The 182136-nt window shown below is 61.3% G+C and carries 162 protein-coding genes, 1 pseudogene and 1 riboswitch; of the genes and pseudogenes, 112 read left to right on the forward strand and 51 right to left on the reverse strand.

Annotated elements, in window-relative coordinates:
- Both AC19YS_RS26475 and AC19YS_RS26480 read left to right on the forward strand, forming a co-directional pair.
- Positions 1-374, forward strand: a 374-nt coding sequence (locus tag AC19YS_RS26475; protein WP_500603028.1) for a sugar phosphate nucleotidyltransferase, incomplete at its 5' end; no start/stop codon positions are given.
- A gap of 40 nt (positions 375-414) precedes the next feature.
- Positions 415-1365, forward strand: a complete 951-nt coding sequence (locus AC19YS_RS26480; RefSeq protein ID WP_200622671.1) for a WxcM-like domain-containing protein — start codon at positions 415-417, stop codon at positions 1363-1365.
- Positions 1366-1432: 67 nt separating this feature from the next.
- Here AC19YS_RS26480 and AC19YS_RS26485 read toward each other — a convergent pair whose 3' ends face one another.
- The gene (locus AC19YS_RS26485) at positions 1433-2335 is read right to left on the reverse strand and encodes a DMT family transporter (protein WP_500603029.1); all 903 of its coding nucleotides are present in this window, start codon (positions 2333-2335) and stop codon (positions 1433-1435) included.
- Positions 2336-2399: 64 nt separating this feature from the next.
- Positions 2400-4025: a methyl-accepting chemotaxis protein gene (locus AC19YS_RS26490; RefSeq protein WP_200622668.1), complete on the reverse strand. Its 1626-nt coding sequence runs from the start codon at positions 4023-4025 to the stop codon at positions 2400-2402.
- A gap of 387 nt (positions 4026-4412) precedes the next feature.
- Here AC19YS_RS26490 and aceK point away from each other — a divergent pair, with 387 nt between their 5' ends.
- From aceK to AC19YS_RS26515, 5 genes are all read left to right on the forward strand, one after another.
- Positions 4413-6122 carry a bifunctional isocitrate dehydrogenase kinase/phosphatase gene (gene aceK, locus AC19YS_RS26495; protein ID WP_106576370.1) on the forward strand — a complete coding sequence of 570 codons (1710 nt, stop codon included), beginning with the start codon at positions 4413-4415 and terminating at the stop codon, positions 6120-6122.
- A 124-nt stretch (positions 6123-6246) separates the two neighbouring features.
- Complete coding sequence (gene hrpA, locus AC19YS_RS26500) at positions 6247-10158, forward strand: ATP-dependent RNA helicase HrpA (protein WP_500603031.1); 3912 nt, start codon at positions 6247-6249, stop codon at positions 10156-10158.
- 326 nt (positions 10159-10484) lie between these two features.
- Positions 10485-11606 carry a beta-ketoacyl-ACP synthase III gene (locus AC19YS_RS26505; RefSeq protein ID WP_106576372.1) on the forward strand — a complete coding sequence of 374 codons (1122 nt, stop codon included), beginning with the start codon at positions 10485-10487 and terminating at the stop codon, positions 11604-11606.
- Between the two features lie 128 nt (positions 11607-11734).
- Positions 11735-12349 (forward strand): RNA polymerase sigma factor, encoded by a 615-nt coding sequence (locus AC19YS_RS26510; protein ID WP_064453547.1) that lies wholly within the window; start codon positions 11735-11737, stop codon positions 12347-12349.
- The gene (locus tag AC19YS_RS26515; protein ID WP_106576374.1) at positions 12343-12576 is read left to right on the forward strand and encodes an anti-sigma factor family protein; all 234 of its coding nucleotides are present in this window, start codon (positions 12343-12345) and stop codon (positions 12574-12576) included. Before AC19YS_RS26510 ends, AC19YS_RS26515 begins: the two co-directional genes overlap by 7 nt.
- Before the next feature lie 119 nt (positions 12577-12695).
- Here AC19YS_RS26515 and AC19YS_RS26520 read toward each other — a convergent pair whose 3' ends face one another.
- A complete protein-coding gene (locus AC19YS_RS26520) occupies positions 12696-14018 on the reverse strand; it encodes a putative porin (protein WP_106576375.1) in 1323 nt (440 codons plus the stop codon).
- Positions 14019-14299: 281 nt separating this feature from the next.
- Here AC19YS_RS26520 and AC19YS_RS26525 point away from each other — a divergent pair, with 281 nt between their 5' ends.
- A complete protein-coding gene (locus tag AC19YS_RS26525) occupies positions 14300-15424 on the forward strand; it encodes a GNAT family N-acetyltransferase (RefSeq protein WP_500603033.1) in 1125 nt (374 codons plus the stop codon).
- Between the two features lie 10 nt (positions 15425-15434).
- Here AC19YS_RS26525 and aqpZ read toward each other — a convergent pair whose 3' ends face one another.
- The 5 genes from aqpZ to AC19YS_RS26550 form a co-directional block, all read right to left on the reverse strand.
- A complete protein-coding gene (gene aqpZ / locus AC19YS_RS26530) occupies positions 15435-16136 on the reverse strand; it encodes an aquaporin Z (protein ID WP_106576377.1) in 702 nt (233 codons plus the stop codon).
- A 220-nt stretch (positions 16137-16356) separates the two neighbouring features.
- Positions 16357-18189 (reverse strand): ABC transporter ATP-binding protein, encoded by a 1833-nt coding sequence (locus AC19YS_RS26535; RefSeq protein WP_124418203.1) that lies wholly within the window; start codon positions 18187-18189, stop codon positions 16357-16359.
- A gap of 82 nt (positions 18190-18271) precedes the next feature.
- The gene (locus AC19YS_RS26540) at positions 18272-18835 is read right to left on the reverse strand and encodes a peptidylprolyl isomerase (protein ID WP_106576379.1); all 564 of its coding nucleotides are present in this window, start codon (positions 18833-18835) and stop codon (positions 18272-18274) included.
- 3 nt (positions 18836-18838) lie between these two features.
- Positions 18839-19642, reverse strand: a complete 804-nt coding sequence (locus AC19YS_RS26545) for an alpha/beta fold hydrolase (protein WP_106576380.1) — start codon at positions 19640-19642, stop codon at positions 18839-18841.
- A gap of 14 nt (positions 19643-19656) precedes the next feature.
- Positions 19657-20580 carry a PA3225 family LysR-type transcriptional regulator gene (locus AC19YS_RS26550; protein WP_106576381.1) on the reverse strand — a complete coding sequence of 308 codons (924 nt, stop codon included), beginning with the start codon at positions 20578-20580 and terminating at the stop codon, positions 19657-19659.
- Positions 20581-20629: 49 nt separating this feature from the next.
- Here AC19YS_RS26550 and AC19YS_RS26555 point away from each other — a divergent pair, with 49 nt between their 5' ends.
- From AC19YS_RS26555 to AC19YS_RS26565, 3 genes are all read left to right on the forward strand, one after another.
- The gene (locus AC19YS_RS26555; protein ID WP_106576382.1) at positions 20630-20944 is read left to right on the forward strand and encodes a 3-phosphoglycerate kinase; all 315 of its coding nucleotides are present in this window, start codon (positions 20630-20632) and stop codon (positions 20942-20944) included.
- A 151-nt stretch (positions 20945-21095) separates the two neighbouring features.
- Positions 21096-21695, forward strand: coding sequence for an FMN-dependent NADH-azoreductase (locus AC19YS_RS26560; RefSeq protein ID WP_124418202.1), 600 nt, complete (start codon positions 21096-21098; stop codon positions 21693-21695).
- A 203-nt stretch (positions 21696-21898) separates the two neighbouring features.
- A complete protein-coding gene (locus AC19YS_RS26565) occupies positions 21899-22765 on the forward strand; it encodes a carboxylate/amino acid/amine transporter (RefSeq protein WP_179609458.1) in 867 nt (288 codons plus the stop codon).
- 110 nt (positions 22766-22875) lie between these two features.
- Here the strand turns inward: AC19YS_RS26565 and AC19YS_RS26570 are convergent, their stop codons facing one another.
- Entirely contained in the window at positions 22876-24174 is a 1299-nt protein-coding gene (locus AC19YS_RS26570) for a mechanosensitive ion channel family protein (RefSeq protein WP_119742212.1), read from the reverse strand.
- Between the two features lie 193 nt (positions 24175-24367).
- Between AC19YS_RS26570 and AC19YS_RS26575 the strand changes: the two genes are divergently transcribed.
- A complete protein-coding gene (locus AC19YS_RS26575; protein WP_106576386.1) occupies positions 24368-25714 on the forward strand; it encodes a DEAD/DEAH box helicase in 1347 nt (448 codons plus the stop codon).
- A 50-nt stretch (positions 25715-25764) separates the two neighbouring features.
- On the opposite strand, the gene AC19YS_RS26580 is transcribed toward AC19YS_RS26575, so the two are convergent.
- Complete coding sequence (locus tag AC19YS_RS26580) at positions 25765-26040, reverse strand: hypothetical protein (RefSeq protein WP_106576387.1); 276 nt, start codon at positions 26038-26040, stop codon at positions 25765-25767.
- A 153-nt stretch (positions 26041-26193) separates the two neighbouring features.
- Here AC19YS_RS26580 and AC19YS_RS26585 point away from each other — a divergent pair, with 153 nt between their 5' ends.
- Positions 26194-26583: a transcriptional regulator gene (locus AC19YS_RS26585; protein WP_106576388.1), complete on the forward strand. Its 390-nt coding sequence runs from the start codon at positions 26194-26196 to the stop codon at positions 26581-26583.
- Positions 26584-26635: 52 nt separating this feature from the next.
- Here AC19YS_RS26585 and AC19YS_RS26590 read toward each other — a convergent pair whose 3' ends face one another.
- The 3 genes from AC19YS_RS26590 to AC19YS_RS26600 form a co-directional block, all read right to left on the reverse strand.
- Complete coding sequence (locus tag AC19YS_RS26590; RefSeq protein WP_500603034.1) at positions 26636-27502, reverse strand: DUF6279 family lipoprotein; 867 nt, start codon at positions 27500-27502, stop codon at positions 26636-26638.
- Positions 27503-27568: 66 nt separating this feature from the next.
- Complete coding sequence (locus AC19YS_RS26595) at positions 27569-28291, reverse strand: TorF family putative porin (RefSeq protein ID WP_106576390.1); 723 nt, start codon at positions 28289-28291, stop codon at positions 27569-27571.
- Positions 28292-28512: 221 nt separating this feature from the next.
- Entirely contained in the window at positions 28513-28692 is a 180-nt protein-coding gene (locus AC19YS_RS26600; RefSeq protein WP_003193095.1) for a PFL_1563 family small protein, read from the reverse strand.
- A gap of 323 nt (positions 28693-29015) precedes the next feature.
- Between AC19YS_RS26600 and AC19YS_RS26605 the strand changes: the two genes are divergently transcribed.
- From AC19YS_RS26605 to AC19YS_RS26615, 3 genes are all read left to right on the forward strand, one after another.
- A complete protein-coding gene (locus AC19YS_RS26605) occupies positions 29016-29852 on the forward strand; it encodes a CvfB family protein (RefSeq protein WP_017134857.1) in 837 nt (278 codons plus the stop codon).
- Between the two features lie 112 nt (positions 29853-29964).
- Positions 29965-30363, forward strand: a complete 399-nt coding sequence (locus AC19YS_RS26610) for a DUF2177 family protein (RefSeq protein ID WP_500603035.1) — start codon at positions 29965-29967, stop codon at positions 30361-30363.
- 198 nt (positions 30364-30561) lie between these two features.
- Complete coding sequence (locus AC19YS_RS26615) at positions 30562-32004, forward strand: NCS1 family nucleobase:cation symporter-1 (protein WP_500603036.1); 1443 nt, start codon at positions 30562-30564, stop codon at positions 32002-32004.
- Here AC19YS_RS26615 and AC19YS_RS26620 read toward each other — a convergent pair.
- The gene (locus AC19YS_RS26620) at positions 31916-33133 is read right to left on the reverse strand and encodes a YbfB/YjiJ family MFS transporter (protein WP_500603038.1); all 1218 of its coding nucleotides are present in this window, start codon (positions 33131-33133) and stop codon (positions 31916-31918) included. The two genes, AC19YS_RS26615 and AC19YS_RS26620, sit on opposite strands and share 89 nt — an antisense overlap.
- A 103-nt stretch (positions 33134-33236) precedes the next feature.
- On the opposite strand from AC19YS_RS26620, the gene ptrR reads away from it, so the two are divergent.
- Both ptrR and AC19YS_RS26630 read left to right on the forward strand, forming a co-directional pair.
- Positions 33237-34130, forward strand: a complete 894-nt coding sequence (gene ptrR, locus AC19YS_RS26625; RefSeq protein ID WP_119742222.1) for a putrescine utilization regulator PtrR — start codon at positions 33237-33239, stop codon at positions 34128-34130.
- A 142-nt stretch (positions 34131-34272) separates the two neighbouring features.
- Positions 34273-34395 carry a PA1414 family protein gene (locus AC19YS_RS26630; RefSeq protein ID WP_256347311.1) on the forward strand — a complete coding sequence of 41 codons (123 nt, stop codon included), beginning with the start codon at positions 34273-34275 and terminating at the stop codon, positions 34393-34395.
- A 197-nt stretch (positions 34396-34592) separates the two neighbouring features.
- Here AC19YS_RS26630 and AC19YS_RS26635 read toward each other — a convergent pair whose 3' ends face one another.
- From AC19YS_RS26635 to speB, 4 genes are read right to left on the reverse strand one after another with little or no spacing between them, the layout of a single operon-like run.
- A complete protein-coding gene (locus AC19YS_RS26635) occupies positions 34593-35975 on the reverse strand; it encodes a sodium:solute symporter family protein (RefSeq protein ID WP_200625080.1) in 1383 nt (460 codons plus the stop codon).
- Positions 35976-35999: 24 nt separating this feature from the next.
- Positions 36000-37514, reverse strand: coding sequence for a purine-cytosine permease family protein (locus AC19YS_RS26640; protein WP_500603039.1), 1515 nt, complete (start codon positions 37512-37514; stop codon positions 36000-36002).
- 21 nt (positions 37515-37535) lie between these two features.
- Positions 37536-37958 carry a YybH family protein gene (locus AC19YS_RS26645; protein WP_119742226.1) on the reverse strand — a complete coding sequence of 141 codons (423 nt, stop codon included), beginning with the start codon at positions 37956-37958 and terminating at the stop codon, positions 37536-37538.
- On the reverse strand, positions 37958-38908 hold the full coding sequence (gene speB / locus AC19YS_RS26650; protein WP_106576398.1) for an agmatinase: 951 nt from the start codon (positions 38906-38908) through the stop codon (positions 37958-37960). The genes AC19YS_RS26645 and speB overlap by 1 nt, the downstream gene beginning before the upstream one ends.
- Before the next feature lie 247 nt (positions 38909-39155).
- Between speB and AC19YS_RS26655 the strand changes: the two genes are divergently transcribed.
- The 7 genes from AC19YS_RS26655 (at position 39156) to AC19YS_RS26685 (ending at position 47081) form a co-directional block, all read left to right on the forward strand.
- A complete protein-coding gene (locus tag AC19YS_RS26655) occupies positions 39156-40049 on the forward strand; it encodes a LysR family transcriptional regulator (protein WP_049712094.1) in 894 nt (297 codons plus the stop codon).
- A 4-nt stretch (positions 40050-40053) separates the two neighbouring features.
- Complete coding sequence (locus AC19YS_RS26660; RefSeq protein ID WP_106576399.1) at positions 40054-40659, forward strand: tRNA-uridine aminocarboxypropyltransferase; 606 nt, start codon at positions 40054-40056, stop codon at positions 40657-40659.
- Between the two features lie 227 nt (positions 40660-40886).
- On the forward strand, positions 40887-41789 hold the full coding sequence (gene cysM, locus AC19YS_RS26665; RefSeq protein ID WP_106576400.1) for a cysteine synthase CysM: 903 nt from the start codon (positions 40887-40889) through the stop codon (positions 41787-41789).
- Entirely contained in the window at positions 41789-43141 is a 1353-nt protein-coding gene (rlmD, locus tag AC19YS_RS26670) for a 23S rRNA (uracil(1939)-C(5))-methyltransferase RlmD (protein WP_500603043.1), read from the forward strand. Before cysM ends, rlmD begins: the two co-directional genes overlap by 1 nt.
- A 138-nt stretch (positions 43142-43279) precedes the next feature.
- Positions 43280-45523 (forward strand): GTP diphosphokinase, encoded by a 2244-nt coding sequence (gene relA, locus AC19YS_RS26675; protein ID WP_017134872.1) that lies wholly within the window; start codon positions 43280-43282, stop codon positions 45521-45523.
- 153 nt (positions 45524-45676) lie between these two features.
- Entirely contained in the window at positions 45677-46510 is an 834-nt protein-coding gene (mazG, locus tag AC19YS_RS26680; protein WP_500603044.1) for a nucleoside triphosphate pyrophosphohydrolase, read from the forward strand.
- A gap of 25 nt (positions 46511-46535) precedes the next feature.
- A complete protein-coding gene (locus AC19YS_RS26685) occupies positions 46536-47081 on the forward strand; it encodes a DUF2058 domain-containing protein (protein ID WP_014719402.1) in 546 nt (181 codons plus the stop codon).
- A 135-nt stretch (positions 47082-47216) separates the two neighbouring features.
- Here the strand turns inward: AC19YS_RS26685 and AC19YS_RS26690 are convergent, their stop codons facing one another.
- The 4 genes from AC19YS_RS26690 to purM form a co-directional block, all read right to left on the reverse strand.
- Entirely contained in the window at positions 47217-47405 is a 189-nt protein-coding gene (locus AC19YS_RS26690; protein WP_119742236.1) for a hypothetical protein, read from the reverse strand.
- 326 nt (positions 47406-47731) lie between these two features.
- Positions 47732-48445: a DUF3108 domain-containing protein gene (locus AC19YS_RS26695; protein WP_106576404.1), complete on the reverse strand. Its 714-nt coding sequence runs from the start codon at positions 48443-48445 to the stop codon at positions 47732-47734.
- An 8-nt stretch (positions 48446-48453) separates the two neighbouring features.
- Positions 48454-49104 carry a phosphoribosylglycinamide formyltransferase gene (purN, locus tag AC19YS_RS26700; RefSeq protein WP_200625074.1) on the reverse strand — a complete coding sequence of 217 codons (651 nt, stop codon included), beginning with the start codon at positions 49102-49104 and terminating at the stop codon, positions 48454-48456.
- Positions 49104-50162, reverse strand: coding sequence for a phosphoribosylformylglycinamidine cyclo-ligase (gene purM, locus AC19YS_RS26705; RefSeq protein WP_020295613.1), 1059 nt, complete (start codon positions 50160-50162; stop codon positions 49104-49106). Before purM ends, purN begins: the two co-directional genes overlap by 1 nt.
- Positions 50163-50517: 355 nt before the next feature.
- Between purM and AC19YS_RS26710 the strand changes: the two genes are divergently transcribed.
- From AC19YS_RS26710 to AC19YS_RS26730, 5 genes are all read left to right on the forward strand, one after another.
- A complete protein-coding gene (locus tag AC19YS_RS26710) occupies positions 50518-51558 on the forward strand; it encodes a DUF2066 domain-containing protein (protein ID WP_500603045.1) in 1041 nt (346 codons plus the stop codon).
- A 42-nt stretch (positions 51559-51600) separates the two neighbouring features.
- Positions 51601-52674, forward strand: coding sequence for an AI-2E family transporter (locus tag AC19YS_RS26715; protein ID WP_106576407.1), 1074 nt, complete (start codon positions 51601-51603; stop codon positions 52672-52674).
- A 203-nt stretch (positions 52675-52877) separates the two neighbouring features.
- Positions 52878-53582 (forward strand): DnaA regulatory inactivator Hda, encoded by a 705-nt coding sequence (gene hda / locus AC19YS_RS26720; protein WP_017134884.1) that lies wholly within the window; start codon positions 52878-52880, stop codon positions 53580-53582.
- Positions 53583-53795: 213 nt separating this feature from the next.
- Entirely contained in the window at positions 53796-54425 is a 630-nt protein-coding gene (locus tag AC19YS_RS26725; RefSeq protein ID WP_106576408.1) for a C40 family peptidase, read from the forward strand.
- A gap of 145 nt (positions 54426-54570) precedes the next feature.
- Positions 54571-55110 (forward strand): C40 family peptidase, encoded by a 540-nt coding sequence (locus tag AC19YS_RS26730; RefSeq protein WP_106576409.1) that lies wholly within the window; start codon positions 54571-54573, stop codon positions 55108-55110.
- Positions 55111-55245: 135 nt separating this feature from the next.
- Here AC19YS_RS26730 and AC19YS_RS26735 read toward each other — a convergent pair whose 3' ends face one another.
- A complete protein-coding gene (locus AC19YS_RS26735; RefSeq protein ID WP_106576410.1) occupies positions 55246-56559 on the reverse strand; it encodes a PQQ-dependent sugar dehydrogenase in 1314 nt (437 codons plus the stop codon).
- Between the two features lie 99 nt (positions 56560-56658).
- Positions 56659-56908, forward strand: a riboswitch (cobalamin riboswitch).
- Between the two features lie 80 nt (positions 56909-56988).
- On the opposite strand from AC19YS_RS26735, the gene cobO reads away from it, so the two are divergent.
- From cobO to AC19YS_RS26800, 13 genes are all read left to right on the forward strand, one after another.
- Positions 56989-57600 (forward strand): cob(I)yrinic acid a,c-diamide adenosyltransferase, encoded by a 612-nt coding sequence (cobO, locus tag AC19YS_RS26740; protein ID WP_106576411.1) that lies wholly within the window; start codon positions 56989-56991, stop codon positions 57598-57600.
- Positions 57597-58988: a cobyrinic acid a,c-diamide synthase CobB gene (locus AC19YS_RS26745; protein WP_500603046.1), complete on the forward strand. Its 1392-nt coding sequence runs from the start codon at positions 57597-57599 to the stop codon at positions 58986-58988. Before cobO ends, AC19YS_RS26745 begins: the two co-directional genes overlap by 4 nt.
- Complete coding sequence (bluB, locus tag AC19YS_RS26750) at positions 58985-59635, forward strand: 5,6-dimethylbenzimidazole synthase (RefSeq protein ID WP_106576413.1); 651 nt, start codon at positions 58985-58987, stop codon at positions 59633-59635. The genes AC19YS_RS26745 and bluB overlap by 4 nt, the downstream gene beginning before the upstream one ends.
- Positions 59632-60540, forward strand: coding sequence for an adenosylcobinamide-phosphate synthase CbiB (cbiB, locus tag AC19YS_RS26755; protein WP_500603048.1), 909 nt, complete (start codon positions 59632-59634; stop codon positions 60538-60540). Before bluB ends, cbiB begins: the two co-directional genes overlap by 4 nt.
- The gene (gene cobD / locus AC19YS_RS26760) at positions 60533-61522 is read left to right on the forward strand and encodes a threonine-phosphate decarboxylase CobD (RefSeq protein ID WP_106576415.1); all 990 of its coding nucleotides are present in this window, start codon (positions 60533-60535) and stop codon (positions 61520-61522) included. The genes cbiB and cobD overlap by 8 nt, the downstream gene beginning before the upstream one ends.
- A complete protein-coding gene (locus tag AC19YS_RS26765) occupies positions 61519-62970 on the forward strand; it encodes a cobyric acid synthase (protein WP_179609313.1) in 1452 nt (483 codons plus the stop codon). The genes cobD and AC19YS_RS26765 overlap by 4 nt, the downstream gene beginning before the upstream one ends.
- A 232-nt stretch (positions 62971-63202) precedes the next feature.
- Positions 63203-63724 carry a bifunctional adenosylcobinamide kinase/adenosylcobinamide-phosphate guanylyltransferase gene (gene cobU / locus AC19YS_RS26770; protein WP_119742254.1) on the forward strand — a complete coding sequence of 174 codons (522 nt, stop codon included), beginning with the start codon at positions 63203-63205 and terminating at the stop codon, positions 63722-63724.
- A complete protein-coding gene (cobT, locus tag AC19YS_RS26775; protein ID WP_500603050.1) occupies positions 63721-64776 on the forward strand; it encodes a nicotinate-nucleotide--dimethylbenzimidazole phosphoribosyltransferase in 1056 nt (351 codons plus the stop codon). Before cobU ends, cobT begins: the two co-directional genes overlap by 4 nt.
- The gene (gene cobC / locus AC19YS_RS26780) at positions 64773-65348 is read left to right on the forward strand and encodes an alpha-ribazole phosphatase family protein (RefSeq protein ID WP_500603051.1); all 576 of its coding nucleotides are present in this window, start codon (positions 64773-64775) and stop codon (positions 65346-65348) included. The genes cobT and cobC overlap by 4 nt, the downstream gene beginning before the upstream one ends.
- 2 nt (positions 65349-65350) lie before the next feature.
- Positions 65351-66079, forward strand: a complete 729-nt coding sequence (locus tag AC19YS_RS26785) for an adenosylcobinamide-GDP ribazoletransferase (RefSeq protein ID WP_500603052.1) — start codon at positions 65351-65353, stop codon at positions 66077-66079.
- 42 nt (positions 66080-66121) lie between these two features.
- A complete protein-coding gene (locus AC19YS_RS26790; RefSeq protein WP_106576421.1) occupies positions 66122-66526 on the forward strand; it encodes a MarR family winged helix-turn-helix transcriptional regulator in 405 nt (134 codons plus the stop codon).
- Positions 66527-66580: 54 nt separating this feature from the next.
- A complete protein-coding gene (locus AC19YS_RS26795) occupies positions 66581-67789 on the forward strand; it encodes an MFS transporter (RefSeq protein WP_434223063.1) in 1209 nt (402 codons plus the stop codon).
- Positions 67790-67939: 150 nt separating this feature from the next.
- Positions 67940-68488, forward strand: coding sequence for a glutathione peroxidase (locus AC19YS_RS26800; protein WP_367241634.1), 549 nt, complete (start codon positions 67940-67942; stop codon positions 68486-68488).
- A gap of 64 nt (positions 68489-68552) precedes the next feature.
- Here the strand turns inward: AC19YS_RS26800 and AC19YS_RS26805 are convergent, their stop codons facing one another.
- The 4 genes from AC19YS_RS26805 to AC19YS_RS26820 form a co-directional block, all read right to left on the reverse strand.
- Positions 68553-69836, reverse strand: a complete 1284-nt coding sequence (locus AC19YS_RS26805) for an OmpP1/FadL family transporter (RefSeq protein ID WP_106576424.1) — start codon at positions 69834-69836, stop codon at positions 68553-68555.
- Positions 69837-69982: 146 nt separating this feature from the next.
- On the reverse strand, positions 69983-70465 hold the full coding sequence (locus tag AC19YS_RS26810) for a hypothetical protein (protein ID WP_106576425.1): 483 nt from the start codon (positions 70463-70465) through the stop codon (positions 69983-69985).
- 278 nt (positions 70466-70743) lie between these two features.
- Positions 70744-70968 (reverse strand): hypothetical protein, encoded by a 225-nt coding sequence (locus AC19YS_RS26815; protein ID WP_106576426.1) that lies wholly within the window; start codon positions 70966-70968, stop codon positions 70744-70746.
- 443 nt (positions 70969-71411) lie between these two features.
- Positions 71412-71717 (reverse strand): hypothetical protein, encoded by a 306-nt coding sequence (locus AC19YS_RS26820; RefSeq protein WP_119742262.1) that lies wholly within the window; start codon positions 71715-71717, stop codon positions 71412-71414.
- Positions 71718-72175: 458 nt separating this feature from the next.
- On the opposite strand from AC19YS_RS26820, the gene AC19YS_RS26825 reads away from it, so the two are divergent.
- The gene (locus AC19YS_RS26825) at positions 72176-72499 is read left to right on the forward strand and encodes an SEL1-like repeat protein (RefSeq protein ID WP_043293316.1); all 324 of its coding nucleotides are present in this window, start codon (positions 72176-72178) and stop codon (positions 72497-72499) included.
- Positions 72500-72674: 175 nt separating this feature from the next.
- Positions 72675-74039, forward strand: coding sequence for a DNA recombination protein RmuC (locus tag AC19YS_RS26830; protein ID WP_178119661.1), 1365 nt, complete (start codon positions 72675-72677; stop codon positions 74037-74039).
- 105 nt (positions 74040-74144) lie between these two features.
- Here AC19YS_RS26830 and AC19YS_RS26835 read toward each other — a convergent pair whose 3' ends face one another.
- The 3 genes from AC19YS_RS26835 to AC19YS_RS26845 all read right to left on the reverse strand — a co-directional run bounded on the left by AC19YS_RS26835 (position 74145) and on the right by AC19YS_RS26845 (position 78838).
- Positions 74145-77615 (reverse strand): hybrid sensor histidine kinase/response regulator, encoded by a 3471-nt coding sequence (locus tag AC19YS_RS26835; protein ID WP_119742266.1) that lies wholly within the window; start codon positions 77613-77615, stop codon positions 74145-74147.
- A gap of 225 nt (positions 77616-77840) precedes the next feature.
- Entirely contained in the window at positions 77841-78230 is a 390-nt protein-coding gene (locus AC19YS_RS26840; RefSeq protein ID WP_200625063.1) for a YbaN family protein, read from the reverse strand.
- A gap of 20 nt (positions 78231-78250) precedes the next feature.
- On the reverse strand, positions 78251-78838 hold the full coding sequence (locus AC19YS_RS26845; protein WP_106576431.1) for a UPF0149 family protein: 588 nt from the start codon (positions 78836-78838) through the stop codon (positions 78251-78253).
- 275 nt (positions 78839-79113) lie between these two features.
- On the opposite strand from AC19YS_RS26845, the gene recQ reads away from it, so the two are divergent.
- Positions 79114-81240, forward strand: coding sequence for a DNA helicase RecQ (gene recQ / locus AC19YS_RS26850; protein WP_053258024.1), 2127 nt, complete (start codon positions 79114-79116; stop codon positions 81238-81240).
- Positions 81241-81361: 121 nt separating this feature from the next.
- Positions 81362-81796, forward strand: a complete 435-nt coding sequence (locus AC19YS_RS26855; protein ID WP_106576432.1) for a MarR family transcriptional regulator — start codon at positions 81362-81364, stop codon at positions 81794-81796.
- Between the two features lie 62 nt (positions 81797-81858).
- Here AC19YS_RS26855 and AC19YS_RS26860 read toward each other — a convergent pair whose 3' ends face one another.
- Positions 81859-84048 carry a patatin-like phospholipase family protein gene (locus AC19YS_RS26860; RefSeq protein WP_119742272.1) on the reverse strand — a complete coding sequence of 730 codons (2190 nt, stop codon included), beginning with the start codon at positions 84046-84048 and terminating at the stop codon, positions 81859-81861.
- Positions 84049-84132: 84 nt separating this feature from the next.
- On the opposite strand from AC19YS_RS26860, the gene AC19YS_RS26865 reads away from it, so the two are divergent.
- Entirely contained in the window at positions 84133-84420 is a 288-nt protein-coding gene (locus tag AC19YS_RS26865) for an Rdx family protein (RefSeq protein ID WP_106576434.1), read from the forward strand.
- Between the two features lie 3 nt (positions 84421-84423).
- Here the strand turns inward: AC19YS_RS26865 and AC19YS_RS26870 are convergent, their stop codons facing one another.
- Both AC19YS_RS26870 and AC19YS_RS26875 read right to left on the reverse strand, forming a co-directional pair.
- Positions 84424-85308, reverse strand: a complete 885-nt coding sequence (locus tag AC19YS_RS26870; RefSeq protein WP_472525754.1) for a DMT family transporter — start codon at positions 85306-85308, stop codon at positions 84424-84426.
- Positions 85309-85400: 92 nt separating this feature from the next.
- Positions 85401-86150, reverse strand: a complete 750-nt coding sequence (locus AC19YS_RS26875; protein ID WP_119742277.1) for an AraC family transcriptional regulator — start codon at positions 86148-86150, stop codon at positions 85401-85403.
- A 138-nt stretch (positions 86151-86288) separates the two neighbouring features.
- On the opposite strand from AC19YS_RS26875, the gene AC19YS_RS26880 reads away from it, so the two are divergent.
- Entirely contained in the window at positions 86289-87098 is an 810-nt protein-coding gene (locus AC19YS_RS26880; RefSeq protein ID WP_124418173.1) for a UDP-2,3-diacylglucosamine diphosphatase, read from the forward strand.
- A 124-nt stretch (positions 87099-87222) separates the two neighbouring features.
- Here AC19YS_RS26880 and AC19YS_RS26885 read toward each other — a convergent pair whose 3' ends face one another.
- From AC19YS_RS26885 to phhA, 3 genes are all read right to left on the reverse strand, one after another.
- Complete coding sequence (locus tag AC19YS_RS26885) at positions 87223-88416, reverse strand: amino acid aminotransferase (protein WP_200625061.1); 1194 nt, start codon at positions 88414-88416, stop codon at positions 87223-87225.
- Complete coding sequence (locus AC19YS_RS26890) at positions 88416-88772, reverse strand: 4a-hydroxytetrahydrobiopterin dehydratase (protein ID WP_106576439.1); 357 nt, start codon at positions 88770-88772, stop codon at positions 88416-88418. The genes AC19YS_RS26885 and AC19YS_RS26890 overlap by 1 nt, the downstream gene beginning before the upstream one ends.
- A gap of 105 nt (positions 88773-88877) precedes the next feature.
- Positions 88878-89669 carry a phenylalanine 4-monooxygenase gene (gene phhA, locus AC19YS_RS26895; RefSeq protein WP_106576440.1) on the reverse strand — a complete coding sequence of 264 codons (792 nt, stop codon included), beginning with the start codon at positions 89667-89669 and terminating at the stop codon, positions 88878-88880.
- Positions 89670-89926: 257 nt separating this feature from the next.
- Here phhA and AC19YS_RS26900 point away from each other — a divergent pair, with 257 nt between their 5' ends.
- The 52 genes from AC19YS_RS26900 (at position 89927) to yegS (ending at position 142275) form a co-directional block, all read left to right on the forward strand.
- A complete protein-coding gene (locus AC19YS_RS26900) occupies positions 89927-91489 on the forward strand; it encodes a sigma-54-dependent transcriptional regulator (RefSeq protein ID WP_119742283.1) in 1563 nt (520 codons plus the stop codon).
- Positions 91490-91818: 329 nt separating this feature from the next.
- On the forward strand, positions 91819-92559 hold the full coding sequence (locus AC19YS_RS26905; RefSeq protein ID WP_106576442.1) for a flagellar basal body rod protein FlgF: 741 nt from the start codon (positions 91819-91821) through the stop codon (positions 92557-92559).
- A 71-nt stretch (positions 92560-92630) separates the two neighbouring features.
- Positions 92631-93416 (forward strand): flagellar basal-body rod protein FlgG, encoded by a 786-nt coding sequence (gene flgG / locus AC19YS_RS26910; RefSeq protein WP_005790105.1) that lies wholly within the window; start codon positions 92631-92633, stop codon positions 93414-93416.
- 53 nt (positions 93417-93469) lie between these two features.
- Positions 93470-94165 carry a flagellar basal body L-ring protein FlgH gene (gene flgH, locus AC19YS_RS26915; RefSeq protein WP_003214607.1) on the forward strand — a complete coding sequence of 232 codons (696 nt, stop codon included), beginning with the start codon at positions 93470-93472 and terminating at the stop codon, positions 94163-94165.
- 27 nt (positions 94166-94192) lie between these two features.
- The gene (locus AC19YS_RS26920) at positions 94193-95281 is read left to right on the forward strand and encodes a flagellar basal body P-ring protein FlgI (RefSeq protein WP_106576713.1); all 1089 of its coding nucleotides are present in this window, start codon (positions 94193-94195) and stop codon (positions 95279-95281) included.
- 3 nt (positions 95282-95284) lie between these two features.
- On the forward strand, positions 95285-96553 hold the full coding sequence (gene flgJ, locus AC19YS_RS26925) for a flagellar assembly peptidoglycan hydrolase FlgJ (RefSeq protein WP_448197886.1): 1269 nt from the start codon (positions 95285-95287) through the stop codon (positions 96551-96553).
- 10 nt (positions 96554-96563) lie between these two features.
- A complete protein-coding gene (flgK, locus tag AC19YS_RS26930) occupies positions 96564-98600 on the forward strand; it encodes a flagellar hook-associated protein FlgK (RefSeq protein ID WP_200625060.1) in 2037 nt (678 codons plus the stop codon).
- A 14-nt stretch (positions 98601-98614) separates the two neighbouring features.
- On the forward strand, positions 98615-100198 hold the full coding sequence (locus AC19YS_RS26935; RefSeq protein WP_200625059.1) for a flagellar hook-associated protein 3: 1584 nt from the start codon (positions 98615-98617) through the stop codon (positions 100196-100198).
- Between the two features lie 277 nt (positions 100199-100475).
- Positions 100476-101405 (forward strand): ketoacyl-ACP synthase III, encoded by a 930-nt coding sequence (locus AC19YS_RS26940; RefSeq protein ID WP_106576446.1) that lies wholly within the window; start codon positions 100476-100478, stop codon positions 101403-101405.
- A gap of 267 nt (positions 101406-101672) precedes the next feature.
- The gene (locus tag AC19YS_RS26945) at positions 101673-103118 is read left to right on the forward strand and encodes a flagellin N-terminal helical domain-containing protein (RefSeq protein ID WP_200625058.1); all 1446 of its coding nucleotides are present in this window, start codon (positions 101673-101675) and stop codon (positions 103116-103118) included.
- A 75-nt stretch (positions 103119-103193) separates the two neighbouring features.
- Complete coding sequence (locus AC19YS_RS26950) at positions 103194-103553, forward strand: flagellar protein FlaG (RefSeq protein WP_200625057.1); 360 nt, start codon at positions 103194-103196, stop codon at positions 103551-103553.
- Between the two features lie 80 nt (positions 103554-103633).
- The gene (gene fliD / locus AC19YS_RS26955) at positions 103634-105046 is read left to right on the forward strand and encodes a flagellar filament capping protein FliD (RefSeq protein ID WP_200625056.1); all 1413 of its coding nucleotides are present in this window, start codon (positions 103634-103636) and stop codon (positions 105044-105046) included.
- Positions 105047-105188: 142 nt separating this feature from the next.
- Positions 105189-105578 (forward strand): flagellar export chaperone FliS, encoded by a 390-nt coding sequence (gene fliS, locus AC19YS_RS26960; protein WP_053257313.1) that lies wholly within the window; start codon positions 105189-105191, stop codon positions 105576-105578.
- 23 nt (positions 105579-105601) lie between these two features.
- Entirely contained in the window at positions 105602-105898 is a 297-nt protein-coding gene (gene fliT, locus AC19YS_RS26965; RefSeq protein ID WP_106576451.1) for a flagellar protein FliT, read from the forward strand.
- A gap of 170 nt (positions 105899-106068) precedes the next feature.
- Positions 106069-107544, forward strand: a complete 1476-nt coding sequence (locus AC19YS_RS26970; RefSeq protein ID WP_071483261.1) for a sigma-54 dependent transcriptional regulator — start codon at positions 106069-106071, stop codon at positions 107542-107544.
- A gap of 109 nt (positions 107545-107653) precedes the next feature.
- Positions 107654-108865, forward strand: a complete 1212-nt coding sequence (locus AC19YS_RS26975) for a sensor histidine kinase (protein ID WP_500603073.1) — start codon at positions 107654-107656, stop codon at positions 108863-108865.
- Between the two features lie 7 nt (positions 108866-108872).
- A complete protein-coding gene (locus tag AC19YS_RS26980) occupies positions 108873-110252 on the forward strand; it encodes a sigma-54-dependent transcriptional regulator (RefSeq protein ID WP_500603054.1) in 1380 nt (459 codons plus the stop codon).
- 146 nt (positions 110253-110398) lie between these two features.
- Positions 110399-110728 carry a flagellar hook-basal body complex protein FliE gene (gene fliE, locus AC19YS_RS26985; protein WP_016972029.1) on the forward strand — a complete coding sequence of 110 codons (330 nt, stop codon included), beginning with the start codon at positions 110399-110401 and terminating at the stop codon, positions 110726-110728.
- Between the two features lie 16 nt (positions 110729-110744).
- Entirely contained in the window at positions 110745-112520 is a 1776-nt protein-coding gene (gene fliF, locus AC19YS_RS26990; RefSeq protein WP_500603056.1) for a flagellar basal-body MS-ring/collar protein FliF, read from the forward strand.
- Positions 112513-113529, forward strand: a complete 1017-nt coding sequence (gene fliG, locus AC19YS_RS26995; RefSeq protein ID WP_106576455.1) for a flagellar motor switch protein FliG — start codon at positions 112513-112515, stop codon at positions 113527-113529. Before fliF ends, fliG begins: the two co-directional genes overlap by 8 nt.
- A 10-nt stretch (positions 113530-113539) precedes the next feature.
- The gene (gene fliH, locus AC19YS_RS27000; RefSeq protein WP_500603057.1) at positions 113540-114304 is read left to right on the forward strand and encodes a flagellar assembly protein FliH; all 765 of its coding nucleotides are present in this window, start codon (positions 113540-113542) and stop codon (positions 114302-114304) included.
- Positions 114294-115652: a flagellar protein export ATPase FliI gene (gene fliI / locus AC19YS_RS27005; RefSeq protein WP_106576457.1), complete on the forward strand. Its 1359-nt coding sequence runs from the start codon at positions 114294-114296 to the stop codon at positions 115650-115652. Before fliH ends, fliI begins: the two co-directional genes overlap by 11 nt.
- 3 nt (positions 115653-115655) lie before the next feature.
- The gene (fliJ, locus tag AC19YS_RS27010) at positions 115656-116105 is read left to right on the forward strand and encodes a flagellar export protein FliJ (protein ID WP_119742297.1); all 450 of its coding nucleotides are present in this window, start codon (positions 115656-115658) and stop codon (positions 116103-116105) included.
- Between the two features lie 185 nt (positions 116106-116290).
- Positions 116291-116596, forward strand: coding sequence for an STAS domain-containing protein (locus tag AC19YS_RS27015; RefSeq protein WP_106576459.1), 306 nt, complete (start codon positions 116291-116293; stop codon positions 116594-116596).
- Complete coding sequence (locus AC19YS_RS27020; RefSeq protein ID WP_500603058.1) at positions 116593-118311, forward strand: ATP-binding SpoIIE family protein phosphatase; 1719 nt, start codon at positions 116593-116595, stop codon at positions 118309-118311. The genes AC19YS_RS27015 and AC19YS_RS27020 overlap by 4 nt, the downstream gene beginning before the upstream one ends.
- Positions 118312-118341: 30 nt before the next feature.
- Positions 118342-118689, forward strand: a complete 348-nt coding sequence (locus AC19YS_RS27025; protein WP_106576461.1) for an Hpt domain-containing protein — start codon at positions 118342-118344, stop codon at positions 118687-118689.
- Positions 118690-118776: 87 nt separating this feature from the next.
- A complete protein-coding gene (locus tag AC19YS_RS27030; RefSeq protein ID WP_500603059.1) occupies positions 118777-120126 on the forward strand; it encodes a flagellar hook-length control protein FliK in 1350 nt (449 codons plus the stop codon).
- A 219-nt stretch (positions 120127-120345) separates the two neighbouring features.
- Positions 120346-120846, forward strand: a complete 501-nt coding sequence (gene fliL, locus AC19YS_RS27035) for a flagellar basal body-associated protein FliL (protein WP_106576463.1) — start codon at positions 120346-120348, stop codon at positions 120844-120846.
- A 9-nt stretch (positions 120847-120855) separates the two neighbouring features.
- The gene (fliM, locus tag AC19YS_RS27040; protein ID WP_500603060.1) at positions 120856-121824 is read left to right on the forward strand and encodes a flagellar motor switch protein FliM; all 969 of its coding nucleotides are present in this window, start codon (positions 120856-120858) and stop codon (positions 121822-121824) included.
- Between the two features lie 34 nt (positions 121825-121858).
- Positions 121859-122326, forward strand: coding sequence for a flagellar motor switch protein FliN (gene fliN, locus AC19YS_RS27045; RefSeq protein ID WP_057700902.1), 468 nt, complete (start codon positions 121859-121861; stop codon positions 122324-122326).
- 1 nt (position 122327) lies between these two features.
- Complete coding sequence (fliO, locus tag AC19YS_RS27050) at positions 122328-122768, forward strand: flagellar biosynthetic protein FliO (RefSeq protein ID WP_106576464.1); 441 nt, start codon at positions 122328-122330, stop codon at positions 122766-122768.
- Positions 122768-123511, forward strand: coding sequence for a flagellar type III secretion system pore protein FliP (fliP, locus tag AC19YS_RS27055; RefSeq protein ID WP_106576465.1), 744 nt, complete (start codon positions 122768-122770; stop codon positions 123509-123511). The genes fliO and fliP overlap by 1 nt, the downstream gene beginning before the upstream one ends.
- A 4-nt stretch (positions 123512-123515) precedes the next feature.
- Positions 123516-123785 (forward strand): flagellar biosynthesis protein FliQ, encoded by a 270-nt coding sequence (gene fliQ / locus AC19YS_RS27060; RefSeq protein WP_003214552.1) that lies wholly within the window; start codon positions 123516-123518, stop codon positions 123783-123785.
- Positions 123786-123789: 4 nt separating this feature from the next.
- Positions 123790-124575, forward strand: a complete 786-nt coding sequence (gene fliR / locus AC19YS_RS27065) for a flagellar biosynthetic protein FliR (protein WP_064453451.1) — start codon at positions 123790-123792, stop codon at positions 124573-124575.
- 3 nt (positions 124576-124578) lie between these two features.
- Positions 124579-125715 (forward strand): flagellar biosynthesis protein FlhB, encoded by a 1137-nt coding sequence (flhB, locus tag AC19YS_RS27070; RefSeq protein ID WP_106576466.1) that lies wholly within the window; start codon positions 124579-124581, stop codon positions 125713-125715.
- Positions 125716-126030: 315 nt separating this feature from the next.
- Positions 126031-126231: a S1 domain-containing protein gene (locus tag AC19YS_RS27075; protein ID WP_124418163.1), complete on the forward strand. Its 201-nt coding sequence runs from the start codon at positions 126031-126033 to the stop codon at positions 126229-126231.
- Positions 126232-126273: 42 nt separating this feature from the next.
- Positions 126274-126477, forward strand: a complete 204-nt coding sequence (locus AC19YS_RS27080; RefSeq protein WP_106576468.1) for a cold-shock protein — start codon at positions 126274-126276, stop codon at positions 126475-126477.
- 402 nt (positions 126478-126879) lie between these two features.
- Positions 126880-128994, forward strand: a complete 2115-nt coding sequence (gene flhA / locus AC19YS_RS27085) for a flagellar biosynthesis protein FlhA (protein WP_169368676.1) — start codon at positions 126880-126882, stop codon at positions 128992-128994.
- 11 nt (positions 128995-129005) lie between these two features.
- On the forward strand, positions 129006-130322 hold the full coding sequence (gene flhF, locus AC19YS_RS27090) for a flagellar biosynthesis GTPase FlhF (RefSeq protein ID WP_106576470.1): 1317 nt from the start codon (positions 129006-129008) through the stop codon (positions 130320-130322).
- Between the two features lie 106 nt (positions 130323-130428).
- Entirely contained in the window at positions 130429-131262 is an 834-nt protein-coding gene (gene fleN / locus AC19YS_RS27095) for a flagellar synthesis regulator FleN (RefSeq protein WP_003192912.1), read from the forward strand.
- A complete protein-coding gene (gene fliA, locus AC19YS_RS27100; protein WP_016973417.1) occupies positions 131259-131999 on the forward strand; it encodes an RNA polymerase sigma factor FliA in 741 nt (246 codons plus the stop codon). Before fleN ends, fliA begins: the two co-directional genes overlap by 4 nt.
- A gap of 168 nt (positions 132000-132167) precedes the next feature.
- Entirely contained in the window at positions 132168-132542 is a 375-nt protein-coding gene (locus tag AC19YS_RS27105) for a chemotaxis response regulator CheY (RefSeq protein WP_005790040.1), read from the forward strand.
- Positions 132543-132560: 18 nt separating this feature from the next.
- A complete protein-coding gene (locus AC19YS_RS27110) occupies positions 132561-133349 on the forward strand; it encodes a protein phosphatase CheZ (protein ID WP_106576471.1) in 789 nt (262 codons plus the stop codon).
- A gap of 11 nt (positions 133350-133360) precedes the next feature.
- Complete coding sequence (locus AC19YS_RS27115; protein ID WP_448200814.1) at positions 133361-135571, forward strand: chemotaxis protein CheA; 2211 nt, start codon at positions 133361-133363, stop codon at positions 135569-135571.
- Between the two features lie 48 nt (positions 135572-135619).
- Complete coding sequence (locus AC19YS_RS27120) at positions 135620-136741, forward strand: protein-glutamate methylesterase/protein-glutamine glutaminase (RefSeq protein ID WP_106576473.1); 1122 nt, start codon at positions 135620-135622, stop codon at positions 136739-136741.
- Complete coding sequence (locus AC19YS_RS27125) at positions 136741-137481, forward strand: flagellar motor protein (protein WP_005790033.1); 741 nt, start codon at positions 136741-136743, stop codon at positions 137479-137481. Before AC19YS_RS27120 ends, AC19YS_RS27125 begins: the two co-directional genes overlap by 1 nt.
- A 28-nt stretch (positions 137482-137509) precedes the next feature.
- Positions 137510-138397 carry a flagellar motor protein MotD gene (gene motD, locus AC19YS_RS27130; RefSeq protein WP_106576474.1) on the forward strand — a complete coding sequence of 296 codons (888 nt, stop codon included), beginning with the start codon at positions 137510-137512 and terminating at the stop codon, positions 138395-138397.
- A gap of 50 nt (positions 138398-138447) precedes the next feature.
- Positions 138448-139236, forward strand: coding sequence for a ParA family protein (locus AC19YS_RS27135; protein ID WP_014719332.1), 789 nt, complete (start codon positions 138448-138450; stop codon positions 139234-139236).
- A complete protein-coding gene (locus AC19YS_RS27140; RefSeq protein WP_500603061.1) occupies positions 139236-140030 on the forward strand; it encodes a CheW domain-containing protein in 795 nt (264 codons plus the stop codon). Before AC19YS_RS27135 ends, AC19YS_RS27140 begins: the two co-directional genes overlap by 1 nt.
- Before the next feature lie 79 nt (positions 140031-140109).
- A complete protein-coding gene (locus AC19YS_RS27145; RefSeq protein ID WP_106576477.1) occupies positions 140110-140595 on the forward strand; it encodes a chemotaxis protein CheW in 486 nt (161 codons plus the stop codon).
- A complete protein-coding gene (locus tag AC19YS_RS27150) occupies positions 140596-140988 on the forward strand; it encodes a DUF2802 domain-containing protein (protein ID WP_106576478.1) in 393 nt (130 codons plus the stop codon).
- 366 nt (positions 140989-141354) lie between these two features.
- Positions 141355-142275, forward strand: a complete 921-nt coding sequence (yegS, locus tag AC19YS_RS27155; protein WP_169367331.1) for a lipid kinase YegS — start codon at positions 141355-141357, stop codon at positions 142273-142275.
- Here yegS and AC19YS_RS27160 read toward each other — a convergent pair.
- The 3 genes from AC19YS_RS27160 to AC19YS_RS27170 form a co-directional block, all read right to left on the reverse strand.
- Positions 142234-142893, reverse strand: a complete 660-nt coding sequence (locus AC19YS_RS27160; protein WP_119742320.1) for a response regulator transcription factor — start codon at positions 142891-142893, stop codon at positions 142234-142236. The two genes, yegS and AC19YS_RS27160, sit on opposite strands and share 42 nt — an antisense overlap.
- On the reverse strand, positions 142890-143783 hold the full coding sequence (locus AC19YS_RS27165; RefSeq protein WP_200625046.1) for a sensor histidine kinase: 894 nt from the start codon (positions 143781-143783) through the stop codon (positions 142890-142892). Before AC19YS_RS27165 ends, AC19YS_RS27160 begins: the two co-directional genes overlap by 4 nt.
- Before the next feature lie 351 nt (positions 143784-144134).
- A complete protein-coding gene (locus AC19YS_RS27170; RefSeq protein ID WP_177413708.1) occupies positions 144135-144584 on the reverse strand; it encodes a hypothetical protein in 450 nt (149 codons plus the stop codon).
- Between the two features lie 607 nt (positions 144585-145191).
- Here AC19YS_RS27170 and AC19YS_RS27175 point away from each other — a divergent pair.
- Together AC19YS_RS27175 and AC19YS_RS27180 are read left to right on the forward strand one after the other, a co-directional pair.
- Positions 145192-146127 carry a chemotaxis protein CheV gene (locus tag AC19YS_RS27175; protein ID WP_017134971.1) on the forward strand — a complete coding sequence of 312 codons (936 nt, stop codon included), beginning with the start codon at positions 145192-145194 and terminating at the stop codon, positions 146125-146127.
- 331 nt (positions 146128-146458) lie between these two features.
- On the forward strand, positions 146459-147265 hold the full coding sequence (locus tag AC19YS_RS27180) for an MOSC domain-containing protein (RefSeq protein ID WP_500603062.1): 807 nt from the start codon (positions 146459-146461) through the stop codon (positions 147263-147265).
- A gap of 64 nt (positions 147266-147329) precedes the next feature.
- On the opposite strand, the gene ppnP is transcribed toward AC19YS_RS27180, so the two are convergent.
- The 8 genes from ppnP to AC19YS_RS27220 form a co-directional block, all read right to left on the reverse strand.
- Positions 147330-147611: a pyrimidine/purine nucleoside phosphorylase gene (gene ppnP / locus AC19YS_RS27185; RefSeq protein ID WP_500603063.1), complete on the reverse strand. Its 282-nt coding sequence runs from the start codon at positions 147609-147611 to the stop codon at positions 147330-147332.
- A 177-nt stretch (positions 147612-147788) separates the two neighbouring features.
- Positions 147789-148331 carry a 3'-5' exonuclease gene (locus AC19YS_RS27190; RefSeq protein WP_124418157.1) on the reverse strand — a complete coding sequence of 181 codons (543 nt, stop codon included), beginning with the start codon at positions 148329-148331 and terminating at the stop codon, positions 147789-147791.
- A gap of 66 nt (positions 148332-148397) precedes the next feature.
- Positions 148398-150326 carry an acetyl/propionyl/methylcrotonyl-CoA carboxylase subunit alpha gene (locus AC19YS_RS27195; protein WP_500603064.1) on the reverse strand — a complete coding sequence of 643 codons (1929 nt, stop codon included), beginning with the start codon at positions 150324-150326 and terminating at the stop codon, positions 148398-148400.
- A 111-nt stretch (positions 150327-150437) separates the two neighbouring features.
- Positions 150438-151205 (reverse strand): enoyl-CoA hydratase/isomerase family protein, encoded by a 768-nt coding sequence (locus AC19YS_RS27200; protein WP_200625043.1) that lies wholly within the window; start codon positions 151203-151205, stop codon positions 150438-150440.
- Positions 151202-152359: a citronellyl-CoA dehydrogenase gene (gene atuD, locus AC19YS_RS27205; protein WP_106576488.1), complete on the reverse strand. Its 1158-nt coding sequence runs from the start codon at positions 152357-152359 to the stop codon at positions 151202-151204. Before atuD ends, AC19YS_RS27200 begins: the two co-directional genes overlap by 4 nt.
- 15 nt (positions 152360-152374) lie before the next feature.
- A complete protein-coding gene (gene atuC / locus AC19YS_RS27210) occupies positions 152375-153991 on the reverse strand; it encodes a geranyl-CoA carboxylase subunit beta (protein WP_119742332.1) in 1617 nt (538 codons plus the stop codon).
- A gap of 3 nt (positions 153992-153994) precedes the next feature.
- Positions 153995-154867 carry an SDR family oxidoreductase gene (locus tag AC19YS_RS27215; protein ID WP_169367328.1) on the reverse strand — a complete coding sequence of 291 codons (873 nt, stop codon included), beginning with the start codon at positions 154865-154867 and terminating at the stop codon, positions 153995-153997.
- Positions 154868-154881: 14 nt separating this feature from the next.
- The gene (locus AC19YS_RS27220; protein WP_500603065.1) at positions 154882-156660 is read right to left on the reverse strand and encodes an acyclic terpene utilization AtuA family protein; all 1779 of its coding nucleotides are present in this window, start codon (positions 156658-156660) and stop codon (positions 154882-154884) included.
- 153 nt (positions 156661-156813) lie between these two features.
- Between AC19YS_RS27220 and AC19YS_RS27225 the strand changes: the two genes are divergently transcribed.
- Positions 156814-157437: a TetR/AcrR family transcriptional regulator gene (locus AC19YS_RS27225; RefSeq protein ID WP_500603066.1), complete on the forward strand. Its 624-nt coding sequence runs from the start codon at positions 156814-156816 to the stop codon at positions 157435-157437.
- A gap of 93 nt (positions 157438-157530) precedes the next feature.
- Positions 157531-158319: a substrate-binding periplasmic protein gene (locus AC19YS_RS27230; RefSeq protein WP_200625039.1), complete on the forward strand. Its 789-nt coding sequence runs from the start codon at positions 157531-157533 to the stop codon at positions 158317-158319.
- Between the two features lie 192 nt (positions 158320-158511).
- Here AC19YS_RS27230 and AC19YS_RS27235 read toward each other — a convergent pair whose 3' ends face one another.
- Positions 158512-159063 carry an RNA polymerase factor sigma-70 gene (locus AC19YS_RS27235; protein WP_032904207.1) on the reverse strand — a complete coding sequence of 184 codons (552 nt, stop codon included), beginning with the start codon at positions 159061-159063 and terminating at the stop codon, positions 158512-158514.
- A 337-nt stretch (positions 159064-159400) separates the two neighbouring features.
- On the opposite strand from AC19YS_RS27235, the gene AC19YS_RS27240 reads away from it, so the two are divergent.
- The 4 genes and pseudogenes from AC19YS_RS27240 to AC19YS_RS27255 form a co-directional block, all read left to right on the forward strand.
- On the forward strand, positions 159401-160153 hold the full coding sequence (locus AC19YS_RS27240) for a thioesterase II family protein (protein ID WP_500603068.1): 753 nt from the start codon (positions 159401-159403) through the stop codon (positions 160151-160153).
- 51 nt (positions 160154-160204) lie between these two features.
- The gene (locus tag AC19YS_RS27245; protein ID WP_500603069.1) at positions 160205-173101 is read left to right on the forward strand and encodes a non-ribosomal peptide synthetase; all 12897 of its coding nucleotides are present in this window, start codon (positions 160205-160207) and stop codon (positions 173099-173101) included.
- A 519-nt stretch (positions 173102-173620) separates the two neighbouring features.
- The gene (locus tag AC19YS_RS27250; RefSeq protein ID WP_500603070.1) at positions 173621-174256 is read left to right on the forward strand and encodes a lytic polysaccharide monooxygenase auxiliary activity family 9 protein; all 636 of its coding nucleotides are present in this window, start codon (positions 173621-173623) and stop codon (positions 174254-174256) included.
- A gap of 40 nt (positions 174257-174296) precedes the next feature.
- A pseudogene (locus AC19YS_RS27255) lies at positions 174297-175295 on the forward strand (chitinase); the annotation flags it as partial.
- 267 nt (positions 175296-175562) lie between these two features.
- Here the strand turns inward: AC19YS_RS27255 and dsbG are convergent.
- From dsbG to dsbD, 3 genes are read right to left on the reverse strand one after another with little or no spacing between them, the layout of a single operon-like run.
- Positions 175563-176324: a thiol:disulfide interchange protein DsbG gene (dsbG, locus tag AC19YS_RS27260; RefSeq protein WP_106576498.1), complete on the reverse strand. Its 762-nt coding sequence runs from the start codon at positions 176322-176324 to the stop codon at positions 175563-175565.
- Positions 176300-177145 (reverse strand): TlpA disulfide reductase family protein, encoded by an 846-nt coding sequence (locus AC19YS_RS27265; RefSeq protein ID WP_200625034.1) that lies wholly within the window; start codon positions 177143-177145, stop codon positions 176300-176302. The genes dsbG and AC19YS_RS27265 overlap by 25 nt, the downstream gene beginning before the upstream one ends.
- Positions 177145-178872, reverse strand: a complete 1728-nt coding sequence (dsbD, locus tag AC19YS_RS27270) for a protein-disulfide reductase DsbD (protein WP_500603071.1) — start codon at positions 178870-178872, stop codon at positions 177145-177147. Before dsbD ends, AC19YS_RS27265 begins: the two co-directional genes overlap by 1 nt.
- A gap of 177 nt (positions 178873-179049) precedes the next feature.
- Here dsbD and AC19YS_RS27275 point away from each other — a divergent pair, with 177 nt between their 5' ends.
- The 3 genes from AC19YS_RS27275 (at position 179050) to AC19YS_RS27285 (ending at position 181955) form a co-directional block, all read left to right on the forward strand.
- Complete coding sequence (locus AC19YS_RS27275) at positions 179050-179745, forward strand: response regulator (protein WP_106576501.1); 696 nt, start codon at positions 179050-179052, stop codon at positions 179743-179745.
- The gene (locus tag AC19YS_RS27280; RefSeq protein WP_106576502.1) at positions 179745-181064 is read left to right on the forward strand and encodes an ATP-binding protein; all 1320 of its coding nucleotides are present in this window, start codon (positions 179745-179747) and stop codon (positions 181062-181064) included. The genes AC19YS_RS27275 and AC19YS_RS27280 overlap by 1 nt, the downstream gene beginning before the upstream one ends.
- Before the next feature lie 123 nt (positions 181065-181187).
- Positions 181188-181955 carry an N-acetylmuramoyl-L-alanine amidase gene (locus tag AC19YS_RS27285; RefSeq protein WP_500603072.1) on the forward strand — a complete coding sequence of 256 codons (768 nt, stop codon included), beginning with the start codon at positions 181188-181190 and terminating at the stop codon, positions 181953-181955.
- Positions 181956-182136 lie beyond the last annotated feature (181 nt).

Below are 182136 nucleotides of genomic sequence, written 5' to 3' on the forward strand. Positions count from 1 at the left end.
ACGCCGTCACCGGTCTGTATTTCTACGACCAGGACGTGGTTGAAATCGCCAAGAGCATCAAGCCGTCGCCACGTGGCGAGCTGGAAATCACCGACCTCAACCGCATCTACATGGAGCGCGGCAAGCTGTCGGTCGAAATCATGGGCCGTGGCTATGCATGGCTGGACACGGGTACTCATGAGTCGCTGCTCGAAGCCAGCAGCTTCATTGCCACGCTGGAGCACCGTCAGGGCCTTAAAGTGGCTTGCCCTGAAGAGATCGCCTTCCGTCAGAACTGGATCAATGCAGAGCAACTGGAGCGCCTGGCCGCACCGCTGCTCAAGAACGGTTACGGCCAATACCTCAAGCGTGTGTTGCTTGAGAAGATTTTTTGATGGGCCTGTCGTCAATAATCAAACCGACCTGGAGACCACAATGAGCAGTACCAAACACTTTTTCGTCCACAGCCATGCGCTGTGCGAATCCGAAAATATCGGTAAAGACACGCGTGTCTGGGCCTTCGCGCATATCCTGCCGGGGGCCACGTTGGGCAGTGAATGCAACGTGTGCGACAACGTTTTCATCGAAAACGATGTGATCATCGGTGACCGCGTAACACTCAAGTGCGGCGTGCAAGTGTGGGATGGCATCACCCTTGAAGACGACGTTTTTATTGGGCCGAATGCAACCTTTACCAATGACCTTTTTCCGCGCAGCAAGGTCTATCCGCAGACCTTTGCCCGCACGATCGTTCGAAAAGGCGCGTCGCTGGGTGCCAACTGCACCATCCTTCCAGGCCTGACGATTGGCACCAATGCCATGATTGGTGCCGGGGCCGTCGTCACACGGTCTATTCCGCCCAACGCAATCGTTGTCGGCAACCCCGCCAAAATCATTGGCTATGTTGATACTAAGCCGGTCGATGCAAGCCAGGATGGGGCTGAAAAGGTCGCCAGCACGCCTGGGGCGGTCGCCACTTCTGTCAACGGCGTCACGTTGCACACCATGACGGAGGTCGCCGACATTCGCGGCAGTCTGTCTGTGGGCGAGTTCGAGCGAACAGTGCCGTTCAAGTCAGAGCGTTACTTTCTGGTATATGACGTGCCGACGGCAGAAACACGCGGCGAACATGCGCACCGGGTCTGCCATCAGTTCCTGGTGGCGGTGAAAGGTTCGGTGCACGTGGTTGCCGATGATGGCAAGAACCGCGAGGAATTCGTGCTGGATCGGCCGAACAGGGGCTTGTATTTACCGCCGATGACCTGGGGGATTCAGTACCGCTATTCCCAGGACGCGGTACTGATGGTGTTCGCTTCACACCGCTATGATGCTGCCGATTACATTCGCAATTACGACGAATTCAAAATGCTCATCACCGGCGCTTGATGGCCGTAACTGCCTGCGGTCCATCCATTACTGCCCGTGAGTCACGCCGCTGAGGTTGCCAACGCAATCAGCGGCGTTTCCCCGACAATAATGTCCCTGGCCGCAACACCAACCACAACGCCCCCCCAATCAACACCCCGCCATACACATGCGCCATCGACAGCGGCTCATCCAGCAACAACGCGCCCCACAGCACCCCAAACGGCGGAATCATGAAGGTCACGGTCATCGACTTCACTGGTCCAATGGACGACAGCAGGCGGAAGTACAGAATGTAGGCAAACGCCGTGCACACAAGGCCCAGACCTAGCAGTGATGACCAAACCTGCCAGCCACCCCAACTCGCGGGCGGGTGGTTGATCGCGCTGTAGGCAAAAAACGGCAGTAAAAACAGGGTGGCGCCGAGCATGCTGCCCAGCGCGGCGAGTCGGCTGTCCAGGCCGCCGCGTTGGTCCAGCCAGCGCCGTGCGAGGAACCCGGCGAAGCCGTAGCAGGTGGTGGCTAACAGGCAGGCCAGCGCCCCCATCAATAATTCCAGGTCAAACGCCACCGGCCCGGCGCGCGTCAGCACGGCCACGCCGAGCAGGCCCAGGCTGACGCCGGCGATTTTCGACGGCGTCAGGCGTTCACTGAAGAACAACCCGCCAATCAACACGCCCATCAGTGGCGTGGTGGCGTTGAAGATCGCCGAGTAGCCGGCCGGCAGCACCTGCGCGGCCACCGAGTACATGGTCGCGGGGATGCCGGAGTTGATTACGCCCAGCAGCAGCACGGTCTTGAACTTGCCCTGGAAGTCCCAGTTGACGCGCATCGCTGTGAGTATCATCAGCAAGCCGGCGGCGGCAATCGACACGCGAAAAAATGCGGTCGGCACGGTGCCGATTTCCGGCGCGATGATGCGCATGAACAGGAAACTCGCGCCCCAGATGGCAGCCAGTCCCAGCAAATACAGGGTGTCGACAGGTCTCACGGAACACTCCTACCTCAATAAGGCGGCGAGTGTTGCCTAGAGGCCTGGCCGACACAATGGCTAATTACAGGACAAACCGCGTCACCATGCCGTTGAGGTCCACGGCCAGGCGCGACAGCTCCTGGCTGGCGGCGGAGGTCTGGGTCGCGCCCGCGGCGGTTTGGGTGGACAGGTCGCGAATGTTCACCAGGCTGCGGTCGACGTCACGGGCCACCAGTGCCTGCTGCTCAGCGGCGCTGGCGATCACCAGGTTGCGCTCGCTGATCTGCGAGATGGCCGCGGTGATTTTTTCCAGCGCGCTGCCGGCGCTGTTGGCGCGTTGCAGGGTCTGGCCGGCGTGTTCGGCGCTGCTGTTGAGGGCGTCGACGGTGTCCTGGGTACCTTGCTGGATACCGGTGATCATCTGTTCGATTTCTTCGGTTGAATCCTGGGTGCGTTGCGCCAGCGAGCGCACCTCATCGGCCACTACCGCAAAGCCTCGGCCGGCTTCGCCTGCGCGCGCTGCTTCGATGGCGGCATTGAGGGCCAGCAGGTTGGTTTGCCCGGCGATGCCGCGGATCACTTCGAGCACTTTGCTGATGTCCTGAGCCTGCACGGCCAGGCCTTCGGCTTTGCTCGAGGCGCCAAGCACTTCGTCCACCAGGTTCTGGATCGAGCTGATGGTTTCGCTGATCTGATAGTGGCCGTGCTTGCTGTCTTCATCGGAGGCCTTGGACGCTTCGGCGCTGGACACCGCGTTGCCCGCCACTTCGTCCACGGCCGCGCTCATCTCGTTGACGGCGGTCGCCGCCTGTTCAATTTCATCGTTTTGCGCCTGCAGGCCACGGGTGCTCTGTTCCATCACCGAGCTCATTTCCTCGGCGGCGGAGGCCAGTTGCTGCGCCGATTCGCTGATGCCATGGATCGTGGTTCGCAGCTGGTCCTGCATGGTGGCCAGGGCCGTCAGCAATTGCGCCGGTTCGTCGGTGCCTTTCACCACCACAGGCTGGCTCAAATCGCCGCCGGCGATGGTGCGTGCCACGGCCAGGGCCTGGCCGAGGGGGGCGGTGATACTGCGGGTCAGCAGCCAGGCGAGCAATAAAGTGGCGATCAACGCGCACACGATGATCAGGCCGACCACCCACTGAGCGCTGGCATACATCTGCGCGGCAGCATTGGCCGCGTCTTCGACGCCTTTCTGATTGAAGGTGATCATGTCCTCCAGGCTCTTGTTGAGGACCGTACCTTGGGGTGCCAGGCGGCTGGTCAGCAGGTCGATGGCATCTTGCTGTTGATCCTTGTCCACCAGGGCCACCATCTGCCCGACGATGCCGAGATAGGTGCCCACATCGGCTTTGAGTTTTTTCAGCAGAGCGGCTTCTTCGTCGCCGCTGGTCAGGGTTTCGTGATGGGTCAGCAGCGTTTGCAGCTCAGTGCTCTGGCGGGTGATCAGGCTTTTGCTGTTGTCGCGAATCCGCGATTCGTCGGTGGTCGCCAGGCGCAAGGCCTCCAAGCGGATACTGGCCACATAGGCCGCGCTGTCGTGGATATTCTCGATGCTCGGCATCCATGACTCTTCGATGACCAGCGCGCTTTCTCGCAGCTTAGCCATCTGGCCTAGGCCAAACAGGCCGACAATCACCAGCAAACCGGCCAACAGCGCAAAACTCAGACTGGCGCGCAATCCGATCCTCATGTTCCTCAATGACATCTCAATGCTCCTTAGGCGATTAGAACCTGTTCCCGGATCGGTCTTCAGACCTTGTTAGGCTGGGAGAGGGCGCGCTATATATCAAAGTGCCACTAAGGAGGTAATCAGGGTTTCCCTTACGGTGTATCAATTCGGTTACATAAGTTGTGAAGCGCAAGCGCGCTGCTGTTTACCCTGGCAGGCGTCAAGCCACGGCCTTGCAGGGCTGTAGCCAAAGGTGCTGGCGCGTTTGGCTGCGTTTACTGCCCATACGGTCGAATCATGAAATTTGAAAAAACCCTACAATGTGTCGACAGTTGTAAAGCGTGACCCAAAAAATCATCCTTCTCGTGCCCCCGTTCACTGGCTAAGCTCAGGGCTTCCAGACGCCCGTTCGAGGTTTCCCGTATGCCGCAGTCCGCGCTTGCCATCGCCCGCATGATCCTCGATGGCTTCGACGATTACCGTGAGCACTTCCGCCAGATCACTGACGGCGCCCGTGAACGTTTCGAGAAGGCCCAGTGGCAGCAAGGGCAGGCGGCTTCGGCGGCGCGGATCAACTTGTACGAAGAGAAAGTCGCTGAAGTAACGGCGCGCCTGCGTGCCCAGTTCGACGAGGCCACGCTGCTGGAAGTGGACGCGTGGCCGCTGGTGAAGCGTGCCTACATCGGCCTGATCGACCTGCGCTTTGACGATGAATTGTCCGAGACCTGGTACAACTCGATCTTCTGCAGCCTGTTCAGTCACGACCTGATCAGCGATGCCTGCATGTTCATCCACACCACGCGGCCGAGCCTGCGCCGTGCGCGTGCGGCGCAAACCCGCGTTTATCAGCCGGCGGGCGACCTGACGGCGATGCTGGCGCAGGTCTTCGCCGATTACGCGTTCAGCGAACCCTACGCAGACCTTGCGACCGACCTGCGCCGGCTCGAAGCGCAATTGCGCGAAAACCTGCCGGACTGGGTGTGCAAAGATCCGGACCTCAATGTTGAGCTGTTTTCCTCGGTGCTCTACCGCAATAAAGGCGCCTACCTCGTAGGACGCATCTACACCCGTGACGAACAATGGCCGTTGGTGATTCCGCTGCTGCACCGCGAAGGGCGCGGCATTCAGATCGACGCGCTGATCACGGACGAAGCCGACGTGTCGATCATCTTCTCGTTCACGCGCTCGTATTTCATGGTCGACGTGCCGGTGCCAGCGGAATTCATCGGGTTTCTCAAACGCATTCTGCCCGGCAAGCACATCGCCGAGCTGTACACCTCAATCGGTTTCTACAAACACGGCAAGTCGGAGTTCTACCGCGCGCTGATCAACCACCTGGCCACCACCGATGACCGCTTCATCATGGCGCCCGGCGTGCGCGGCATGGTCATGAGCGTGTTCACGCTGCCGGGCTTCAACACGGTGTTCAAGATCATCAAGGACCGCTTTTCACCGTCGAAAAACGTCAATCGCGCCACCGTCATCGAGAAGTACCGCCTGGTAAAAAGCGTCGACCGCGTGGGGCGCATGGCCGACACCCAGGAGTTCGCCGATTTCCGTTTCCCCTTGAGCAAGTTCGAGCCTGAATGCCTGGCCGAGCTGTTGGAGGTCGCTGCGGGCACCGTGGAAGTCGAAGGCGACACCGTGCTGATCCGCCACTGCTGGACCGAGCGGCGCATGACCCCACTCAACCTCTACCTCGACAACGCCAACGACGCCCAAGTGCGCGAAGCGCTGGAAGACTACGGCCTGGCCATCAAGCAACTGGCTGCGGCGAACATCTTTCCCGGCGACATGCTGCTGAAAAACTTCGGCGTCACCCGCCACGGTCGCGTGGTGTTCTATGACTACGACGAAATCTGCTTTCTCACCGAAGCCAACTTTCGCCACATCCCGGCACCGCGCACGCCCGAGGACGAAATGGCCTCGGAGCCCTGGTACTCCATTGGGCCGCTGGATGTGTTCCCCGAAGAATTCCCGCCGTTCCTGTTTGCCGACGCCGGCCAGCGCAAGCTGTTCGACGAGCTGCACGGCGAGCTGTACAACGCCGACTACTGGAAAGGCCTGCAGGAAGCGATTCGCGCCGGCAAGGTCATCGACGTGTTCCCGTACCGCAGAAAAGAGCAGCTGTAAGCCTCAAGCGGCAAGCCACAGGTAAGCGGTTTTGCGTCTACTTGCCGCTTGAAGCTTGACGCTGATAGCGGCTTTTCTGCCACACTTGCCGGCCGTGCATAAATGACGACCTTCAAAGTACCTGATGACTGACCAAGCGCCCGCTATCGACCAACTGCTGAAAAACCTCGATCACGCCATGCTCGCCGACCGCCACCGCTTGCGGCGCCAGTTGCTCGAGCTGCGCAAGAAGCCCGACGAGGACAAGCTGGCGCAGTGGGTCACGCGCATGCAGGCGTCCTGCGCACAGGTCACGGCGCGGCGTGCCAGCCTGCCGGTGGTTCGCTACGACGACAGCCTGCCGATTGCCGCCAAGCGCGACGAGATCAAAGAGGCGCTGCAAAAGCATCAGGTGTTGATCATCGCCGGTGAAACCGGCTCGGGTAAAACCACCCAACTGCCGAAAATCTGCCTGGAGATCGGCCGTGGCCAGTACGGCCTGATCGGCCACACCCAGCCGCGCCGAATCGCCGCGCGCAGCGTCGCCAGCCGCGTCGCCGAAGAACTGGCCACGCCATTGGGCGCGCTGGTCGGCTATCAGGTGCGTTTCGAAGACCAGAGTGACTCCAACACCCTGATCAAGTTGATGACCGACGGCATCCTGCTGGCGGAAACCCAGAACGACCGCTACCTGGAACGCTACGACACGATCATCGTCGACGAAGCCCACGAACGCAGCCTGAACATCGACTTCCTGCTCGGCTACCTGAAAACCCTGTTGCCGCGTCGCCCCGACCTGAAAGTCATCATCACCTCGGCGACCATCGACCTGGAGCGTTTTTCCAAGCACTTCGACGATGCACCGATCGTCGAGGTCTCGGGCCGTACCTTCCCGGTGGACACTTGGTATCGCCCGCTGACCCTGGAGCAGGACGAGGAGGGCAACCGCGTCGAGGACGACTTGACCGTCGACCAGGCGATCCTTGCTACCCTGGATGAAATCGCCGCCTATGAACGCAGCGAGCGGCGCAGCCCTGGCGATGTGCTGGTGTTCTTGCCGGGCGAGCGCGAGATTCGTGACGCCGCCGAGATGCTGCGCAAGGCCCAGCTCAAGCACACCGAAATTCTGCCGCTGTATGCGCGCCTGTCACCGGCTGAACAACAGCGCATTTTCCAATCCCACCCGGGCCGCCGTGTGGTGCTGGCGACCAACGTCGCGGAAACCTCGTTGACCGTGCCTGGCATTCGGTATGTGATCGACAGCGGCACCGCGCGCATCAGCCGTTACAGCTACCGCGCCAAGGTGCAGCGCCTGCCGATCGAGGCAATTTCCCAGGCCAGCGCCAACCAGCGTAAAGGCCGTTGCGGTCGGGTCGAGCCCGGTATTTGCATCCGCTTGTACAGCGAAGAGGATTTTATCGGCCGTCCGGAATTCACCGACCCGGAAATCCTGCGCACCAACCTTGCCGCCGTAATCCTGCAGATGCTGCACCTGCGCCTCGGCGAAATCACCGATTTCCCGTTTATCGAGCCGCCGGACGGCAAAGCCATCAGCGACGGTTTCAACCTGCTGCAAGAGCTCTCGGCGGTTGACCGCAACAGCCAGCTCACGCCGCTGGGCCGCCAACTGGCGCGCCTGCCAGTGGACCCGCGCATGGGCCGCATGCTGCTCGAGGCCGCCAAGCTCGGCAGTTTGCAGGAAGTGCTGATCGTCGCCAGTGCCATGTCGATCCAGGACCCGCGTGAACGCCCGCCAGAGCGTCAGCAAGCGGCCGACCAAGCCCACGCACAGTGGAAGGATGCCGATTCTGACTTTGCCGGGTTGGTGAACCTGTGGCGCGGTTTTGAGGAACAGCGCCAGGCGCTGACCGCCAGCCCGTTGCGTAACTGGTGCCGCAAGAACTTCTTGAATTACCTGCGCCTGCGCGAGTGGCGCGATTCCCATCGCCAGCTCAGCCTGATCTGTCGCGACATGCAGTTGACCGTCAATAAAGAGCCGGCGGACTTTGCCAAGCTGCACAAGGCCGTGTTGTCTGGCCTGTTGAGCCAGATCGGCCAGAAGACCGAAGACGGCGATTACCTCGGCGCGCGTCAGCGGCGTTTCTGGATTCACCCGTCCTCGGGCATCGGCAAGAAGCGCCCGCAATGGCTGATGACCGCCGAACTGGTGGAAACCACCAAGCTGTACGCGCGCATGGTGGCAAAGATCGATGCCGACTGGATCGAGCCGCTGGCCGGGCACCTGATCAAGAAAAACCACTTCGAGCCGCATTGGGAGAAGAAGCGCGGCCAAGTGGTGGCCTTTGAGCAAATCACGCTGTTCGGGCTGATTGTGGTTGGGCGCCGGCCGGTGCATTACGGGCCGATTGACCCGGTGGTGTCGCGCGAGCTGTTTATCCGCGAAGGCCTGGTGCGCGGCGAGATTCAGTCGCGGGCCAAGTGCCTGGCGGCCAACCAGCAACTGCTGGAGCAGCTCGACGAACTGGAGGCCAAGGCGCGCCGTCGCGACATCCTGGCGGACGAAGAAACCCTGTACGCCTTCTACGATGCGCGCTTGCCGGCGGAGATCCACCAGACCGCGACGTTCGACAGCTGGTACAAGGTCAACAGCCAGAAAGACCCGCAACTGCTGATCATGCGCGAAGAAGACGTGCTGGCCCGCGAGGCCAGTGAAGTCACGGCCCTGCATTATCCGGACACCTTGCACCTGGGCGATCTGGAGTTGGCGCTGAGTTATCACTTCGAACCCAACCACCCCCGCGACGGTGTGACCCTGCGCGTACCGGCGCCACTGCTGCCGGCATTGCCGCCGGAGCGCCTGGAATGGCTGGTGCCGGGGGTGATCGAAGCCAAGTGCATTGCCCTGGTGCGCAACCTGCCCAAGGCGCTGCGCAAAAACTTTGTACCGGTGCCGGATTTCGTCAAAGCGGCGCTGCAACGCATCGAATTTGGCCAGGGCTCGCTGCCCCAGGCGCTGGGGCGCGAACTGCTGCGCATGACCGGCGCACGGGTCAGCGATGAAGCCTGGGCCGAGGCGGCGCAGCAGGTGGAAAACCACCTGAAGATGAACCTGGAAGTGGTCGACGGCCAAGGCAAGTTCCTCGGCGAAGGGCGCGACCTGGCCGAGCTGACCGCGCGTTTTGCCGAGGCCAGCCAAGCCGCGTTGGCCGTGCCGCAAACCGCCAAAAGCCAGCAACCGGTGCAAGCCAAGGTGTTTGCGGCGGTGGCCGAGAAGACCCAGCAAAAGATCGCGGGGTTGTCGATGACGGTCTACCCGGCGCTGGTCGAAGAAAATGGCACGGTCAAGGAAGGGCGGTTCTCAACGGCCGCCGAGGCGGAGTTCCAGCATCGTCGCGCGTTGCAGCGCCTGCTGCTGCAGCAATTGGCCGAGCCGGCGAAATTCCTGCGCGGCAAATTGCCCGGCCTGACCGAATTGGGCCTGATGTACCGCGAACTGGGGCGCGTCGATGCACTGGTGGAAGACATTCTGTTGGCCAGCCTCGACACCTGCGTACTGGAAGGCGAAGCCAGCTTGCCGCGTGACGGTGCAGGTTTGGCGGCCCTGGCTGAACGCAAGCGCGGCAGCTGGACCGAGCACGCCGAGCGCCTGGCCCGCCTGACGCTGGAAGTGCTGAAGCTGTGGCATGGCTTGCAAAAGCGCTTCAAGGGCAAGATCGACCTGGCCCAGGCGGTGGCCTTGAATGACATCAAGCAGCAGCTGAGCCATCTGGTGTACCCAGGTTTTGTGCGGGAAACCCCGGCACAGTGGTTCAAGGAACTGCCACGTTTCCTCAAGGCCATTGAGCTGCGCCTGGAGAAACTGCCCAGCCAGGTGCAAAAGGACCGAGTGTGGAGCACTGAGCTGAGCGGCCTGTGGGCGCAGTACCAGAACCGCCTGAACAAACACGCCCAGGAAGGCAAGCGCGACCCTCAGCTGGAGCTGTATCGCTGGTGGCTGGAGGAATATCGCGTGTCGTTGTTTGCCCAGCAGTTGGGCACCAAAGTGCCGATTTCCGACAAGCGTTTGAGCAAGCAATGGAGCCAGGTGGAGGCCTGAAGCCCTCTCGGTTAGCGAGGTTGTGGGAGCTGGCTTGCCTGCGATGGCATCCCAGTGATTTGACTGATACACCGCGGTGTCTGCATCGCAGGCAAGCCAGCTCCCACCGTCAGCATGGGGTTTATCCGGAAATGGCGCCAAATCCCCGAGGTTGTGGCAAACTTCGCGGTCATAAATGCCGGGATCGTCGTGATGGGCTGGTGTGCAGCCGCGGCGCAATGGAATAAAGCGTTGCCAGTTTGATGCCCGCTGGACGGAATCGAACGACCTAAAGTTTGGTACGACGGTACCAATATCTTCTGCCTGACAGATTTAGAGGAACGACCGTGCATAACGTCGTCATCAGCGGCACTGGCCTGTACACCCCGGCCAACAGCATCTCCAACGAAGAGCTGGTGCAGTCTTTCAATGCCTATGTTCAGCAGTTCAACACTGACAACGCCGCCGCCATCGAGCGCGGCGAGGTCCAGGCACTGACTGAGTCCAGCGCAGCCTTTATCGAGAAAGCATCGGGCATCAAGAGCCGTTTTGTCATGGACAAGGACGGTATTCTCGACCCGCAGCGCATGGCCCCGCGTTTGCCCGAGCGCAGCAATGACGAGTGGTCGGTGCTGTGCCAGATGGCGGTTGGCGCGGCCGAACAGGCCCTGCAGCGCGCGGGCAAGACTGCCGCCGACATCGACGGCGTGATCGTGGCCTGCTCCAACCTGCAGCGCGCCTACCCGGCCATCGCCATCGAAGTCCAGGAAGCGCTGGGTATCGAAGGTTTCGGTTTCGACATGAACGTGGCGTGCTCGTCGGCGACCTTTGGTATCCAGAACGCCGCCAACAGCATCCAGCTGGGCCAGGCGCGGGCGATCCTGATGGTCAACCCGGAAGTCTGCACCGGCCACCTGAATTTCCGTGACCGTGACAGCCACTTCATCTTCGGGGATGCGGCCACGGCCGTGATTCTCGAGCGCGCCGACCTGGCGACTTCCGAGCACCAGTTCGATGTGGTGAGCACCAAACTGCTGACCAAGTTTTCCAACAACATCCGCAACAACTTCGGCTTCCTCAACCGCACGGCGGAAGAAGGCATCGGCGCGCCGGACAAGCTGTTCGTACAGGAAGGTCGCAAGGTCTTCCGTGATGTCTGCCCAATGGTGGCGGAACTGATCGGCGTGCATCTGGACGAAAACCAGCTGAATGTGGCCGATGTGAAGCGTTTCTGGCTGCACCAGGCCAACCTGAGCATGAACCACCTGATCGTGAAAAAACTGCTGGGCCGCGAAGCCTCGGTGGAAGAAGCGCCGGTGATTCTCGACACCTACGCCAACACCAGTTCGGCAGGTTCGGTGATCGCGTTTCACACCTACCAGGACGACTTGCCAAAAGGAGCCGTGGCGGTGCTCAGTTCGTTCGGTGCAGGTTACTCGATCGGCAGCGTGATCCTGCGCAAACGCTGATCTCGAGGCAGAATGCGGTCAATGTGGTAGCTGGCTGCTTGCGATGACGATGGTGGGACCGCCGCCGCTATCGCAGGCAAGCCAGCTCCCACAGGTATCGGATTTCCACAGCAGGATTGAGGTAAACGATGGCAGCAGCCGACGACGCGCACCTGCTGGAACGGCTGCTCAAGGGCGAGCAGCGGGCCTACAAGGAATTGGTCACCACCTACCAGAGCGCCATGCGGGCAGTGGCCTATGCCATTGTCGGCCAGCGCCACGCCGACGAAGTGGTGCAGGACGCGTGGTTGTCGGTGGTGCGCAACCTGGCCAAGTTCGAAGGGCGTTCCAGCCTCAAGACCTGGCTGCTGACCATCACCGCCAACTCTGCCAAGGGCCGCTATAAACAAAATCGCCGGGAAGTGTTGCTCGACGATTTGCCCTCACCTCACGGCACCATCGGTGACGATCGCTTCGTCCCCGACGATGGACACTGGGCCGTGGCCCCGTACGCCTGGCACCAGGACACCCCGGAAGCGTTGCTGACCGAGGATGAGTTGCGCAAGTGCCTGGAGCATACGTTGCTGAGTTTGTCGGAGCTGCAAAGCAGCGTGCTGGTGCTGCGTGAGCGCCAAGGCCTGGAGTTGGAAGAGATTTGTAATCTTCTGACGCTCTCGCTCTCCAATGTCCGTGTGCTGTTGCATCGGGCACGGCTTAAAGTCTTCGCCACGGTGGAGCATTTTGAGGAAACGGGCGAATGTTGACCTGCAAAGAACAAGTGGCACGTTCCAGTGACTACCTCGATGGGCAATTGACCTTTCGCGAACGTTTGCTGGTGCGTCATCACTTGATGTTTTGCCCTAACTGCCGGCGATTTATCCGTCAGATGCGCCTGATGCAGGCGACTTTGAAAATCATGCCGGAAGAACCGGTAAAGGACGTGGATGCATTGGCTGACCGGCTGGTAGCCGAGCGGCTGAAAGATCAGTAAACGCGCGAACAATGCAGACTCGCGTGGGTGGGGCGAACGGATGATGAGGGGCGACCCACCCACGCAAGGCTGTTGAAACTACCTCGGGCCGTCCTGGCCCAAGGTTTATTGCACACCCATTAGAACTTGGCTTCAGCATCCAACTGCAGGGTGTTGGTGTTGGCATCACGCTGCGTGCGGCTGGCGTAGTCCGCCTTGGTCAGGAAGTACGTGGCGCCGAGGGCGAAGTTCTTGTCGATGTCGTAGCTGACCTTCATCTTGTGGCCGCGTGAGCCGGTGGTGCCGTTGGCGAAGTCCGAGTCGGTGAAGGCACCCACCACGGCGTTACGCTGGATATCGCGGTAGTTGTAGTCCAGGTTCAAGCCGAACACTTTGGACTTGGCACCGATCAACCAGGCAGTGTCCTGATCGGTCACCGCGTCGTTGTTTTTCACGTACTGGCCATAGAACGCCAACGGCACTGCCAGGCCGCCGATGTCGGCCTGGGCGAAGCCTTCGTACAGGCGGAACTGGTTGTCGGCCGAGTTGCCGTTGACCGCCAATGCGCAAGGCGTGGTGGTGGTCGTGCAACGGCTGTCCTTGTCGTTCTGGTAGGCGTAGACGCTGCCGCCCAGGGTCATTTTCAAGTTGTCAGTCAGCGAGAACCGCGTGCCCAGCTGGCCGGACGTCAGGCGCAGGTCGTGACGAAATTGCACGCCGTCGCCGTCGACGTTGTCCTTGAGGTTGTAGTTGCCGATGCTGCCGAACAACTCGGCGCTGCTGCCCAGTGGGTATTTGTAGGTCAGGGCCAGGCCTTCCGGGTTGATGTCGCTGTCCCAGATCACGTCGCCCATGTTGACCCACGGCTGCAACATCTTGCCGCCGATCACGTGCAGGTTTTTGATCTGGTCCGGGTGGTAGTCGATGTAGCCCAGGTCCAGCCAGATCGACTTCTTGTCGAAGTAGTTGTCCTGGTCCTGGTTGGTAGAGCGCGCGTCGTCGCTGCTGCCGGTGGCAATGCGAATGCCGGTGTCGACCTGCGAGTTGACCTCGGTGTAGGCGCCCAGGCGGGCACGGATGCGCTGACGGTCCTTGTCACGCCCGCCGTTGTTGGATTCGCCCTGGATCTTCACGGTTTCCTGACGGAAGCGCACGTCACCCTTGAGCTGAGTGCGCGCGGCCCAGGCCAGTTTCTGGTCGAACACACTCAGGTCATTGGTTTTTTTCGCGGTGGCCGCGATCTGCTCGTTGGTCTCTTGTTGAGCTTGCTGTGCGATCTGCTTTTCTTTCTGGTCCTTGGCTAATTCCGCCTGCAGTTCGGTGTACTGCGCAGCGGTGATCTGGCCGTTGGCCTTGAGCATGTCGAGCAATTTAGCGTCAACTGCAGCGCTGGCCGGAACGCTCAGGGCCAGCAACAGGCCGCCACACAGGGCCGCCGCAGTTTTAGTGGAAGCAAGACGCATATCAATCTCCGAAAGTGAGGAGGGATGGCAAACCATCCAGGACACAACCGACCGATGACGGACGGAAAATAGCCGCCTGCTAGAACCAGGCGCTCTAAAAACAGGCGTCAGTATCACGATCACTTATGACGGGACAGTGGCTAAGTGATGTCATGTAGATGACAAAATATTTAAGAAGGAACTATTTGAGTTGGCCTTTGTCGTGCCATTTGGGCGTGTGCGAAAGCCACCGATAAGCGATACTCGCCAGGCTTTCACGCCCTGAAGTAGTGAGGATGCCGATGCCGTTGCAACGCCTGGACGCCCTGTCCGAAATCGCCCCGCAGGTATGGGATGCCCTCGTGCCGCAGGCCCAACCTTTTGTACGGCATGCATTCCTTAGCGCGCTGGAAGACAGCGCCAGCCTGGGGCCGCAATCGGGCTGGCAACCTGAGCATTTGCTGCACTGGGAAGGCGATCGCCTGGTGGCGGCAATGCCCAGCTACCGCAAATGGCATTCCTACGGCGAATACGTGTTTGATCACGGTTGGGCCGACGCCTGTGAGCGGGCAGGCATTGATTACTACCCAAAGTTGCTGACGGCAGTGCCGTTCAGCCCGGTCAGCGGGCCGCGCTTGCTGGCCAGGAGCGCCGAAGACGCTTTCGAGCTGCTGAACAGTCTGCCGGGCTACCTGGAAATCGAAGGGCTCTCCAGCGCCCACATCAACTTCACTGACCCTTTGGCCGACCAAGCCTTGGCGCAGCATCCAGGTTGGTTGCAGCGTTTGGGCTGTCAGTTCCATTGGCAAAATCGCGGCTATCGCGACTTCCAGGATTTCCTCGACGCCTTGAGCTCACGCAAGCGCAAGCAAATGCGCAAAGAGCGCGAGCAAGTGGCGGGGCAGGGCATCGAGTTCGAATGGCTGCAAGGCCATGAGTTGAGCGAAGCGCAATGGGATTTTGTCTACGCCTGCTACGCCAACACCTACGCCGTTCGCCGCCAGTCGCCGTACCTGACGCGGGCGTTTTTCAGCCTGCTGACCGAGCGCATGCCCGAAGCGATTCGCGTGGTGCTGGCTAAACAGGGCACGCGCCCGGTTGCCATGGCCTTCAGCCTGATCGGTGGCGACAGCTTCTACGGGCGTTATTGGGGCTGCCTGGCGGAATTCGACCGCCTGCATTTCGAAACCTGCTTCTACCAAGGCATGGATTACGCCATTGCTCACGGTTTGCAGCGCTTCGACGCCGGCGCCCAAGGCGAGCACAAATTGATTCGCGGGTTTGAACCGGTGATCACCCGGTCGTGGCACTACCTGCGCCATCCAGGTCTGAAAAATGCCGTGGAAGATTTCCTCGAGCGCGAGCGCGTAGGGATTCTGGCGTATGCCGAAGAGGCGAGGACAGCCCTGCCTTATCGGCAGGGCTGAACCCTTGACCTCAGGCTGGGTCCTCCTCGCCCAGCCATCGATAGGTCGCGCCGCCGATCACCGCACCGAAAATGGGCGCCAGCCAGAACATCCACAACTGCTGAAGCGCCCACCCGCCGACGATCAGTGCCGGGCCGGTACTGCGGGCCGGGTTGACCGAGGTGTTGGTCACGGGGATGGAGATCAAGTGGATCAGGGTCAAGGCCAGGCCAATGGCGATAGGCGCGAGGCCCGCTGGGGCACGACGGTCAGTGGCGCCAAGGATGATCAGCACGAACATCGCCGTCATCACCAGCTCACAGACAAACCCCGTTGCCATTGAGTAACTGCCCGGCGAATGCTCGCCGTAGCCATTGGAAGCCAGGCCCGATGCCAGTTCGAACCCGGGTTTGCCGCTGGCAATGAAGTACAACAGCGCAGCGGCGACCGTGCCGCCGATAACCTGCGAGATGATATAAGCCGGTAACTCCCTGGCCGGGAACCTCCCGCCCACTACCAAGCCTACTGATACGGCCGGGTTGAGATGGCAGCCGCTGATGTGCCCGATGGCAAACGCCATGGTCAACACCGTGAGCCCGAACGCCAGGGCTACGCCCAACAGCCCTATCCCGACGGCGGGAAACGCTGCGGCCAACACCGCACTCCCGCAACCGCCCAACACCAGCCAAAACGTACCCAATCCCTCTGTGATTGAACGTTTGAACAAAGACATGCAACACGTCCTTGATAGATCGCTCTACCCAATCAGTAAATCAATGATGCTCCCTGCAGATTTACTTCAGCGCCCGTCTGGGCACTGCTTTGATTGAAGCAGGCTTTTGTGGCAAATCCAGGCCATAAAAAAGCGCCAGAACCCTTTGGGTGCTGGCGCGATGGGCCAATGCTGCGATGCAATGCGATCGACTGTGGGAGGGTGTTTTCCCCGGAAGCGGTCAGTCGATGCCGACGAAGCCTCCGGTTTGATGCTGCCACAACCTGGCATACAGCCCGCCGTGGGCCAGCAATTCAGCATGGCTGCCGGTCTCGGCGATTTGCCCTTTCTCCAGCACCACCAACCGGTCCATCCGCGCAATGGTCGACAGCCGGTGCGCAATCGCTATCACCGTCTTGCCTTGCATCAAGGTTTCCAGGCTCTCCTGGATCGCCGCTTCCACTTCCGAGTCCAGCGCCGAGGTGGCCTCGTCCATGATCAGAATCGGCGCGTCCTTGAGCAGCACCCGCGCAATGGCAATGCGCTGGCGCTGCCCACCGGAGAGTTTGACCCCGCGCTCACCCACATGGGCGTCCAGCCCGGTACGCCCTTCGGCGTCCGACAGCAGCGGAATGAATTCATCGGCGCGGGCCTTGTGGATGGCGGCCGTCAGTTCTTCATCGGTCGCATCCGGCTTGCCGTACAGCAAGTTGTCACGGATCGAGCGGTGCAGCAGCGAAGTGTCCTGGGTGATCATGCCGATCTGTGCGCGCAGGCTTTCCTGGGCGACCTCGGCGATGTTCTGCCCGTCGATCAGGATGCGCCCGCCTTGCAGGTCGTACAGGCGCAGCAGCAGGTTGACCAGGGTCGACTTGCCCGCGCCGGACGGGCCGATCAGGCCGATCTTTTCCCCGGCCTTGATCGTCAGGTTCAAGCCGCCAATGATCCCGCTCTTTTTGCCGTAGTGAAAATCCACCTGCTCAAAGCGTACTTCGCCATGGGGCACGTTCAGGCGCGGGGCATTCTCGCGGTCGGTGACCGCCAGCGGTGCTGCGATGGTTTTCAGCCCGTCCTGCACCATGCCGATGTTTTCGAAAATGCCGTTGACCACCCACATGATCCAGCCGGACATGTTGACGATACGAATCACCAGGCCGGTGGCCAGGGCAATCGCGCCCACGGAAATCAGCGACTGGGTCCACAGCCACAGGGCCAGGCCGGTGGTGGTGACGATCAGCAGGCCGTTCAAGACGGCAATCGTCACGTCCATGCTGGTCAGCACGCGGGCGGCCAGCTGGGTTTTTTCGGTCTGCTCGATGATCGCTTCCTTGGCGTATTCCTGCTCATTCTGCGTATGGGCGAACAGCTTCAAGGTGGTGATGTTGGTGTAGCCGTCGACGATGCGGCCCATCAGTTTGGAGCGCGCTTCAGAGGAGATCACCGAGCGCTCTTTCACGCGCGGCACGAAGTAACGCAAGGCCAGGCTGTAGCAGATGATCCAGGTGATCAGCGGGATCATCAGCCGCCAGTCGGCCTCGGCAAACAGCACCAGGGCGCTGATCGCATAGATCGATACGTGCCAGATGGCTTCCGCCGTCGCCACCGCCGAGTCACGCAAGGAGTTGCCGGTTTGCATGATGCGCTGGGCGATACGCCCGGCGAAATCGTTTTGAAAGAAATTCAGGCTCTGCTTGAGCACGTAGCTGTGGTTTTGCCAGCGAATCAGGCTGGTCATGCCGGGGTTGATGGTCTGGTGCACCAGCAAGTCATGCAAGCCGTTGAAGATCGGGCGCAACAGCAGGGCGACCACGGCCATCCAGATCAGCTCGGCGCTGTGAATCTGGAAGAAGTTGGCGGGCGGTGTGCCTTGGGCCAGATCGATAATGCGGCTCAGGTAGCTGAACAACGCCACTTCGATCAACGCACCGATCAGGCCTACCACCAGCAAGGCGGCAAAGCTTGGCCACACCTGGCGCAGGTAATAGAGGTAGAAGGGCAGGACTTTGTCGGGCGGGGCGTCGCTGGGGGCAGCGCGGAAAATATCGATCAGTTGTTCAAAACGACGATAGAGCATTAGGTTGACGCCCGCCTGGCGGGCTCTCCTGTTCAAATGCGCGCGTGACCTTGTGGGCCATGCGCGGAGCTACCTGCAGACCTCAGTCGATGCGCTTGGCCGACTTGATCAGAACAGGATCGATAGGCACGTTTTGCATGCCCTGCTTGGTGGTGGTCTGCGAGTTGACGATGATATCGACCACGTCCATGCCTTTGACCACTTTGGCGAACACGGCGTAACCGGCGTCACGGCCCGGATCGAGGAAAGCATTGTCGGCGACGTTGATGAAGAACTGGCTGGTGGCCGAGTTCGGGTCATTGGTGCGGGCCATCGACAGAGTGCCGCGTACGTTGTGCAGGCCGTTGCTGGCTTCGTTCTTGATCGGTGCTTCAGTTGGTTTTTGCGACATCTGCGCGGTGAATCCGCCGCCCTGGACCATGAAGCCCGGGATCACGCGGTGGAAAATCGTGTTGGTGTAGAAGCCTTTGTCGACATAGGCCAGGAAGTTCTTGGTGCTGATCGGCGCCTTGACCGGGTCCAGTTCGATTTCAATGTCGCCATTGGTGGTGGTGATCAGGACGTGAGGCGCCTTGGCGGGCTCGGCGGCCATCAGGTTGGCGGCGAACAAAACAGAACCGGCAAAGAAGGCGATTTTTTTCAACATGGGTCAGTGATCCTGGGTAGTGGTTTCGACTGTCTTTAGAAAATCGAGCAAGGTAGCGTTAAAGACTTCGGGTTGATCCAAAGGCGTGGCATGGCGGGAATCCTCGATCACCACCAGTCGCGCATCGGGCAGCAGTTTTACATAGATTTCTTTTTGCGCCACGGGTGTGTAGTCGTGGTCGGCGCTGATGACCAGGGTTGGACAGGTGATCCGGGAAAGTTGTTCCTGTACGCCCCAGCCCACAATCGCGTCGAAACTGGCGAGATAAGCACGTTTGTCGTTTTTTGCCCAGCGTTCGGCCATCTTGCGCCGCAGGTCGCCCTGGTGCGGTTGGGGGAACAGCCGATCACCCAGAGCCTTGCCGATGGTGGCCAGGCTGAGCACTCGCGCCAGGCTCCAGCGCTTGGCCCACTGCCAATAATCATCGGCGCTGCGCACTTTGACTTCAGGCGCACTGTTGACGATACACAGGCTCTTGACCCGGCCAGGTTCGTCCACCGCCAACTGGAAGGCGATCATGCCGCCCATGGACAGGCCCACGACATGAGCAGGCGGCAGGTTCAGGTGTTCGATCAAGGCAAGCAGGTCGATGGTGAAACCCTTGATGCTGTAGCGCTCGCGAGGTTTGTCGGAGCGCCCGTGGCCGCGCACATCCACCACGATCAGGCGGTAATGGCGGGCCAGCACCGGAATCTGCAGTTCCCAGTCCTGGCTGCTGGAGCCCAGGCCGTGGATCAGGATCAACGGGCTGCCGTGGCCGTATTCCTCGTAATGCAGGCTGCAGCCTTCATGGTCGAACCAGGCCATGCATGAACTCCGTTTCAGGCTTGCTGGGGAGCGGCGTAAGGCGCGTCCAGGGGAGCGGTGTCAAAGGTGCGCAGCAATTCCACGAGGATCTGTGTGGCTGGGCCCAGGGGTTTGTCCTTGTTCGCGTACAGATAAAACGTCGGGTTGCGGCTGCCGCCTTTTTCCAAGGGTAGCTGCTTGAGCAGGCCATCCTTGAGTTCGCGCTCAATCATGTGTCGGGGCAGCCAGGCAAAGCCCAGGCCGCTGCTGACGAATGTCGCGGCGGTGGGCAGGCTGCCGACGGTCCAGCGCTGTTCGGCGCCAAGCCAGCCCACGTCTCGCGGTTGCTGGCGGCCGGAGTCGCGGATCACCACCTGCATCTGGCTTTCCAGGTCCTGGAAGCTCAGCTCACGGTTCAAACGATGCAGCGAATGGTCCGGGTGGGCCACGGCGATAAATTCCACATCGCTCATTTCCGTGCCCAGGTAGCCGGGGATAATGAACCCGCTGATCGCCAGGTCGGCCATGCCATCCATCAGCAACTCTTCGACGCCCGACAGCACTTCTTCACGCAGGCGCACGCGGCAGCCACGGCTTTGCGGCATAAAGGCGGTGAGGGCGCGCACCAGGCGTGCATTGGGGTAGGCGGCGTCCACGACCAACCGCACTTCAGCCTCCCAACCCTGTTCCATGTGGTGGGCAAGGTCTTCCAGTTGGCTGGCGTTTTTCACCAGTTGCCGCGAGCGGCGCAGCAACACTTCACCGGCGTCGGTGAGCACCGCCTTGCGCCCGTCGATGCGCAGCAGCGGCACACCGAGTTGGTCTTGCATGCGAGCGACGGTGTAACTCACCGAAGACTGCGAACGGTGCAACGCTTCAGCCGCCTGGGCGAAGCCGCCGTGGTCGACCACGGCTTGCAGCGTGCGCCATTGATCGAGGGTAACGCGGGGCGCTTTCAAGATGAGCTCCTCTTGTCCTAAGCTGGCGGTCCTTATTGGAGACTGCCGAATGAGAAAATTCTGTTGTGTGTTGCTGGCGCTGCTGCCGATGAGCGCATTTGCCTACCCCATCGATGTCACGAAAAAGATCGACGGCGTGCAAGTGGACTACACCGCGTCCGACGTGGACGGCGACATCAGTTCGATCCGGCTAAACAACTACGGCACCAACGACGCAGTGTGTTCGGTAACCTTCACCAACGGCCCGGAATCGCCGCGTAATCGCAAGGTCACGGTGGCGGCGGGCAAAAGCACCAACACAACGGTCAAGTTCAGTCGCGCCATTATCAAGATGCGTATCGCGCTGGCATGTGCCCCAAAATAAAGCAGCAGCGGAGCATGCTCACAGCAATACTCCGCTTATAAACAAATTTCTAGATGGGTTGTAGCAGTTTTTTGCGCTTTTTTATCGAATGAGCCCTGGTTAATCTTTTCTCCATCGCCTTACAGCATTTACAGATGGAGCCTACCTAGCTATGTCCAATGTTCTGATCATCGAAAGCAGCGCACGCCAACAGGATTCGATCTCCCGTCAGCTGACCCAGCAGTTCATCAGCCAATGGAAGGTCGCTCATCCGACCGATCAGATCACCCTGCGTGACGTGGCGCTTAACCCGGTTCCGCACCTGGACGCCAATTTGCTCGGCGGCTGGATGAAGCCCGCCGAACAGCGCAGCGGCATCGAACAGGCCTCCCTGGACCGCTCCAACGAATTGACCGACGAACTGCTCGCCGCCGATGTGCTGGTGATGGCTGCGCCGATGTACAACTTCGCGATCCCCAGCACCCTCAAAGCCTGGCTGGACCACGTGTTGCGCGCCGGTGTGACCTTCAAGTACACCGCCACCGGCCCTCAGGGTTTGCTCACTGGCAAGCGCGCCATTGTGTTGACCGCACGCGGCGGTATCCACACCGGCGCCAGCTCCGATCACCAGGAACCTTACCTGCGTCAGGTCATGGCCTTTATCGGCATTCACGACGTGACCTTCATTCACGCTGAAGGGGTGAACCTGAGCGGAGACTTCCAGGAAAAGGGCATCAACCACGCTAAAGCGCTGCTGGCCCAGGTCGCTTGATCGTTTAATCGTCACATAATCGCGCGGTGTTTATATCGCTCCACGCAAACCCTTCAAGTACGCGTATCGAACCTCCCTTTGCACTTGTTGCTCCTGAGTGCTCCTGCCCGACTGCCGCTTTAGCGAGGTCGGGTTTTTTTTGCCTCGAGTTTCTTCAAACACCGAAAACCCTTAAAGTCGCGCCCATTCGAAACGAGGCGCGCATGGGCTATCTACTGGTTGTCACCCTGATTCAGGCTTTCTCCTTCAGCTTGATCGGCGAATACCTCGCCGGTCACGTCGACAGCTATTTCGCCGTGCTGGTGCGCGTGGTGTTGGCCGGGCTGGTGTTCATCCCGCTGACCCGCTGGCGCTCGGTAGAGCCACGGTTCATGCGTGGCATGCTGGTGATCGGCGCGCTGCAGTTTGGTGTGACCTACGTGTGCCTGTACCTGAGCTTTCGGGTGCTCACGGTGCCGGAGGTGTTGCTGTTCACCATCCTCACGCCGTTGCACGTGACACTCATCGAAGACGCGCTTAACCGTCGCTTCAATCCTTGGGCGCTGATTGCGGCGTTGGTGGCGGTGGGCGGTGCGGCAGTGATTCGCTTTGACCAGATCACGCCGCACTTCCTCGGCGGCTTTTTGCTGTTGCAACTGGCCAACTTCACCTACGCCGCCGGGCAGGTGATGTACAAACATCTGGTGGCGCGTTATCCAAGCGATCTGCCGCATTACCGACGTTTCGGCTACTTCTACCTGGGCGCCTTGATCGTGGTGTTGCCGGCATTCCTGCTGTTCGGCAAGGCCGACTTTCTGCCGCAAGCGCCGCTGCAGTGGGGCGTGCTGGTGTTCCTTGGGTTGGTCAGCACCGCGCTGGGCATGTACTGGTGGAACAAAGGTGCGTGCCTGGTCAACGGCGGCACCTTGGCGGTGATGAATAACCTGCATGTGCCGGTGGGGTTGTTGCTGAACTTGCTGATCTGGAATCAGCATGAGCCGCTGGGGCGGCTGGCGTTGGGCGGGTTGGTGATTTTGGGGGCGGTGTGGATCAGCCGGTTGGGCGTGCGTAAACAGTTAGCCCAATCTTGAACACCTTTGTGGGAGCGGGCTTGCTCGCGAAGACGGTGGGTCAGTCATTGATAGGGTGACTGATCCTGCGCTCTCGCGAGCACGCCCGCTCCCACAGAAGATCGGTGGTGTTATACCGCGCTGTGCTCCAGGGTCGGCAAATGACTGGCCCCCAGCACCGCCGGCAACATCCCGGCACGCAAGTCATTACCACTCGGCTGTTGATACAGGCTCAAGCCGAACTCCGGCAGCACCGCCAGCAGGTAATCAAAAATATCCCCCTGGATGCGCTCGTAATCCGCCCACGCCGTGGTGCGCGTGAAGCAGTAGATTTCCAGCGGCACGCCCTGAGCGGTGGTTTGCATCTGGCGCACCATGCAGGTCATGTTCGGCTGAATGTCCGGGTGGCTTTTCAGGTAGGCCAGTGCATAGGCGCGGAAGGTGCCGAGGTTGGTCATGCGGCGGCGGTTGGCAGAGAGTTGCGCGCTATTGCCCTGGGCCTCGTTCCACGCCTTGAGTTCAGCCTGCTTGCGGCTGATGTAGTCGGTGAGCAGGTGCACCTGGGTCATGCGCACTTCTTCATCATCACGCAAAAACCGCACGCCGCTGGCGTCGATGTACAGGCTGCGCTTGATGCGGCGACCGCCGGATGCCTGCATTCCGCGCCAGTTCTTGAACGACTCTGACATCAAGCGCCAGGTAGGAATGGAGACGATGGTCTTGTCGAAGTTCTGCACCTTGACCGTGTGCAGCGTGATGTCCACCACGTCACCGTCGGCGCCGACTTGAGGCATCTCGATCCAGTCGCCGACCCGCAGCATGTCGTTGCTGGTCAATTGCACACTGGCGACGAACGAGAGCAGCGTGTCCTTGTACACCAACAGAATCACCGCCGACATCGCACCCAACCCCGAGAGCAGCAACAGCGGCGAACGGTCGATCAGCGTGGCGACAATAATGATTGCGGCGAACACGAACAGCACCATTTTCGCCAGTTGCACATAGCCCTTGATCGAGCGGGTGCGGGCATGTTCGGTGCGTGCGTAGATATCCAGCAACGCGTTGAGCAGGGCGCTCACGGCCAGCGTCATGAACAGGATGGTGAACGCCAGGGCGACATTGCCGATAAACAGCGTGGCGGTTTTGCTCAGGTCCGGTACCAGGTACAGGCCGAACTGAATCACCAGGGACGGCGTCATCTGTGCCAGGCGGTGGAAGACTTTGTTGTGCCGCAGGTCATTGAGCCAGTGCAGCGCCGGTTGCCGGCCAAGCAATTTGACGGCGTGGAGGATGAGGTAGCGCGCGACCCGTCCGAGCAGCAGGGCGACTACCAGCAACACCAGTAAACCCAGGCTCGCATGCAGCAGCGGGTGTTGATCGAGGGCGCCCCAAAGGTCTTGGACGTTGAGCCAGAACTGTTTGATATCCATGGGTGAAACCGATTCTTCTGTAAGACAACACGGGCCGATTAGAGCATTTAAGTGCGACAAAGTTGACGTTGTGGACAAATGAGCTGACAAAAAAGCAGCTGATTAGCCCCGTTCGCGTAAAGAAACTCGGTTTGGACGCCCGAAACCGTTACCCTATGCAGCTGATATTTTGTATTTCTTCGAGGTAGCACCCGTGTTTTCCCAATTCGCCCTGCACGAACGCCTGCTCAAAGCCGTGGCCGAGCTTAAATTTGTCGAGCCTACGCCTGTGCAAGCAGCGGCCATCCCGCTCGCGCTCCAAGGGCGTGACCTTCGGGTGACGGCTCAAACCGGGAGTGGCAAAACCGCCGCTTTCGTCCTGCCGATTCTGCACCGCTTGATTGGCCCGGCCAAAGTCCGCGTCAGCATCAAGACCCTGATCCTGCTGCCAACCCGCGAGCTGGCCCAGCAGACTTTGAAGGAAGTGGAGCGCTTTTCGCAGTTCACCTTCATCAAATCCGGCCTGATCACCGGTGGCGAAGACTTCAAGGTCCAGGCCGCCATGCTGCGCAAGGTCCCGGACATTCTCATCGGCACCCCTGGCCGGATGATCGAGCAACTCAACGCCGGCAACCTTGACCTCAAGGAAGTTGAAGTGCTGGTGCTCGACGAAGCCGACCGCATGCTCGACATGGGCTTTGCCGATGACGTGCAGCGCCTGGTGGCTGAATGCGTCAATCGTCAGCAGACCATGCTGTTCTCCGCCACCACCGGCGGCTCGACCCTGCGTGACATGGTCGCCAAGGTCCTGAACAACCCTGAGCACTTGCAGGTCAACAACGTCAGCGACCTGAACGCCACCACGCGTCAGCAGATCGTTACCGCCGACCACAACGTGCACAAAGAACAGATCCTCAACTGGCTGTTGGCCAACGAGACCTATCAGAAGGCCATCGTGTTCACCAACACCCGGGCTGCGGCGGACCGTATCTACGGTCGCCTGGTGGCACAGGATTACAAAGCGTTCGTGCTGCACGGTGAGAAAGACCAGAAGGACCGCAAGCTGGCCATCGACCGCCTGAAGGCTGGCGGCGTGAAGATCCTGGTGGCCACCGACGTGGCAGCGCGCGGTCTGGACGTGGATGGTCTGGACATGGTCATCAACTTCGACATGCCGCGCAGCGGCGACGAATACGTGCACCGTATCGGTCGTACCGGGCGTGCGGGCAATGATGGCCTGGCAATCTCGCTGATCTGCCATGGCGACTGGAACCTGATGTCGAGCATCGAGCGCTACCTCAAGCAGTCGTTCGAGCGCCGCACTATCAAGGAAGTCAAAGGCACCTACACCGGGCCGAAGAAGGTCAAGGCGTCGGGCAAGGCGGTTGGCGTTAAGAAGAAAAAAGTCGACGCCAAGGGCGACAAGAAGAAAGCCGGTGCCAAGTCGCCGACCAAGCGCAAAATTGCCAACCGGCCGAAGACCGACAACCTGTCGCTCGTCAGCAAGGACGGCATGGCGCCGCTCAAGCGCCGCAAGCCAGAAGCGCCGGCTGCCGAGTAAGGCAGCACCGATACAAAAAAAACCGGACGATGTCCGGTTTTTTTAGGCCTTCAGTTTTTTGTCTCGGCGGCTGCTTTATCCAGGTCTTTGAGACGCTGATCGATCAATTGGCATTTGTCAGGCAGGTCGGCAGAGGTTGTATCCATATCCATTTTCTGCAGCTCTGCATTCATTTCCTTGGCTTTGGTGGGGTTCTGCTGGGTGAGCTTGGTCACCTCCTGCGCCAGTTGCTCACGCTTCGCCGTGGCTTCTTCAGGCGTACAGGCCCACGCGGGCAGGGCAGTCAGCAGCGTGGCGGCGATGGCCAGGTTCATCAGGGTTTTCATGGTCGGACCTCCTTGGCAGTGTGTTCAGTTGAGGTGGCGAACGTCTGGAAAGTTCAGAGAAATGACGGCGGTCTATCCGGCTGAACGGCCAGTGACGGGGCATGTCACACCTGTAGACGGGCTACTTTCTACCGGCCTGCAGGAGGAATCAGGATGACGACTTACAATTGGGATTTGATCGAACGTTTGCTGCATGAAGTGCAGAACGGCGAAGGCAGCTTTGCCCCGCGCAAGTATGCCGAGCAGGAAGCTGCCGAGAAGGCCACGGCCGGTGAAGCCACCGGTAACCTGGACACGCTGAAAAAGACCGCCGCGGACTATGAGGCACTGTTGTTCAAGCGTGGGTTTATTGAGTCGCGGCCAGAAGAAGAGGGCGGAAACGGTGAGAACTTCATCCTGACCGCGCGCGGCGCGCAACTGCTGGCGCTGATTGACAGCTCCATCCCCGGCAATGACCACCCGCGTCAGGTTCTCGATGACCAGGCGGATGCCCTGGAGCCGGCGACGTTTGATGAAGTGGCTTCGAAGGCGCAGATTGCCTGACAGGCAACCCGTCGATCAATTGAGCGAGGGGGACTTGTCCCCCTTGCCAACCTCAGTTGGCGGTAGCTTTCAGGCATTTGAGGGCCTTGAAGTCGCTGCGCACACCGTCAATTTTTTGCGTCAGCTTCATGCGCTGCTGCGGCGTACTTTCCGCCATCAGGTCGACAATCAGACTGCGCGCCGCTGTTTCCGTCCGCGCATAGGCAGCCTTGTATTCCGGGGTCCACAGACTTTCTCGATCCACCAATAATTGCTGCATCTTCTGCGGGAAGTCCGCGCTGTGGCGCTGCTGCACCGCGGCGATGAATTGCGCCTGCCAGCGGGCGCGGTTGCCGATCCATTCCTGATTCTGTTCGCCCAAAGCGATAGACCAGGCCGTCACACGGTTCTGCTGGCTGTCACTGAGCGGGCCGATCCAGGCGTCCAGGCGTTTGCTCATGCGTTGCGCGCGCTCCTTGATCTGCTGCGCCAAGGGCGGCTTGAGGTATTCGTCCTGGCGTTTACGCAGGTCTTTGGCCAGGGCGTCGCTCATTTCCTTGACCTGCTGGTTATCCAGCCCTTGCAGCAGTTGGATGGCTGACGGCGTGATTTCCCGCGCCACCTCGGCTATCGCCAGTTTGGCCTCGACAGTACGGGCCTGCAGTGCGGCGTCGGTGACCTGATTGTTGTCGACCATCTGTTGCAGGCGATCGAGCCAATCCAGATAGCCCGGCAATTGGGTGGTGCAATGCCAGGCCAGGTGTTCCTTGAGTGTGTCGTTGAACCAGCTCTTCTGCCCGGCGTTCATGTCCAGGTAGTCGTTGAGGGTCCAGGGAATAATGACATCCAGATTGCGGTAGGCCAGGCCTACCCGATTGCAGCCGGCGAGCACCAGGCTGAGGGTCAGCAATACCACCAGAAATTTAAGCCGACGCAGCATGGGCGAGTCCTTGCGCAGAGGGGGTTAATGCATGTGAACCTGAGCGAGGTGCGACAGTTCAGCCCGTCAATAAAACGACCGCGCCGCCTTCAAGGTCAACAGGCCGTCGCATTGCGAATTGTGTCCGGAGTAGGCCGAGCAGTCGCCACCGCTGAGGCTGGAATCGCTGTAGATCAGGTCCAGGTCGATGCCTTTCCACGCACGCGAGAACTGCACCGACCAATCGCTGAAGCTGCTGATCGAGCCGCCTTCCACCGAAGCAGGAGTGCCCAGTTGATGGGTGGTGTACTTCATGCTGACGCCGATGCCGAAAGGCTGCGTGCCGCCGAGGTCGGCAAACAACGTGCTGTCCTGGCGATCAGGGTCGTTGCTGAAGGAGACGCCGAAGCGGTTGCCCAGCAGGTTCAGGCCGCCGTAGAACTCCTGGCTGTCCAGAGGGCTGAGCTTGGGATAGCTGTAGTGAATCAAGCCGACTTCATAGCCCAGCGTTTTGTCGAAGGGGCGTTTGAAACCCAGGTAAGAATCGACTTCAAGGTTATCGGCCGACGACAGCCCCATATTGGGTGAGAACTGGCCAACATACAGGCCGCTGTCATGGCTCAGGTCCAACCCGCCGTGAAATGAGCCGCTGCCTGGGGCGGTCGGCTTTACCAGGCCTTGGGCCATGCTACGGCTGGGCGTGGTGCCCAGTTTCAGGTCGAAATCGCCCAGTTCACGCTGGAAAACCTGCGCTTGCGCTAAAGGGGTTGCCGCAAGGGCAGCTATCAGAAAAAAGCAGGGCTTGAGCATGCTTCACTCCATGAAAAGCGAGGAGCAGTGACAGAGGAAATCGGGCAGATGCCCGTTCTAGACGTGTGCAAGCATACCGGCGAACGCCTGAAGGTGAGGCCCGTTCGTCGATTAACGCACTATAGAGTGATGCACAGAGGGTGTTTCGAGCTCTAGTCCTGGCGCCTTGAGGGCAAGACGCTTAGGGACTAGGTGCAACGCGGGCGGATGTTGCGCGAGTTTTACTTTTTGCCCAGGCTGATTTGCTTGGACGGGCCGAAAGTCTGGCCGCTGACGCCCTTGGCAATTTGCTGGATTTCGCCGCCGGACTTGAGGAACGCAGCAATCTGGCTGTTGATCGATTCGCTGGTTTCAACGGCTGGAGCTGGCTTTGCTTTGCTGTTGGATGCTTTTACGCGCATGGCGGCCACTAACCTGTAGAAAATTAACTTGGCCAGGCATCGTACAGGAAATACTTGACAATTGCTTGGCAAATATCCTCCGGGAATTGTTGGGCCAGGCGGTAATTGTCGAAGTTTGCCAGTGAAATAGGCGCCTAACTTACTGTTTTAATTCGAAACCACTTGAGGAGTCGGTACCTGACGGGCGGCAAAATTCAAGGATCTGATCTGACGAGTGGGGCAGTGCCACTGGAACGCCACGCCAGCCCGCGATTTTTCAGGTGCGCGCGCGTGCCGGGCGCAACTCGGGTAGAATGCTGCCCACGTAACGAGGGTATTTGGAAATGGCTTTAGTCGGGCGCTACAACAGCTTGCAAGTGGTTAAACACACTAACTTTGGTTTGTACCTGGACGGTGCGCAAGATGGCGAAATCCTCTTGCCTAATCGGTATATCCCCAAAGATATTCCCAGTGAAGATGAAGACTGGCTTAACGTTTTCATTTACTTGGACAGTGACGACAAACTTATCGCAACGACTGAAAAGCCGAAAGTTCAAGTCGGCGAATTCGCCAGTTTGAAAGTCGTTGAAGTCAACAGCATCGGTGTATTCCTCGATTGGGGTTTGCCCAAGGACCTGTTGCTGCCGTATTCGGAAGAAAAACGTCAGCTGACCGCGGGCGAATACTGCGTGGTGCACGTCTACCTCGACAAGCACACCAAGCGCATCACCGCCACCGCGCGGCTGGATCGCTACCTGGATAAGACACCGGCCAACTACCAGGTGGGCCAGGAAGTCGACTTGCTGGTGGCCGAAGCCACGGACATGGGCTTCAAGGCAATCATCAACAACAAGCATTGGGGCCTGATCCACAAAAACGAAGTGTTCAAGTTCCTGCGCCCGGGCAAGGAAGAGAAAGGCTTTATCAAAGAGATTCGCGCCGATGGCAACATCAGCCTGAGCCTGCAGCCGGTTGGGCAAGAAGCGGCCTCCAGCCTGAACTCGAAGATTCTCGCCAAGTTGCGCGAAAACAACGGCACTCTGCCGGTCAGCGACAAAAGCGACCCGGCGGTGATCAGCAACTTGTTCGGTGTCAGCAAAGGCAACTTCAAAAAGGCCATTGGTGCGCTCTACAAGCAAGGTCAGATTGTGATTCACGCGGATCGCATTGAACTAAGCTGAGTGCGCTTTGTTCTTCTGTAGGAGCCGGCTCGCCGGCGACGAGGCCAGTGGTTTTCGTGGTGTCCTGTTGGATGCCATCGCTGGCAAGCCAGCTCCTGCAGAGGTCGCTTCAATGTCTAAGAGAACCCTGTTCGCTTACCTCGGCACCTTGCTTGCGTTTCTGGTGCTCGACGGCCTCTGGCTCGGCGTCCTCATGGGCCCGACCTACAAATCCCTGCTCGGCTCGCTGATGCTTGATCAGCCGCGCCTGTTCCCTGCCGTGGTGTTCTACCTGCTGTATGCCATCGGTTGTGTGGTGTTTGTGGTCCTGCCGAGCGGCAGTTGGCAGCGCGCAGCGCGGTTGGGAGCCCTGCTTGGCCTGGTGGCCTACGGCACGTATGACCTGAGCAATTGGGCGACGCTGCAGGGCTGGTCTGCTGGGTTGGCGCTCATGGACATGGCCTGGGGTACCGTCCTCACTGGCATTTGTTGCACGGTCGGGTACTTGTGTGCACATCGGGTGCAACGATGATTGTGTACACGATTCATGTGCACCGTTGCTGAGCGGAGCCCTATCCGCTAGCGCTTCCTAAATCCCTTTGGAGCACCGTTCCAGAGGGATTGTGTGCCATTGGCACGCATTCTGCTGAACACCTCGTATACAAACCCCGCCGCCTCCCGTATGCACACTGTTACGGCAGCGCAGGCCGGTATTTCGAGGAGCCAAGCGATGACCGAACAATTGCCCAAAGGCTACAGCCCGCGCCTGTACAACCAGGACCTGGGCCCACTGCCGCAAAAGTGGACCTGGTACAACATCTTCGCCTTTTGGATGAGTGACGTGCACAGCGTCGGCGGCTACGTGTTCGCCGCCAGCCTGTTCGCGCTTGGGCTGGCCAGTTGGCAGGTGCTGATCGCCTTGCTCGCGGGTATTTGTATCGTGCAGTTGATTGCCAATCTTGTCGCCAGGCCGAGCCAGCAAGCGGCGGTGCCGTATCCGGTCATCTGCCGGCTGGCCTTTGGCGTGTTCGGAGCAAATATTCCGGCGGTGATTCGCGGCCTGATTGCCGTGGCCTGGTACGGGATTCAAACGTACCTGGCGTCGAGTGCCTTGATCATCGTGGTGCTGCGTTTTTTCCCACAGATGGGGGTATATGCAGAGCCGCATTTTGCAGGCCTGTCCTACCTTGGCTGGTTCGGTTTCCTTAGCTTATGGGTATTGCAAGCGGCCGTATTCTGGGCGGGCATGGAATCCATCCGGCGCTTTATCGACTGGGCGGGGCCGGTGGTCTACGCAGTGATGTTTGCCCTGGCCGGCTGGATTGTGTGGAAGGCCGGCTGGGCAAATATCAGCTTTACCCTGGCGGAAAAATCCCTCTCGGGCTGGCAGGCTTTTGGGCAGGTGATCGTGGCGACGGCGCTCGTGGTGTCCTACTTCTCGGGGCCAACGCTGAATTTCGGCGATTTCAGCCGCTACTGCCGCAGCATGCACGACGTGCGTCGCGGTAATTTCTGGGGGCTGCCGGTGAATTTCCTGGCGTTCTCGCTGGTCACCGTCGTTATTGTGTCGGGCACCTTGCCAGTGTTTGGTGAAATGCTGCATGACCCGATTGCCACCGTTTCGCGTATTGACAACAGCATGGCCGTGCTGCTCGGCGCCTTTGCCTTCGTGACCGCCACCATCGGCATCAATATCGTCGCCAACTTCGTGTCGCCTGCGTTTGATTTCGCCAACGTCGCGCCGAGCAAAATCAGCTGGCGCGCCGGTGGGATGATTGCGGCGGTGGCGTCGATCTTCATCACCCCGTGGAACCTGTTCAACAACCCGCTGATGATTCACTACACGCTGGACATTCTCGCGGCGTTTATCGGGCCGTTGTTCGGCATCCTGTTGGTGGACTTCTACCTGATCAAAAAACAGAAGATCGATGTGGACGCCTTGTTTGATGACAGCCCAAACGGGCGCTATTACTTCGACGGCGGCGTGAACTGGACCGCGGTCAAAGCCTTGGTGCCTGCGACGCTGGCGGGCGTCGCGATCACCTTCACCCCGGCGTTGCAGGGCATGGCCAACTTCGCCTGGTTTACCGGGTGCTTGCTGGGTGGGCTGTTCTTCCTGGTGCTGGCGCGGCGAGAACAGGTCCGCGTACCGGCGCCGCTGGTGGCTGGCTGACCGCGGCAGTAGGGCGCAGCAGCAGCGCGCCGGCTACGAGCAGGCCTGCGCCGGCAATCACCAGGGCCGGTTGCAGGCCGCCACTCAGGTGGCTGCTCACCGAGGCCAGCAGCGGGCCGCTCAATTGACCGATGGCGAAGCTGGCGGTCAGCAGCCCGGTGCTGCGCTGATAGCCGTGGGGCGCGACCTCACGCAGGCGCTGCATCACCAGCATCATGCACGCCAGGAACGGCGTACCGCAGAGCAAAACGCCCAGCGCCAGGCCCCAGCCGTTGCCCAGCAAGCAGGCAAACACGCCGGTCGCTTGCAGCCACAAGGTGGTCATCAGCCAGCGGCGGGTGGTGTGCGTGTTGTTGCGGCGCAAGCTCACGCCTACCACGCCAATGGCAGCCGCCAGACCAAAGCATGGCCAGAACAGATCCGCCTGCCAGGCGCCGTTGAATTGCGCGCTGGCCATCTGCGACAGAAAGGTGGCCGGAATGATGTAGCCCAGACCGTACAGAAAGTAGATCCAGCACAGGTGCGTGATGCTTTGATTGCTGCCGGCACTGGCAGTGTGTGCGACGGCAGGCATCGGCTGAGGCAAGAACGGCAGGATTGCCAGCAGCATGACCAACGCCACCACGCCATACACCAGCCATAGCGTGGCCGAGCTTTGTCCCAGCAGGTTAGAGCCCAAAGCCAGCAGACCGGTCAGCAAAATCCCCAGCCCCGGCCCTGCGAAAACCAAGGCTCCCAAGCGTGGACGGCCGGCGGCCATTGCCAGCGGTTGGCTCAAACTGGTGATCATCACCAACGCCCAGGCACTTGCGACACCCGTGCCGAAGCGCAGCAGCAGGTGCGGCCAAAACCCTTGCGCCCAGTACGAGGCCAGCGTCAGCAGTACGCACAACCACAAACCGCCGTACATCCGCCCCCGCACGTGGTGATGGCTGCGGGCGAAGATCGAATCCACCGCGCCAACGAAGTAACCCAAATAATTGGCGGCAGCGATCAGGCCTGCGCCGGTCAGGTCGATCTGCCCTTCGCGGAGCAGATGCGGCATCTGTGGCGTGAGGGCGAAGCGTCCGATGCCCATGGCCATCATCAGGGCGACAAAGCTGGCGAGTAAGCGTATCAGCGGTGACATGTTCTGGTTTCCTGCAAGCAAGCGAAGACCTTCAGGCTAAAGCGAATTGACTTTCTGTAAAAATGAATAATAGTGAGTAACTTGTTCAGTTTTGGAGAAAGGTATGGAGTTCAGTCAATTGCGGATTTTCCAGGCCGTGGCAGAAGAGGGCTCCATCACCCGCGCAGCCGAGCGCCTGCACCGTGTGCCGTCGAACCTGTCGACACGGCTCAAGCAGATGGAAGAGCAACTGGGGGTGGAATTGTTTGTGCGCGAGCGTCAACGCTTGCAGCTTTCTCCCGCTGGCAAGGTGCTGCTGGACTACAGCACTCGTCTGATTGCATTGCACGATGAGGCCCACGGCGCCGTCCAGGGCGGGCAACCGGCCGGCGATTTTGTGTTGGGCAGCATGTACAGCACCGCCGCAATTCATTTGCCGAGGTTGTTGGCGCGCTATCACAAGGCTTATCCGATGGTGAACCTGCAGGTGCAGTCGGCGCCCAGCGGTGAACTGTTGGAAGGCTTGATCACTGGGCGACTGGATGCGGCATTGGTGGATGGCCCGCTGACCATCGCGACCTTGGACGGTGTGCCACTGTGCGAAGAGCGCCTGGTGTTGATCTGCGAGGCTGATCACCCGCCCGTGCGCGGGCCGCAGGATGTAGCGGGGCGCTCGGTGTTCACCTTTCGCCGCAGTTGCGCGTACCGCACGCGGCTGGAGACCTGGTTCTCCCACGAGCGCGTGGCCATGGGCCGGGCCATCGAGATTGAGTCCTATCAGGGCATGCTCGCCTGCGTGATCGCCGGTTCCGGTGTGGCATTGATGTCTGAATCCATGCTGGAGAGCCTGCCAGGCAAGGACAGCGTGTCCGTTCATCCCCTGACGGGGCCTTTTGCGACCGCTACGACCTGGCTGATGTGGCGAAAGGGTATGCTCGGCGCTAACCTCAATGCATGGATTGACCTGCAGCAGGAAGGCAAAGCCGAGTTATTGCAGGACACGCGCGCGATTGCTTGAACGATCCGTCAGGATTTGAATCAATTCAGTAATAGTTCGTTGTGGTTTCGTTCAAGCATTACGTAGGACTTAGGACTACTATCACTGTAGGAAAAGGCGACAAAACTCGCGCCGACCCGCATTACCCGCAAAGGGGGCAACCATGAAAGAGAAAATCCAAAACTGGCTCCATGACGTTGGCGTCGCGCTCGGACTGATCGAGCCTCCGTTGCAACCGGTGCCGATTCGCACGGATGACGAGCAGCGCCGGCCCCGTCGCAGATAAGCTCGGGTTCCAGCAGAATTCAACAGATGGGAGCGGGCTTACTCGCGAAGGGGGTCTGTTAGTCAACGCACATGTTGACTGACACACCGCCTTCGTCAGCAAGCCCGCTCCCATCGTTGTTTGTGGCAGGTAAAAAAAACGGGTGCGACATCCGACGTCGCACCCGCTGAAGAAACCGCTCTGATGCCGGTGCTGCCTTAAATTGCCCTAGCCGCCGCAGCCTGCGGGCGTCGCGACAACAGACTCACCCCAACAAAACTCACCAGCCCAACCGCCAGGCTGTAATAGATCGGCGTGTTCGCGTCCAAGCCATCCTTGAACATGAAGACCAGTGCCGTCACAAAGCCCAGGGTCATGGATGCGATCGCCCCCGAGGTGGTTGCCCGTTTCCAGAAAATCGCCCCCATCAGTGGGATCAGCATGCCACCCACCAACAAGTTGTAGGCAAGGGTCAGGGCGCTGATCACATCGTTGACCACCAGGGCGATACCCAGCACGGCAATGCCCGTCAGCATCGTGAACAAGCGGTTGATGTTCAGGCTCGATTGTTTGCCACCGCGCAAACGCGGCAGCAGGTCTTCGGTCAATACGGTGGAGGCGGCGAGTAAACCGGCGCTGGCGGTGGACATCATCGCGGCCAGTGCGGCGGCGATCACCAGCCCGCGAATGCCGTCCGGCAATGAAGCTTTGACGATAGCGGCGAAGGCATTGTTGACGTTGTCCAGATTCGGCAACAGCACATGAGCAGCCATGCCGATCAGCGCGCAGGCCAGGCCGTAAAGAATGCAGTAGAAGCCGGCGAAGGTGCCTGCGTACTGCGCGACCTTTTCGTCACGGGCAGTGAACACCCGTTGCCAGATGTCCTGACCGATCAGGATGCCGAAAAAGTAGATCATGAAGTAGGTGATGATCGTGTCCCAGCCGATTTCGGTGAAGCTGAAATTCGACGCCGGTAACTTGGCCACCAGTTGATCCCAGCCGCCGACGCGGTACAGGCAGATCGGCAGCAAGATAAACATCAGCCCGACGGTCTTGATCACGAACTGCACAATGTCGGTAAGCGTCAGCGACCACATGCCGCCGATGGTCGAATACACCACCACCACGCCACCGCCCAACAGCACCGAGACCCAGAACGGCAGGCCGAACAGCACTTGCAGCACGGTGCCGATGGCCAGGATCGAGGTCACGCCAATCATCAACGCGTAGGCCAGCATGATCACCGCACTCGCTTGGCGGGCCATCGGGTTGTAGCGCTTTTCCAGGACCTGGGTGACGGTGAAGATCTTCAACTTCAGCAGTGGTTTGGCCAGGAACAGGTTCAACGCGATGATCCCGGCACCCAGCGCAGCACACAGCCAGAAGCCGGAGATGCCGTGCACATAACCCAGGCGCACGGTGCCGACGGTGGACGCACCGCCCAATACCGTGGCGGCCATGGTGCCCATGTACAGCGACGGGCCCAGGTTGCGGCCGGCCACCAGGTAATCTTCGTGGGTCTTGGCGCGGCGCATGCCGTAATAGCCGAGCACGAGCATGCCGGCGGCGTAGATGAGTACGACGAATAAATCCAAAGCCATGACGGCGGGTCTCCGATTATTTTTTTAGGCTATTGAGGCGCTTTTTGTGGCGAGGGAATTTGCTCCCGTTGGGCTGCGAAGCGGCCCCTGGGGGTCATAAACAGCCGCCGGCTCCGGGAACAGGCGAAGCAAGCTCAGGTACACCACCGAGGCCAACCCCAGCGTCACCGGCAGGCTGATATCGATGCCGTCGGCCAGGTTGCCCAGCGGCCCGACAAACTGCCCCGGCAAATTGACGAAGCACAAACCCACCAGCGCACTCGGGATCCAGGCCCCGAGTCCGCGCCAGTTCCAGCCATGGCTGAACCAGTAGCGCCCGCCGGTTTCACCGCGAGTGAACACCTGCAAGTCGTCCGGGCAGTAGAAGCCGCGGCGCACAATCAGGCCGATGATCATCATCACCATCCAGGGCGTGGTGCAGGTGATGATCAGCACGGCGAAAGTCGACACGCTTTGCACCAGGTTGGCGGCGAAGCGTCCGATAAAGATGAAGGCAATCGACATTACGCCGATCAGCAGCGTGGCCTTGACCCGTGACAGCAGGCGCGGAAACACGCTGGACATGTCCAGGCCGGTGCCATACAGCGAGGTGGTGCCAGTGGACATGCCGCCGATCACCGCAATCAGGCACACCGGCAGGAAGAACCAGGTAGGCGCCACCGCCAGCAAACCGCCGACATAGTTATTGGTGGCGATGTAGTCCGGGGCCTTGATCGCCACGATGGTCGCCGTGGCCAGGCCAAACAGAAACGGAATCAACGTAGCGATCTGAGCCAGGACGACTGCCAGCATGATGCGCATTTTCGGCGTCTCACGCGGGATGTAGCGCGACCAGTCACCGAGGAATGCACCAAAGGAAATCGGATTGCTCATCGCCACCAGCGCAGCGCCGATGAAGGCCGCCCAAAAGCCGCTCTGGCCGAGGCCGACGGTGCCGGCGAAGTGGCTGTCGAAGGCGGGCGCAAACGCGAAGATGCCCAGCAGGAACAGCAGACTCGCCGCCCACACCGCGATGCGGTTGACCCACAGCATGAAGCGAAAGCCATAGATGCACACGGTGAGTACAAGCAAGGCGAACAGGCCGTAGGCCAGGCCCAGCGTCAGGTCGGTTTCCGGCAGGCCAATCAGCCGTTTCGCACCACCGACCAACGCATCGCCTGAACTCCACACCGACAGTGAGAAGAAGGCAATCGCCGTCAGCAGCGACAGAAACGAGCCGACAATGCGCCCGTGCACACCAAAGTGCGCACCGGACGACACGGCATTGTTAGTGCCATTGATCGGCCCGAACAGGCCCATGGGCGCCAGGATCAGCGCGCCCACCAGCACGCCCAGCACAATCGCCCAGACGCCGGCCTGGAACGACAAGCCGAACAGCACCGGAAACGAACCCAGCACGGCGGTGGCGAAGGTATTGGCACCGCCGAAGATCAGTCGGAACAGATCCTTGGGCCCGGCAGTGCGTTCGTGGTCCGGGATCTGTTCGACCCCGTTGGTTTCTATCGTTCGAATACTTTTATCGTTGTTTTTATTATTCATGATCAGCTCCGATCACATTGGCTAAGGGGGCGGCAGCCCTTCCGGCATAGCGGACAAATGTTCGTGACAGGCCAGCCACAGGCCTTGTTTTTGTTGTGTGCCAGACCCTTGCCGTTTGAAGACAATGGTCTCGCGCTCCTGGCTAAAAAATTGCTCCCCGTTCATGCGCAGCTCGGTGGCCACGTCATGAATAAAAATCGCCACGTCACCTTGCAGGCTGACAAAGGCGTTGCTTGACGCGCAGGACAGCACCTCAAACCCCTCGTCCCGGCGCCAGCTGTCCCACAATGCCTGGTAGGCATCGCGGCTGAGCAGCGGCTGGGGGAGGGTGTAAAACACAAAGCTGGCATCGGCCGTGAACGCGCCGAAGTAGGCGGCGCGGTCATTGCGGGCGAAGGCCGAGACCAGTTCGGCCGCGGCGTGCAGCACCTCGCGCGTGCTCATCAGCGATGCGCCACGCCGGGCAGTACGCAGAGCATTTCGTACAGCAGGTTGGCGCCGAGCAGCGAGGTGTTGCCGGTGGTGTCGTAAGGCGGCGAAACTTCTACCAGATCGCAACCAATCAGGTCGAGGCCCTGGCAGCCACGGATGATCTCGATCGCCTGGATAGTGGTCAGCCCGCCGATTTCCGGCGTGCCGGTGCCTGGTGCCCAGGCCGGATCGATACCGTCGATGTCGAAGCTCAGGTACACCGGGCCGCCGCCGACTTTTTCACGCACTTCGGCCATCAGCGGCGCGAGAGAGTGGTGCCAGCATTCTTCAGCCTGAACCACGCGAAAGCCCTGTTTACGGCTCCAGTTGAAGTCTTCGGCGGTGTAGCCCTGGGCGCGCAGGCCGATCTGCACCACGCGGTCGCAATCGAGCAAGCCTTCTTCGACTGCGCGGCGGAAGGTGGTGCCGTGGGCGATTTTCTCGCCGAACATATGATCGTTGACGTCAGCGTGGGCATCGATGTGCACCAGCCCGACCTTGCCGTGTTTCTTGTGGATCGCCCGCAGGATCGGCAGGGTGATGGTGTGGTCACCGCCCAGCGTCATCGGGATAACGTTGTGCTCGAGGATCTCATCGTAGGCTTGCTCGATGATGCGCACGGCGTCGAGCAGGTTGAAGGTGTTGATCGCCACGTCGCCGATGTCGGCAACCGACAGGGAGTCGAACGGTGCGGCACCGGTGGCCATGTTGTAAGGGCGGATCATCACCGATTCGGCGCGGATTTCCCGCGGCCCGAAACGGGTGCCGGCGCGCAGCGAGGTGCCGATGTCCAGGGGCACGCCGACGAAGGCGGCATCCAGGCCTTTGGCCGTTTGCAGGTGGGGAAGTCGCATCATGGTGGCGATGCCGGCGAAGCGCGGCATTTCGTTGCCGCCCAGTGGTTGGTGAAAAATCTTGTCCACAGGAGTGCCTCATCGTTGTTGTGGTTATTAGGGGCCGATTCTGCGAAAAGCCCAGGGCGGGAAGAATCGGCAGGGGCAAATACTTAGTTCAGATTTTTCTAAACTAACGCCTGGGGTAAACTCGGCTCAAATGTGGGAGCGGGCTTGCTCGCCAATTCGGTGTGTCAGTCACGGCGGGTTCGATTGATCCACCGCATTCGCGAGCAAGCCCGCTCCCACAGGTTTTATGTTTGCTTCTGGAGAACCCATGGCCAACGCCTTGCCCGACCTGAAACTCCTGCGCATCTTTGTCAGCGTCGTGCGCCACCAGGGGTTCGCCAACGCCCAGCACGAACTCAACCTGTCGACGTCGGCCATCAGCACTTATATGAGTCAGCTGGAGTCGGCGTTGGGTCTGGTGCTGTGCCATCGCGGGCGCGGCGGGTTCAGCCTGACCAGCAAGGGCGAGCTGTTCCATCAGGAAACCCTGCGCCTCTTGGGCGAATTGGAAGGCTTCGAGCAATACGCCGCAGCGCTCAAGGGCGAGTTGCGCGGCACATTGAAGCTGGGCGTGCTCGACTCCACCGTCAGCGACAAGGCGCTGCCGTTCGCTGAGGTGATTGGCGCCTACAGCCAGGAACACCCGGCCGTGCATTTGCACCTCTCGGTGATGAGCCCTTACGAATTGCAACTGGGTGTGCAGGACAATCGCCTGGATCTGGCCATTGGCGCCTTTTCCAACCGCATGAGCGGGCTGATCTACATGCCGCTGTACCGCGAGCAACACTGGTTGTATTGCAGCACCCGCCATCCGTTGTTCAACGAACGGCGCATCCCCGAACAAGTGATCACCCAACAGCGCATGGTCGGGCGCGGCTACTGGAGCCAGGCCGAACTGGCGCGCCACGGCTTCAAACACAGCGCGGCAACGGTGGAAAGTATGGAAGCCCAGTTGATTCTGGTGCTCTCCGGCGCCTACATCGGCTACCTGCCCGAGCATTACGCCCAGGCCTGGGCCGACAAGGGCGACCTGCGCGTATTGCTGCCGGCGACCTTCGGCTATCAGGCACCATTTTCGATGATCATGCGCCGGGGCCGCAGCCGCGAGCCGTTGATCCAGACCTTTCGCGATTTACTCAAAGCCCAGCTCAACCAGGCCTGAAACCATGTCCAGACCCCAATGCTCCCGCTGCCTGCGGCCTGTCACCCATTGCCTGTGCGCGCTGATCCCCAGCCTCGACAGCCGCACCCGCGTGTTGCTGCTGCAGCACCCGAGCGAGGTCAGCCATGCGCTCAATACTGCGCGGCTGGCGGCGTTGGGGTTGAACAATGCGCAATTGGTGGTGGGTGAGGTGTTTGAGGATTTGCCGACCTTATTGAACCCGCCCGGCTACCAGGCGCGGTTGTTGTTTCCCGCTGAGGATGCGCAGCCTTTGCAGGCCTACACATCGACTGACGAACCTATGTTGCTGGTGGTGCCTGACGGTACTTGGCGCAAGGCGCGCAAATTGTTGCACCTCAATCCATTACTGGCGGCGTTGCCTCGAGTCACCCTGGCCGAGGGTGCGGTGTCCCGCTACCGGCTGCGCAAGGCGCCAGGGCCGGGGGCGCTGTCGACGGTGGAGGCGATTGTGCAGGCCTTGCAGGTGCTGGAGGCGCCGGCGTCTTTTGATGCATTGCTCACACCGTTTGAGGCGCTTATTGAGGGACAGATTTCTGCGATGGGCGAAGAGGTGTTTCGTAAAAATCATGGCAACGGGCAGTTGGGGTAACAGCGTCACTGAGGCGTGGCCTTCGCAGGCAAGCCAGCTCCCACATTGATCTGCATTCGCCGCCGATTCCGCGCCGACCTCCGGATACTTGCCCGCGATAGCGCCGTTGCAGGACACATCCTATTTACTTATTCCTATAAGCCATAAGCACCACACTTTGCGTGATATGGCCCGCCAGCCTTTCCCGGTATGATGTCCGCCCCCGCAGTCTGGATTGCGAATACGCCATGACCTTGCAGTACCCTACAATCGCCGATTGCGTCGGCAACACGCCCCTGGTCCGCTTGCAACGCATGGCGGGTGAAACCAGCAATACCCTGTTGCTCAAGCTCGAAGGAAACAACCCGGCCGGCTCCGTCAAGGACCGCCCGGCGCTGTCGATGATTGCCCGCGCCGAACTGCGCGGGCAGATCAAGCCCGGCGACACCTTGATCGAAGCCACCTCGGGTAACACCGGCATCGCCCTGGCCATGGCCGCGGCCATCAAGGGTTACAAGATGGTATTGATCATGCCCGACAACGGCAGCGCCGAACGCAAGGCGGCAATGACCGCCTATGGTGCTCAGCTGATCCTGGTCACCCAGGAAGAAGGCATGGAAGGCGCGCGCGACCTCGCCGAGCGCATGGCCGCCGAAGGCCGTGGCGTGGTGCTCGACCAATTTGCCAACGGTGATAACCCGGAGGCGCACTACACCACCACCGGTCCGGAAATCTGGCGTCAGACCCAGGGCACCATCACTCATTTCGTCAGCTCGATGGGCACCACCGGCACCATCATGGGCAATTCGCGCTACCTCAAGGAGCAGAACCCGGCGATCCAGATCGTGGGTCTGCAACCGATGGAAGGCGCGGCCATCCCGGGCATTCGCCGTTGGCCCCAAGAATATCTGCCGAAGATCTACAACGCGACGCGTGTGGACCGCATCATCGATATGGCCCAGCGCGAAGCCGAAGACACCACCCGCCGTCTGGCGCGTGAAGAAGGCATTTTCTGCGGCGTGTCCTCCGGTGGCGCCGTGGCCGGTATGTTGCGTTTGTCCAGGGAAGTGGAAAACGCAGTGATCGTCGCGATCATCTGTGACCGAGGCGACCGTTACTTGTCGACCGGCATTTTCGACGAACCCAACTGATGGCCAAGCACGAGAGAGGCCTGCGCTTTCAACCGACGGGCGGCAGCCGAGCCCCGCAAATTCCGGTAGGCAAGAAGCAGCGTCTGACCATCGAGCGCCTGGCCAACGACGGCCGCGGCATTGTGTTCTTTGAAGGCCGCACCTGGTTTGTAAATGGCGCGCTGGCCGGCGAAGAGGTCGAAGCACGCGTATTGGGCGCCCACGGCAAAGTGGTCGAGGCGCGCACCGAGCGGGTATTCACGGCCAGCGAGCTGCGCCGTCCGGCACCGTGCGCCCATTTTGGCCGCTGCGGCGGTTGCAGCGTGCAGCACTTGCCCCACGCCGAACAACTTGCCCTGAAACAGCGCATGCTCGCCGAACAACTGTCTCGCGTCGCCGGTGTCGAGCCGCAGGTGTGGGCCGCACCTTTGAGTGGCCCGGAATTCGGCTACCGCCGACGCGCTCGCGTGGCCGTACGCTGGGATGCCAAGGCGAAAAACCTTGAAGTGGGTTTTCGCGCGGTGGCCAGCCAGGACATTGTCGCCATTGATGATTGCCCGGTGCTGGTACAAGCCTTGCAACCGATCATGCAGCGTTTGCCGAACATGCTGCGCCGCCTGAGCAAGCCGCAGGCGCTGGGGCATGTGGAGTTGTTCAGCGGCTCGTCGATTGCCGTGCTGCTGCGGCACATGGCGCCGTTGTCCGAGGCGGACCTGCTGATCCTGCAAGAATTCTGCACCTTCCATGACGCGCAGTTGTGGCTGCATGGCGAAGGCCAGCCGGAGCCGGTCGAGACGGATTCGGCGTTGGGTTATCGGTTGGAACAATGGGATTTGGAGCTGGCTTATCGGCCCGGGGATTTTGTGCAGGTCAACGCCGGCGTCAACGCCGCGATGGTCGCCCAGGCCCTGGAATGGCTGGCGCCACAGCCCGACGAGCGGGTACTGGACTTGTTCTGCGGGCTGGGCAACTTCGCCTTGCCACTGGCCCGGCAGGTGCGTGAAGTGGTCGCGGTAGAAGGCGTGCAGACCATGGTGGACCGGGCGGCGCAGAATGCCGTCAGCAACAATTTGCATAATGTGCAGTTTTTTCAGGCCGATTTATCCCAGCCTTTGACTGACGCGGAGTGGGCCAAACAGGGCTTTTCTGCGGTACTCTTGGACCCACCCCGTGATGGAGCCCTGGAGGTTGTGCGCAAGCTCGCGACCCTTAAGGCCAAGCGTCTGGTGTATGTGTCCTGCAACCCGGCCACGCTGGCGCGGGACACGGTTGAGTTGGTCAAGCAAGGCTACCGGGTAAAACGTGCCGGGATCCTCGACATGTTTCCGCAAACCGCGCATGTCGAGGCCATGGCGTTATTTGAAGCGGGCTAGGATGCCCGTTTAATCCGACTGGCCTGCATTCTCCAAGGCCGTGACCTGCCAGGGAGTGTGTGTAAGCTTTATTCAGGTAAAGCAGGTCAGCGATGATTTTTGGCGCATTAAAGGTGCGTCGTAGGGAAGGTAAGCAAGATGGTACAGGTGAGAGCACACCAGCCGATCAACACCGACGGCAGTATCAATCTCGAGGCATGGCTGGATCATGCCGTCAGTGTCGACCCGGCACTGGACCGTGAAGCCTTGAAAGCAGCCTGCGAGTTCGCTCGTGAGTCTGAACAACAAGACAATGCGGCCAAAAACCTGTGGGCGGAGGGCACGTCAAGCTTTCGCACCGGGTTGGAAATCGCCGAGATCCTTGCCGATCTCAAGCTGGACCAGGATTCGCTGATTGCCGCCGTGCTCTATCGCGGCGTGCGCGAAGGGCACATTCCGTTGCCGACGGTCAGCCAGCGTTTCGGCGCGGTCGTGGCCAAACTGATCGACGGCGTGCTGCGCATGGCGGCTATCAGTGCCAGCCTCAGCCCGCGCCAGTCGATGGTGCTGGGCACCCAGGGCCAGGTCGAGAACCTGCGCAAAATGCTGGTGGCGATGGTCGACGACGTGCGCGTTGCGCTGATCAAGCTGGCTGAGCGCACCTGCGCGATCCGTGCGGTGAAGACCGCCGACGACGAAAAGCGCAACCGGGTAGCCCGCGAAGTCTTCGACATCTACGCGCCGCTGGCGCATCGCTTGGGCATCGGCCATATCAAGTGGGAGCTGGAGGACTTGTCCTTTCGCTACCTCGAGCCCGATCAATACAAACAGATTGCGACGCTGCTGCATGAGCGGCGGCTCGATCGCGAGCGCTTTATCACCGACGTGATGGGCCAGCTGCGTTCCGAGTTGCAGGCCACCGGCGTGGACGCCGACATCAGCGGCCGCGCCAAACACATCTATTCGATCTGGCGCAAAATGCAGCGCAAGGGCCTGGCCTTCAGCCAGATCTACGACGTACGCGCCGTGCGCGTGCTGGTGCCGGAAATGCGCGACTGCTACACCGCGCTGGGGATCGTCCACACCTTGTGGCGGCACATTCCCAAGGAGTTCGACGACTACATCGCCAACCCCAAGGAAAACGGCTATCGCTCCCTGCACACTGCGGTGATCGGCCCCGAGGGCAAGGTGCTCGAGGTGCAGATCCGCACCCACGCCATGCACGAAGAGGCTGAACTTGGGGTGTGCGCGCACTGGCGCTACAAGGGCACCGACGTCAAAGCCGGGTCCAACCAGTACGAAGAGAAAATCTCCTGGCTTCGCCAAGTGCTTGAGTGGCACGAAGAACTCGGCGACATCGGCGGCCTGGCCGAACAGCTGCGGGTGGATATCGAGCCCGACCGCGTCTATATCTTCACCCCCGACGGCCACGCCATCGACTTGCCCAAGGGCGCCACGCCACTGGACTTTGCCTACCGCGTGCACACCGAAATCGGTCACAACTGCCGGGGCGCCAAGATCAACGGGCGCATCGTGCCGCTCAACTACAGCCTGCAGACCGGTGAACAGGTCGAGATCATCACCAGCAAGCACGGCACGCCGAGCCGCGACTGGTTGAACCCGAACCTGGGCTACATCACCACGTCGCGGGCACGCGCGAAGATTGTTCACTGGTTCAAATTGCAGGCGCGCGACCAGAACGTCGCGGCTGGTAAAACCTTGCTCGAACGCGAGCTGGCGCGCCTGGGCCTGCCGCAGGTGGACTTCGACAAGTTGGCCGAAAAAGCCAACATGAAGATCGCCGAGGACATGTTCGCAGCCCTTGGCGCCGGCGACTTGCGCCTGGCGCAACTGGTCAATCTGGCGCAGCAACTGGTCGAGCCGGAGCGCGGCAGCGAGCAGCTGGAGCTGATCCCTCGCAAAGCCACCGGCTACAAACCGGGCAAGCGCGGCGATATCCAGATTCAGGGCGTGGGCAACCTGATGACGCAAATGGCCGGCTGCTGCCAGCCGTTGCCGGGCGACGCGATTGTCGGCTACATCACCCAGGGCCGTGGCGTGAGCATTCACCGTCAGGATTGCGCCTCGGTGCTGCAACTGGGCGGGCGCGAGCCGGAGCGGATCATCCAGGTCAGCTGGGGCCCGGTGCCGGTGCTCACTTACCCGGTGGACATCATCATTCGCGCCTACGACCGTTCCGGCCTGCTGCGTGACGTGTCGCAAGTGCTGCTCAATGAGCGGATCAACGTGCTGGCGGTCAATACCCGCTCGAACAAAGAGGACAACACGGCGTTGATGTCCCTGACCATCGAGATTCCGGGCCTGGACGCGTTGGGTCGGTTGCTGGGGCGGATTTCTCAGTTGCCGAACATCATTGAAACGCGGCGTAATCGCACACCATGAGCAGCTGGATGAGCGCGGATTAAAATGTGGGAGCGGGCTTGCTCGCGAAAGCGGTGTGTCAGTGCCGGATGCATTGGCTGACCTATCGCATTCGCGAGCAAGCCCGCTCCCACATTTGATTTTCAGCGTTTTCACCTCGGCGGAAAGAGACTGATGTATTCACTTGAAGACCTGCTGCACCTGATGAACCGCCTGCGCGACCCAAAGTACGGGTGCCCGTGGGACATCAAGCAAACCTACGCAACCATCGTCCCGCACACCCTCGAAGAGGCCTATGAAGTTGCCGACGCCATCGAGCGCGGCGACTTTGATCACCTGCAAGGTGAGCTGGGCGACCTGTTGTTTCAAGTGGTGTATTACAGCCAGCTGGCGCGGGAGGAGGGGCGTTTTGAGTTTGCCGGTGTGGTCGACAGCATCACCCGCAAGTTGATCCGCCGCCATCCTCACGTGTTTCCCACGGGTTATCTGTATGCGCCGCTGGATATTCCTCAGCTGAGCGAAGAGCAGGTCAAGGAGCGTTGGGAGCAGATCAAGGCTGAGGAGCGCGCGGAAAAGTCCGACGCGCCACAGCAGCTGTCCCTGCTCGATGACGTGCCCACGGCGCTGCCGTCGCTGTCGCGCGCTGCCAAATTGCAAAAGCGCGCCAGCCAGGTCGGCTTCGACTGGCCCGCCGCCTTGCCGGTGGTGGACAACGTGCGCGAAGAGCTGGATGAAGTGCTCGAAGCCATGGCCGATAACGACCCGGTGGCGATTGCCGATGAAGTCGGTGACCTGCTGTTTGCAGCGGTCAACCTGGCGCGGCACCTGAAGGTTGACCCGGAAGCTGCGTTGCGTGGCGCCAATGCCAAGTTCGAACGACGTTTCCGATTTATCGAGCAGGCATTGCGCGATACGCACCAATCCATAGAAGATTGCACCCTCGAAGCGTTGGACGCCCTGTGGGGTGAAGCCAAACGCCAGGAAAAGAATCTGTCCAGCTGCGGTTAAGCAGTTGCCTAAGTGAGTGAGCACCATGAGCCTTTCCCTTCGCGACCAGTTGCTTAAAGCAGGTCTGGTCAATCAAAAGCAGGCCAAGCAGGTCGGCAAAGAGAAACAGAAGCAGCAGCGCCTGGTCCACAAGGGCCAAGCCGAGGTGGATGACACCCAGGCACGCCTGGCCGCCGAGGCGCACGCCGAGAAGGTCAAGCGCGACCAGGAGCTTAACCGCCAGCAGCAGGAAAAAGCTGAGGCCAAGGCCCGCACGGCCCAGGTCAAACAATTGATCGAGACCTCGCGCCTGCCCAAGCTGACCACCGAGGACTACTACAACTTCGTCGATGATAAGAAGGTCAAGCGCCTGTCGGTCAACACGCTGATGCGCAACAAGCTGAGCAACGGCTCCCTGGCAATCGTGCACCATGGCGGCGGTTACGAGGTGATCCCGCGTGAGGCAGCGTTGAAGATTCAGGAGCGTGCGCCAGAGCGTATCGTGCAGCTCAATATCCTGACCGAAAGCCAGGTGCCGGATGAGGATGATCCTTACGCGGCCTACCAGATCCCGGATGATCTGATGTGGTAAGGCGTTAAAACACTCGGGCGTGCGAGGCGCGCCCAAGGCCAAAGCCTATAAACACAAACCCCGCTCAAAAGGCGGGGTTTGTGTTTATAGGCACCCTGGCTGCGTGGGGCTGGGGAGCCTAGTGGATTTCAGTATTCAGGAGCTTTGTGCCTGGCGTTTCATCTCTAGAGATTCGAGCTCGTTTTTATAATTGTGGGCTTCGCTCTCGTTGTGGAACATGCCGACCAGTTGGTCTTGTTGATGGACATCCCAGATGTGAATCCCATGGCCCAGTGCTTCGTGAGACATGTGTGCATCGTCGCGTTCAGTTACTTTTACAGTCATCTGCTTGCTCCAATCTCTGGTTGATCTGCGGCAAGTCGTCGCAGGCCTCTTTTATATGTTTTGTTAGCTTGCTAAGTAAACCGATTTTGCACGCAACAATTCATTGCACAAACTGCAACTGTCCCGCAGGCCGTGTAATCCGCGACATTGCGTCGCAGGCGCCTGAGTTTTATGACAAAAGTTTCATGTTCCTCTTAGGCTTTAGTCTTGTAGTGCTTGCTCCAAAGCTGGCTTGCCTGCGATAGCGGTAGAACGCCCAGCACACAAACTGCAGGCGAAAAAAAGCCCCGCATTCAGCGAGGCTTGTTTTTCAGCTCATCAGCCGATCAGCTCCCTTTGACAGCCTTGCCGTCAACGGTGCCGTCCAGCAGCATGATGTTGTATTCCTTACCGTCGGTTTCCACCTGACGCAGGGCAACCAGGATGCCGCCCCAGTCCTTGGCAAACCACATCTGGGTGATGCGCTTGCTCTGGGAGGGGTCGCGCACGCGCTCAACCTTGATCGCATCAATGGCGCCGGCTTTGGTCTGGACCTTTTCCGGGCCGATCACGCGGAAGTCATAGGTATCGACGTCGGTGCCCTCGACCACGCGGTAGCTCATGCTTTTTTTGCCGGCGGCGACGTCGCGCTGCAGGGCAAGCTGATAAGTCGATTTGTCGAGCATGCCGCTTTCGAGCGTGACGTTGACCGGGTCCTTGTTTTCGAAACCGGTGACCTTGTTGGCCGCGTGGTCGAAATCCAGGTTGATCTTCTTCGCCTTGCCCAGGCCGCCGCGTTCGAAGCTGTAGCTCTTGGGTTGCAGGGCGTCCTTGTCGAACAGGATCACGCTGGTTTCGGTGAGGCTGGCGATCATCATGGAAGCCTTGAAGTTCAAGGTCCAGGTGCCATTGTCATTCTTGGTCAGGCTGCGTTCGGCCGAACCACTCATGGGCAACTGTTTCCAGTCGGCGGTGTAGCTGGCGGAGAAAGGGTGAAGGTCTGCTGCTTGCACGGCAGGCAAGGCGAACAGCGCAAAAGCGAAGAGCAAGGCGCGACGCATAAAATCTCCTAGGTTCGAATCAAGTGGCCGCTGGCCGCAAGTAATTGGCCGTCCAATAATGCACCGTGATCGCCAAGAATCAACCGCCCCTCGGCAAACCAGCGAACAGCCAGCGGGTAAATCCTGTGTTCCTGGGTGTGAACCCGTTGCGCAAGTGCCTGCGCTGAATCTGCAGACTCTACCGGAACCACTGCCTGTACGACCAGAGGGCCGCCATCGAGTTCCTCGGTCACAAAGTGCACGCTGCAGCCGTGCTCGCTGTCGCCGGCCTCAAGTGCACGTTGATGCGTGTGCATGCCTTTGTACTTGGGGAGCAGGGAAGGGTGGATATTGAGCAGGCGCCCTTCGTAGTGCCGCACGAAATTGGCGCTCAGAATGCGCATGAAGCCGGCGAGGACCACGAGTTTGGGGTTAAAGGCGTCGATCAGTTCGATCAAGGCGCTGTCGAAGGCCTCGCGGCCGTCAAAGGCCTTGTGATCCAGGGAGCGGGTTTCAATGCCCGCATCCCTGGCGCGTTGCAGGCCGTAGGCGTCGCTGCGATTGGAGATCACCGCAGCGATGCGCACCGGACTGTCGCCGGTGCGCGTGCTGTCGATCAAGGCCTGCAAGTTACTGCCGGTGCCGGACAGCAGCACCACGACATCACAGGTCTGAGACATCAATGGGCCTTGAGGTTCTTCAGTTCAACCTGAGCTGCGCCTTCCGGGGCAGTCGCGATCTGGCCGATGACCCAGGGCTGCTCGCCCGCTTCACGCAGAACGTTCAGCGCCGTTTCAACATGCTCTTGAGCCACGCAGATGACCATGCCGACGCCGCAGTTCAGCACGCGGTGCATTTCGGTCTCGTTGACGTTGCCTTTCTCTTGCAGCCAGTCGAATACCGCAGGACGCTGCCAGCTGGCCACGTCGACGATCGCCTGGGCGCCTTTTGGCAGAACGCGCGGGATGTTGTCCAGCAGGCCGCCGCCAGTGATGTGGGCCATGGCTTTGACAGCGCCGGTGTCCTTGATCAGCTTGAGCAGTGGTTTGACGTAGATGCGCGTCGGGGCCATCAGCAGGTCGGTCAGCGGCTTGCCATCGAGTTGAATGTTCTCGATGTCGGCACCGGACACTTCGATGATCTTGCGGATCAGCGAGTAGCCGTTGGAGTGCGGGCCCGAGGATGGCAGCGCGAGCAGGGCGTCACCGGCAGCGACTTTGGAACCGTCGATGATTTCAGATTTTTCGACAACGCCGACGCAGAAGCCGGCCAGGTCATAGTCTTCGCCTTCGTACATGCCTGGCATTTCAGCGGTTTCGCCGCCGACCAGGGAGCAACCCGACAGTTCGCAGCCCGCGCCAATGCCGGTCACGACCTGGGTCGCGGTCTCAACGTTGAGCTTGCCGGTGGCGTAGTAGTCGAGGAAGAACAGTGGCTCGGCCCCGCACACCACCAGGTCGTTGACGCACATGGCAACCAGGTCGATGCCGATGCTGTCGTGCTTGTTCAGGTTCAAGGCCAGGCGCAGCTTGGTGCCCACGCCGTCGGTGCCGGAGACCAGCACAGGCTGTTTGTAGCCGGCCGGGATTTCGCAGAGGGCGCCAAAACCGCCCAGGCCGCCCATGACTTCGGGGCGCGCAGTGCGCTTGGCGACGCTCTTGATGCGTTCGACCAATGCTTCACCGGCGTCGATGTCTACACCGGCGTCCTTGTAGCTCAGGGAGGGTTGCTTGCTCATGATCCAGGCCTTTAGGGGGGATTTCTGGGTAACGACCGAGCTGGCGAAGGCTTTCATGAAGAGGCCCAGCCGTTGACGGTCTGCGAAGGCGCGCGATTTTATCAGGCTTGAGGGGCAGCGGCCATCCTCGGGCCGACGGGCAGGGCCATAAAGGTTAAAAAGCGCGGTTAAAAAATTGCTAATCGTCTCTGTGATGGCGCGTATTAAGGTATAGCCTTTAACCCGCTATCGTTATGACAGTACGAAAACTTACCGCGACCCTGTGAATGTTTTACCGGCTGCTGTGGTCACAGCCTGGCAAGCCGGGTTCACGCGGTCTGTTCCAGCCGCTAAATTTGTCGTTCGGGAATCTTCCATGCGTCTGTGTAAATTCTTCTTTGTAGGCTGCTTGTCGTTGGTCAGCCTGGCGAGTCATGCCGAAACCCTCAATGGCCTGTATCAAGTACTTGAACCGGTCAGCAGCCAGTCGCCCCAAGAGCGCGACCAGGCCACCCAGCGTGCCGTGCAAACCCTGGTGATCCGTTTGACTGGCGACGCCAAAGCTGCCGAAGGCCCGGGCCTGGCGGCGATTCGCAAAGATCCGCAGCAAATCATCAGCCAGTATGGCTACGACGCTGGCCCACCAGAGAGCCTGCAAGTGGATTTCGACCCGGTGAGCACCGATCGCGCCCTGCGTGCAGCGGGCCTGTCGATCTGGGGCAGCAATCGGCCGTCGATTCTCGGCTGGTGGCTGAACGACTCCACTGAAGGCAGCAGCCTGGTGGGTGATGGTCAAGCCGTTGCCGGTGCCTTGCGCCGTGCGGCGCAACACCGGGGTTTGCCGTTGCGCCTGCCTCTGGGTGATCTGGATGAGCAGGTCGTCGCCACCGCGCCGAATCTGGAAAGCGCCGATGCCACGCCACTGCGTGCAGCCTCCGAGCGCTACGGTACCGACGCGTTGCTCGCGGTGCACGCCCGTCAGGAAGGCAACCAGTGGCAGGCCAAATGGCGCCTGTGGTTGGGCGACAAAACTGAGCAAGGCACCGCGCAGGGCACCGACACTGCTGCCGTGGCCGATGCCGTATTGCTGGCTGTCAGCCAAAAGTTGGCGCCACGTTTTGCGGTCAAGCCCGGCGTGAGCAGTGAACAATTGCTCGAAGTGCAGGGCATGAACCTGGAGCGCTACGCTGCACTGGGCCATCTGCTCGAACCTTTTGGTGGTCAGCCGCTGCTGGTCGACGGCACTCGCATTGTGTACCGCGTCAACGGCAGTGCTGATCAATTGCGTACCCAGTTGAGCCTGGCCAAGTTGCAGGAAGTGCCTGCGGGCGAAGCTGCTGTTCCGCCGCCGGTGGCGGAGGGTGCGCAGGCGCCCGCAGCACCTGAACCTCAGGCGCAGCTGCGTTTTCGGTGGTAACTGTTCTTCCTATATAGATAGAAGCAAATAATGGAGTGGTTTATGGCGGATACGCGTCGTTGGGTGTGGCTTGGCGGGATTGTCCTGCTGTGCGTTTTTGTGTTCTTGCTGCATTCGATCCTGACGCCGTTCCTGGTCGCGCTGCTGCTGGCTTATCTGTTCGATCCCGTGGTGGATCGCCTGGAGAAGGCCGGCCTGTCGCGCACCTTGGGGGTGGTGGCGGTGTTTGCCTTGTTCACGTTGATCATCACCGCGCTGGTATTGGTGCTGGTGCCGATGCTGGCCAAGCAATTGTTTCGCCTGTATGAGCTGGCGCCGCAGATGCTTGACTGGCTGCAGCACACGGCAATGCCTTGGGCGCAGGCCAAGCTGGGGTTGGCGGACGGCTTCTGGAAGTTCGACAAGGTCAAGGCGGCGATCAGTGACCACATGGGCCAGACCACCGACATCGTCGGTGTCGTGCTCAGTCAGGCCACGGCGTCCAGTTTGGCGTTGATCGGTTGGTTGACCAACCTGGTGCTGATTCCGGTGGTGGCGTTCTACTTGCTGCGTGACTGGGACATCATGATGGCCAAGATCCGCAGCCTGCTGCCGCGCAACAACGAGGAGCGCATCGTCTCGCTGGCGGAGGAGTGCCATGAGGTGCTGGGCGCGTTCGTGCGTGGCCAGTTGCTGGTGATGCTCGCGCTGGGAATCATCTATGCCGCGGGGTTGATGGCGATCGGCCTGGAGCTGGGCCTGTTGATCGGCTTGATTGCCGGTCTGGCTGCCATCGTGCCGTACATGGGCTTTGTGATCGGGATTGGCGCGGCACTGGTGGCGGGGTTGTTCCAGTTTGGCGGCGACCTGTACCCGATGCTCGGGATTGTTGCAGTGTTTATGGTCGGCCAAGCCCTTGAAGGGATGGTGTTGACGCCCTTGCTGGTGGGCGACCGGATCGGCCTGCACCCGGTGGCGGTGATCTTTGCGATCCTGGCAGGCGGTGAGCTGTTTGGCTTTACGGGCATCCTGCTGGCGCTGCCGGTGGCGGCGGTGATCATGGTGCTGGTGCGCCATGTGCATGATCTGTACAAGGATTCGGATGTGTACACCGGGGTCGAAGACCCCGATCTGTAACCGCTTCGTCACAAACCCGGCCAAGGCCGGGTTTGTTGTTTCTACGGGCGGGGTGTCAAACAATTTGCGCAAATCGCCCAAGTTAACGCAAACCTTTGATTTTGCTTGTGGTCTGCTGCATTGTGCGCCCGGCGTCACGGGTATAAACTTTGCAAACTTTACACAGAGGCCACTAACGGTTCGTTTGGAGCCGTTCAGTCAGCATGAAACCGATTCAGCTGCCCTTGGGTGTGCGTCTGCGTGACGACGCCACCTTTATCAATTACTACCCAGGCGCCAATGCCGCTGCACTCGGCTATGTCGAGCGGCTTTGCGAAGCCGACGCCGGGTGGACTGAAAGCCTGATCTATCTGTGGGGCAAGCACGGCGTGGGGCGTACCCACCTGTTGCAGGCGGCGTGCCTGCGCTTCGAGCAAATGGGCGAACCGGCGGTTTACCTGCCGTTGGCGGAGTTGATGGACCGTGGTATCGGCATCTTCGATCACCTGGAGCAATACGAGCTGGTGTGCCTGGATGATCTGCAGGCGATTGCCGGCAAGGCGGATTGGGAAGAGGCACTGTTCCACCTGTTCAATCGGCTGCGTGACAGTGGCCGGCGCCTGTTGATCGCCGCGTCTACCTCGCCGCGTGAACTGCCGGTGAAGCTGGCCGACCTCAAGTCGCGCCTGACCCTGGCACTGATCTTCCAGATGCGCCCATTGTCCGACGAGGACAAATTGCGCGCCCTGCAACTGCGTGCATCCCGTCGCGGCCTGCACCTTACCGACGAAGTCGGGCATTTTATTCTCACCCGCGGCACCCGCAGCATGAGTGCATTGTTCGATTTGCTCGAACAGCTCGATCAGGCCTCGTTGCAGGCTCAGCGCAAGCTGACCATACCCTTCCTCAAAGAAACCCTCGGCTGGTAGCCAGCCCTTGTATTGCGCGGCTTCCGGCAAATTTCAGGCGCCAGAAAACCTGCGTTTGGGCCGCTTTGGCCACGCAAAAGGCGTGTAATGGGTGTTAAGCGGTTAGATGTCATCGTTCAAACAAGAAGTCACATAGATCACGATTGAATTTGCAAATCGATGTGATAGTGGGCATAGTCTCGACTTCTTTACATACCAGCCACGGTCGTGCCCATGCTAAATCGCTTCGCACCCCTCGTGCCTCTCGCACTCGTTACCCTGTTGTTTGGTTGCGCCACCCACACTCAAAACGTGGCTGAGCAGCAAAAACCAGCACAACAGTCCCAGGCAAAATTCGTTGCAACGCAGTCTTCCACTGTTTACGAGGAAGAAGTTGCAACTGAGAAAGAACTCGCCGACTTCGCCGGCAGCAAGCCTTACCAGCTTCCAGTTCTGGCCGACAGCATTCTTGAACGCGGCATGTCCCTGATCGGTACCCGTTACCGTTTCGGCGGTACCTCTGAAGCCGGTTTCGACTGCAGCGGCTTCATCGGCTACCTGTTTCGTGAAGAAGCCGGCATGAACCTGCCTCGCTCGACCCGCGAAATGATCAACGTGGATGCACCGTTGGTCGCACGCAACAACCTCAAGCCCGGTGATCTGCTTTTCTTTAGTACGGCGGGCCGTGGTCGTGTCAGCCACGCCGGTATCTACTTGGGCGATAACCAGTTTATTCACTCCAGCAGCCGTCGCAGTGGCGGTGTCCGCGTCGACAACCTGGGTGACAGTTACTGGAGCAAAACCTTCATCGAAGCCAAGCGTGCACTCGCCATGGCCCCGACGACAGTTACCGCTAGCAAGTAAAGTTAAAGTGATACTTGAAGTTTGACGTGTAAGCGCTAGAATCCCTGGATATTGTTGTAATCCGTTCGCGCGAGCTTTGCTTGCGCGTTCTGGTTTTCAGCGTTCGGCAGCGAAAAGCCGCATCCAGACCAGGATTGTTCTGCCCATGTCGACCTCAGCCCGCCTCATTCTTCTTGTTTGCGCCGCGCTCCTCAGCGCCTGCGCAAGCCGTCCACCGCCGCCCGCTCCCGTAGTGGTCAAGCCTAAGCCGGTGTTCAATTACTCCACGCAAAATTTCTCGCCGGCCGCCGAAGACGTGCTCTTCCGTGCGCTGGGCCTGGTCGGCACGCCTTATCGCTGGGGCGGCAACACGCCGGACTCCGGGTTTGATTGCAGCGGCCTGATCGGGTTTGTCTACCGTGACGCTGCGGGCATCAGCCTGCCGCGCACCACGCGTGAATTGATCGTGATGCGTGCGCAGGACGTGAGCGAAAATAACCTGCAGACCGGCGACCTGATCTTCTTTGCCACTGGCGGCGGTTCACAAGTGAGCCACGCGGGTATCTACGTGGGCGAAGGGCGATTCGTGCATGCACCGCAGACCGGCGGCACGGTGAAGCTGGATACGCTGTCCAAAGCCTATTGGCAAAATGCCTACCTGAGCGCCAAGCGCGTGTTGCCAGCGAATCTGGCGCGCAACCCGTAAGGCGAGTGCAGATCCCGATGTGGGAGCGGGCTTGCTCGCAAAGGCGGTGGATCAGTCGATACGCCTGATGGCTGACACTCCGCTTTCGCGAGCAAGCACGCTCCCCCATTGGTTTTGCGTTGAACCCGAGATCGGCTATTTGGCTGCCGACACCCGCCACACCTTATTCCCCACGTCATCGGCCACCAGCAAATCTCCCTGCTGATCAATCACCACGCCGACCGGTCGGCCCATGGCTTTCTCATCGCTGTTGAGAAACCCGGTCAGCACATCCACCGGCTGGCCTTTGGGTTGGCCGCCTTCGAACGGCACGAAGATCACCTTGTAGCCACTGTGCGGTTTGCGGTTCCACGAACCGTGCTGGCCGATAAACGCGCCGTTGCTGAACTGCGCCGGCAGTTTGCTGCCCTCGGCGAAGGTCAGGCCCAATGACGCAGTGTGCGGCCCCACGGCATAGTCCGGAGCGATGGCCTTGGCGACCAGGTCCAGGTTCTGCGGCGTGACGCGCACATCCACGTGTTGTCCGTAGTAGCTGAATGGCCAGCCATAAAACGCGCCATCCTTGACCGACGTGATGTAGTCCGGCACCAGGTCGCTGCCGATCTCGTCGCGTTCGTTGACCGCCGTCCACAGCTTGCCGCTCTGCGGTTCCCACGCCATGCCGTTGGGGTTGCGCAGGCCGGAGGCGAAAATACGGTGTTGGCCTGTGGCACGGTCGACTTCCCAGATCGCCGCGCGGCCTTCCTCGGCTGCCAGACCGTTTTCGCCGACGTTGCTGTTGGAGCCGACACTCACGTACAGCTTGCTGCCGTCCTTGCTGGCCACCACGTTTTTCGTCCAGTGGTGGTTGATGCTGCCACCCGGCAGGTCGACCACCTTGGTGCCGGCGGCCTTGATCGCGGTTTCGCCCGGCTGATAAGGGAAGCGCAGCAGTTTGTCCGAGTCCGCCACGTACAGGTCGTTGCCGACCAGGGTCATGCCGAACGGCGAGTTGAGGTTCTCCAGGAACACAGTGCGGGTCTCGGCCACGCCATCGTGGTCGGCATCGCGCAGCAGGGTGATGCGGTTCGGGCTCGGCACGGCGGCACCGGCGCGCCCCATGACCTTCTCCATCACCCAGCCGCGAATACCCTTGGCGTCATCCGGCTTGGGCGGCGCGTTGGTTTCCGCCACCAGCACGTCGCCGTTGGGCAATACATACAGCCAGCGTGGGTGATCCAGGCCTTCTGCAAACGCCGCGACCTGAGTGCCGGCGGCAGCTGTCGGCTTCGCGCCGTCTGGCCAGCCAATCGCCGGGGCGATGTTCACCGTGGGGATCAGGGTTTTGTTTGGCTCCGGCAGCTTGGGTGAAGGCCCGGTGCCGTCGGACACCTGCAGAGTAGAGCTTTCACCGCAGGCGGCGAGGGTGCCTGCGAGCATGATCAGTAAGGCAAGTCTGGTTTTATGCATGGTTTTCTCCTTGATACCTGTAAGGGTAGAGGCGTTTGCCGGTCCGATCGTTCAAGTGCAAGGCCGGCTTTAATTGACGCTCCACCCCCAACCCACTAACCTTCGCGGCTTGTTTCAGGTGCTCTGTGACCTGTGGGTCGACAGAGTGAAACAGGGAAGCCGGTGAGTGAGCGCACTTGTACACAGTGCTGCCGCGATTCCGGCGCTGCCCCCGCAACGGTAAATGAGTCAAGACGGTGCCTTTTGCCACTGTATCCGCGTGATATGGGAAGGCGCGCCGTCGGCCTGCTCGCTCGCTGAGCAAGCGCCACTCATGAGCCCGGAGACCGGCCTGGATCATCCAACAGCATCACGGTGGGCGATGCTTGGCTGTCTGTGTGTCTATTTTCCTGCCCGCCGTTTTTTGTCCAGCCCCAACGGAGAGCTGCCATGACCGATTCCCCCGACCGCGACGAACGCCACCTGGCGCGCATGCTGCGCAAAAAAGCCGTGATCGATGAACGCATCGCCAATTCCCCGAACGAATGCGGCTTGTTGCTGGTATTGACCGGCAACGGCAAAGGCAAAAGCAGCTCGGCGTTTGGCATGCTCGCCCGCGCCATGGGCCATGGCATGCAGTGCGGCGTGGTGCAGTTCATCAAGGGGCGCAACAGCACCGGCGAGGAGTTGTTCTTCCGTCGCTTCCCCGAGCAAGTGCGCTTTCACGTGATGGGCGAAGGCTTTACCTGGGAAACCCAGGACCGCCAGCGCGACATCGCCGCCGCCGAAGCCGCCTGGGCAGTTTCGCGCCAATTGCTGCAAGACCCGTCCATCGGTCTGGTCGTGCTGGATGAGCTGAACATCGCCCTCAAGCACGGCTACCTTGATCTGGACCAGGTACTCAGCGACCTGCAAGCCCGCCCGCCAATGCAGCACGTGGTGGTCACCGGCCGTGGCGCCAAGCCCGAGTTGATCGAAATGGGCGACACCGTCACCGAAATGGGCATGCTCAAGCACGCGTTCCAGGCCGGTATCAAGGCACAGAAGGGCGTCGAACTTTGAACCAGCCCCGTCATTGCCCGGCCGTACTGATCGCCGCACCGGCATCCGGCCAGGGCAAAACCACCGTCACCGCGGCGCTGGCGCGTTTGCACCGCAACCTGGGACGCAAGGTGCGCGTGTTCAAGTGCGGGCCGGACTTTCTCGACCCGATGATTCACGAGCGCGCCAGCGGTGCGCCGGTGTACCAGTTGGACATGTGGATGGTCGGCGAGCAGGAAAGTCGCCGTTTGCTGTGGGAAGCGGCGGGCGAAGCTGACCTAATCCTGATCGAAGGCGTGATGGGCCTGTTCGACGGCACGCCCTCCAGCGCCGACCTAGCGCGGCACTTTGGTGTGCCGGTGCTGGGCGTGATCGACGGCACCGCCATGGCCCAGACCTTCGGCGCGCTGGCCTTGGGCCTGGCGCGCTATCAGCCGGACCTGCCGTTCGCCGGCGTGCTGGCCAACCGCGTTGGCACCCTACGCCATGCGCAGTTGCTTGAAGGCAGCCTCACTGAAGGCCTGCGCTGGTACGGCGCGTTGTCGCGTGAAACCGGCATCGAGTTGCCCAGCCGCCACTTGGGCCTGGTGCAAGCCAGCGAATTGAATGACCTCGATATGCGCCTGGACGCCGCCGCCCAAGCCCTGGGCAGCAGCTGCGAAGTTGCCGTGCCGCCACCGGTGACGTTCGCCGCGCCCGAAGTGATCGAGGCCGAGCCGCTGCTGGCGGGCGTGCGCATCGCCGTGGCCCGCGACGAAGCCTTTGCGTTTACCTACGGCGCCAGCCTCGACCTGCTGCGCGCGATGGGCGCCGAATTGCGCTTCTTCTCGCCGATTCACGATAGCCAATTGCCTGAGGCCGACAGCCTCTACCTGCCCGGTGGCTACCCGGAATTGCACCACCAGGCGCTGTCGGAAAACACCCCGATGCTTAACGCCATTCGCGCGCATCACGCGGCAGGCAAGCCGTTGCTCGCCGAGTGCGGCGGCATGCTCTACCTGCTGGACTCGCTGACCGATGTCGACGGTACCCGTGCCGAATTGGTTGGCCTGCTGCAGGGCGACGCGGTGATGCAAAAGAAGCTGGCGGCGCTGGCTTTGCAAAGTGTCGAGTTGCCGGAAGGGGTGCTGCGCGGCCATACCTATCATCATTCGCTGACCAGCACCGAATGGGCGCCGATCGCCCGAGGCTTGAGCCCTAACGGCGGGCGTGGCGCCGAAGCGGTTTACAGGCAGGGGCGGATGACGGCTTCCTACGTGCACTTTTATTTCCCCTCCAATCCGGCGGCGGCGGCTGCATTGTTTGCGCCTGGCCCTGAGACCGCTATCGCGGGCAATCCCGTTCCCACAACTGACCGAGTTGAAACTCAATCCAATATGGGAGCGGGCTTGCTCGCGAAGAGGCCATGACGGACAACGCCTTCCCCCAAGCCGAACGCGACGCCGTCTACCGCGCCATCGCCGAACGCCGCGACATGCGTCACTTCATCGGCGGCAGCGTGGCCCCCGAGTTGCTGCAACGCCTGCTCCAGGCCGCACACCAGGCGCCCAGCGTCGGCTTGATGCAACCGTGGCGATTCATCCGAATCAGCGACCGCGCGCTGCGCGGCCAAATCCAACAGTTGGTGGAAGAAGAGCGCGTGCGCACCGCCGAGGCCCTGGGCCAGCGCTCCGACGACTTCATGAAGCTCAAGGTCGAAGGCATCCATGACTGCGCCGAAGTGCTGGTGGCCGCGCTGATGGATGATCGCGAGCGCCACATCTTTGGCCGGCGCACCTTGCCGGAAATGGACATGGCCTCGTTATCCTGTGCAATCCAGAACCTGTGGTTGGCCGCCCGCGTCGAAGGCCTTGGGATGGGCTGGGTTTCGTTGTTCGAACCCCAGGCCCTGGCCGATCTGCTGCGGCTGCCGGCGGGTGCAAAGCCCTTGGCGGTGTTGTGCCTGGGCCCGGTGGCCGAGTTCTACCCGGCACCGATGTTGCAACTCGAAGGCTGGACCGAGCCTCGGCCGCTGAGTGACATGGTGTATGAGAATGTGTGGGGAGTGAGTCAATGAGTGTGGCCTTGCTGTGTGTCGCTGCGGTGGCGCTGGATGCGCTGCTGGGCGAGCCCAGGCGCTGGCATCCGCTGGTGGCGTTCGGCAACTTTGCCGGGCGTATCGAGCAACGTTTCAACAGCGGCGGCCGCGGGTGGCGCAGCCATGGCGTGACCGCCTGGTTTATCGCGGTGGTGCCGCTGACGTTGCTGGCCACCGTGCTGTCGTGGGCGCCGTATATCGGCTGGGTGCTGGAGATTCTGGCGCTGTACATGGCGCTGGGCATGCGCAGCCTTGGCGAGCACGTGCTTCCAGTCGCCCAGGCGTTGCGCAGCGGTGACCTGGAAGAAGCGCGTAAACGCGTGAGCTACCTCGTCAGCCGTCAGACCAGCGAACTGGACAGCACTGAAGTTGCGCGCGCCGCGACTGAATCGGTGCTCGAGAACGGCAGCGACGCGGTGTTCGCCGCGCTGTTCTGGTTTGTCGTGGCCGGCGTGCCCGGCGTGGTGCTTTATCGCCTGAGCAACACCCTTGATGCCATGTGGGGTTATCGCAACGAGCGCTTTGAGCGTTTCGGCTGGGCGGCGGCAAAAATCGACGATGTGCTCAACTACATTCCTGCGCGTCTGGTGGCGTTGACCTACGCGGTACTCGGCAAAACCCGCCTGGCGCTTAAATGCTGGCGCGCCCAGGCGCCGACCTGGGACAGCCCCAACGCCGGGCCGGTGATGGCAGCCGGTGCGGGCGCGCTGGGTGTTGAATTGGGCGGGGCGGCGATTTATCACGGCGAGCTGCATCAGCGTGCGCAGTTGGGCGAAGGCCCGGCGGCCGATGCCGACGCCATCGAGCGTGGCTGGCAACTGGTGCAGCGCGGCGTATGGTTATGGCTGTTGATCCTGTGCGCGGGGGCGCAATTTTATGCTTGAGCACGGTGGCCGGCTGCGTAAGGCAGTGATTGAGTACGGGATTGCCGAGGCGGACTGGCTCGACCTGTCCAGCGGCCTGGCGCCCTGGCCGTGGCCGATTCCCGAGATTCCGCTGCGGGCCTGGGCGCGATTGCCGGAAACCGACGACGGCCTGGAAAAGGCCGCCAGCGAGTACTACGGCGCCGCTCACGTGTTGCCGGTGGCGGGTTCCCAGGCGGCGATTCAGTTGCTGCCGCGCTTGCGTCGCTCCGGCAAGGTCGGCGTGTTGTCGCCGTGTTATGCCGAACACGCCGAAGCCTGGCGCCGCGCCGGTTACGTGGTGCGCGAAGTGCAGGAGCAGGAAGTCGACTTTTTTCTCGACGGCCTCGACGTGCTGGTGGTGGTCAATCCGAATAACCCCACCGGCCTGAGTCTGCCGCCGCAGCGCCTGCTCGACTGGCACTCACGGCTGGCCCAGCGCGGCGGCTGGCTGGTGGTGGACGAAGCGTTCATGGACGTGACCCCGCAATTGAGCCTCGCCAGCCAGGCCCATCAAGTCGGCCTGATTGTGTTGCGCTCATTCGGCAAGTTCTTTGGCCTGGCCGGTGTGCGCCTGGGCTTTGTGCTGGCGGAACGCAAGCTGCTCAAGCTGTTGGCCGAACAGCTTGGCCCGTGGGCAGTCAGTGGGCCGACGCGGGTGCTTGGCCAGGTGTGCCTGCGCGATACGGCCGGGCATGCCGAGCAGCGTCATCGCTGTATCGAAGCCGGCCAGCGCTTGTTCGCGCTGCTTGAGCGGCACGGCTTTGAGCCTCAGGGCGGCTGCGCGTTGTTCCAATGGCTGATCACCCCGCACGCCGAACGCCTGCACGAATTCATGGCCCAGCGCGGCATCCTGCTGCGCCTGTTTGTCCACGACAGCAGCCTGCGCTTCGGTCTGCCCGACACTGAGGCCGATTGGTTGCGACTCGATGAGGCCCTGGCCGCTTACAAGGACGCCGCATGAGTACGTTGATGGTGCAAGGCACCACGTCTGACGCCGGTAAAAGCACGCTGGTGACCGCGCTGTGCCGTTGGCTGGTACGCCAAGGCATTGGCGTGGTGCCGTTCAAACCACAGAACATGGCACTCAACAGCGCCGTCACCGCTGAGGGCGGCGAAATCGGCCGCGCCCAGGCCGTGCAGGCCCAGGCCGCCAATCTGGCACCGCACACCGACATGAACCCGGTGCTGCTCAAGCCCAACAGTGACACCGGCTCCCAAGTGATTATCCATGGCCGTGCCGTGACCAGCATGAACGCCGTGGCCTATCACGACTACAAGGCCATCGCGATGCAGGCGGTGCTCGCCTCCCATGCACGGTTGAGCGAGGCCTACCCGGTGGTGATGGTGGAAGGCGCGGGCTCCCCGGCGGAGATCAACCTGCGCGCCAATGACATCGCCAATATGGGCTTCGCCGAGGCGGTGGACTGCCCGGTGTTGTTGATCGCCGATATCAATCGCGGCGGCGTGTTTGCGCATCTGGTCGGCACCCTCCAATTGCTGTCGCCGACCGAGCAGGCACGGGTCAAAGGCTTCATTATCAATCGCTTTCGCGGTGATATCGCGCTGTTGCAGCCGGGGCTCGATTGGCTCGAAGCGCGCACCGGCAAGCCGGTGGTGGGCGTGCTGCCCTACGTGATGGACCTGCACCTGGAAGCCGAAGACGGCATTGATCAGCGTCAGATCGACAAGGCCGCCCAGGTACTCAAGGTGGTGGTGCCGGTGTTGCCGCGCATCAGCAACCACACGGATTTTGACCCGCTGCGTTTACATCCCCAGGTGGATTTACAGTTTATCGGCCCAGGCCAGGCCATTCCGGCTGCCGACCTGATTATCCTGCCGGGCTCCAAAAGCGTGCGCAGCGATCTGGCCTATTTGCGCGCCAACGGCTGGGACACTGCCATTGCGCGGCACTTGCGCTATGGCGGCAAGGTCCTGGGGATTTGCGGCGGCCTGCAGATGCTCGGCGAGCAGGTGCATGACCCGCTCGGCCTGGAAGGGTTGGCCGGTTCCAGCGAGGCTCTCGGGTTGCTGGCGTTCAGCACGACGCTGGAACAAGAGAAACAATTGCGCAATGTGCGCGGACGGTTGCTGCTGGAGGACGCCGAGGTCAGTGGTTATGAAATCCATGCCGGCGTGACCTCCGGCAGTGCCTTGTCGAATGCTGCCGTGCTGTTGGATGACGGCCGCCGTGACGGTGCCCTGAGTGAAGACGGTCAGATTCTTGGCACCTATCTGCACGGGGTGTTCGAAACCCCGGCGGCGTGCAGTGCTTTACTGCGTTGGGCCGGGCTGCAGGATGTACAAGAGGTGGATTATCACGCCCTGCGCGAGCGCGACATTGAGCGCCTGGCGGACCTGGTGGAGAACCATCTGGACACTGAACTGTTGCGCAAGCTATGCGGGATCTGACGGTGTACACCCAATCCCCCATCAGCTGCCGGCTCGCCTGCGAGGGCGCCCGGCCAGCCAACCCCGGTTCAACTGTTGCACCGCTTCTTAAAGGTTGGAGCGGGCTTGCTCGCGAATGCGGTGCTTGGGTGACAAATCGGCTGACTGACACACCGCGTTTGCGAGCAAGCCCGCTCCCACACGGGCCAGTGCCCGCCTCACACTGTCAGCCGGCCAACACAGGTGCCTTCCCATGTATCAACTGATCCTCGGCGGCGCCCGTTCCGGCAAGAGCCGCCTCGCCGAAAAGCTGGCGAGTGACTGTGGCTTGCTTGTCACCTACATCGCCACCAGCCAGCCGCTGGACGGCGAGATGAACGAGCGCGTCGCACTGCATCGCCAGCGCCGTCCCGATCACTGGGGGCTGATCGAAGAACCCATCGAGCTGGCGCGTGTATTGCGCGAAAGCGCCGCCGCCGACCGCTGCCTGCTGGTGGATTGCCTGACCCTGTGGCTCACCAATTTGTTGATGCTGGAGAACCCGGCACGCCTGGCGTTCGAGCGCGATCAACTGCTGCAAACCCTGGTCTCGCTGCCGGGTGAAATCATTTTTGTCAGCAACGAAACCGGAATGGGTGTCGTGCCGCTGGGCGAATTGACTCGCCGCTATGTGGATGAAGCCGGTTGGCTGCATCAAGCCTTGGCCGAGCGGTGTCAGCGTGTGGTCCTGACCGTCGCCGGCCTGCCCCTGACTTTGAAAGGTACTGCGTTATGACTGACTCCTGGTGGCTCAACCCCTGCAAGGCCGTCGACACTTCGGCGCATGAACACGCGCTGGCTCGTCAGCAGCAACTGACCAAGCCAGCCGGCTCGCTCGGCCAGCTCGAAGCCCTAGCGGTGCAATTGGCCGGCTTGCAAGGCCAGGTCAAACCTGCGGTGGATCAGGTGTGGATCGCCATCTTTGCCGGTGACCACGGCGTGGTTGCAGAAGGCGTATCGGCATTTCCACAGGAAGTGACCGGCCAGATGTTGCACAACTTTGTCACCGGTGGCGCGGCCATCAGCGTATTAGCGCGGCAGTTGAATGCGCAGCTGGAAGTGGTCGACCTCGGGACCGTCACGCCGTCGTTGGATCTGCAGGGTGTGCGTCATTTGAATATCGGCGCCGGCACGGCCAACTTCGTCAACGGCCCGGCGATGACCGCAGCGCAAGGGCGACTTGCCTTGCAAGCCGGGCGTGACAGTGCGCACCGTGCGTTGCAAAGCGGCGCACAGCTGTTTATCGGCGGCGAGATGGGCATCGGCAACACCACTGCCGCCAGTGCCTTGGCGTGCGCCTTGCTCGATTGCCAGGTGAGCGATCTGACCGGCCCGGGCACCGGCTTGAACGCCCAGGGCGTCAGCCACAAAGTGGCGGTGATTGAACGCGCGCTGGCCTTGCATGCAGCGCAACGTGACGACGCATTGAACACGTTGTTCAACCTGGGTGGTTTCGAAATTGCCGCGTTGGTGGGGGCTTATCTGGCCTGCGCCCAGGAAGGCATCGTGGTGCTGGTGGACGGGTTTATCTGCACGGTCGCGGCGCTGGTGGCTACACGCCTGAATCCGGCGAGCCGTGAGTGGTTGGTGTTCGGCCACCGCGGCGCTGAGCCCGGTCATCGTCACGTGCTGCACAGCCTTGACGCGCAACCGCTGCTGGAACTGGGCCTGCGCCTGGGTGAGGGCAGCGGTGCGGCGCTGGCGGTGCCGTTGTTGCGCCTGGCCTGCGCGCTGCACGGGCAGATGGCGACGTTCGCCGAAGCCGCCGTGGCAGACCGCCCCGCATGACCTTGCACCTGGACCTGCTGCGCCACGGCGAAACCGAACTGGGCGGCGGCCTGCGCGGCAGCCTGGACGACGCGCTCACCGCCAAAGGCTGGGAGCAGATGCGTGCCGCCGTGGCAGACCAGGGGCCGTGGGACCGGTTGGTCAGTTCGCCGCTGCAACGCTGTGCGCTGTTCGCCCACGAGCTGGGCGCACGGCTGCGGGTGCCGGTGAGCCTGGAAAAGGATCTGCAGGAGCTGCACTTCGGCGCCTGGGAAGGGCAGAGCGCGGCGGCGCTGATGGAAACCGATGCCGAAGGCTTGGGCCGGTTCTGGGCCGATCCTTACAGCTTTACACCGCCTGAAGGCGAGCGCGTCAGCGACTTTTCTGCACGCGTTCTCGGCGCCGTCTCACGGTTGCATCAGGCATATGCCACACAGCGCGTGCTGTTGATCAGCCACGGTGGCGTGATGCGGCTGCTGCTGGCGCAGGCGCGCGGTTTGCCGCGTGAGCAGCTACTGAATGTCGAGGTCGGCCACGGTGGGCTGTTCAGCCTGCAGGTGACGGCCGATGGTGTGCTGAAGGAAGGAGTCTGAAGATGCTGGCGTTCTGGATCGCCCTGCAATTTCTCAGCAGCCTGCCGATTTGCCTGCCCGGCATGCCGCAGCCTCAGGAATTGGGGCGTTCGTTGCTGTTTTACCCGGTGGTGGGGTTGCTGTTCGGGCTGCTGTTGTGGGCCCTGAACACAGCCCTGATGGGCGCACCGTTATTGCTGCATGCTGCGCTGGTGCTGACCGCCTGGGTGTTGCTCAGTGGTGGCCTGCATCTGGATGGCCTGGCGGACAGCGCCGATGCCTGGCTTGGTGGGTTTGGCGACCGCGAGCGCACGCTGACCATCATGAAAGACCCGCGCAGCGGGCCGATTGCCGTGGTCACTTTGGGGCTGGTGTTGTTGCTCAAATTCACCGCACTGGTGGCCTTGATCGAGCAGCACAACGGCACGGCGCTGATTCTGGCGCCGCTGATCGGGCGTGCGTCGATGCTGGCGCTGTTCCTTACCACGCGTTACGTGCGTGCAGGCGGTTTGGGCCAGGCACTGTCGGATCATTTACCCAGGATCGTCGGCCAACAGGTGCTGATCCTCAGCGGTCTGTCCTGCGTCCTGATCGGCGGTTTCAGTGGCGGGATCGCTGTTTTACTCGCTGCGCTGTGCTTTATCGGGCTGCGTCAGTTGATGGTCAACCGGCTGGGTGGCACCACGGGTGACACGGCCGGCGCATTGTTGGAGTTGCTGGAAGTCGCGGTTCTGGTCGGCTTGGCGCTGTAACACTTTCTTGCATTTTCACAATCGCGGGTATATACACGCTCCATGCTTGCCTCCCAATGTTTATGCACCAACCTGCGACGTGCCGCCCGTGGCGTCAGCAGGCATTACGACGGCGCTCTCGACGGCTTCGGGATCAACGTTGCCCAGTATTCTTTGCTGTGTAACCTGCAGCGCCTCGATCAACCGAGCATTTCCAGCCTGGCCGAAGCCATGGGCCTGGACCGCAGTACCCTGGGGCGCAACCTGCGGGTATTGGAAGGCGAGGGCTTGGTGCAGTTGGTCGAGGGCGATGACCTGCGTAATCGCTTGGTGGTGTTGACCGTCGCCGGCGAAGAACGCCTGGCTGCCGCGTTGCCGGCTTGGGAGGCGGCGCAGCAGAAATTGATAGATCAGTTGGGCGCTGAAAAACGCGAAACCTTGTTGGCCTTGCTGGACGAACTCGCCTGAGCGCGGGTTTGTTCGACTACAAGCGGGTATATACCCGCGAGCGGAGAATAAGAAATGACCTCGATGTGGCGAACCAGTGGCTGGGTTCTTGTGGGGAGTGCGCTGATCCTGGCGTTGTCGTTGGGCGTGCGGCACGGCTTTGGTCTGTTCCTGACGCCGATGAGCATGGAATTTGGCTGGGGCCGTGAGACCTTTGCCTTCGCCATCGCCCTGCAAAACCTGATCTGGGGCCTGGCACAGCCGTTTACCGGCGCCTTGGCCGACCGCTTCGGCGCGACCAAGGCGGTGTTTGTCGGTGGGGTGCTGTACGCCGTGGGGCTGGTGTTGATGGGCATGTCGGATTCGGCGTGGTCGCTGTCGCTCAGTGCGGGTTTGCTGATTGGGATTGGCCTGTCGGGCACTTCGTTCTCGGTGATTCTCGGTGTGGTCGGCCGCGCAGTGCCGCCGGAAAAACGCAGCATGGCCATGGGCATTGCCAGCGCCGCAGGTTCGTTCGGCCAGTTTGCGATGGTGCCGGGCACTTTGGGCCTGATCGGCTGGCTGGGCTGGTCGGCCGCCTTGTTGGCGTTGGGCCTGATGGTGGCGCTGATCCTGCCGTTGGTGGCGATGCTCAAGGACAAACCGCTGCCGGCGATGGTCGGTCAGCAAACCCTGCGTGAAGCCCTGAAAGAGGCCTGCTCGCATTCCGGCTTCTGGCTGCTGGCCTTCGGCTTTTTTGTCTGCGGTTTCCAGGTGGTGTTTATCGGCGTGCACTTGCCGGCGTACCTGGTGGACCAGCATCTGCCGGCCACGGTGGGTACCACGGTGCTGGCGTTGATCGGCCTGTTTAACGTGTTTGGTACCTACACCGCTGGCTGGCTCGGCGGGCGCATGTCCAAGCCGCGCTTGCTCACCGGCCTGTACCTGTTGCGCGCGGTGGTGATTGTGCTGTTCCTGTGGGCGCCGGTGACCGAAGTCACGGCCTACCTGTTCGGCATGGCCATGGGCTTTTTGTGGCTGTCCACCGTGCCGCTGACCAACGGCACTGTCGCGACGCTGTTCGGCGTGCGAAACCTCTCGATGCTCGGTGGGATTGTGTTTCTGTTCCACCAACTCGGTTCGTTCCTCGGGGGCTGGCTGGGCGGGGTGGTCTATGATCGAACCGGCAACTACGATTTGATCTGGCAGGTGGCGATTCTGTTGAGCCTGCTCGCTGCGGCCCTCAACTGGCCGGTGCGCGAGCGGCCGGTGGCACGCTTGCAGGCGCAGATGGAGGCAGCATGAGTTTGACGGCAAGAGGGTTGGTGATCTCGGCAGGCCTGGTGCTGTTGCTGCTGGCCTGGTGGGGCTGGCAGCATGGCGGGCTGGCATTGATGCAACTGGGTATGTCGATCTGTTAAGTTCTGTGTCTGATCTGACTCAAGGACTTTCGACATGCTGATGCGCTGGCTCGCTGTACCCGTCCTGATGGCTGTAGGCAGTGTGGCCGTGGCCGCCAGCTGTCCGCCCTTGCTGGAGGGGCAATTGCCCAAGTTACGGGCCAAAGAATCCATCGATTTGTGCCAGCGTTTTGCCGGCAAACCCCTGGTCATCGTCAATACCGCGAGCTTTTGTGGTTTCGCGCCGCAATTCAAGGGCCTCGAAGCGTTGTATCAGCGCTACAAAGGGCAGGGGCTTGAAGTGATCGGCGTGCCGTCCGATGACTTCAAGCAGGAAGCCAAGACCGGTGAAGAGACCGCCAAAGTCTGCTACGTGAATTACGGCGTGACCTTCACGATGACCGAGCCGCAGACGGTCAAGGGGCCGGATGCGGTGCACCTGTTCAAGATTCTGGCGCAGCAGACCAGCGCGCCCAAGTGGAATTTCTATAAGTACGTGGTGGATCGCCAGGGTAAGGTGATTGCCAACTTTTCCAGTTTGACCAAGCCGGACAGCCCGGACCTGATCAAGGCGGTGGAGGCTGCACTGGCCTCGAAGCCCTGATCGACGGTCATTAAAAAGCCCCGCCTCCTGTGCAGGAGAGCGGGGCTTTTTTATACGCGTTGGATCAGAACTTGTACGTCACGCCCAGGCCGAAGCCGTTGGCGCTGTTTTCGTACTTGGCGCTGTAGGACGAACCCAGCGCGTTGGCCTTGTTGACCTTGACTGGCTCTTCCTTCAGGTAGGAGTAAGCCACGTCGACGATCATGTTCGGCATTACTTCGTAGCCCAGGCCAACACTGAAAATGGTCCGGTCGCCGGTAGGGATGCGTGGCGAACGGTCAGTGTTGTTGGTTGGCGACTGGTCGAAAGTCAGGCCGGTACGCAGTACCACTTGTTTGGTGACTTGGTACGAAGTACCCAAGGCATAGGCCCAGGTGTCATGCCAGTTCTGTGGCTCGCTGATGGTACCCACGATCTGCGGAGCGGCAAGGCCGCCAGCTCGGGTAACGCCCTGGTTGTCGACAGTGATGTCTTTCAGGCGGCTCCAGCGAGTCCAGGTGGAACCGGCGTAGAGTTTCCAGGCATCGCTCAGGTCCTGTGTCACGGACAGGTCGTAAGACTCTGGCGTATCAATGCTCAACGACGCATCGTAGCGGCCGCTTGCCAGCAGTGGAGCCGTCGGGGTCGGTGCCGTGACTTCGGTGTGGCCATCAAGCTTGTAGCTGACTTTGGAGTGGTAAGTCAGGCCCACGCGCGTGGTATCGGTGGCTTGTACCAGCACGCCGACGTTGAAGCCAACAGCCGTATCGTCACCTTTGATTGTGACGTTGCTATTCGGGACGGCAGGGTTGGTCGACAGGGCCAACTCCGATTCCAGCTTGCCGGAAATACGGTTGATGGTCGGGCCGAAACCGATGGAAACCCGGTCGTTGAAGGCGTAGCTGACGGTTGGCTGCAAGGTGATAACCGACACTTTGCTGTAGCTGCCGAACGAGCGACCCTGGAAGCCCCTCTCATAATCGGTCACCAGGCCGAAAGGTGCATAGACACCAACGCCGACGGCCCACTGATCATTGAGTTTGTTGGTGTAGAAACCAAACGGGACCGCCGTGAATGGCACCATGTCGCCTTTGTTGCTGCCGAAAGAACGGCCGCTGGCGTTTTTGATGTCAGTCGAGGCATCGATAGCGGCAACACCACCAGTAATCTGCTGGCCTTCGAGGCGAGCCATACCGGCAGGGTTACCGTAGACAGTGCTGGCGTTATCGGCAGAAGAAGAGCGGCCTGCGAAACCCGTACCCATACCGGCGACGTCTTGTTCGTTCAGGGCAAAGCCGCTTGCGAACAGTTGGGAGGATGCCATGGCAACGGTGAGGCTAAGTGTGGTCTTGAGCATTACTTTTTTCATTATTAGAACTCCGTGGTGATCACCGCTGCGGAAAGTAACAATAAATTTAAGTTAGCGCTATAGGCTGTAATGTCGGAGATAGAGCGGTTTTGTAGGACAATCCGACCAGATTCGAAGGTTTTAGCCGAATCTTGCAAAACGCCTGATCAACATATGGCCTGATTCATGGGTAAAACACAGGTTTGCCAGGCTTGGGTGAAATCCCGCAGCCGACCTTGAGGGTGAAATATTTCTTTCCAGATACGCGCCATGGCCAGTACGTCACCCGGTGGCGGCAGGGCAGGACGATGCTGTTCTACCAGCAGCCAGGCGATGGCGGTGGCGTAGCGCAGGTTGACGGTCAGCTCCAGCTGGGGCGCGCTGAGGAAGGCATGTTGACTGGCCAGCCCACGTACCAGGCTGGCGCGCTCGGGGTCCTGTGCGAGGTAGTCGTCCCACAGCGCGCGATGACGAGGTTCGGTGATGCTGTACAGGCCGTGGCCGCGCCGATCATGCAGGGCGGAGCCGAGTTCCGATTGGCTGGCGGCAATGCCCAGCAACAGGGATTCAGCTGTCGGGTTATGGCGGCCGAGGTAAATCAACGTCGGCCTGATCACATAACGACACAATTCGCTGGCGGCGATACCCATACGAGCCTCAGTCCATGAAAGTGGTCGACGAAGCCTGAGAGGGGAGCTTGGCAGCAGTGAATCGGACCTCAGGCTCGTCGCAAGCGGATCATGCCGCTTGAGTTGAAGTGTAGTGTCATATTTGTGATGTAAAGGACTGTTTTTAAAACATCTTCTTCATTTAGTTATAACGTTTATACCTATTCGAACTTAGTGCAAGTACTCAAAAGCCGAATTTTGGGCAATAAAAAACCCTGCGTTTCAAGCAGGGTTTTTTGGGTTTCAGCGACTCGGGTCGATCAGGCAATCAATGCCTGACGGGTACGCTCGATCACGGCCTGCAGCGGCTCTGCGCTGGAGTATTGATCGGGGTACAGGCGTTCGCTGTGACGAGCGATGCCGTGTTCGTTGACCAGGGTGAAGCTGAAGCAGCCTTTGCGAGCGGCCATGATCAGGCAATTCATTGGTGCAAAAGCGTTGGTGAGGGTGCGAATGGCATCCTGAGTGTGGATTTGAGCGGACATATTATTGGTGTTCCTACAAATGACACGGTTAAGAACCGTGCAACGTTAAAACGTTCCAGTAACGTTGATCACCATTGATCAAACGAAGAACCCGACTGGAACAAAGCAGCCAGTTTGAAGCGCTAATAAGTTAGGCGCGCTTGGGCTGGCAGGTAGGTACTTAGGAGGGCAGGCAACACAACAGGGGCAAAGGTTCTGGGCCCGGGGTGAAGATCCTGATCAATTTGCAGGCTGGTTCGGTCAGAGTATTGAAACTTCGCGACACCCTTTGCTTGTTCAAAGGCAGTGTCGTCGCAAGGAATACCTGGAAACCATCGAGGTGGTCGATCCCGTGTTGTTCAGGGGAGTTGTTCGACCAGAATTGACTTTCAGCTTGGTACTAACGCCGCGGATAGTAACGGATTGAAACACGGAAAGGAAGTGTGCTAGCCAAAAAACTTCATTCAACTGCCCAACAAACCGCGGTAGACCAGCACGGTAGCCGCCGCGGCCAGTGAGCAGCCGAGCCCGTAGGCCGCCAGGGTCAAGCGCCAGGACCGCCCGGTCTCGATCACGTTCATTACCTCGCGCATGTCGTTGATTCTGCCTTCACCCAACTCTATGCACAGCGTTACGGCAGTAAACGCGGCTGATACCAGGATGGCGATGGCAAACAGCGCACCGTCGGGGGAGGGCAGCGCGGCATTGACCGCCAATGAGGTTACACAGATGGCCAGCAGCAACACGGCGAATAAGAGGATTCCTTTCATCGAGCCTTAGGAGGTTGCGTGGGGGAGTCGGTCAGTGTGGCGAGCCGGCGCGGATTTGAAAAGTGCCTGGCTTGGCCTGTCGGTAACATTTTTCGGACGTGTCGAAGCAAAAAACCTCAGCCATATAACCAGTGGGTGGGTACTTGTGCACATTAGTTGCGGGGTATGTAACCAGTCTGTCTATGGCCTGGAAGCGCCGCCATTTGCCTGCAATGAAAATTTAAGTCAATGAAAAATATCGCTTTTTTTTATTGGTGAAAAAATCGTCAGTTTGACTGCGGCCCCCGTTCCATGGGCCTTTGCGCGCGTTAAAGGTGGGTTGTCCACTGAGTTATCCACAGCTTCTGTGGATTGTCCCAAGCGCTTGCTCTAGAACGGGCGTGCAAGGATTTTTCAGCTTTACCTGTAGGAAAAAAAGAGTAGAGTGGCGCGCCTTCCGTTCTGTCCCGCAGTGCTTTATGAAGTTTCGCTCAGTATCACCTTCTGTTACCGACACCCCTCAGACTGTTACCGCACCCAAGCGTTTCTCCTTGAAAGTTGCCTTGTGGCTGCTCGACAGCCCGCGCCTGGGGCACAGTACCAACGTCAAGCACTTCGCCGGGCGCTTGCTCAAGCAGCCGGCCCGTGAAGGTGTGGTTGCCGCGCAGAGTCGCCTGGGCCAGCTGATGTGCCGGGAGTGCGGCAATGCCCGCGACCGCCGCATCGGCCATGACCTGTTGCGCCTGGCCGCCCGTGCCGGCGACCGCCGCGCCCAGCGCGAACTGGGGCAGGTCGAAGACTGAGCTGTCCTCAAGCCCTAGGCTTGGTTAACCTTGCTCTTTTTCGGTGATGGCAGAAATGGCGATTGCTTTTGACTGGACCAGTATTGCCTTGGGCCTGGCTGGCGCTGCAGTGCCTTTATTGGCTGTGTGCTGGCAGATTCAACGGCGGCTGAGCGCGCGCATGACCGGCTGGGAACTGCTCGAAGAGCGCCTGGCCACCGCGCAACTGGCCCAGGAAGGGCTGGCCGCGCAACTCGACGCCAGCCGCGACGAGATCAGTGACTTGAGCCAGGCCAACGCCGCCAAACAAGCTGACCTGGCCGCCGTTCGCCGTGAAGTCGAGTTGCTCCAGATCGACCGCGATAACGCCCGCGACGCCGCCCACGCCTGGAACCTCGACCGCAGTGCCAAGGAAACCGAGCTGCGCCGCCTCGATGCGCTGTCCTCGGCGTTGCGCGCCGAACTGCGCGAACAACAGGAAAGCCATCAACAACGCCTTGCTGACCTGCAAGGCTCGCGGGACGAGCTGCGTGCGCAGTTCGCCGAGCTTGCCGGCAAGATCTTCGATGAACGTGAGCAACGGTTTGCCGAAACCAGCCAGGAGCGCCTGGGCCAGTTGCTCGACCCGCTCAAGGAACGCATCCAGTCGTTTGAAAAGCGCGTGGAAGAAAGCTACCAGAATGAGGCGCGCGAGCGCTTCTCCCTGGCCAAGGAGCTTGAGCGCCTGCAGCAACTGAACCTGCGACTGTCAGACGAGGCCACCAACCTCACGCGCGCGCTCAAGGGCCAGAAAACCCAGGGCAACTGGGGCGAGCTGATTCTTGAGCGCGTGCTTGAACATGCCGGTCTGGAGAAGGGCCGCGAGTATCAGACTCAGGTCAGCCTCAAAGGCCCGGACGGCGAGCGCTTCCAGCCGGACGTGTTGATCATGCTGCCCGGCGACAAGCAGGTGGTGGTCGACTCCAAGGTCAGCCTCACCGCCTATCAACAATACGTTGCAGCGGATGACGATGTGATCGGCCAGGCGGCGCTGAAACAGCACGTGCTGTCCCTGCGCAATCACGTCAAAGGCTTGGCCGGTAAGGATTACAAGCGCCTCGAAGGTCTGCACAGCCTGGATTTCGTGCTGTTGTTCGTGCCGATAGAAGCTGCGTTTTCCGCCGCGTTGCAGGCCGAGCCGAACCTGTTCCAGGAGGCGTTCGACCGCCATATCGTGATTGTCAGCCCCACCACCTTGCTGGCCACCCTGCGGGTGATCGACAGCCTGTGGAAGCAGGAACGCCAGAGCCAGAACGCGCGGGAAATTGCCGAGCGCGCCGGCTGGCTGTATGACAAGTTCGTACTGTTTATCCAGGACCTGGATGAAGTCGGCAACCGCCTGCAGCAGCTGGATAAGGCCTACAGCGCGGCGCGAAACAAGCTGACGGATGGTCGTGGAAATCTGGTCAGCCGAACCGAGCAGTTAAGGTTGCTGGGCGCGCGTGCGAGCAAAAGCCTGCCGGCGGACTTGCTCGAACGGGCGATGACCGACTCGGACGGCGTCGCACACTTACCGGAATAGCGCGCGGTCAATGTGGGAGCTGGCTTGCCTGCGATAGCTTTGGTGACTGATGCACCGCTATCGCAGGCAAGCCAGCTCCCACAGGGAGATTGAGTTCGGTCATTACTACAACGGCAAATGCCGACTGATCAATGCCCGCAACGCCGCAGGCTTCACCGGCTTGGCCAAATAATCCAGCCCTGCGGCATGCACCTCGGCCACCATTTCCGGGCGCCCATCGGCGCTGATCACCACCCCGGGAATCGGCTCCGCCAGTTGCGCGCGCAGCCAGCCCATCAACTCAGTGCCTGTCTCGCCGTGGTCCAGGTGGTAGTCCACCAGCGCCAGTTGCGGGCGCACGCCCTCTGCCAGCAACAGTGCACATTGTGCCTGGTCGGTAGCGGTCCACACCTCGCAACCCCAGCGCGTGAGCAGGCTGCGCATGCCGATCAGGATGCTTTCTTCATTGTCCACACACAGCACCTGGGCACCGCTCAACGGCAGCCCGTTATCCTGCGTAGTCTTCACCTTGGGGCTGCTCTGGTTACGCGCCAACGGCACACGCACGCTGAACACGCTGCCTTTGCCCGGCCACGAACGCACGCTCAAACGATGGCCGAGCACTCGGCACAGGCCGTCGGCGATTGCCAGGCCCAGGCCCAGGCCTTTTTCGGCGCGGGTCTGGTGGCTGTCCAGGCGCTTGAACTCTTCGAAGATCACCTGTTGTTTATCCAGCGGGATGCCAGGGCCGCGATCCCACACTTCCAGGCACAGTTCGCCCTTGCGTCGGCGTACGCCAAGTAGCACCGGGCCGTCGGCATAGCGGAATGCGTTAGTAAGAAAGTTCTGCAGGATCCGCCGCAGTAACTTGATGTCACTGTCCACCCGCAGACGGCTGCCGCGCAGGCGAAAACGCAGGCCTTGCTCATGGGCCAGTGCCTTGAATTCTGCTCCCAGGGTGTCGAACAACTCGTTGAGGACGAAGGGCTGTCGCTGTGGATTGATCTTGCCGTTTTCCAGGCGCGAGATATCCAGCAGGTCGCTGATCAGGTCTTCGGCGGAGCGCAGCGAGCTGTCCAGGTGCTGCACCAACTGGCGGGCCTCGGCAGACAGGCCGTCGTTCTGGTGGGAGAGGGCGGCGGAGAACAATCGTGCCGCGTTCAACGGTTGCATCAGGTCGTGGCTCACTGCCGCCAGAAAGCGCGTCTTCGATTGGCTGGCGGATTCGGCCACGCCTTTGGCGTCGGTGAGCGCCACATTCAGTTGCGACAGTTCGTGGGTGCGTTCGGTCACCCGTTGTTCCAGGCCCTCGTTGGCCTCGGTCAGGGCTTGTTCGGCTTCACGGAACGCGGTGATGTCGGTAAAGCTCATGACGAACCCGCCGCCGGGCATTGGGTTGCCGATCAGCTCGATCACGCGCCCATTCGGAAACAGGCGCTCGGACGTATGCGCACGGCCCTGGCGCATCCAGTGCAGGCGCCGCGCGACGTGCACTTCGGCTTCCCCTGGCCCGCACAGGCCGCGCTCGGCGTTATAGCGAATGATGTCGGCAATTGGCCGGCCCACACTGATCAAACCGTCGGGGTAGTTGAACAGCTCCAGATAGCGCCGGTTCCAGGCCACCAGCTTCAGCGATTGGTCGACCACGCTGATGCCCTGGGTGATGTTTTCGATGGCGCCTTGCAGCAGCGCGCGGTTGAACTGCAGCACTTCGGAAGCTTCGTCGGCGATGCGTACGACGTCCTCCAGCTGCATTTCCCGCCCTTCAATTGCGGCTTTTACTACAGCGCGTGTCGAAGAGGCGCCGAGCACGCCCGCCAGCAGGCGTTCGGTATGGGCAATCCAATCGTTGTCGGCATTCTGGTTGGGGTTGAAGCCTTTGCCCTGGCGATAGGCGAAGCGGATAAAACTCTGCTGGGCACGTTCTTCACCGACAAAGCGCGCCGCCAGGCTGAGCAGGTCGCTGATCTGCACCGACAACATCGAGCGCGCGCTGGCGCGTTGGCTGATTTCCTGGCCGATAAAGCGTCCAGCCTGCCAATGCTCCGAGACCCGTGTGCGCGACAGCATCGAGACCCACACAAACAGCGTGAAGTTACCCGCCAGCGAGAACACGGTGCCCAAGGTCAGCGAGGTCACGGAGAAGCCAAACGGGTGTGAATGCATCCACGTCAGCCCGGGGAAAAGGCTCAGCGACCAGCCCAGACTTTTCGCCGTGACCGGTAGGACCAACGTGTAGAACCACAAAAACGTGCCCGCCGCCAACCCAGCGAACACGCCGCGCCGGTTCGCCTGCTTCCAGTACAGCGCGCCCAGCATCGCCGGGGCCAGTTGGGTGACTGCCGCGAAGGCGATCTGGCCGATGGTCGCCAGGCTCGCGGTGGAGCCGAGCAGCCGGTAACTCACGTAGGCCAGCAGCAGGATGATCACAATGCTGACCCGGCGCACCGAGAGCATCCAGTGGCGGAACACTTCGAACGGCCGCTCGGCACTGGAGCGTCGCAGCAGCCATGGCAGCAACATGTCGTTGGACACCATGGTCGACAGGGCGATGCTGGCCACGATCACCATGCCGGTCGCCGCCGACGCACCGCCAATGAACGCCAGCACGGCGAGGGCCGGGTGCGCCTCGGCCATGGGCAGGCTGATCACGTAGGAGTCCGGCAATACCGAGCCGGGCAGCAGCATTTTGCCGCCAAGCGCGATGGGGATGACGAACAGCGCGGCGAGGATCAGGTAGGCCGGGAACACCCACTTGGCCAGGCGTAAATCCTGCGGGTCGATGTTTTCCACGACGGTGACGTGAAACTGCCGGGGCAGGCAAATAATCGCCATCATCGCCACGCCGGTTTGCACCACCATCGACGGCCAGTTGATGGTTTCTTTCCAGTATTCCTCAAGGCGCGGGGCCAGCATCGCTTGGCTGAACAGGTCGCCGAAACCGTCATACAAGCCGTAGGTCACAAACGCGCCGACAGCGAGAAAGGCGAACAGCTTGACCAAGGATTCAAAGGCAATCGCCAGCACCATGCCACGGTGGTGCTCGGTGGCGTCGAGGTTGCGCGTGCCAAACACGATGGTGAACAGCGCCAGCACCAGCGACACGATAAGGGCCGTGTCCTGGGCGCGCGTGCCAGTGGTGTCGGGGCCGGAGCCGATCAACAGGTTCACGCCCAGCACGATACCTTTGAGCTGCAGGGCGATGTAGGGCAACACGCCGACCAGGCAAATCAGCGCCACTACCACCGCCAGCGACTGGGATTTGCCGTAGCGCGCGGCGATAAAGTCGGCGATGGAGGTGATGTTTTCCTGCTTGCTGATCAGAATCATCTTCTGCAGCACCCAGGGTGCCAACACAAGCAGCAGTACCGGTCCTAGATAGATCGGTAAAAATGCCCACAGCTGTTCGGCGGCCTGGCCTACTGCGCCGAAGAAGGTCCAACTGGTGCAGTAGACGGCCAGCGACAGGCTGTACACCCAGGCGCGTACTTTCGGCGGCAACGGCGCATGGCGGCGGTCACCGTAAAAGGCGATGGCAAACATAATGGCCATATAGGCCAGGGCAACGGCGGCGATCAGCCCGCTGGACAGCGTCATGGTAACTCCGAGCATAAGAACACCCAGGCATTCCAGGCCCGGTGGGACAGTCTCGCATGATGCTTGGGGTTAGTCAGTGTCGACCAAGGTCGTGTGCAGGATCTGGCTTATGTAGCTGCTGGCAAGTGTGGGAGCTGGCTTGCCTGCGATTCAGGCGCTGCGGTGTGACAGTTGCACCGTGGCGATGCTATCGCGGGCAAGCCCGGCTACCACCCAAGCCCGCGCCTACCGTTCGCGGGGCGGCAGGGTTTTCTGGCGCAGAATATACACAGTCACGAGAACGGCACTGGTCAGCATGAAACCGCGTGCCCACGGCAGCGGCACCAGGTAGCAGGAGAAACCAATGCTCAGCCACATCAAGCCGAGTGCGTAGACCTTGCCCTTGAGCGGAATGCCATTGCCGTCCAGGTAGTCTTTGATCCACGGGCCCAGGCGCGGGTGTTCCACCAGCCAGTGGTAGAAACGCGGGGAGCTTCGAGCGAAGCAGGCGGCGGCGAGTAGCAGGAAGGGCGTGGTCGGCAGTACTGGAAGGAAGATGCCGATCACTCCCAGCGCCACGCTCAACCAGCCGATGGCCAGCAGTGCGTAACGCAGGAGTAGCGAGCGATCGCCCATGGGGGACACGGGCAAACGACTCAGTGGTGACGGGGCTTGAGGATCGCCGGTTTTTCGTCAGGGGCGTTGCACAACAGGTACAGGGCGGTCAGGGCTTCCGGGATCTGTACGATCATGTCGTCCATCAGGTTGGCGTCGGAAGCGATGTCGGAGAATTCCGGCTGGTCGTCGAACAGACCCGAACCGACCATGATCGGCAGCAGCATTTCGCTGACTTCTTCCTCGGCGGTTTCGAACCAGGCGGCTTCGCGCAGGAACACGCCTTCCATGAAACCGATGCACCAGCCGCGCAGGTCGGAGTCATCCGGGTCTTCGCCCAGGTCCAGCTCGCAAGGCAGCTCGAATTCCTCGTCGGAAGCCAGTTGGCGACCGATGTGGGCCTTGAGGGCCAGCAGGGTGGATTCGATTTCTTCGCGTTGGGCGGCATCGGCGTAATGCGGCTCTTCGGCGAACAAGGCGTCGATCCACTCACGGTCCGGCACGATGTCGGAAGAGATCGACAGGGCGGTCAGGTAGCCGTGGGCGGCCACGTAGTCCAGCGCCTCGTCATGCAGCTCATCGGCGTCGAGGAAGGCTTGCAGGCGGGTTAGTTGCTCAGCGAAGGACATTACGGCATACCTTGGGAATAAACGATGCGCAATTCTAGGCTTTCTTGAGCCCCCAGGCCAGCTGCAAGGCATATTTGCCAGGTTTTAGATAGCAGTCGCTGTTCGTCAGTGGCGCCCTTTGCGGACCGACGCTCGGGTATACTGCCGCGTTTTGTGATGCCCCTGCAGGCCAAGCGCCAACCCGCGAAAACTTCGCTTACGGATTATTTCCCGTGAAGCCGGGGTTTTTCGGCCAGCCTGTACAGAGGGATTTCGGCACCATTTTGGAGTTTTACATGCTCGAGCAGGCTCAACGCGTCCTCAAGGACATCTTCGGCTACGACAGTTTTCGTGGCCGCCAGGGTGCGATCATTGAGCGCGTGGCCAGTGGCGGTGATGCCCTGGTGCTGATGCCTACCGGCGGCGGCAAGTCGTTGTGCTTCCAGGTGCCGGCGCTGTTGCGTAACGGCCTGGCCGTGGTGGTGTCGCCGCTGATCGCGTTGATGGACGACCAGGTCGCCACCCTTGAAGAGCTTGGTGTCGCCGCCGCCTCCTTGAACTCCACCCTCAGCGCCGAGCAGCAGCGCGACCTGGCCGCGCGCATCAAGCGCGGTGAAGTGAAGATGCTTTACCTGGCCCCTGAGCGTCTGGTGCAGCCGCGCATGCTGGCGTTTTTGCAGAGCCTGGAAATCGCCCTGTTCGCCATCGATGAAGCCCACTGCGTATCGCAATGGGGCCACGATTTTCGTCGCGAATATTTGCAGCTGGGCCAATTGGCGGAATTGTTTCCCGACGTCCCGCGCATCGCGTTGACGGCCACTGCCGACAAACGCACCCGTGAAGAAATCGTCGAGCGCCTGCACCTGCAGAACGCCGAGCGCTTCCTGTCGAGTTTCGACCGGCCGAACATCTTCTACCGCATTGTGCCCAAGGAGCAGCCGCGCAAGCAGTTGCTGGCGTTCCTGTCCGAGCGGCGCAGCGATGCGGGCATCGTCTATTGCCTGTCGCGCAAGAAGGTCGATGAAGTGGCCGCGTTCCTCTGCGAGCAAGGCTACCCGGCGCTGCCGTACCACGCGGGCCTGCCCAATGAAACGCGCTCTGCCCACCAGAAGCGCTTTCTCAACGAGGAAGGCCTGATCATGGTGGCGACCATCGCGTTCGGCATGGGTATCGACAAATCCAACGTGCGCTTTGTCGCGCACATGGACCTGCCCAAGTCCCTCGAGGCGTATTACCAGGAAACCGGTCGCGCCGGCCGTGATGGCCTGCCGGCGGATGCCTGGATGGTCTACGGCCTGCAAGACGTGGTGATGCTCAAGCAGATGCTGCAGAACTCCGAGGGCGACGAGCGTCACAAGCGACTGGAGCAACACAAGCTCGACGCAATGCTGTCGCTGTGTGAAGAGACGCGCTGCCGCCGCCAAACGCTGCTGGCGTACTTCGACGAAGACATGCCCGAGCCGTGCGGTCACTGCGACAACTGCGTGGACGGCGTGCAGACTTGGGACGCCACCGAGCCGGCGCGCCAGGCGTTGTCAGCCATCTATCGCACCGGCCAGCGTTACGGCGTGGGCCATCTGGTGGATGTGTTGCTGGGCAAGGACAACGAAAAAGTGCGCAGCTTCGGCCACGAAAAACTCTCCGTCTATGGCGTCGGCAAAGCCCGCGCTGAAGGCGAGTGGCGCTCACTGTTCCGCCAGATGGTCGCCCGCGGCCTGGTGGACATCGACCTGGAAGGGTATGGCGGCCTGCGCCTGAACGACAGTTGCCGGCCATTGCTCAAGGGCGAAGTGAGCCTGGAGCTGCGTCGCGACCTCAAACCGCAGACCACGGCCAAGAGCAGCACCAGCCAGGCCAGCCAGTTGGTCCGTGGCGAAGAGCGCGAGCAATGGGAAGCCTTGCGCACCCTGCGACGTAAACTTGCGCAGGAACACAGCGTGCCGCCTTACGTTATTTTCCCCGACTCCACGTTGCTGGAGATGCTGCGCGAGCAGCCGACCACCATGGCCGAAATGGCCCGGGTCAGCGGCGTCGGCGCGCGCAAGCTGGAACGCTACGGGCAAGCCTTCCTCGAAGTGCTCGGCGGCCAGGCCGAGGCGCCGAAGGAAGTCGCCGATATTCGCCACGAATTGATCAGCCTGGCGCGTGCCGGCATGACCCCGATCCAGATTGCCGGCCAACTGCAATGTTCCGAAAAAAACGTCTATACCCTGCTGGCCGAATCCATCGGCAAGCAGCAGTTGTCGTTGGAGCAGGCCCTTGATTTGCCGGAAGATCTGCTCGGTGAAATCCAGGATGCATTCCTTGACGGAGAGGGCGAATTGCCACCGGTTGCGGAGATCGCGCCGCTGTTTACCGGTCGTGTGCCTGAAGGTGTTTTGTATTGTGTGCGGGCTGCTTTGCAGTCGGAATTCGAAATTTAGTGTGCCAATTGCGCCAATGTAACGAATCAGTACAGAGCGGCGCTTGCCTCCTGGCATGGCTCATGCTTAGCTGACTAATAATTAGCCACACTTTATTTTCAGTCTAAACCATGAGTTTTTTATGCCTTTAACCGATCAACACCGCTTTGGCATGCAGTTGGCGCAAATGTCCCGAGGTTGGCGCGCCGAACTGGACCGCCGCTTGGCGGGGCTGGGTTTGTCCCAGGCGCGTTGGCTGGTGCTGTTGCACCTGGCCCGTTTTGCGGAAGCGCCCACTCAGCGCGAGCTGGCTCAAAGTGTTGGCGTCGAAGGGCCGACGCTGGCCCGCCTGCTCGACAGCCTTGAAGGTCAGGGCCTGGTGCAACGCCAGGCGGTGCTGGAAGACCGTCGTGCCAAACGCATATTGCTGTGCGACACCGCCCGCCCGTTGATCGATCAGATTGAAACCATTGCCACAGCGTTGCGCCATGAGCTGTTTGTGGGCGTGGATGAAGAGGATCTGCGCGTGTGCATGCGTGTGCATGGGCACATCCTGGCGAATCTGGAAAAGTCCTGATCTGGGATTCACCAGGGATCAAAAAGTGGGAGCTGGCTTGCCAGCTCCCACTTTTTTTGTGCCTAGAACGTCTGGCCGAGGTTCAGGTACACCGCCTGCTGATTGTCATCATTGAACCCGTAGCTGAAATTCAGCGGCCCCAGCGGGGTATCAAACCCCAGGAAAATACTCGCAGCGTTGATGTAACCGCTGTCGAATTGATTGTCGTTGTTCCACGCCCGGCCGCGTTCCACCGAGGCCCCCAGGTACAGCGGGAAATCCAGCGGCAGGTACGAGCGCGGCGTCAGGCGGCGGTAGTACACCGCGCGCATCAGAGCGATGTTCTGCCCCGAGATCGCATCTTCGCGAAAGCCCGACAATTGCCGCGCACCGCCCAGCAGGAAGCTGGACACCACCACGTCGGATTTATCCAGAGTGCGCCCGTAACGGCCGCCCAGTATCAGCGTGTCCGGGCCGCGGCTCATGGCCTTGTCCAGTTTGAATTCCCATTGTCGATAGCGCTGGTCCGAGCCTAACCCGGGCTCGAATTCGCGGAACGCCAGGCCGATGTCTTCGCCGGTGTGCGGGAAGTACACGTTATCGAGCGAGTCGAACGAGTACTTCAGTTCATAGAAGCCCTCGCTGAAGCTCACGCTCGGCAGGTCGCGGTCGCCGATGCGCACGTCCGCCTTGCCCCAGGCTTCGCCGACGCCGAAGCGGATCTCGCCGCTGTTGCCGATCTGGCGACCGACGTTCAAGCCAAAGCCATAACGCTCCAGGCGGTATTCGGAGATGGGATCGTTGTCCAGAATCAGTTCAACGTTCTGCGCCTGGGCACTGATATAGGGCGCGACGAAGTAGCGTGAACCGACATCCAGTGGCTGGTAGAACTCGCTGTACAGCTCTTGGCGATCACCGATCTGCACCCGCGTCAGCCATTCGGCGCCGAGGCGATTGATGCCATTCATGCGGTAGCTGGCGCCGAGGTTGAAGGCGCTGTCGCCGCGCATGTCATCCGACAGGTTCAGGCCCAGGCGCAAGTAGTCGGTGCCGCTGCGTTTGCCGCGAGCACTGATCACCAGGGTATTGTCCTGGCCCTTTTTCACCACGCGGTATTGCACCTGCTCGAAGTAGTCCAGGCCGTACAGGGTGCCCATGTCGGTTTGCAGACGGCCCAGGTTCAACGGCTCGCCCAGGTTTTGGCGGATGTAATAGCGGATCACGTCATCGCTGACCTTCGAGTCGTTCTCCACCTTGATGGCGGTAATCACGGGCGTGCGCTCGCCGGGCGTGCGGGCCGCGATCAGTTGCGGGTCGACAGGCTCAGCAGGGCGCAGGTGCGCCAGGCGTATATCAAGCGCGCGGGTGGCGCGGTAGCCAGCGTCGATCATGTCCTTGGCGCGGCCGAAGTCCGTCACGCCGTAAGCCGCCAGCGGCGGTTGGATCAGCACATCCTTGGGGTGCAGCGCCTTGAGTTGCTCTTCAGAGTTGCGCCGGGTCATCAGGGTGATCGACTGGTTGAGCACATCGACGACAGTGGCAAGTTGCTTGCGCGAACGCAGCGGGGTGCCGATGTCGACCACGATGGCAATGTCGACGCCCATCTCACGTGCCACGTCCAGCGGGATGTTGTCGGTCATGCCGCCGTCCACCAGCAGCCGGCCGTCGATTTCTACCGGGGCGAACACCGCCGGGATCGACATGCTCGCGCGGATCACCTGGGGCAAGTGGCCTTTGTTGAAAACGACTTTTTCGCCGGTGGTGATGTCGGTGGCCACCGCGCGGAACGGGATCGGCAGCTTGTCGAAGTTACGCGTGTTGCTGCTGTGGGCGAACATGCTTTCCAGCAGCAGTGCCAGGTTCTGACCCTGAATCACTCCGAGCGGCAGGCCGAGGCTGCCGTCGTCACGGAAACTGAGCTTCTGTTTGACCAAAAAGTCGCGGTCGTCCTGCTTGCGTCGAAACGGCACGTCTTCACGCGGCGGTGCGTCGGACAGCGCTTGTTGCCAGTCGATATTCAGCGCGAGCTTTTCCAGCTCATCAATCTTGTAGCCCGAGGCGTACAGCCCGCCAATCACCGCGCCCATGCTGGTGCCGGCAATCGCATCGATCTGGATCCCTTGCTCCTCCAGGGCCTTGAGCACACCGATATGCGCCAGGCCACGCGCGGCGCCGCCGGACAGCACAAGGCCGATTTTGGGGCGGGGTGTTTCAACGGCGTCGGCGAGCAATGGAAGCAAACACAGAAACAGGCAAGACAACAGGCGGCGCATCATGAATCTCGAGGCTGGGCAATAAAGGCCGGTATTATAGCCACCCGATTCACCCAGCCCGTTATGCCAGGAACCTCTCAAATTATGTCGCTGAGCAAACCCGAGATCGTCATCACCTATTGCACCCAGTGCCAGTGGCTGTTGCGCGCCGCGTGGCTGGCCCAGGAATTGTTGAGTACGTTTGCCGATGACCTGGGCCGTGTGGCGCTGGAGCCGGCCACCGGCGGCGCGTTTCGCATCACCTGCGATGGCGTGCAGATCTGGGAGCGCAAGGCCGACGGCGGCTTCCCCGAAGCCAAGGTGCTCAAGCAGCGCGTGCGTGACCAGATCGACCCACAGCGGGATCTGGGCCACAACGACCGCACAGCCTGAGCATCAGGCCGTCGCCGCAGGCGCCTTGGCTTGGCTGGTGCTGCCCATCAGCCCGGAAAGCACGATGGCGACGATGATCAGCGCGCCGCCCAGCAGCATGCGCAGGGTCGGGGTTTCGGCAAACAGCACCCAGGCCGCGGTGATGCCGTAGACCGGCTCCATGGCAAACACCACCGAGGCGGTGCGCGCTTTGATCACCGCCAGGCTGGCGACAAACAGGCTGTGGGCCAGGCCGGTACAGAACACCCCGAGCAGCCCGATCCACAACCAGTCAATTGCCCGCACATCCGCCAGCCCGGGTGCCGCCACCGGCAGCAGACAAGCCGCGACCACCACGTTCTGACACAGCGCCGCCTGCACCGCGGGGATGCGCCCGGAACTGGCGCGGTTGTTCAACGACAGCAGCGAAAACAGCAGGCCCGAGGCAATGCCCCAGAGCAGGCCGCCGGTGGCTGCGCTGGCAAGGTTGAAGTCCGGCGTCACCAGGATCAGGCCGACACTGACCAGTACCACCAGCAGCACTTCATTGGCGCGAATGCGCTCGCGGAAGATCAGTCCTTCGAGAATCACGGTAAACGCCGGGAACGCGGTAAACCCAAGCGTGGCGACGGCGACGCCGGCGACTTTGACCGCGATGAAGAAGGTTACCCAATGCGCCGCAAGCAGCACGCCGCTGATCAGCAGGCGGCGCCAGTCGCGCATCTGGAGTTTTTTCCAGGTGGTGTTGCTGGCGAATCGCGCAAACACGGCGAGCGCCACCACGGCGAAGGCCGCCCGGCCAAAGACGATGATGGCGGGCGAGGCCGCCGCCAGCTTGCCGAATACGCCGGTGAGGCCAAACATCAGTGCGCCGATATGCAGGGCGCCGAGGGCTGAGCGGGGAGTCATTGCGATCCTTGAACCAACGGGGTGACAGAATCGCAGTCTAGAGGTTGGAGGTGTGGGCGTCTGTCGTCCGGCTCGCGTTTTTTGTCGCAAGACTATGATGAGCGCCGCAATGCGCCCGGTGATGCGCCAAATTCGCGCAACATCGCGGCGGCAAACGCACTTTGCGAGCTGTAGCCGACGCGCTCGGCAATGTCGCCGATGGGCAGCGGCGTGTTGCGCAACAGGTTCAAGGCCATCTGCAGGCGGCGCCCGCGGATGTAGTCCATCGGCGTCTGCCCGCACTCGGCGATAAAGCGCGCGTGCAGGCGCGCGACCGACAGGCCGGCAATGCGCGCAAGGTCCGCGACCTGCAATGGGTGCGCAACGTGTCGTTCGATATGCGCATCAAACGCCGCATACGGCAGGCGTCGTCCCGGCATCGGTTGGGCCAGCGGGTGATTGAGGCTGGCCAATAACAGCACCGCGCCTTGCTGCACGATCAGCGGGTCATCCACCGGGCTGTGCGCCAGCCATTGCACCAGTTGGCTTTGCCGCGAATCCAGGGTCAGGCGTGCCGATTGGTCGAGCAGGCGGCGGCTGGCATCGGCATGCTCGCCCAGCGATTGCACGACCCAGTGTTCGGTGGGTACATCCAGCACCAGGCAACGGCTGCCATCGCGGCTGCCGCAGGCGTGGTGGGCGGAGAAGGGCAGCACCATCACGCTGTTTTCGTGCACCTGGCTGCCCCGGCCATCGACTTCCAGGTCCAGGTGCCCGGACAGGCCAAACACCAACTGCGCATGGTCATGGCTGTGGGCAAGCGGCTCTTCGAGGTAGTGGCGCAGCGTGAGCGTCGGTCTCATCGCGGTCTCCTGAGGGTGCAGGGCGCCAGTCTACAACGCTTCGCGGGCGCCAGGCGCTGTCATCAGACTGACGCACCGCTGTCATGGGCTATTAACCACCAGGGCGCAAGCTCGCGAAAACACCGTCGAGGGATGCCCATGACCCGTGCCGAATTCGCCAAACCCGGTCGTAAACAACGGGTTCGTACCTTGTGGATTTCCGACGTGCACCTGGGCACGCGGGACTGCCAGGCCGAACATTTGTCGCGGTTTCTCAAGGGTTACCACGCCGACAAGGTGTACCTGGTTGGCGACATCATTGATGGCTGGAAAATGCGCGGCGGCATGTATTGGCCCCAGGCCCATACCAACGTGATCCGCCGCCTGCTGACCATGGCCAAGCGCGGCACCGAGGTGATCTATGTCACCGGCAACCATGACGAGTTCCTGCGGCGCTATTCCAAGCTGATCCTGGGCAATATCCAACTGGTCGACGAAGCAGTGCACGTCACCGCCGATGGCCGGCACTTGCTGGTGATCCACGGCGACCAGTTTGATGTGATCACCCGGTACCACCGCTGGCTGGCGTTTCTCGGCGACTCGGCCTACGAATTCACCCTCACGCTGAACCGCTGGCTCAATCACTGGCGGGCGCGGTATGGCTACGGCTACTGGTCGCTGTCGGCGTACCTCAAGCACAAGGTCAAAACGGCAGTGAGCTTTATCAGCGACTTTGAGGAAGCGATCGCCCATGAAGTGACCAAGCGCGAGTTGCATGGCGTGGTCTGCGGGCATATTCACCACGCGGAAATCCGCAAGGTGGGCGAGGTGGATTACCTCAACTGCGGGGATTGGGTGGAGTCGTGCACGGCGTTGATCGAGCACTGGGACGGGCATATCGAGTTGTATCGGTTGGCGGATGCGCAGGCGAAGCAAGCGCAGATCAAAGCCGAGATGGTTGCGGGCTAAAAACCAACACCATTCAAATGTGGGCGCGGGCTGGCCCGCGAATGCGCAGTGTCAGTCAATCCATTGGGTGACTGTCACACCGCATTCGCGAGCACGCCCGCTCCCCCATTTATTCCCCGTTTCTTCAGTGGCAAACGTCGGCGATGGCCTCGGCCAGCAGGGTCAAACGCGTCGCGTCGATGCCCGCCACGTTGGCCCGTCCCGAACTGACCATGTACACGCTGTGCTTCTCGCGCAGTTGCTTGACCTGTTCGGCGCTCAAGCCGGTGTAGGAAAACATCCCGCGCTGCGCACCGATATGCGCAAAGCGTTCGGCCAGCCCGTGGGGCGCCAGCGCCTCTACCAGGCCTGAACGCAACTGCGCGATCCGTGAACGCATGGCTTCGACTTCGTCGCTCCAGCGCTTTTTCAGCTCGGCATCCCCAAGGATGGTCGCCACCACGGCGGCGCCATGGTCCGGCGGCGTCGACCACAGATTACGCGCGGTGTTTGCCAGCTGGCTGCGCACATCCGTGAGCTTTTCAGCATCCGCCGCGCACACGATCAACGCGCCGACACGGTCGCGGTACAGGCCAAAGTTCTTCGAGCAAGAGCTGGTGATCAGCACTTCCGGCAGCTCGGCGGCAAACAGTCGCACGGCCCAGGCGTCTTGCTCCAGGCCGTCGCCGAAGCCTTGATAGGCGAAGTCGATCAGCGGCAGCAATTGGCGCTCGCGCACGATCTGCAGCACCTGGCGCCAGTCGTCCTGGGACAGGTCAAAACCGGTCGGGTTGTGGCAGCACGCGTGCAGCAACACCACGTCGCCCTCGGGCACCGTGGCGAGTGTGGCCAACATCGCGGCCACATCCAGGCGGTTGTCGGCGCCCACGTAGGGGTAGTGACTGACCTTAAGCCCGGCCTTGGCGAAGATGGTTTCGTGGATCGGCCAGGTCGGGTCGCTCAGCCACACGCCGCGCCCCGGCAGGTTATGGGCGATAAAGTCTGCGCTCAGGCGCAGGGCGCCGGTGCCGCCTGGGGTTTGCGTTGCACCGGCACGGCGGTCGCGGATCAAGGCCGAGTCGGCGCCGAGCACCAGTTCGCTGATCAGCGCACCGAATGCCGCATCGCCGTGGCCGCCGATGTAGGTCTTGGTGGTCTGGGTGTCTACCAGGCGCTGTTCGGCGAGTTTTACCGAATGCGGAATCGGCGTGAGGCCCTGGTCGTCTTTATAGACGCCGACGCCCAGGTCGAACTTGTTCGGGTTGCCGTCCTGGGCATACAGGTCCATCAGCCCGAGGATCGGGTCGCCGGGCACGCGGCCAATGGCATCGAAATGCATTACTTGCGGCCCTCGGCGTCCTTGGCCACTTCGTCAGTGCGCGCGGCCATGATGAAGTCGTTGCGGTGCAAGCCTTTGATCGAGTGGCTCCACCAGGTCACGGTGACTTTGCCCCACTCGGTGAGCAGGCCTGGGTGGTGGCCTTCGGCTTCAGATATTTCACCCACGGCGTTGGTAAAGGCCAGGGCAAATTTGAAGTTCTTGAACAGAAAAACCTTTTCCAGCTGCATCACGCCGTCGCGTACTTCAATGTTCCAGTCGGGAATCTGCTTGATCAGTACCGGCAACTCTTCATCGCTGACTTGCGGGGCGTCGGCACGGCAGGCTTCGCAGTGGGCTTGGTTCAAGGTGGTCATGGGAAGTGTCCTGAATTCGAGTGTTTGAAAAACGGTCGTCAGTGGCGTCACCCTAAAGCAACGCGCGGCCAGGGAACAGACTCACCTGGCCTCAAAACATAAGGTTCAAGCCGCTTTGGGTTTGGGCGGAAATTTCGGCGCGTGCAGACCCAACTGCATACCGCGCTCGACCATGCCCATGATGTCTTCCTGCGCTACTTCGAACAGGCGCTTGAGCTCAGGCAGGACGAAATACAGCGGTTGCAGGATGTCGATCCGATACGGCGTGCGCATCGCTTCGAGCGGGTCGAAGGCTTGGTGCTCGGGCTCATCCGACAGGCAATACACGCTTTCCTTGGGCGACGACAGAATGCCGCCACCGTAAATGCGCCGGCCTTGCGGGGTGTCCACCAGGCCGAACTCGATGGTCATCCAGTACAGGCGCGCCAGGTACACGCGCTGTTCCTTGGTCGCGGCCAGGCCGAGCTTGCCGTAGGTGTGGGTGAATTCGGCGAACCAGGGGTTGGTCAGCAGCGGGCAGTGGCCGAAGATCTCGTGGAAAATATCCGGCTCTTGCAGGTAGTCCAGTTCTTCGCGGGTACGAATAAAGGTCGCCACTGGAAACTGCTTGCTGGCGAGTAATTCGAAGAAGGTCTGGAAGGGGATCAGCGCCGGCACGCGGGCGACTTGCCAGCCGGTGGTCTCGGCCAGCACCTGGTTGATTTCACCCAATTGCGGAATGCGGTCCAACGGCAGGCCGAGCTTGTCGATGCCGTCCAGGTATTCCTGGCAGGCGCGACCCTCGATCACTTTCAACTGGCGCGTGATCAGGGTGTTCCACACCGCGTGTTCTTCCGGAGGGTAGTGGATAAAACCTTGCGCATCGGGCTCGCGGGCCACGTAGTGCGTTTGCTTCATACGGCTCTCCTGCTAGGCATTCGTTCTTGTTATGTCCTGCGATGAGCCTATTGATAACCCGCAAGGCGCCGGATTCCATCGGGCTGCGGCCTAATGCTGTAGGAAATGTTACCGGTTTTTGTAAAGTATTCGTTACGATGGCCGGACTCGTCGTTGTCTTGGGCTGTGAAATGCCCATGGGCTGTCACATAATCTTGACGACTATCTGCGCCCAGCGGCAAAAAGACGCGGCGCCTTCCCACCTTTCGGGCTTTTTCATGCGTATTAAAGTGCACTGCCAAAACCGTATCGGCATCCTGCGGGACATCCTCAACCTGTTGGTGGAGTACGGCGTCAACGTCGCCAAGGGCGAGGTCGGTGGCGAACATGGCAATGCGATTTACCTGTTTTGCCCCAACTTGGTGAACATGCAGTTCCAGGCGCTGCGCCCGCAATTTGAAGCCATTGCCGGGGTGTTTGGTGTCAAGCGGGTAGGGCTGATGCCCAGCGAACGTCGGCATATGGAGCTCAATGCGCTGCTTGGCGCCCTGGAGTTTCCGGTGCTGTCGATCGACATGGGCGGCTCCATCGTTGCCGCCAACCGCGCGGCGGCGCAGTTGCTCGGGGTGCGCGTGGACGAGGTCCCGGGAATTCCACTGTCGCGCTATGCCGAGGACTTCGACCTGCCGGAACTGGTGCGGGCGAGCAAGTCGCGGATCAATGGCTTGCGGGTCAAGGTCAAGGGCGACGTATTCCTGGCGGACATCGCGCCGCTGCAATCCTGCGAACACGATGACAGCGAAGCCATGGCGGGGGCCGTGCTGACCCTGCACCGCGCCGACCGCGTCGGTGAGCGCATCTACAACGTGCGCAAGCAGGAACTGCGTGGTTTCGACAGCATCTTCCAGAGCTCCAGGGTCATGGCGGCCGTGGTGCGTGAGGCGCGGCGCATGGCGCCTTTGGATGCGCCTCTATTAATAGAAGGCGAAACCGGCACCGGCAAAGAGCTGTTGGCCCGCGCTTGTCACCTGGCCAGCCCGCGTGGGCAGTCGCCATTGATGGCGCTCAATTGCGCAGGCTTGCCGGAGTCCATGGCCGAGACCGAGCTGTTTGGCTACGGGCCTGGTGCGTTTGAAGGCGCGCGGGCCGAAGGCAAGCTGGGTCTGTTGGAACTGACGGCAGGCGGTACGTTGTTTCTGGATGGCGTCGGTGAAATGAGCGCACGTCTGCAGGTGAAATTGCTGCGTTTTCTGCAGGACGGATGCTTTCGCCGCGTGGGCAGTGATGAAGAGGTCTACCTGGATGTGCGGGTGATCTGTGCGACGCAGGTGGACTTGTCTGAGCTTTGCGCCCGCGGCGAATTCCGCCAGGACCTTTATCACCGCCTCAATGTGCTGTCGCTGCATATCCCGCCGTTGCGCGAATGCCTGGATGGGTTGGCGCCGTTGGTTGAGCATTTCCTCGATCAAGCCAGCCGGCAGATCGGTTGCCCGCTGCCCAAGCTGGCGCCGGCTGCGATGGACCGGCTCAGCCACTATCACTGGCCGGGCAATGTGCGCCAGCTGGAAAACGTGCTGTTTCAGGCGGTGTCGTTGTGCGAAGGCGGGACGGTCAAGGCAGAGCATATTCGCTTGCCGGATTATGGGGTGCGTCAGCCGCTTGGCGATTTCTCGTTGGAGGGAGGGTTGGAGCAGATCGTCGGCCGGTTCGAGAAGGCGGTGCTGGAAGCCTTATATGCCGAGCATTCCAGCAGTCGGCAGCTGGGCAAGCGCTTGGGCGTGTCGCACACCACCATCGCCAATAAGCTGCGTGATTATGAAATCCTCAAGGCCGATAAATAACTGGCGGTCTACACACGATTAAAACTGTGGGAGCGGGCTTGCTCGCGAATGCGACGTGTCAGTCACTACATGTGCAGACTGATACACCGCATTCGCGAGCAAGCCCGCTCCCACATTTGTTATTTGTCATCTTCAAGACCTGTGCTTGCCGCAGGCGGCAGTAGTCCGCCGTTTTTTCGACTCTCGTCCAGCCACCTAATCGCCATGCCTGCGCGCAAACCCCCGTCCCGCCTGGACTTTTCCTCGTTTTTAAAAGTTGGTTCGCAAATTGCTTAAGCCTCATCAGTACAGCGGTGGGCGGCAAGCGTCCGTCAGAAAGAGGATAGAGCGTGGACAAGTACCTTTATGTGGCAATGACCGGCGCCAGCCAGAATGCACTGGCGCAGAAGGCCCATGCCAACAATCTGGCGAACATCTCCACCAACGGTTTTCAGCGTGACCTGGAGCAGGCGCGTTCGATGCCGGTGTTTGGTGACAGCTTTCCGGCGCGCGCGTTTGCCATGACCGAGCGGCCAGCCACCGACTTCTCCCCGGGCGCCATGATCGAAACCGGTCGTGACCTCGACGTGGCGGTCAGCGGCGACGGTTGGATGGCCGTGCAAACCCCCGATGGCAGTGAAGCCTACGTGCGCAGCGCCAGCATGAATGTGGATGCGCTGGGCGTGCTGCGGGCCGGCAACGGTATGCCGATCATGGGCAACGGTGGCCCGATTGCGGTGCCGCCGCAGCAGAAAATCGAAGTGGGTGCCGACGGCACCATCAGCATCCGCGCCATGGGCGAAGGCCCGCGGGTAATGGCTGAAGTGGACCGCATCAAGTTGGTCCAGCCGGACCTCAAGAACATGACCAAGGGCCTCGACGGCACCATCCACACCAAGGATGGCCAGCCGGCCCAGGCGAACGCCAACGTCACGCTGACGTCGGGCTTCCTGCAGGCAAGCAACGTCAACGCCGTTGAAGAAATGACCGCGGTGCTGTCGCTTTCCAAGCAGTTCGAGCTGCACATCAAGATGATGAACAGCGCCAAGGAAGACGACCAGGCCATGACCCGCGTTCTGGCGATGAGCTGATTGCCGCGTTACTGACCGACTACTAATTTTGCAGCGCAGCGCCAACAAACAGGCGCACGAAGGAGAACAGCATGCTTCCGGCTCTATGGGTTGCCAAAACAGGTTTGTCCGCCCAGGACACCAACCTGACCACCATTTCCAACAACTTGGCGAACGTGTCGACCACGGGCTTCAAACGTGACCGCGCCGAGTTCCAGGACTTGCTCTATCAGATCAAGAAGCAGCCGGGCGCCCAATCGACCCAGGACAGCGAATTGCCGTCGGGCCTGCAACTGGGTACCGGTGTGCAGATCGTTGGCACGCAGAAGAACTTCAGCGCCGGTAACCTGCAGCAAACCGGTCAGCCGTTGGACATGGCCATCAACGGGCGCGGCTTCTTCCAGATCCTGCAACCGGATGGCACCACGTCCTACACCCGTGACGGCACGTTCCACCTCGACTCCAATGGCCAGATCGTCACGGCCAACGGTTTCGCCCTGGAGCCGGCTGTTGTGGTTCCCGCCGATGCCAAGACCTTTACCGTCGGCAACGACGGCACCGTGTCGATCACCGTGGCCGGCAACCCGGCTTCGCAAGTGATCGGCAACCTGCAAACCGCCGACTTCATCAACCCGGCCGGCCTGCAAGCGATGGGTAACAACCTGTTCCTGGAAACCGCCTCCAGCGGCGCGCCGCAAATCGGCACCCCTGGCCTGAACGGTTTTGGCACCACGCTGCAAAGCACCCTGGAAACCTCCAACGTCAGCACGGTTGAGGAGATGGTCAACATGATCACCACCCAGCGCGCCTACGAGATGAACTCCAAGGTGATTTCCACCGCAGACCAGATGCTTTCGTTCGTAACGCAGAATCTGTAATCAAGTCTATGGGGCGCCATCGACGGCGCCTGCAACACCGTGAGGTAAGGGTCATGAATCGCTATGTTTCTGTTCTGGCATTGAGTGGGATCGCCGTGCTCGCGGGCTGTGTCGCCCCGACGCCAAAACCCAATGACCCGTACTACGCGCCGGTGTTGCCACGCACGCCGTTGCCGGCGGCGGCCAACAATGGCTCGATCTACCAGGCCGGCTTCGAACAGAACCTGTACAGCGACCGCAAGGCGTTCCGTGTGGGTGACATCATCACCATCACCCTGAACGAGAAAACCCAGGCCAGCAAAAATGCCAACTCGCAGATCGGCAAGACCAGCAAGACCAGCATTGGCCTGACGTCGCTGTTCGGTGGCGTGCCCAACACCAATAACCCGCTGGGCAGCGGTGATCTGAGCCTGGACGCCGGCTACAGCGGCGACCGCGCCACCAACGGCAAAAGTGCGGCGGGGCAGGGCAACAGCCTGACCGGTTCGATCACCGTGACCGTCGCCGATGTACTGCCCAACGGCATCATCGCCGTACGCGGTGAGAAGTGGATGACCCTCAACACCGGCGACGAGCTGGTGCGCATTGCGGGCATGGTTCGCGCCGATGATATTTCCACCGACAACACCGTGCCGTCGACGCGGATTGCCGATGCGCGCATTACCTACTCGGGTACAGGTTCGTTTGCTGATGCGAGTCAGCCAGGCTGGTTCGACCGTTTCTTCCTTAGCCCGCTGTTCCCTTTCTAGGTGGCCACTTTGAAACTCAAACAGCTGATGGCTGCCGCGTTGTTGCTGGCCTTGAGCACAGGGGCCTTGGCTGAGCGGTTGAAAGACATCGCCAGTATTTCCGGCGTGCGCTCCAACCAACTGATCGGGTACGGCCTGGTGGTGGGGCTTAACGGCACGGGTGACCAAACCACCCAAACCCCGTTCACCCTGCAGACGTTCAACAACATGCTCTCGCAGTTCGGTATCAAGGTGCCGCCGGGTTCGGGCAACGTGCAACTGAAAAACGTCGCGGCCGTGTCCATCAGTGCCGATTTGCCGGCGTTCTCCAAGCCGGGTCAGGTGGTGGACATCACCGTCTCGTCCATCGGTAACTCCAAAAGCCTGCGCGGCGGCACGTTGCTGATGACGCCGCTCAAGGGTATCGACGGCAACGTCTACGCCATCGCCCAGGGCAACCTGGTGGTCGGTGGTTTTGACGCCGAGGGCCGTGACGGTTCGAAGATCACCGTTAACGTGCCATCGGCCGGGCGTATCCCGGGCGGCGCCATGGTGGAACGCACCGTGCCCAGCGGCTTCAACCAGGGCAACAGCCTGACCTTGAACCTCAACCGTTCGGACTTCACCACCGCCAAGCGCGTGGTCGACAAGATCAACGACATGCTCGGCCCTGGCGTGGCCCAGGCCATTGACGGCGGCTCTATCCGCGTTACCGCGCCACTGGACCCAAGCCAGCGTGTCGATTACCTGTCGATCCTGGAAAACCTCGAGGTCGATCCAGGCCAGGCGGTGGCCAAGGTCATCATCAATTCGCGTACCGGCACGATCGTGATCGGTCAGAACGTCAAGGTATCGCCGGCGGCCGTGACCCACGGCAGCCTGACCGTGACCATCACCGAAGACCCGATCGTCAGTCAGCCTGGGCCTTTGTCCAACGGCCAGACGGCGGTAGTGCCGCGTTCGCGGGTGAATGCTCAGCAAGAAGCCAAGCCGATGTTCAAGTTCGGCCCCGGCACCACGCTGGACGAGATTGTCCGCGCGGTGAACCAGGTGGGCGCAGCCCCAGGCGACTTGATGGCGATCCTCGAAGCGCTGAAACAGGCCGGCGCCTTGCAAGCCGACCTGATAGTGATCTGAGCCATGGTCATGGATATGCGCAAGAGCGGGATCAGCAGCACGGCGGATTCGGGGTCTTACTCCGACCTGAACCGGCTTAACCAGCTCAAGGTCGGCGCCGACAAGAACAGCGAAGGCAACATGCGCAAAGTCGCGCAGGAGTTCGAGTCGCTGTTCCTCAGCGAGATGCTCAAGTCCATGCGTTCGGCCACGGAAGCGCTGGGCAAGGACAACCCGCTGAATACGCCGGCGGCCAAGCAATACCAGGAAATGTACGACCAGCAGTTGGCGGTTTCGATGTCTCGCGAAGGCGGTGGTATTGGCCTGGCCGACGTGCTGATGCGCCAGATGCAGAAGAACAAACCGGTGGACGCCCAGGCGGCCACGTTGCAGGGCCCGGAGGCGGCGCAAGCGCCAGCGAAGAAGGTCGATGTGCCGACTGAAATCGGCGCAGGCACCCAAGCCGAAGGGCCGCTGGGCCGCTCCAACGGCCAGCGTCCGCTGTGGGCCTATCGCGTGGCCGTGCCTGAAGGCGCGAGCGCGCACGCCAACGACATGGAGCTGATGAACCAGCGCCGTATCGCCTTGCCGAGCAAGCTGACTGACCGTCTGTTGGCCGGCATCGTGCCGAACGCGCCGGTCGCCATCGATGCCAAGAGCGCGCCGCTGCGTAACAGCGCCGCCGCCGACAACGTGGTCAACAGCACCGCGCGCAGCATTGCCGTACCGAGCGGGCGCATGCAGGTGTATGGCCGCGCCATCGCCCAGCCACCGCTGGCGCCGGCGAAGAAAGCCTTCAGCTCGCAGGATGAATTTGTCGCCACCATGCTGCCGATGGCCAAGGCGGCCGCCGCGCGCATCGGTGTCGACCCCAAGTACCTGGTGGCCCAGGCCGCGCTGGAAACCGGTTGGGGCAAATCGGTAATGCGCGCCGAGGACGGCAGCAGCAGTCACAACCTGTTCGGCATCAAGGCCGGGCAGAGTTGGCAGGGCGGCCAGGCGCGTGCAATTACCAGCGAGTTTCGTAATGGATCGATGGTCAAGGAAACGGCGCAATTCCGTTCCTACAACTCCTATCAGGACAGCTTCCACGACCTCGTGACATTGCTGCAAAGCAATGATCGCTATAAAGAAGTTGTGAAATCAGCCGACAACCCGGAACAGTTTGTGCGCGAGTTGCAAAAAGCCGGATATGCAACCGACCCGGACTACGCCAGCAAGATTTCGCAGATCGCCAAAACGATGAACAGTTACCAGGATTACGCTGCCGCGGGCGCATCCACTCATTTATAAGGTCTGAATCATGAGTTTGCTCAATATCGGGATGTCGGGGCTCAACGCCGCTCAAGGATCGTTGTCGGTCCTGAGTAACAACATTGCCAACGTCAACACCCCGGGATACTCGCGTCAGCAGACCACCCAGAACGCCAGCGCCAACAATCAGTACGGCGGCGTGTACATCGGCAGCGGCACGACCCTGGCGGATGTGCGCCGCATCTATAACGATTTCTTGGGCGCCGCTTACCAGAGCAGCACGGCCCTCAACAGCGACGCCACCGCCTACGCGGGCCAGGCGGCTGCGATTGACAAGACCCTGTCTGACAAGTCCACCGGCATGTCGGCGGTGCTCAGCGCGTTTTTCGCGTCCCTGCAAACCGCGGCAGCGACCCCGAGCGACGTGTCCGCGCGCCAACTGCTGGTGACCAGCGCCCAGACCCTGAGCAACCGCTTCAACGCGATCTCGACCCAGCTGACCCAGCAAAAAGAAAGCATCAACAGTCAACTGAGCACCATGAGTGATCAGGTCAATAAGCTGACGTCGTCGATTGCGTCGCTGAACACGCAAATCGCAACCGCCCAGGGCTCGTCGACCAGTGCGCCGGCCAACCTGCTGGATGCGCGTAACGAGGCGGTGCGTTCGCTCAACGAGCTGATCGGCGTAACGGCCACCGAGAAGAACGGCCAGTTCAGCATCACCACCGGCACCGGCCAGTCGCTGGTAGAAGGCGGTGTGGCCAACACGATTTCGGCCGTGCCGAGCAAAACCGACAACAGCCAGTACACCATTCAGCTCAACATGGGCGACACGCCGATGGACATCGGCAACGTGGTGTCCGGCGGCAGCATCGGCGGTCTGTTGCGCTACCGCAGTGATGCGCTGATACCGGCCATCAACGACCTGGGCCGCATTGCCATTGCCACCGCTGACAGCGTCAACAGCCAGTTGGGCCAGGGCCTGGACCTGAACAGCGATTTCGGTTCGTCGTTGTTCAGCGACATCAACAGCGCCGCGGCCATTGCCCAGCGTAGCCAGGCAGCCTCGGGCAACAGCGCAGGCTCGGGCAACCTGAATGTGACGATTGCCGACAGCAGCAAGCTCTCGACCTTCGACTACAAAGTCACCTTCACCAGCGGCAACCAGTACAACGTGGTGCGCTCCGACGGCAAAGCCATGGGCTCGTTCGACACCACCACCACGCCGCCGCCCGTGATCGACGGCTTCACGTTGGCGCTCGATGGCAAGGGGCCGATGGCTGCCGGTGACAGCTTCAAGGTCAGCCCGACGGCCACCGGGGCCAGCAACATCAGCGTTGACCTCAACGACCCGAACAAGCTCGCGTTCGCGGCGCCACTGGCCGGCAATGCCAGCACTACCAACACCGGCACCGGCACGTTCACGCCGCCGACATTGACGCTGCCGATCGATATCAACGGTGGCGCTGCCAGCGCGCAGTTGCGCACCGGGATCGAAAACTCGATGCCGGTGAAGATGGTATTTGGCAAGCCTGCGGCAGACGGCACCCAGTCCTACACAGTGAGCGATGCCCAGGGCAACCCGATCGGCACCGGCAGCATCATTCCGGGCCAGGGCAACAAGGTCTCTATCAGTGTGCCGATGCGTGATGCCAGCGGTACGTTGATTCCAGGCAAGAGCTTCAGTTTCGACACCACCGTGGCGGGCACGCCCGCCAACGGCGACAGCACGACCTTTTCGTTCAACAGTGGCGCCACCTCCGATGGCCGCAACGCTCAGCAATTGCTGGGTTTGCAGACCAAGGCGACGGTCGGTGCGGTGGATGGCAATGCGGGCGTGAGCCTGGTCAGCGCCAACAGCCGGCTGGTGTCCCAAGTCGGTTCCAAGGCCGCCCAGGCCAACACCGACAGCACCGCCACCGGCGCTTTGCTGGCCGCGAACAAGGCGGCCAGCAACTCCGTGTCCCAGGTCAACCTGGACGAGGAGGCGGGCGACATGATCAAGTTCCAGCAGTACTACACCGCGTCGTCGCAGATCATCAAGGCCGCGCAAGAAACCTTCAGCACACTGATCAACGCCCTTTAAAGGAGTCTGGAACGATGCGTATCTCTACACAGCAGTATTTCGACACCAGCTCCGCCAAATATCAGGATAACTACTCGGGTGTGGTGAAGGCTCAGGACCAGGCCAGCTCCGGTGTGCGCGTGCAGACTGCTGCGGATGATCCGGTAGCCGCCGCGCAACTGCTGATGCTGCAACAGCAAAAAGACATGCTGGGCCAGTACAACGGCAACATCACCAGCCTGCAAAACTCGCTGACCAACGAGGAAAGCGTGTTGGCGAGCATCAACACGGCCATGCAAACCGCCAGCGGCCTGGCGTTGCAGGCGGGTAACCTCAAGCTCAGCAACGACGACCGCAAGGCCATCGCCGCTCAGGTTGGCGCGCTCGAAGACCAGGTATTGGGCCTGCTCAACACCAAGGATTCCAGCGGCAACTATATGTTTTCCGGGGCCAAGACCGACACGCCGCCCTACAGCCGTAACAACGATGGCACCTACACCTACCAGGGTGATGAGACGCCGCTGAGCCTGCAAGTGTCGAGCAACTTGACGATTGCGGCGGGCGATACCGGCAAGACGCTGCTGGAAAGCTCCGGCAACACCGGGCGCACTCAGGCGACGATTTTGCCGCCGGCGGTCAACGACGGCAAAGTCGCGATTTCGGCCGGCCTGGTCACCTCGGGCACCGCTTACACGAAGAATTTTGCCGACGGCCAGCCATACAAGCTGACCTTCTCCAGCAGTACCCAATACAGCGTGACCGACAAGGACGGCAACGACGTTACGTCCGAGATCACCGGTAACGGCACATTTGATTCCACCAAGGAAGGCGCGTCCAGCGTCAACCTGCGCGGGGTCAAGTTCGACATCAGCCTGAATCTTGGGCCTGACGTGGCCTCGGGCGCACCGGCTGACGCGCTGGTGGCAGGCAAGGCCTTTACGCTGGAAAGCAAACCGGACACGTTCAGCAGTTCGCGCACAGCCAGTAATCCGTCTACGGCGCAGTTGACCGGTGGTCGGGTCACGGACCAGGCAGCCTACGCCAGCACCTTTCCGAACTCCGGCGCGGTGATCAAGTTCACCAGCGGCAATGACTACGAGGTGTACGCCCAGCCGTACTCGGCGAACAGCAAGTCGATTGCCACCGGCACCATGGCCACTGGCGCGACGTCGATCACGGCTGCCGGGGTGACCTTCGATGTGAGCGGCGCGCCGGGGGCGGGTGATCAGTTTTCCGTGAGTGCCACCAGCAACAAGAACATGAACGCCCTGGACACGCTGGGCCAACTGCGCAAGGCGCTGGAAACTCCGGCCGATGGCGACCCGGTGGCCATGAACAAGCTCAAGGACGTGATCAATACCTCCATCGGTAACCTGGCCAACGCTTCGGCGCAGATTGACCAGGTGCGTGGCTCGATTGGTGCGCGCCAGAACGCGCTGGATATCCAGAGCCAGGAAAACACCAGTTTGGGGCTGGCCAATACCTCCACCATGTCATCGCTGGCGAACGTCGACATGGGCCAGGCGGCCATTGATCTGACATTGCAGCAGACCATGCTGCAGGCTTCGCAGCTGGCGTTTGTGAAGATCTCCCAGTTGAGCCTGTTCAGCCGCATGTAACCGGCGAGCCTACAAGCGGCCCACCCTGGCAACAGGGTGGGCCGTTGTCGTTTCTGGGGGCGGGAATGTTGCAGGGTTTTGCATAAAGCGCACAAAATTGAGTGACCTGTGAGTCATAAAGCGCATCTTCACTGTATCGTGTGAAAAGGATAAGTCGTCGCAGGGTCTTTGCGCGGGGGCTTTCAGCGATATTTTTACGGGGTTATCCCCTTTATTGTCAGCGCTCCCGGCGTAGTCCGAGGGGTGTTATCCAGCTATTTAGTATTGGGAAGCCACAATGATTGGCATAAAAAGCATCGCCAGTTACGTGCCGGCAGACGGGGTTGACAACTACGCCCAGGGCGCCAAATTCGCCAAGGATGAGGATTTCATCATTGGCAAGATCGGTTCGGCGTTCCTGCCGCGCAAGGATGCTGCGCAGGAAACCTCCGACCTGTGCGTCGAGGCGGTCAACGCCTTGTTTGCCAACAACCCTGATTTGAAGCGCGAGTCCATCGACGCGCTGATCGTCGTAACCCAGAACGGCGATGAGGAAGGCTTGCCCCACACGGCCGCCATCGTCCAGGACAAGCTGGGCCTGCCGACCCACGTGGCGGCGTTTGATATCTCGCTGGGTTGCTCAGGCTATGTCTACGGCATCTACGCGATGAAAGGCTTCATGGAAGCCACTGGCCTGAAAAACGGCCTGCTGATCACCGCCGACCCGTATTCGAAGATCGTTGATCCGGAAGACCGCAACACCACCATGCTCTTCGGCGACGCCGCCACCGCCACCTGGATGGGCGAAGATGCGCCGTGGTTGCTCGGCAAGTCGAAGTTCGGCACCGACGGTTCCGGCGCGCCGCACCTGAAGGTCAGCGACGGCGTGTTTTTCATGAATGGCCGCCAGGTGTTCAACTTCGCCCTGCTCAAAGTACCGGCGCATTTGCACGAGCTGCTCAACGAGTCTGAGCTTAAGGCTGACGAGATTGATGCCTTCTGCATCCACCAGGGCAGTGCGGCGATTGTCGACGCCGTGGCGCGACGTTTTGAAGACGCACCGGTGGAGAAATTCATCAAGGACATGGTCGAGACGGGTAATACCGTGTCCTCGAGCATTCCGCTGCTGCTGGAAAAGCACATGATGGACGGCGACTGGAAGCGTGTTGCGATCAGTGGCTTTGGTGTCGGTTTGTCGTGGGGTTCGGCGATTCTCTATCGTCCGTGACCTGCTGATAGCGCTGCACACAAAAACGCCCAGGCTTGAAAAAGCCTGGGCGTTTTTTATTTGGCGCCAGAAAACCCAGCAAATGCGAGGCTTTGGGCTATCGTAAATGCTTGAATTACAAAGGGTGGCCCCGTGCTAGTAAAAAAAATCAAAAAAGTCCTCAAGAGACCTGCATTCACGACGATAACTATTACGAAGGTTCTCTAGGCCACACCCGGCGGTTGCCAGGGCCGGAAGCCGCAGTACACCACCCACGAGGATTTCGTCATGGCTTTAACAGTAAACACCAACCTTGCTTCGTTGACCGTTCAGAACAACCTGAACAAGGCTTCCGGCGCCCTGCAAACTTCCATGCAGCGTCTGTCCTCCGGCCTGCGTATCAACAGCGCCAAAGACGATGCGGCCGGCCTGCAAATCTCCAACCGTCTGACCAGCCAGATCAACGGCCTGGGCGTTGCGATCAAAAACGCCAACGATGGTAGCTCGATTGCTCAGACCGCTGAAGGCGCCATGCAGCAGTCCACCAACATCCTGCAAAGCATGCGTACCCTGGCTCTGCAATCCGCCAACGGCTCGCCAAGCGCTGAAGACCGTAAGTCGAACCAGGCTCAATACGCTGCTCTGACCGCTGAATTGACCCGTATCGCTACCACCACTACTTTCGGTGGCAAGAACCTGCTGGACGGTTCGTTCGGTACCACTTCGTTCCAGGTCGGCGCCAACGCCAACCAGACCATCGACATGAGCATCGGTAACGTTGCAGCCAACAACATTGGTTCGCAGCAGCTGAAAACCCAATCCCTGACGCCTTCGGCAACAGGTATTGCTGGTGGCGCGATCACCGTTACCGGTGGTGGCCAGTCTGCAACCGTTACCCTGGCAGCTGGCGCTTCCGCCAAGCAGATCGCTGCTCAAATGAACGGCGCCGTCGGCGGCCTGGCTGCTACCGCCAGCACCGAAGCTCAGTTCACCGTGAACGCGGCTACCATTGGTGCTGCAACTCCTCCAAACGCTAACTTCACCCTGCAAGTGGGCAGCGGTGCAGCCGTTCAGTTCACTGGCGTGACCAGCACTTCCGACCTGGCTAGCCAACTGGCGTCCAACGCTGCCAAGCTGGGCATCAGCGTTAACTACGATTCGTCGACCAACGCTCTGTCGGTCAAGTCCGACACCGGTGAGAACCTGACCTTCAACGCTGGTGACGGCGGTGCTGCTGGTATCTCGGTTGCAACCAAAGACGGCAACGGTACCTTCGGTACTGCTACTGCACTGGCCGCCACCGCTATCGTTGCTACCGGTGCTGTTTCGCTGAACTCCTCCAGCAGCTACGCGCTGAATGGCGCTGGTGTAGCCGGTGTGTTCGCTGCCGGTGCTGCTACCGCTGCCAACTCCGCCAAAACCACCGTCAACAACACCGACGTTACCACCGCTGCCAACGCGCAAAACGCGATCGACGTGATCACCCAGGCGATCTCGGACATCGACTCCCAGCGTGCCGGCCTCGGTGCTGTACAAAACCGTTTCGACAACACCGTTGCCAACCTGCAGAGCATTGCAGACAACTCCAGCGCCGCTCGCGGTCAGATTCAGGACGTTGACTACGCTGCTGAAACTGCTCAGTTGACCAAGCAGCAAACCCTGCAACAGGCTTCCACTGCGATCCTGTCCCAGGCCAACCAACTGCCATCCGCTGTACTGAAGCTGCTTCAGTAATAGCCATCGGTAGATGACTGACGGAAGGGCGCGTTTACGTGCCCTTTTGTCTTTTGCGTGATGAGGAGATTGGACATGGACATGAGCGTCAAGTTGAACCTGTCTTATCCGGCAGCGGCGCCGCAAAGTGCTCCTGCTCCAGTAAGTGCCGGTCCGCAGAAAACCAAGGTAGACCCTACAGTTGCCCCGGTCGAACCCAAGCAGGACTCGAAACCGTCCGACCTTGAACAGGCGGTCACGGATATTCGCAAATTCGTCCAGGCTGCCCAGCGCAACCTGGATTTTTCCATTGATGACACCACCCATCAGGTGGTGGTCAAGGTCATTGCGACCGACAGCGGCGAGGTGATTCGGCAGATCCCTTCGGAAACTGCGTTGAAACTCGCACAAAGCCTTCACGACGCCAGCAGCGTGTTGTTTGACGCCAAAGTCTGAGCTGGCATGAATTTTGTTGCTGTAGCTGCTTGAGGCGTCGTACGTCAAGAAAGCGCCAGCCCCGGATCAGGAGAACAGTCATGGGTGATATTACGGTTAGCGGTCCAGTTACGAACATCGATACCCAGTCGATCGTGACGGCATTGGTGAACGCGGAACAGGCACCCAAGCAGTCGCAGATCAACAAGCAGACGCAAACGTCGACCGCCCAGCTGTCCTCGATCGGCAAGATTCAAGCGGCATTGGATGCGTTCCGCGGCGCTATGGACAACATGGCCAAAGACGCCAGTATCGGCGGTTTGTCGGCAACGACCTCGGATAACAACGTATCGACCATCACGCTGGGCGCCGGTGCCTCCGCGGGCAGCTACCAGTTGGTGGTCAATCAGTTGGCGACGGCCTCGAAGGTCGCTACCCAGACTTTTGCAGCCGGGGCGAAGGCTGTCGTCAATACCGGCACTACGTCGACCACCTTGGAGATCTCCCAGTCGGGCAAGAGCTATGGTGTGAGCGTTCCGCCAGGTGCGACGTTGCAGCAGGTGCGTGACTCGATCAACGCGCAATACAGCAGTGCTGGCTTGAGTGCCAACATCCTGACTGACGCCACCGGTTCCCGTTTGGTCATGACGTCGACCAATACCGGCGTCGGCACCGACATTACCCTCGGCGGTAACTCCGGCCTGGAAGCCGGAGCCTCGGTCGTGACCGTGCCGCAGAACGCGAAGTACACCATTGACGGTACCGCTCAGGAATCCAAGAGCAATACCCTGGGCGACGCGATCAGTGGTGTGAGCATCAAGTTGACGGCAGTGTCGCCTCTGCCTGCCGGTTCTACAGATCCGCTACCCGCTGACTCAATCGTTACGCGCCTGAGTTCGACCATTACCATCGCGCGAAGCACCGACACCCTCAAGAGTTCGGTCAAGGGCTTTGTCGACACCTATAACGCCCTGATGACAGCGATCAACACTGAGACCGCGGTGACCACCAATGCCGACGGTTCCATCACGTCGGCTGCGCTGACCGGCGACGCCACTCTGCGTACTCTGACCTCGGCCGTTCGTAGCGAACTGAACGCATTGGGTGGCACGGGCTCGTTGAAATCCCTGGCCCAGTTTGGTGTGAACACTGACCAGAAGACCGGCAAGCTGAGCATCGACGATAAGTTGTTCAGTGCAGCGATCGCGACCAACCCCACTGACATTGGCGGCATTTTCAACGGTGACAAGGGGCTGCTGGCACGGATGAAAACCGCGACCGACAGCTATGCGCTCAGTGGTACCGGGGTTCTCGCTACGCGTACATCGACGCTGTCGGCAAACATCAAGGACCTGCAAAACCAGCAGGACACCCTGACCGCGCGCATGGCGGCCTTGAAGACGAGCCTGACCGCCAAATACACCACGATGAACAACTTGGTTGCCCAGCTCACCAGTCAACGTTCCAGCGTCATGACCACGCTTAACGCGCTGAATAATCCGAAGACCAGTTGATCCTCAATGAGGCCGCCCGGCGAGGTGATTGACTTTGTCGGGCGTGACCTTCGCAAGACCACCGGCTTAAAGTTTTTTGCGACGCCGTCGACATAATAGTCAGAACCCATTCTTTTAGTGTTGCCTGTCACGAGGTAGAAACATGAATCCCATGAGAGCCCTTCGCCAATATCAGAAGGTCAATTCCCATGCCCAGGTCTCCGAGGCCAGTCCACACCGTCTGGTCCAGATGTTGATGGAAGGCGCGTTGGATCGCATGGCTCAGGCCAAGGGCGCCATGGCTCGTGGTGATATCGCGCAAAAAGGACTGTTGCTGGGCAAGGCGATCGACATTCTGATCGGTTTGCGTGACGGCCTGAACCCGGAAAAAACCGATGATCCGGCCGCGTTGCAGCAATTGGATAACCTGTATGCCTACATGACCACGCGCTTGCTGGAAGCAAACAGCAAAAGCGATGTCGCCATGATCGACGAAGTAGCCGGCCTGATGATTACGCTCAAGGAAGGCTGGGACGGTATTGCAACACTGTAGGCCTTTGGCCTGAGGATGATGTCATGAGCCACGCCCTGCAACGGATTGACGAGACCCGCGAAGCCCTGGTTGACGCATTGGCCCACCGTAACTGGGACGCTATCGGCGAACTGGACATGGGGTGTCGTGCGGTGATCGATGAGGCGCTTAACAATGCGCCGGTGGACGAGGGTGCCCTGCGGGAAAAGCTGGAAAGCTTGCTGGCGGTGTATCAGCAGTTGCTTGAAGTGACGACTGGCGAACGCCAGGCGATTTTCGAAGAGATGTCGCAGATCAACCGAGCGGAAAGCGCGTCAAAGGTTTACCATCTGTTCGGCTGAATGGGCTCAGTTAATCCGAACGGCGCGTCATATATTTGACTGTGCCAGCATTTTTGACTTAACTAGTGCTGTTTTCAGATTTCAGACGTCTAGTAGGGTAAGAAATCTTACAAACGTCTAGATTGCCCTCACTCTGGGGCAGAGCGTTTTACTAGGGAAGTTGCTATTGCATGTGGCGTGAAACCAAAATTCTGCTGATTGATGACGATAGCGTCCGCCGCCGCGATTTAGCGGTAATTTTGAATTTTCTTGGTGAAGAAAATTTGCCCTGCGGTAGCCATGACTGGCAGCAGGCGGTCAGCTCTTTGTCGTCGAGCCGTGAAGTCATCTGTGTGTTGATCGGGACGGTAAACGCTCCTGGCGCAGTTCTGGGCTTGTTAAAGACACTGTCAACCTGGGATGAGTTCCTTCCGGTGTTGCTGATGGGCGATATTTCTTCCGTGGACCTTCCGGAAGACCAGCGCCGCCGCGTGCTCTCCACCCTGGAAATGCCGCCCAGCTACAGCAAATTGCTCGATTCCCTGCACCGTGCCCAGGTCTACCGCGAGATGTATGACCAGGCTCGCGAGCGCGGTCGTCATCGCGAACCCAACCTGTTTCGCAGCCTCGTCGGCACCAGCCGTGCGATCCAGCACGTACGCCAGATGATGCAGCAAGTGGCCGATACCGACGCCAGTGTATTGATCCTCGGCGAGTCCGGTACCGGCAAGGAAGTGGTCGCACGCAACCTGCACTATCACTCCAAACGCCGCGACGGGCCTTTCGTGCCGGTCAACTGCGGGGCAATCCCGGCAGAATTGCTCGAAAGCGAACTGTTCGGCCACGAGAAGGGCGCCTTTACCGGGGCGATCACCAGCCGTGCCGGGCGTTTCGAGCTGGCCAATGGCGGCACCCTGTTTCTTGACGAAATCGGCGACATGCCGCTGCCGATGCAGGTCAAGCTGTTGCGCGTGTTGCAGGAACGCACCTTCGAGCGCGTGGGCAGCAACAAGACCCAGAGCGTCGACGTGCGCATTATCGCGGCCACGCACAAAAACCTCGAAAGCATGATCGAGGTCGGTAGCTTCCGCGAAGACTTGTACTACCGCCTCAACGTATTCCCTATCGAGATGGCCCCGCTGCGCGAGCGCGTGGAAGACATCCCGCTGCTGATGAACGAACTGATTTCGCGCATGGAGCACGAAAAGCGCGGCTCGATTCGCTTCAACTCCGCCGCGATCATGTCCCTGTGCCGTCACGGCTGGCCGGGCAACGTCCGCGAGCTGGCCAACCTGGTCGAGCGCATGGCCATCATGCACCCGTACGGGGTGATTGGCGTGGTCGAGCTGCCGAAGAAATTCCGCTACGTCGACGATGAAGACGAGCAACTGGTAGACAGCCTGCGCAGTGACCTGGAAGAGCGCGTGGCCATCAACGGCCATACGCCGGATTTCGGTTCCACCGCCATGCTGCCGCCCGAAGGCCTGGACTTGAAAGACTACCTCGGTAGCCTCGAACAAGGCCTGATCCAGCAGGCGCTGGACGATGCCAATGGCATTGTCGCGCGCGCCGCCGAGCGCCTGCGCATCCGTCGCACCACCCTGGTGGAGAAGATGCGCAAGTACGGCATGAGCCGTCGCGAAGGTGATGAACAGGCGGATGATTGACGCCTGTTTTTTAACTGACTGATATATAGGTCTATTTTTTTCGGCACGGGTATTGCTACAGCCCTCGCAACGTTCCGTTTAACTGACGGTCAGCCAGCGAGAGAGCATGATGCCCCACGCCGCCAAACTTTCTTCAGCCCCTGCTATTCCTGGGCTGGTTCCGTGCGCAGAGCCGTTGACCCGGCAGGGTCTTGAACAGGCGTTCTCGCAATTCAACCAGATGTCGAGCCAGCTGACCGACTCCTACAGTCTGCTGGAGGCGCGGGTTTCCGAGCTTAAAGGCGAACTGGCAGTGGTCAGCGCCCAGCGCATGCAAGAGCTCGCCGAGAAAGAGCGTCTGGCCAACCGTCTACAAAACCTCCTCGACCTGTTGCCCGGCGGCGTAATCGTCATCGATGAAATGGGCCGTGTCCGCGAAGCCAACCCGGCCGCGCGTGACTTGCTGGGCGAGCCGCTGGAAGGCGAGTTGTGGCGCCAGGTGATTACACGCTGCTTTGCGCCACGCGAAGACGACGGCCATGAAATTTCCCTCAAGGATGGCCGGCGCCTGTCCATCGCCACCCGTTCCCTGGACGCCGAGCCCGGCCAACTGGTGCTGCTCAACGACCTGACTGAAACCCGTCACTTGCAAGACCAGTTGGCGCGCCATGAGCGTTTGTCGTCGCTGGGGCGGATGGTTGCTTCTTTGGCGCATCAGATCCGCACGCCATTGTCGGCAGCGTTGATCTACGCCAGTCATTTGACTGATGAGCAACTGCCAGCCGCCACCCACCAGCGATTTGCCGGGCGCCTCAAGGAGCGCCTGCATGAATTGGAGCATCAGGTGCGCGACATGCTGGTGTTTGCCCGCGGCGAATTGCCGCTGACCGACCGCGTCACGCCATCGGCGCTGATGCAGTCGCTGCAAGCGGCAGCCGCCACGCATATCCAGGACGTCAATGTGCGCTGGCAGTGCGACAGCCACTTGGGCGAGTTGCTGTGCAACCGCGACACGCTGGTCGGCGCCTTGCTCAACCTGATCGAAAACGCCACCCAGGCCAGCGGCCCGGGTGCGCGGCTCAAAGTGCACCTCTACACCCGCGACCAAACCCTGCGCCTGTGCATCAGCGACAGCGGCAGCGGCATCGACCCGGTCGTGCTGCAACGCCTGGGCGAACCCTTTTTTACCACCAAGACCAACGGGACGGGCCTGGGCCTGACCGTGGTCAAGGCAGTGGCGCGTGCACATCAGGGAGAATTGCAACTGCACTCCCGGTTGGGGCGTGGCACCTGTGCATTGATAACCTTGCCGCTGTTTTCCAGCGCGGCAAGCGCGGAGTAAAAGGACTATGGCTATCAAGGTTTTATTGGTCGAAGACGACCGCGCCCTGCGTGAAGCATTGGCTGACACGCTGCTGTTGGCGGGCCATGACTACCGCGCGGTCGGTTCTGCCGAGGATGCCTTGGAGGCCGTTGAGCAAGAGTCCTTCAGCCTGGTGGTCAGTGACGTGAACATGCCCGGCATGGACGGCCACCAGTTGCTTGGCGTGTTGCGCGCACGCCAGCCGCAACTGCCGGTGCTGCTGATGACGGCGCATGGCGCCGTCGAGCGGGCGGTGGACGCCATGCGCCAAGGGGCGGCGGATTACCTGGTCAAACCCTTCGAGCCCAAGGCACTGATCGAGCTGGTCGCCCGGCATGCGCTGGGCGTGGTGTCGAATGCCGAGGGTGAAGGCCCGATTGCCTTCGAGCCGGCCAGCGCGCAGTTGCTGGAACTGGCAGCCCGGGTGGCGCGCAGCGACTCCACCGTGTTGATTTCCGGCGAGTCCGGCACCGGTAAGGAAGTGTTGGCGCGTTACATTCACCAGCAGTCGGGCCGCGCCAAACAACCGTTTATTGCGATCAACTGCGCGGCGATTCCCGACAACATGCTCGAAGCCACGCTGTTCGGTCATGAAAAGGGCTCGTTTACCGGCGCTATTGCCGCGCAGGCCGGCAAGTTCGAACAGGCCGACGGCGGCACCATCCTGCTCGACGAAATTTCGGAGATGCCGCTGGGCCTGCAAGCCAAGCTGCTGCGGGTGCTGCAGGAGCGCGAAGTCGAGCGCGTCGGCGCACGCAAGCCCATCCAGCTGGACATCCGCGTGGTCGCCACCACCAACCGTGACCTGGCGGGTGAAGTGGCGGCAGGGCGCTTTCGTGAAGACTTGTTCTACCGGCTCTCGGTGTTCCCGCTGGCCTGGCGCCCGTTGCGTGAGCGCCCGGCGGACATCATTCCGCTGGCCGAGCGCTTGCTGAACAACCACGTCAAAAAAATGAAGCATGCCCAGGCGCGGCTGTCGGCTGAAGCCCAGGCCTGCCTGATGGGCTACCCATGGCCTGGCAATGTGCGGGAGCTGGACAATGCCATCCAGCGCGCGCTGATTTTGCAGCAGGGCGGGTTGATTCAGCCGCAGGACTTCTGCCTGGCCATGGGCAGTGGCGCGGCGCCGTTGCCGAGCCTGGCGCCGGCACCGGTGGTCGTGGCCGAAGCCGAGTCTGGCGGTGCCTTGGGCGACGACCTGCGTCGCCGCGAATTCCAGATGATCATCGACACCCTGCGTGCCGAACGCGGCCGCCGCAAGGAAGCTGCCGAGCGCCTGGGCATCAGCCCGCGCACCTTGCGCTACAAGCTGGCGCAGATGCGCGACGCGGGGATGGATGTCGAAGCCTACCTGTTCGCGACCTGACAAATCGCTGTCTTAGAAATACTCAGGTTGACAGGGTTTGTCGCCTTTTCTTACGAATAGCCACGGAGCTGGCACCCTTGTTGCTACCACCCCTAGTAACCGCTGCGTAGTGTCAAAAAATTGCGGGTCGTCGGAGAGAGAAGGTCATGAGCCAGGGTATTGAGTTCAATCGGTTGATGTTGGATATGCGCTCCATGCAAATGGATGCCATGGCTCAACCGAAATCCGTCGCGCCAGCGCCGGAATTGGGCCAAAGCAGTTTTGCCGACATGCTCGGTCAGGCAATCAACAAAGTCAGTGATACCCAGCAAGCCTCGAATCAGTTGGCTACCGCCTTCGAGATCGGCAAAAGCGGCGTGGACCTCACCGATGTGATGGTCGCTTCGCAAAAGGCCAGCGTTTCCTTTCAGGCCTTGACCCAAGTGCGTAACAAGTTGGTTCAGGCTTATCAAGACATCATGCAGATGCCGGTTTAAGGACGAGATTTAAGTCATGGCAGAAGCAGTCGTGGACAACGTACCCGCCAAGACAGACGGCAAGCCGCCGCTGTTTGGCCTGTCGTTCCTGGAAAACCTTTCCGAAATGACCATGTTGCGTCAGGTGGGCCTGATGGTCGGCCTGGCTGCCAGCGTGGCGATTGGTTTTGCCGTGGTGCTGTGGTCGCAGCAACCTGATTACCGCCCGTTGTACGGCAGCCTGGCCGGGATGGATTCCAAGCAGATCATGGAAACCCTGGCCGCCGCCGACATCGCCTACACCGTGGAGCCCAATTCCGGGGCCTTGCTGGTCAAGGCCGATGACGTGGCGCGTGCGCGCATGAAGCTGGCGGCCGCCGGCGTTACGCCGTCCGACAGCAATATCGGTTTTGAAATTCTCGACAAGGACCAGGGCCTGGGCACCAGCCAGTTCATGGAAGCCACGCGCTACCGTCGTGGCCTGGAAGGCGAACTGGCACGCACTATCTCAAGCTTGAATAACGTCAAGGGCGCCCGCGTGCACCTGGCGATTCCGAAAAGCTCGGTGTTCGTGCGCGACGAGCGCAAGCCAAGCGCCTCGGTATTGGTCGAGCTGTTTTCCGGCCGCTCCCTGGAGCCTGGCCAGGTCCTGGCGATCATCAACCTGGTGGCCACCAGCGTTCCTGAGTTGAGCAAGTCGCAAATCACCGTGGTGGACCAGAAGGGCAACCTGCTGTCCGACCAGGCCGAGAACTCCGCGCTGACCCAGGCCGGCAAGCAGTTCGACTACAGCCGCCGCATGGAAAGCATGCTCACTCAGCGTGTGCATAACATTCTGCAGCCGGTGCTGGGCAACGACCGCTATAAAGCTGAGGTGTCTGCCGACGTGGACTTCAGCGCCGTCGAGTCGACCTCCGAGCAGTTCAACCCGGACCAACCGGCGCTGCGCAGCGAGCAATCGACCAGCGAACAACGCACCGCCAGCAATGGCCCGCAAGGTGTGCCGGGTGCCCTGAGCAACCAGCCACCGGCCCCGGCCACGGCGCCGCAAACCACCGGTGGCGCGGCCGCGACGGCGGCTGCGATTCAGCCTGGTCAGCCACTGTTGGACGCCAACGGCCAGCAGATCATGGACCCGGCCACCGGCCAGCCGATGCTCGCGCCGTACCCGGCGGACAAGCGTAACCAATCCACCAAGAACTTCGAACTCGACCGTTCCATCAGCCACACCAAGCAGCAGCAGGGCAAAATCAATCGCCTGTCGGTGTCGGTGGTGGTCGATGATCAGGTCAAGGTCAATGCCGCAGACGGCGCCGTCACCCGTGCGCCATGGAGCGCCGACGAATTGGCGCGCTTCACCCGCCTGGTGCAGGACGCCGTCGGTTTCGACGCCAGCCGTGGCGACAGCGTCAGCGTGATCAACATGCCGTTCTCCGCCGAGCGCGGCGAAGTGATCGCCGATCCGGCGTTCTACACGCAGCCGTGGTTCTGGGACATCGTCAAGCAAGTGCTGGGTGTGTTGTTCATCCTGGTGCTGGTGTTCGGCGTGCTGCGCCCGGTGCTCAACAACATCACCGGCCATGGCAAGAAGCAGCTGGCATTGGCTGGCAGTGACGTCGAGCTGGGTGGCATGGGCGGCCTGGACGGCGAACTGGCCAACGACCGCGTCAGCCTTGGCGGCCCGCAAAGCATCCTGTTGCCAAGCCCGAGCGAAGGCTATGACGCTCAGTTGAACGCAATCAAGAGTCTGGTAGCAGAAGACCCGGGCCGTGTGGCTCAGGTCGTGAAAGAGTGGATTAACGCAGATGAATGATCGAGCCGCTGTTGCCAAGCTCACCAAAGTCGACAAAGCCGCCGTATTGCTGCTGTCTTTGGGTGAGACCGACGCCGCACAAGTGCTGCGCCACATGGGCCCCAAAGAGGTTCAGCGCGTAGGCGTGGCCATGGCGCAAATGCGCAATGTGCACCGTGAGCAAGTCGAGCAGGTAATGAGCGAGTTCGTCGAGATCGTCGGCGACCAGACCAGCCTGGGCGTCGGCTCCGACAGCTACATTCGCAAGATGCTCACCTCGGCCCTGGGCGAAGACAAGGCCAACGGCCTGATCGACCGCATCCTGCTGGGTGGCAACACCAGTGGCCTGGACAGCCTCAAATGGATGGAGCCGCGCGCCGTTGCCGACGTGATCCGCTACGAGCACCCACAGATCCAGGCCATCGTCGTCGCCTACCTGGACCCGGATCAGGCCGGTGAAGTGCTCGGCCACTTCGACCATAAAGTGCGCCTGGACATCATCCTGCGCGTGTCGTCGCTGAACACGGTGCAGCCGGCGGCATTGAAAGAACTCAACACCATCCTCGAGAAGCAGTTCTCGGGCAACTCGAATGCCTCGCGTACCACCTTGGGTGGCATCAAGCGCGCGGCCGATATCATGAACTTCCTCGACAGCTCGGTCGAAGGCCAGTTGATGGACTCGATCCGCGAGATCGACGACACCCTGTCCGGCCAGATCGAAGACCTCATGTTCGTGTTCAACAACCTCTCCGATGTCGACGACCGTGGCATCCAGGCGTTGCTGCGCGAAGTGTCTTCCGACGTGCTGGTGCTGGCCCTCAAGGGGTCGGACGAAAACGTCAAAGAGAAGATCTTCAAGAACATGTCCAAGCGCGCCTCCGAGCTGTTGCGTGACGACCTGGAAGCCAAGGGCCCGGTGCGTGTCAGCGACGTGGAAACCGCCCAGAAGGAAATCCTCACCATTGCCCGCCGTATGGCCGAAGCCGGAGAAATCGTTCTCGGCGGGAAGGGCGGCGAAGAAATGATCTAAGGCGCCTCCCATGTCGAACAAAGATGAGACGCCCAGCGATCTGATTCGCGCACGGGATGTCGGCGGGTTCGACATCTGGTCGTTGCCCAGTTTCGATCCGCATGTGCCGGAACCTGAGCCAGAGCCGGTGATTGAAACACCGGCCGAAATGGAAGAAGTGCCGCTGGATGAAGTCCAGCCACTGACCCTCGAAGAATTGGAAGCCATCCGCCAGGAGGCCTACAACGAGGGTTTCGCGGCGGGTGAAAAAGACGGTTTTCGCAGCACCACCCTCAAGGTTCGCCAAGAGGCCGAGGAGGCGCTGAGCGTCAAGCTGGCCAGCCTGGAGCGCTTGATGGGCAACCTGTTCGACCCGATCGCCGAACAGGATTCGCAGCTGGAAAAATCCATGGTCGGGCTGGTCGAGCACATCGCGCGCCAAGTGATCCAGCGCGAGCTGGTGCTTGATTCCAGCCACATCGAAAGCGTGATGCGCGAAGCCCTCAAGCTGCTGCCATTGGGCGTCGGCAATGTGCGGCTGTACATCAACCCGCAGGATTTCGAACAGGTCAAAGCCCTGCGCGAGCGCCATGAAGAAACCTGGCGCATTGTCGAGGACGCGGCGCTGCTGCCCGGTGGTTGCCGCGTCGAAACCGAGCACAGCCGCATCGATGCCACGGTGGAAACCCGCATCAGCCAGATCATGGCGAAAATGTTCGATCAATTGCATGAACAGTCCCTGCACCTGGCCGAGCCTGATATGAGTGTGGACCTGGACGCCGCCGATGCGCCTTGAACGCACCAGCTTCGCCAAGCGCCTGAGCGGCTACACCGAAGCCACCGAACTGCCCGGCCAGCCGATCCTCGAAGGGCGCCTGCTGCGCATGGTCGGCCTGACCCTTGAAGCCGAAGGCCTGCGTGCCGCCATGGGCAGCCGCTGCCTGGTGATCAACGACGACAGCTACCACCCGGTGCAGGTCGAAGCCGAAGTGATGGGCTTTTCCGGCAGCAAGATTTTCCTGATGCCGGTCGGCAGCCTGGCGGGCATCGCCCCCGGCGCCCGCGTGGTGCCACTGGCCGATACCGGCCGCCTGCCGATGGGCATGAGCATGCTCGGCCGCGTGCTGGACGGCGCCGGTCGCGCGTTGGACGGCAAAGGCGGCATGAAGGCCGAAGACTGGGTGCCGATGGATGGCCCAACCATCAACCCGCTCAACCGCAACCCGATCAGCGTGCCGCTGGACGTGGGCATTCGCAGCATCAACGGTTTATTGACGGTCGGCCGCGGCCAGCGTCTGGGCCTGTTTGCCGGTACCGGCGTGGGTAAGTCGGTGTTGCTCGGTATGATGACGCGCTTTACCGAGGCCGACATTATCGTGGTCGGGCTGATCGGCGAGCGGGGTCGTGAAGTCAAGGAATTCATCGAGCACAGCCTCGGTGAAGAAGGCCTCAAGCGTTCCGTCGTCGTCGCCTCGCCTGCGGACGATGCGCCGCTGATGCGTTTGCGCGCGGCCATGTACTGCACGCGCATTGCCGAATATTTTCGCGACAAGGGCAAGAATGTCCTGTTGCTGATGGACTCGCTCACGCGTTTCGCCCAGGCCCAGCGGGAAATCGCCCTGGCCATCGGCGAACCGCCGGCCACCAAAGGCTACCCGCCGTCAGTGTTCGCCAAGCTGCCCAAGCTGGTTGAACGCGCCGGTAATGCCGAGGCCGGCGGCGGTTCGATCACGGCGTTCTACACCGTGTTGTCCGAAGGCGATGACCAGCAAGACCCGATTGCCGACTCGGCGCGCGGCGTGCTCGACGGCCACATCGTGCTGTCGCGGCGTTTGGCCGAAGAAGGGCACTACCCGGCCATCGATATCGAAGCGTCGATCAGCCGGGTGATGCCGGCGGTGGTCACGCCGGAGCACATGGCCCGCGCGCAGCATTTCAAGCAACTGTGGTCGCGCTATCAGCAAAGCCGCGACTTGATCAGTGTTGGCGCCTACGTGGCCGGCGGTGATCGCGAAACCGACCTGGCGATTGCCCTGCAACCGCAGTTGGTGACCTACTTGCGCCAGGGCCTCAACGACAAGATCAGCATGGGCGAAAGCGAAGCGCATCTGGGCTCCATCTTTGCCCCGGCGCCAGGCGGTTAAGCCATGGCCAGCACCCGTTCCTCGCGCCTGGCCCCAGTGGTGGACATGGCGGAGAAGGCCGAAAAAACCGCCGCGCAACGCCTGGGCTACTTTCAGGGGCAGGTGCGCCTGGCGGAAAGCAAACTCGGCGACCTGGAGCGCTTTCGCAGCGAATACCAGCAGCAATGGATCGAGCGCGGCAGCAAGGGCGTTTCCGGCCAATGGCTGATGGGTTACCAGGGCTTTCTCAACCAGCTGGAAACCGCCGTAGGCCAACAGCGCCAGAGCCTGGCCTGGCACCAGAACAACCTCGATAAAGCCCGCGAGGCGTGGCAGGCGGCGTTTGCCCGGGTCGAAGGTTTGCGCAAACTGGTGCAGCGCTACATCGATGAAGCACGGGCGATTGAAGACAAGCGCGAGCAAAAGCTGCTCGACGAGCTGTCACAGCGACTACCGCGCCAATCACAGTACTAAGGGCCACCACCGGCCTGTTGTGGGCGCCGGGCTTGCCCGCGATGCAGGCACCCAGGTGAATCAGGCACCCCGCAGTGATGCTCTCGCAGGCAAGCCAGCCTCCCACATTTGATTTGCTGTGTTGCCCATACCCCGTTCACCTGCTAAACCTTGTTGCACATTGCCAATGACAAGGAAGCAGTCGCATGTCAGTCGTGTCAGAAGTGTCCCTGGATGGGAAAAAATTGACGATTACCGTCAAAGGGCGATTCGATTTCGGTAGCCACCAGGCCTTTCGTGATGCCTACGAGCGGTTCTACAAGGTGCCCGAGGTCTACGTGGTGGACCTCAAAGACACCACCTATATGGACAGCTCGGCCCTGGGCATGTTGCTGCTGTTGCGTGACCATGCCGGTGGCGACAATGCCGAAGTTCAGGTGATCAACAGCAACTCCGATGTGCGCAAGATCCTCGCCATTTCCAACTTTGACAAACTGTTCGATCTCAGTTGAGCAGCCTGGCCCCGGTCCTGGAACCGCTGACCATCCTGATCGCCGAAGACAGCGCTGCCGACTTGCTGTTGCTGTCGACCATCATTCGGCGTCAGGGGCATCAAGTACTCACCGCCACCAACGGCGCGCAAGCGGTCGAGCTGTTTACCCGCGAGCGCCCGCAACTGGTGTTGATGGACGCGTTGATGCCGGTGATGGACGGCTTTGAAGCCGCACGGCGCATCAAGCAGCTCGCCGGTGAGGCGCTGGTTCCGATCATCTTCCTGACCTCGCTGCGCGAAAGCGAGGCGCTGGCCCAGTGCCTGGACGCGGGCGGCGATGACTTCCTGCCCAAGCCCTACAACCAGTTGATCCTGGCAGCGAAAATCAACGCCATGGACCGCCTGCGCCGGCTGCAGGCCACGGTCTTGCAGCAGCGTGACCAGATCGCCAGGCACCACGACTACCTGCTGCACGAGCAGCGTGCGGCCAAGGCAGTGTTCGATAAGGTGGCGCACTCGGGCTGCATCAATGCGGCGCCGAACATTCGTTACCTGCAATCGCCCTACGCCCTGTTCAATGGCGACCTGCTGCTGGCGGCGTACACACCCTCCGGCGACATGCATGTTTTGCTCGGCGACTTCACCGGCCATGGCCTGCCGGCCGCCGTGGGGGCCATGCCCCTGGCGGAAGTGTTCTACGGCATGACCGCCAAGGGCTACGGCCTGGCGCAGACCCTGCGCGAGATGAACGCCAAGCTCAAACGCATCCTGCCGGTGGACATGTTCTGCTGCGCCACGCTGCTGTGCCTGAGCGCCCAGCGGCGCGTGGTGGAGGTGTGGAACGGCGGGATGCCCGAAGGCTATGTGCATGAAGTCGCCACGGGCAAGCGCACGCCGCTGGTGTCGCGGCACCTGCCACTGGGTGTGTTGTCGGCACAGGCGTTCGATGACGGCACCGAGGTCTGGCCCATGGCGCTGGGCGACCGAGTGTTTTTGCTCTCCGACGGCGTGCTCGACACGGCTGACGCCAATGACCAGCTGTTTGGCGCCGAGCGCTTGCAGCAGGTGTTCGCGGCCAACCGCGAGCCCGACCGGCTATTCGAAGACATCGAGCGGGCGCTGGCGGCGTTTCGCGGCCAGGCGCGCGATGACGTCAGCATGGTGGAAATCACCTTGCAGGCCGGCCAGCCGTTGCGCGCGGCCGAGCCCGTCTACGCCGACAGCGGGCAGTCGTGCCCGCTGGATTGGTCGGTGAGTTTCGAATTCCGTGCGCAGACCCTCAAAAGCTACAACCCGCTGCCGTATCTGCTGCAGTTGCTGCTGGAGATTCACGGTCTGCGCGGGCAGAGCGGGGCGCTTTACAGTGTGATGGCCGAGTTGTATTCCAACGCGCTGGAGCATGGTGTGCTGGAGTTGGATTCGCGCCTCAAGCGGGATGCCCAGGGGTTCGCCGACTATTACCGCCAGCGCAATGAGCGGCTGGGGCAGTTGAACAGCGGTTACGTGCGGGTGCATGTGCAGGTGATGCCGACCGCCACGGGCGGCAAAATGACGCTGCGTATTGAGGACAGCGGTCCGGGGTTTGACGTGGAACAGGTGCTGGCGCGGCCGATGGATGTTGACCGTCTGTCTGGCCGTGGCTTGAGCCTGGTGCGCCAGTTGAGCAGCGATGTACGCTGGTCCGATGGCGGGCGCAGTGTGTGCGTGGAGTTTTGCTGGGGTGCTCTGGCATAATCCGCCGATTCTTGATCAAGGAGCGAACAAGTGGCTGAGATTCATCTGGACCCCGATGTGTTGTCGGGTTTGCAGGAAGTGATGGAAGGCGAGTACCCGAAACTGCTGGATACCTTCCTTGACGATTCGCAGAAGCGTGTCGAAGCGTTGCGCAAGGCTCGCGACGATGCCAAGGCGCTGGGACGGATCGCGCATAGCTTCAAGGGCAGTAGCGGTAACCTGGGGGCGGTGCGGTTGGCAGAACTTTGCCGCCGGCTCGAAGACGGCTCTGCGCAACTGACACGCGTGGACCTGGATGAACTGGTAGACGAAATCGACCAGGAGTTCGCGCTGGTTCGGCCTTTATACGAACACGAGCGTCAGCGTTTTCAGCTGTGATTGAGGGTTCGAGGTAAACCTGGCCCAACTCTTGCTCTACCTCTGGTTACTGCATCCCCGATCCCAGTGCAGTGGAGACCCTTACCTATGCCAGTCGCCCCCAATTCGCTTCTTCAGGCTGCCGCTGCGGCCAAGCCTCAAGCGCCGGCCGCCACCCCTTCGGTAGCGGCTGCGGACCCACGAGGCAAGGGCCCTGGCTTCGCGCAAGTGTTTGCAAACCAAAGCCCGAAACCGACGCTCAAGAGCGACGATGCACCGGCCAAAGTCACGCGTGACAAGCCCTCGGACACCCCATCCAGGCCGGCTGCAGGCAACGATAAGCCTGCCGCCAGCAAGCCGGCCGTTGCCGATAGCGGCAATCCCTTGCCTGCCAAGCCGCCGGCCAAATCCGACGACAGCGCCAGCAATGACGACGACAAAACCGCCGACCCGGCGGTGGCGCAGCAGCCTCCGGTTGATCCCGTGGTTGACCCGGCAGTGGTTGCCGCGGTCACACCGGTCCCCGTGCCGGTGCCGGTGGAAACGCCGGCACCTGTAGCCGCCAAGGACGACAAGGCCCAGCCAGTCGTCGCGCCCGCTGTGGCAGCCACCGATGACGCCAAACAGCCGGCTTTCGACCCGGAGGCGGATCCGCTGGATGCGATGCCTGCCGTGCGCCTGGCGATGGAGCAGGGCGGTCACGTCTCGGCCAGTAGCCAGACGCCGCAGAAAACCGCACCGACCACCACACAGGATCAGCCGACCGCTGCGCAGAGCTTTGCTGCGGGCCTGGCGACTATGGTCGATCAGCAAGCCACCAAGGACAGCACTGACCGGGGCGGCGACAAAGCCTTCAGCGGGCTGATCGAAGGTGGCCTCAAGGATTTGAAGGACGCCAGCAGCGACACCCGCGTGGATGATTTCGCCAACCGCCTCGCTGCACTGACCCAGGCCGCCACGCCGAAAACCGCGAATGCCTTGCCACCGGTTGCGAATGCGCCGCTGGCCATGCACCAGAGCGGCTGGACCGAGGAGGTGGTCAACCGCGTGATGTACCTGTCCAGTGCCAACCTCAAATCGGCAGAAATTCAATTGCAGCCGGCAGAGTTGGGGCGCCTGGACATCAAGGTCAACATGACCGCGGACCAGCAGGCCCAAGTCACGTTCATGAGCGGTCACGCCGTGGTGCGTGAAGCACTGGAAAGCCAGTCCGGCCGTCTGCGCGAGATGTTTGCCCAGCAAGGCATGGGGCAGGTCGACGTCAACGTCTCGGATCAGTCGCGTGGGTGGCAGGGTCAGGGCCAGGATCAACAGCAGCAGAACCAGGCGCGCGGTGTGAGTGGCGGCGGTGGGCGGGGTGATGGCGGGGATGCCGGTGATCACGCTGAGGTGGCGGCAGCGGTCGCGCCAGTGACCCAGACAGTGATCGGCTCCAGCGCCGTTGATTACTACGCCTGACCCCTGTTGAAACCCGATCAATGTGGGGGCTGGCTTGCCTGCGATGGTGGTGTATCAGTCACACAGATGTGAGCTGAGCCACCGCCATCGCAGGCAAGCCAGCTCCCACATTTGATATGGGGTGTTCGCGCTTACCGGGTTAGCTGACAACTCTGGCATAACACTTGCTCTTGCCTTTCCGTAGATCTATGAATCCCAGAATAGTGACGGATTATTGGCATGGCGAAGAGCGACGACGCAGCAACTCCCCCCGCAGGCAAAGGCAAGCTCAAGCTGATCCTGCTGATCGTGCTGGGCCTGCTCCTGGCCATCGGCGCCTCGATTGGCGGCACCTGGTTCATCATGCACAGCAGTGCAAGCAAGCCGGCACCCGCCGCCGAAACCGCCAGTAACGTCAAGCAACCGGCAATCTTCGAACCGATGCTGCCGGCCTTTGTTGCCAACTTCAATCAGAACGGCCGTCAACGCTACCTGCAGGTGAGCATCACCTTGCTGGCGCGTAACCAGGCGGACCTGGATGCGCTCAAAGTGCACATGCCGGTGATCCGCAACAACCTGGTGATGCTGTTCTCCGGGCAGAGCTTTGACAGCCTGGCGACCCCGGTCGGCCAGGAAATGCTGCGCCAGAAGGTCACTGCCAGCGTGCAGGAAGTGGCCCAGAAAGAGCTCGGCAAAGTCGTGGTCGAGCAGGCGCTCTTCACTAACTTCGTATTGCAGTAGGATCACGACATGGCCGTGCAAGACCTGCTGTCCCAGGATGAAATCGACGCGCTGTTGCATGGTGTCGACGATGGTCTGGTACAGACCGAAATGGCTGCCGAACCCGGCAGCGTCAAAAGTTATGACCTCACCAGCCAGGATCGCATCGTCCGTGGACGCATGCCGACGCTGGAAATGATCAACGAACGTTTTGCCCGCTACACCCGTATCAGCATGTTCAACATGCTGCGCCGTTCGGCGGACGTGGCGGTGGGCGGCGTGCAGGTGATGAAGTTCGGCGAGTACGTGCACTCGCTGTACGTGCCCACCAGCCTCAACCTGGTCAAGATCAAGCCGTTGCGCGGCACCGCGCTGTTCATCCTCGACGCCAAGCTGGTGTTCAAGCTGGTGGACAACTTCTTCGGCGGCGACGGCCGTCACGCCAAGATCGAAGGCCGTGAATTCACCCCGACCGAATTGCGCGTGGTGCGCATGGTGCTCGAGCAAGCCTTCATCGACTTGAAGGAAGCCTGGCAGGCGATCATGGAAGTCAACTTCGAGTACATCAACTCGGAAGTGAACCCGGCCATGGCCAACATCGTCGGCCCCAGCGAAGCCATTGTGGTCTCCACCTTCCACATCGAACTCGATGGCGGCGGCGGCGACCTGCACGTGACCATGCCGTACTCGATGATCGAGCCGGTGCGCGAAATGCTCGACGCCGGTTTCCAGTCCGACCTGGACGACCAGGACGAGCGTTGGGTCAAGGCCCTGCGCGAAGACCTGCTCGACGTCGACGTACCTCTGAGCGCCACTGTGGCCCGTCGCCAGCTACGTCTGCGGGATATTTTGCACATGCAGCCGGGGGACGTGATTCCCGTGGAATTGCCGGAAGAACTGATCATGCGTGCCAACGGCGTGCCGTCGTTCAAGGTCAAGCTGGGTTCGCACAAAGGCAACCTGGCGTTGCAAGTGATCGAATCGATCAACCGCCGCTGATCAACAATTATTTTTGCTTCGCCGAGGACATGTAATGGCTACCGAACACGAAAACACTTCCGCCGAAGACCAGGCCCTGGCTGACGAGTGGGCTGCAGCGCTGGAAGAAACCGGCGATGTTGGCCAGGACGACATCGACGCGCTGCTGGCCGCCGACGCCGCCACCGCGCCAGCCGGCAAGCGCCTGCCGATGGAAGAATTCGGCAGCGTGCCGAAGAACAACGACCCGGTGACCCTCGACGGCCCGAACCTGGATGTGATCCTCGACATTCCGGTGTCGATTTCCATGGAAGTGGGCAGCACCGAAATCAACATCCGCAACCTGTTGCAGCTCAACCAGGGTTCTGTGATCGAACTCGACCGCCTGGCCGGTGAGCCGCTGGACGTGCTGGTCAACGGCACCCTGATCGCCCACGGCGAGGTGGTGGTGGTCAACGAGAAGTTCGGCATCCGCCTGACGGACGTGATCAGCCCAAGCGAACGCATCAAGAAGTTGCGCTGATATGAAGTATTCGATGGCGGGACTGTTTCTGGCGCTGCCATTGAGCGCCCTGGCGGCTGAGCCGGTTGCCCAAGCGGCGGCTGCGGCCCCCGTGGTCAGCAGCGGCATCGGCGGGCAATTGACCCAGTTGGTGCTGGGCCTGTTGCTGGTGGTCGGTCTGATTTTCGTGCTGGCCTGGTTGATGCGCCGCGTGCAGCGTATCGGCCCGGGCAATGGCCAGGTCATCGAGATGATCGGCTCGCGCGCCCTCGGCCCGCGTGATCGTCTGGTGCTGGTGCAAGTCGGCGAAGAGCAGATTCTGCTCGGCATCACGCCTGGCCGTATCACCCCGTTGCATGTGCTCAAGTCGCCGGTGGAAGTGGCCAAGACCGAGGCCGCCACGCCAGAATTCGCCCAGCGCCTGATGGAGTTGCTGGGCAAGGATCAGAAGGATAAGAAGTAATGCGCGTTTTATTGACGCTCATGCTGTTGCTGGCCGCGCCACTGGCGTTTGCGGCCGACCCGTTGTCGATCCCGGCAATCACGCTGGGCACCAACGCCGCCGGCGCTCAGGAATACTCGGTCAGCCTGCAGATCCTGCTGATCATGACTGCGCTGAGTTTTATCCCGGCGTTTGTCATGCTGATGACCAGCTTTACGCGGATCATCATCGTCTTTTCGATTTTGCGTCAGGCCCTGGGCCTGCAGCAGACGCCGTCGAACCAGATCCTCACCGGCATGGCCTTGTTTTTGACGCTGTTCATCATGGCGCCGGTGTTCGACAAGGTGAACCAGCAAGCCCTGCAACCCTATCTGGCGGAAAAACTCAGCGCCCAGGATGCGATCGACAAGGCCCAGGGCCCGATCAAGGACTTCATGCTGTCGCAAACCCGCTCCAGCGACCTTGAGCTGTTCATGCGCTTGTCCAAGCGCACCGACATCGCCACGCCGGATCAGGCGCCGTTGACCATCCTGGTGCCGGCGTTTGTCACTTCCGAGCTCAAGACCGCGTTCCAGATTGGCTTCATGATCTTCATCCCGTTCCTGATCATCGACCTGGTGGTGGCGAGCGTGCTGATGGCCATGGGCATGATGATGCTCTCGCCACTGATTATTTCGTTGCCATTCAAGATCATGCTGTTTGTGCTGGTGGACGGCTGGGCGCTGATTATCGGCACGCTGGCCAGCAGTTTCGGCGGAGTGTAGCGCCATGACCCCAGAAGTAGCGGTCGACCTGTTCCGTGAAGCGCTGTGGCTGACCACCATGATGGTCGCCGTGCTGGTGGTGCCGAGCCTGTTGGTCGGCCTGCTGGTGGCGATGTTCCAGGCGGCCACGCAGATCAACGAACAGACCCTGAGCTTCCTCCCGCGGTTGCTGGTGATGCTGATCACCCTGATCGTCGCCGGCCCGTGGCTGGTGCAAACCTTCATGGAATACATCCTGCAGCTGTACGGCAGTATTCCGCAGTTGATCGGCTGACCCCATGCAATCTGTGCTGGCACTGACCGACACCCAAATCAGCACCTGGGTGGCGTCTTTCATCCTGCCGATGTTCCGCGTCACGGCGGTGCTGATGACCATGCCGGTGTTCGGCACCACCCTGGTTCCGCGGCGTATCCGCCTGTATTTCGCCTTTGCCATTACCGTCGTGATCGTGCCCGGCCTGCCGCCGATGCCGCCGGTGAACGCGCTGGACCTGAGTGCTTTGCTGCTGATCGCCGAGCAGATATTGATTGGCGCGCTGCTGGGCTTTTCGCTGACATTGTTCTTCCAGGCGTTTGTAATCGCCGGGCAAATCATCTCGATCCAGATGGGCATGGGCTTTGCGTCCATGGTCGACCCCACCAACGGCGTGTCGGTGGCGGTAATCGGGCAATTCCTGACCATGCTGGTGACCTTGCTGTTTCTGGCGATGAACGGCCACCTGGTGGTGTTTGAGGTCATGACCGAAAGCTTCACCACCTTGCCGGTGGGCTCGGGGTTGGTGGTCAGTCACTTCTGGGAACTGGTGGGGCGCCTGAGCTGGGTGTTGGGCGCGTCGCTGTTGCTGGTGTTGCCGGCGATCACCGCGCTGTTGGTGGTCAACATCGCGTTCGGCGTAATGACGCGCGCGGCGCCGCAACTGAACATTTTCTCGATTGGTTTCCCGCTGACCCTGGTGTTGGGCATGGGGATTTTCTGGATCGGCATGGCCGACATTCTCAATCAGTATCAACCGCTGGCGACCGACGCCTTGCAGTTCTTACGTGATCTGGCACGGGCGCGTTGAGCCATGGCCGAGAGCGAGAGTGGTCAGGACAAAACAGAAGACCCCACGGAGAAACGCAAAAAGGACTCCAGGGAAAAGGGTGAGATTGCGCGCTCCAAAGAGCTCAATACCCTTGCAGTGATGCTGGCGGGCTCCGGTGGCCTGCTGATTTACGGCGGTGGCCTGGCGCTGGACATGATGGAGCTGATGAAGCTCAACTTCTCGCTGCCGCGTGAAGTGCTGCTCAGCCCCGGCGCCATGGGCCAGTACCTGCTGCACTCGGGCAAGATCGCGATTCTGGCGGTGCAGCCGGTGCTCATCACCTTGTTGCTGGCCGCGTTGATCGGGCCGGTGTCCCTCGGTGGCTGGCTGTTTGCCGCCGGCAGCATGGCACCCAAGTTCAGCCGCATGAACCCCGGGCCTGGGCTCAAGCGTATGTTTTCCACCAAGGCGCTGGTGGAACTGCTCAAGGCGCTGGCCAAATTCATCCTGATCCTGTTTGTGGCGTTGACGGTGTTGTCGTCAGACATCGACGACTTGCTGCGCATCGCCCATGAGCCGCTGGAGTCGGCGATCATCCACAGCGTGCAGGTGGTGGGCTGGAGCGCGCTGTGGATGGCCTGCGGGTTGATCATCATCGCCGCCGTGGATGCGCCGATCCAGCTGTGGGAAAGCCACAAGAAACTGCTGATGACCAAGCAGGAAGTGCGCGACGAGCACAAGGACCAGGAAGGTCGCCCCGAGGTCAAGCAGCGTATTCGCCAGCTGCAGCGCGAAATGTCCCAGCGCAAGATGATGGCGGCGGTGCCGGATGCCGACGTCGTCATCACCAACCCGACTCACTACGCCGTGGCCCTCAAGTACGACCCGGAGAAAGGCGGCGCGCCGATGCTGTTGGCCAAGGGCAGCGACTTTACTGCGCTGAAAATCCGCGAAATTGCCGTGGCCAACGACATTCTGTTGCTGGAGTCGCCGGAATTGGCGCGGTCGATCTTCTACTCCACCGACCTCGACCAGGAAATTCCGGCGGGCTTGTACCTGGCCGTGGCGCAGGTGTTGGCCTATGTCTATCAGATCCGCCAATACCGCGCGGGCAAGGGCAAGCGGCCTGACCCGCTCAAGGATCTGCCGATCCCGCCGGATTTGCGCCGCGATTCCTGATTCTGAATGGTTAGCGAGCGGCTTCTCGTGGGGAGCGGGCTTGCCCCGCGTTGGGCTGCGCAGCGGCCCCAATAGGCCACCGCATTCCCTCAGACCCACCGCAGCATCCGGTTTCAGGGCCGCTTCGCAGCCCCACGCGGGGCAAACCCGCTCGCTACAAAAACTTCTGCTCGCCACGATACGTTCGCCATCGGCTACCACTCGTCGTTAACCCCCGTCTACCTGTCAACTCTGACAGTAGCCAGCGCCGCCTGCTCGCGGTTCCATGGCGGCACACTGCACACAGGTCGTTGTAGAGATGCAGAGGGAGCGGTAATGGAAGCGGTAACGGGCACGATCAAATCCTATAGCCGGAAAACCGGGGAAGGCTTGATTGCACTGGATGGCGGCGATGAGCCGGTGCACGTGGATCTCAAGAGTTCGTGCGGGGTTTGGTTGAGAAAGGGCCTGCGGGTGCAATTTGCGAGGATCCATCGGCCCAAGGGCGTCTTCGCGGCGCATATCAAGATTATCTAGCGACCCGTGCGGGTCATGGAACCCGATCCAAGGAGAGCGGCAATGGCAACAGGCACAGTGAAGTGGTTTAACGCGGAGAAGGGGTTTGGTTTCATTACTCAGGATGGGGGCGGGTCTGACGTGTTCGTTCACTTTTCGGCCATCGTCAGTGAAGGGTTCAAGACGCTTGAGGAAGGTAAAAAAGTGAAATTCGACGTCGCCCAGGGGGCGAAAGGGCCGCAGGCTGAGCACGTTGAAGTCCTTTAGGCACAGGTTTTCGGTGCTGATGCTGGCGGCGAGGGTGAAGAATACGGTGGGGGAGCGGTGTACGAAGACTAGAAAGCGAGTCTCCTAGGGACAACCCCAAAACCGTCTCGGAAATTTCCTCGATAGCAGCAGATGTACACAGATCCAAATGTGGGAGCGGGCTTGCTCGCGAAAGCGGTATGTCATTCAGCAATGTTCAAGCTGAACCACCGCCTTCGCGAGCAAGCCCGCTCCCACATTTCTGAATCGATTGACACCCGGTAGGCGCGGTCGCTTGTTCGGTCATCTGAGCCTCAAAGCAAAAGTTGGAAGGCTTCTTGCAATACCGCCTTCAGGACGCGCTTCAGCGTCAAAACTTTGCTTCAAGGAACACGAGGAATACCGGTGGTAGATCGCTCTCAAATGCTCAACACGGCCCGTGGCACCCTGACTGATCTGTCGCGGGGCAACCTGGGTGTGCCGTTGTTGTTGCTGGTGATGCTGGCAATGATGATGTTGCCGATGCCGCCGTTCCTGCTCGACGTGTTTTTCACCTTCAACATTGCCCTGTCCGTCGTCGTGCTGCTGGTCTGCGTGTACGCCCTGCGGCCGCTGGATTTCGCGGTATTCCCCACCATCCTGCTGATTGCGACCCTGCTGCGCCTGGCGCTGAACGTGGCGTCCACGCGGGTGGTGATGCTCCACGGCCAGGACGGCCATGCCGCCGCCGGTAAGGTGATCCAGGCGTTCGGTGAAGTGGTGATCGGCGGTAACTACGTGGTAGGTATCGTGGTGTTCGCGATCCTGATGATCATCAACTTCGTGGTGGTGACCAAGGGTGCCGGGCGGATTTCCGAGGTGAGCGCGCGCTTTACCCTCGACGCCATGCCCGGCAAACAAATGGCGATCGACGCCGACCTCAACGCCGGCCTGATCGACCAGGGCCAGGCCAAGGCCCGTCGTCTGGAAGTGGCGCAGGAAGCCGAGTTCTACGGTTCCATGGACGGCGCGAGCAAATTCGTGCGCGGTGACGCCATCGCCGGCCTGTTGATTCTGTTCATCAACCTGATCGGCGGCATGGCCGTCGGTATCTTCCAGCACGGCATGACCTTCGGCGATGCGGGCAAGGTGTACGCCTTGCTGACCATCGGTGACGGTTTAGTGGCGCAATTGCCATCACTGTTGTTATCCACAGCCGCCGCGATCATGGTGACCCGTGCTTCGGGCTCCGAAGACATGGGCAAACAGATCAGCCGCCAGATGTTTGCCTCGCCCAAGGCGCTGGCCGTGGCCGCCGGCATCATGGCGATCATGGGCATTGTGCCGGGCATGCCGCATATCTCGTTCCTGAGCATGGCGGCCATGGCCGCTGGCGGCGCGTACCTGTTCTGGCGCAAGCAAAACCTGGTCAAGGTGCAGGCCCAGCAGGAAATCGCCCGCCAGCAGGACCTGCTGCCATCGCCGGCCCGCGCCCAGGAAACCAAGGAGCTGGGCTGGGATGACGTAACCCCGATCGACATGATCGGCCTGGAAGTCGGCTACCGCCTGATTCCGCTGGTAGACCGCAACCAGGGCGGCCAATTGCTGGCGCGGATCAAGGGCGTGCGCAAGAAGCTGTCCCAGGACCTGGGCTTCCTGATGCCCACCGTACACATTCGCGACAACCTCGACCTGGCGCCCAGCGCCTACCGCCTGACCCTGATGGGCGTGATCCTCGCCGAAGCCGAGATCTACCCCGACCGCGAACTGGCGATCAACCCCGGCCAGGTGTTCGGCACGCTCAACGGCATCACCGCCAAAGATCCGGCTTTTGGCCTGGAAGCGGTGTGGATCGAAGTCAGCCAGCGCAGCCAGGCGCAATCGCTGGGTTACACCGTGGTAGACGCCAGCACGGTGGTCGCCACGCACCTCAATCAGATTCTGTACAAGCACTCCCACGAGCTGATCGGCCACGAGGAAGTCCAGCAATTGATGGGTTTGCTGGCCAAAGCCTCGCCAAAACTGGCCGAAGAACTGGTGCCGGGCGTGCTCTCGCTGTCGCAATTGCTCAAGGTGTTGCAGGCCTTGCTCGCCGAACAGGTGCCGGTACGCGACATTCGCAGCATCGCCGAGGCCATCGCGAACAACGCCGCCAAGAGTCAAGATACCGCCGCGCTGGTGGCGGCGGTGCGGGTCGGATTGTCCCGTGCAATCGTGCAAAGCATTGTAGGGATTGAGTCTGAGCTGCCTGTGATCACCTTGGAGCCAAGGTTGGAACAAATATTGCTCAATAGTATTCAGAAGGCAGGACAAGGCCAGGAAGAGGGCGTTCTGCTGGAGCCAAGCATGGCGGAAAAACTGCAGCGTTCATTGATTGAAGCCGCGCAGCGCCAGGAAATGGCGGGTCACCCGGTGATTCTGCTGGTGGCGGGCCCGGTCCGCGCGATGTTGTCGCGGTTTGGACGTCTGGCAGTGCCGAATTTGCACGTTTTGGCTTATCAGGAAATTCCTGACAACAAGCAAGTGACTATTGTCGCGACAGTAGGGCCCAACGGCTGAGGTAGTGGGTTATGCAAGTTAAGCGTTTTTTCGCCGCCGATATGCGTCAGGCCATGAAACTGGTACGTGATGAGCTGGGCGCCGATGCCGCGATTATCGGAAACCGTCGTATTGCCGGCGGTGTCGAGCTGACGGCTGCCCTGGATTACACCCCCTCGGCGCTGGCGCCGCGTGTGCCGAACATGGAGCTCGAAGACGAGCTGCGCAAGACGGCCTCGCGGATTGTCTCGGCCCAGGCTGAATTGAGCATGCGCGGCGACAGCGATGCCAGCACCAACCGCCAGTTGTTCGCCGGCCTGCCGCTGACCGCTGCCGAGCCGCTGGTTGAACCGACCTTCAAAGAACCGCCACGTCCTGCAGCGCCGGCCCCGGCTGCCGCAGTCGACCAGCGCGTGTTCGACTCGATGCGCTTTGAACTCAACGGCCTGCGTGAGCTGCTCGAAGTGCAGCTGGGCTCGCTGGCGTGGAACCAGTTGCAAGGCAGCAAGCCGCAACAAGCCAACCTGTGGCGTCGCCTGCAACGCATCGGTCTGTCTGGCCCGTTGTCCCGCGACCTGCTGGCGCTGACCGCCGAAGTTGAAGAACCACGCCAGGCCTGGCGCATGTTGCTGGCGCACTTGGCACGCATGATCGTCACCCCGGAAATCGAACCCCTGGAAGAGGGCGGTGTGATTGCCATGGTCGGCCCGGCCGGCATGGGCAAGACCACCACCCTGGCGAAACTGGCAGCGCGTTATGTGCTCAAGTACGGCGCGCAGAATATCGCGCTGGTGAGCATGGACAGCTACCGCATTGGCGCCCAGGAGCAGCTCAAGACCCTGGGCCGCATCCTCAACGTGACGGTGACCCACGTTGACCCGGGCCAGTCGCTGGCCAATGCCCTCGACCCGCTGCTGCGCAAGCGCGTGGTGCTGATCGACACCGCCGGCCTGCAAGCCAGTGACCCGGCGCTGCGCATGCAGCTCGAAAGCCTGGCCGGGCGCGGCATCAAGTCAAAAAATTACCTGGTGCTTGCAACCACCAGCCAGAAACAGGTTCTTACCGCTGCATATCACAGCTACAAGCGTTGCGGCCTGGCCGGTTGCATCCTCACCAAGCTCGATGAAACCGCGAGCCTGGGTGAAGTGCTGAGCCTGGCCATCAGTCATGAATTACCGGTCGCCTACCTGACCGACGGGCCGCGGATCCCGGATGATCTCCATCTGCCGCGCCGTCATCAGTTGGTCAGCCGTGCTGTCAGCGTGCAAATGCAAGAAGAGCCTAGCGAGGAAGCGATGGCCGATATGTTCGCCGACCTTTACCACAACCCCGCCAAACGGGTCGGTTAAGGCCAGGATGAACACCATGAAATGTATCTACATCGATGGTCTGCAAGCGATTCACGCGGCCAAGCCATGTAGCCTGCGTCTAAGCAAGACAAGGTAAAGAAATAAAATGGGCAGCATGCATCCCGTACAGGTGATCGCGGTGACCGGCGGCAAAGGTGGCGTCGGGAAAACTAACGTGTCAGTGAATTTGTCCCTGGCCCTGGCAGAGCTTGGCCGTCGCGTCATGCTGCTGGATGCTGACCTGGGCCTGGCGAACGTCGACGTTCTGCTGGGGCTGACACCCAAACACACCCTTGCCGATGTGATCGAGGGCCGCTGCGAGCTGCGCGATGTGCTGCTGCAAGGCCCCGGTGGCATTCGCATCGTGCCGGCCGCCTCGGGCACCCAGAGCATGGTGCACCTGAGCCCGGCGCAGCACGCCGGCCTGATCCAGGCGTTCAGCGATATCGGCGATAACCTCGACGTGCTGGTGATCGACACCGCCGCCGGCATCGGCGAGTCCGTGGTCAGCTTCGTGCGCGCCGCCCAGGAAGTGCTGCTGGTGGTCTGCGACGAACCCACCTCGATCACCGACGCCTATGCCCTGATCAAACTGCTTAACCGTGACTACGGCATGAACCGCTTCCGCGTGCTGGCCAACATGGCCCAAAGCCCGCAGGAAGGGCGCAACCTGTTCGCCAAGTTGACCAAGGTCACGGATCGCTTCTTGGATGTCGCCTTACAATATGTAGGCGCAGTTCCCTATGACGAGTGTGTACGCAAGGCTGTGCAAAAGCAGCGTGCGGTCTACGAAGCGTTCCCTCGTTCGAAGTGCGCACTGGCGTTCAAGGCTATTGCCCAGAAGGTCGATACTTGGCCGTTGCCCGCCAACCCTCGGGGGCATCTGGAGTTTTTCGTCGAGCGATTGGTGCATCAGACGAGCGCAGGACCGGTGCTATGACATCCAGCGGCTACAACCTTTACAAAAAGTCGGCACGTGACAGCCAGGGCGAATTGATCGAGCGCTATGCGCCCCTGGTCAAGCGCATTGCCTATCACTTGCTGGCACGCCTGCCGGCCAGCGTGCAGGTCGAAGACCTGATCCAGGCCGGCATGATCGGTCTGCTCGAAGTGTCGACCAAATACGACGCGAGCAAAGGCGCGAGTTTCGAGACGTATGCGGGTATCCGTATCCGTGGCGCGATGCTCGATGAAGTGCGTAAAGGGGATTGGGCGCCGCGTTCGGTACACCGCAATACGCGCATGGTCAGTGACGCAATTCGCGCAATTGAAGCAAAAACCGGTCGTGACGCTAAAGATCATGAAGTTGCGGCCGAACTCCAATTGAGTCTCGACGATTACTACGGGATTTTGAACGATACCTTGGGCAGCCGCCTGTTCAGTTTCGACGACCTGTTGCAGGACGGCGAACACGAAGGGCTGCACGAGGACGGCGCGAGTGCTCATCTCGAACCGTCACGCGACCTGGAGGACGAACGTTTCCAGGGTGCGCTGGCGGAAGCGATTGCCAATTTGCCGGAGCGTGAGCGACTGGTGTTGGCGCTGTACTACGACGAAGAGCTGAACCTCAAGGAAATCGGTGAGGTCCTGGGGGTCAGCGAATCGCGTGTCAGCCAGTTGCACAGCCAGTGCGCAGCCCGCTTGCGGGGGCGATTGGGAGAGTGGCGCGCGCGCTGACAGGCAGTGTGGGGACACTGCAGACGCTACCGCGAAGGCTTCATGCCTTCGCGGGTTCGTACCGTGGTGCCCTGGGCAGTCCTTTTTGTGTAACGCCTGTTGATTGAAATGGCGCGTCCAGGTGCTGGGCGCGTTTAAGACTGCTTGGAGGTCGAATTGGACAAGAACATGAAAATCCTCATCGTTGATGACTTCTCAACGATGCGGCGGATCATAAAAAACCTGTTGCGTGACCTTGGGTTCACCAACACGGTCGAGGCGGATGACGGCATTACGGCGATTCCGATCCTCAACAGCGGGAGCATCGACTTTCTGGTAACCGACTGGAACATGCCGGGCATGACCGGTATCGACTTGCTGCGTCACGTGCGCGCCGATGAAAAACTGCGCAGCCTGCCTGTGTTGATGGTGACCGCCGAAGCCAAGCGTGAACAGATCATCGAAGCCGCCCAAGCCGGGGTAAACGGCTACGTGGTCAAGCCATTCACTGCACTGGCCTTGAAAGAGAAGATCGAAAAAATCTTCGAACGCATCGGTCATTGATGCTGCCACGGGGGAGCTATGGAGCATAAAGAAACGTCACAGGGCGACTTTGAGTCGACCCTGAAAAAGCATGCTCACCAGTTGGTCGAAAGCCTTGAAAAAGGCCAGTTCGGCGACGCGGTGCAGTTAATCCATGAGCTTAACCAGACCCGTGACCGCGGCCTGTACCAGGAAGTGGGCAAGCTCACACGCGAGCTGCACAGTGCGATCGTCAATTTTCAGATTGACCCGCACATGCCCCAGGCCGAAGAAATTTCGCAAATCACCGATGCCACCGAACGCCTGTCCTATGTGGTCAGGCTGACTGAGGCGGCGGCCAACCGCACCATGGACCTGGTGGAAAACGCCACGCCGCTGGTCAATGGCATGGCCACCGAAGCTCAGGCGCTCAGCGTTGACTGGGGCCGCTTCATGCGTCGTGAAGTGGGGGCTGAAGAGTTTCGTGAGTTGGCGCGTCGGGTTGACGCTTTTCTGTCACGCAGCGAGCAGGAAAACCGCACGGTTTCCAGCAACCTCAATGACATTCTGCTGGCCCAGGATTACCAGGACCTCACCGGTCAGGTGATCAAGCGCGTGACCCAATTGGTCACCGAAGTGGAAAGCAACCTGCTCAAACTGGTGCTCATGGCCGGCCAGGTAGACCGTTTTGCCGGCATCGAACATGACCGCGAAGCGATCCTCTCGGAAAAAGATCCACAAAAACATCTCGCCAAGGGTGAAGGTCCGCAGATTCATGCCGATAAACGTGAAGACGTTATGTCAGGTCAGGATGACGTAGATGACCTGTTATCCAGTTTAGGCTTCTAAGGAGCACCCACATGAGCTTCGGCGCCGATGAAGAAATCCTTCAGGATTTCCTTGTAGAGGCCGGCGAAATTTTAGAGCAACTGTCCGAGCAACTGGTCGAGCTGGAAAGCCGACCGGATGATGCGAACCTGCTCAATGCAATTTTTCGCGGTTTTCACACTGTAAAAGGGGGCGCCGGCTTCCTCCAGCTCCATGAGCTGGTGGAGTGCTGTCACATCGCCGAGAACGTGTTCGACATCCTGCGCAAGGGTGAGCGGCACGTCGACTCGGAACTGATGGACGTGATTCTCGAAGCGCTGGATGCGGTCAACGGCATGTTCAGCGAAGTGCGCGAACGTGCACCGATCACTGCGGCCACGCCGGAACTGCTGGCGGCCCTGGCACGCCTGGCAGAACCGGCCACGTCGGCGGCACCTGTGGCAGCGGCGCCTGAGCCGGTTGTCGAGGCTGAGCCGGATGTGACCGACAGCGAGTTCGAGCAGTTGCTCAACTCCCTCAGTGCGGTGAAGGCCGAAGCTGAAGCACCGCAAGCGCCCATTGCGCCTGCGGCGCCGACCAGCGAAGACATTACCGACGCCGAGTTCGAGTCCCTGCTTGACCAGTTGCATGGCAAGGGCCAGTTTGCCGCCGACGCCGTGGCACCTGCCGCTGCGCCGCAGGCACCAGCGGCGTCTGCCAACACCGACATTACCGACGACGAATTCGAAGCGTTGCTCGACCAACTGCATGGCAAGGGCACCTTTGCGGCCGAAGCCTTGCCGGAAGTCGCGGCCACCGCCACCGCCGCCGCACCTGCTGCCACGGCAGCACCGGCTGGCGACGGGCTGATCTCCGATCACGAATTCGAAGCCTTGCTGGATGAATTGCACGGCAAAGGCAAGTTCACCGAAGTGGCCCCGGCCGCCGCGGCGACTGCCACCCCGGTAGCCGCGAAACCTGCCCCAGCCAAAGCCGCCGCACCGGCCGCCGCCAAACCCGCTCCGGCCCCCGCAGCCGCCCCGGCGCCTGCACGGGCTGCCGCGGCGCCAGTGGCCGAGAAGCCTGCCAGTGAAGCCGAAACCACCGTACGGGTTGATACCGCACGCCTGGACGACATCATGAACATGGTCGGCGAACTGGTGCTGGTGCGTAACCGTCTGGTGCGCCTGGGCCTGAACAGCGGCGATGAAGCCATGCAAAAGGCCGTGTCGAACCTCGACGTGGTCACCGCTGACTTGCAGACCGCCGTGATGAAAACGCGGATGCAGCCGATCAAGAAAGTCTTCGGCCGCTTCCCACGCCTGGTTCGCGACCTGGCTCGTCAGCTTAAGAAAGAAATCAACCTGGAACTGGTGGGTGAAGAAACCGACCTCGACAAAAACCTGGTCGAGGCCCTGGCCGACCCGCTGGTCCACTTGGTGCGCAACGCCGTCGACCACGGCGTCGAAACGCCGGAAGAGCGCGAAGCCGCGGGCAAGTCCCGCAACGGCAAGGTGATTCTGGCGGCCGAGCAAGAAGGCGACCATATCCTGCTGTCGATCACCGATGACGGCAAAGGCATGGACCCGACGATTCTGCGCAATATCGCGGTCAAGCGTGGCGTGATGGACAAGGACGCCGCCGACCGCCTGACCGACACCGAGTGCTACAACCTGATCTTCGCCCCGGGCTTCTCGACCAAGACCGAGATTTCCGACGTGTCCGGCCGTGGCGTGGGCATGGACGTGGTGAAGACCAAGATCAGCCAGCTCAATGGTTCGATCAACATTTACTCGACCAAGGGCCAAGGCTCGAAGATCGTCATCAAGGTGCCGTTGACCCTGGCGATCATGCCAACCCTGATGGTGATGCTGGGCAACCAGGCGTTCGCCTTCCCGCTGGTCAACGTCAACGAGATCTTCCACCTCGACCTGTCGCGCACCAACGTGGTGGACGGCCAGGAAGTGGTGATCGTGCGCGACAAGGCATTGCCCCTGTTCTACCTCAAGCGCTGGCTGGTGGCTTCGGCCAAGCATGAAGAGCAGCGCGAAGGCCATGTGGTGATCTTGTCCGTGGGCACCCAGCGCATCGGCTTTGTTGTCGATCAACTGGTTGGCCAGGAAGAAGTGGTCATCAAGCCTTTGGGCAAAATGCTGCAGGGAACCCCGGGCATGTCGGGTGCGACCATCACCGGTGACGGTCGGATCGCGCTGATTCTCGATGTTCCGAGCATGCTCAAGCGTTACGCCGCACGGCGTATTTGATTCTGGTGGGGCAGGGCGGTAATGCCCGCCCCGCCTAACGGAGTGTTTATGGCAGTCAAGGTCCTGGTGGTGGACGATTCGGGTTTCTTCCGCCGCCGCGTCTCGGAAATTCTTTCCGCCGATCCAACGATTCAGGTGGTCGGCACGGCCACCAACGGCAAAGAAGCGATTGATCAAGCCATTGCGTTGAAGCCGGACGTGATCACCATGGACTACGAGATGCCGATGATGGATGGCATCACGGCTGTTCGGCACATCATGCAGCGCTGCCCGACTCCGGTGTTGATGTTCTCCTCGCTGACGCACGAAGGCGCCCGGGTCACCCTGGATGCGCTGGACGCGGGTGCCGTGGACTTCCTGCCGAAGAATTTCGAAGACATCTCGCGCAACCCCGAGAAGGTCAAGCAGATGCTGTGCGAGAAGGTGCACAGCATTTCGCGCAGTAACCGTCGCAGCCTGTTCAGTGCGCCGGCGCCGGCCCCGGTGGCAGCGCCTGCTGCGCCGACGTCGTCATTTGCGCGCCCGGCCCCTGCGCCCGTGGCACGCCCTGCGGCGCCGCCGGTGCGCGCCGCTGCACCGAGCGCGCATTCGCCTGCGCCCAAGCGCAAAGCCTACAAGCTTGTCGCTATCGGCACCTCTACCGGCGGCCCGGTGGCCTTGCAGCGGGTATTGACCCAACTGCCGGCCAACTTCCCTGCGCCGATCGTGCTGATCCAGCACATGCCCGCGGCCTTTACCAAAGCGTTCGCCGAGCGCCTGGACAAGCTGTGCCGCATCAGCGTCAAGGAAGCCGAGGATGGCGACATCCTGCGTCCTGGCCTGGCGCTGCTGGCCCCGGGTGGCAAGCAGATGATGGTCGATGGCCGTGGCGCGATCAAAATCCTGCCGGGTGACGAGCGCCTCAACTACAAGCCGTGCGTGGACATCACCTTCGGCTCGGCGGCCAAGTCCTACGGCGACAAAGTTCTGGCGGTGGTGCTCACCGGCATGGGCGCCGACGGCCGTGAAGGCGCACGCCTGCTCAAGCAGGGCGGCAGCGCCATTTGGGCCCAGGACGAAGCCAGCTGCGTGATTTATGGCATGCCCATGGCCATCGTCAAGGCTGACCTGGCCGACGCTGTCTACAGCCTGGACGACATCGGCAAGCATCTGGTGGAGGCCTGCCTCTGATGGATGTCTTGAGTCTGATTGGCATCACCATGGCGTTTGTCGCGATTATCGGCGGCAACTACCTTGAAGGCGGCCACCTTGGCGCCTTGGCCAACGGCCCGGCGGCACTGATCGTGATCGGCGGCACCGTGGGCGCCGCGCTGCTGCAGTCGCCCTTGAGTTCGTTCAAGCGCGCCATGCAGATTCTGGTGTGGATCATTTTCCCGCCACGCGTCGACCTGCCAGGCGGTATCGACCGCGTGGTCAACTGGAGCCTCACCGCGCGCAAGGAAGGCCTGCTGGGCCTGGAAGGCGTGGCCGATGCCGAGCCCGACAGCTACGCGCGCAAAGGCCTGCAATTGCTGGTGGACGGCGCCGAACCGGAGGCGATCCGCAGCATCCTCGAGGTGGATTTCTACACCCAGGAAAGCCGCGACATCAACGCCGCCAAAGTCTTTGAAAGCATGGGCGGCTACGCGCCGACCATCGGCATCATCGGTGCGGTGATGGGTTTGATCCACGTGATGGGCAACCTGGCCGACCCGTCGCAGCTGGGCAGCGGCATTGCCGTGGCGTTTGTCGCCACCATCTACGGCGTGGCGAGTGCCAACCTGGTGTTGCTGCCGGTGGCGAGCAAGCTCAAGTCGATTGCCATGCGCCAGTCGCGTTACCGCGAAATGTTGTTGGAAGGCATCTTGTCGATTGCCGAGGGTGAGAACCCGCGCTCCATCGAATTGAAGCTTCAGGGCTTCATGGATTGATGGGCATGCTTTGTGTAGGAGGGAGTTTGTGAGCCGTCGCCGCCGCGAGCCTGAAGAGCACGTCAACCATGAACGCTGGCTGGTGTCCTACGCCGACTTCATTACCTTGCTGTTCGCGTTTTTCGTGGTGATGTATTCCATCTCGTCGATCAACGAAGGCAAGTACAAAGTCATTTCCCAGGCGCTGATTGGCGTGTTCAACGACGCCGACCGTGCCCTCAAGCCGATACCCATTGGTGAAGAGCGGCCCAAGACCGTGACCCCGGCCAAGCCGCTGGTCAACGACAGCGACGAAACCGCCGCCGGCATCGGTGGCACCAGTGACCCGCTCAAAAGCATTGCCGACGACATCAGCGCTGCGTTTGGCGACCTGATCAAATCCAACCAGATGACCGTGCGCGGCAACGAGTTGTGGGTGGAAATCGAATTGAATTCCAGCCTGCTGTTCGCCAGCGCCGATGCGATGCCGAGCGACCAGGCCTTCACCATCATCGACAAGGTGGCGGCGATCCTCAAACCGTTTGAAAACCCGATCCACGTGGAAGGCTTTACCGACAATTTCCCGATTGCCACCGCGCAGTACCCGACCAACTGGGAACTGTCCTCGGCGCGCGCCGCGAGCATCGTGCGCATGCTCGCGATGCAGGGCGTGAACCCTGGCCGGCTGGCGTCGGTGGGCTACGGTGAATTCCAGCCGGTGGCCAATAACGCCACTGCCGAAGGCCGCGCGCGCAACCGCCGTGTGGTGCTGGTGGTGTCGCGCAACCTGGATGTCCGCCGCAGCCTGACCGGCACCGGCACAGCCAATGCAACACCGGATGCGGCACTGAAGCGGGCTGGCACACAAACTGCACCGCCAACCGTTAAGCCGTCGGTTCGTCAGAGCGCCGTCAATTCTCCGTCACCGGCTCAATAACTTATGCAATGTCTCGGTCGCGCCATCGCCTGCCGGGAGGAACCAACCGAATGAGAGTCTGGGCAGTTGCCAATCAAAAGGGTGGAGTCGGCAAGACCACCACCTCCATCGCCTTAGCCGGCTTGCTGGCCGAGGCGGGCAAGCGTGTGGTCGTGGTCGACCTCGACCCGCATGGCTCGATGACCAGCTATTTCGGCTACGACCCGGATGCGCTGGAACACAGTTGCTACGACCTGTTCCTGCACAAAGGCAGCGTACCCGCCGACTTGCCGGGGCAATTGCTGCTGCCCACCAGTAACGAAAGCATTTCCCTGCTGCCGTCCAGCACTGCGCTGGCGACCCTGGAGCGGCAGTCGCCGGGGCAGAGCGGTTTGGGCCTGGTGATCGCCAAGACCCTGGCGCAGCTGTGGCAAGACTTCGACTACGCGATCATCGACAGCCCACCGTTGCTGGGCGTGCTGATGGTCAACGCCTTGGCGGCCAGCCAGCAGTTGGTGATCCCGGTGCAGACCGAGCACCTGGCGGTCAAAGGCCTGGAGCGCATGGTCAGCACGCTGGCGATGATTAACCGTTCGCGCAAGCAGGCGCTGCCGTTCAGCATCGTGCCGACGTTGTTCGACCGTCGTACCCAGGCGTCCCTTGGCACCTTGCGGGTCTTGCGCGATGCCTACCCGGACACCATCTGGAATGGCTACATCCCGGTCGACACGCGCCTGCGCGACGCCAGCCGCGCGGGCCTGACGCCTTCGCAGTTCGATGGCAAAAGCCGTGGCGTGCTGGCGTACCGCGCGTTGCTCAAGCATTTGCTGTCGCAACAGCTTGTGGCGCAGGTGGCGTGATGAACCGTCCCGTTGAACTCAAGACCCGGCCGCAACTGGCGCTGGAATCCTACCTGGATGCCTTGCTGCAGGACGCGACCGCGGAGCAACTGCCGGAACCGATTCTGGTGCTTGAACCGGTGGTAGAAGCCGAAAGCACGCTGGATGAGTTCCAGTTGGCAGTGCTCGAAGAACAAGCCCGCGATGCGCACCTGGTGCCTGTGGTTGAGCCGATAGAGCCGATTGCGCCAGCGGTGGTGGCGCCCGTGGTGGTCGAGCCGGTAGTGGAAGTCCATCTGCCGCCGAGCATCACCCCGCCGCCAGTCACCGGAGATGGCCGCCCGGCGTGGGCCGCCGAGCCGTTCGAATGCCTGTTGTTCGATGTCGCCGGGTTGACCCTGGCGGTGCCGCTGGTGTGCCTGGGCTCGATCTATTCGCTGGAAGGCCAGGAGCTGACGCCGCTGTTCGGGCAACCGGAGTGGTTTCTCGGCATCCTGCCAAGCCAGGCCGGCAACCTCAAGGTGCTGGACACCGCGCGCTGGGTAATGCCCGACCGCTACCGCGATGATTTTCGCCAGGGTTTGCAGTATGTGATTTCTGTTCAGGGCTACGAGTGGGGGCTGGCGGTGCATCAAGTCAGCCGCTCGTTGCGCCTGGACCCCAATGAAATCAAATGGCGCAGCCACCGGGGCCAACGGCCGTGGTTGGCCGGCACCGTGATTGAACACATGTGCGCGTTGCTCGACGTCGCCGAACTGGCTGAGTTGATCGCCAGCGGCGCGGTAAAAGCGATGCCGCAGAACAAACGCAGTTGATTGAACAATAAGGCCCGCATGCGAGTGCGGTCAGCGAAGTACATACGCCGTGAAAACGGTATTTGAAGGGGTCCGAGGAATGAACAAGTCAGCATCCGCACAAGGTTTGGTCGATGATCCAATCCTGCAATGGGTAACCTTCAAACTGGACAACGAGTCCTACGGCATCAACGTGATGCGCGTGCAGGAAGTGTTGCGCTACACCGAGATCGCGCCGGTACCGGGTGCGCCGAGCTACGTGCTGGGCATCATCAACCTGCGCGGCAACGTGGTGACCGTGATCGACACCCGCCAGCGTTTTGGCCTGGTGCCGACCGAGGTTAACGACAACACGCGTATCGTCATCATCGAGGCCGACAAGCAAGTGGTCGGGATCATGGTCGACAGCGTGGCCGAAGTGGTTTACCTGCGCCAATCGGAAGTCGAAACCGCGCCGAACGTGGGCAACGAGGAATCGGCCAAGTTCATCCAGGGCGTGTGCAACAAGAACGGCGAACTGCTGATTCTGGTTGAGCTGGACAAGATGATGAGCGAAGAAGAATGGCAGGACCTGGAGAACATCTGATTGTTTCTTGAAGCGGCGGTGATTGTCCTGGCCCTGTTGTGGGCCGGGACCTTGGCGTTCCTGCTGCGCTATATGCGCCAGCAACGCGAATTGGCCCAGCAACAGGCCGAGCGCGATGCCGTGCGTGACCGGCGCATTCTTGACCTGGTCAAGCGCGTGGATCACTTCCAGCAGACTGCAGTAAAGGTCGGGGACGAGGTGCATGAACTGCGCGCGATTCTCGGGCCGCTGCCGGACAAACTGGCGCAGATCGAACAACGCGACCCTTCGAGCCTGTCGTTCGCCCAGGCGGCGAAGCTGGTGGGCATGGGCGCGACCGTGGATGAGCTGACGCAGTCGTGTGGCTTGACCCAGGCTGAAGCGCAATTGATGAGTAAGTTGCACAAAAGCTGACGCAGGTTGCTGCACCTGTCCGACGTTGCTGGCAGGCTTTGCTGTGGGAGCTGGCTTGCCTGCGATGCGGATACCTCGGTACACGAGGCACACTCGATAGATGCCATCTGACATTTGTGCCTCGCCCTTGGACGGATTAGAGAGTGCAGGCGAGCATTTGCGCCGACTGTTCAATCCAGCGGCATGCGCTGTCTGCCGACGGCAAGCAATGGGATGCCGTAGAACCTGTGCCCAACGGCAAGGTATCGATGTGCAACGCGATGGATAACTTCCAGGCGGCCAATAAATTTGCGTCTCCGATGGCTTTTTTTCCTCCGGCCAAGGTCCACATCCTTCAAGCACCTTTGAACCCAGGAGAATCCTCGCATGACCACCCCCAAGGCACTGTTGATCCTGCACGGCAAGCAAGCCCTCAACGAGGACGTGCGCGCCGCCGTGCAGGCCCGTCGTGAGCAGGGCTGGGAGCTGGCGGTGCGGGTCACTTGGGAGGGCGGCGACGCCCAGCGCATCGTCAATGAGGCCCTGGCCGACGGCTATACCCACCTGATCGCCGGCGGCGGCGACGGCACGTTGCGCGATGTGGCCGAAGCCATGGCGCTGGCCAAGACCGACGCCAGCCTGGTGCTGATGCCGTTGGGCACCGCCAATGATTTTGCCCGCGCCGCCGGTGTGCCGCTGCAGCCTGCGCATGCGCTGGCGCTGCTGGACGTACCGCCCAAAGCCATCGACCTCGGCCAGGCTGGCGGGCAGATGTTCCTCAATATGGCCACCGGCGGGTTTGGCAGCCAGGTCACGGCCAACACCTCCGAAGACCTGAAAAAAGTCCTCGGCGGCGCGGCCTACCTGTTCACCGGGTTGACGCGTTTCAGTGAGCTGAAGGCTGCCTATGGCGAGCTGGAAGGGCCGGGCTTCCATTGGAAGGGCGACCTGCTCGCGCTGGGGATCGGCAACGGTCGTCAGGCGGGCGGCGGGCATGTGCTGTGCCCTGGCGCGTTGGCCGACGATGGCTTGCTGGATATCAGCATTCTGCCGGCACCTCAGGAGGTGGTTGGCACGCTGATGACGCTGATGAGCGACGGCTGGGGCCTGGACAACATGTTCGTGCGCGCGCGCCTGCCGTGGGTCGAGATCAAAGTGGCCGAAGGGCTGTATATCAACCTGGACGGTGAACCGTTAAAAGGCGATGACCTGCGGTTCTCTGCACTGCCCAAAGCCTTGCGTGTGCACTTGCCGTTGAACTCGCCGCTAATCGTCCAGGCTGATGATCTGCTCGCGAACGGCGAATAGCACCAGGCCTGCCACGTCGAATATCTGCAGGCGCTTCATGATTTGCGAGCGATGCGCCTCCACGGTCTTGATGCTCAGGCCCAGGCCGTGGGCGATCTCCCGGGTGGATTTGCCGCGCACGATCAGGCGCAGAATTTCCAGCTGACGCGCCGTGAGGTTGTGGCTGTGGGCGACGGGGGACGTCGGCCCCTGGCTGCGGATCAGCGCCTGATTGATCACGGTGTGGGCAATCGCCGGGCTCAGGTAGCGCTCGTTGTTGCGCAAGGCGAGCAGGGCGTGTTCCAACTCGTTGGCGGTGGTGTCCTTGAGCAGGTAGCCATGGGCGCCGGACTCCAGCGCTCGCATGATCAGCTCCGGGTCGGTGTGCATCGACAGGATCAGTACTTTGCTTTTGGGGTAGGCCGCCTTGAGTTGCTGCAATGCGTCCAGGCCACCGACGTGCTTCATCGACAGGTCCAGCAGCACGATATCCGGCTGCAGCGCGCTGAACTTTTCCAGTAACTGCGCGCCGTCACTGGCTTCACCGATCACGGTGTAGCCGGGAATATCCTGGATCAGCGCGCGCACGCCGGCCCGAATCAGTGCGTGGTCATCCACCAGAAGTAAATTGCAGGTCACTCGAGAACCTTAGGGGAACTGGCCCGTTCGAGGGCGCGCGGCGCCCAGGGGAAAAGCGCGTCGATCCGGGTCCCTTTGCCAGGCTGGCTGTTGACGGACAAAGTGCCCCCCAACTGATCTATCCGCTCGGACATGCCGGCCATGCCCCGTTGGCCTTCCAGGCCAGGGTTGATGGCAGGCGAGAAGCCCAGGCCGTCGTCGCAGATCATCAGCGACAGGCCTTCGGGCAGGCGTTGCAGGCGCACCAGCAGGTTGTGCGCCTGGGCATGGCGAAGCATGTTGGTCACCGCTTCCTGGGTGATCCGAAAGGCCGCCACGGCCATCTCTTCGGGAATGCCGGTCAGCCGTTGCTGGCATTCCAGGCTCCAGTGCACCGGGGTGTTTTCCAGGGTCTTGAGCAGGTGCGCGCGCAGGCTGGCTTCCAACCCCAGGCTAGCCAGCTGCCTCGGGTTGAGAATGGCCGAGACGTCGCGCACTTTGGCCAGGGTTTCATTCAAGGTGTTGCACAGCACCGTGCACTGGCTTTGCAGGTCTGGCGGCAAGCGGCGCTTGAGCCATTCGCTTTGCAGCTTGGCGGCAGTGAGCAGTTGGCCGATGTCGTCATGCAATTCACGGCTGAGGCGATGCCGTTCGTTTTCTTGCACTTGCAGCAAGCGATCGGCCAATTCCTGCGGCTGGAATTTTATCGATTTGCGCGAGCGCCACTGTTGCACGCCCACCACCAGCAACGTGGCCAGGTTGAGCAAAGGGATCAACAACGGCAACGGTGCGGAACGGGTATAGGCCCACAGGCTGACCAGCAAGGAGCAAAGGCACAGGGCGAGAACGATGCGGCGGGCATTGCTGCGGGACACGGCTCCTGCGATGAGTGACTTTAGGCTGGCGTACATAGCGGATGGAGCCAATGAAGGTTCGCTGCGGGAAGACCGGTCACGGCGGCTGACGGGGCTCTGTTTGGAATGCGGTGCCGAAACATCTTTTATACATCATGAAGTTGAGTCACTTCGAGCGGGGCATAGTACCACCACTATTACCGTTGGTCGCCTGGCGACTCGCCTCATGGGTTATTAACCACGCATACACTCCCAGGGCCCTAATCTGCGCGTTAAAGGGTCCCGGAGTTGAAACAGCAGGCCGTTGTATTAAGGAAGTGGGGGGGCAGAGTTATAGCGCTGATGGCTAATTGATATGTTGCTGTCGTTATTAGATAACTCACTGACTAAATACGACCTCTACGCCCATCATGAGGTGTGATGTAAGCGTTGCTGCGGTTTATAACCGAAGTCTTTTTGCGGGATCTGCAAGGTGACTGTCGCGATCAATTTAGTTTGTTCGCTTTCATCCAGGGCCAGTTCGCCGGTGCGGGTGTCGATCAATTCCAGTTGCCAGGCCAGCAGTGTCAGGCAGTCATGCAAGGCATTGAGCGCCTGATCATGCAGTTCCATGGGGCAGGCGGCATTGGCAATCAGGTATTGAATATGCCGAGAGAATTCGCTGATCGCCTGCAGGGCCAGGCCCTCGGCCTTTTCAGCCAGGTTGCTCAAACTGATTTTCATGCAGTCGATGGCATCGCTGTCGTTGCGGATCAGATGCAAGTGGTTCAAGCACTCTTGCGACTTGGCCAGGAGCATCTCGGCCTCGAGCAGGAATTCGGGAAGTGCAGTTTGCCATTCGTTTGCGTTATTCATCATGCATGTCTCCGTAACATAAGCTCGGGTGATGAGATGCCGCACCGGGTGAATGGCGTAAACCTACCGCTGAAATATGACTGAAATCTGTAGCCCGCTTCCGAAATTCCAGTAGGACCGTTATTTGAATGATCACGATAGCCGTGAGTGGCCCTGATCATTCGGGTCGCTTGCACAACTTTGGATGCCGCCACGGCAATCTCTGAAAGACCCGTGGGCCGAGGGCTTGGGATGGCAAACAAAAGCCTGACTCCATTCATGCAATGAGAATGGCGTCACATTAATGGCTATTAGATATCGCGAATATCAGGTTGGGCCTGATTGTGCATAGGGGATTCCCTTACGCAGCGGAACCTCGCGTCGATTTGAAGGTCGCGCGACGTTGCTGGAGTGCCGTTTGAAGTGGCCGTTGCAGTAAACCATGATGTCAGTGTGACATCAATGAATTTACGTGGCATTTTACCGGGGTCAAGCTCTGGCGATCGCCGCCGATAACGAGCATAGGCGCAAGCGTGCTCGCGAACAATTCAAAGACGGCGCATTGGTCGGCAGGGTCGCGATACCCGACCCGCTTGAACCAGCCGCACACACACCACATCAGGAGCTTTTAATGGCCGGCATTCTCGACACGGTAGATCAACGCACGCAACTGGTGGGTGAGAATCGCCTGGAGATTCTCATGTTTCGCCTGGCCGGGCGGCAGCTGTTCGCGATCAACGTGTTCAAGGTGCAGGAAGTCCTGCAGTTGCCCAAGCTGACCCTGATGCCCCAGCGTCACCCGTTTGTATGTGGCGTGGTCAACCTGCGCGGCCAGACCCTGCCGGTGATCGACCTGTCGCAGGCGATTGGCATGCGTCCGCTGGTGCCGGGGCCTAACAGCACGATTATCGTCACCGAGTACAACCGCTCGGTGCAGGCGTTCCTGGTGGGCGGTGTGGACCGCATCGTCAACATGAACTGGGAAGCCATCCTGCCGCCACCGGCCAGCGCCGGTCGCCAGCATTACCTCACCGCCATCAGCAAGGTCGATGACCAGTTGGTGGAAATCATCGACGTGGAAAAAGTCCTCGCCGAAATCGTGCCGTACAACGCCAAGGTCTCCCGCGAGAAACTCGAAGACCCGGTACTGGAGCGCGCCCGTGGCCGCGAAGTGCTGTTGGTGGACGACTCCAATGTGGCCCTGTCGCAACTGCGCGACACCCTTGGCCAGCTTGGGGTGAAGATGCACATCGCCAGTGATGGCCTCAAGGCGCTGAACATGCTCAAGGCCTGGGCCGACAGCGGCCAGGTGATGACCGACAAACTGCTGATGATCTTTACCGACGCCGAAATGCCCGAGATGGACGGCTACCGTCTGACCACCGAAATTCGCAACGATCCGCGCCTGCGGGGGCTTTACGTGGTGCTGCACACCTCGCTGTCGGGCAGCTTCAACGACTCGATGGTGAAAAAGGTCGGTTGCGATAACTTCCTGTCCAAATTCCAGCCCGACAAGCTGGTGGATGTGGTGCGCCAACGCCTGATGCTGGATGAAGTGCCGGCCTGATTCTTTGTGAGGAACTTAGGGTTGGGTGAGCCGGCTCTTTGTGGTGAGCAGGCTTGCCTTGCGTTGGGCTGCGCAGCGGCCCCTTAAGGACGCTGCGGTGTCTCAGCAGAACTGCGGGGTCTGGCTTTGGGGCTGCTTCGCAGCCCAACGCGGGGCAAGCCCGCTCGCCACGGTAAGTTCGCTCGCCACAGTAAGTCGCTGGCCAGAGTAAGTCTGGGGGGCGCGGTGAGTCTGCGCGTTGCACCTGCTTGTTGACTGTGGGGGCGTCGCCCTTTGATTCCGGGGCTGCCTGCTATAGGGTGGCGCTTTGTCCCCTCAGGAACGCAGGCTCATGCTTCGTCTCAGCGCGTTGTACCGTTACCCCTTGAAGTCCGGCAAGGCCGAAGCCTTGCAGCAGGTCGGTCTGGATCAACTCGGGCTGGACGGGGATCGACGCTGGATGTTGGTCGACGAAGCCAGCGGGCGATTTCTGACGCAGCGGGCGGTGGCGAAGATGAGCCAGTTGTCAGCGTTGTGGAACAGCGCCGGTGGCTTGACCCTGAGTACGCCAGGCATGGCGCCGCTGGAGGTGGCCTTGCCTGCCAGCGACGCCGAACTGCGCGGGGTGACGATCTGGCGCGATACCCTGCGTGTGCCGGATGCTGGCGATGCGGCGGCGGCCTGGGTCAGTGACTTTATCGGCAAAGCCACGCGGCTGGTGCAGATGCCGCTGGCCCGTGCACGCACCACCGAGGCCGGTTTCGGCAAAGATGGCGACCAGGTGGCGTTTGCCGACGGCTACCCGCTGTTGTTGATCGGCCAGGCGTCCCTGGACGACCTTTCCCGGCAGGTTGGCCGGCCCATGGAAATGCTGCGCTTTCGCCCCAATCTGGTGATCGAAGGCAGTCAAGCGTACGCCGAAGATGGCTGGAAGCGCCTGCGTATCGGCGACGTTGAGTTCCGAGTGGTCAAGCCCTGTGCTCGTTGTATTCTCACCACGATTGACCCGGCGACCGGCGAACGCAGTGCCGATCGCGAACCCTTCGCCACGCTCGATGCCTATCGCAAGACGGAACACGGCGCCCTGTTCGGCCAGAACCTGGTCAACGATGACCTGGGCCTTCTGCAAGTGGGCATGCCGGTGACCATCATCGAGTAACACGTTCGCGCATAAAAAATGCCCGTCTCCTGCGAGACGGACATTTTTTTGACCGGTGCAACCCTTAGCCGCGGTATTCGCACAGGTAAGCAGTGTCTACCGCGACCTTCAGCTGGAACTTGCTGTTGGCCGGTACGTTGAACAGGCTGCCGGCAGCGAAGGTTTCCCAATCGGCGTCGGGCAGTTTCACGGTCAGGGCGCCGGACACCACGTGCATGATTTCACGCTGGGCGGTACCGAATTCGTATTCACCCGGGGCCATCACGCCGATGGTCGCCGGACCTTCTGCGGTGCCGAAAGCGATCGACTTGACGGTGCCGTCGAAGTATTCGTTGACTTTGAACATGGGTGAATCCTCGAAAAGTGGATTAAGGCTTCCTGCTCTGTATGGACGTGCTTGCCGGCGATGAGGCCCTTGGGCCTGGCTTCGCTCAGGCGCACGCCAAGACCGGCACGCCGGCTCCTACAGAACAGCAGGATATTGGAAAAGGCCGGCCAGTATGCCCAAGCCTTTGCGCGCTGCCTAGACCGGCAAAATCAACGGCAGCAGGCGCGCGGTGTTGCGCGCATCTTCCAGCGCCCGGTGTTGCTGACCCTGAAACTGCATCCCCGCCAATTGCAGCGCGCCGTTGAGACCCAGCGGCTTATCCAGGCGCCGGGCCTTGGCGAAGCGCTGCTTGAGGTTCACATGCGGCGTTTGCGCGAGCGCGCTGGCCAGGCCATGGCGTTGCCATTCGAGTTCAAGCTGCTTGCGATCGTAGTCGCCCCAACTGGCCCAGCCTTCCAGGCGCGTCTGATGCTGGCCCAGCCAGCGTTCGAACAGTGGCCACACGTCGGTCATCGGTGCAGCGGCGTCTATGTTGGCCTGGGTGATGTGGGTGAGCTGTCGGCAGAACGGCGTCAGCAACGGCCGACGCAGCGGCCGCACAAAGCGCTGGAAGTGATCCAATTCACGGCCTTGGCGGTTCACCAGGCTCGCGCCGATCTCGATGACTTCCATCTCCGTCACGGGCCAGCCGCCTTCATCCGTTGTGGCTTCAAGGTCAATAATCAGCCAATGAGGCATCGCGCAGGTTCCCGTACTCGTCCCTTCCTGATGGGGATAGAGCGTAGCCGGGCCGTGTAGTTCCGCCTAGGGCTTTTCGATCTCCAGTAAAACCTGGCGATTGCGCACCTGAGCGCCTGTAATCACCTGCACGCTTTTGATCACGCCGTCGATGCCGGCCGTCAGCGGATGCTCCATCTTCATCGCTTCGAGCACCAGCAGCAATTGACCCTGGGTGACGCGCTGACCGGCGCTGACCCGAATGTCGACAATGGCACCGTCCATCGGCGCCTTGACGGTGCCGCTGCCGGCATCGACCTGGCGGCTGGCGACCTGCTGAGTACGGTTGATCACCCGCACGCCGGGCAGCCAGAGCTGGGCATCGTCGAGGTGGTAGGCGACGCGGCGGCGCACGCCGTTGATCTCCAGCGTGGCCCGGCGGCCATCGGTGCTGAGGTTGCGAATGTCGATGCCGTTGGCCTGCAGGTGGTTGGCGTGCAGCACGCTCACGGCGACCTCGTGGGGTGCGTCGTTAATATCCAGGCGATAAGTCCAAGGCACGCTGGCGTTGTTGCGCCAGCCCGTTAAACCTGAGTGGTGGGTACCGGCGCTGTGGTGATAAAACAGCGCGGCGGCCAGGGCGATCTGTTCATCTGTGGCTGCCTGACGGGGAATTTCGCTGAAGTGCTTGGCGATGAAACCGGTGCTGAAATCGCCGGCGATAAAGTCCGGGTGTTCAAGCAGATCGGCGAGCAATCGCTGGTTGGTCGTTACGCCCAGCAATACCGTGTCTTGGACTGCTCGCAGCAGTTTGCGCCGAGCTTCTTCACGGGTGGCGCCGTGAGCGATGATCTTGCCGAGCATGGCGTCGTAGAACGGGCTGATGCGTTGGCCTTCGAGTACGCCGTGGTCGGTCCGCACGCCGACGGCAGGCTCCCAGCGCAGCACGTCACCGGTTTGCGGCACAAAGCCCTGCGCTGGGTCTTCGGCGTACAGGCGCACTTCCAGGGCGTGACCGCTTAAGGTCACGTCGGCCTGTGTGAGTGGCAGCGCTTCACCGGCTGCGATGTGCAGTTGCCAGGCCGCCAGGTCGAGGCCGGTGATCAGCTCGGTAACGGGGTGCTCCACTTGCAGGCGCGTGTTCATTTCCAGGAAATAGAATTGGCCGTCGCGGTCGAGCAGGAATTCCACCGTGCCGGCGCCCACGTAATTGACCGCCCGCCCGGCTTTCAGGGCGGCTTCGCCCATGGCTTGGCGCAGTTGCGGGGTCATCACGGGGCAGGGGGCTTCTTCAATGACTTTCTGGTGGCGGCGCTGGATCGAGCAATCGCGTTCGCCCAGGTAGATGAGCTGGCCGTGGCTGTCGCCGAACAATTGAATTTCGACATGGCGCGGGTCGATCAGCGCGCGCTCGAGGATCAGTTCGTCGCTGCCGAAGGCGTTCATCGCTTCAGAGCGGGCGGTGCGCAGTGAGTCGAGCAGCTGGCTGCTGTCTTGCACCAGGCGCATGCCGCGCCCGCCGCCGCCGGCGCTGGCCTTGATCATCAGAGGGTAGCCAATGCGCTTGGCTTGCTCTTGCAGGGTGGCGTCGTCTTGGCGGCCGCCTTGGTAACCGGGTATGCACGGCACGCCCGCCTCGAGCATGGCCAGTTTGGACAGGCGTTTGCTGCCCATCAGTTCGATGGCCTCAACGCTTGGGCCGATGAAGGTGATGTTCGCGTGTTGGCAGGCGCGGGCGAAGTCGGCGTTTTCGGAGAGAAAGCCATAGCCGGGGTGGATGGCGTCGGCGCCTGTGATGTTGGCTGCGTTGAGAATGGCGGCGATGTTGAGGTACGACTGCTGAACGGGCGCCGGGCCTATGTTGACGGCTTCGTCGGCCATCTGCACATGCAGGGCCTGGGCGTCGGCATCGCTGTAGACCGCCACGGTGCGGTAGCCCAGGGCCTGGGCGGTGCGCTGGATGCGACAGGCAATTTCGCCGCGGTTGGCGATCAGGATTTTGCTGAATGTGGGCATTGGTTTATCCCTTGGCGCACTGGGTGAATGTTCTGGCCCCATCGCAGGCAAACCAGCTCTCACCATGTGAAAGGCGTTCTCCCGGTGGCAGCTGGCTTGCCTGCGATGGCGTCATTTGCACCAACCTGGCTTACGCTTTTGCACAAAAGCCTGCGTCCCCTCTATCCCTTCCATGCCCGTCACCGCCTCGGCAAACCACTGCGCACCGCGATCCAGCACCGCCTCAAGCGGCTCGTCGGTACTGGCGAGCAACAGCGCTTTAGTCCGCCCATTCGCGCCCGGCGCACACTGCAGCACTTGTCCCAACACTTCATCCAGGCGCTGCGCCAATGCCTGCGCATCGCTCTCGGCAAAATGCACCACGCCCAAGCGCTGCGCCTCAAGCCCATCAAACCGCGCCGCGGTCAGCGCCAGCCGGCGCGCCTGGGTCAGGCCGATCCGCTTGACCACAAACGGCGCGATCTGCGCTGGCAACAAGCCTAAGCTGGTTTCCGGCAAGCCGAATCGCGCCTGGTGATCGGCGATCGCAATGTCACTCACACACGCCAGCCCAAACCCACCCCCCAGCACTGCACCTTGCAGCACCACGATCACCACTTGCGGCACCGCCTCAACTTCTTGCAGCAAGGTGCCAAACGCGCGGTTCAGCGCCTGCAACTGCGCCGTGCCGCCGGCGGTGACCATGTCTTTCACATCCGCCCCCGCGCAGAAATGCCCACCCGCGCCGCTGATCACCAGCGCGCGCACCTGGCTGTCGAGCTGCGCCAACACCGCCCGCAGTTCGTTGACCATCTCCAGGCTCATGGCATTGCGATGCGCCGGGCGATTGAGGGTGATGTGCAGCACACCGTTATGCGGTTCGAGCAGCAAGGTGTTCATGATTTTTTCCCGGGCAGGGTGCCCATCAATTTGCAGATGATGCCCAGCATGATTTCGTCGGCGCCGCCGCCAATCGATACCAGTCGTACGTCGCGGTAGGCGCGGGCCACCGGGTTGTCCCACATAAAGCCCATGCCGCCCCAGTATTGCAGGCAGCTGTCGCTGACCTCGCGGCCCAGGCGCCCGGCCTTGAGCTTGGCCATGGAGGCCAGGCGGGTCACGTCCTGGCCTTTGATGTACTGCTCGGTGGCCTGGTAGACCAGCGCGCGCAGGCATTCGATTTCAGTGGCCAGCTCGGCCAGGCGAAAGTGAATGACCTGGTTGTCGATCAGCGCTTTGCCGAAGGTCTGGCGTTCTTTGCAGTACTCAATGGTGCTGTCGATGCAGTATTCCAGGCCCTTGATCATGTTGGCCGCGCCAAACAGACGTTCTTCCTGGAACTGCAGCATTTGCATCATGAAACCCGCCCCTTCGTGGCCGATGCGATTGCGCTGCGGCACGCGCACACCGTCGAAGAACACCTGGGCCGTCTCGGAACTGTGCATGCCGAGCTTTTCCAGCGGTGGGCTGACGCTGATGCCTGGCGTGTTCATCGGCACCATGATCAGTGACTTGTTGATATGCGGCTTGTCGTCGGAGGTGTTGGCCAGCAGGCAAATGAAGTCGGCGCTGGGCGAATTGGTGATCCACATTTTGCTGCCGTTGATCACGTAGTCGTCGCCGTCCTTGCGGGCATGGGTTTTCAGCCCGGCGACGTCGGAGCCGGCGCCGGTTTCCGAGACGCCAATGCAGCCGACCTGCTCGCCGCTGATGGCCGGGCGCAGGAACTCGTCGCGCAGTTCATCGCTGCCGAAGCGGGCGAGGGCGGGCGTGCACATGTCGGTCTGCACGCCGATGGACATCGGGATGCCGCCGCAGCGAATGGTGCCGAATTCTTCAGCTGCCACAATGGAATAACTGTAATCCAGGCCCATACCGCCGAATTGCTCCGGCTTGGAAATGCCCAGCAGGCCGAGATCGCCGGCCTTGCGAAAGATTTCGTGAATGGGGAAGCGCCCGGCTTTTTCCCATTCGTCCACATGCGGGTTGATCTCGCGATCGACGAAGGCGCGCACGGTGCGGCGCAGTTCCTGATGTTCCTGGGTAAAAATCATTGTGGTTGTTCTCCTTTAGAAACGCGCCACGCCGAAGCTGTTGGGTTGCAACTGCCGCATCTGGGCCTCATGGCAAATATCCAGCAGGTAACCCAGCAGCGTGCGGGTATCGCGTGGATCGATCAGCCCGTCGTCCCACAGATTTGCGCTGCCATAGAGCGCGGTGGACTGGCTGTCGAGCTTCTGCGCGGTGACCTGTTCGAGCATGTCGAGCACCTTGGGGTCGGGCACCAAACCCGCCTTCAATTGCTTGGCCTCGGTGACGATGCGCAGCACCTTGCCCGCCTGCGCGCCGCCCATCACCGCCGTGCGGCTGTTGGGCCAGGCGAAGATAAAGCGCGGGTCCAGGCCGCGGCCGCACATGGCGTAGTTGCCGGCGCCGTAGGAGCCGCCGACCACTACCGTGAGTTTAGGCACCCGCGCATTGGCCACCGCCTGGATCATCTTCGCGCCGTGCTTGATCACGCCGTGTTGCTCCGACTCGGTGCCCACCATGAAACCGGTGGTGTTGTGCAGGAACAGCAGCGGCGTGCGGCTCTGGTCGCACAGCTGGATAAATTGCGCGGCCTTGCTCGCGCCTTTGGGCGTGATCGGGCCGTTATTGCCGATCACGCCGACGGCGCGGCCCTGGATGTGCAAATGGCCGCAGACGGTGTGGGCGTCGAACTCGCCCTTGAATTCGAGGAAGTTGGAACCGTCGGCCAGGCGCGCGAGGATTTCGCGCACGTCGTAGGGCTTTTTCGGGTCATCGGGGATCAGCCCCAACAGTTCTTCGATGGGGTACAGCGGTTCTGTGTAAGCGCGTTTTGGCGCACGCGGCAGGCGCTCATCCCAAGGCAACAGGCTGACGATCTCGCGCACGATGCGCACGCCGTCGGCATCGTTTTCGGCCAGGTATTCGGCGGTGCCGGCGGTTTGCGCGTGCATCTGGGCGCCGCCGAGTTCCTCATCGGTGGCCACTTCGCCGGTGGCGGCCTTGAGCAGCGGCGGTCCGGCGAGAAACAGCTTGGCCTTGCCGCGCACCACCACCACGTAATCCGACAACCCCGGCTGATACGCACCGCCGGCCGTGGCCGAGCCGTGTACCACGGTGATTTGCGGCAGGCCCATGGCCGACATGCGCGCCTGGTTGGCAAAGCTGCGGGCGCCCTCGACGAAAATCTCGGCGGCGTAGTTGAGGTTGGCACCGCCGCTTTCGGCGAGTGTCACCACCGGCAGTTTGTTTTCCATGGCGATCTGTTGCAGGCGCAGGGATTTTTTCAGCCCCGTGGGGGAAATGGTGCCGCCCTTGATCGCGCTGTTGTTGGCCACCACCAGCATGCGCACGCCGCTGACGTAGCCAATACCGGCGATCAAGCCGCCGCCGGCCGCGCTGCCGTCTTTGTCGTCGTGGAGTTTGTAGCCGGCCAGGCTGGCCAGCTCCAGGAACGGCGCGCCAGGGTCCAGCAGCAGGTTAAGGCGCTCGCGGGGCAGCAGTTGGCCGCGCGTGTCGAACTTGGGTTTGGCTTCCTGCGCCTTGCTGAGCAGGGCGTGCTCCAGCTGGCGCAGCTGCGCGATGGCGGCCAGCATCGCCTCGCGGTTTTGCGCGAACTGCGGGCTGTGGGCGTCGATCAAGCTTTCAATTGCCGGCATGGTTTATTGCTCCGCCTTGAGCACATCGGGCAGGTAGGCGCGGTGGAAACCATTGAACGGCTCGCTCGGCGGTTGCGCCTTGGGCAGCGGCCAGGCGCGGCTGCCCAGGCTGGCGGCGCCGTCGATGCGCAAGGTGCTGCCGCTGATGAACGCGGCGGCGGGGCTGAGCAGGAACACGATAGCCGCGCTGACCTCCGATTCGGTGCCGATACGCTTGAGCGGCACGTGCTCGCGCAGGGTCGGGATCACCGCCTTGAAGGCGCCTTCGTAGGTGTCCATGCCGCTGGAGGCAATCCAGCCCGGCGCCACGGCGTTGACGCGCACCCCGGCGTAGCCCCATTCGAAGGCGGCGGTCTTGGTGAAGTTGTCCATGCCCGAACGCGCGGCGCCCGAGTGGCCCATGCCGGGCATGCCGCCCCACATGTCCGCGAGCATGTTGACGATGGCGCCGCCGTGCTTGCTCATCGACTGGTTGAACACTTCCCGTGCCATCAGGAAACCGCCGACCAGGTTGGTGCGCAGCACGGTTTCAAAGCCCTTTTGATTGATCGAGGCCAGGGGCGACGGGTATTGGCCGCCGGCGTTATTCACCAGCCCGTGAATCGGCCCGTGTGCGTGGAGGAGCTGCGTGACCAGCGCCTTCACCGCCTCTTCATCGCGTATATCGCAAGCCTGCCAATGGGCCGTGCCGCCGTCTTCGGCGATTTCCGCGGCCACCGTTTGCAGTTTTTCCGGTTTGCGCCCCACCAGAATCACTTGAGCGCCGAGGGCCGCGAGTTCATGCGCGGTGCAGCGGCCAATGCCACTGCCGCCACCGGTGACGATCACGGTTTGCCCGTGGAACAGGTCGGCTTTGAAGATTGAGTCGAAGGCCACGGCAACGCTCCTTTTTATTTGAGTTGATCGGCGATGTGTTGCGGCACGGCAATGGGAATTTCCAGCAGTTGCTGGGCGAAGGCTTTGCCCTGCGGGTCGATGCGCAGGCTGGCGATACCGCCGCCGCCCAGGGCGTTTTCCAGCAGGACATTCAGGCTGTGGCTGCCGGGCAAGTACCAGCGTTCAACGCGGCCGTGGAGGGGGTCGAGCACGTGGCCCATCCAGTCGACGATCACTTGCGGGGTCAACGCTTCGGCGATCCACGGCAGGTAGTCGGGGTGGCGGGCGATCACGCCGATATTGCTGTGGTTGCCCTTGTCGCCGGAGCGCGCCACGGCCAGCTTTACCAGCGGCACGTTGGCGTCGGCGCGGCCTTGGGGCTTGGGCGGGTCAATCGGCGCGGCCGGGGTGACCAGTGGCGCAGAGGCGGGCAGTTCAATGGCGTGACGCTGGCCTTGGAAGTCGATCACCAGCTCGCAGGCGGTTTTATCGATCAGGAATGAAAACAGCCGAATCAGCGGATACACCGTCGGCCGCCCGCCAACGATGCCGGTCAAGCCGGGCGCCATGCCAGTGGCCGCCTGGGCGATCTCGCGGGCGAACAGCACCAGCGCCTGTTTGCTCGAGTGCCGCACCGCCAGTTTCATCACCACTTCGCGGCAATCCTGACGCTGGGCGTGGGCGCCGTAGGTGGCTTCGCTGCCGAGCAACTCGATGTTGAACTCGGTGTAGGGCGCCCAGCCGCGCTGGCTGAACAGTTGGGAGGTCTTGTTGATGATCGCCTGGCTGACGCGCTCGGCCTTGGCCACCGCGTCGATCCCGGCGATCAGGCAACTGGCGGTGCAACGAAAACCGTCCGGGTAGGTGGCGCTGACCTTGTACTGATCGGTGGGCGGCAAACCTTTGGCGCCGTGCAGGCGCACTTGGTTTTTGCCTTGCTGCTGCAGTTTGACCTGGCTGAAATCGCAGATCACATCGGGCAGCAGGTAGGCGCGCGGGTCGCCGATTTCATACAGCAGCTGTTCGGCCACGCTGAGTTCGCTGATCAGCCCGCCCGTGCCGTCGACTTTATTGACGGTGAACTGGCCGTCGGCACTGACCTCGACGATGGGAAAACCAATGTGCTCGTAGCCCGGCACGTCACGCCAATCGGTGAAGTTGCCACCGGTGCACTGTGCGCCGCATTCGATGATGTGCCCGGCGAGGGCGGCTTGGGCGAGACGGTCATAGTCCTGCCATGACCAGTTGAATTCGTGCACCAGTGCGGCGCTGACCACCGCGCTGTCGACCACCCGGCCGGTGATCACGATGTCGGCGCCCAATTCAAGTGCCTTGGCAATGCCTGGCGCGCCGAGGTAGGCGTTGGCCGACACGCACATCGGCGGCAGCGGCGCGCCGTTGAACATATCGGTGACGCCGTGCAGATGCTTGAGTTGCGGTTGCAGGTCATCGCCCAACAGCACGGCGATTTTCAGCGGGATTTGCGCCTTGTCGCAGGCCGCTTGCAGGGCGGCGGCGCAAGCGTGCGGGTTGATGCCGCCGGCATTGCTGATCACGCGGATGCCCTGGCGCTGGATGTCGCCCAGCAGCGGCGTGAGCACTTCGACGAAATCCGTGGCGTACCCGGCTTGGTGATCTTTCATCCGCGCACCGGCGAGAATCGACATCGTGACTTCCGCCAGATAGTCGAACACCAGGTAATCCAGCGCCCCGCCATGCACCAGCTGGGCGGCGGCGGTGCAGGTGTCACCCCAGAAGGCGCTGGCGCAGCCGATACGTACCGTCTTGCTCATGAGAAATCCGTCCTCGAATGGCTGGCGTCGAGACTACCAAGCAAGCGCTTGGTTTGTAAACTCCATGCACAAGTTTTGCCCAAGCGCTTGCTTGGGTGGCGGCCACGGCCTAAATTGCCGCCCACGACGTCAGCACACGTGAAGGAGAGAGGCATGGATGAGCAAAAAGCCCTGAGGGTGATGCGCACCATGGTCGATGCCGGCCAATTGACCGACCCCGACAGTGCCCGGGGCAAATTGCTGCAAACCGCAGCTCACCTGTTTCGCAACAAAGGCTTTGAGCGTACCACCGTGCGTGACCTGGCCAGCGCGGTGGGCATTCAGTCCGGCAGTATCTTTCATCACTTCAAGAGCAAGGACGAGATCCTGCGCGCGGTGATGGAGGACACCATCCACTACAACACTGCGATGATGCGCGCTTCACTCGAGGAAGCGAGCAACGTGCGGGAACGCGTATTGGCGCTGATTCGTTGTGAATTGCAGTCGATCATGGGCGGCAGCGGCGAAGCCATGGCGGTGCTGGTTTATGAATGGCGTTCGCTGTCGGCCGATGGCCAGGCCCAGGTGCTGGCGCTGCGTGATGTGTACGAAGACATCTGGTTGCAGGTGCTGGGCGAGGCCAAGGCCGCCGGTTACATCAGGGGCGATGTTTTTATCACCCGGCGTTTCCTCACCGGCGCGTTGTCCTGGACCACCACGTGGTTCCGCGCCCAAGGCAGCCTGACCCTGGAGCAATTGGCCGAAGAAGCCCTGCTGATGGTGCTGAAGGCCGATTGAGGCGCAAGCCATTAATTTGCCGATGGAAAGTTGTCTCACCTGGCAAAAACGCCTAGCTTATCGCCATCAGAGTACTAAACGGTGTGTGCCTCAATGTTTTCGCCATGGCGGCTGGCTGCAGGACTAACTTTATGGGCACTGGGCACCGCGGGGTGGATGCCGGCTTCGGCTGCGCAATTGGTGAGGATCGCCGCCGCGCATTTTCCGCCCTACACCGTACGCCCAGAGCAGGGTGCCGACACCGGTTTACTGCCGCAACTGGTCGAGGCGCTGAACGCCTCGCAAAGCGATTACCAATTTGTACTGGTGCCGACGTCTATCCCGCGGCGTTTTCGCGATTTCGAGCAGGGCCGGGTCGACATGGCGATCTTCGAAAACCCCGACTGGGGCTGGCGGAACATTGCCCACACTGCCGTGGACATGGGGCTTGAAGACGCGGAAATTTTCGTCGCCCAACGTGAGCCCGGTCGCGATCAGCGCTATTTCGCCGACCTCAACGGCAAGCGCCTGGCCGTGTTCAGCGGTTATCACTACGCCTTTGCCAACTTCAACCCCGATCCCAAGTACATGACCGAGCATTTCAACGCCACGTTGACCTATTCCCATGACAGCAACTTGCTGATGGTGGCGCGCGGGCGTGCGGACATCGCGCTGGTCACGCGTTCGTACTTGAGTGATTTCATGGTGCGCAACGCGGACATGGCCGGGCAGTTCCTGGTCTCGGAGCGGATTGACCAGGTGTACCACCACTACGCGTTGCTGCGGCTAAAGGCACCGATTACCGGGGCGGCGTTTGCCGAGATGCTCAAGCGCCTGCGTGATAACGGGCAACTGTTGAAGATCTTCGAGCCGTATCGCATTGATGTGATGCCCGCGTCCTGAAGTCTTTTTGTTGAGAGGCTGTTGTGGCGAGCGGGCTTGGTGTGGCGAGCAGGCTTGCCCTGCGTAGGGCTGCGAAGCGGCCCCACTAAAGCCACCGCAGGTTTTCAGTCAGACCGTCGTGTCTGGTTCAGGGCTGCTGCGCAGCCCAACGCGGGGCAAGCCCGCTCGCCACAACGAGCCCTCTCCCCACACTCAGACTCGCCGCGCAAACGTATCGCTGTGGCTGCCCGACACCTTGCGGCAATGCACCAGCGCATCACGAATCATGAAGTTCACCAGGGTCGGCGAGACGCCGAGTTCCTTGGCGATATCCTTTTGCGGCACGCCGTGCAGGCGATACATCTCGAACGCATAACGGGTGCGTTGGGGCAATTGCGTCAGGGCGTCGGCGATGTTTTCCAGGGTGTTGAAATTGATGTGCGAGGTTTCCGGTGAAGCGCCGTGAATGACCACATTCAAGCCTTCCTCCTCGGTCCCGGAGTACTTGAGTTCCAGGGCCTGCTTGCGGTAGTGATCGATCGCCAGGTTGCGCACGATCTGGAACAGATAACTCAGTTGGGCCTTGAACGATGAGGTGATCGTCGGCGCCGATTGCAGTCTGAAGTAGGCGTCCTGCACCACGTCTTCGGCGCGCGAGCGGCAGCCGGTAATGCGTGCCGCGATCTTCACCAGGATCAAACGATTGTCGACGAATGCCTGGAGAAGCGGTGAGTCGCACCTGCCTGTGGATACTTGTTCCGTCATGGAAATCACCTTGTCGCAAAAGAGGTTAGGGGAGGGCGTCCGTGCTGAGGCCTCCTACACATCGGGCAACAAATTATGCTTAATGATAATGATTGTCAAATGAGAAGACGAACTAATCTTATGCCTCCCTGAAAGGTGTGAACCCGGTCTCGCGCTTGCCCGCAGACTAATTATTTGCCGGCACCGTCCGTTCTCATGGGTGACAGGTCCGTTAACAAACGGCCAAGGATCAGCGCCCGCAGGAGGACGACATGGGTTTGTACGGTGCATACAGCGTGTTTCAGTTTGGAGCCTTTAGCCTATCGGGCACCCTCAGCCTGATGAGAGCGCTCAGCCGATGAGTGCCGCCACGCGACTGCGCCTGTTTTGCCTGCCCTATTCGGGGGCCAGCGCCATGGTCTATGCGCGTTGGCGTCGGACTCTGCCGGAGTGGTTGCAAGTGTGCCCACTGGAATTGCCGGGGCGCGGCATGCGTATGGATGAGCCGTTGCAGCGCGACATCAAGGCCTTGGCAGCGCAGTTGGCGGATGAAATCAGCCGTGACCTGAACGGCCCGTATGCCTTGTTCGGCCACAGTCTCGGCGGCCTGCTCGCCTTCGAGTTGGCCCACGCCCTGCGCGAGCGCGGTGTGCCTGAGCCGCTGGCGTTGTTTGCCTCCGGCACTGCCGGCCCGGCGCGCCGTGATGTGAGCGACTACGCCGTTGAAAAAACTGACCAACAACTGATCGCCCGCCTGCGCGAACTGCAGGGCACCGCCGAAGAGGCCCTGGCCAACCCCGAATTGATGCAGTTGATGCTGCCGATTCTGCGCGCCGACTTCCTGCTCTGCGGCAGCTTCACTTACGGCCAGCGCGAACCGCTGGGCATGCCGATCCACGTGTTTGGCGGCAAGCAAGACAGCGTACGCGCCGACCAGTTGCTTGACTGGCAGGCCGACGCCGCCAGCGGCTTCTCCCTGGACATGTTTGACGGCCACCACTTCTTTCTCGTGCAGCGCGAAAGCGCCGTGCTGCGTTGCCTGCGGCGCTACGCCGAGGAGCACCTTGCACGCTGGCGCAATGGCGCGGCGCGGCAGCTGGTCGCCGGCTAAGCGCTCTCTATTTCTCGATTTTCCCGTAAGCCGATTTCAGGCAGGAACCCCATGATGGACGCCTTCGAACTTCCCCGCACTCTGGTCCAGTCCCTTCAACGTCGCGCCGCGCAGACCCCGGACCAGGTGGCCCTGCGCTTCCTCGCCGACTGCGCCGAGCAAAACGTTGTGCTCAGCTACCGTGACCTGGACCAGCGCGCCCGCACGATCGCCGCCGCCTTGCAGGCCAATGTGGCGTTGGGCGAGCGCGCGGTGCTGTTGTTCCCCAGCGGCCCGGACTACGTCGCGGCGTTCTTTGGCTGCCTGTACGCCGGGGTCATCGCAGTGCCGGCGTATCCGCCAGAGTCCACGCGCCGGCATCATCAGGAGCGCTTGCTGTCGATCATCAGTGACGCCGAACCGCGCGTGCTGCTGACCATTGCCAGCCTCGGCGACGGCCTGGCGCAGATCGAAAACGCACCCCCGGTGCTGAGCGTCGACATCCTGGAGGTACAGCTCGCCGAGCGCTGGGTCGAACCCGAACTGCACGCCGATGACATCGCCTTCCTGCAATACACCTCCGGTTCCACCGCATTGCCCAAAGGCGTGCAAGTCAGCCACGGCAACCTGGTGGCCAACGAAGTGCTGATCCGTCGTGGCTTCGGCATCGACCTCAACCCGGATGACGTGATCGTCAGCTGGCTGCCGCTGTACCACGACATGGGCCTGATCGGCGGCCTGCTGCAACCGATCTTCAGCGGCGTGCCGTGCGTGTTGATGTCGCCGGCGTACTTCCTTGGCCGGCCGCTGCGTTGGCTGGAGGCAATCAGTGAATACCGCGGCACCATCAGCGGTGGCCCGGATTTCGCCTACCGCCTGTGCAGCGAGCGGGTCAGCGAATCAGCCCTGGAGCGCCTCGACTTGAGCACCTGGCGCGTGGCCTATTCGGGCTCTGAACCGATCCGCCTCGATACCCTGGAACGCTTCGCCGAGAAGTTCGCGACGTGTGGCTTCACCCCGAACAATTTCTTCGCCTCCTACGGCCTGGCCGAGGCGACCCTGTTCGTCGCTGGCGGCACCCGCGGCCACGGTATCCCGGCCTTGCGCCTGGATGAACAGGCGTTGGCCGCCAACCGCGCCGAACCGGGGCAGGGCAACGCGATCATGAGCTGCGGCACCAGCCAGCCGGAGCACGCGGTGTTGATCGCCGACCCGCACACGCTGAGCGAACTGCCGGATAACCACGTCGGCGAACTGTGGGCCAGCGGCCCGAGCATCGCCCACGGCTACTGGCGCAACCCGCAAGCGTCGGCCAAGACGTTTGTACAGCACGCCGGCCGCACCTGGCTGCGCACCGGCGACCTGGGTTTTATCCGCGAGGGCCAGGTGTACATCACCGGCCGCCTCAAAGACCTGCTGATCGTGCGCGGCCATAACCTGTACCCGCAGGACATCGAACACACCATCGAGCGCGAAGTGGAAGTGGTGCGCAAGGGCCGCGTCGCCGCTTTTGCAGTGAATGACCAGGGCCTGGAAGGCATCGGCATCGCCGCCGAAATCAGCCGCAGCGTGCAGAAAATCCTGCCGCCCGAGGCGCTGATCAAAGCCATCCGCCAGGCCGTGGCCGAGGCGTATCAACAAGCCCCGAGCGTGGTGGTACTGCTCAACCCCGGCGCCTTGCCGAAGACGTCCAGCGGTAAGGTGCAGCGGTCAGCCTGCGCGATCCGCCACGCCGACGGCAGCGTCGACAGCTATGCGCAGTTCCCCGACCTGCAGGCGCACGAGAGCGATGCGGTGTTGGAATCCGAACTGCAAAGCCAGATCGGCGCAATTTGGTGCGAGCAGTTGCAGCTCGCAAACGTCGCGGCGGATGACCACTTTTTCCTGCTCGGCGGTAACTCCATCACCGCCACCCAAGTGGTCGCGCGCCTGCGCGAAACCCTGGGGCTGGAGCTGAACCTGCGCATGCTGTTCGAAGCGCCGACCCTTGCGAGCTTTGCCGCAAGCGTTGCGCAATTGCAGCAGGACGGCGGCGTTGCTCAAGGCGCAATTCATGCCTTGTCGCGCCAGGACGACCTGCCGCAATCCCTGGCGCAAAACCGCCTGTGGATCACCTGGCAACTCGACCCGCAGAGCAGCGCCTACACCATCCCCGGCGCCTTGCGTTTGCGCGGCGAGTTGGACGAAGGCGCCGTGCGCGCCAGCTTCCAGCACTTGATCGAGCGTCACGAAGCCCTGCGTACGCGTTTCTACGAGCGCGACGGTCAGGCCTTCCAGCGTGTGCAGGCAAGCGCCGAATTCGACCTGCAAATTATCGACCTCAGCGACCTGCCTGACGCCGAGCGTGAGGCTCGCGCGCAGCAGATCCGCGAAGACGAAGCGCGCACCCAGTTCGACCTGGAAAAAGGCCCGCTGCTGTGGGTGACCCTGGTGCGCCTGGACGATGAAGACCACGAATTGCTGGTGACGCTGCACCACATCATCGCCGACGGTTGGTCGCTGAATATTCTCATCGACGAATTCTCGCGCCTGTATGCCGCAGCGACGCAAGGCCAGACTTTGGAGCTACCGCCACTGGCCCTGCAATACGCCGACTACGGCAGCTGGCAGCGCCAATGGCTGGCTGAAGGCGAAGGCCAGCGGCAACTGGCATACTGGAAAACCCAGTTGGGCGAGGAGCATCCGAGCCTGAGCCTGGCCACCGACCATCCGCGCTCGGCGCAACAACGCCACAGCGCGTCGCGCCATAGCGTGCGCCTGGATGCCGGCCTCAGTGCAGCGATTCGCCAGGCCGCCCAAGACCACCAAGCCACCCCGTTCATGCTGCTGCTGGCGGCGTTTCAAAGCCTGCTCTACCGCTACAGCGGCCAGCGCGATATCCGCATCGGCGTGCCGAATGCCAACCGCCCGCGCCAGGAAACCCAAGGCCTGATCGGTTTCTTCATCAACACACTGGTGCTGCGCGCCGAGCTGGACGGGCGCCTGCCGTTCAATCAATTGTTGGCGGCCACCCGTCAGGCTGCGCTGGGCGCCCAGGCGCATCAGGACCTGCCGTTCGAACAACTGCTGGAAGCCTTCCCCCACGCCCGCGAACAGGGCCTGTTCCAAGTCATGTTCAACCACCAGCAACGCGACCTGAGTGCCTTGCGCCGCCTGCCGGGCATGCTCGCTGATGAGTTGCCATGGCACAGCCGCGAAGCCAAGTTCGACCTGCAACTGCACAGCGAAGAAGACCGCAACGGGCGCTTGAGCCTGTCGTTCGACTACGCCGACGAATTATTCGACCGCGCAACCATTCAGCGTCTCGCCGAGCACTACATCAACGTGCTGCACGCCGTGTGCGAGCAACCGCAACAGGCCATCGGCGACTTGCAGCTGATGCAAACCGACGAACAACAGCCGTGGAGTGAAGCGCCGTGCACGCCGGCGCAGCAGTGGCTGCCCGAGCTGCTCAGCCAACACACCGCGGACAACATCGCGCTGGTCTGGCACGACGGCAACCTGAGCTTCGCCCAACTGCACACCCAGGCCAATCGCCTGGCCCATTACCTGCGCGACAAGGGCGTTGGCCCGGATGTGTGCGTGGCCATCGCCGCCGAACGCTCGCCGCAACTGTTGATCGGCCTGCTGGCGATCATCAAGGCCGGTGGCGCCTATGTGCCGCTCGACCCGGATTACCCCGCCGACCGCCTGGCCTACATGCTCCAGGACAGCGGCGTACACCTGTTGTTGACCCAAACCGCACTGCTCGAGTTGCTACCGGCACCCGAAGGCGTGTGCGTGATCGCCATGGACAGCCTGCACCTCGACAGCTGGCCGACCCATGCGCCGGGTTTGCATCTGCAGGGCGACAACCTCGCCTACGTGATCTACACCTCCGGCTCCACCGGCCAACCCAAGGGCGTGGGCAATACCCATGCGGCGCTGGCCGAGCGTTTGCAGTGGATGCAAGCCACGTATCAACTCAACGACACCGATGTGCTGATGCAAAAAGCGCCGATCAGTTTCGACGTGTCGGTGTGGGAGTGCTTCTGGCCATTGATCACCGGTTGCCGCCTGGTGCTGGCCGGCCCCGGCGAGCATCGCGACCCGCACCGCATCGCGCAGTTGGTGCAGGAACACGGCGTAACCACCCTGCACTTTGTGCCGCCGCTGTTGCAGCTGTTTATCGATGAGCCGCTGGTGGCCGAATGCACAAGCTTGCGCCGCCTGTTCTCAGGCGGTGAAGCGTTGCCCGCCGAACTGCGCAACCGCGTCTTGGCACAGTTGCCGGCGGTGCAACTGCACAACCGTTATGGCCCGACGGAAACCGCGATCAACGTCACCCACTGGCAGTGCCAGGCCGAGGACGGCGAACGCTCGCCGATTGGCCGGCCGCTGGGCAATGTGATCTGTCGCGTGCTGGACGAACACCTCAACCCATTGCCGGCCGGTGTGCCGGGCGAATTGTGCATCGGCGGCATCGGCCTGGCGCGCGGTTACCTCGGCCGCGCCGGGCTGACCGCCGAACGTTTCGTCGCCGACCCATCGGGCGAGGCGGGCACACGCCTGTACCGCACCGGTGACCGCGTGCGCTGGAGCGCTGACGGCGTACTCGAATACCTCGGCCGGCTCGATCAGCAGGTCAAACTGCGTGGCTTTCGCGTGGAACCGGAAGAAATCGAAGCACGCCTGTTGGCCATGGACGGCATCGCCCAAGCCGTGGTGCTGGTGCGTGACCAGCAGTTAATCGGCTACTACACCGCCAGCACCGCACGGGACGAGCAGCAGGTAAAAACCGCCCTGGCCGCCGAGCTGCCGGAATACATGGTGCCCGCGCAACTGATGCGTCTGGATGCGATGCCGCTGAGCCCCAGCGGCAAACTGGACCGCCGTGCATTGCCGGCGCCGGTATGGCAAACCCGTGAACATATCGAACCCCAAACTCCGTTGCAGCAGCAGATTGCGGCGATCTGGCGCGAAGTCCTCGGCCTGCCTCGCATTGGCCTGGGCGACGACTTCTTCGCCCTCGGTGGCCACTCGTTGCTGGCCACGCAAATCATCTCGCGCACCCGCCAGGCCTGCGACGTCGAGCTGCCGCTGCGCACCTTGTTCGAAGCCAGCGAGCTGGGCGCCTTTGCCGAGCAAGTTGGCCTGATCCAAGCCTCGGGCCAGCGCAACCAGCAAACCGCTATCGCCAAGGTCGACCGTAGCGCGCCGGTGCCGCTGTCCTATTCCCAGCAGCGCATGTGGTTCCTCTGGCAGATGGAGCCGGACAGCCCGGCCTACAACGTCGGCGGCATGGCGCGTCTGCGTGGCGTGCTGGACGTGGGGCGGTTCGAGGCGGCGTTGCAAGCCCTGATCATGCGTCACGAAACCTTGCGCACAACCTTCCCGAGCGTCGACGGCGTGGCCCAGCAAAAAGTCGCCAGGCAAACCGGACTGCGCATGGATTGGCAGGATTTCTCGGCGCTCAATGAAGCCGAGCGTCAGCTGCGCCTGCAACAACTGGCCGACCACGAAGCCCATACGCCTTTCAACCTGGAAACCGGGCCATTGCTGCGCGCGTGTCTGGTCAAGGCCGGCGAGCAGGAACACTACCTGGTGCTGACCCTGCACCACATCGTCACCGAAGGCTGGGCGATGGACATCTTCGCGCGTGAACTCAGCGCGCTGTACGAGGCCTTTATCGACGAGCGCGACTCGCCGCTGGCGCCGTTGCCGGTGCAGTACCTCGACTACAGCGTGTGGCAGCGCCAATGGCTGGAGTCCGGTGAGCGCCAGCGCCAACTGGACTACTGGATCGGGCAGCTTGGGCATGAGCATCCACTGCTCGAACTGCCCGCCGACCGCCCGCGTCCGCCGGTGCAAAGCCATCAGGGCGAGCTGTACCGCTTTGACCTGAGCGATGAACTGGCCGCCCGCGTGCGCGCCTTCAATGCCGAACGCGGCCTGACCCTGTTCATGACCATGACCGCCACCCTGGCCGTGTTGCTCTACCGCTACAGCGGCCAGACCGACCTGCGCATCGGCGCGCCGGTGGCCAACCGGATTCGCCCGGAAGGCGAAGGGCTGATCGGCGCGTTCCTCAACACCCAGGTGCTGCGTTGCCAGCTCAATGGGCAGATGAATGTCGCTGAATTGTTCGAGCAGGTGCGCCACACCGTGATCGAAGGCCAGTCCCATCAGGACCTGCCGTTCGATCATTTGGTAGAAGCCCTGCAACCACCGCGCAGCGCGGCCTACAACCCGCTGTTCCAGGTGATGTGCAACGTGCAGCGCTGGGAATTCCAGCAGAGCCGCCAACTGGCCGGCATGACCGTCGAGTACCTGGCCAACGATGCGCGCGCGACCAAGTTTGACCTCAACCTGGAAGTCACCGACCTCGACCATCGCCTGGGTTGCTGCCTGACCTACAGCACCGACCTGTTCGACGCGCCGCGTATTGCGCGCATGGCCGAGCATTGGCGCAACCTGCTGGAAGCGTTGATTGCCAACCCGCAACAGCGTCTCAGCGAACTGCCGTTGCTGACCGCCGTCGAGCAGCGCGTGTTGCAGGACAGCCTCGGTGTGGAGGCGGGTGAGCATCGCCTCGATCAGTGCATCCATCAGTTGTTCAGTCAGCAGGCGATCCAGCGTGCCGATGCACCGGCGCTGACTTTTGCAGGAGAAACGCTGACCTACCGCGAACTGGACGCCCGCGCCAATCGCCTGGCGTGGATGCTGCGCGGGCGCGGCGTCGGCCCACAGGTGCGCGTCGGCCTGGCGTTGCCGCGTTCTCTGGAAATGGTGATTGGCTTGTTGGCGATCCTCAAGGCCGGTGGCGCCTATGTGCCGCTGGACCCGGAATACCCGCTGGACCGCTTGCACTACATGATCGAAGACAGCGGCATCGGGCTGCTGCTCAGTGATGCGGCGATGTTCCAAGCCCTCGGTGAACTGCCGGCGACGGTGGCGTGCTGGTGCCTGGAAGATGACCTGCCGGTGCTCGCCAATTACCCGGCCGACGAGCTGCCCTTTATCAGCTTGCCGCAGCATCAGGCGTACTTGATCTACACCTCAGGTTCCACCGGCAAGCCGAAAGGCGTGGTGGTGTCCCACGGTGAAATCGCCATGCATTGCCAGGCGGTGATCGAGCGCTTTGGCATGCGTGCGGACGATTGCGAGCTGCACTTTTATTCGATCAACTTCGACGCCGCCACCGAGCGTTTGCTGGTGCCGCTGCTCAGCGGTGCGCAGGTGGTTGTGCGGGCCCAGGGCCAGTGGGATGCCGAAGAAATCTGTGCGCTGATTCGCACCCATCGCATCAATATCCTCGGCTTCACCCCAAGCTATGGCAGCCAGTTGGCGCAGTGGCTGGCGACTCAGCAGCGAACCTTGCCGGTGCGCATGTGCATCACCGGCGGCGAGGCGCTGACCGGCGAACACCTGCAGCGTATCCGCGCAGCCTTCCAGCCCGAGGTGTTTTTCAACGCCTACGGCCCGACCGAAACCGTGGTCATGCCGCTGGCCAGTCTGGCGCCGGAGCAGTTGGAAGAGGGCGCTGGCAGCGTGCCAATCGGCAGCATCATCGGCGCCCGCGTGGCCTACATTCTCGACGCCGACCTGGCGTTGGTGCCGCAAGGCGCGACCGGCGAGTTGTATGTCGGCGGGGCCGGTCTGGCGCAGGGTTACCACCAGCGCCCGGGCATGACCGCAGAACGTTTTGTCGCCGACCCGTTTGCTACGAATGGCGGGCGTTTGTACCGCACCGGCGACCTGGTGCGCCAACGCGCCGACGGCCTGGTGGAGTACCTGGGCCGTATCGACCACCAAGTGAAAATTCGCGGTTTCCGCATTGAGCTGGGCGAAATCGAAACACGCCTGCTGGAACACCAAGCGGTGCGCGAAGCGGTGGTGCTGGCACTGGATTCGCCGAGCGGCAAACAGCTGGTGGCTTACCTGGTCAGCGACGCCGACCACGCCACGCTGCGCGACGCGCTCAAGGCACACCTCAAGACGCAACTGCCGGACTACATGGTGCCTGCGCACCTGATCGTGCTGGACAGCATGCCGCTGACCGCCAACGGCAAACTCGACCGCCGCGCCTTGCCGCAACCGGACCCGGAGGCGAACCGCCAACACTACGTGGCGCCACGCAACGAACTGGAGCACACCCTGGCTGCGATCTGGTGCGCCGTGTTGAACGTGCAGCAAGTCGGCCTGGACGATAATTTTTTTGAACTGGGCGGCGACTCGATTCTGTCGATCCAGGTGGTCAGCCGTGCGCGACAGGCCGGGATTCACTTCAGCCCGCGCGACCTGTTCCAGCATCAGACCGTGCAAACCCTGGCGGCCGTGGCCACGCGGTCCGAGCGGGTCAGCGCCGAACAAGGGGTGCTGACGGGCAGCTCGAGCCTGACGCCGATCCAGCATTGGTTCTTCGATACCGCGATGCCGAATCGTCAGCACTGGAACCAGGCGTTGCTGCTCAAACCGCTGCAACTGCTCGACCCTCATCGCCTGGAGCAAGCGCTGTTGGCGGTACTGGAACACCACGACGCCCTGCGCCTGAGCTTTACGCCGCGTGATGCCCAATGGCACGCCGAGCACATGGCCGTGCCGCAAGGTGGCGTGCTGATGCAGGCGCAAGTGCGCGATATGGCGCAGTGCACCGCGCTGTTCACCGACACCCAACGCAGCCTCGACCTCGAACACGGCCCGCTGCTGCGCGCTTTACTGGTAGATGGCCCGCAGGGTCAGCAACGCCTGCTGATCGCGATTCACCACTTGGTGGTGGATGGCGTGTCGTGGCGCGTATTGCTTGAAGACCTGCAAGCGGTCTATCGCCAACTGAGCGACGGCCAATCGGTCAGCTTGCCGGCCAAGACCAGCGCCTTGCGCGATTGGGCTGCGCGTTTGCAGGCCTATGCGAGCAGTGAATCCCTGCGTGAAGAGTTGAGCCTCTGGCAAGACCGGTTGGCCGGTCCTGCGGCGGTATTGCCGGTGGATCGCCCACACGGTTCGCTGCTCACTCGTGATGCCGACACGGTCAGCGTGCGCCTGGACGCGCAACATACCCGCCAGTTGCTGCAACAGGCGCCAAGCGCCTATCGCACTCAGGTCAACGACCTGCTGTTGACGGCCCTTGCCCGTGTGCTGTGCCGCTGGAGTGGTCACGATTGCGCGCTGATCCAGCTGGAAGGCCATGGCCGTGAAACCTTGTTTGATGACATCGACCTGACCCGCAGCGTCGGCTGGTTTACCAGTGCTTACCCACTGCGCCTGACCCCGCAAGCAGAGCAGGGCGCCTCGATCAAGGCGATCAAGGAGCAACTGCGCGGCGTGCCGCACAAAGGTTTGGGTTATGGCGTGCTGCGTTACCTGGCGGACGATCTGTGCAAGCAGACCATGGCTGCACTGCCAAGCGCCGACATCACCTTCAACTACCTCGGCCAGTTCGACCAGAGCTTCGGTGCCGATGCGCTGTTCCACCCGCTGGATGAGCCCGCCGGCCTGGCGCATGACTCAGAGGCGCCGTTGCCCAATGAGTTGAGCGTCGACAGCCAGGTGTACGGCGGCGAACTGGTGCTGCGCTGGACCTTCAGCCGCGAGCGCCACGATCAACAGACCATTCGCGAACTGGCCCAGGCTTACCTGGACGAACTGCAAAGCCTGATCGCGCATTGCCTGAGCGACGCTGCCGGCGGCCTCACGCCGTCGGACTTCCCGCTGGCGCACCTGACCCAGCCACAACTCGACAGCCTGCCGGTGCCGGCCAGCGCCATCGAAGACGTGTACCCGCTGACGCCGATGCAGGAAGGCCTGCTGCTGCACACCCTGCTGGAGCCCGGCACGGGCCTTTACTACATGCAGGACCGCTACCGCATCAACAGTGCGCTCGACCCGCAGCGGTTTGCCCAAGCCTGGCAGGCGGTGATCGCGCGTCACGAAGCCTTGCGCGCATCGTTCTGCTGGAACGTCGGCGAAGACATGCTGCAAGTGATCCACAAGCCGGGCAGCACGCCGATCGAGTACCTGGACTGGAGCGCCGATCCGCAAAGTGAACAGGAACCCCGTCTGCAAGCCTTGCTCAAGGCCGAGCGGGAAGCCGGTTTCGATCTGCTCAACCAGGCGCCGTTTCACCTGCGCCTGATCCGCGTCGGTGAAGCGCGCTACTGGTTCATGATGAGCAACCACCACATCCTCATCGATGCCTGGTGCCGTTCGCTGCTGATGAATGACTTCTTTGAAATTTATATGGCCTTGGGCGACGGCCGCGAAGCACAGTTGGCCACACCGCCGCGCTATCGCGATTACATTGCCTGGCTGCAACGCCAGAACCTCGCCCAGGCACGCCAGTGGTGGCAGCACAACCTGCAAGGTTTCGAGCGCACCACACCGATCCCGAGCGACCGGCCGTTCCTGCGTGAACATGCGGGCCACAGCGGCGGCATGGTGGTGGGCGACTGCTACACCCGCCTTGAGGCACGCGACGGTGCGCAACTGCGAGAACTGGCGCAGGCCCATCAACTGACCGTCAACACCTTCGCCCAGGCGGCATGGGCGTTGGTGCTGCGTCGCTTGAGTGGCGAGCGTGACGTATTGTTCGGCGTTACCGTGGCCGGGCGCCCGGTGGACATGCCCGAGATGCAACGCACTGTCGGCCTGTTCATCAACAGCATCGCGCTGCGGGTGAAACTGCCTGAAGACGGTCAGCGCTGCAGCGTGCGCCAGTGGTTGAGCGGCTTGCTAGACAGCAACATGCAGCTGCGCGAGTACGAGTACCTGCCGCTGGTGACCATTCAGGAACACAGCGAATTGCCCAAGGGCCAACCGCTGTTCGACAGCCTGTTCGTGTTCGAGAACGCGCCGGTGGAGGTCTCGGTGCTGGACCGCGCGCAAAGCCTGAACGCCACCTCGGATTCCGGCCGCACCCACACCAACTTCCCGTTGACCGCAGTGTGCTACCCGGGCGATGACCTGGGTTTGCACCTGTCCTACGACCAGCGTTACTTCGACGAAAGCACCGTGCAGGGCATGCTCGGCGAGTTCAAGCGCTTGCTGCTGGCGCTGGTGCAGGGCTTTCATGGCGACATGGCCGACCTGCCGCTGATCGGCGAGCAAGAGCGTGAATTCCTGCTGGAGGGGTGTAACCAGAGCGCGCATGACTACCCGCTGGAGCGCAGCTATGTCGAGCTGTTCGAGGCGCAGGTGGTCGAGCATCCGCAGCGCATCGCCGCCAGCTGCCTTGACCAGCAATGGACCTATGACGAGTTGAACCGGCGCAGTAACGGTTTGGGTCACGCGCTGATCGCAGCGGGCGTTGGCCTGGACCAGCCGGTGGCGTTGCTGGCCGAGCGTAACCTCGACCTGCTGGGCATGATCATCGGCAGCTTCAAGGCCGGCGCCGGTTACCTGCCGCTGGACCCAGGCCTGCCCAGCCAGCGCTTGAGCCGGATTATCGACTTGAGCCGTACGCCGTTGCTGGTGTGCACCGAGGCGTGCCGCGAGCAGGCGATTGAGCTGCTGGACGGTACCGACTGCCAGCTATTGGTCTGGGAGGAAGTGCCGGGGCGTGGGGAAAATCCAGGTGTCTACAGCGGCCCGGACAACCTCGCCTACGTGATCTACACGTCGGGCTCCACCGGCCTGCCCAAGGGCGTGATGGTCGAACAGCGCGGCATGCTCAATAACCAGTTGAGCAAGGTGCCTTATCTGGACCTGAGCTCGACGGATGTGATCGCCCAGACCGCTTCGCAAAGCTTCGATATTTCCGTGTGGCAGTTCCTCGCTGCGCCGCTGTTTGGCGCGCGGGTCGATATCGTGCCGAACACCCTTGCCCATGACCCGCAAGGTTTGCTGGCCCATGTACAGGCCCAGGGCATTACTGTGCTGGAAAGCGTACCGTCGCTGATCCAGGGCATGCTCGCCCAGGAACGCATGAGCCTGGACGGCCTGCGCTGGATGCTGCCGACGGGCGAAGCGATGCCGCCAGAGCTGGCGCACCAATGGTTGCTGCGTTATCCAGACATTGGCCTGGTCAACGCTTATGGCCCGGCGGAATGTTCGGATGATGTGGCGTTCTTCCACGTCGATCTGGCGTCAACCCAAGGCACTTATTTGCCGATTGGCACCCCGACCGACAACAACCGGTTATACGTGCTCGATGGCGCACTGGAGTTGGTGCCACAGGGCGCGGTCGGCGAGCTGTGTGTGGCAGGTACCGGCGTGGGCCGTGGTTACGTCAGCGACCCGTTGCGCACGGCGCAGGTGTTTGTGCCCAACCCGTTTGGCGCACCGGGCGCGCGTCTCTACCGCACTGGCGACCTGGCACGTCGGCGCAGCGATGGCGTGTTGGAATATGTGGGGCGTATCGACCACCAGGTGAAGATTCGCGGCTACCGCATCGAGCTGGGTGAAATCGAAGCGCGTCTGCATGAACAGCCGCAGGTGCGTGACGCCGCGGTGGGGGTACAAGAGGGCGTCAACGGCAAGCACTTGGTGGGTTACCTGGTGGCGGCGGATGAAAGCCTCAACCCGAGCGCTCGCCTGGACCGCATCAAGCAACGCCTGCGTGCTGAGCTGCCGGAATACATGGTGCCACTGCACTGGTTATGGCTCGAGCGCCTGCCGCTGAACGCCAACGGCAAACTCGACCGCAAGGCTTTGCCGACCCTGGAGATCGGCCAGTTGCACAGCCAGGACTACCTGGCGCCGCGCAACGCACTGGAAACCACGTTGGCGGCTATCTGGGCCGAGGTGCTGAAAGTCGACAGGGTGGGCGTACAGGACAACTTCTTCGAGCTGGGTGGGCACTCGTTGCTGGCCACACAGATTGCCTCTCGGGTGCAGAAAAGCCTGCAGCGGGATGTACCGTTGCGGGCGATGTTCGAGTGCAGCACGGTGGCGGAGTTGGCCGAGTACATCGAGGGGTTGGCGGCGAATGAAATCAGCGCCGAGAAGGTGGATCGGTTGAGTGATTTGATGGCGGAGTTGGAGGGGCTTTGAGGAAACCTGGAGCCCCTGGCGGTGAGCGTGCTGTGAGTCGAAACGAAAACGACTTTCAGCATTGCTCAACGCAGCATCCACATCGGCGCCGATAGGGGCCTTTATCCAGGTGGCACGTGGGTGTGCTGCCTCTCAGAGTCACGCTGGCCTGCCGCATTCTTGGGTGAGTTGGGAGCATGAATAATCGCGGCATCGACGAGGGTGCCTTGTCGCGGGCACCGATCTGTCTCGCCACCAGGCCAATGCCTCATCACATGCACACGAGCATCACTTACGAGAGGGCAAAGGCGATTTTGATCGAAAGTGTGGTTATTTGCGCCTTGATTTGTAGGAAATTGCCCTCTAGTTGCGTAGGTTATTTCCATAACACTGTTTTTATATACAGCGTTTTGGGGGTGGTCGTCTCATCAGAAGAAAATGAGCGAGAAACGGGCCGGTGGAAAAAAAAAGCAGCTTCGTTAGTTTGAGGTTATCTCCTTCAAGAAAGGAGAGTTCTTAATCAAATCAATGGAGTCGAAAATGAACCAACCACAAACCCAGACACCTCTTCGTCATGGTCGTGTCACGTCCCCTTCCAGCCGTGGCGCCGTCGCCGTGGATCTCGGCCTGCTGGCTACCTGGCAGGTCAATGAAATGGAAGGCGGCAAGAACTTTCCGGCACTGATTGCCGGTCCGTTCCCGGCGCCTTATCAAACCGACAGCGACAGCGTCACCCCACCAGCCGACGGCTTCATCCTCAGCGGCGGCAAGACCGATGCCCGTGACTGCGTCAACTTCACCAACGAGGAAATGGCCAAGAAACTCAACCGCGCCTTCACCTGGCCGCTGCTCAATGTCGACCCGGGTCAGACCTTCAAGGTCACCTGGGAATACACCGCGGCGCACACCACCCGTGGCTATCGCTGGCTGATCACCAAGGATGGCTGGGATCCGAAGCAGCGCATCACCCGCGCACAACTGGAAACCCAGCCGTTCGCCGAAGACTTCTATGCCCAGGTGCCGTACTACAGCCATGCAGGTGAACTGAAGGCCAAGGTCAATCACGAAGTGAAACTGCCGGCCAACAAAAAGGGCAAGCATGTGATCGTGTTGATGTGGATCGTCGCCAACACCGGCAACGCGTTTTATCAAGCCTTCGACGTGGACTTCAAATAAGCCCGCGCCGTTAAACCCATACGTTCTGAAGGATTAGAACATGACCAAGATTGACTTCACCTTATTGAAATCGCCGCTGAACGATGTCGCTTCGCTGATGCCCAGCATTGCCGGCAAAAAGATCCTCATGGGCTTCTGGCACAACTGGCCTGCCGGAGCGAGCGACGGCTACCAGCGTGGCCAATTCGCCAATATGAACCTGTCGGACGTGCCGAAGGATTACAACGTGGTGGCCGTGGCCTTCATGAAAGGCAACGGTATCCCGACGTTCAAGCCGTACAACCTTTCCGACGCCGAGTTCCGCCGTCAGGTGGGCGTGCTAAACAGCCAGGGCAGGGTGGTGCTGATTTCCCTTGGCGGCGCCGATGCACACATCGAGCTGCATAAAGGCAACGAACAGCCACTGGCCAACGAGATTATCCGCCTGGTGGAAACCTATGGCTTTGATGGCCTGGACATCGATCTTGAACAGAGCGCGATTGATTTCGCCGACAACAAGACTGTCCTGCCCGCCGCGTTGAAACTGGTCAAAGACCATTACGCCAGTGAAGGCAAACACTTCATTATCAGCATGGCGCCGGAGTTTCCTTACCTGACCACCGCCGGCAAATACGTCGGTTACATCCAGGCGCTGGAAGGCTATTACGACTTCATTGCCCCGCAGTATTACAACCAGGGGGGCGACGGGATCTGGGTGCAGGAGGTCAACAACGGCAACGGTGCCTGGATTGCCCAGAACAACGACGCGATGAAAGAGGATTTCCTGTTTTACCTGACCGAGAGTCTGGTGAGCGGAACGCGAGGGTTTACCAAAATCCCGGCGGACAAGTTCGTCATTGGTCTGCCGGCCAACGTCGACGCAGCCGCCACCGGTTATGTGATCAACCCTGCAGCCGTGACCAATGCATTCAAGCGTTTGTACGACAAAGGGTTGCCGATCAAGGGCCTGATGACATGGTCGGTGAATTGGGACAACGGGATCAGCAAAGACCATGTGCCCTACAACTGGGAATTCAGTCGCCGTTATGGGCCGTTGATCCAAGGCACTCATCTGTCTGGCCTCGGTGAGGATGAGGCGGATCTCGACGTCGCCAATCGGCGGTAGCGCAAAGAGACATCTGGCAGACGTGCCTGATCTCAAACAGCTGTGTTTATGATCTGATCGTTGGCTTTACGAAATAGAATCCGATGCCTGTTTGGGCATCGGATTTTCTGCGTCAAGGCTCAAGTCTTCATCAGTTTTTTATGAATTTGCGTTGCTCGTTTTATGTTGCGCAAGCCTGAAACATTCTTAGGGAAACGCCGATTACTTCGGCCCCAGAATCTTCGCCAGTTTGTCCGGTGACGGCGCGCCTTGCTGTTGCTGCAACCCGCCCTTGTCATCCAGATAGAAAATCGCCGGCGTCGCCGACAATTCCAGCTCTTCCATCAACTTCATGTTGGCATCGAGCTTGGCTTCGATGTCCGCCGGGATCTTGTCCAGCGCCTGCAATTTGCTGCCTTTACCGGCGGCTTCGTGTTCTTCCAGGGCTTTTTGCGGGTCTTTGGCGGCGAACAGCGCAGCCGACTTGCCCGGGCTGTCCTCACGGATAATGCCCACCATGATGTGGCGCAACTGCACCTTGCCGGCTTTTACCCACGGCCGTGCCTGTTCCCAGAACATGTTGCAGTATGGGCAGTTGGGGTCGCTGAACAGGTAGACGATACGTGGTGCGTTTTTATCGCCGTCCTGAATCCAGTTGCTGTGTTCCATCTTGGCCCAGACCTCCTTGGCCATCGGCGCGTACACCAGTTTTTCCAGGGGCGCGCTGCTCAGGTCTTTACCCTCGGCGTCGTACAGGTTGCCGGCAATCACACTTTTACCGTCGGCGGTCAGGTACAGCGCCATGCCACGGTTCTGGTATTGCGCGGCGTAGCCGGTGAGGCCGCTGGGCGCATCGAACTTGCCAAGAATCTTGGCGCCTTTGGCTTCGATCTGTTTGATCGGTGCCGGCCAGTCTTCGGCCTGGGCCAGAGTGGCCGCGAGCGTCAGCGGCAGCAGGGTCAGCAGGTGGCGGAGGCTTGGCATGTCGGTTTCCTTTCAGGGGCGGTGTCGAAGGGTTCCATGGCACGGGCCAGGCTGGCTTGGGACAGCTCACCGAGGTGGCTGTTGATCAGGCGCCCATCGGCTTGGTAGAACAGCGTGGTCGGCAAGGCCATGGAGCCCACGGCCTGGCCGAGTCGGCCGCTGGCGTCAAACAGCACGTTGTCGAGGGTCAGGCCTTGGGTCGCGAGGAAGGTGCTGACGCTTTGCATGCTTTCGGCCTGGTTGACGAACAGGAAGGTCACGTCGGGGCGCTGGTGCTGGGCGCGCTCCAGTACCGGCATTTCCCGGCGGCACGGTGGGCACCAGGTGGCCCAGAGGTTGATCACCAGCGGGCCGCCTTTGTAGTCGGCCAGTTGCACCACGTCGCCATTGGCGTTGCGCAAGGTGATGTCCGGCAGTTGCGCGCCTTTGTCGTACAGGCTCAGCGATAAACTGGTCAGGCCCCAGAACACTAAGCCGGTGACCACGCCGGCGCTCAACGGTTTGCGCAGGGCAGGGCGGCGCCAGCCGTATAACAGCGCGCCGAGTACCAGTGCAATCACGCCGGGCCAGGCGAGGAAACCGCCGTCGCGCAGGTCGACCATCTGCAGGGGATCGCGGCTGTAATCGCTCCAGTACATCATGACAAAACTGACGCGCGCGGCCAGCATGCCCAACAGGAACAGCGTGAACAGCACCGATTCTGGGTTTTCGCCGCCCCGTTTGGCCACCCGCCAGCCCACCAGGGTGGCGAGTATCAATGCGCTGATCAGCAGGATGTGATTCAGGGCGATGGCGAAGGTGCCGATGGTCAGGGTCAGCATCAGCGTGCGTCTCGGGTTTGCGTCCAGCGTTGCAGGAAGGCGGCGGCATCCACTTCGCCGGTGATGCGTTGGGCACGACGTTCTTCACCGTCCGGGCCGATCCACACAAAGCTCGGTGGCCCCGGCACCTTGTAGCGACCGAGCAGCTCACGGCTGGCAGCGTTGTCGGCGGTGACGTCGAGGCGCAGCAGGCGCACATCTTTCAGGGCGTCCATCACCTCAGGTTGGCCGAATACCTGTTTTTCCATGATCTTGCACGACACGCACCAGTCGGCGTAGTAATCCACCAGCACCCATTGTCCCTGGGCCTTGGCACTGTCGAGCTGGGTTTGCAGCACGGCCGGGTCATTGATGGTCATGAACGCGTCATGGGCGCTCGGTGCAGCCGCAACCCGCGAGCCACCGTAGACCTTCAGCGGTTGCCAGAGGTCGTCGCTGCCACCGGCCGCGCCCACCACCAGCACTGCGCCCCACAGGCCCAGCACCAGGGAGCCGGCGCCAAACACTTTGGCCGCCAGCCCGTATTCGCGCGCCAGGCCCCAGCCGCAGTAAGCCATCACCAGGGCCAATACGCCCCACAGGCCGAGCCACAGGCTTTCGCCGACCACCGGGCGAATCATCAGCACCGCGATGCCCAGGAACAGGAAGCCGAAGACGCCCTTGAGCACGTTCATCCAGGTGCCCGGTTTCGGCAGGAAGCGGTTGCCCACCGTCACCAGCAGCAACAGCGGGATGCCGATGCCGATGCCCATGGCGAAGAGGATCAGGCCACCGTGCAACGCATTGCCGCTCTGGGCGATATACAGCAGCGCGCCGGCCAGTGGCGCAGTCATGCACGGCCCCACCAGCAAGCCGGAGAGCGCACCGAGCATGCCGGCGCCCACCAGGCTGCCACCGCTTTGCTGACGGCTGACGTTGTCCAGGCGATCACGCAGGAAGGCCGGTAATTGCAGTTCAAAGAAACCAAACATTGGCAGGGCGAGGATCACAAACAGCGCGGCGAAACTGCCAAGAATCCAAGGCGTTTGCAGCCATGCAGCGAGGTTGCCGCCGAGCAGCGCGGCCAGTACGCCCAGCGCTGCATATACCAGCGCCATGCATATCACGTAGCTGCTGGCCAGCGCGAAACCACGACGCGGGCTCGCGCCACTGCCGACCACCAGGCCTGCCAGAATCGGCAGCATCGGCAGCGAACACGGAGCAAATGCCAGCAGCAGGCCCAGACCAAAGAACACCAGCAGGCTCCAGCCCAGGCTGCGCTGTTGCAGGCCGCTGGCCAGGCTCTGGTCCTGGGCTTGTGCGGTGTCGGCGACGGCGGGGTTGCCGCCCAGGTCCACGGTGATCGACTGTGGCGGGTAGCACAGGCCGGCATCGGCACAACCCTGCCAGCCGAGCTTGACCTGGCCGGTGGCGCCGGCCGGAATTTTCACTTCCAGGCCCTGGCGATACACTTGCTGTTCGCCAAAGAACTCGTCGCTGTGGGCTTCGCCCTGCGGTAACGCCGGTTTGTCGGCCAGGCCGTCGAACTTCATGCGTTGCTGGTACAGGTAGTAACCGTCGGCAATCTGCCAATACAGCTGGGTTTCGCCAGACTCCAGGCGTTCGGAGGTAAAGGTGAAGGCTTTGCCCACCGGGAGGAAATCGGGTTTGCTTTCAAAAGGGTTGCCCGGCGCGGCCTGGGCGAATCCCGCGAACATTACCAGTAGAAAGGTAAACAGATGCCGCATGGTCAAGCCTTAGTTTGGTGCAAGTTAGGGACACAATGTGTGGCGTTGATTAACCGATGATTAACCGGGGGCTATTCTAAAGTGAAGGGCGTGTCTGAGCGCGCCTCTTTTCACGGCATAATCGGCGCTTAATCCGCTGCACCTTTAATTCTCCCCATCTTTCATGAAGGGTTCACCATGCACGTACTGGTCTGTGAAGACGACGAACTGATCGCCAGCGGCATCGTGGCCGGCCTTGGCGCCCAGGGCTTTACTGTCGAACGCGTGGCCACGGCCGCGGCTGCACGGGCGATGCTCAAGGCGGCCACGTTTGACATCATGGTGCTCGACCTCGGGTTGCCCGACGAAGACGGCCTCAAGCTGCTGCAACAACAGCGCAGCCAGGGACTGGAGATTCCGGTGCTGATTCTGACGGCGCGGGATTCTGTGACCAACCGTGTCGACGGCCTGCAGGCCGGTGCCGACGATTACCTGCTCAAGCCCTTCGACCTGCGCGAGCTTGCCGCCCGCCTGCAAACCCTGCTGCGGCGGGTGGCGGGGCGCCGGGTCAACCTGATCGAACACGGCCGCCTTGCCTACGACCCCAGCAGCCGCGAAACCTTCCTGGGCGGCGAGCCGGTGGATCTTTCCCGTCGCGAACAAGCGTTGTTGCAGGCCTTGTTGCATAACAAAGGCCGGGTGCTGTCCAGCGAACAGCTCAAGGACAGCGTCTACGGTTTCAACGACGAACTGGAAAGTAACGCCCTCAACGTGCATATCCATCACCTGCGGCGCAAATTGGGCAACGGCATCGTCGAGACCGTGCGCGGCCTCGGTTATCGCCTGGGCACGGCCGACGGTGGCGTGGCCGATGATGGAGAACACGCCTCGTGATGAGCCTGCGCCTGCGCCTGACGTTCAAGCTGGGCGCTGCTTTCGTGCTGATCTGGCTGCTGGCGGCGGCCTGGATGCTCAACGATCTGCGCAACCAGATGATGTTTTCCCTCGACCAGCGTCTGGTGGCGTCGGCGCGCATGGTCGCGGGGCTGACCGAGCAGATGCCGGGCCTGGCCAGTGTGAGTGGCGGTACGCACCTGCGCACCGAGCAACTGAATGTGCCGGGGGGCATGGCCTGCCAGGTCAGCTCCCTGCGTGGGGAAATTCTGGCGCGCAGCCACATGACCCCGGATGAAGGCCTGGAGTCGCGCAAGAGTGGCTTTCGCGATCAAGTCATCGACGGCGTCGGCTGGCGCAGTTTCACCCTGTCACGGGGTGACTTGTTGATCACCACGGCCGACCGCCAGGTGGAGCGCGAGGCGCTGAACCTGTCGATCCTGCTGGCGGCTTCGGTGCCGGTCGGCGTGGCCTTGCTGGGTTGCCTGTGCCTGCTGTGGCTGGGCATCGGCCAGAGTCTGTTGCCGCTCAACCGCATGCGTGACGCGTTGATGCGCCGCAGTGCCGATTCGCTCGAACCCTTGCAGATTCACCCCCTGCCCAGCGAACTTAAACCGCTGCTCGACACCCAGAACCAACTGTTGCAGCGCATCGCCAAGACCATCGAGCGTGAGCGCCGCCTCACCGGTGATGCCGCGCATGAGTTGCGCAGCCCGCTGACGGCGATCAAGACCCACCTGCAAGTGGCGCGCATGACCGACGGCGCGGCGCGCGACCAGTCTCTGGCCCACGCCGAGGAGGGCGCCGACCGCCTGCACCGCACCCTGGAGCAATTGCTGCTGCTGGCGCGGGTGGAAGGCAGCCTGTCGTTTGATGACGGTCTGCAATCGAGCGCTGAACAAGTCGCACGGCTGGCGATCCAGGATGCCAACGCCGGCGACAACCGGCGTATCGACCTGATCCTGTCGGCCAACCTCACCGAGACGCCGGTGGAAATGCCGGTGGCCCTGGCGGTCGCGGCCTTGCGCAACCTGCTCGATAACGCGCTGCGCCATACGCCGGCTGATACCCGTGTTGAACTGAGTGTGTTCACCACTGCCGACACGGTGGTGTTTCGCGTGCGTGATCATGGCAAGCAGATTTCCAGTGAGGACCTGCAATACCTGACCCAACGCTTTTGGCGCAATGGCAGCAGTGAGGGCTGCGGGCTGGGTCTGGCGATTGTTCAAGCGATCGTGCAGCGCTGTTCCTGCTCGCTGAAATTCGACAGCCAGGCGGATGGTTTGCGGGTCGATCTGGGGATGCCGTTGCGGCGCTGAGCACTTTTCTTCAAGCACCAAATAGTTACCGCCTGCCTGACATTCTTCCCTTCAGGATGGCGGTAATTTTTTTGCGCTTGAGCGGGCTGAATGACTCGGCCTGTACTGAAAAGGACGGTTCTTATGTTGGTGGTCGATAGCAGTTTCCCTGCCAGGGGTTTCAATGAGCGTAACGCTGAGCCCGTGCGGCACGTGGTTTTGCATTACACCGCAGCGCCCTTTGCTTCATCCCTGCGTACGCTCACGCAAGACGGTGTCAGCGCTCACTACTTGCTGCCAGATCCGGATGACCCTGGCTACCGCGCCACCGGATATGACGAATTGCGGGTGTTTCGGCTGGTGGACGAGGATAAGCGTGCGTGGCACGCCGGGGTCAGTCATTGGGGTGGGCGGGATGATCTCAATAGCCGGTCGATTGGTGTCGAGGTTGTTAATCTGGCGCGGGATGAGGGGGGCGTGTTTACGTTTCCAGCGTATGGCGAAGAACAGGTTGATGTGCTGATTGCGTTGGTTCGCGATGTGCTTGGGCGCTATCCGCAGATTGGGCCTGCCGATGTGCTTGGGCATTCGGATGTTGCGTATTGGCGCAAGAGCGATCCGGGGCCTCGGTTGCCTTGGAAGCGTTTGTTCGAGGCTGGGGTCGGGGCCTGGTTTGATGAGACGACGCGGGGCATGTATCAGCGGCGGTTTTGTCTTGGGTTGCCGCCGGAGGTTGAGGTGGAGCGGGCGTTTCAGCGGTATGGGTATAAGCCGGCCCAGAATCGCCGGGCGTTTGAGCTGAGGACGCGGGCGTTTCAGATGCACTTTCGGAGTCGGGATTATGGTGGGGTTTTGGATGGGGAGACGTGTGCGATTTTGTATGCGTTGAATGATCGGTATCGGGGGCTTTGAGTGCGTTTTTTTGAGGGGGTTGTACATATCCGTTGCTGCGGTAACGGCGGCTTGGGGTTCCGCTCTTACAGCGGGTCACTTTTGGCAAACGCCCGGAATGCCGGCCCAGCCAAAAGTAACCAAAAGGTCTTTGCCCCACCACTCGGCACCTCGCTTAGGCTCGGTGTGCCCTCACTCCGGC

It is taken from the genome of Pseudomonas sp. MF08831, from assembly GCF_059862645.1.

Bases quoted from the DNA above. Each gene is read 5' to 3' on its own strand.
- bluB (WP_106576413.1), top strand. From the start codon at position 58,985: ATGACGGACAACGCCTTCCCCCAAGCCGAACGCGACGCCGTCTACCGC.
- AC19YS_RS26730 (WP_106576409.1), top strand. From the start codon at position 54,571: ATGTCGACCTCAGCCCGCCTCATTCTTCTTGTTTGCGCCGCGCTCCTC.
- AC19YS_RS26590 (WP_500603034.1), bottom strand. From the start codon at position 27,502: ATGCTGCGTCGGCTTAAATTTCTGGTGGTATTGCTGACCCTCAGCCTG.
- AC19YS_RS26970 (WP_071483261.1), top strand. From the start codon at position 106,069: ATGTGGCGTGAAACCAAAATTCTGCTGATTGATGACGATAGCGTCCGC.
- cobD (WP_106576415.1), top strand. From the start codon at position 60,533: ATGCTTGAGCACGGTGGCCGGCTGCGTAAGGCAGTGATTGAGTACGGG.
- AC19YS_RS27110 (WP_106576471.1), top strand. From the start codon at position 132,561: ATGGAGCATAAAGAAACGTCACAGGGCGACTTTGAGTCGACCCTGAAA.
- purN (WP_200625074.1), bottom strand. From the start codon at position 49,104: ATGTCTCAGACCTGTGATGTCGTGGTGCTGCTGTCCGGCACCGGCAGT.
- AC19YS_RS26585 (WP_106576388.1), top strand. From the start codon at position 26,194: ATGACGACTTACAATTGGGATTTGATCGAACGTTTGCTGCATGAAGTG.
- AC19YS_RS26490 (WP_200622668.1), bottom strand. From the start codon at position 4,025: ATGTCATTGAGGAACATGAGGATCGGATTGCGCGCCAGTCTGAGTTTT.
- flgH (WP_003214607.1), top strand. From the start codon at position 93,470: ATGAATCGCTATGTTTCTGTTCTGGCATTGAGTGGGATCGCCGTGCTC.
- AC19YS_RS26880 (WP_124418173.1), top strand. From the start codon at position 86,289: ATGACCCGTGCCGAATTCGCCAAACCCGGTCGTAAACAACGGGTTCGT.
- AC19YS_RS26840 (WP_200625063.1), bottom strand. From the start codon at position 78,230: ATGGGCGATCGCTCGCTACTCCTGCGTTACGCACTGCTGGCCATCGGC.
- fliG (WP_106576455.1), top strand. From the start codon at position 112,513: ATGAATGATCGAGCCGCTGTTGCCAAGCTCACCAAAGTCGACAAAGCC.
- fliO (WP_106576464.1), top strand. From the start codon at position 122,328: ATGAAGTATTCGATGGCGGGACTGTTTCTGGCGCTGCCATTGAGCGCC.
- fliR (WP_064453451.1), top strand. From the start codon at position 123,790: ATGCAATCTGTGCTGGCACTGACCGACACCCAAATCAGCACCTGGGTG.
- AC19YS_RS26685 (WP_014719402.1), top strand. From the start codon at position 46,536: ATGAGCCTTTCCCTTCGCGACCAGTTGCTTAAAGCAGGTCTGGTCAAT.
- fliL (WP_106576463.1), top strand. From the start codon at position 120,346: ATGGCGAAGAGCGACGACGCAGCAACTCCCCCCGCAGGCAAAGGCAAG.
- AC19YS_RS26710 (WP_500603045.1), top strand. From the start codon at position 50,518: ATGCGTCTGTGTAAATTCTTCTTTGTAGGCTGCTTGTCGTTGGTCAGC.
- AC19YS_RS26860 (WP_119742272.1), bottom strand. From the start codon at position 84,048: ATGCGCCGCCTGTTGTCTTGCCTGTTTCTGTGTTTGCTTCCATTGCTC.
- AC19YS_RS27280 (WP_106576502.1), top strand. From the start codon at position 179,745: ATGAGCCTGCGCCTGCGCCTGACGTTCAAGCTGGGCGCTGCTTTCGTG.
- AC19YS_RS26560 (WP_124418202.1), top strand. From the start codon at position 21,096: ATGTCCAATGTTCTGATCATCGAAAGCAGCGCACGCCAACAGGATTCG.
- rlmD (WP_500603043.1), top strand. From the start codon at position 41,789: ATGGCCAAGCACGAGAGAGGCCTGCGCTTTCAACCGACGGGCGGCAGC.
- AC19YS_RS26790 (WP_106576421.1), top strand. From the start codon at position 66,122: ATGCTTGCCTCCCAATGTTTATGCACCAACCTGCGACGTGCCGCCCGT.
- yegS (WP_169367331.1), top strand. From the start codon at position 141,355: ATGACCACCCCCAAGGCACTGTTGATCCTGCACGGCAAGCAAGCCCTC.
- AC19YS_RS26595 (WP_106576390.1), bottom strand. From the start codon at position 28,291: ATGCTCAAGCCCTGCTTTTTTCTGATAGCTGCCCTTGCGGCAACCCCT.
- AC19YS_RS26855 (WP_106576432.1), top strand. From the start codon at position 81,362: ATGCCTTTAACCGATCAACACCGCTTTGGCATGCAGTTGGCGCAAATG.
- AC19YS_RS26805 (WP_106576424.1), bottom strand. From the start codon at position 69,836: ATGAAAAAAGTAATGCTCAAGACCACACTTAGCCTCACCGTTGCCATG.
- AC19YS_RS26660 (WP_106576399.1), top strand. From the start codon at position 40,054: ATGTCCAGACCCCAATGCTCCCGCTGCCTGCGGCCTGTCACCCATTGC.
- AC19YS_RS26610 (WP_500603035.1), top strand. From the start codon at position 29,965: ATGTCTAAGAGAACCCTGTTCGCTTACCTCGGCACCTTGCTTGCGTTT.
- cobC (WP_500603051.1), top strand. From the start codon at position 64,773: ATGACCTTGCACCTGGACCTGCTGCGCCACGGCGAAACCGAACTGGGC.
- AC19YS_RS26635 (WP_200625080.1), bottom strand. From the start codon at position 35,975: ATGGCTTTGGATTTATTCGTCGTACTCATCTACGCCGCCGGCATGCTC.
- AC19YS_RS27135 (WP_014719332.1), top strand. From the start codon at position 138,448: ATGAGAGTCTGGGCAGTTGCCAATCAAAAGGGTGGAGTCGGCAAGACC.
- AC19YS_RS27180 (WP_500603062.1), top strand. From the start codon at position 146,459: ATGCTTCGTCTCAGCGCGTTGTACCGTTACCCCTTGAAGTCCGGCAAG.
- AC19YS_RS26800 (WP_367241634.1), top strand. From the start codon at position 67,940: ATGCTGATGCGCTGGCTCGCTGTACCCGTCCTGATGGCTGTAGGCAGT.
- flgG (WP_005790105.1), top strand. From the start codon at position 92,631: ATGCTTCCGGCTCTATGGGTTGCCAAAACAGGTTTGTCCGCCCAGGAC.
- AC19YS_RS26520 (WP_106576375.1), bottom strand. From the start codon at position 14,018: ATGCGTCTTGCTTCCACTAAAACTGCGGCGGCCCTGTGTGGCGGCCTG.
- AC19YS_RS27250 (WP_500603070.1), top strand. From the start codon at position 173,621: ATGAACCAACCACAAACCCAGACACCTCTTCGTCATGGTCGTGTCACG.
- AC19YS_RS27190 (WP_124418157.1), bottom strand. From the start codon at position 148,331: ATGCCTCATTGGCTGATTATTGACCTTGAAGCCACAACGGATGAAGGC.
- AC19YS_RS26735 (WP_106576410.1), bottom strand. From the start codon at position 56,559: ATGCATAAAACCAGACTTGCCTTACTGATCATGCTCGCAGGCACCCTC.
- AC19YS_RS26620 (WP_500603038.1), bottom strand. From the start codon at position 33,133: ATGTCACCGCTGATACGCTTACTCGCCAGCTTTGTCGCCCTGATGATG.
- AC19YS_RS26890 (WP_106576439.1), bottom strand. From the start codon at position 88,772: ATGACCACCTTGAACCAAGCCCACTGCGAAGCCTGCCGTGCCGACGCC.
- flhF (WP_106576470.1), top strand. From the start codon at position 129,006: ATGCAAGTTAAGCGTTTTTTCGCCGCCGATATGCGTCAGGCCATGAAA.
- AC19YS_RS27075 (WP_124418163.1), top strand. From the start codon at position 126,031: ATGGAAGCGGTAACGGGCACGATCAAATCCTATAGCCGGAAAACCGGG.
- fliS (WP_053257313.1), top strand. From the start codon at position 105,189: ATGAATCCCATGAGAGCCCTTCGCCAATATCAGAAGGTCAATTCCCAT.
- cobO (WP_106576411.1), top strand. From the start codon at position 56,989: ATGACCGATTCCCCCGACCGCGACGAACGCCACCTGGCGCGCATGCTG.
- AC19YS_RS26865 (WP_106576434.1), top strand. From the start codon at position 84,133: ATGTCGCTGAGCAAACCCGAGATCGTCATCACCTATTGCACCCAGTGC.
- AC19YS_RS26785 (WP_500603052.1), top strand. From the start codon at position 65,351: ATGCTGGCGTTCTGGATCGCCCTGCAATTTCTCAGCAGCCTGCCGATT.
- AC19YS_RS27120 (WP_106576473.1), top strand. From the start codon at position 135,620: ATGGCAGTCAAGGTCCTGGTGGTGGACGATTCGGGTTTCTTCCGCCGC.
- AC19YS_RS26580 (WP_106576387.1), bottom strand. From the start codon at position 26,040: ATGAAAACCCTGATGAACCTGGCCATCGCCGCCACGCTGCTGACTGCC.
- AC19YS_RS27220 (WP_500603065.1), bottom strand. From the start codon at position 156,660: ATGAGCAAGACGGTACGTATCGGCTGCGCCAGCGCCTTCTGGGGTGAC.
- atuD (WP_106576488.1), bottom strand. From the start codon at position 152,359: ATGATTTTTACCCAGGAACATCAGGAACTGCGCCGCACCGTGCGCGCC.
- AC19YS_RS26835 (WP_119742266.1), bottom strand. From the start codon at position 77,615: ATGACGCTGTCCAGCGGGCTGATCGCCGCCGTTGCCCTGGCCTATATG.
- fliH (WP_500603057.1), top strand. From the start codon at position 113,540: ATGTCGAACAAAGATGAGACGCCCAGCGATCTGATTCGCGCACGGGAT.
- AC19YS_RS27245 (WP_500603069.1), top strand. From the start codon at position 160,205: ATGATGGACGCCTTCGAACTTCCCCGCACTCTGGTCCAGTCCCTTCAA.
- dsbG (WP_106576498.1), bottom strand. From the start codon at position 176,324: ATGCCAAGCCTCCGCCACCTGCTGACCCTGCTGCCGCTGACGCTCGCG.
- AC19YS_RS27265 (WP_200625034.1), bottom strand. From the start codon at position 177,145: ATGCTGACCCTGACCATCGGCACCTTCGCCATCGCCCTGAATCACATC.
- ppnP (WP_500603063.1), bottom strand. From the start codon at position 147,611: ATGTTCAAAGTCAACGAATACTTCGACGGCACCGTCAAGTCGATCGCT.
- hrpA (WP_500603031.1), top strand. From the start codon at position 6,247: ATGACTGACCAAGCGCCCGCTATCGACCAACTGCTGAAAAACCTCGAT.
- AC19YS_RS27165 (WP_200625046.1), bottom strand. From the start codon at position 143,783: ATGTACGCCAGCCTAAAGTCACTCATCGCAGGAGCCGTGTCCCGCAGC.
- cobU (WP_119742254.1), top strand. From the start codon at position 63,203: ATGTATCAACTGATCCTCGGCGGCGCCCGTTCCGGCAAGAGCCGCCTC.
- flhA (WP_169368676.1), top strand. From the start codon at position 126,880: ATGCTCAACACGGCCCGTGGCACCCTGACTGATCTGTCGCGGGGCAAC.
- AC19YS_RS26765 (WP_179609313.1), top strand. From the start codon at position 61,519: ATGAGTACGTTGATGGTGCAAGGCACCACGTCTGACGCCGGTAAAAGC.
- purM (WP_020295613.1), bottom strand. From the start codon at position 50,162: ATGAGCAAGCAACCCTCCCTGAGCTACAAGGACGCCGGTGTAGACATC.
- AC19YS_RS26875 (WP_119742277.1), bottom strand. From the start codon at position 86,150: ATGAGACCGACGCTCACGCTGCGCCACTACCTCGAAGAGCCGCTTGCC.
- AC19YS_RS27285 (WP_500603072.1), top strand. From the start codon at position 181,188: ATGTTGGTGGTCGATAGCAGTTTCCCTGCCAGGGGTTTCAATGAGCGT.
- fliT (WP_106576451.1), top strand. From the start codon at position 105,602: ATGAGCCACGCCCTGCAACGGATTGACGAGACCCGCGAAGCCCTGGTT.
- AC19YS_RS26715 (WP_106576407.1), top strand. From the start codon at position 51,601: ATGGCGGATACGCGTCGTTGGGTGTGGCTTGGCGGGATTGTCCTGCTG.
- fliQ (WP_003214552.1), top strand. From the start codon at position 123,516: ATGACCCCAGAAGTAGCGGTCGACCTGTTCCGTGAAGCGCTGTGGCTG.
- AC19YS_RS26540 (WP_106576379.1), bottom strand. From the start codon at position 18,835: ATGTTGAAAAAAATCGCCTTCTTTGCCGGTTCTGTTTTGTTCGCCGCC.
- AC19YS_RS27080 (WP_106576468.1), top strand. From the start codon at position 126,274: ATGGCAACAGGCACAGTGAAGTGGTTTAACGCGGAGAAGGGGTTTGGT.
- AC19YS_RS26870 (WP_472525754.1), bottom strand. From the start codon at position 85,308: ATGACTCCCCGCTCAGCCCTCGGCGCCCTGCATATCGGCGCACTGATG.
- AC19YS_RS27195 (WP_500603064.1), bottom strand. From the start codon at position 150,326: ATGCCCACATTCAGCAAAATCCTGATCGCCAACCGCGGCGAAATTGCC.
- AC19YS_RS27015 (WP_106576459.1), top strand. From the start codon at position 116,291: ATGTCAGTCGTGTCAGAAGTGTCCCTGGATGGGAAAAAATTGACGATT.
- cysM (WP_106576400.1), top strand. From the start codon at position 40,887: ATGACCTTGCAGTACCCTACAATCGCCGATTGCGTCGGCAACACGCCC.
- AC19YS_RS27175 (WP_017134971.1), top strand. From the start codon at position 145,192: ATGGCCGGCATTCTCGACACGGTAGATCAACGCACGCAACTGGTGGGT.
- AC19YS_RS27030 (WP_500603059.1), top strand. From the start codon at position 118,777: ATGCCAGTCGCCCCCAATTCGCTTCTTCAGGCTGCCGCTGCGGCCAAG.
- AC19YS_RS26630 (WP_256347311.1), top strand. From the start codon at position 34,273: ATGAAAGAGAAAATCCAAAACTGGCTCCATGACGTTGGCGTCGCGCTC.
- fliF (WP_500603056.1), top strand. From the start codon at position 110,745: ATGGCAGAAGCAGTCGTGGACAACGTACCCGCCAAGACAGACGGCAAG.
- AC19YS_RS26810 (WP_106576425.1), bottom strand. From the start codon at position 70,465: ATGGGTATCGCCGCCAGCGAATTGTGTCGTTATGTGATCAGGCCGACG.
- aqpZ (WP_106576377.1), bottom strand. From the start codon at position 16,136: ATGTCTTTGTTCAAACGTTCAATCACAGAGGGATTGGGTACGTTTTGG.
- fliE (WP_016972029.1), top strand. From the start codon at position 110,399: ATGAGCCAGGGTATTGAGTTCAATCGGTTGATGTTGGATATGCGCTCC.
- AC19YS_RS26920 (WP_106576713.1), top strand. From the start codon at position 94,193: ATGGCTGCCGCGTTGTTGCTGGCCTTGAGCACAGGGGCCTTGGCTGAG.
- AC19YS_RS26515 (WP_106576374.1), top strand. From the start codon at position 12,343: ATGTTGACCTGCAAAGAACAAGTGGCACGTTCCAGTGACTACCTCGAT.
- flgK (WP_200625060.1), top strand. From the start codon at position 96,564: ATGAGTTTGCTCAATATCGGGATGTCGGGGCTCAACGCCGCTCAAGGA.
- atuC (WP_119742332.1), bottom strand. From the start codon at position 153,991: ATGCCGGCAATTGAAAGCTTGATCGACGCCCACAGCCCGCAGTTCGCG.
- AC19YS_RS26795 (WP_434223063.1), top strand. From the start codon at position 66,581: ATGACCTCGATGTGGCGAACCAGTGGCTGGGTTCTTGTGGGGAGTGCG.
- AC19YS_RS26525 (WP_500603033.1), top strand. From the start codon at position 14,300: ATGCCGTTGCAACGCCTGGACGCCCTGTCCGAAATCGCCCCGCAGGTA.
- AC19YS_RS26535 (WP_124418203.1), bottom strand. From the start codon at position 18,189: ATGCTCTATCGTCGTTTTGAACAACTGATCGATATTTTCCGCGCTGCC.
- ptrR (WP_119742222.1), top strand. From the start codon at position 33,237: ATGGAGTTCAGTCAATTGCGGATTTTCCAGGCCGTGGCAGAAGAGGGC.
- fliI (WP_106576457.1), top strand. From the start codon at position 114,294: ATGCGCCTTGAACGCACCAGCTTCGCCAAGCGCCTGAGCGGCTACACC.
- AC19YS_RS27125 (WP_005790033.1), top strand. From the start codon at position 136,741: ATGGATGTCTTGAGTCTGATTGGCATCACCATGGCGTTTGTCGCGATT.
- dsbD (WP_500603071.1), bottom strand. From the start codon at position 178,872: ATGCGGCATCTGTTTACCTTTCTACTGGTAATGTTCGCGGGATTCGCC.
- AC19YS_RS26885 (WP_200625061.1), bottom strand. From the start codon at position 88,416: ATGCATTTCGATGCCATTGGCCGCGTGCCCGGCGACCCGATCCTCGGG.
- fliP (WP_106576465.1), top strand. From the start codon at position 122,768: ATGCGCGTTTTATTGACGCTCATGCTGTTGCTGGCCGCGCCACTGGCG.
- cobT (WP_500603050.1), top strand. From the start codon at position 63,721: ATGACTGACTCCTGGTGGCTCAACCCCTGCAAGGCCGTCGACACTTCG.
- AC19YS_RS27230 (WP_200625039.1), top strand. From the start codon at position 157,531: ATGTTTTCGCCATGGCGGCTGGCTGCAGGACTAACTTTATGGGCACTG.
- AC19YS_RS27275 (WP_106576501.1), top strand. From the start codon at position 179,050: ATGCACGTACTGGTCTGTGAAGACGACGAACTGATCGCCAGCGGCATC.
- hda (WP_017134884.1), top strand. From the start codon at position 52,878: ATGAAACCGATTCAGCTGCCCTTGGGTGTGCGTCTGCGTGACGACGCC.
- AC19YS_RS26980 (WP_500603054.1), top strand. From the start codon at position 108,873: ATGGCTATCAAGGTTTTATTGGTCGAAGACGACCGCGCCCTGCGTGAA.
- fliM (WP_500603060.1), top strand. From the start codon at position 120,856: ATGGCCGTGCAAGACCTGCTGTCCCAGGATGAAATCGACGCGCTGTTG.
- AC19YS_RS26825 (WP_043293316.1), top strand. From the start codon at position 72,176: ATGAAGTTTCGCTCAGTATCACCTTCTGTTACCGACACCCCTCAGACT.
- AC19YS_RS26640 (WP_500603039.1), bottom strand. From the start codon at position 37,514: ATGAATAATAAAAACAACGATAAAAGTATTCGAACGATAGAAACCAAC.
- AC19YS_RS27145 (WP_106576477.1), top strand. From the start codon at position 140,110: ATGAACAAGTCAGCATCCGCACAAGGTTTGGTCGATGATCCAATCCTG.
- AC19YS_RS26645 (WP_119742226.1), bottom strand. From the start codon at position 37,958: ATGAGCACGCGCGAGGTGCTGCACGCCGCGGCCGAACTGGTCTCGGCC.
- AC19YS_RS27140 (WP_500603061.1), top strand. From the start codon at position 139,236: ATGAACCGTCCCGTTGAACTCAAGACCCGGCCGCAACTGGCGCTGGAA.
- AC19YS_RS27115 (WP_448200814.1), top strand. From the start codon at position 133,361: ATGAGCTTCGGCGCCGATGAAGAAATCCTTCAGGATTTCCTTGTAGAG.
- AC19YS_RS26815 (WP_106576426.1), bottom strand. From the start codon at position 70,968: ATGTCCGCTCAAATCCACACTCAGGATGCCATTCGCACCCTCACCAAC.
- AC19YS_RS26605 (WP_017134857.1), top strand. From the start codon at position 29,016: ATGGCTTTAGTCGGGCGCTACAACAGCTTGCAAGTGGTTAAACACACT.
- fliN (WP_057700902.1), top strand. From the start codon at position 121,859: ATGGCTACCGAACACGAAAACACTTCCGCCGAAGACCAGGCCCTGGCT.
- AC19YS_RS26945 (WP_200625058.1), top strand. From the start codon at position 101,673: ATGGCTTTAACAGTAAACACCAACCTTGCTTCGTTGACCGTTCAGAAC.
- AC19YS_RS26695 (WP_106576404.1), bottom strand. From the start codon at position 48,445: ATGCGTCGCGCCTTGCTCTTCGCTTTTGCGCTGTTCGCCTTGCCTGCC.
- flgJ (WP_448197886.1), top strand. From the start codon at position 95,285: ATGGTCATGGATATGCGCAAGAGCGGGATCAGCAGCACGGCGGATTCG.
- AC19YS_RS27170 (WP_177413708.1), bottom strand. From the start codon at position 144,584: ATGATGAATAACGCAAACGAATGGCAAACTGCACTTCCCGAATTCCTG.
- AC19YS_RS26725 (WP_106576408.1), top strand. From the start codon at position 53,796: ATGCTAAATCGCTTCGCACCCCTCGTGCCTCTCGCACTCGTTACCCTG.
- AC19YS_RS26600 (WP_003193095.1), bottom strand. From the start codon at position 28,692: ATGCGCGTAAAAGCATCCAACAGCAAAGCAAAGCCAGCTCCAGCCGTT.
- AC19YS_RS26655 (WP_049712094.1), top strand. From the start codon at position 39,156: ATGGCCAACGCCTTGCCCGACCTGAAACTCCTGCGCATCTTTGTCAGC.
- AC19YS_RS26935 (WP_200625059.1), top strand. From the start codon at position 98,615: ATGCGTATCTCTACACAGCAGTATTTCGACACCAGCTCCGCCAAATAT.
- fliD (WP_200625056.1), top strand. From the start codon at position 103,634: ATGGGTGATATTACGGTTAGCGGTCCAGTTACGAACATCGATACCCAG.
- AC19YS_RS26950 (WP_200625057.1), top strand. From the start codon at position 103,194: ATGGACATGAGCGTCAAGTTGAACCTGTCTTATCCGGCAGCGGCGCCG.
- AC19YS_RS26820 (WP_119742262.1), bottom strand. From the start codon at position 71,717: ATGAAAGGAATCCTCTTATTCGCCGTGTTGCTGCTGGCCATCTGTGTA.
- AC19YS_RS26555 (WP_106576382.1), top strand. From the start codon at position 20,630: ATGAGAAAATTCTGTTGTGTGTTGCTGGCGCTGCTGCCGATGAGCGCA.
- relA (WP_017134872.1), top strand. From the start codon at position 43,280: ATGGTACAGGTGAGAGCACACCAGCCGATCAACACCGACGGCAGTATC.
- AC19YS_RS26570 (WP_119742212.1), bottom strand. From the start codon at position 24,174: ATGGATATCAAACAGTTCTGGCTCAACGTCCAAGACCTTTGGGGCGCC.
- AC19YS_RS26510 (WP_064453547.1), top strand. From the start codon at position 11,735: ATGGCAGCAGCCGACGACGCGCACCTGCTGGAACGGCTGCTCAAGGGC.
- AC19YS_RS27105 (WP_005790040.1), top strand. From the start codon at position 132,168: ATGAAAATCCTCATCGTTGATGACTTCTCAACGATGCGGCGGATCATA.
- AC19YS_RS26565 (WP_179609458.1), top strand. From the start codon at position 21,899: ATGGGCTATCTACTGGTTGTCACCCTGATTCAGGCTTTCTCCTTCAGC.
- cbiB (WP_500603048.1), top strand. From the start codon at position 59,632: ATGAGTGTGGCCTTGCTGTGTGTCGCTGCGGTGGCGCTGGATGCGCTG.
- AC19YS_RS26845 (WP_106576431.1), bottom strand. From the start codon at position 78,838: ATGTCCTTCGCTGAGCAACTAACCCGCCTGCAAGCCTTCCTCGACGCC.
- fliA (WP_016973417.1), top strand. From the start codon at position 131,259: ATGACATCCAGCGGCTACAACCTTTACAAAAAGTCGGCACGTGACAGC.
- aceK (WP_106576370.1), top strand. From the start codon at position 4,413: ATGCCGCAGTCCGCGCTTGCCATCGCCCGCATGATCCTCGATGGCTTC.
- AC19YS_RS27225 (WP_500603066.1), top strand. From the start codon at position 156,814: ATGGATGAGCAAAAAGCCCTGAGGGTGATGCGCACCATGGTCGATGCC.
- AC19YS_RS26690 (WP_119742236.1), bottom strand. From the start codon at position 47,405: ATGACTGTAAAAGTAACTGAACGCGACGATGCACACATGTCTCACGAA.
- fliJ (WP_119742297.1), top strand. From the start codon at position 115,656: ATGGCCAGCACCCGTTCCTCGCGCCTGGCCCCAGTGGTGGACATGGCG.
- flhB (WP_106576466.1), top strand. From the start codon at position 124,579: ATGGCCGAGAGCGAGAGTGGTCAGGACAAAACAGAAGACCCCACGGAG.
- phhA (WP_106576440.1), bottom strand. From the start codon at position 89,669: ATGAAGCAAACGCACTACGTGGCCCGCGAGCCCGATGCGCAAGGTTTT.
- AC19YS_RS26480 (WP_200622671.1), top strand. From the start codon at position 415: ATGAGCAGTACCAAACACTTTTTCGTCCACAGCCATGCGCTGTGCGAA.
- recQ (WP_053258024.1), top strand. From the start codon at position 79,114: ATGCTCGAGCAGGCTCAACGCGTCCTCAAGGACATCTTCGGCTACGAC.
- AC19YS_RS27235 (WP_032904207.1), bottom strand. From the start codon at position 159,063: ATGACGGAACAAGTATCCACAGGCAGGTGCGACTCACCGCTTCTCCAG.
- AC19YS_RS26545 (WP_106576380.1), bottom strand. From the start codon at position 19,642: ATGGCCTGGTTCGACCATGAAGGCTGCAGCCTGCATTACGAGGAATAC.
- AC19YS_RS27200 (WP_200625043.1), bottom strand. From the start codon at position 151,205: ATGAACACCTTGCTGCTCGAACCGCATAACGGTGTGCTGCACATCACC.
- AC19YS_RS26975 (WP_500603073.1), top strand. From the start codon at position 107,654: ATGCCCCACGCCGCCAAACTTTCTTCAGCCCCTGCTATTCCTGGGCTG.
- AC19YS_RS26940 (WP_106576446.1), top strand. From the start codon at position 100,476: ATGATTGGCATAAAAAGCATCGCCAGTTACGTGCCGGCAGACGGGGTT.
- mazG (WP_500603044.1), top strand. From the start codon at position 45,677: ATGTATTCACTTGAAGACCTGCTGCACCTGATGAACCGCCTGCGCGAC.
- AC19YS_RS27240 (WP_500603068.1), top strand. From the start codon at position 159,401: ATGAGTGCCGCCACGCGACTGCGCCTGTTTTGCCTGCCCTATTCGGGG.
- fleN (WP_003192912.1), top strand. From the start codon at position 130,429: ATGGGCAGCATGCATCCCGTACAGGTGATCGCGGTGACCGGCGGCAAA.
- AC19YS_RS26900 (WP_119742283.1), top strand. From the start codon at position 89,927: ATGCGTATTAAAGTGCACTGCCAAAACCGTATCGGCATCCTGCGGGAC.
- AC19YS_RS26615 (WP_500603036.1), top strand. From the start codon at position 30,562: ATGACCGAACAATTGCCCAAAGGCTACAGCCCGCGCCTGTACAACCAG.